This is a genomic window from Nostoc sp. C96, assembly GCF_059384975.1.
The window spans coordinates 2,941,099-3,171,784 of record NZ_CM182020.1 but is presented as its reverse complement, the minus strand read 5'-3'; the positions used below and the strand labels follow the sequence as shown (position 1 = coordinate 3,171,784).

Sequence of the window (230,686 nt, the reverse complement as noted above, 5' to 3'; positions counted from 1 at the left end):
TTTGTCATAAACCAAGTAACTGGCGATCGGCACAATCCTTACCCGACTACCTCAAACAGCACCAAATTCCTGGTATCTACGGCATTGATACCCGCGCCCTCACCCGCAAAATTCGGATGTTCGGCGCAATGAACGGCGGGATTTCTACAGAAATTCTTGATGAGGCAGAATTACTAGAACAAGTGCAGGGATTTCCCAATATGGCTGGCTTAAATCTAGTCAAGGAAGTCAGCACGCCCCAAGTTTATGAATGGATGCAGAACCAACCATCCCTGATTGGGAATTCAATCAAGAAAACGTTACCAATGGCGGAGAAACTTTTACTGTTGTCGCCATTGATTTTGGTGTAAAACGCAATATTTTGCGCCGTTTGGCTAGTTACGGTTGTCGCGTGATTGTTGTTCCGGTAAACACACCAGCCGAGGAAATTCTCAGCTACAACCCAGATGGCATCTTTCTCTCCAACGGCCCTGGCGATCCAGCCGCCGTGACAGAAGGTATTGCAACAGTCAAAACTCTCCTAGAAAGCCAAAAACCTATGTTTGGTATTTGTATGGGACACCAAATTTTAGGTCATGCCCTGGGTGCAGAAACTTTTAAACTTAAGTTTGGCCATCGGGGTTTAAATCAGCCTGCGGGTTTACAACGGCGCATCGAAATTACCAGCCAAAACCACAGTTTTGCCATTAACCCAGATACCTTACCTCAAGCCGTTGTCGAGATCAGCCACCTGAACTTGAACGATCGCACTGTTGCTGGTGTCCGTCATAAGTCTTTGCCCATTTTCTCGGTACAGTATCACCCCGAAGCCAGCCCCGGCCCCCACGATGCTGATTACTTATTTGAGCAATTTGTCCAAGCAATGCGATCACTAAGCACAGTTACTAACGCTGAGGTTAAGTAAAAATATAAAAAGTGCTAGATGGAGACTGCCAAAATCAAAAGTTAAAAGGTAAAAGTCAAAATATTTTTTACTTTTTACTTTGCCTAAACTCTACTATCCCAGCAGGTTGTAGACAATGTGCATAAAAACCATCTATACTTGAGCGTTCACTTTTAATGATTGAGGAGGGAATTATTGCTGAACCACTTAATCTAACCGTAAGCCTGAGAGGCACTCGTGAAGCCCGGGATAACTATCAGCTATTCCGCCTCACAGGTTTGTTAGATGCCTTTTCTGAACCGACATTTAGCAAGGTACTGGGTAGTAAAATTGAAGAGGGGCCAAAGCACATTATTCTGGATCTCTCAAAAATTGACTTTGTTGATAGCTCTGGCTTGGGAGCCTTGGTAAAGCTGGCCAAGCAGGCTCAAAACGCTGAAGGCACCTTGCAAATTGTCTCCAATCCCCGCGTTACCCAAACGGTCAAACTTGTTCGCTTAGAGAAGTTTCTCTCTCTGCAAACTACAGTGGACGTGGCTCTAGAAAACATCAAAGAGTCTTGATAGTTTGACTAAAGGGTGAAATTCAGCTATCCGATAGTTTATCTGGATAGCTTAATTTTTATCAAAGCTGGCTTTTCTACCTCTCTCGTAAGGAGAGAGGTAGAAAAGCCAGCCATATTGATATATCAAAAACTTAAATATTTAAAAGTGTTTCCGGGTAGGGAATGGTAATTAGTCTATTTCCTGTTCCCTGCTGTCTTGTATCTAATTTCTTAAATCCAAAATCTCCTATAAAAAGATAGAATTAATTGGGTAATCCTGATAGTATAGATTGTGCTACGTAAGATACTATAAACATACTCAAGAAAAATTAATTACCTCAAAAATATTCTGTTAAGGAATGATGAATTTGTGGAGTCCCAGGAGGAAGAGCCAATAGATAGACAAGATGAACCTCCTATACCTGATTTATCTTGGGTGCAAGCCTGTTTAGCAAACACAGTGCAATTACGCCAAGCAATTCCCCCAACACAAGTGCAACAAATTTCTCCTGCTGCTTTAGCATATATAGGAGACGCAATTTATGAGCTTTATGCTAGAATACTCTATCTATTGCCATTACAGCGGCTAGAAAATTACCACCGTTTGGTAGTGGCCCAGGTGAGAGCGGAAACACAAGCCCTACATTTGCGATCGCTGATTCCTCATCTGAGGGAAGCCGAACTAGAAATTGTCCGTCGGGGACGTAACGCCTCTACAGGACGACCCAAGCGCCTTGCTCCCGAAATTTATCAACAAGCAACTAGTTTAGAAACTTTGATTGGTTACTTGTATCTTACCGATATCCCACGCTTAACCGAATTGTTGCAGAAACTTCATCTCGAACAAGAGTGAGAAATTTCACCTGATGAATCAGAAATTGGTGTGTTCGGTTTAACACCTTAAGAATTCAGGATGCCTACTCATAAGCTAATAAATTGAAACTCATTATGACTAGCAAACCCAAAAAACTCCAGACATCTGGCGAACCCAATCGTGGGCGAACTGTGAAAATTAAAAGCAAACGTTTTATTGGTAATCCTATTCGGAAAGCCAAACCAGGAGAGCGAGAAAGTCTTCCCACTCCCAGCAATTCCCACCCAAATCGCCACTTATCCCACCCATCTCCTGTTCTCAAAAATACAGAAGATAAAGATAACGAAAGTGATTTGATCTACGGTCGCCATCCAGTTTTGAGTGCTTTAGAAAATCAACGTGAACTCAATCGGATTTGGGTAACAACTCGGTTACGTTATGATCCCCGATTTCACAATTTGCTACTTCAAGCAAAAGATAATGGCTCAGTTATTGATGAAGTAGAACCTAAGCGCCTAGATCAAATTACTGGAGGTGCTAATCACCAAGGTATAGCAGCCCAAATTGCTCCCTACTCATACCTAGAATTACCAGACTTAATTGCCAAAGCCAAATCTGCCGCTAACGATCCCGTCATTGTAGTAGCTGAGGGCATCACTGACCCCCATAACTTAGGAGCCATTATCCGTACTGCTGAAGCAATCGGCGCTCAAGGCTTAGTTATTCCCCAAAGAAGGGCTGTGGGGATCACCTCGACAGTGGTAAAAGTAGCAGCAGGCGCTTTAGAAAACTTTGCTGTAGCTAGAGTTGTTAACCTGAGCCGCGCTTTGGAAGAACTCAAAGAGGCTGGCTTTTGGATTTACGGCACCGCCGCCACAGGTAGCGAACCTATACATACAGTCCGCTTCACTGGGCCTGTGGTTTTGGTGATCGGTTCTGAAGGCGAAGGCTTAAACATGTTAACTCAACGTGCATGTGATGTTTTGGTGTCAATTCCCTTACAAGGAAAAACGCCTAGTTTGAATGCCTCAGTTGCCGCTGGAATGGCACTTTATGAGGTTTATCGCCAACGTTCTTTGAACACTTTGTATCTGAATAAGTTACAAAAACCTCTTTGAAAAATAAGAGCAAAAGAGTATAAAGAAATGTGAAGCATACAAAATAGCAGCGTAGTATCTAACAACTACTACCAGATTGATCAATCAGCAACTACCATGAAAACCATCGGGTACGACATGAAAGAAGCTTTAATCAACACATTTAATAGTCTCGGATTAGCGTGGTGGGTGGAAATATTAACACAAAACCCCCGTTGCACTTACTACTTTGGGCCATTTCTGACTTCTGCTGATGCCAAAATAGCCTTAAAAGGCTATGTGGAAGATTTAGAACTTGAAGGGGCGCAAGGAATACAGGTGAATGTAAAACGCTGTAAACCAGATAATTTGACAATTGCCGAAGACTTGGGGGAACGGATTGACCGCAAAGTAAAGCCTGCCTTTAGCGGTCAGATGTAATTTAGGCAAAAAATCAATCGATTTTAGATTTTGGATTTTAGATTAACTTTCCATCCAAAATTGCAAATCTAAAATCTAAAATTTTCTTGGTGTGCTTCTAACCATTGGTCAATGTCACTTAGTACCTGATGCGGAATTTCCCAGGGGAAAAGATGTGCAGTATTGAGATAACATTGCCACTGGCTATTCTTGAGTTTTCTGGCAGTTTCTAAGCTAGATTCGGCTGTGATGTGGCGGTCTTGTGCGCCTGCTAGTACCAGACTAGGGCAATTAATCTGCTCTAGTTCTGTTAAGCGATTGTATCTAGATCGTAGCGCAGTGGACAAGGCACGAGTTGCAGCAGGCGAGGTTTGCCAATAGGCTGGTACAGCTTCTTGAGCAATGTATTTGTAGGCAGTAGCTGTATGTTGTTGAATCAGGTAACGAAATAGCGATCGCTTGCCAAATGTCTCAATATTCCATTGCCAACTAGGCTTGATTAAATTCAGTATCCCAGCTATTCCTGTATAAAGGTTATCTTGCCAAGTTATGGGAGGATGACTGCCATAAGGTCTAGCAGCTGTGGCTACCAAAATTAGCCCACTAACACGCTGCGGCATCCTCAAGGCTAATTCCATTGCCAAAATACCACCCAAAGACCAACCCAATATCAGGCATTTTTCAATTTTACAATGGTCTAAAAGCGCCTCTAGGTCAGTTAAATGATCTGTCATGGCAAAATTACCTCGATAGCGGCTTTTGCCGTAACCACGCAAATCTGGGGCGAAAGTTTGAAAGCGTTTTGATAAGTGATTGGTAAATACAGAAAGACTACGACCAGAACCTGGATGACCATGTATCGCTAAAATAGGAAATCCTTGACCTTGAACGTAGGTGTTAAGGCTGATAGCATCCACAAGTTGAATCATACAATTTTAGATTTGAGATTTGGGATTGACTCAATAGTGTAGTCAACACTATTCACATAATTTATTTAGCTGTAGATTAATTGCATACTACAAATTTCACACTTCATACTTAATTAGTTGACTTGAAAACTAAAGTTAAAACTAGCCCAATGATTCACATTTAATTGATATAAATCGTTAGCTGCACCATTCATTTCGTCTGTGGTGATGCTGGCGTTATGTAAATCTTGTAAGACCGCTTGGGCAATTTCCCAAGGATTGACTAATGCACCAATCGGTTGTTGATCTCCCACAGGATACTTAGGCGTTTCTAAAGCTTTGACGGTGGTGGTGAAGGGTGCAATACTCAGAATTAATTGGTGTTCACATTCGTAAGCTGGCCCCGAAATTGTCCATCCAGATGTAGCAACATTTTGTGGCAAGGTGATAGTTTCGCCAGCCGGGATCATCACTTGTTGGAGTACGGGTTTAGTTTCGGAAGTGTTTGGTTCTTCAACAGTTTGCCAAGGATAGAAGGCAATAGCAGTTCTATGGTTTTTTAATCCTAGTAGCATTAAATATACTGAGCGATCGCCTTTATTTTGGATGCGATATTGAATTCGACTACCAATCTGCACAATAGGAGTGCTGAGTGCTGTTAGCGGTGCGTTCAGACCGTTGAGTGATTTTTTGGGAATTTTTGGGTCAAGAGTGCGTAAGGTTTCCCGTTGTAGGATTACTTTGGGTGATATACCATTAACTATTTCTAAACTGCTCTTGATTGGTAGGCGGGAAGAACCCTCATTTTCTATGAGTCGCCATAACTTTGCTGCTAATAGATGCGGTAATTTTGCTCCTAATCGGGTTACTGCTACTTTTACGGCTTCCCCAACTTCACCTGCACTGTTAGCAATTAACTGTCCAGCAGGAGTGAATAAGGCGTAACGGCTGGGAGTTTGCGAAAGTTTACCAAATACATAATCTAATGTTTGTTCTCCAGTGACAACACTAACCATAGATGCCATTGCGGCAAAAGCGCTGGTAGCATCAACTCGTTCAATTCTTTCCAGTCCTGAATCTAAGGCAATGTTTAAACTGATATTACGGGGTAAAACCCTCATGGCTTCTTGGACAAGTTGTCCAACTTGCAGAGGATTTGCAACATCTCCGGCAGAAATTTGCGCTTTTGCTGTTAACCCTGTGCGCGATCGCAATATTAACTGTTCGCCATTCACCGATGTAAACCGAGAATTCACACCGTAGTTTTCTAATACTTGTGGGGGAAGTCCGCCTAACCAGATTTGGACATTTTTACCGTCTTCTTCTGTAGCAATAATTGCTCCTTCTGCACCAGTATTTTGGTCTAACAGCAAACTTTCACTGGTTAAAGCTTTTTTACCATTGACTAAACTGGGCTGCTGTTTGCTACCCCATTTGAACATTGTACTATCCACATGAGAGAGGCTGAATTGCAGCGTCGTCGCTGGAGTAGTTTCCCAGAGATATTGGGTTAAAGCATAAGTAAATAAGCCAGCACTAAAACCAGAAAATAGTCCTTCCTTAGCGACTTGTTTGGGATCAGAAGTAGCAGATAAGATGACAGCAGGGCTAAATAAAGTTTTGGTTTTGAGTTGTTGGAGAAATTCGATTTCTGCGGTGGCTAACTGTGCTGTTGGTAACTCTTGACGGGTACGAATGCGCCACCCTGTTGGTTGAATTGTACTAGGCGTATCATAACTAGTATCTAAGACTGCGGTAACGCGTTCTGTAGGGAGCGATCGCAGTAATAATAAAAGAGTTTCTTCTAACAGATAAGTGGCTATATTTTCATTTTGAATTTCTAAATTTTCGTTTGTTGGCACTAAAGCGTTTTGTAGCGTATCCTCCGACTCATTTAATTTGATGCGAGTCCCATAGCCGCTAAAGTGAAAAACGACGACATCATCAGATTTAACTTGTTTACCAAAATGATCTAAAAAAGCTGCTTCAATAAATTCGCGGCTGGCTTGTTCATCAGTTAACGTCAAAATATTGGCAGCTAAGAAGCCAAACCGATGAATCAACAATTCTTTCTGTAGTTCCACATCAGTGAGACAGCCACTAAGTGAGGGACTTTTGCGGTATTGATTGATGCCGATTAATAAAGCTAATTTGCGGGAAGTAGGTTGTGCTAAAGCCTGGGAATAGCTATCGCTCAAAGTCAACCATTCAGCTTCAGTAACACCCAACACCGCAAGTATTGAGCCAATCCGTTGTAAAAAAGTCCGACGCTTCATAAATTAGCTATCAGTCCTCAGCCTGTCAGCTAACAGCTTAAGGGGCTGAAGTCGTGACTGTAAAGTTAAAGTTTTTACTATTTACCCCTTAACAAGTTTATAACTTACGCACTAAGGCCGTCTGTTGCAACTAGGTGTCAGGGGTTAGGGGTGTGTGGGTGTAACGGTTATGCTCATTTACACCTCACATCCATATACCCAAAAGTGTAGGTATTTAAGCTTGTGATGAATAAGGACTATCAAAATCACGAGATTATCCGAGTTCTATTAACCCCTACACTTCAAATTCATGTTTTTGGCTGATTAAGTCAAAGCTGGAACCGGGATAGGAACTCGCATCGCCCGCGCCAACTCGGCTGCAACTTCTGGGCGGGAGAATTCTGGTGGTGGTAATTCACCCCGACGCAGCATTTCTCTCACTTTTGTTCCTGATAGGTGAATGCGTTCTTCTGGTTTGCTGGGACTAGTTTTAGTCGTCGCCATTTGCTTGGTACGTGTGCAGTAAAATGCGTGTTCAAACTTCATTGGCACAATTCCGATTTCACTTGGCTCAAATTCATCAAAAATGTATTGAGCGTCATAAGTGCCGTAGTAATTGCCCACACCTGCATGATCTCGTCCGACAATAAAGTGGGTACAGCCGTAGTTTTTGCGAACTAAAGCATGGAAAATTGCCTCGCGGGGGCCAGCATAACGCATTGCTGCGGGGTTGATGGCTAAAACTACGCGATCGCCAGGATAATAATGTTCTAGCAAAATTTCATAGCAGCGCATCCGCACATCAGCTGCAATGTCATCATCTTTAGTTGCGCCCACCAATGGGTGCAAAAATAGCGCGTCTACAGTTTCCAAGGCGCACTTTTGGATATATTCATGAGCGCGGTGGATGGGGTTACGAGTTTGGAAACCCACAATGGTTTTCCAGCCATTTTCCCGAAACATTTGTCGTGAAGCAGCAGGATCAATTTGATAAGTAGGAAACTGGGGATGAGAATCTCGTTGCAACAGCCAGATATCACCAGCAAGATGTACAGAACCTTGGTTATAAACTACCTGCACACCAGGATGATTTGCGTCGTCGGTGCGGTAGACATTGACAGCTTCGCGCAGTTTGTCGTAAGTATATTTTTGTGTAAGTTGTAAAACCCCAATAAACCGACCTGCGGGGTTATCTAAGCGAATCAAGTCACCTTCTTTTAGAGGAGAAGCGACCTCTTCTGCTACGGAAAGTGTAATTGGAATTGACCATACCAGACCGTTAGCCAGACGCATTTGGGTGACAACGCGATCGTAGTCTGACTGATTCATAAAACCAGTCAGTGGACTAAAAGCACCGATCGCAATCATTTCTAAATCAGAAACCGCACGCTCATCTAGTTGCACGCGAGGCAAAAAATCCGCCTTAGAGAGAAACTCTTCTCTTTGTTCCGGTGTGGCGATGCGATTTACCAACTCTCCACCGTGCGGCGCAATAGCATCTTGATGGTGACTCAACGTAATCCCCTCTTAGCGATAACTGTAATTGTTGCAAACTATGTATTAACTAACTTATCAAATGCTGGTACAGAGAGTAAAAATACTTCTGTAAATTGCTAATTAAGAACTGAAAATTTAACAGACAAGTTTAAAGCTGGATTGGTAGCAAATAGAGTTGTAGTTACTTCCTTTCAGCAACCTTTTGCCACTTTAGATGGCACAAAATGGCAATTATTGACATAAAATTCAGAGATATCAATAAAAATAATGGGGAAATCATACCCGTGAAAAGCATTAATATATCTTTGCCTGACGCAATGCGAACTTATATAGAGGAACAGGTAGCGGCTGGTAGTTATAGTAGCGCGAGTGAGTATTTCCGTGAATTAGTACGCCAAGACCAAAAGCGTCAAGCATCTGAACGTTTGGAAGCGATGCTTTTAGAAGGTCTAAATTCTGGGAATGCAACTGAGATGACTCCTGACGATTGGGAAAACATTCGCCAAGCTGTGCGGGAAAAAATCGTCAAGCATCAACAGTCAAATCAAGGTTAATGAGCGAGGTACACAAACGGCCGCAAGTTATCCGCGACTTGATAGAATTAGCGACTTATATTGCAGAAGACAACCTGGAAGCTTCAGATAGGTTTCTTATAGCAGCAGAAACAACTTTCAAACAATTGGGGAAAATGCCAGGAATGGGAAAATCTTGTCAATTTTCTCATCCAAATTTAGCTGGTGTTCGTCAGCAAGCAATCAAAGGATTTAAAAAGTATCTTGTTTTTTATCTTTCTTCAGATTCAGGTGTAGAGATTCTGAGAGTCATTTATGGCGACGAGATATTGAAGCAATCTTGTCTGAAGATTTAGGAGAGAATAAATGAGAATAGTAAGATTATAGAATGTCAAATAATCAGAATTTTAATATAAGAGCAAAAGTCTTAAATCTTAAGACAGGGAAGTTTACAACTAAAACTGTGTCTTTAGATAACCTTAGAATTCGCAGAGAATTAGCAAGCCAACTTTCTTCAGAACAAATTACCCGAATTAAAAGAATTTACTCATTTTTGGGTTATTTGTTCAGAGATAATTTTGAAGATTGGGTAATGGACTTTACACGTGATATTTTTCCAGAAGTGGAAATTAGATGTTGGGAAAGAATTACTATTGTTTTTATAGAGTATACAAAGCAGAATACTTTTAGCTTTAAGCAAAAAAGAGATATCCTATATAGACTTATAAACCTCTCTTATGGAGAAAAACCAAAAGATAAATTATCAAAGGAATTATTTATATTTTGGGAGCAACTCATAAAGGAAACAATAGAGAATAATACTCAACATACACCTTTGCCAATAGAAGGAACTGATAAGAGTAGGACAGATATCACTGGGGAAAATATCGATTATATCGAGTTAGCTAATGCCTATTATAAATATATAAATAAGCATGATTTGAATTATGAAGAAAGAGATAATATATTAGTGAAATTGATGCATCTGATGGCTGGAGAAGAGCCTAAAGATGAGCTTTCGAGAGAATTACTTCATATACTTGAAAATAAATTTAATCCGCAGAATATTACAGATGATAGAGAGCGAGTTGTATCCGTAGTGGTTCAACGCAAAGGACAATCAAGGTTTCGGCGTGAGCTACTAAAAGCCTATCAAGGAAAGTGTGCTATTACAGGCTGTACCGCAAAAGAAGTTTTACAAGCTGCTCATGTTATTCCCTATCTTGGAAAAGAAACAAATCATCCTGCAAATGGAATTTTACTTCGGGTAGATCTACATATACTTTTTGATAAACACTTACTATCTATTCATCCAAAAAGTTATGAGGTAGTAATTTCTCCTAGTTTATTCGGGACTGATTATGAAGGACTTTGCGGCAAAAAAATACTACTTCCTGATAAAGATAGATTTAAACCTAATTCAATTGCATTGGAACAGCATTATCAAACTTTTTTACAAAAATCTGAGAAATAAAAATACGCCTCCTCACTTGTAGAGGGGCGCAAAAACGGAGTTGGGTTCAACCAAACTGCTCAATAATACCGCCACCTAACACCTTTTCCCCGTCGTACCAAACTGCTGCTTGTCCTGGGGTAATGCTGAACTGGGGTTCATCAAATACCAAGCGGACACGGGAATTTTCTAGAGGAATTACCGTCACTGGTACAGGCTGAGAACGATAGCGGACTTGGACTTCGGCGTGAATTGGCGTGGTTGGTTCAGCAATGGAAACCCAGTTTACTCGACCTACTGTACATTCTGGCTGAGTTACCTGGGTGCGATCGCCCACCACGACACGATTATTTACAGCGTCTAATTCCACCACATACAACGGTTCAGCCGCCGCAATTCCCAAACCTTTGCGCTGACCAATGGTGTAATGATGCACACCATCATGCTGTCCCAAAACTTTGCCTGTGGTATCGACAATTTCGCCTTGTTTGGGAGCGAGATACTTATCTAAAAATGCCCGCATGGAACCGTTGCTTTCGACTAAGCAAAGGTCTTGACTTTCTGGCTTGTCGGCAGTTTTCAAACCGTATTCATTCGCAATGCGGCGGGTATCTGCTTTTTCCATTTCTCCCAAGGGAAATACAGAAGCTGCGAGTAAATCTTGAGACAAATCATACAAAAAGTAAGACTGGTCTTTGTTGCGGTCAACTGCTCTTAATAATTGATAACGTCCAGTTGCTTCATCGTAGCCAATCCGGGCATAATGACCAGTAGCAATGCGATCGCATCCCAATTGTTCACGGGCATATTCCACCATTGGGCCAAACTTCACCGTTTTATTGCACTGTGAACAAGGCAACGGCGTAATGCCAATGCTGTAACCAGATACTAAATAATCAACAATATTTGTCTGAAAGACATCCCGAATATCGACAACTTCATGGGGAATCCCCAGTTGTTCGCAAATATCAGCTGCGTCGATCATTCCTTCAGAGCAACATTGCCCTTTGCCTTTCATTAGCCAAAGGGTTAAACCAATCACTTCATAGCCCTGATTATGCAGGATAGCAGCAGCGACAGAACTGTCAACGCCACCGGAAAGACCAACGACAACTTTTTTCATATCTCTAATTTTTTTAGACTAGCAGCTGCTGACGATAAAATTATGCAAAACTTGCACTTGATTCAGCACTAAAACAGTACTCAGAGCGCGAATAGAGGCTTTTCACACAAGCACAATACGGCAGCCGCGCGACTGCTCAATTGTAGCATATATATCTCAAACCCTTGCTAGTTAAGCACTTGGGTTAATAAATGAATAATTCGTCATGACAACAACTAAAATTTTGTCAGTATAGCAATTGCTAAATAAGTTAGGGCAGAGACTAATCATCAAATATGGATACTTAAAGGCTTTCAAACCTGTTCCCTTTTAACTGTCACCCGTTCCCTAATATGTATCCATTGCCACCTGTCCCTGCTGAATTTATGCTTAGACTATATAGCTTGAAAAATGTTGTTACTACTATGTCCATACAGTTATCAGGTCAGTTTATGGCATTGCCAATAATACCGTTATTTTTGGGAAGTTCCTTAGTAATTATTTCCCATACTCAGCCAGCCCAAGCACAAATCAACAGTCATCATATTTTGCTGTCACAACAAACAGTAATTGAGACATTACCACCACCGCCAGATACTTTAATCACCCCTGAGAATCAACAAACTTTACCCCAATTGCAACCAGGGCAAATTCAGCAATATGAGCCAAATCCGCTGATTTCCCCATCCACAGACAGTCAATCTCAGCCACAGCCTGTAATTGTTCAACCAAGTCAGCCAAATCAATACAGCCAGAACTTTGAACGCTACTTTGTATATGTTGATAGCGATAATTACCAAACCCTGCAAAGAGTCCGCCAAATTGAACCAGGGGCTTATATCCGGCAATATCAAGGACGTTCTATTATTCAGTCAGGAGTATTTAACAGAGCATCTAACGCTCAACAGCGTGTCAGACAATTAGAATCATTCGGGATTCGTGGCGCACAGGTTGTCAGCTTTGCTAACGGACAGGAAATACAGACTTTTAGCAATAACACCAGAGGATCTTCTGAAAATAAAAAGAATAGATACTATGTTGTTATTCCAGGGAAAACCCAAGACTTGCCGATAATTGCTGACACAATTATCCGTAAAAGTGGATATTCGAGTTTAGTTCAAGAAAGACAAAAGCCATACGGCCCCCATGTAGCGGTAGGGCCGTTTGCAGAACGCGGTGATGCGGACAGATGGAATAAATATGTACGGGATTTAGGATTTGGTGATTCCAGGGTTTATTACAGTAGATGAGTCCTGATTAATGAGTCCTGAGTTAAAAGTTAAAAAGTAAAGAGTTTATGCTAATTTTATAACCTTTAACTCAACTACTATTAGCAGATGAACTGGGAAATTTATAATAATGGAAAACGCATCTCCTATTAATATCAATCACTCTCAAAATAGGCAAGAATATATTTCTCAAGTTGTAGTCACCGCTGGGCAAATGCGGGATATTGAAGGGCGGATATTTACCGCTGGAATGCCTGTAGCTGCTTTGATGGAAAAGGTGGCGGGACTGATTACCCTTCGTATTCAAGAGTTGTTTCCCTTGTCTGGGAATATTTATCGTGTAGGGATTTTAGTTGGCCCTGGTCATAATGGTGGCGACGCGTTGGTTGTCGCCCGTGAATTACACTTTCGTGGGTATGAAGTTTGGATATATTCGCCTTTTTCTAAGTTAAAGGAATTAACTGCTCAACATTGGCAATATGCTCAAAATTTGGGTATTTCTTGTTACGAAAATTTTGAACAATTACCGAATTGTGATTTTTTAATTGATGGGTTATTTGGGTTTGGATTAGAAAGACCGCTTACTGATGCGATCGCTTCCGCAATTAATCATTTTAATGAATGGCAAAAACCGATTATTAGTATTGATATCCCTTCGGGTTTGCATACCGATACGGGCGAAGTTTTAGGGACAGCGATTTGCGCTACTCACACCTTATGCTTGGGCTTGTGGAAGCTGGGTTTATTGCAGGATCATGCTTTAGAGTATGTTGGCAAAGGGGAATTAATTGATTTTGCTATTCCGTTTGCAGATGTAGAAGCAATATTGGGAAATACACCGAAAATTAAACGGATTACTAGAAAAACTGCACTTGCTACTTTACCTTTGCCACGTCCAGCAGTGACACATAAGTATAAAGCAGGACATTTATTATTAATTTGTGGTTCAAGACGTTACGCTGGTGGGGCAATTTTAACAGCTTTAGGGGCGCGGGCTAGTGGTGTGGGGATGCTCTCAGTGGCTGTTCCTGAATCGTTGAAATCTATTTTGGTGTCGCACTTACCAGAAGCATTAATTATTGGTTGCCCAGAAACAGAGAGTGGGGCAATTTTACAACTACAATTACCAGAAAATACAGACTTAAGTTCTTTTAATGCGATCGCCTGTGGCCCTGGTTTAACCCGCGAAGCGACTCCGATTGTCAGAGAAGTTATTGAAGGCGATCGCACTTTAGTTCTAGATGCCGATGGTTTAAATATTTTGGCACAACTAGGAACTATCCCCACCTTACAAAAACGCCAAGCCACAACTGTACTCACACCCCATACAGGGGAATTTCAAAGGTTATTTCCTGATGTTTCTGATGCCAAACATGACAGAATCCAAGCTGTCAGGGAAGCCGCAGCCCAAACTGGCGCAGTAGTTTTGTTAAAAGGCGCGAGAACTGCAATAGCCAATTCTCAAGGTGTAGTCTGGATTAATCCCGAAAGTACCCCAGCTTTAGCTCGTGGTGGTAGTGGTGATGTGCTGACGGGTTTACTAGGAGGATTATTAGCACAAGCAGCAACAAAGCAAATTCCTGTAGAAGATATTGTAGCTACTGCGGCTTGGTGGCATTCTCAAGCTGGAATTTTAGCAGCACAAGAGTGTACAGAACTAGGTGTAGATGCGTTGACATTGACACAATATTTAATGTCTGCTGTCAAAACTCAACAGTGCTAATCTATTAGACCTCTTGCATAAATCAGATTATGCCTACTAAACAAGCGAATTTTCTGTAACTCTTTGCGCCTTTGCGCCTTTGCGTGAGACTTAAAATTCGTGTTTTATAACATTCGTGCAAGAGGTCTATTGCATTCAATGAGAGCGATCGCCACCAAATATATCGCTTGAAATACTAATTTCGATACACTGATTTTAATTATGGGGATTTCCTTATTCCCTTTTAAAATTTTACCTTCGGTTTCTTCTAATTTCATCAAATACCAATACCTCTGTGGCGAATAGTAAAGGTAAAAAATAGTATATGCCGCGATAAGCCAGCATTGAGCCTAAAACAGCCGCCGCAGAAACTTTAGCTGAAATAATTAATAAAATTACTGTTTCAAATACACCTAAACCACCAGGAACATTACTCACAATTCCCGCGAACATTGCTAATAAATAAATTCCTAAAAAGTCTAGATAAGATAAAGCTATGTTGGTAGGTAATAGAGCATAAAGTACCGCTGCGGCTAACATCCAATCAAGGCTAGAAATAATTATTTGCATTAAGGATATTTGCCACGATGGAAAGCGAAACTCATGGCTGCGAATAATTAATGTGTGTTTAATAGCCAGACTACTAATTAAATAAATAATAATTGAGGTGAGAAATACCACACCAATAGGACGTACGGTGGTAAATGGTAAATGTAGTTGCGTAGGAATATTTAAAGGGTGAATCAGAAAGAGTAACCCAGCAACCGCAAACATTCCTAACCAAAAAGTGAAATTAACAAAGGCAATTATTTGGGCGATCGCCATTCGTGAAACTTGCCATCTAGAATAAAAACGATAGCGGATAGCACTACCTGTCAACAAGGCAAAACCGATAGTATTGCTGAAGCTAGAACTAATAAAATTAGTCAAAGCAATCTTTTGCCAGTGTAGGGCATGATGAATATAAGCAAAGCCCAAAATATCATAGCCAACCATCACTAAATAACCTAAAGCCGTCAACAAAATTGCCCAAATCAGGCGTTGTTTGGGAATTGCAGCGATCGCCGCCAGAATATCATGATAATTATACTCGCGTAGTTCGTTAGCGATCGCCAATACAGATAACACCAGCAGCAACAAGCCAAATAAAGAACTAAAGTTAATTCGCAGCTTTTTGGGCATTATTTAAATCCTATTCGCAAATATTCCATTACCTTGACACAGCATTGTCATATCACAGGTTTAAGCTTTGGATGGAAAACAATCACAGCTTAAATAAGTAATGTAGCAACTTTCCATGACGGATGATGACTGTTTTGAAGATGCTTTAGTAGGTTCCTCAATTCACCTGCGGCGAGGAATAAATCTACAAGTTTGCCATAGTCCTGGTGTGTCTCCACCGATAGTTTTTATCCACGGTGGAATGGGCAATCATTTTAACTTTAGAATGCAGTATGAATTTGCCCAAAATCAAGGTTGGGAAGTTCTAGCTTATGATTTAGCTGGACATGGAAAGTCTAGCTGTTACTCGCGTTATTCTATCGGACGACATTGCCGAGATTTAGGGCGATTATTACATAAGTTTGGCATTATATCGCCTGTGTTATTTTGTCATAGCTATGGCGTTCCTATCGGTTTAGAATTTGCCCAACACCATCAAGTAAGTGCCATGATTGCTATTGCTGGTGGAACTCATGATTTAGCACCTTGGTGGGAAATTCCGTTGATGAAGTTAATGGCTTGGGGTGGAAGATATCTTTATCATTTACCAAGAGTGCAAGTCTTCAATAACTTTCTCTCAACTTCTTACCGTCACAGCGTCATGGAAAGATTTTTTGCGGAAAATCCTATACCAACTGATTTTGATGCTTACAAAGCCTTAGAAATTTTTTGGGACTATAACTTTTTTGTTCGTCATCCACTACCGCAGAATTTGCATATTCCAACTTTAGTAATTACTGCGGGAAAAGACCCCATGTTTACCCAACAAATGGGGGATGAGTTAGCGAGTCACTTTGTGAACAGTACTCACTTACATTTTGCCCAAGCTGGACATCTCGTGATGGCAGAGTGTGCAGAGTTAGTTAATCAGGCGATCGCAAATTGGTTAAACCAACAAGTTTATTTTTAACTTCTGACTATGAACTACAAAAAAATCCTACTACTAATTGCAGTATTAAGTTTAGTTGGCTGTAAATATTCTCAAACTATCGCTGCTAAACCAGCAAAAACAATCATAGCTTCCTTACCAGCGCAACCAGATGCTAATATCTTAGCTACTCCCCTCACCTATAAAATTGAGTCTTACGACAGCCAAGTAATGCTAGGAAAACGCACCTACGGCGTTTCTTTACCCCCTGGCTATGAACAAAATTCCCAACAACGTTACCCCGTAATTTTTCTGCTTCATGGTGGACATGGTGAACCCATTGATTGGTTCAGTGATAAAAAAGGACAAGCACTCAAAACATTAACCAAACTCTACACCACAGGGAAATTACCACCCAGTATTATCATTACGCCCGATGGTAATGACAAACGTGGCTCTAGCCCCTATTTTGATCCCCAATATATCGACGGCCCCAATGGTAAAGTTTCTACAGCCGTGGGATCTGAACTGGTGAAAGTAGTGCAGAGTCGTTATCGCACTTTACCAAATCCCGATTTTTGGGCGATGGGTGGATTATCTTCTGGCGGTTGGGGGGCGATGAATGTCGGGTTGCATAATTTGCCGAACTTTTCAATTTTATTTAGTCATAGTGGTTATTTTAAAGATAATAGTGGAGCGCAAAATAGCCCAATAATTTATATTAAAACTCTGCCTAATCAAGCCAAAAAAAGATTGCGAATTTATCTAGATTCAGGGCTATCTGATACCGAAGAGCTTGATGATGCTAAAGCATTTATGCAAGTTCTTAGCCAACAAAAAATTTACAATCAATTTCGACAGTTTCCTGGCAGTCATACTTGGCAATATTGGCGAGAACATTTAGCCGATTCTCTAACATTTGTTGGCGAACAATTTCGGATTGCGGAAATTGCCCATGCTGCTGATATAGCTGTAGCCAACTTCGTTAGGACGCTGCTTGTTTGAGAACAGTTTCCATTGCATCACGTAAATTATTAGAATGAGGTAATAGCTTGCGAACCTTACTCTTCAAAGTTGCCCAACACTTTTCAATACGATTGAGGTCTGGCGAATAGGGTGGCAGATAGATTAACTGACAGCCTGCGGCTTCAATTAATTGAGCAATCCTACCGCCCCGATGAAACGTGGCATTATCTACAATCACCCACTGGCCTGAACATAACACCGGAATCAAGCAATTTTCTAACCAAGTCTCAAACACGGTACGGTTACAAGCCCCCTCGACAGTAAATGGCGCAATCACTTTTCCTTGTCGATACCCAGCAATCATATTAATGCGACCCTGCCGTCTACCTGATTTGAGGTCATAGAATCGCTCCCCTATTGGGGAGTATCCGTAGCCGTAGTTGTCGCGTTCATCCATGCCAGACTCATCAACATATACTAGATGCGATGCTTTCGGATTTTCCAGTTGTGCTAAGAACGCTGCCCGTTTGGCTTCGTCTCGTTGACTATATCCGTAAGTTTTTTTTTACGCGAATTTCCTATCTTTCCTAACGCTCTGGAAATCGTGCGCTGGCTAATCTCTCCCTCCCATACCTGTGCCATCTCAGTCTGAGTTTTATCCCCATGCTCTTTAACAAAGGTGCGAAACTTCTCCCAATCACCGATTTTGCCATTGTGCGGCGATACTTTCCTCTGTTTAGGCTTGACATCACCTGTTTCGGCTTTGCGTTGAAACCACAAGTTAATTGTGTTGCGACTGATATTGAACAGAAGGCTTGCCTCGCACTTTTTGAGACCATCTAATTCAATCGCTTGCATAACTTTTCGCCGGAAATCATCACTATAAGCTTTTGCCATTGGGATGAGGTAGATGCAATGCTAACTCTTATAGTTTACGTCCTAATCTTTCTGGCTATGGCTATAATTTAGGTGTTAATCAGCCAACACATAAATAATAATATCCCCGACTTATTTAAGAAGTCGGGGATATTAGCCTCTTTTACGAGCTATAAATACATGAAAATTTCTAAAATTTTTCTAAGTTTAGCAGGTGCGATCGCTATTCTTAGTACTACAACATATTACTATGTTTTTATCTTAGGTGCGCCACAATTAGATCCACCCCAAAAACAAGCAGATACAGGCTTAAAATTTCAGATAGAAACTTTCAATTCCCAAGCGATGGGTACAGTTCGCCAATATGGTGTGATTTTACCTCCTAACTATCATAAAAATCTCCAAACCCGCTATCCAGTTATATTTTTATTACATGGTGGTCATGATGATGCGCGTGCTTATGCTGACAAATATGCCATCATCAGCGTATTACATGAATTATATAAAACTGGCAAATTACCACCATCAATTATCATTACACCAGATGGTAATGATAATCGCGGTTCTAGCCCTTTATATGACCCCGATTATTATGATGGGACTAATGGCAAAATTGCCACTTTAATTGGTTTAGAATTAGTACAAGTTGTTAAGTCACGCTACCGGACTTTAGACCAACCACAATTTTGGGCTTTAGGAGGTCTATCTTCTGGTGGATGGGGAGCATTTAATATTGGGTTACGCTATCTCAACAACTTCAATATATTATTTAGTCATAGCGGTTACTTTACCGATAACAGTGGAGCGCAAAATAGTCCTTTACAAATAGTTCAACAGCTATCAATAGCTGATAAAAAACGACTAAGAATATATCTTGATGCAGGGTTGAATGATTCTAATTTATTGGCTTCTACTAAAGCTTTTCACGAAGTACTAAATAAATTAAATATAGCTAATGTCTTCTATGCTTTTCCTGGAGGTCACGGTTTATCTGGAACCGATATTGGCTGGAATTACTTTCACAAGCATTTAAAAGATTCCCTATCTTATGTGGGAGAACAATTTAAAGCAGCTAAAAAATAGTTACGTGGATTTTAGTAGATAAATATAATAATAATTTAAACTAACTAATGATTAAGAACTTCAAAACTCAAATTGGACTTTGGAGCGTAGCTGTCCTAACTGGGTTAGTGGGAATAGTCAATGTTTTATCCGCAGTTACACCAAACTTGTATGGGCGGAATCATTGGTTAAAAGAATTTTTACCCTTTGAAATTCGTGCCAGCGGTCATATATTTGCTGCCCTAACAGGCTTTGTTTTGCTAACATTAGCGACTAATTTATTACGCCGTAAGCGTGTTGCTTGGCTATTATCAATTAGTCTATTAATTATTTCGATTTTTAGCCATCTACTCAAAGGATTAGATTATGAAGAAAGTATATTGTCTGGTATCTTGCTAGGACAATTAATTTTGATGCGCCATGTGTTTACAGCCCAATCAGATAGACCTTCAATTGCTAGAGGTGTGCGGGTATTGATTGGGGCTTTGCTGTTTACCTTGGCTTATGGAACAGTAGGATTTTATTTATTAGATGGTAAATTTACAGAAAATTTTAATTGGCGAGAAGCCATAATTCAGACTTTGGCAATGTTTTTTGCGGAAGATAATTGGAGGCTACAACCTACTACTAAATTTGGAGATTTTTTTGCTAATTCTATATATGTAATTGCTGCCAGCACAGTTACCTTTGCAGTCGTGATGCTGTTGCAGCCTGTATTTTTGGCAAATCCAGCAACTTCCATTGAACGACAAAAAGCCAAAGAAATTGTTGAACATTATGGTTGCTCTTCGTTAGCAGCATTTACACTGTTAAGCGATAAAAGTTACTTTTTTAGTCCTTCTGGTAAAAGTGTGATTGCTTATGTGCCGAAAGGACGGGGTGCGATCGCTCTTGGAGATCCCATCGGCCCAATTGAAGACCGCAAAGAAGTAATTGTCAGTTTTCAGCAGTTTTGTCAACGCAACGATTGGTATCCTGCTTTTTATCAAACTTTACCCGACGATATCGACCTCTATACTTCGCTAGGATTTAGGGTACTGAAGATTGGCGAAGAGGCGATCGTTGACTTGCAGAACTTTACTCTACAAGGTAAAGCGGGTAAAAACTTTCGCCCATCAATTAATCGGTTAACGAAACTTGGATATCAAGTCAACTTTTATCAACCGCCCATAGCAAATGACTTGTTACATCAACTCAAACCTGTGAGCGACGAATGGTTAAAGATGGCGCAAGGTTCGGAAAAACGCTTTTCTTTAGGGTGGTTTGACGAAACTTATCTGCGTAATTGCATAATTGCTGTTGTGCATACTCCAGAAGGTGGGATTGCGGCTTTCACCAACGTTTTACCAGAGTATCAGCTAAACGAAATCACCATTGATATGATGCGCCATCGTTCCACAATGGAAAATGGGATGATGGACTTTCTGTTTACTTCCCTGCTGCAACATTTTAAAGAAGAAGGCTACGATAGCTTTAATTTTGGACTTTCCGCTTTGGCTGGAGTTGGTGACAATCCAGAGTCACGCCGCTTAGAGAAAGTTCTACACTATCTTTACGAACATTTAAACCACTTTTACAACTTCCAAGGCTTACACGCCTACAAAGACAAGTTTCGTCCCAGTTGGGAACCCCGTTATTTGGTTTATCCTAGTTTAACGGCTTTACCCAATGTCGTTGTCGGCTTAATACGCGCCGACTCAGGCGATCGCCTCCTCGATTATTTCAAACCAGGAGCCTAATTATAGCAGGGGGCAGGGGGCAGGAGGCAAAAGGCAGGGGGCAGGAAGTAAAAGTCTTTACTATGCCTGGCATTCATGCTTTTCAATTTCCTCACTTATACTTCGACTGCTATAAATAAATTTTGGATTTTATTAGCTTAAGTATAATCGCGTAATTCGTAATTATAGCAGGAATGAAAAATTACGAATTACGGATGCAAAATTACAACTTAACTTGTTGTAAATGACTGCGGGGGTTATATGTACGTATCGCCCTAATTTTTTCATAATACTCGCGTTCTTGTGGGCTGAGGTCTTTTGGTGGGGCGATCGCCACTTTCACCATTTGATCACCGCGGCCACCTTTAGGTAGCGGCCAGCCTTTACCCCGTAAACGTAACGATTGACCAGAACGCACTCCCGCAGGCAGCTTAACATTTACATTGCCATCGGGTGTAGGCACATCAATCGAAGCTCCCAAGGTGGCTTCATCGGGTGTAATTGGCACTTCACAAACCAAATTATCGCCTTCAATTTGGAAGAACGAGTGAGGTTGCAGTTCAACTTTTAAATATAAATCTCCCCGTTGTTGCGTCATGGGGTTGATTTGACCTTTACCCCGCACCCGCAAACGAGTACCGGGTTTAGCACCAGCGGGAATACGAACGTCAATGGTTTCATTCCCCAAACTAAAGCGCTTCTGTACACCAGCAAAGGCTTCCGCAAAAGTCAAGCTAATTGTCGCTTCCGTATCTGGAGCAGCACCAGCACCAACATCTTGGAAACCAAAATCGTTAAAACCGCTGCCAAAACCGCCACCAGGTCTACCTGTAGCCGTGCGATAAGAGTAGTTTTGTCTGCCAGTTGAGCGAGTACCAGGCGCACCACCACCAAAGCGGCCTAACAACTCATTAATAAATTCATCAAAACTGCCGTATTGGCTGAAATCGAAACCATTCATATCAACCCCAGCACCGCCGCCAGGGAAACCTTCACCCACTTGTTTCCAATATTGACCAAATTGGTCATATTTTTTGCGCTTATCTGGGTCAGATAAGACTTCGTAGGCTTCGTTGACTTCTTTAAACCGAGCTTCTGCTTGTTTGTTACCTGGATTAACATCAGGGTGAAACTTGCGGGCTAGTTTACGAAAGGCTTGCTTAATTTCTTCTGGAGTGGCAGTCTTACTAACTCCCAAAAGTGAATAATAATCTTTGAAGTCGGTTGCAGCCATCTACCAGCCTCCTGTAGAAATTTCCTTTAAGTTTTTTTGTAAGATGGGAGATTTATATTTTGCTAGGTATAATGCCCAGCAATGAGATTCTGATTTTAAATTAACAAACAATACACCAAATCAAGTGGGGTTCTTGCTCACTACACCAGCGCAATTTCCGTACTCTGGAAAAAAGGAGTGAAGTCTGAAGTCTGAACTTTCATCCCCCTGCCCCCTGATTTCTGCCCCCTGATTTCTGCCCCCTGCCCCCTGCTTTCTGCCCCCTGCCTCCTGCCTCCTGACCATTGACTCTTCACCCTATTTTAATCAAGTCGTCTAATCCTTCTTCTACACTTGGTGGAGCGTCCCGGAGTTGACGGTGCATCCGCAAGATTACTTCTTCGGGAACTTGGCGATCGCGGCGTTTATTTCGGGCTAAACACAGCCATACTGGTGTAGTAATCCAAATTCCGACGATTTGAGTAAAGCCTAAGTTGCGGGTGAAAGCGATAAGTTCGCGGCGGTGGCTTCTTTGGGCATTAGTTGCATCAAAAATCACTGATTGATTGACGCTAATAGTTTGTTGGAGTTGCCGTTCAACTTCTTGCCAAACCAGAAACCAAGGCCCTTGAATTATTTCATCCCCAAACAATTGCCCCCGGATAGCATCTGTAGAAATCAGCTGCATCTGGGGGCATTCAGCAATTAATTGTTTTGCCACAGTTGACTTACCGCTACCCGGAAGGCCAATGAGTAGTATAAGTTGTGTTAGCGGTAGCGGGGCGTTCAGCCCGTGCTGAGTGCTGAGAAGCCACTGCGTTAGGCGGGTTTCCCGACTTGTTCGTCGAAGGCGTTCCCGAATGGTAGCAAGTGGCGTTGCTGAGTCAGAAGCTAACAGAGAACAGTGGTAATCAGTTATACTCATAACTCCAAGTTGAAAACTCAGCACTTTTAACTCAGCAAGAAGTTGCAAGGGGGGTTTCCCTCCGGGCAAACTTCGGTGATTCAGCACTTTTAAATAATTGTGCCATCAGGAATCACAGCGTTTTTCAAAACAACGACAATACCGCTACGGATGTAAAAGCCTTGACCTTCACGGTCAGCTTCTTGCACGTTATCTTTGTTGATAATTTTCACATCGTGACCAATGCGAGCATTTTTATCAATAATTGCCCGACGAATAATGGTATCTGTACCAATACCTACGGGGATGTCATTTTTTTCGATGCTGCATTGACGTTCGACGGAAGCTTGATAAAAGTCTGCACCCATGAGCAAAGATTCCTCGATGACACAGCCCGATTCAATCCGCGATCGCACACCTAAAACTGAATGTTGAATGCGGCAGTTTTTCAAAATACAGCCTTCACCAATAATTGATTCGGTGACATGGCACTCTAATAATTTGGTAGGTGGTAGATAACGTGGGCGTGTGTAAATCGGTGCTTCTTCATCGTAGAAGCTAAAAGGTGGTTGTGGTTGCTGGGTCAAGGCTAAATTGGCATTATAAAATGCTTCAATAGTCCCAATATCTTCCCAGTAATCATCAAATAAATAAGCTTGAATGTTGTAATCTTGGGCGGCATCAGGAATAATTTCTTTGCCAAAATCAGTCCTTTCTAATTTTTCCCGCAACAACTTGATCAAAACTTCTCTTTTGAAAACATAAATCCCCATTGAGGCGATGTATGGCTGTTGTTGGGCTTGTTCTTTATTTAAACCCAAGACAGTGGTATCAACCTGCATTTTAGCTAGAGCCTCACCTTTGGGCTTTTCACTAAAATCAATCACTCTACCAGCTTGATCAATTTTCATCAAACCAAAATCAGAAGCCCGGCGATCGTCAATGGGTATTACTGAGAGGGTAATATCAGCATTGGTGTCTCGATGGCGCTGAATAAATTGGCGGTAATCCATCCGGTAAAGATGATCACCAGAAAGAATCAAATACTCATCTACATCCCATTCCTCCAACATCCATAGATACTGACGCACCGCATCGGCTGTACCTTGGAACCAGTTTGGGTTTTCTGGTGTTTGCTGTGCAGCTAACACTTCCACAAACCCTTCACTGAATCCACTAAAATTGTAGGTACGCGCAATGTGACGGTTCAGAGAAGCTGAGTTGAATTGTGTCAGGACGTAGATTTTAAAAATTTCCGAGTTAATACAGTTACTAACAGGGATATCGATTAAGCGATACTTCCCTGCCACTGGTACTGCTGGTTTTGCCCGGAGTTTGGTTAAAGGGTAAAGGCGGGTGCCTGCGCCACCACCGAGAATGATTGCTAAAACTTTTTTCACAAAATTTCTCCCGACTGCCTTTCAACTCTCACTCCCAGTTTATGACTGTATGTAGCCTCTGATAAGGGGGGATCGAAGATTCTCAGAAATGAATTTGGGAAAATCACGTAAAAAGGGAATGGCAAAGTCTTTTGGTATCAATGTTTGATGATTCGTTCAGATATTCATCTAAGTGGCAGGGGCAATCTTGAATATCTCAGATCCAAAAATTAGTTCACCCAACTTTCTCTGTGAGAAACAGTGCAATGAAATTAGCAGTATGAGGAGCGTGCATACTGTGACATACTTGCTCCTAAATCTTAGCTGCATAATATCTATCTCTAGCAGGCTAAAGTCAAGCGATGCAACAGCTTATTTTATTTACAGGTCATGCAACAACCCCATCATCGTTTATAGATCATGAACCCTAGGCGGCCAAAAAAACCTCAGTCTTCTACTCCTGACCAAGAATATCAGGGAAATCAAAATGAATTATTTCCCATTGTAGGGATTGGTGCATCTGCCGGAGGTTTAGAAGCATTTACCCAATTACTTAGCCATTTGTCTAGTGATACTGGTATGGGATTTGTGTTGATTCAGCACTTAAGCCCCGACCAAAAAAGTATGTTGGTTGAGATTCTGTCACGAACTACTCAAATGCCGGTACTGCAAGCAGAAAATGAGATGGTGATAGAACCGAATCATGTTTATGTGATTCCCCCCAATGCCATGATGACCATCTCGGAGGGAAAACTACAACTGAGTCCGCGTCAAAAGATTCGCGGTCACGTTATGTCAGTTGATACGTTCTTTTTTTCCTTGGCGCAAGAACGGGGAAGCAAAGCTATTGGGGTGGTGTTGTCTGGGGGCGATGCTGATGGTGCTAGGGGTTTAGAAGCAATTAAGGAAGCGGGAGGAATTACCTTTGCCCAATGTGAAGAATCGGCACAAGTGAGTAGTATGCCGAATACGGCGGTGGCTTCTGGTCAGGTAGACTTTGTGTTAACACCACAAGCGATCGCTCAAGAATTAGCCAAAATCAGTCATCATCCTTATGTTAGCCATCCCATCTCCGAAAAATCGGCTGAAGTTATCACCACAGATGGCAATGCTCTTTCCACCATCTTTAGTTTGTTAAAAGCTGCTACAGGGGTTGATTTTAACCACTACAAGCAAACCACTCTCAAGCGGCGCATTCTGCGGCGGATGATTTTATATAAGTTAGAGAGATTAGAAGATTATCTACGTTATCTTCAGGATCATCCGGCAGAAGTGACAGCCTTGTATTACGACGTACTAATTACGCTGACGAGTTTCTTCCGCGATCCGGAAGCGTTTGAAGCTTTAAAAACCAAAGTATTTCCGATTATTACCAAAGAACCAAGTGATTCTGCCATTCGCATCTGGGTGGCGGGATGTTCCACGGGTGAAGAAGCCTACTCAATTGCGATTTGCTTACTGGAATATTTGCACAATCAAGGAATTAATCGGCCTATCCAACTGTTTGCTACTGATGTTAATGAGATAGCCATTGAAAAAGCCAGAATCGGTATTTACAAGCATAACCAATTAATCGAGGTTTCAGCCGATCGCCTCCAGCGCTTTTTTGTCCCTGTAGAAGGCGGCTATCAAATTAGCAAGCCAGTGCGAGAAGTGTGCGTTTTTGCCAGACAAAACCTGATGGCTGATGCGCCTTTTTCGCGCCTAGATTTGATTACCTGTCGCAATGTCCTGATTTATTTGGGTTCTGGTGTTCAAAAGAAACTCCTCCCCATTTTTCACTATGGTTTGAAGCCAACAGGCTTTTTAATGCTAGGCACATCAGAGACCGTCGGCGAGTTTAACAACTTGTTTGCTTTGATTGACCGCAAGTATAAAATTTACTCTAGCAAAATGGCTGCTACTCGGCCGACGATTGATTTAGTTACCAATAATTATGCCATCGGGGCTACCAATCAGCCGCCACTAGTCAGAGAAGAGATGGCGAATGACTTAGAAATTCAAAAAGTGGCTGACGGGATTATCTTAAACCAATACGCTCCCGTTGGTGTAATTATTGACAATGACCTAGAAGTTGTCCAATTTCGGGGACAAACTAATCCTTATCTGCAAATCCCATCAGGCAGACCCAGTTTTAATCTGCTGAAGATGGCTAAAGAAGAATTACGGCTAGAACTACGCACTGCTATCCACCAAGCCAAAAAGCACGGAATAGCGGTGACTAAAGAAGGTATCCAAATTAAAGACGCAGATCAAGTCAAACGGCTCAGAATTGATGTGATCCCATTTGATGCGCCTGTAGTAGTTACAGGACGCTACTTTTTGGTGATGTTTGCAGAGATGAGCGCGATCGCCACTTCTATGTTAGGTGTAGCTGGTGAAGAGTCAAGCCCAGCCACCAGTAATCGCACCCGCAATCGCGGACGCAAACCAAGCGATGATCAAAAGGAAATTAACCAACTCAAACAAGATTTAGCCACAACAAAAGAATATTTACAATCGATTATTGAAGAACAACAAGCGACTAATCAAGACTTGAGAGCCGCTAACGAAGAAATTCTTTCTAGTAACGAAGAATTGCAAAGCACCAATGAAGAACTAGAAACGGCTAAAGAAGAAATTCAGGCAACTAATGAAGAATTAAACACAATTAACGACGAACTGCAACGCCGCAATCTCGAATCAACTCAAGTCAGTAACGATTTACAGAATCTTCTCAGCAGTATCAATCTGCCAATTATTATGCTGGGAGGCGATTTACGCATTCGTCGCTTTACTCCTGTAGCCGAAAGAATTTTTAACCTGATTCCTTCGGATGTCGGGCGACCATTTAGTGATATTAATCACAACTTAAATATTCCTGACTTAGAACAGCAGATTATCGAAGTCATACGTACACTCAACTTTAAAACTCAAGAGGTACAAGACCAAGAGGGACACTGGTATGATTTACGCATTCGTCCCTATCGCACAATAGACAACAAAATTGACGGTGCTGTAGTGGTTTTGGTGGATATTGACGAACTCAAACGCAGCGCCAAGCAAATTTTAGCAGCCAGAGATTACGCCGAAGCAATTGTCGCCACTGTGCGAGAATCTTTGGTAGTGTTAGATACAGATTTACGCGTAATTACCGCTAATCAGTTTTTCTACGAAAAATTTCAGGTATTGCCAGCAGAAACCGAACAGTGCTTGATTTATGAAATCGGCAATGGGCAGTGGAATATCCCGCAATTGCGATCGCTCCTAGAAGAAGTTCTGCCCCACCAAAGCCAATTTCAAGACATGGAAGTTGAACATATATTTGAGCAAATTGGTCAGAAAATTATGCGGCTGAATGCGCGGAAACTGACGCACATTCACGATGCACCAATGATCCTTTTAGTCATTGAAGATATTACTCAACAAAAGCAGTTAGAAATAGAACGGACTCAACTTTTGGCTCAAGAACAATCTGCCCGTGAAACATCCGAAACAGCCAATCGTGCCAAAGATGAATTTTTATCAATTCTTTCTCATGAACTGCGAAACCCCCTGAATGCGATGCTGGGTTGGGCTAACTTACTGCGAACTCACCAATTGGATGAAGAGACAGTGAATCAGGGTTTAGAAGCCATTGAACGCAGCGCCCAGGCTCAAGCCCATCTGATTAGTGATTTGTTGGATATTTCCCGTATTAGCTCAGGTAGACTGCGAATGGAAGCTCAATTTATTGAGCTTGTGCCGATTATTGAAGATGCGATCGCCGTTGTTCGTCTAGCCGCAGAAACCAAAAACATTCAAATCAACACGAGTTTAGCTCCCTCCAGCAGACCGATAGTCGGTGATCCAGTTCGCTTACAGCAAGTTGTCTGGAATTTACTGTCTAATGCCATTAAATTTACCCCAAATGGAGGGAGAATTGATGTCAAATTAAAATACGCTGCTTTTCAAGCGCAAATTCAAGTCAGCGACACAGGTCAAGGTATCAATCCTGAATTTCTCCCTTATCTTTTTGAACGCTTCCGTCAAGCTGATGGTAGCAGAACTCGCTCAAATGCTGGGTTAGGACTAGGACTTTCGATTGTGCATCACTTGATAGAACTCCACGGCGGTACAGTAGAAGCCCACAGCCGTGGAGAAGGTCAAGGCGCAACATTTATTGTCAAGCTACCACTACAAAATAACCAAAACGAAACTTCGGATATATCTACTACGTTGCCATTTTTCACCAGAAACAGTCCGCCGGAAATCTCAACTGATGAACTTCCTTCCCTAGTAGGTATGCGGATACTGGTGGTGGACGACGAACCAGATATCCGTCGGTTATTTCAATTAATTTTAGAAGAATATGGAATTCATGTCACAGCAGTCGCCTCAGCCAGCGCTGCACTATCAACTCTGATGGCCAATCCTAGGGGGTATGATGCACTGTTGTCTGATATCGGTCTCCCAGGAGAAGACGGTTATACACTGATTCGGCAAGTCAGGGCGCTGAGTCCCGCCGTCGGTGGACAAATTCCCGCCGCTGCCCTCACAGCTTATGCTGGTCATACAGAATATACCGAAGCTTTAGCCGCCGGATATCAAATGCACCTAGCTAAACCGATTGAACCCCAACAATTAATAGTTTTAGTTGCCGCTTTGACGGGGCGGATTTGAAGTAAGCTGTTAAACATTTAATTTGCACATTGAGACAGCAGGGGGGCAGGGGGCAGGGAGCAAGGGAGAGATTTTGCAGCTTTTACTACTATGAAAATAGTGCAATTTAAATGACGATTAGCTTACTAAGTGAATCAATTTTGGATTTTAGATTGAAAGATTTTTCTAATCTCAAAGACCCTCGCGGACTCGCTAACGCTGCGCTAACAGCAATCCAAAATCTAAAATTCTTCCGCCCCCTGCTCCCTGCCCCCTGCTATATTAGGCTGGCCACCACAGTAGCTAAGTGTGTTGGTTCGATGGGTTTGGGTATGTGTGTTTGATAACCGGCGGCGATCGCTTTGAGCCGATCTTCTTCTCGTGTAAAGGCTGTAACCGCTACAGCCGGAATATGAACACCTACTTCCATTTCCCACTGCCTAACTTTTTGCATAAAATCATAGCCGTCTTCTTGGGGCATACCAATATCAGAAATAATTACCGTGGGCTTCCACGCCAACACTTCTTTTAACCCCTGGGCGGCTGAACCACAGGTGCGTACTTCTGCTCCCTGCTGTATAAGTACTGCGGAAATAATATCTCTAGCGTCGGTTTCGTCATCCACTACCAGCACTCGCACACCCTCCAGTCTGTGTAAGTTTTTTGGCTCTACAGGTTTTATTGGTGCGGTGCTGATGTTCTCTTGATTAACCATTATCGGCAGTTTAATTGTGAAAGTTGCACCCTTACCTTGACCTTCACTATCAGCTTGTATTGTCCCGCCGTGTATTTCCACTAAATGACGGGCGATCGCTAAACCTAGCCCTAAACCGCCAAACTCTCTTGTAGTTGAGCCATCAGCTTGACGAAAACGTTCAAAGACGTGTGGCAAAAATTCTGTCTTGATGCCCACACCAGTATCACGCACGATAATTTCCACCTGGGAGTTAGTCTGTTGAAGTTGCACTTCAATACGTCCACCTTGGGGTGTGAATTTGACAGCGTTGGAGAGGAGGTTCCAAACAACCTGTTGCAGCCGATTTTGGTCGCCCAATACCAGATCAACCTGGGCAAGTTGTAACTGCAAATCGATGTTTTTAACTTCAGCGGCGTGACGCACCGAATCGATCGCACAGACAATCACAGTAGCTAAATTTAGCGGCTGTGGTTCGAGGCGGAGTTTGCCAATAATAATCCGCGATGTATCGAGGAGGTCATTTACCAATTGTGCCTGGATTTTGGCATTGCGTTCGATAATAGCGATCGCCTGTTGGGTTTTTTCTGGGTTAAGTCTCCCGGTAATGAGCAACTGCGCCCAGCCACAAATGGCGTTGAGAGGGGTTCTCAGTTCATGGGAGACAGTAATTAAAAACTCATCTTTGAGACGATTAGCGGTCTCTGCCTCATTCCGCGCTGCTTCGACTTGGGTTAAGTGTTCGTCTCGCTCACGCTGACGCTGCGCCAGCAAGTCAGCAGACATTTCTAAAGCTTTGCCTAACAAAGCTACTTCCTGAATGCTTGAGGCACTGATGCAGGGATATTCACCTTGAGCCAAGGCTTCTGCGGCATCAGCAGCCTCTGTGATGCCTTGAGAAATTCGGTGTGAGAGCATAAAGGCACCTACACCACTTACGACCAGTAACACCAAGCCAGAGCCAATAACAAGCCACATAGCACGGCGAGTCGGATTTTCAATCATCTCAATCGGTACAACAACAGCGGTTGTCCAATCAAAGAAGCTGGCTCGTTTGAAGGCAAGGTAAACTGGCGCTCCTTCTAAGGTTGTATCGCGGTAAACTCCCTCGGTTGTGGCGGTGATTCGCTTTACAAAAGATGGTGTACTAGGCTTTCCCACAAAGCGCCCAGGGCTGCGAGTCCTGGCTACAACTATACCGCGACCGTCAACAACAGTACGTGTCCATTCTCCATCAACAGGTGTCTGGGTTTTGATGACACTGGCGAGTGCTTGCGGGGTAATCACGGCATTAAGTACATACTTGAGCTTGCCATCGCGGATGACGGGAACACGAATGGGGAATGCCAATTTCCGCTTGACACCTCCAAGGACAAGATAACCCACAGTGGGTTGGTGTGTTTTAACTACACGGCGCAGACTTTCCGGTTCATTTACCAAAGGTAGTGACGCACCAAAAGGATAAGAGGTGTTCACCAGTTGTCGTCCGTCTGGGGTGAGGAGAATCACATTGAACCAAGTTGGCTGCGTCTGGACTGTGCGCTTTGCTTCGTTATAAAATGCTTTTAATTCATTGTTGTCGAGTCGGTCAGAGGCTGCCAGTGCTTGGAGTGTCCTGGTGGTACTGGAAACTTCGCGCTCTACATCTTGAGTGAGGTTACGTGCTGCTAGAACCAAACGGCGTTCTGATGCTGCACGCTCATTGAGAGAGAGTTTGTAGACAACAGCAACAGCAAAAAAGACAACAGGAAGTAATGTCCCTGCCACCAGTAACACCAGATGCCATTTTAGGGTCAGTGTGCGATCGCCTAAAACATTCAAGCTGAAATTTATACTTTGATTACGCAAGCCGGCTCCCAAATTTAGGGGGAGTTTGGTTTTATTTGATCTTCTCACGCTCTTTTGCTGAAAGCACACTAAGTAATTTGTGAGCTTTCATCATTTGGATTATAACTAGCGGCGATTAATCTTGTGCTAATTTATAGTTTTCTGAAATTTACTCCTTATAAATTGGTAATTTCAACCAATCACTCAATTCATGCGCCAGCCAATTCAGTTCTGAAAGAGTAACAGAAAAAATTTCAGATTCATTGGTAAAAATTTTATATTTTCTGTTTATTGAACTAATTATTAAACAATGTTTATTGTCTCTGTCTTTTGTACATTCTAATTGAATAATATTTTTCTTAAAACCATACCTACCATAAATTTTAATTCCTAATATCTTAAATGTTTGATAAATATATTTTTCATTAATATATAATTGCATTTTACCGAATAGCTCTAGTAAAATAATAAAAATATTCTTACTCAAGATACCAAAAATTGATAAAAAGAATGTGATGATAAATGAGTATACAAAAAAAATATCTTGGGATCTAAAATGTCTATAGTGTAGTTTAAAATTGTTTTATACCCTAAAAACAATAGTATAAATGCAATAATAATTGAAAGCCAAAAACTAAGATCAATTATATCTGTACCAGAACTTCTTGAAGGAATAATAATTTCGATAAAATTATCATTATTATTCAAAATTACTTTGCTATCAGGGTGGGGGGAAAATCTTGAATTAGTTGTTTGTCTATAAGCATGAGTTATATTTTCACTTTGTTCTAAGCTTTGCAATGCTTGTTCTGCATTAGCGAAGCGTTGGCTATCTATAGGTTCTATCATCCTCTTCAGCCAACTACTAAAACCATAGTTAATATTAGCCGCGTGTTCAAATTGAATTCGCAAGCCCACAGATGGTAAATCTGCTGGATGCTGACCTGTTACGAGATAAATTAAAGTTGCGCCTAAACTATAAAAGTCAGAAGCAGGAGTAACGTTCCCACCGAATTGTTCTGGTGGAATATATCCATAGGTGCCTACAATCGTCATGGTACTGTTATTTATGGCACCAATTTGGACTGAGCCAAAATCAACTAAGAACACCTTATCAACACTCTTTTCAGAGCTATTTACCAAAGGAATATTACTAGGCTTAATATCGCGGTGAATTATAAATGGCTGTCGCCCATGCAAATATTGGAGAATTTTTAGTACGGCTGTTGCTAATTGCTTGACTTCTACTTCATTAAAAGTAATCCCTAATCTAATTTGTGTTTCTAGAGATCGAGCTAGGATATAACTTTGTACAAGTACAAAACCTTGTATGTCAGATGTATCTATCTCAAAGTAGTCAATGTAGCGAGGAATTGCAGGGTGAGAGAGTGCTTGGAGTGTAGCCGCTTCTTGCTCAAATAGTTTATAATTTGCCCATCCAAGTCCATCGTCAAAAGTGAGTATTTTTAGTACTACTAGCTCTTGAGTTTTTAAGTCACGAGCTAAAAGTGTTCTCCGCCCTAATTTTTTTGATATTTGTTGTAGTACTTTGTAACGTCCTACTAAAATCTTTCTATCAAAGTTCACCATAATATCTTCTTCCTTTAGTAATAGCACTAATCGTCATTACGGTTGGCTGTATTTTGACCTTTCTGCAAAATAAGCAAAACTATTAAACTTTTTATGATGTATGTATAATCTGTGTACTGACAGGAGATTACAGGCGAATGAGGTACAACTCTATACCAAGAGGCTTTCAACCTTGTTCCCTGCTGTATGTTTGCGATGCTAGACTTAAATATCTGCACAGGAAATATGAAACCCCAAGAGTTTTCAAGGCAAATGGTGTACGAACCGCAGCACTTCGCACACCAGATGGGGTTAATTTTTGCAATCAGAAATATTCGTATTGCGTTTATGTGCTAATCCCGCTTGTTCATTTGCAGGGCATCCAGGTTCATTTGCTTGAGATGGCGATGACGTAGGTAACGCTTGAGATGGTTCTTTAGATGACACTTTACAACTGACCATCAAAACCGCTATTCCAAGTGCGATGGCTAATTTCTTTACTGTTATTTTCATTGATTTCAGACCTGTAAGCTACATCAATCAAAATCAGGACTTACATACATACAGGATGATTTATCCCACACAGAAAAAAGTTGCGTGTAGGAGTTTCTTCGTTGAGCAAACTTCTCCTCATCAGAGATAATCAGGAGTTTTAGATTTGAGTAGATGAGATTTCATACCCTGATTCAGCAATACCTATTTAAAATCCAGGTATTAGACCTCTTACATAAATATTTGAAAATCAGAATTTTAAGCTCCACGCAGAGAGAAGTTGCGTACAGAAGTTTCTTCTTTGAGCAAACTTCTCCTCATCGGAGACGCTGCGCGAACAGTGGCGCAGAGTAACTAGAAATTTACCTGTTGAACAGTTGATAATCTAATTTATGTAAGAGGTTTATTGATTTGATCGCACCAGTGTTAGATTTTAGATTTTAAATTAAAAATTATTTCGGTTCATACCTCAATTCTACTTAATGAAAGTTGCATTAAGTCAAGGAAGCCTTTCACAGTAGTGACTTCCACTAATGGGTAGAACAAATTTAAAATTTAAAATCTAAAATTATTTGACAGAGTTTACTCTAGAGAAAGTGACATTATCTATTGCCACACTGTTATTGCTTTTACTGGTCTGATGAGGTACATATTTAACTGCGTCTGGATGCAGTTAAATATTCTTGTTTATAGCCTATTGTACTATCGTACTACAAAAGAATTATCAAACTGTGGACAATCAACATAAGGAAGATTATCTTTGGGGTTACCGGCTGAAATCAGCTGAAACTGCGCGAGAAACAGTAAAAATGCCAAATCCAAATATAGTTAGGACAGCGATCGCTCGAAGATAGTTCGCCATAAATTAATTACTCCTTGATTGTACTAAGTTGATTTTCCCATTCAACCCATTTGTTAAAAGCTGAATAGTAGTAGCAATTATCACCAGTATATCTTTTATGTTTAATTAACAAAAAGAAATCTTTCAAACAAATAGATACTAGTAATAGCAGAATTATCTACGCTATTGTTGCTACTTTTTTGTTTGCTAAAATGCTAACTCCAAAAACATTAGCCTGAACCAATTTTTCTAAGATTGGTGACCTTGAAATATTTACTTATATCTAGATGAAACCACAACTCGCCAAAGAGATTTAATTTGTTGATAAGCCTCAATAGGTGCTATTTTTCCAGATGTTTCTAGACAGGTAATATATTCAACATGCTGAGAAAAATCTCGTAATATAGCACTAAGTTCTGAGGTATTTAGCCCTATATCGCTATTTTCTTCTGGCTGCGGATAACTTGCCACAAGTCCTCCTTGCTTTACTTTGTAATGCCTATAAGCTTTAGAACTTTAGATAAAATACCAAGTTCTACCCAAATAATAATAAACATAATAAATCTAAAAAGTCTAGTAGTTCTCAATCCTTGATTTTGGTTTTGACTAAAATTTTAAATAGTATTAATTCCAGATAATTCCAGATAATTTCAGATAATTTCAGATAATTTCAGATAAGCGAACTAAAGCCAAAATAATTGAAAATTAAGCATATAAATTAAACCTTTTTTATTATTAGGAATCAGGAAAAATCTTCAATTCATCAAAGAACATGGATTCAAATAGAACACCAAGATCGCTGTCTCTTTCTCTAATGGGCAAGAACCGTGTAAAAGCACGATTGAACCAGTTAGGATGGAAAGCAATAGATTTAAGCAAGGCATCAGCATCAGATATATCTCAATCTATTGTTTGCCGATTTCTACAGTGCAAACCCGTAGACAAAAAGAATTTTCAAGAGCTTTGTGAGGCATTATCGTTGAACTATGTAGATCAAGCGAAAGATCCTATTTACTCAAACTCTCGTATGAATGACCAAGGGGAAGTTTTTATTGATCGGCCAGTGGTAAAGGAATGTCTTCAAGTAATGATGCAGCCCGGTGGGTTGGTTCATGTTTGCGGATCACAGAAGTTGGGAAAAACGTGGGTGCTAGACCAAGTAGCTCAAGTGCTTACTAATCAGGAAGGTTATGTAACAGTGAAAATAAATTTCGGCGAAGCAGATGAGCAATGTATAGCTGACGTAGACCGCTTCATAGAATGGTTTACTGAGTCTATTTATCAAAGCATTAATGAAGCGTTAGCCTTAGAGGATATTGACTTCCAAGAAAAATGGAAAACTCAGTGTCACAGTGTTAGTGTAAATACAAAATGCCGTCGTTTCTTTGAAAAGCATATCTTGCCAAAATTGAATACTCCTTTAATTTTGCTTATAGATGATTTTCATCTGCTATTCAATCACCTAAATACTTATGAAGAGGTTAGCAAAATTTTACGAATTTTCCATGAATTTACTAAAAAACAAAGCAAAGATCAGTTTGTATGGAAGAAGCTGAGGATAATATTCACTTATGCTGATATGGAGACTCCACAAGTTAGCCCAAATCATTCGCCTTTTAATGTTGGTAAAGCCATTACATTGACATGGTTTGATGAACAGGAAGTAAAAGAACTGATCAAACAATATGGCTTAAATGAACAATTAGGAGAAGCTCAATCGGTTAAAATTACCGAAGTTTTGGGTGGACATACTTATCTAACAAACATGTTTCTCCAATTTCTAAAAAAAGAAGAAATGTCTATAGACATAGACACAATATTGGAGATTAGCACAACAGAACAAGGAATTTTTTACCATCATCTAGTCAAACAAAACCAATATTTACAATACAATGAGCCAGCCAAATCAGCATATCATAAAATAGTTAAACAAGAATATGTCACATTAGACATGAAAACTATATTATACTTGCGTAATTTGGGTTTGATTAAATTTGATTCAGAATCAAAGGCTTGGATTCCTAGCTGTAAGCTATATGATATGTATTTCAATGAAATACTAACATGAACTAATCTAACTCTAATTCCGATGCGGCCTAGGAAAAAGGTGCGATAGTTAAAAATAAAACCGCACCGTAATATATAGATAGAGTATTACAGATGAAATGCAATGAAGAAAATTAATCTCACCACTGAGAATGTTACTTTACTTCATTGCTCATCATAAATTTTTTATCAAAATTTATACATCGGCAAATAACTGTAAATAACTAATAAAAACAGAGGCGATTTATGGAGAATGAATACTATTTTTCGGGAACTCTAGAAGCAAATCATAGTACTTATGTTAAACGAAAAGCTGATAAGGACTTGTTGGAATATCTTTTGCAAGGAAATTTTTGCTATGTGCTAAGTACTAGACAATCTGGCAAGTCAAGCTTGTGTAATAAAACAGTTGTCGAACTATTACAGCACGGCGTAGTCTGTGTACAGATTGATTTGTCTGGATTCAGCAGTCATAATACAACTGAAGAAGGTTGGTATTTAGATTTGATTGGTGAAATGGTTGATAAATTCGGTCTAGATATAGAGATTGACGATTGGTGGAAGCAAAACATTAATCACTCATGTTTGTACCAATTGACGAAGTTTATAGAAGATATATTACTTACAGAATTTTCCCAAAATATAGTAATTTTTATTGATGAGATTGATTGTGTTTTAGATTTAAAATTTTCAACAGATGAATTTTTTGGATTCATTCGTTTTTGTTATAATAAACGTGTTAACAATCCTAAATATAATCGCCTTACATTTTGTTTGGCGGGAGTGGCTTCACCTAGTGATTTAATAAAGAATAAAAAACGTACACCATTTAATATTGGTAAGGCTATCGATCTGGAAGGTTTCAAGTTGGATGAAATGGAGCCACTCAGGAAAGGATTAGAAAGTAAATATTCTGATTCTCAAGCAGTAATTCAGTCGATTTGGTTTTGGACACGAGGCCAGCCATTTTTGACGCAAAAAATCTGTCAAAAAGTATTAGATGTAGCCGAAAAACGAAAACATATCTCTGTTGAGCAGGTAGTAAAATCCGGCATTATAGATAATTGGGAATGTGAAGATAAACCGCAGCATTTAATAACTATCCAAAATCTAATTACGAGATCTGGTGAACGACGTGCCATCTATTTACTAGAATTATATCAACAGGTTTTATTAGCTCAAGAATTTGGGATTCCTCTAGACAATAGTCAAGCGCAGAGTGAGTTACTACTTTCGGGTATAGTTGCAAAACAACAGAATAACTTAATAGTTTATAATCCCATCTATAAGAAAATTTTTGACTTAACTTGGATTAAAAAACAGTTAGAAAATTTGCGACCTTATTCTGAAAATTTACGTGCTTGGTTGGCTTCAGGAAAAAAAGATGATTCACGATTATTGCGGGGAAATGCTTTAAAGGAAGCTATGAAATGGATGAATAGTAAAAATTCATACTCGCAAGATGAGGAATTTTTACGGGCAAGTCAAATAAAAGAAAGCAGAGAAATTGAATTAGCATACATAGGGAGAGCCATTATTGTTTTATTTTCAACTATTTTGATCGCTATGTTAATAGTAGGATTCACGGCTACAGAATTAAATTTATTAAGGGAAGAAATAGGTGCAATAAAAAAAGAATTAAATCAACTAAAAACTAGATAAAAGGAATGACCGCTATCTAACAAGCTATTGGCTACAATATTGCTATGTCTGAAACTTTTACTTCTTTAACTAAACGCCCGACGTTCATCTTAGTCGATGGACATTCTTTAGCATTTCGTTCTTACTTCGCTTTCGCCAAAGGAAGAGATGGCGGACTGCGGACTAAAACAGGGATACCGACGAGTGTCTGCTTTGGTTTTCTCAAATCTTTGTTGGAAGTTATGGCGACCCAACAACCACAAGCAATGGCCGTGGCCTTTGATTTGGGTTTACCAACTTTCCGCCACGAAGCTGACGATACTTACAAAGCCGACCGTCCAGGAACACCAGAAGATTTTGTGCCTGATTTGCAAAATTTGCAAGAGTTACTCGACGGTTTAAACCTGAAGATTTTTACTGCGCCTGGTTACGAAGCTGATGATGTGTTGGGAACATTATCACAAAAGGCGACGGCGGCTGGCTATAAAGTGAAAATTTTAACAGGCGATCGCGACTTATTTCAATTAATTGACCCAGACAAAGAAATTACTGTTTTAAATTTTAGTCCCGATGCTCTAAAACGCGCTACAAATAGTATTACCGAATTTAGTACCGCCCAAGTTCAAGAAAAATTAGGCGTATTACCTACACAAATTGTCGATTTTAAAGCTTTGTGTGGTGATAAATCAGATAACATTCCTGGGGTAAGGGGAATAGGCGAAAAAACCGCAGTTCAGTTGCTGAGTACCTATGGTTCTTTGGAGAAAATTTACGCTGCACTCGCTGAAATTAAAGGCGCAACTCAGAAAAAACTCATCGAAGGTGAAGAAGATGCTAAAAAGTCGCAATATTTAGCCCAAATAGTCACAGAAGTTCCCCTCGAAGTTAACTTAGAAAACTGCAAATTAACTGGATTTGATACAAGTATCCTCACTCCTATTTTAGAGAAACTAGAATTCAGTACTTTTTTAAAGAAAATCAACGAACTTCAACAGAAATTTGGTGGTGTAGTTCCAGAAACTCCCACAACATCAGCAGCACCAATTACTGATGATGATAGTGATTTATCATTTTTTACTGCTGCTGAAACAGCCGCATATCAACAGCAACCAGTTTCGGAAATTCAACCACGAATCATCAATACCCCAGCCAAACTTACCGAATTGGTAAATTTATTAAAACAATTTACTGACCCTGCAAAACCAGTAGCGTGGGATACAGAAACCAGCGATTTAGAACCACGAGATGCGGCTTTAGTTGGAATTGGTTGTTGTTGGGGAACCCAACCAGATGAATCAGCTTATATTCCCCTAGCGCATAAAAACGGCGAAAATCTAGATAAAGAAATAGCACTTGCAGCGCTACGTCCAATTTTAGAAAGTGTTGATTATCCTAAAACATTTCAAAATGGCAAATTTGACCGCTTAGTTTTTCGCTGTCAAGGAATTAACTTAGCGGGAATTGTGTTTGACACCATGCTGGCTAGTTATGTTTTGAATCCAGATACTAGCCATAACTTAACTGATTTAGCTTTACGATATTTAGGCTTATCTATCCAAAATTATGCCGAGTTGGTTCCCAAAGGTAAAACCATTGCTGACATAGATATTTTGGCTGTAGCCAATTATTGTTGTTTACAAGTTCATGCAACATGGCAATTAGTACCAAAATTACGCGAAGAACTCGATAAGTTTCCAGCTTTATCGCAACTATTACTCGAAGTAGAACAGCCATTAGAAACAGTTCTCGCAGAGATGGAATACACAGGTGTTAGCATTGATTCTGCTTATTTGCGAGAACTATCACAACAGTTAGAAATAGATTTAGCCAAGTTAGAAGCACAAGCAACTAAAATAGCCGGAGAAAAATTCAATTTGGGTTCTCCAAAACAGTTAAGTCAGATATTGTTTGAAAAATTAGGATTAAGTACTAAATATTCTCGCAAGATTCAAACTGGCTATTCTACTGATGCAGCGACTTTAGAAAAGCTATTAGAAGTTGATCACACTGGTTTTGTTGAGGCGATAATAGAGTACCGTACTTTAGCTAAATTAAAGTCTACTTATGTAGACGCACTCCCCGCATTGGTACGGCCAGATACTCATCGGGTGCATACTGATTTTAACCAAGCCGCCACATCAACAGGGCGTTTGTCTTCTTCCAATCCAAATTTACAAAACATCCCAATTAGAACAGCTTTTAGTCGCCAAATTCGCAAAGCATTTTTACCAGCAAAAAATCACTTAATGGTAGCTGCTGATTACTCACAAATTGAGTTGAGAATTTTGGCACATTTGAGCCAAGAACCGTTGTTGGTGCAAGCATATCAGCAAAATGAAGATATTCACACAGTCACGGCTCGATTAGTCTTTGAAAAAGATGATGTTTCCGCAGATGAAAGAAGAGTAGCAAAAACAATTAACTTTGGCGTAATTTATGGTATGGGTTCGCTGAAATTTTCGCGTTCCACAGGCATAGATAAAAACGTGGCTAACGAATTTATTAAGCGATTTAACGAACGTTATGCTCAAGTTTTTGCCTATTTAGAGGGAGTAAAAAAACAAGCGATCGCTCAAGGTTATGTCGAAACAATTCTCGGTCGTCGGCGTTATTTTGATTTTACTAATAACAGTTTACGCAGGTTAAAAAATAGTAACCCTGAAGATATTGACTTGAGTAAATTAAAAAATTTAGGCCCTTTCGATGCTGGGTTACTCCGTTCGGCTGCCAATGCACCCATTCAAGGTTCCAGTGCTGATATTATCAAAATTGCAATGGTGAGGTTGCATGAAATTTTAAAACAATATCAGGCACGTTTATTATTGCAAGTTCACGATGAATTAGTGTTTGAAGTTCCGCCTCACGAATGGTCAGAATTACAACCGCAAATTAAATCAGTTATGGAAGGTGCAGTGTCTTTGAGTGTGCCGTTACTGGTGGATGTGCGTGCGGGAGATAATTGGATGGAGACAAAGTAATTCGTAATTAGAAGTTGAGGGGAATAAATTCTGCTTCCCCTCTGCTTTTTTAACGCAGGCGGCAGAATTTGCGATCGCTGCAATTATCCTAACAAACGCTTTAACTTTTTGTAGACATCATCATCATTGCGTTTACCCAATAAAATTACTTCTACTAAATCTTCTTCAGGAAAAAAACGATAAACAATGCGATATTCGCCACTATCAACTCGATAATAACCTTGATAGCCAGATAGCTGCTGACTATCAGCAGGTAAAGGATCAATATTCAAAGCCAATACTTTTTTCGCAATCTGCGCTGCTATTTTTGGCTGCAAACCATTCAAAAAATCTAGAACAGTTGCTAAACCATCAAGCCTCGCCATTCGCTAAACGCTCCAGTGCAGATGTAAAATTCTCAGTACCAACCATTGTTGATTGATTCAGAGCTACTTCAGCCGCTTGACCTAATAGCATATCCTCCAATTCATTCACTCGATTAATTAATTCTTGATAATTTTCTGATGACACCAATATTGGTTCTGCTGCTGTGAGGTGTTCAATTGCGTATGCAAACAATTCTGACAAGTCACAATGATGGGATTGTGCTAAGGCAAGTGCTTTTTCTAGGGTTTTAGTATCAAGTTGCAGTTCGACTTTTTCCATGCAGGCTGATGTAGAAGTGTTGATGCTAGGGTGATTCTAGCATCTGGGATAGTTGATGATCTTTGTGCGTCCGTTCTGTGATTAACGCAGGCGACAGAATTTGCGATCGCTATCATTTTCAGGATACTGCCAAGAATAAGCAAAATGACTCACTCCCGCTAGTTGGGGCGCAAATTTGCGTAATGCTTGCATTTGGGCTTCTAGTGATGGGCGAGTGGTGGTTGATTGTCCCCATGCTCCTGCCAAGGCGGGAATAATTTGTGTCCCAGGTTTGGCAACACTGATCACCCGTTGCACTTGGTCGGCAATACAACTAACATCACTACAAACTGCATAGGCCATAGCGTGCCATTGCAAGTTACTCGGAAATCTATCCCAAGGTTGCAAGCGGGAATCATAACCTTGTCCCACCATTTGATTACCATCTGGGAAAAATACCACTCCCGATGGAATGCCTACTTGCTGTGCTGGATAACTGGCTAAAGCGACAAAATCTAAGATGCCTTGCATAGCGTGGGCAACCATCAATTGCCACAGTTCAACTTGCAAAGTTGGTTGTCTGTCTGCGGCTGGTAAAAGTGACTTTTGCTGTGGTGGCGGAGTCCTACCTTGCCACATTGGTTCTCCTTCTTGGGGATACAGTTTATCGACTTGATCGATATCTGCTACGGTGACGTATCCCTTAGTGAGGAACCGCCGCATTAAATCTAACCCTTTGGAATTCAACGCCCGACGAAATAAAGCTTCTTGGGTGGCTGGGGTAAATAGCCATAAATCAGTGACTTTTGTCGCAATTGAATTAGTGCCTGTTTGTCTGGGATAACGCACATAATCAAATAGCAAACCATCTGGGCGACGGCGGAGTACTTGCTGCACCATCTGGAAGTAATCGCGTTTGGTCTGCATGTTGTAGGGGTCAATAAATACTTGCGAACTGTTCTCTACAACATATAAGCTGGTTTGCCCTTTGCCATTCCGGGCGATCGCTGGTTCTCGATCTGCACGTTGGGCGTATGTAAAGCCAAAATTGGTAGTAAACATCCAAGAATAAACCTTTAATCCCCGTTCTCGTCCTTTTTGAATGGCGATGGAGAGTAAATCTATCTTTTCTGTTCCAGGTGTACGCACTACAGAAGGCCAAATTGTGGGGTTATCTGCTGCTGGTAGTAGTACTTGCCCATCATAAAAGGTTTCTACATAAATTTGGTTATAGCCACGATTGACCATGCGATCCATAATTTGGTCAATTGTCCCTGGTTGAATGTCACAGGGATAAAGACGCAACCAAACAGCTTGAATTTTTGGCCAATTACGACTGCGACATTCTTTTAAATCTTGGGCGTGTTGGCGTATTAATTGCTGGTAGCGGCTTTGGGAATCGCGATCGCCTTTTAGTGCCAACAAACGTAATTTTTCTTTTGTTTGCGCTGCTGTGGTCGATAACAGGCAATCTTGTTTGACTTGCGCTTGTACTGGTTGGCTGATCAAGTTAGGCATTAACAGGCTACTGCTAAAAATCACAGCGAACAAGCGTTGCCAGAATAATTTTGCTTTGAAATGTTTTGCGGGACGGTGAGACATGCCTGCAAGGTAGATGTACAAATTCACAGGAATTGAGTATTAGGGTGTATCAATTGTTATAGTCGAAAAATAAGGGCTTGGAAGCCTAATTTGGAAGACTGCCAAAACCCCATTACTGTTGCTAGATTTTTTTTAGGTTCTTCTATTCAGCAATGCCGTAATATCCACAGGTATTTCTCAAAGGTAAAATTTTAAACTCAGATATAACTTGGTAAAAATAAATAAATCAAGAGTCCAAAGTAATAACTCTGGACTCTTGACTTTGAAAAAATATAACGGAATAGTTAAGCACCACGCTTTAATGCAGACTCTACTTGCTGGAACTCCTGTTCTAAACGGGTTTTCAGCTTTTGAGGAACTGGACGGTTTGGGTAAGAACTGTAGTGTCCCGCCAGAGAGTTGAGGGCGGTACGCATGGTTGTAAAAGAACTTAAACCCGAAATCGAACCAGCCCGTTGATAGCGGGCAGAAAAATCGTTTATTTTTTGACGCGCATCTGCCTGTAGTTCTGCTCTATCTGGTGAACTTTCAGATACTTCTAGGGCTTTTCTCAAGGTACTGACTACAGTCAATGTGTCTTGACGATAGTCCCCCGACAAACTATCAGGACTAGAACAGCCAATTAAACCAATGGCTAAAACCAAAACTAAGGCAAGCAGACGCGACCAATAGCGTTTCATAAGCATTATCTGAAACTACACGTAAATCACCGTCCATCCTATCTTGGATTGGTATCTTGGGGATCATGAGGAAAGTCAAAAGTCAAAAGTCAAAAATCAAAACTAATATAATTTTCGACTCAGCACTTTTTGATAGAGAGTATCACGTTGTTGATAAGGTCGTTTTAAAGATGCGATCGCATCTTGCAAACTTTCCACTTCCATACAAGTTCCACCCACAGCACCCGCCATTGTGGTAATGTGTTCTTCCATTAAAGTGCCACCAATATCATTACAACCCCAAACTAAAGCTTCTTTCGCCCCAGCGAGTCCCAACTTTACCCAACTTGGTTGATGGTTAGGAATCCAATTCCCTAAGTAAATCCGGGCTACAGCCCCTAATAACAAAGCATCAGTTAAGATTGGTTGATCGCGCCCCACTCGACGGCGTAAGGATTTTGGCGCTTCTTGGCCAACAAAGGGTAAGACAATAAACTCGGTAATTTTTGCTGGATAGCCTTGATTAATGGCAGTTTGTTGCAGCGATCGCAATTTTTCTAAATGACCAATTTGCTGTTCTGGGGTTTCGATATGTCCCGATAGCATGGTGCTAGTGGTGGGTAAACCTAATTTATGGGCTGTGGAGACAATTTCTAACCAAGTAGCTGTGTCAATTTTCTCTGGACACAAGACTTTCCTCACTTCATCATCTAACACTTCGGCGGCTGTACCTGGCATAGAACCAACACCAGCATCACGCAAAGCCGCAATCACAGTTGCATAATCTAACCCATCAAGTCTGGCGATAAACTGCACCTCTTGGGGCGAAAAGGCGTGTAAATGGATGTGAGGAAATGCTTGTTTAATAGTTGCAACTAACTTGAGGTAATAAGGTAAAGATTTACCGTTAATCTGGGCTTGGGGGTTTAATCCACCCTGCATACATATTTCTGTCGCTCCCCGACGAACTGCATCTTGCGACTTTTCTAAAATTTGCCCCCAATCTAACCAATAAGCACCTGCATCACCATCATCTCTGCGGAATGCACAAAAACTACAATGCTGTTCGCAAATGTTAGTAAAGTTAATATTGCGGTTGATAATATATGTTACAGTGTCACCTACCTGATTGTAGCGGAGTTGATCGGCAGTGCTACGAATCGCGGCGATCGCCTTGGGGTCAGTTTGTTTTAACAACACTACCCCCTCTTGAGGAGATAAATCGTACCCCAGTAAGGCACGCTCAAGAATGTTTTCAATAGAAGTGTTTATCACAATTAATAGCTAAAACTTATAAAAATACTTTTGACTGTTGTGCTGGCTGTTGGTTTGAGTCTATAGCTTTTATTAAGCCCTATTTCGTTGCCTCTGGGGATTAAATTTTTTATCATTAAAAATCTCAGCTTAATTACTTAAGAAAATTTGCTAATCGTAAAATTACTTATCATTACTAATTTTATGGCTTTTAGGCAAAAATTCAGTAGATTTACGGAAACGATTTATGGGTTCTTCAGGTAGACTCTATTAACTCCTGAGTTATTACCTACTTAGTTTTACATAGTAGTATTAATTCTGTAATTACCTAATCTTTGCACCTACTCGTTAGGTGCATTTGTTTTCTCAGTGATTTACTGATATCAGCCACATAGGTGTGAGGGATGCAGGGGGAAAATCACAGGGTTAGGAAAGGGTGCAGATTTTGATAAAGCTGCGATCGCATCTGCTAATATCTGGAATTTTTGGGTGTATTTTAAACTGAGTTAGCGCTTCACTGATATAAAACAAGCAAACTTAAATTTACAAATCAAGTCAAAATAGCAATAATTTAACTTATACATGGTGCAGCTATGAAAGTTTTTTTAGGATTTTAATCACAATTAAGAACTGAAAATTGAATAATTGCTTTTTTAATATTTTCAGTAAATTTTATTTTAAAATAATTCACAATATTCATCTATAAACACTGCTGTTAAATGAGCATCTTTTGCCAAATGCCTCAGCATTTGTCATGCTAAATTTATTCACCTACCCATCTAGTAGAGTGTTATATTTTCATTCTTTGTCTCATCATATCCGGAAAGTTACGGCAGCAGTTTAAGTATAACGCAATAACAGAAGTTGTTGGCAAATTGGCATGACAATTTTTACTATTACAGTTTTTAATTTAGTAGTAATTTGATTAACTTCTATTGAAGCAGTAAATTTGGCGAATACATAGAACGCTGGGTTCAACCTCAAACTCATCTGGCGTGAGATTGAAGTGAAATAAGCACGTTTTTTATTGATTTATTTAGCAAATTATATAAATCAACTTAAGCCCAATAACTTTTTTAAGTATGTTTACAAAAGCCATTCCTCAAAAAATATTTATTACTGTTTTTATCTTGATTGCTCTCCATGTAACGCCAGATGGCGCTCAAACCGCTCGTTACACTGATGCCATTCAATCACTTGTTGATTTTGGCACCTTTGCCCTTCAGCCAGGATATCGTTCTCATATTGATATCCTACAATTTAAAGAGCATTTTTATGCCGTAATTCCGCCTGGAGTACCGATTTTATTGTCGCCTTTATATTTTATTTATCGAAATTTAATGAATTCCCTAGGTGTTCCTGTAAGTGAATTTTATTGGGCTGGGTTTACCATGCTCTCTAATATTACTATCATGGCTCCTTTATTGGGAATTGTAGCTGTAATGATGTTTAAAATACTCAAAAATTTTACAGGAGATCTGATTAAAAAACTGTGGTTAGTGTTTATTTTTATCTTTGGTTCTTTAAATTTCTTTTATTCAACTAACGGGATTTGGAGTCATGCCTATACAATGTCATTTATTTTTATAGCTTTTTACCTTATTGTTAAGCAAAAAAATAGTTTTTTAATTGGTTTATGTCTCGGCATGGCTCAAATGCTTGATTATATTGCCATATTGCCAATCTTTCTTTTATTAGGTTTTTGGTTGTATGTAAATCTAAAAAATAAATCAAAAAATATTTTTCAAAAAATAATTTTAATTGGTTGTGGATATTCAATATTTTTAGCTATTATCCTGTATTATAATTATTCAATTACAGGTTCAATATTTACAACACCTAATTCACTTTTCTTAAAGCAATTAAATCAAGCTAAAGAAGGTAAAAATATAGCTCGCGCCTTTTTTAAATTACCTACGCTTGAAATTTTATGGGGATTAACATTTAGCCCTTATAGAGGAATTTTCCTCTATTTTCCTATGACATTTCTTTTTGTTATCTCTTTACTAAAAAATAAAACTATAAAAAACAGCGTATGTTTATTTTCGGGGATATTTGTTTTATGTGTATTAATTTATAATTCTACTTACTATGCCTGGTCGGGTGATGTCTGCTTTGGCCCCCGGCATTTAGTAGTTGCTACACCGTTTATTATTATTCCAATTGTGTATTGTAAAACTAAATATATTAAAATATTAGGAACTTTATCAATTTTCATCAATCTATCCGGAGTATCAACAAATCCGTCTGATAATTTATTGACAAATCTAGTGATGTTTATTTCCAGAGGACTATTTCTCCACTGGCTAGATTATGGATATAAAACTATATTGCCTAAATATTTTAATGTTCATGTTTCTCTAATGACACCTTTCTTTATTTACCTAGCAATTTTTAGTTTAATTTACATAATTTGGCAACCACTAATTAAAGAGTACCAAGTAACCCAAAATCTAAACATGCAAGAAAAGCTACATCAGTCTTAACGCTCACTAATAAAACAATATATACTGACTAAATCTCATCTCTTGTTAGTTATGTTTTTTCCCAAATTGATTTAGCTCCATGAGAAACAACCAAAACAATACATTATTAACAGTGCCATCTGGTGATTTGCAGATTCCAGAATTTCCGCATCAGAATGTAACAACAGACAAGACAAATATTTATTTCTCTCTAATAATTCCCACTTATAAAGAGCGTGACAACATCGCCAAGGTCATCAAGATTCTATGCGAACTGATAGAGGAATTTATCTCAGAAGATTACGAGCTAATTGTGGTAGATGATGATAGTCCAGACCGCACTTGGGAAGTAGCGCAATCAATGATGGCAGAATATCCTAACTTGCGGGTGATGCGTCGCCAACAAGAACGGGGATTATCTTCAGCAGTTATCCGCGGGTGGCAAGCTGCTAGGGGGAGTGTTTTAGGAGTAATTGATGGAGATTTACAACACCCACCAGAAGTGTTGGCGCAGCTGTTACGCGGTATCGCACAAGGCGCGGATTTGGCTGTGGCGAGTCGTCATATAGAAGGTGGCGGTGTCAGCAGTTGGAGTGCTGTCAGACGTTTTTTGTCTCGTGGCGCTCAAGTGTTGGGTTTGATTTTCTTACCTGGGGTATTAGGGAGAGTTTCTGACCCGATGAGTGGTTATTTTATGGTGCGTCGGAGTTGTATTGCAGGTGTAACGCTTAATCCTGTAGGCTACAAAATTCTCCTAGAGGTGATTGGACGGGGAAATGTAGGAGAAATCGCAGAGGTTGGTTATGTATTCTGCGAACGCAAAGAAGGCGAAAGCAAAGTGACATGGAAACAATATATAGAATACTTACATCACTTATTGCGCTTACGGCTAACTACAAAACAGGTAGGACAAAAATCTTCTTTTCCCATTGGTCGATTTCTCCGCTTTGGCTTGGTCGGACTAAGTGGGGTATTTGTGGATATGGCAATACTTTATCTACTTAGCGACCCGACGACTTTAGCTTTACCCCTAACACGGAGTAAAATCATTGCTGGTGAAATTGCAGTTTTTAATAATTTTTTGTGGAATGATGCTTGGACATTTGCTGATGTGAGTCAGAGACAGCAAGAATGGCATCATCGTCTGAAGCGGTTTTTGAAATTTAATCTTGTTTGCTTGGCAGGATTGGGAATAAATGTGTTGGTGTTAAATTTAGTCTTTAATTTTGTGATTCCCAATCGTTATATTGCTAACTTAATTGCGATCGCAGTTGCGACAGTTTGGAATTTTTGGGTGAATTTAAAACTGAGTTGGCGCGTAACTGAGGTGAAATAAGCGAACTTAAATTTACAAATCAAGTCAAAATAGCAATGAGTTGACTTGTAAATGGCGCGGCTATGAAAGTTTTTTTTGGGAGTGCATCAAAATTTTACCAACATACGATCCTGTTTTTTTCGACCTTTGCTAACCGCCGCGTGCCTTTAGCAGACGAAACTTCTCCCTCAAACCCGATAGCGGGGAATTGGCATTTTGTGACCAATAGTCGCTGGTTTCATCCTTTGTTGTTACTGCTATGGTTGATGATTGGTCTGGGTTTGCGTTTAACTAATTTAACAGCCAAACCACCTTGGACTGATGAATTTTCGACTTTAGTGTTTAGCTTGGGGAATAGTTTTTTACCAGTACCCTTAGACCAAGCGATCGCACCTGATATTTTATTACAACCATTGCAACCTCAAGCAAGTGCTACTATCCAAGATGTTTGGGCGCACTTGAGCCATGAAACCAATCATCCGCCACTATATTTTTTCTTAGCTCATTGGTGGATGCAGTTATTTCCGACACAACAAGGACTAGTTTCATTATGGGGGGCGCGATCGCTCTCGGCAATTTTTGGTGCTGCGTCTATTCCCGCCATCTATGGTTTAGGCTGGCTAACTTTTCGTTCTCGCTTGATTGCACATATCGCTGCTGCCATCATGGCGGTATCACCTTACGCTATCTTTCTCGCACAAGAAGCGCGTCATTACACTTTGGCAATTTTGTGGGTGATTGCATCTTTTGCTTGCTTAATTATCGCTACACGCCACATCCAAAATCGGACACAATTACCCATCACCACAGCACTGGCTTGGGTAGTTATTAATGCTTTCGGGATTGCAACCCATTACTTTTTTGTTCTTACCCTTGGTAGTGAAGCCTTAGTTTTAATTTTCCTCGCTTGGCGACAAAGTAATTTTACATCTCCACCGTGGCGGCGGATTTATGCGGTTGCTGCTGGTACTGCTGTCTCAGGAATAGTTTGGGTACCAATATTTTTACAGAATAATTATGGTGATAAATTAACAGATTGGATACAACAACCGCGCCAAGGATTTGAATGGTTAAACCCATTTTTTCAGGCTTTTGCAGCTTGGGTAACAATGCTTTTCTTACTCCCCATCGAATCACCACAGTTAGCAATTATTTTAATTTCTGGGCTGGTGATGTTGATTTTCTTTATTTGGTTTTTACCAATATTTATTCGCGGCATAAAAGTTCAATTAAAACAACCAGAAACTCAGGTTTTATGGGGAATTATTTTAGCGGCGATCGCTTTATTTTTTGTCTTTACTTATTTTTTAGGAATTGATTTAACTAGAGGCGCTCGTTATAACTTTGTGTATTTTCCCGCCGTCATTCTTTTACTTGGGGCAAGTTTAGCAGTTCGTTGGCAAACTCAGGAGAAAAATTATAAAATCACAGGCAAACAAGCTTTAGCAATAATTTGGCTCATGGGATTTTGTAGCGCAGTAACTGTGATTTGTAATTTAGGCTATCAAAAATACTATCGCCCCGACTTATTTTTACAACTCATTAGACAAACATCCCAAATTCCAGTTGTGATTGCAACTACTCAAATTACCCATGTTCAAATGGGTGAAATGATGGGTATTGCTAGAGAGTGGAAAATTCAAAATACGCCATCACCATCACTCCAGTTTGTCCTGGCACATCAAGACCAAAACCCAAATACTTCTACAAATACTCTCAATAATATTTTAAAAAACCTACCAAAACCCTTTGATTTGTGGTTAGTAAATTTCCGCGCCCCCACAGCAGCAGAAACAGAAAAATGTCTTGCTGAAACTAAATCTCTACCAGCAGTCAACGGCTACGAGTACAAAATTTATCATTGTGAATAGTCCGTTCTTTCCCTCCGCGTACCTTAGCGTTTACCTTAGCACTACTCTGCGTTAAAAAACTCTGGTACACCCACAGGCGATAAACCTGCGATCGCCCGTAAATTTTGACAGCGAATTAACTCCGTAAAATTTAACCCAGAACCTCCTTCTATTTTGGCTACGGCTTCAATTGCAGATAGTAAATGTTGCGCCGCTTCAGCTTCTAAATAACCCCGACGTTGGGCTACTTTAATGGCTGCTATATCAGCATTTAACTCCGACTCTGATGATTTGTGACTACGCCAAATACGCAAAGCGGCGATCGCACTTAATCCCCCAGCCACCGCCACACCAACTGCATCTGACTGCGACGATTCAATTAATCCCGCCAACAATCCCACCAGCACGACACCTTGATCAATATTTGGTTTAAACCATTTCACGCCAATTAACCAGCTAACCTTCTGCAACAGCAGTAAATCTCGTTGTGGTTTGGTTAAGCGCCCCCACAAGTCAAAATTAATGTATATCGGTCTATCTTGATTCCAAGGCAAGGGAAAAGTAGCATCAATGACCTTGGCTTGCTGTGGTTTACTGACTATTTTGGTCGTCATTCTCCCAGAAGCCGGCATCACATCTAATAACCGACGAATTTCCGCATTTGGTTCCATCTTTGTGTTCTTTGCGCCCTACTCTGCGAGAAGCCGCTTGCGCGGCTATGTGGTTCGTTGTTCTGAAAAATTGAGGGGTTCAGATACCCGAATTCTTTGAGAAGTCGGGTATCTCGTCCTTTACAGAAATTAAGAGTTGTAAAAAAACAGACGGATTTATGAAAATACTAGATAAACAGATCTATATTAATTCGGGCTGATATGCTGCCTGCTGAGATTAAATTTTAAATTACATGGACGCTTTTGCTCCCATCCCACCTGAATGGACATCTGAGGCAGTTCACGCTTATGAATTTTGCTGTCCTACTTGCCATTCTAGTAGTCGAGAAGCATTACAAGTTTGGATCAATCGGCGATCGCCTGTGATCTCAGAAGAACATCGCCGCAAATGGCAAGAGTTCTATAAATGCCATTGTGGTTGTGCATGGTGGGCTTGGAGTAGCGACAGGCCTCCATCAGATTTGGCCAAGCCAGAAGATAACGTTAATTTGTGAAAATCGTGCTTAACCCTGATTTGTCACTTTCGCGGTAGTCTTGCCAGGGGTATAAAAAGCTATTTTCGGAAGTGAGCAGTTTTGAGGTATTTAAATCTCTGCACATAGGTTGTATTTCCGAACTAAAACAGAAACTAGAGGCGTGTTCGATACAAGGCGAACACACCATCTTCATTTACCAATTAAAAAACCCATACCACCGAATCAATATACCAAAGATATGAATTTCAACTGATAAGAAAAAATTCTGTTTAGTAATATTTGAGAACAGTCGTTAATTCGATGGTCGTAACTCGGCTTGAATTTGCTCACCGATTCTGATGGCTTCACGCCGAATTTGCTCAGTATTAACCGTGAATACCTTACGCTCAGACATCAGAACCTGACCATCTACAATCACAGTATCAACATCTTGGGCTTTCGCTGCATAAACAAGATGGGAAATAACATCGTAAAGAGGAGTTAAGTGTGCAGATGTGAGGTCTACTTGAATTAAGTCTGCTTGAAGCCCCACCTTAATTGCACCAATTTTATCTGCCAAACTTAGAGCTTCTGCACCTCCCAAGGTTGCCATCCGTAAAACTGTCTTGGCAGGTAAAGTAGTGGGGTTAAGGGTTGTGCCTTTATGGATGAGAGCAGTAAGACGAATTGCTTCCCACATATCCAAATCATTGTTCGACGCAGCACCATCCGTACCCAAACCAACTTGAATACCTGCCTGCACCATTGCCGGAACTGGTGCAAAGCCAGAAGCCAACTTTAAATTTGATTCAGGATTATGAATTACACCAACACCACGTCTTGCCATCAGCGCAATTTCACTTGCGTTAGGCCAGACTACATGGGCAGCAAAAACTCGCGGCTCTAAAAAGCCAAGATTTTCTAGGTGTTGTACTGGAGTGGCATTATAACGTTGTTGGATGTCTTGGACTTCGGTTTGTGTTTCTGCGAGGTGAATTGTCAATGGCACATCATATTGACGTGCTGCCTGGATAGCCTGTGTAAGATGCTCTGGCGAGACAGTGTAAGGCGCGTGGGGAGCGAGGGCGGGGATAATTCGCGGGTTACGCCCTTTCCAGCGTTTCACGAAATCTACAGCCGCCGCAAACGCATCATCCCAGCCGCGAAAACCAGGACTGGGAAAATCTATCGATGAAGGTGCAATTACAGCCCGCAGTCCACATCGCTCAACTACTCTAGCAGCGACATCTGGATAGAAGTACATATCCACAAACGTCGTAGTACCACCGCTAATCATTTCCCAACAAGCCAGTGTCTCGCCAACACGAATGAAATTTTCGTTAACGAAGCGTCCTTCTGCGGGAAATATGTAATTTTGTAGCCAATCTTGTAAGCTCAAGTCGTCCGCCAAACCGCGAAACAACACCATTGAGGTATGAGAGTGACCGTTAACTAACCCTGGCATCAATACCTTACCTTCGCCTGGTAATCTCTTAGAGGCTCTGTAAGCTGCCAAAATTTTATCTTGTGTATCGACGGCAACAATTTTGCCGTTGTTGATGGCTACCGCACCATTTTTAATTACGGGTTGTGCATCATTCATGGTGACGACAAAATCACCGCCAACAATCATTTCTACTTGCTGTCTGTGTTGATTGCCCCAACGGTAATTATATTGGGCGAGAGCTACTTGACCTGTAAAGGCAATAAACACCGTACAGACAAATAAGATTAGTAGCCTGTAGTATTTTGGAAACTGGTGTTTCACACTATTCTTCCTCACTAATTTTTGTTCGTCGTGGGAAAATAGGTCTAATTCTTAACCTAGAATTAAACAGTAATTTTACTGACACCAATTAATATACAAATAACCTGAAATATTTCTGATAAATATTTATAACAGCAGTACTTCTGTCAAATCTCCAAACACATCACAGATGATGGGCGGTGTTGGTTTTAGAAAAAGCTCCAGGATTGGGGACAAACACGGCCATTCTTAAAAATCTCTACGATTAGACGGGCGATCGCCAATTTGAGAAATGTCGAGCTAATCGATGTGTACCGTCATAGGCAAAAAACTTGGCATTAGACTGACTGGTTTACTGTTAATCTCGAAAACGTCGAAGCCCTAGGCGATCGCATTGATCAAAATCAGCTTTAGTTCCATCGAACTCACGTTAAATAAAAGCCCGCCTAAAAACGGGCTTTTATTCATCGCATCCAAAACTAAACTTTAGAACGAGAAGGTGGTACGAAGTGTACCGACGTAGATAGTATCGTTGTTGTCGTTATGTTCTGGGTTGAAAACTACCAACAAGCCAGGAGTCACTAAAATGTTATCGCTGACTTTGATTTTATAAAGACCTTCTAAGTGATAAGAAGTATCTCTGTCGGTATTTGCTGTAGTACCAAAATTCAGATTGGTGACTTTGGGTGGTTGACCAAAAATGATCCCCAAGGTGTTTCCTTCTCTACCCAGGTCTTTGACAGCTAGATTAGCCGCCCAGTACCAAATCTCTGCGTCACCGGAAGTTGTCCCAGCGTCAGCTTGTGCATCGGTGTAACCTACCCAACCACCAACTGAAATCTTATCAGTGGGGCGGAAGTTAGCCATGAAACTGTAGTTGTTAGCTGTGGTACCAATGTTACCGAAAGGTCTGCTAGAAAGAGAACTACCTTGGCTACCAAACAGGTTGACATCAATATCAGCACCATCATTTTGATAAGTGTGAGAGTAGGCAAAACCAAGGTTGATCTGTTTGCTTGGTTTAAAGTCTATTTGACCAAAGTAGGCATTAGATCCGTTGAATAGACCATTACCTTGGGATGGGTCACTAGCGTTAGGTGCAAGATACGCACCTGTAAGACTAATAGGCCCTTTGGGGTTTACAGTGACTGTCAACCCAGCGCCACCAGGAGATGATGCCCGATAAATTGGGCTAAAACGTCCGTAACGAGAGAGCGCACCTGTACCACTACTTCTGAAGTCTGGGTTGAACACGTTGATGTTATTCCACAGTTCTGCACCAAACGCGTCAATCTTGACTCGCACTGCGTCACTCACCAAGTTGAATTCATAGTTGAGTTTATCAACTTCAACTTCATTGTTGTTATCACCATCATGACCTAAGCGAGTCATGTTGGTGCCTGTAACACCTGTGCTAAGTGTAGCAATGTTTCGAGCTTGCAAACGAGTCTGCAATCTATCTGAACCTGTAAAGCTAGTGTATAAGTTCAAACGAACCCGATCAGAAAAAGTGACAATGCTATCTAAGTCACGATTGTTGGTGGTATTGGTGTCAGTATCAGCGCGATCATCACCAAAGGGTGCAGTTACACTGAAAATAGCTTCACCGACCAACTTGGTGGTAGTGGAGAATTGATTTGCTTCTAATTCAGAAGTGCGTGCTTCTAGTGCATCTACCCGACCACGCAGAGTTGCCAGTTCGGCGGAAAATTCTTCTTGTAAACGCTGTAATGTGGCTAAGTCTTCTTTGGTAACTAAATCAGCTGTGGCTGTAGCAATTAGTTCGTTAACCCTGTCTAAACAAGCGTTCAAACCAGCAGCAAATTCATAGCGAGTTAAAGCCCGGTTCCCACGATATGTACCGTTGGGATAACCTGCAATACAACCGTAACGTTCTACTAAGGACTGTAAGGCTTGGAATGCCCAATCTGTTGGCTGTACATCCGAAAATTGAGAAACGGATGTTACTTGACCCATGCTGTCAGGTTGTGCAGACAACTGATTAACAGTTGTAATTTGCTCGTTAGCTTCTCCAGCTAAAGCGCTGTTAGCAGCTAATAAGGTCGCAGCTAAAACTGCTGGACTGACTTTCAGTACATTCCAGAAAGAGTTGTTCATGATTTTGCTTTCACTCACACCATACCGTCAAACAAAGGTTTACGAACATATATTCCTTAATTATTTTCTCAGGAAATATACTCATAAACCTTGTTTTTATTATATCACGTAAGTGTAATTTTAGAAAGTGAAAGTTGTACGTAATGTCCCTACGTAAATAGTATCGTTTCTGCTGTTGTTTTCAGGGTTGAAAATTACCAGCAAACCAGGGGTTACTTGAATGTTGTTGCTCACCTTGATTTTATACAGACCTTCCAGATGGTAAGTACTTTGTCCATCTCTACGATTAGCAACAGGATTTTCTGTCACTGTTGGTGGCTGACCAAACACGATACCAAGTACGTTACCTTGTTTACCAAGGTCTCTCAGCGCCAAGGTTCCAGCCCAGTAAACAACATCTGCATCTCTACCTCTGTTTGCGCCAGTTTCAGCTACCGCATTGGAATACCCAGCCCAACCACCAATCGTCAACTTATCACTAGGGTTAAAGCTTGCTTGGATACCGTAGTGATTACCTGTGGTAGCAACACCACTACCAAAGGGCGCACCAGCAAATGTACTACCTGTAGCACCTATGAAGTTGATAGCGTTCGTATTGGTGTTAGTCGGATCTGTATCATTATCTCTCCCGCCGTCATAAGTATGGGCGTAAGCGAGACCAATATTAAAGGCTTTACTGGGTTTAAATTCTATTTGTCCAAAAGCTGCATAGTCACCGTTGAACAAGCCAAAACCTTCATTGGGGTTACTGGCTTTAGAAGCTAAATAAGCTCCGGTTACGCTAATAGCACCTTTAGGGTTAAGAGTAACTGTTAAACCAGCGCCGCCAGAACCTAAACGATAAATTGGGCTGAAACGTCCGTAACGTGAAATTGCACCTGTACCACTACTTCTAAAGTCTGGGTTGAAGACGTTGACGTTTTCCCACAACTCGCCAGTGTTAGCATCAACTTTCACCCGAATATAATCGCTCAAATTGAAAGCGTAGTTAATTTTATCAACTTGAACTTGGTTATCAGTCGGGTCAGCAAACGACAAACGGGTTTGGCTTGTACCAGTTACGCTTCTGTTGTTGACAATATTCCCAGCTTGTAACCGGACTTGCAGTTGATCTGTACCTGTGAAGCTGCTTAATAAGTTTAAACGCGCCCGGTAGTCAAAAGTAGTGTTGGAAGTTAAATCTCGTGTTGGTGTCTGGGGATTAGATACCGCTTGATTGTTTCCAAATGCTTGAGATGCGTCGAAAATAGCTTCACCGACCAATTTGGTGGTAGTGGAGAATTGATTTGCTTCTAATTCTGCGGTGCGTGCTTCTAGTGCATCTACCCGACCACGCAGAGTTGCCAGTTCGGCGGAAAATTCTTCTTGTAAACGCTGTAATGTGGCTAAGTCTTCTTTGGTAACTAAATCAGCTGTGGCTGTAGCAATTAGTTCGTTAACCCTGTCTAAACAAGCGTTCAAACCAGCAGCAAATTCATAGCGAGTTAAAGCCCGGTTCCCACGATATGTACCGTTGGGATAACCTGCAATACAACCGTAACGTTCTACTAAGGACTGTAAGGCTTGGAATGCCCAATCTGTTGGCTGTACATCCGAAAATTGAGAAACGGATGTTACTTGACCCATGCTGTCAGGTTGTGCAGACAACTGATTAACAGTTGTAATTTGCTCGTTAGCTTCTCCAGCTAAAGCGCTGTTAGCAGCTAATAAGGTCGCAGCTAAAACTGCTGGACTGACTTTCAGTACATTCCAAAAAAGTTTTGTCATTATCTTAACTCTCACTCACACCCACTAGTGCAATATATGGCTGTATTTTGGCTACAATTGCTGCTTTTTTTCAGGGTATACACATATAATTACAGGCATCAATATACCAGATACGATGCAATTATCACAAGTCAATAAACATTGTTTTTAACTATAGTTTGTGTTGTAAATTTATTTGGTAAACGCAAAATAATCCGCCGTTTGTATCTTAATAAGACACCGTCTTCTTCAAACTGTTGTAATAGTCTTGTAATTGTCACCCTAGTTGTGTTTAAAACTTCTGCTATTTCCTGATGGGTGATGTTGATATCGATAACTTTATCTTGTTCGACATTGCGACCAAACTTATCACTGAGCCATAATAAAAATTTCCATAAGCGCAGGGAAATTGGTTTGAGATGAACTATGCTTAAAAGTTCTTCTGACTGTTGAATATGGTTAAATAAACCTTCAATCTCTTGATGCCATAAATAAGATGGTACAATGCTGACCTCTACGCTGGTAAGGCACTCAATTTGGTAGGGTTTAACTTTCGATAAAGGAGAGCCAATTAAATCTCCTGGCCCCCAATAACCTAAAGTGATGAATGTTCCATCTTCAGCCCAAGTTAGGGTACGAACTGCACCCCTATCTATGCGCCATATTACCTCATTTCGTAGGGGAATAATTTCTTTTCTGGCAAATATTTTTACTGATAGTTGTTCACTTACAGATGCCGTGGAGAATGTTGGTGTCAAACTGGTGGATGTCATTATAAATTTTATGGTATGTAGTGAATGTTTTGATAGGTTTACAAGGAGATCGCAGCAATTATGCTAATTATTTAAGTGATTTTTGGTAATATTTAACAGCTAGTTGCTTGATAAATTCAAAATAATTTGTAGATAAATAATAGATTGCTGATTATGTGGCTAATTAAATATTTTGATGTTGTTTATTAGCGGAGATGGACGATTTTGCGATCGCAATAACTGCTGGTTTAGGGGGTGCATTAGGGGTTTTATCAGGCCAATTAGAACCAATGGGAACTTGACGAGTTTGTAATAATTCATCGCCTGTGGTAGCGGTAACGATAAATTGTCGGATCTCGATCGCTTGGTCTTTACGAGTCCCATTTATTTCACCAGGGTGTTGTATGGATAAAAACATCGTTGTCTGATCATTTGTGAAACAAGGGCCAGTAGTTTCACATTCCATTGGTGCTGTGGCAAATAAAAAAGCTTTACCTGCATCTGTACCACTGGTAGGAATAAACCATACAGAGTTATTGCCAAATAACCCAGACAAGCTGACAGATTTTCCTGGTTCAGCGTTACGATTATTTACCGCATGATTGAGTTTGGCGGTGGAAATGTCTGTTACCATCCAGACGTTACCTTGAGGATCTAGTAATAAATTATCTGGATTGGCAAAACCCATACCGCCTGCGGCTGGTTCTCCACCTGTGGCTAAGATTTGCCAACGAAAAGTCATAGCAGCGGGTTCATTGTTATTTTCGGTTAAACGCATCACCCAGCCATATTCATAACCTGCTTCACCTTTGGGACTTTTAAAGACTCGCACATCAGAACCACCTTGTTTGTCAGGCGCACCAGAAGTAAAACTGATGTATAAATCCCCATTAGGGGCAATTTCCGTATCTTCTGGACGTGCTGTGCAGGTAGCACCAACTGCATTGGCGGCGTAATGTGCATCAATTAAAATTGCGCCTTGCTGTTCTTCGGTGTTACCAGTGTAAAGGTCTGCGAGTTTTTGATATTTTTGTTTGTATTGTGCGATCGCCTCATCTTTGGTAATGGGTAAATAACCCGTCTTCAGGTCGGATTTTTCTGCTTTAGCGCCTAGTGGTAACAAAATAATATTGCCAGCAATACTACTAGGAACATCTGGATTAATAGGAGTCTCTGCCTGGAGTGCTATCCAGCTACCTGTACCATCGGCGTTGAATTTAGCGGCGTACAGCATTCCCTGTTGTAATAACTGAGAATTAGCCTTGTCTTGGGGATTCGTTACCTGATCGCGGCTGACAAATTTATATATGTGTCCTCCCCGGCGATCGCACCCCGAATAAAAAGCTAGTGGTTTCCCGGCTTCTACTCGCACACCCACAGCTTCATGGCGATAACGTCCTAACCAAGTATGTTTTGTACCGTAATCTTGGGGGTTAGCGGGGTCAATTTCCACAATCCAACCATATTTATTCCCGGCTAAACCAAACACATTCCCTTGACCGAATAATTCCTCATCACCCAAAGCAAACGGTAGTGTGCTAGGGTCAAAAGCTGTACCATCGGCATACACTGCTTCTGGGACTTGAGCTTGAAAATTTTCTTCGGCGCTGAGAACTGTACCCCAAGGTGTTGTTCCCCCCGCACAGTTAGCAAAAGTACCGATAATGCGATCGCCAAGTTTATCAATATATCCCTGACCTATTTGTTTGCGAAATACTGCAATCCCGGGGCCAGTAGCTTTTAAATAGCGATTATCTGTTAAGCCAGAAATCCCACTAATCCTTCTATCTGCTGGGGAATTAGTTCTTTCCCACTGACCATTAGCTGTTTTACGCAGCGAAATTACCCCTAAACCTTGGTCTAATAAAGCTGCTTGACAAATTTCTGCAATTTTAGGTTTTACTGTGTCATTATCTGGCAAAGCATAAGCATTAATCGCACTTTTTCCTAAGTTTGTGCTTGCTAAAGCTACTTTCACATCGGCAAATGGTAAAGATTTACCAATCACTTGCTGATATGTTTCCATCCAAGGAATAGCGCTGATATATTCAAAGTTCACTGCTAGATAACCAGCATTTTCTCCCGTCGGTATAAACGATAAATAGTCGTTGTTGTACCCAAAGCGCGAATCACCAACTTGATCACCCCAAGCAGCAATTACTTGATATTGAAACCCTTCTGGCAGTACCAAGTCATCAACTACTTCATAACTACTATATTGGACTTGCTGCTGTTCTGGGTTAAAGCCTGCGGTTTCTAAGGGTATTGGCCCCTTAATGGGTTGAAACGAAAATACAGATTCCCCTACTGATGATGTGCTTTTTTGCGTCGTAGTATTTTGACCGCAACTTGTAAGGTTAATAAGCGCTAATGCACTAGCGCTACCTCCCATTAATAGTAAGAAATCTCGACGCTGAATAGTCATTTATATCGGTAAAGCGATATTTATTGTGCTTGCGGACACTTTAATCATGCAAGGTTAAGAATAGGTAAAAATTTAGTGAAATCTAACTTAGTTAAGCAAGTTTTAACTTTTTGGGTAATCCAAAATAATAGGAAGTTCAGATCCCCGACTTCTTAAAGAAATCGGGGATCTTTTGATTCATCATCTGAAAAAAGCGAGAATTGGAATGTGTAATTTCCAATTCTCGCTTTTTTTAAAGTTGTATTTAGTAACACAATATTTGCTAAATAATCAATTCCGTAATTGGGAAAAATCTATCATCAATTGTGTTTAAGTGCGTTGACCAGTGACAATATATGCTACTCTTTGACCAATATTAGTAGCATGATCGGCCATACGTTCCAGACAACGAATTGCCAGCGCCAACAGGATAATTGGCTCTACAACTCCAGGTATATCTCGTTGTTGAGCTAAAGTTTGATAAAGGTGATCGTAAGCATTATCAACAGCATCATCTAGATGCTTAATTCCCCGGCCACCAGCTTCATCTAAATCTGCCAAAGCTACCAAGCTAGTTGCTAACATCGCCTGTGCATGGTGTGACATGATTTCAATTTCTGGCAAAGATGTATGAGGCTCATAAGGAAAGAGTTTAATGGCAATTTTAGCTAAATCTTTAGCATAATCACCTATGCGTTCTAAATCTCGGACTAATTGCATGAAAGCACTTAAACAGCGCAAATCTTGGGCTGTTGGCGCTTGTGTCATAATTGCTGTGCAGTCTGATTCTATTTGTCTATAAAAACGGTCAATTTTTTTATCTAATTTGGGTAGTTCTTCAGCAGCTATTAGGTTACGAGCAAACAACGCTTGGTGGCTGAGGCGAAATGATTGTTCTACCAAAGCTCCCATACGTAAAACATCTCGTTCTAAGCGCCTGATGGCACGCGCCAACTGAGAACTGTCCGGGTTGGGATTATAAACGACAGCTTCCACACTTGTATTCTCAAAAGTGAAGATACTATTAACTATAGTCTTGGCTTTGAGAGTTTGCCACAACTTCGGGAAGTATCACCTGCATCCAAGCGCCGCCTGTTTGGGGGTGATTCATGGCTTTGATGGAACCACCGTGAGCTAAAAGAATTTGTCGGACGATCGCCAATCCTAAACCATTCCCGACAATCGATCCAATAGAATTATCGGCTAAGGATGAATGAGTTCTGGCTTTATCTCCGCGATAAAAGCGCTCAAAAATATGGGGTAAATCTGCTTCCGAAAAACCTGTACCTGAATCAATTAAATTTAGTTCTAAGGTGGGATGTATAGAATTATCTTGATGATGATCTTCAGAAAAGGTAATTTTTGCTTCCACTTGAATATTGGTGCTAGGAGAACTGTATTTAATACTATTGTCTAGTAAGTTGAGAAAAACTTGATAAATCCGGGCTTGATCGGCTTTAATCCAAATGTCTTCTGGCCCCGAATAGTTAAGTGAGAGATGTTGTCTTTGTGCTAAGGGTTCTAAAGTTTCCCACACAGATACAATTAGCGATCGCACTTCCACTGGCTCTAGATGCAGTTGCATTTTGGGGTTAGCTTCAATTTGCGTTAGTTCTAACCAGCCTTGTACCAAGCTAATGAGTCGGTCAACTTCTTGCATCAGGCGGTCAACCCAGCGGTTTAAAGGCGGTTCTAAGCGATGTTGTAAGGTTTCTGCAACAAGCCGAATTGAAGTTAAAGGCGTTCTCAGTTCGTGAGCTAAATCAGAAAATGAGCGATCGCGTTCTTGATTTACGTCTAGCAGTGGTTGACGATTTTCTAGAAATACGCCTACCTGACCGTTGGGTAAGGGCAAGCCAGATGCCCGTAAAGTCATAGACTTGATGGTGGGTAATTCTGCTGGATTGTCGGATGAAGGATGAAATAACCACTCTTTCGTTTGGGGTTTGTGGCGATCGCGCGTTTGCTCAATCAATCTGTCTAATTCATAGGAGCGCACTAACTCTAATAACAAGCGTACTTGTCCTGGCTGCCATCTTTGCAGATATAAAATTTCTCTTGCTTGTTGGTTACACCATAGCAGTTGATTTTCTTCATCTACTTGCAAATATCCCATTGGTGCAAAATCCAACAGGTCTTGATATGTTTGCAGGGATTTTTGCAAATCTTGGCGCTGCTGCTGTAATGTCTTGATTTCCTGACGCAAACGAGGTAGTAGCGGCAGCGCTACCTCAGTAGAACTAGAGTAGGGTTGGAGAACTCTCCCCAGGTAGCGGTTCAGTTGAACCTGTTGCCAAATCCAAAAACCGATACCTACCGCCAAACCTAGAATAAATCCCAATAAGAACATTATGAGTCCCAGTTGCTAGTTGCGTCGTGATTAATAAAAACTAACAACTATATTCACAATTATCCGAAACGATAGCCAAATCCTCTTACAGTCACAATATATTCAGGATGGCTGGGGTCTAACTCTAATTTCTCTCGTAACCAGCGAATGTGAACATCCACAGTTTTGCTATCCCCAACGAAATCTGGCCCCCAAACCTGATCGAGCAATTGCTCCCGCGACCAAACTCGCCGCGCATAACTCATAAACAATTCCAACAACCGGAATTCTTTTGGGGAAAGGTTTACTTCTTGACCCCGCACTAACACACGACATTCTTGGGGGTTTAAGGTAACATCTTTGTGTTTCAGAACTGGTAGCTGCGGTAGAGTGCTTAAACGTTGGCGACGCAGCAATGCGCGACACCGAGCCACTAATTCCCGCATACTAAAAGGTTTGGTGAGATAGTCATCTGCGCCAACTTCTAAACCCAACACGCGATCGGTTTCACTACCCTTAGCACTCAGCATTAAAATCGGTACTGGATTGCCTTGATGGCGTAGCAAACGACAAATATCTAAACCATTGATTTGCGGTAACATCAAGTCAAGAATTACCAAATCAAAGGGAAACTCGCCTGAATTGGCTTCAAAGTTTTTGAGATACTCGATCGCTACCCGCCCATCTGGCGCTGTTACGACCTCATAACCTTCCTCTTCCAAGGCTACAGATAGCATCTCTTGGATTAACTCTTCATCTTCTACCACTAGAATCTGGCTGGTGTGTCCGATATCTGCTCTAGCAGAATACTTGGTCGATTCACTGGTGTACATTGATATCACAAAAGTCTGCCCTGTGCTTGTATCAATATGAGAATTGAGTCAATTATCTAACTTCTCGGTGCATTTACAGTCGCACCGTTGCAAATTAATTTGCAAAAAGTAACATATGTAACAGCTATATCTACAAATATTATAAAGCAGATTTATTGCATATTGGCAATAAAAATTCTTTGTCAAACCTAGAGCGACAGTTATGATCAAGCTTGTTTTTACTGATTATAAGTGGCAAATTAGGTGACTTTACACCGCCACATCGCTGAGAAGCAAGCTTTTTACCACGCCCTACATATATTCTCATTCCAGCAGCCATTCTCTATTGACAAGGGCTAATGAGTTTGAGTATAGTTATTAGTACAAAAATACTATTGCTTTCCCAGTAGAAACCATATTTACAAAAAGCAGTACGGTAAATTTACATCGTACTCCAGTTTCAGTATTTCTTCATTCCAGTATTTGTACTGAACAAAAACTACTGTTTTAAAGGTTACTCTGATGTCTGCATAGGGTAGCTATTGGTATGGTTTGTTACCCCATCAATTCATTGCTAATTAAGGGAGTTCGAGTATGACTTCAGTTGCAGTTAAAGATAGCAAACAGCAACTAATACAAGCATTTCAACAAATTTTAACTGAAAGAAAAAAATTAGAATCAAAAATTGCTACTAAACAAGAAGAAGCAGAAAAAGTCAAAAACCAAGAAATATTAACTGCGGCTTCTACATATACAGTTGATAGCATTGTTAAAGGTTTAGCTGATTTACAATTGGAATTTGGGAGTATTGTCAATTCTCTGTCAGAAAAGTTAGCCAAAGAAAACTCCAAGTTAGATGAACTAAACAGAGGTATAGAAATTGCCACTCAACATCTGCAAGAATTACAAAAAATCAGAATTGTTGCAGATACATTAGATATTCTCACTCAAGAACATCAAGAAAAATTAAAAACTCTTGAACAAGATACTACCAGTAAGAAAGAGGCAATTGAAAAAGAAATTGCTCTCAAGCGTAAAGAATGGCAAAAGGAACAGTCAGAGTATGAAGAAGCAGTCACAGCATACAATGATGTGACTAATAAAGAACGCCAACAAGAACAAGAAGAATATCAATATAAACTAGAAACTACTCGCAAGCTTAATACAGATGTTTATGAAGCCAAGAAACGCAACTTAGAAAGAGATATTCAAGAGAAAACACAAGAAAAAGAAAAAGATTGGGCTGAACGGGAAAAAATTCTGTCTAGTAATCAAGCTCTGTTTAAAGAATATCAACAAAAAGTTACAGCTTTTCCTGGGGAATTGGAAGAAGCAGTTAAAAAAGCGAGAGAAGAAGCAATTAAAGAAACCAGCCAAAAGGCTAAAATTGAAGCTGATTTATTTGAGAAAGAATGGGAATCTAGTAAGCAAAGCTATGAACAAAAAATTCAAAGCTTGGAAGAAACAATTACAAAGCAAGTAGAGCAAATAGAAAGTATTTCTACACAACTACAAGCTACTTTGAAGCAAGCACAAGATTTGGCAATGAGGGCTTTTGGTAATTCTGCTGCTAAATAGGCAGTTCTTATCTAAATAGTTGCGAATAATAGGAGGTTTATAATGGCTAGTAAAAAACTCACAGATAAGAATACAAAAGCAGAAATTTTGCAAGCCTATGAAGAGTTGACAAAGGAAGCTTCAGGACTAAAAACCCAACTAAATCAAGCTACAAAAGCTAATCGAAATGTCGATGTAGATATAGAAAAGCCAAAAGTAGAACAAAATACAATTATGACTGAGCCAGCAACTATCCAACAGAAGATGAATTTCACAATTGAAAGTTTAGCTAAAATTCAATTAGGCTTCGGTAGTGCGGCAAATGAGCTATCAGAACAGTTAACCACACAAGCTTCTAAATTAGGAGAAATTAGGCAATCTGTAGAAACTGAAATTACAGCGTTAAAACAACTACATAACTTAGAAGTTGCAGAGGATACATTAGATATTTTGATTACAGCCTATGAAGATAATTCTAAGGCATATCAGGAAGAATATAGTCAACGTTATGAAGTCTTATCACAAGATATACTTGAGCAACGTATTGCTTGGCAAAAAGAACAAGAAGAATATAAGCAGTCAATTAAAGAACGCAATGATAGTTTAAATAAAACCAGACAACGAGATACAGCAGGGTATAAATATGATTTAGAACTGCAACGCAAATTGGAATCTGATGAATATGAACAAGTGCAAAAAACTTTATACAAGCAGTTAGAAGAATTTCAACAAGCTACAGAAAAACAATGGAATGAACGTGAAAAACAAATTGTAGAACGAGAAACGCAATTTGCAGAAGCCAAATCTAAGGTAGAAGCATTCCCGAAAGATAAAGAAGCAGCCTTAAAAAAAGCTACAGAAGAAGGTAAGGGTATTGCTCATTATCAGGCGAAAGTAAAATCAGATTTATATGCGAAAGAAGTAGAAGGACAAAAGCGTTTTTATGAGCAGAGGTTACAATCTCTAGAACAAACTATCAACAATCAAGAAACACGTATTCAGAATCTTTCTAAACAGTTAGACTCGGCTTTGAAACAAGTTCAAGATTTGGCAGTTAAGGCTATTGAAGGCACTGCAAATGTCAATTCTTATCAGGCTATTAAGGAGATAGCTTTAGAACAGGCAAAAAGCCAGGTAAAAAATAAATAGTTAGGATACAAATAAAATAATTTAGAGACGTAATATTAATTACGTCTCTATTATTTAAGCCTAATTTATTATGAGTTTTTAATGATAATTAGGGATCTGTTTTATTTGGTTTACCATTGTTCAGAGGTTTTTTGCGGGGAGGAATAGCTTCATTAGATTTTTTATTGGGTTGTGGGTTAGCGTTTGATTTTTGATTAGACATAAGACTACGGAAATTAACGATAAGTTTACATACAACAAGGATATTACTGAATCCAGAAATTAGTTAAAAAATTTACATACAAAAATAAAAAAGAGACGTGATTATAATCACGTCTCTTTGTCGAGAAGAAACCCAATATTGTAAAAATTAAAAGTCTTATTACCTGTGATTACTATAATTAGTTACGTTAGTTTTATACTAGATTATTCTGGTTTATCAAGTTTGTTAGATTTCTGTTGATTAATTCTGTCAATTTTCCCGATAGACTGAATAGCACCAGGTTCTGTTTTCCTTGGTTTACCGTTATTAAGTGGTTTTTGACGAGTCATAAGAATAATCTCACTGTTGGTAGAATCTTTACTACTTGAACTACAACAGTGTAAATAGCTATTCCGGAAATTACATACGGCTAAACAGACATAACCTGAGTTTGTCTAGCCGCAATTTTGAATCAAGCTATTTTTAGGCGAAGGAGGAAAAGTCCAGGTTTGGGGGTACGTCCTGAATGCGTCCTGGCCCGATCGCTCGCAGTGCTTCTGGGAGTAAAATATCGCCAGTGTACAAAGCGCGTCCCACAATTGCACCTGTGACACCTTGCGCTTCTAAGGCTAACAAACTCAACAAATCAGTCACAGAACTCACACCGCCAGAAGCAATTACCGGAATAGAAATAGCATTGGTAAGTTCGCGTAATGCTTCGATGTTGGGGCCACTGAGAGTTCCATCGCGATGAATATCGGTGTAGATAATGGCTGCTGCACCTAATTCTTGCATTCGCACCGCTAGTTGGGTGGCTAAAACTTCTGAGGTTTCTAACCAGCCGCGAGTTGCTACTTTACCATTACGCGCATCAATGCCGATAATTATTTGTTGAGGAAATTCTTGACAAAGTTCTTGGACTAGCTGGGGTTGTTCAACAGCGACAGTTCCCAGAATTGCCCATTGTACACCCAAGTTAAACACTTGCTGCACGCTAGAACGATCGCGCAATCCACCACCAACTTCAATCGGTACTGATATTGCTTGAGCGATCGCTTCAATTGCTTTCAAGTTTACTACTTTACCTGCTTTGGCTCCATCTAAATCTACTAAGTGCAATCGAGTTGCACCTTGATCTACCCATTGTTGAGCAACATCAACAGGATTTTCGCTAAAAACTTGCGATTTTTCATAGTCTCCTTGATACAGTCGCACACAACGACCTTCAAGTAAATCAATTGCTGGAATTACGTCCATTTAACTTTCCTTTAAAAAAATAGGGAGTAGGGAAAAAAGTGTGAAGTTTCGGGTTCTGAGGTTGAAGTTCCAAGTTCAAAGGTCGAAGTTTCGAGTTCTGAGGTTGAAGTTTTGAGTTCAAAGGTCGAAGTTTCGAGTTCAAAGGTCAAAGTTTCGAATTCAAAGGTCGAAGTTTCGAGTTCAAAGGTCAAAGTTTCGAGTTCAAAGGTCGAAGTTTCGAGTTCAAAGGTCGAAGTTTCGAGTTCTGAGGTTGAAGTTTCGGGTTGTGAGGTTGAAGTTTCGGGTTGTGAGGTTGAAGTTTCGAGTTCTGAGGTTGAAATTTCGAGTTCAAAAGTCGAAACCATAGTATCTACTCCTGCCTCCTGCCTCCTGCCTCCTGCCTCTTGCCTTTTAATTCCTTAACAGCTTGGCGAAAACCAATTACAAGCAAGATGTTAGCTAGGGTTAAAAATACTTCCGCACCACCGTGTAGCCAATCTACATTTGCTAAAGTTTCTCCATAATGAACCTTAGCGTAAATACCTACCGGAATGGTCACGCCCACAAATACAAGTGTGCCGTAAAATCCATATAGTGCTAAACGTGGCATTTGCTGACTACGGCTAATAAACCACAAGAAACCCAAATAGGGAAATAGAGAAAGGGCAAATAGGGTTTCTTTCGAGATCATGGTTCTGATTTAATAGATGGAACTGCAATAGTATCAGTGGGATTTTTGACAGACTTGGTGGAACGCCAAATCCACACCGCAGCTGCCCACAGGGTAAAATTACCAACTAAGGTCATGGTAGCTTGTAGCGTTACCAGCCATTCTAAAGAGTCTGCATTGTCAAAATAATGCCAAGTACAAGCACACATAGCACTAACTAAAGCTGGTAACATAGCCAGGGACAATCCCCACCAACTACGATTACCAGTGAGTTCGCCGTAAGTCCAGATTAACCAAATCGCGGCAATCCACTCAATAACGCTAGAAATATGAATAATCCAAGTGGGAATTGATAGGACGTGCATAGGAAAGTTAAAAGTCAAAAGTCAAGGGTCAAAAGTCAAGAGTTAATCGTCCTCTGATTCTCCCTTCAGTTCATCTTCCCACAAGGAAATTCATCTTTTGTCGACAAGATGGCTGACTTTCTATGAACTACTAGGAAAAAGTTGATATTCTAAAATCCAAACTCTCAATATGGGAACTATGCGGGCGTTATTGTCTGGTTATTACGGTAAAGGTAATGGTGGTGATGAAGCTTTACTGGCGACGCTTCTACAAATGTTGCCATCTCATGTCACGCCTGTGGTGCTTTCTGGCAATCCAAAAGAAACGCGCGATCGCTACAATGTAGAAACTCACAACCGTATGGCTATGCTACCTGTACTGCAAGCTTTACGTTCTTGTGATGCTTTTATTTGGGGTGGTGGTAGTTTAATTCAAGATGTCACCAGTACCATTAGCCCTCTGTATTATGGGGGATTGATGACATTGGCGCAAACAATGAATTTGAAAACCATTGCTTGGGCGCAAGGTATTGGCCCTTTGGTGCGTCCGCAAACTCGTTGGTTAGCAAAACACAACTTTGCTGGTTGTACCAAAATTAGTGTGCGCGATCGCGCCAGTGCTGCTTTATTATCAGATTGGCAAATTCCCCATATCATTGCACCTGACCCGGTTTGGGCGTTACAAGGAAAACCAGTACCAGGATTAGCAGATTTACCTGCGCCAAGAGTTGCTGTAACATTGCGATCGCATCCTCAATTGACAGCAAAACGCCTAGCTAAACTCACAAAAGCATTAGTGGATTTTCAAACAGCTACCCAAGCATTTATTTTACTGCTGCCATTTCAAAAAAGTGAAGATTTAGGCATTGCCCAAGCCATTCAACCTCATCTTGCAGATGTTAGTCAAATTTTATGTCTGGAAGATCCACAACTTTTAAAAGGTGTATATCGTGGTGTTGAAATGGCAATTGGAATGCGATTACACAGTTTAATTATGGCTGCTGCTGAAGGTTGTCGCTGTTTTGCCCTCAGTTATGATCCCAAAGTTAATCGTTTGATGGAAGATTTAGCGATGCCTGGATGGGATTTAGATAATTTACCAGATGATGCAAATATTATTAGTAAAATTTGGCTGGAACATTATGCAAATGGTGAGCCACTTTTATCAGCACAAATTCAATCTTTAATAGATCGTTCCTTGACGCACCGCGATTTGTTGAGTGAAGCTTTAAGTTAAAGTTTTGAATAGTAATGAATAGAGAAAATTTTATTTATGATAGTAAGTGTGACAACTTACAAAAAGCTCTTGATATTTATACAAATGGAGGTCGAATTTTATGTGCAGTATGCGGTTCTGAATTAATCATAATTGGTTATGAAGATAAAACTTTAATCACAAAATATCAATCACAGCCTGGCATTTATTGTCCAGTTAGTCCAAAACATATATATGCAAAATTTATTTTTGCAGAGCATTTTGCAGAATTTAGACGAAAATTGGATTATAAAGAATAATCTGAGAAATGACTTATAGTTTATCTGAGATAAACAAAATAATCCTCAAAATAAAAATTATTACAAATGAGAAATAATTACTCTGAGCGATCGCTTCTAAATTTAAACTAGAATCATGCTATCAAATTCTACTAATTTATTACGACTATCTCAAGGACAACTCAACTTACTAGAACGTTGTCCCCGTCAGTTTCAGCATACCTATTTAGAACAACTCAATTCTCCCTCAGATCCAGAACACGAAGAAAGACAAACTTTAGGTAGCCGCTTTCACTTGCTAATGCAGCAACAAGAAATAGGTTTACCAATTGATAGTTTATTACAAGCAGACCCGCAACTGCAAAGCTGGATGTCTGCTTTTGCCAATGCTGCACCAGAAATTGTCACACCTCTAAGAGATAATAAAACCTTTCGGGACAGTGAACACTACCGCACCCTACAATTTCAAGATTATTTACTAACTGTTATTTATGATTTATTAATTGCAAATAACCAACAAGCACAAATTTTAGACTGGAAAACCTATCCAAAACCACCAGATAAAAGCAAATTAGCCCAAAATTGGCAAACACGTCTTTATATGTACGTGTTAGCTGAAACTAGCGAATATTTGCCAGAAAATATTTCTATGACTTACTGGTTTGTTCAGTCTCAAGGCAGACCACAAAATATAAAATATACTTATAATAATAGACAACATCAGCAAACAGAAAAAGACCTTAATGAACTGTTAAATTATCTGTCTAATTGGCTAAAGCTTTATCAAAATGGTCAACCATTTCCGCAAATAAGTGAAAGTAGTAAAGCTTGCGATTACTGTCAGTTTGCTATTCGTTGTCAACGTACACCATCAACTGAAGGTAAAATAACATCTCCACTTCCAACTATTGATAGTATTCAAGAAATTTCTCTTTAAATAATAATTACTATATAGGTTTAGAGTCAGCAATTAGCACTTTGGTATATAACTAAATACATTATATTTAGCATATTTTTAAAATCTCATGTTTTTGACTATTAAATTATGACTAACTTTGACGAAAGTGATTCAATTTATGTTCGTGAATTAGGAATTGATGATATCGCTCCTATATACCATTTGGGCGAAGAATTATTTACCAGCGATTTATATCCGTACCTATACCGTACTTGGGATGAATGGGAAGTAATTGGACTTTATAATACAGATCCAGAATATTGCTTAGTAGCTGAAACAAATGGAGAACTAGCAGGATTTATTTTAGGAACTATTATTACTAAAGCCTCTTGGACTTATGGTTATATTTTGTGGCTAGGCGTTAACCCTAAATATCAACGTCAAGGCGTAGCAGACAAATTAGTTGATAAAGTCGTTGCTCGGATGATTGAAGATGGGGCAAGATTCATGTTAGTAGATACTGATCCTACCAATGTAGCCGCAGTGAAATTTTTTAATCGTAAAGGATTTGGTAACATCCGGCAACATATTTTCTTGTCGATGAATTTAAGTAAACATCCGCATTATGGCAGACTAATTGATTACGAACATCAAAAAGCAGAAAGAGCAGGTTACAGGCGATCGCGTCCGACAATTCGTCCACGAAAATCGGACGGTGTTGCTAATGAATTAGTCCTCAATCCTTTAGTAAATGAACCTATAAAAACTGAAGAATAAAAATAACAAATGACTAATGACCAAACACAGTGGCTTTTAGCACCAACTGAACAACCACCAGATTGGTTTATTGCCGCAGTAAAGCCTTACATACCTGCATCAAGTGGATTATATGCCGCACAATTATTGTGGCAAAGAGGTATCAAAGATATTCAACAACTAGCAGCTTTTGTTAACTATCAAACCTATCAACCTGCTAGTCCTTTTGAATTTGGAGCAGAAATTCACCTAGCAATAGAAAGATTACAGCAAGCACGTAATACTAGTGAAAAAGTTGCTATTTGGGGAGATTTTGATGCTGATGGTATCACTTCCACCGCCGTGTTATGGGATGGTTTAGGACAATTTTTTCAGCAACATACCCACTTAACTTATTACATTCCCAATCGCCTCAGAGAATCTCACGGACTGAATAATTCAGGAATCGAGAATTTAGCAAAACAAAAATTTAAATTAATAGTTACTTGTGATACGGGTAGCACAAATATTGATGAAATTATTTATGCTAAACAGTTAGGTATAGATGTTATCGTTACAGACCATCACACTTTACCCGCAGAACGTCCACCAGTTAAAGCTATTATTAATCCCCGTTATTTACCAAGCGAACATCCATTATTTCATCTTTCTGGTGTAGCAGTTGCTTACAAATTAGTAGAAGCACTTTATCAAACTCTGCCCAACATCCCGCAAGATGCACTAGAAAACTTATTAGACTTAGTCGCAGTAGGGTTAATTGCTGACTTGGTACAACTCAAGGGAGATTGTCGGTATTTAGCACAATTGGGAATTCAACGCTTACAAACAGACTTTAAACAACCACCAACAGCGCGACGCAGGCCAGGTGTAGGGCGATTATTAGAATTGTGCCAAAAAAGTGGCGATCGCCCCACAGATATTTCCTTTGGTTTAGGGCCGCGCATCAACGCAGTCAGCCGCATTCAAGGCGATGCGAGTTTTTGTGTAGAATTATTGACCAGCCGTGATGCCAAACACTGCAATCAATTAGCTGAAGAGACAGAACTTGCCAACACTCGCCGCAAGTCATTACAAAAAGATGTGCAAACCCAAGTAGCCCAAAAACTCACCCAATTAGATTTATCAACTACCAGCGTCATCGTTCTCGAAGATCCCCAATGGCCAGCCGGCGTGTTAGGTTTAGTCGCCGGACAAGTAGCCCAAGAAACAGGCCGTCCCACAATTTTGTTAAGCACTGAATTAGCAGGGGAGCAGGGGAGCAGGGGAGCAGGGGAAGAATTAGCTCCTTTATCTTCTAACTCAGCACTCAACACTCAACACTCAGCACTTTTACTAGCTCGTGGTTCAGCCCGTTCCATCAATTCTGTTGATTTATATCAACTAGTCAAAGACCAAGCACATTTATTACATCGTTTTGGCGGACATCCCTATGCTGCGGGTTTGAGTCTACCAGTAGAAAATATACCTTTATTTACCCAAGCAATTAATCAGCAGTTGCGGCAATCTTTGGGTAGTACAGAATTGATGCCTACAGTTCAAGCAGATTTAAAAGTTACCGTAGCAGACTTAGGCAAAGAATTATTTTTAGAACTGAAACTGCTAGAACCTTGCGGTATGGGAAACCCAGTCCCAAAACTACTCATCCAAAACTGCTGGTTTGAAAATGCTTGGCATCGCAATCAGCAAGACTGGCAAGGAAAAAAAGTACAGTACATTAAAACAGATTTTGACATTCGGGATGAATCAACTAAAAATCCTTTTCCTGGTGTGTGGTGGGGACACTATAAAGATGAATTACCTATAGGTAAATCTGATTGCATAGTCGAGCTAGATTACAACAGTTTCAAAAAACGCTACGAAATTAGATTAATCGCCGTCCGCCCCAGTGCTAACTCAGAACTCAATCAACAATATTCAACACAAATCCTCGACTGGCGCAACCAAGAATACTCAGTACTTCCCACATCCCACTCACCACTCATCCTAGAAGAATGCCCCACTAGCTGGGATGAAGTACGCATTTGGTGGCAACGTTCTCTTTACAATCATCAAAAATTAGCCCTGGCTTGGTCTAAACCTCACCTACAACCACCCCAAGAAATTTGGCAGACGCTAGTTGGCATAGCTAAATATCTGAGTCGTACACAACAACTAGTTACCCGCACACAACTACTAGCAAAATTAAGCATAGGCAACCAAAGCTTACTGTTAGGCATCAAAGCTTTAAAATATTGGGGATTTATCGTCACAAGACAAGACCGTTCTTTACAAATTAGCCAAAATCCCCAAACAATTTCCGCCAACCTAGCGGATGCAGCCGTCACTCAATTTTTGGCCGCAGTCAGCGAAGAACAATTTCAGCGACAGTATTTTGCTGAAGTACCTTTATCTACTATTGTGGCGATTGTTAATCGACCAATAGCATGAAAGTGACAAGTGCTGAGTCATTACAGTACTCGCTTTTGTATACTTGCATAAACAATAAAACTTATTTTTATGCCATAGATAGTGCTTAATTACACCTATATAAATTTTAAATTTTTAAGATGCAGACTATTTCTTATGTTCATCATACTAGCTGTCTATCCATCTTCATTATAGATATATGTATAAAAAAATATATATATTAGAAAAATTTACTGCTTTGACAGAGTTGTGATTTGGTAAAAATTCTGATACTTTTTGATGACCCAACAAGGCTCTACCAATGCTCCATCTAATTTGCCAACCTTAACACAACTTTATATATAGTTCTCAAAGCTAGATTTATCCGAGTTTTTTCCTAATCAAAGCTTCACATAAATTTCGGTAAATTTAGCAAGCCGAGAACCAAAAACTACGAGTTAGAAATAATGTAGCAATCTTGCGTTTATCCAGTTTGAGAAGATAATTTCCCAATTTCCCATGACAACAAAACTATTCCAAACTCTAGCAGCAGCGACTACCTTAGCTGGTATCGTAGTTACCGCAGGCGCAGCAAACGCAGCTTCACTTTCTTATTCTGCTCAATATAAACCTACAGATGCACCAGCTTCAGCTGATGGCTTCTACGCGACAGATATAATTGACGAGATAATCAGCGTCCAAAAATTTGACTCAAAATTAGGTACTCTCAAAAGTGTAACTATAGATTTTGTCGGTCAATTAAAAGGAGATGCAGCTTTTGAAAACAGAAGCAGTAGATCTACTCTTGCTACAGTAAATCTTGCAGGTGAGTTGAGCTTGGAACTACCAAAAGGTGTACTGCAATTCTACGTCGCTCCAACCCAGTCTTATAGTTATAATCTCGCTAGATTTGATGGAATAAACGATTTCGGTGGTGCTTCCGGCAGAACAGTTAATGGGCTGAGTGCTACTCTAACACAAACAAGAACAGTCACCAGCGGCGATTCATTTTTCCAAGAGTTCCTCGGTAAAGGAACAGCAGACTTTACTTTCAACGCATTAGCAAATTCCAGAGTTACAGGTTCAGGCAATTTCGACTCTCAAATTAACACATACGCTTCCGCAGGTTTGACTGTCACATACGACTATGACCCCAAATCTGTACCCGAACCTTCTGCTGCAATTGGTCTTGGCTTAGTAGCAGGAATTGGTTTAATGTCACAGCGCAAAAAAAGTTGGCTCAAAGCGTCTAACTAATTGGTTGAAATAGGTGGTTTTTCTCATCTGATTGAATCTACTACCAATTCAAGACCAAAAAGCACATTGCATAGTTACAAAGATGTGCATCTCTTAGACTGCTTTTCATGCCGATTATTACTGTCAGAATCATCTTTTATTTAACTGTGGAAAACCTAGACAATGAGTCTGGGTTTTTTATTTTGTTAAACAATTACAGCACTTTTACCAAGCTCGGCAACGATGCTGGAAGAGATGAAGAATTAGAGATGAGTATAAATCTACTTTTAAGTGTAGGAATTTTCCTGTTCCCTTTTAATCAATCAGATTGTGCCAATGCCTGTTAACCTCATACTGGGAGTTCATAGGTTAAAAATTTATGTATCTAGCATCACCTGATGATCAGACTCTACTTACACAAGACATTAAGTTACTAGTTTTAGATATAGATGGCACGATCGCCGGAAAATCCAATACTTTAAGCAAACCTGTCAAACAAGCGATCGCCGCAGCCCAAGCTAAAGGAATTCATGTCGCAATTGCTACTGGACGGATGTATCGTTCCGCCTTACGCTTCCACCAAGAAGTAGGCTCTAACCTGCCATTAGCAGCTTATCAGGGAGCCTGGATTCAAGACCCAACCAACCAGAAAATACATCGTCACTTGCCTGTAGCCGGAGAAATCGCATACCAACTACTAGACTATTTTGAACAACCCCAGTGGCGATCGCTTCTTTCTATCCACTTTTACATCAATGATGAACTTTATGTGCGGGAGTTAACCAGAGAAACCAAAATTTATGCACAACGCTCTGGAATTACCCCAATTGCTGTGGGTGATTTGCGCCAAATCTTAATTGAACATGAACCAACAAAAATTTTAGCTTTGTGCGATGACACAGAAGCGATTGATCGGTTACTGGGAAATTTGCGTCGTCAGTACACACCCGCAGAACTTTACCTAACAACTTCTGTTGCTACCTTTTTTGAAGCTACAAATCCTGCTGTCAATAAAGGGGCGGCTGTACGTTATTTTGCAGAAGAACTTCTAGGTTTACAAAGAAACAATGTAATGGCTATTGGTGATAACTTTAATGATGTAGAAATGTTGGAATATGCTGGGATTGGTGTAGCGATGGGTAATGCACCAAAAAACGTGCAAGCTATCGCTCAGTGGATAGCTCCTAGTGTAGAAAAAGATGGAGCCGCGATCGCCATCAAAAAATTTTTACTCTCTTAAAGATTGCTATTTAAGCTTTTGTACATCATGAAATCAGAAAGAACACCGACGACTGGCCGTGTTTCGTCTCGGTGTTCTTGCTGGTTCGCTCCTCACACAACTGAAAGTATAGTCGAACTACTTTCATGGGTCAATAGCTATGATAAAAATTGTTATATTTCTTGTCAGAAACACTACTGATTGAATACCACGCTTATTCCTAACAAAATTGCGTAGCTGTTTCTGGAAAATTCAACTTTATAACTTCCATAAATTATTGAGTCATGCCAGTTTTTATATGTGTATCAAGATTTTGGTGAATTAGGATAACTCCTGTGAATTTGTGAGTTTTAGGCAACCATAAAAGTTCACAGTTCCCACGGAGCAGTAACTCCTAGTTTTTCTACTAGCAAAAATCTCAACAAATGTTGAGTAATGATCACCAAACCTAACCGAGCTTGAGCTAGTTCAGGTGAATAAATTTTTACATCACCCCAAATGCGGCACTGACACCAGAAGCTTTCTAGCGCTTGACTCAACTTCAAAGCTGCTTTTTGCCAGTTAATTGCATCACTAGTACTCGCACATACCAAGTTGTCCACTACTTGTACTAACTGAGCAAGTAAATCTTTCTCAGTTGAGAGATTGAGCCAAAGTTGCTTGTCATGATTCAACCAAGGTATTGGCTGTTGAGGTAATAGCTGCCCAAATGCAGGATGATTATCTGGTAAAGGTTCCCTCAGTTTGATTAATCCCTCTCGATGACCTAGCAATATTAATGAACAACAGCGTGCATGGGAGTATTGAACAACAAAAATATTTGCAGGGTTGTAGTCTTTAAATTTTGAGTTTATTTCTTCTGTTCCCATCTTGCCGTCTTGTCCCAAGCATCCCATCACCAGGTGTTGTAACCAAGTTGCCAAAAAAGGAGGAGTTAATTCTAAATAAATCCAACCGGGTGGAACAATTTTGACCTGACAAACGTCACCACTGGTCGCCGATAATTTAGATCTGATACTATCGGCTATATCCATAGCGGTGCAATTATGAGATTTTGATAACTGCTGTGCCACTCCTGAGATATACAAAATTTTGCTGTTATCTCTATCTTTATATAGATGATTTTTTTTAAATTCTATGAATTGCTTTTTTTCTACCTGTGTAGTTTCACTTAGTGTATTAAACAACAAAGCATATAGTAGCTGCTTAATTGACGAGTAATTGCTGGTTATTGACTGACTCTGCACTAAATACGATAAGAATATCTTTTGATTATTTCTCTAACATTGGCTTGTCATCTTTCTTTAGATATAAGTTTTATATATATAAAGAAAAATGAGAAGAGCATAAAATTTAATAAATATTCTATGAATAGTAAGTAAACTTTACTACCATCATTGTACAGTAAGAAGTATAACAAAAGAGTAGGGGCAAAATTGCTTTCTACTCTTTGGATGGCTGGCGCTGTTAGGCGTTAAGCCTACCCGTCAACACAAAGACACTCCTTGCACCTTGTTTTATAACGTCTTTGTCTTCAGCCGAACGCTCTTTGTTACCTATGCAATCTCCATCCTCCTTTTCTGAGGCATCACGCCCTTTTTTGACTTGGCAACGTATTCTTGATTGGGCTCAAGAACACTATCGTTGCCGCACCTTTAGCAAAGATGAGCGCATTCCAGCTAGACCTGGATTGCTTTATTTGGTGCAAAGAGGTGCGATCCGTATGGTAGGTACTGCTCAAGTTAGTGCTACTGCCAGTCAGCTAACATCTCGACGCATTAACAGAACTCCAGAAGAAGCCTTCTTGGGTTTTGTGGGAGCAGGACAACCATTTGAAATTGTGGCTCAGTCACCATTCACCCTCCAAGCATACGCGCACGTTGACCAAACTGCGGTGTTATGGATGTACTGGCACGATTTAGATAATTGGCCTCACTTCCGGCGCGAAGTTATGGATGCCTTTAGGTATCAGCATCAACGTAAATTGTTGTGGCTGAGTGCTTTAGGCCAACGACGCACAATTGACCGACTTTTAGGATTCCTCACATTATTGATTGAGGAATATGGTGAACCGGCGATGAGTGAAACTGATCCCGATGTGATTCGAGGCTATTGTTTGCCTTTCCCTCTAACTCATGCCCAAATTGGTAGCGCGATTGGCTCTACTCGTGTAACTGTTACCCGCTTAATGGGCAAATTGCGTCAAAGAGGTTTAATCCTCACTCAAGGAGATAATCTCATTTGCTTGCCAGCAGAATCAATTAATAGAGCAAGCTAAGACGCTTTTAGAGTTCCTGTCACGGCATCTATTAGAACTTGACCCCGATCAGTCATCAGTAAGTTGGCGCAGCAACACCTCCTTACTGTTGTGTTTGACCAATCTGTTTGACCACCACAAACAGATTGTGCGTAATCGGGTAGTTTCTAGATAAAAAAGCCTCTGTGTGAAGTTTGTTTCTTGTACAAGATATTCACAAGGCAAAAATAATAGTTCTTGGTAGAGAACTTATTAATTATCTTGTTTGCCTTTCAACAGCAGGAACTAAATTGAACCATAAAGATAATGCTTGTTTAAGGCAAAAGCGTAGTAGATTCCAGTAATAAAGATCAGCCAACTTTATCTAAAGTTTGGGTGGTCTTGAAAAAAACTCACAATTAGAGTCGAAAGTATTGATTACCCAAGACTTTTTCAGTGCAATTGTCTATCTTGTTGTTATCAGCGGTGCAGTGGAAATACAGTTGATTCACATAATTGGAGCCTAACCCTAGGCTCCAATTGTCAATTTTGCCTGTATGTAGCAAAGTACTGAACATAAATTTACGCGGTTTGAGAAAAAAGTTGCAAACGGCGTTAAATTTAGTATTTTTCAGCTTTTGAATAATCAACATAGACCTAATTTATGCTTGGATTGCTATAAATCGCCAATCTTGATTAGCGCAGTCTGACAAATCCGGCTTTAGCAATTAATTCTTGACCTTGATTTGTGAGCAGCAAATTTGCGTAAGCTTCTCCGGCTTGCTGATCACTTTGTCCATTTTGTTTCACAATGACAAATAAACGTCTGGTGATGGGATATTCACCAGTTTGAAATGCTTCTGTATTCAGTTGGTTACGCTGTTGCGGGCATTTTTCTAAGGAAATATAAGGTTTTTTGTAAGGTTCAACAAATTTGTCTGGCTGTCGCCCCAGTGGTAAAGCCTTGATGCTACACTGTCCAACTACTTCTGGTGCGGAGGCATAGTAAATTGCACCAGGGTTTTTGGCTATTTCTTTTAAGGCATTAGTTGTAGTATCAATAAATTGCACATTGCTACCAAATTTTTCTCCGCCTAGGACGTTCTCATCAAAAAACTCGATAGTTCCGCTGTCTTCTGGACGGCGAGAGTATGGGGTTATTGGTAGCTTTGTTCCGCCTAATTGCTCCCAATTAGTAATTTTACCTGTGTAGATATCTTTTAGCTGGGCGAGGGTTAATCCAGACAGATTGAGATTAGGGTGAACAGCGATCGCAATTCCGTCAATTGCTACTGGAACAGCTTTGATTGTAAATCCCAATTGTTTTGCTTGTTCGTTTTCTTCTGGTTTCAAGGCGCGGGAAGACTGAGAAAATGCTAACTGATTACCTAGTAGCATCTTAATTCCTGTACCAGAACCGGGTGCTGCTTCTATCGGCTCGGTGTAGCGTAGTTGAAATCTAGGCCAAACAATTTTTACTGCTGAATCTACTTGTTGACGGATGGGTGCCCAAGTAGTACTACCCCCGTAACTAAATAATCCTGTGGGAACATTGGGTACTTGGGAAAAAGTATCAGTACTTGGTGTGTCTACCCGTGTTTTATTAAAATAACCAGCTTTGATGCCATAGCTGTGAGAAAACCACCACAACAAACCACCCACTAGTCCCAAGGTGATTGCTAGTGTTAGAACCAAAACTTTAGTTTCATTAGTTCTATGTTGTTGCGTCATAGTTGGTTGTATGGTTTTTTTACCTTGAAAGTAATTTCTCATTTTATGGGTAACTCTAGGTTAAAGTTTCGTTAAACTCTAATTCGCTAGATACGATTATTTTGGTACGAAATATGCTACACAGTACCTCGATCTAATTCCTGAAATTACTGGCTGCGGGTGACAGGTAGAAACGTAATTAGTTTTATTTAAAACATCATAGATAAGAATTTATATATAAGCCGAAATAGTGTTGTAACGGCAATAGCTATCAAACTGCCAGCAAGTCCTAGTATGACTATTTGTTGAATATCCATTCCTGCTTGCAAGGAAGGAATGAAAAGAACGATCGCAAAGGTAATTGCTGCAACAATTAACAAATTTGTGGTTTTAATCCAGCGTCGAGTTTGAGCAAAAATGATGACACCCAAAATCACCATTGTGATCATCACAACGATTATGGGTAATGGGATGAGGCTAAATAGAGCGATCGCAATTAATGCACTTTCAAAGCCGCTAACAGCTGCCCCTGATAATAATTCCCTAGTAGAAAAAGCGGAATTTGACTGTATTACCTGGGGTTGAGGTGATGTGTTTCCCAGAGTTGTTGGGGGTATGAACTGGGGAAAAAGGTCTTTTAGCACCTCCTCTGCTGATTGAAAGCGTTGACTGACCGCAGGCAAGAGCATTTTATCTAAAACATCAGCTAGGTGGGGGTTAATATTCACATGCGATCGCCATGTCCACTGGTTAATTAATGGGTCGAATAACTGTGTGGCTGGTTCGCCTGTGAGCAAGGTAACAGCAGTCACAGCCAAAGCATATAAATCGGTGCAGGGAAATACTTGATTCCCAGTCATCTGTTCTGGGGGAGCAAATCCGGCTGAATAAATTCCTGTGGATGCGGCAACCGCACCTGTTGCGACATTTGTGACTTGCTTAACTGCACCAAAATCCAAGAGAAATAGTTTCCCATCCTGGCGGCGCATGATATTAGAAGGCTTGATATCTCGATGAATAATACTTTTATCATGGACAAACTTGAGTACTGTCAGGATTTCTTGCAACATGTATAAAATTTCTGCTTCAGAAAATTTCCCCTTTTGCGTTAGTTCTTCCTCAAGATTTAGCCCATCAATATATTCTTGTACTAAGTAAAAAAACTGTTCTTCGTGATTTGGCTGATTGAAGCCAGGAACAGTAATTTGAAAAAAAGCGTATAGTTCTGGTATTTGTTCGTGTTCTCTGCCAATTTCGGCGAGGACATCTGCTTCTCTTTCAAATAGTTGTTGGGCGATTCGCAGTTGATTGGCACTGATGTTTTCCGCAGGTTGGAACTGTTTGACTACACAGGCACGAATTCCTGGAATACGGCGATCACGTGCAAGAAAGGCGGAAGCAAATCCTCCCCGATCCAGCAATTTGGTGGACATGTATCTACCATCGAGGATGAGTGGCATTCCGCAGGTAGCGCAGTATTTTTGCTGCGCTGTTTTTAAGGTTGTCGCTTCATCTAGGTCGGCAAAATAGTTTTTCGGGCGGGGGCAGCGTGGACGGGTGCAGTAAGCTTCCATGTTAGTTTTGAGTCAATAGTCCACAGTTAGTAGTCAATAGCCTGTAGCCTTTAACTAGTGACTATTGACTATTGACAAGTATCAGCCCTCGTCAGAGGAACTGGGCGTTGCTACATCTAATGTATTAACTACTAGCTTTTTTTCTGATAATTTTACCAGGTCTTGGTTCCATCCTGGAGTAGCAAACTGCGGCAAAATTTCTTGACTAAATGCCTCTGCTGCTTTCGATCTATACCGATTGGGATTAAAAATCAGCCAGAGTGTGCGTTTAACGATCACTCCTTCAATGGGGGAGCAGTGTAGCACACCCATTTGTAATTCTTTGGCGATCGCTGATGTCGAAACGAAGGCAGCCCCTAAGCCTGATTGCACGGCATTTTTGATGGCTTCTATGGAGTTGAGTTCCATTTCTATCTTAAAACGTCTGGTATCAATCTCACAGCGTGCTAGTACTTGATCGATGACCTTGCGAATAGTTGATTGTGAATCTAAAGCGATGAATTGTAATTTATATAGGTCGTCTTTTTGAATTGTTTCAAGTTTGGCAAAGGGATGAAAGACTGGCAAAATCAGTGCCAGTTCATCTTCTGCATAAGGAATAATTTCCAAAGATTCTGCTAATTCACCTGGAATTTCACCACCGATAATTGCTAAATCAACTTGTCCATTGGCTACACTCCAAGCAGTTCGCCGAGTCGAGTGAACGTGCAATTGCACTGCCACATCGGGATATTTTTGGCGAAACATCCCAATCATTCTGGGCAATAAATAAGTCCCGGTGGTTTGAGAAGCGCCAACAATTAATGTACCGCCTTGGAGATTTTGCAAATCTTCAATAGCGCGACAGGTTTCTTGACACAAACTGAGGATTTTTTCGCCGTAACTTAAAAGTAGATGCCCTGCTTCGGTTAATTGTGCGCGACGGCCACCACGGTCAAATAAGGGAACATCTAGTTGCCGTTCCAGATTCTGCACTTGCAAACTAACGGCAGGTTGGGAGACGTAAAGACTATCAGCAGCACGCTTGAAGCTCCCTTCTACAGCGATCGCTTTTAGGATACGTAACTGATCTAAAGTGAAAGGAAGGTCAGACATAAGGCTCAACCCACAAACTTTGAAAGGAGCAACTTTGGCAATAAATCCGATTTCATCACTAAAAAGTGAGAGATGATTTATTGCATCTTAAAACTTGAAGACTTGACTCGAAAAAGACAGTAATATTGCATCTTTGCTCAAGTCCCCTGTTGAATACTTTGTGTTATTGGTTGTACTGTATTAACTTTTGTTTAAATAACTTCACCCATGTCTACGATGCCCGATCCTTGGTTTACTCCCAGTCATTTTGTCATGTTGGGGTTACAATTTGCTTTTGCGATCGCCCACAGTGGCGGGGCTGCTCTACGTCCATTGGCTGAGAAGCACATAGGAGCAAGGCTTTATCGCATTTTATTTGCATTAGTTAGTTTACCGTTGGCTGTCATCTTAATTATTTACTTTTTTAACCACCGCTATGATGGCTGGCAAATTTGGCAGGTACAGGGATTACCAGGGGTAAAGGCTGTCGTTTGGGTGTTGTCAGCAATTTCGTTTTTGTTTTTGTATCCTGCCACCTTCAATCTACTAGAAATTGCGGCTATTCAAAAGCCCCAAGTCCATCTGTACGAAACAGGGATTATCCGAATTACCCGTCATCCCCAAATGGTAGGACAAGTTATTTGGTGTATTGCCCATAGTCTGTGGTTAGGAACTAGCTTTACCCTCGTAACATCTCTGGGATTGGTATTACATCACTTATTTGGAGTTTGGCATGGCGATCGCCGTTTATCCCAACGTTACGGCGAAGCTTTTGAACTTGTGAAACAAAGAACTTCCATCATTCCCTTTAAAGCAATTATTGATGGTCGTCAATCTATCTTATGGCAGGAATTTACCCGTCCGGCTTATTTAGGAGTAGTAATTTTTGTAGCTCTGCTGTGGTGGTCACATCCACTGTTGATAATAGGAACTAGTAAGATAGGATGGTGATTTTTGCTGATCCCCACTATCAACAAAAAATCTGAGTCAATAGAAACTTCCACTTATCAATTGCTCCCAAATCAATGTAGGATCAAATCAACTAGTAGTCAGTGGGGGTAAACTTAGCCAGTTTGATCTTCATATAGTGGTAAGTCGCTGATCAAATACTTTGGTTGAGAATTTAATGGCACAGTATTTTCAACGCCCTCTATCACACAGGCAATCAGGAGTTAAAAAAATCAAAATGCCACTGTGACAATCGCGCTGGCTTTTTTATCAGAGTTAAAATCAAAGCAGAAGAAATTTTTGAATCATCTTAATCCTGAATGCTTATTCATAGGTAGGTGCTGACTAGGTTGCCAATTCTCCCTGCTGATAGCTAGTTTGATATTAAAACCTTATAATTTTCGAGGCGTCATGGTGTTGTCGGTTAGTGAGCGGACATTTACTCAAGAAGTTTTAGAATCTCCAGTACCTGTTTTAGTAAATTTTGAAGCACCCTGGTGCGGCTTATGCCGCATTATCCACCCTTTATTGTTGCAATTTAAATCTCAATGTGGGGAGCAAATTAAATTGGTGGGAGTTAATGCTGATGAAAACTTCAAACTATCCAACACATATCGTCTCAAGTCACTACCTACTTTACTTTTAGTAGAAAACGGAATTATCCGACATCGCCTAGAAGGTTTTCGTGGCAGAGACGATTTACGTCTGGCGTTAGAAGAAATCAAACTCACCTACACCAACCGTTCTAAAACATACAACCATTCCCAAAAGGCAGATTTAGAATGTCGTACAGCATAATATAAGTCAATAGTCAATAGATAATAATTTTGATTGTTAACTATGGACTTTTGGCTAAATCTAAAACCATGCTTAATTACCCCACCCAATTACCCTTGGGTGGGGTATTTTATCATCAGGGGTGTGTGTCACAATTATTAACAGTTCCGACCTGGACAGATGCTTGCGGAGGACAGCCACCGCAAAACTGTCCTAAGCTAGTCAAGAATTCTAAAATTACGCGTCAGTGATGGAAGCAATCTATGAATATGCCTGGCTGATTCCAGTGTTCCCTTTATTAGGGGCAATGCTGGTCGGTTTGGGATTAATTTCGATAAATCAGGTGACTAACCGCCTGCGGCAACTCAACGCTGTGTTGATTATCTCCTTGATGGGAGCAGCGATGGGTTTGTCGTTTGCCTTGCTGTGGAGTCAAATTCAAGGACACCCGACTTATCTCCGTACCTTGGAATGGGCAGCAGCGGGAAATTTCCACCTGAGCATGGGCTACACTATTGACCATCTAACCGCCCTCATGCTGGTAATTGTGACAACCGTAGCCTTTCTAGTCATGGTTTACACCGATGGCTACATGGCACATGACCCAGGATATGTAAGGTTTTACGCTTATCTGAGCTTATTCGGTTCCTCAATGTTGGGTCTGGTGGTCAGCCCCAACCTAGTGCAAATTTATATATTCTGGGAACTGGTGGGGATGTGTTCCTACTTGCTGGTCGGCTTCTGGTACGATCGCAAGTCAGCGGCAGATGCCTGTCAAAAAGCATTTGTGACCAACCGCGTCGGTGACTTTGGTTTATTACTCGGTATTTTGGGACTGTTTTGGGCAACCGGCAGCTTTGATTTTCATATCATGGGCGATCGCCTCGCTCAACTAGTGCAATCAGGGACAATCAGCAATTTCCTTGCCGTTCTGTTTGCGATTTTAGTCTTCCTCGGCCCAGTGGCGAAATCGGCGCAATTTCCCCTCCATGTCTGGCTACCAGACGCAATGGAAGGCCCGACACCCATTTCTGCCTTAATCCACGCCGCAACAATGGTGGCTGCGGGTGTGTTCCTGGTTGCTCGGATGTACCCTGTTTTTGAACACGTTCCTGCTGCTATGAACGTCATTGCCTTTACTGGGGCATTTACGGCATTTTTAGGGGCAACCATTGCGATTACGCAAAACGACATCAAAAAAGGCTTGGCATACTCCACCATCTCCCAATTAGGTTACATGGTGATGGCGATGGGAGTAGGTGCTTACAGTGCTGGTTTATTCCACCTGATGACTCACGCTTACTTCAAGGCGATGCTGTTCTTGGGTTCCGGTTCTGTAATTCACGGTATGGAAGGAGTTGTTGGTCATGACCCCGCTTTAGCCCAAGATATGCGGCTGATGGGCAAACTGCGGAAATATATGCCCGTCACAGCTACAACCTTCTTGATTGGTTGCTTGGCAATTTCCGGTATGCCTCCTTTTGCTGGCTTTTGGTCAAAAGATGAAATTCTCGGCAAGGCATTTGAGGCCAACCCATTTCTGTGGATTATTGGTTGGCTAACTGCTGGGATTACAGCTTTCTATATGTTCAGAATGTATTTCATGACATTTGAAGGCAAATTCCGGGGTAATGACGAGAAAATCAAAGACAAGCTAAAAAAAGCATCGACAATCATTCTGGAATTACAAGCTGCGGAACCAGCCCCGAATTTTGGCCCTGGGGCAATGAAACACGGTGAACTAGCTGCCACAGGAGACCATCATGGTTCTCATGGTCATCACAGCGATTCTCCCCATGAATCACCGTGGACGATGACCCTGCCATTAGTAGTGTTGGCTGTGCCTTCGATTTTGATTGGTTTGGTGGGAACTCCCTTTGCCAATTACTTTGAGGAATTTATTTACTCACCCAACGAAACTCTCAGCGAAGTTCTCGAAAAAGCCGCCGAGTTTGACCCGACCGAATTTTATATTATGGCGGGGGCTTCAGTGGGGATTTCCTTGATTGGGATTACCTTAGCTTCCTTGATGTATTTGCGCGGGAAAATTGACCCAGCGGCGATCGCTGCTAAAATCAAACCCTTGTATGAGCTATCCCTCAACAAGTGGTACTTTGATGACATTTACCATCGTGTTTTTGTCCTCGGCTTACGTCGCGTAGCTAGACAAGTCATGGAAGTTGACTTCCGTGTTGTTGATGGTGCTGTCAACTTAACAGGCTTTTTCACCCTGGTTAGTGGCGAAGGGCTGAAATATTTAGAAAACGGTCGCGTTCAATTCTATGCCTTGATTGTGTTTGGCGCAGTTTTAGGCTTAGTGATCGTTTTTGGTATCACCTAATGTTTATATGGGTGGGCAAATGTCCGCCCTTAAGTTTTTTTAAGAGTCTAATTTAGACTCTTTTTTTTGGCTAATAGTCGGCAATTCAACCCAAATTAGAGAAAATCTACTTGATATTTACAGTGAATTAACAAGTGGAAATATCCAACAAAAAGGAGTCTAGATTTAGACTCCTTTTTTTAGCTGATAATTAGATTTTAGCCGTAAGTTGGATTGAGGAATGTAGACAAACTCCGCGCGACTACCTGTTCGCTGCAAGCGTTCCCCAAGGTTAACCCGACATCCTGCGAGCTAGGCTTTTCTTAAGCTTGGTTAACCTTGCGTTTATTATTGGCCATCAACGCTCCCAAAGATAAACCTAATAAACCTACGATGCTACCTGGCTCAGGAACAGGAGTAACATCTGCCGGTACTATCCCCTGATAAGTTCCAAAAGCACCTCTAGTAGTAAAATACAGTGTTCCGAAATTGGGTTGGAAGGATAAACCGCCACTGGCATTTGTAAAATCAAGAGACCCTCTGAAGGGGCCACCACCAGAACCGCCGAAGTTGACGAAACGACTACCATTATCTTGGATTCTTACAAGAACATTAGCCAGTGGCGTGCGAATATCTGTGTTTGTAAAGCTGCTTCCATTATTGAAATTAAATGAGAAGTTATAGTTTGGTAAAGATGTAAGTGCAAATGTTCCATTTCCAGGATCACCGTTAAAGCTAAACGTTCCTGTTCCTACGATGGGAGGAGTTACAGTATTATTGAATTGATTAAATTGAAAATCAAAGGTCAGTGCTTGTGATTTGAGAGGTGAAGCAGCGATCGCAGTTACGGCTATTACACTTGATGTTAAGAGAGCAAATACATTTTTGTTCATTTTGATCTGTTGTAATCCAGTATTTTAGATTTACTGATACAAATACTAACAGCATGTAAATATTGTTACAGTAAATTGACTTTTTATTTTAAGTGAAATTTTGGACAAAATATAAAAATATTTGACATCATAATTAATAGGACTAGGACTTACGCATTGACAAAAAGCATCAATTACGGGCTTTAATAAATGCCTGCACTAGTGATGTTGTTCAAAATATACTCGCGCAAGACTTCTGTAAATAAATTCCTTTGGACTTCATACCAATTGGTAATTGTTTTTTCAGAGCGCATTAGCTCCAATCTGACAAATGCTTGAAGTGAGCAAAATATGTGAGTCTTGATTGCTTGGCTATCTCTAACCATAAATCGACAGATTCCACAGACCTGTTTGATTGCCCGATGAAATGTTTCAATTTTCCAATGGGTATCATGAATTGTGATAAATTCACTCCTCGATATTTGTTGGAGCCTATGCTCATCAGGTAAATATAAAATATAGTGTCTAGAGTCTTCTTTTTTAAAGACTTTCCTAAACAACTTAATAAATCCAAATTCTTTTAGATGAGTGATTAAACCTTCATCTGGAATCTCTAGAGTGCTTATCTGGCTGTATTTACCTACTTGATTCGAGACAGTTCTATTTTTCTCAACCCCGAATAGAAAACCCAATTTCTGGTTTCTTAGAAATTTCAAGTTCTCCACTCCTGAGTACCAACTATCCCCAGTTACGACTCTTGGTTTTAAACCCCATGCTATTACCTCAATTACCATTTCGCGGAAATAGTCGTTCTTGGTTTTACCTTCCCTTTTGTCATATATTCTGTAATTAATTGGAACTGAATTCTCATAAATATCACTGTAATATAGTGTGATTAAATTCAATCCCTTGATGCTTTTATGATATTTACCTGACCAAAAATAACCTATTAATTCTGCATGTTTTGGGTCACTGTAAAGCTTCTCTATGACCGTATCGTCAACACTTAAAATCCCTCCTACCAAATTAATTATGCTCTTTACCCTATTGTACAAATCATAGGGAGTGTATCTCTCTCTGAGTAAAAAGCGATTTACACTATCATCTGAAACATCTTCCAATATCTCTGCTAATCGGCTGCATCCCCCATGCTTTGGCTCTGATAGCAGAAATAGAGTGTAATGTTCCAGATTACATTGTGCTGTTGAGGGTTTGCTGATTTCTCTAATTTTCCGATACCTGTGAGTAGACGACACCAATCTCAAGCCAGCATTATATTACTACTGTGTCAATGCGTAAGTCCTATTTAAGTATAATTAAGGTGGTTAAATGCAATTTAGAAATGGCGTTAGGAAAATTAATTATATCTTGGGTTCCTGCACGATAAAGAAGACCAAGTAAGCCTGTAACATATCGTTTTTGATATCACCTGATTTTTATAGGGGTGGGCGGTCGTCCGCCTTTTTTTTATCTTACGCAGAGGCGCAGAGTCGCAGAGAGTAATTGAGAGTTGGGTCTTAAAGGACGACACAATTTTTAATACCAACTATAAAAGTTTAGCCTTACAGTTCCGCACTAATTTTTTCAAAATATTTAATTATCTCCAAATAGTAAAATCGTACAGAACATTTAGTCATTGTTAAAAATTGTCTAACACATCATTATTATTTAGAAGACTTTCATACTCGGTAAGTAAGAACGAATAAGATTATAGAATAAGCGATCTTCAGAAAGCGTCATTGGTTTTCCTTCTTTTAGATCAAGTCCATGCCGAGTACCACTACCATTTGGTGACGAATGATAACCATGTAGATTTTCTAAACATTTCAAAATATAGTTGATTGCTGTCCCTTTATTTGCTTTACAAAGTTCATTCACGATTACGTTAAAGTATTTTCCTTTTATCGACCTAAAGCTCTGAAACTGGGAAAGTCTGCCCTGCTGCGGCTTGTCGTAAGGATTCTTGGAAATCGGCTAGTATTTGCGCTTTTGGCTCTTGTTCATCAATTAAAGCTAAACCACTAACACTATCAGGATTGATGTAACTCATCAGCTGTTGCCAAAGTTCTATAGGAACAAGTACATCTGTTGTTTTACCATCAGCGTTTGTGACATAACGAATCTGGCTGTTAATTTGTCCGATGCTCATAGGCTGATTTCTCCTGTGAAGCTTTTCTGACATCAAATCGCTGCACGATGTATTTTTGGCGACTGGGTTGGGTAATGCGATCGCATCTTTATAATCCCTATAATTCTAGTTTAATGACTGTTTACGGTAAATTTTTGACTAAAAGGCAAGTATCTTAATGGATATTCGGTAGCCCTTCAAGTCAAAAGATACTGCCAAGTGAAAAATGAGAAACTGCCAATTTAATTAAATCAACCTAACAAGGAATGCCAAATCCTCAAAAAGCTGCTAATTAATAGCTAGGGCTTCCTTGATAAACATGGTCTTGATTTCAGATAAATTGTGATGAATACAGCTAATTTCCCGTGGCTGACGACGATTATCCTATTTCCGATTGCGGCATCACTCCTGATTCCGATCATCCCTGATAAAGATGGTAAAACCGTGCGCTGGTATTCCCTGATTATTGGGTTACTAGACTTCGCACTGATTGTCTACGCCTTTTATACCGGGTATGACTTCTCCAATCCAGATTTGCAGCTGTTTGAAAGTTATGCCTGGGTACCACAACTAGATTTGAAGTGGTCAGTAGGGGCAGATGGCTTATCCATGCCCCTAATTCTTTTGACTGGATTCATTACTACCCTGGCAATTTTGGCAGCATGGCCTGTAACCCTCAAACCCAGGCTATTTTACTTTTTGATTTTGGCGATGTATGGCGGACAGATTGCTGTCTTCGCAGTGCAGGATATGCTGCTGTTTTTCTTGGTGTGGGAACTGGAATTGATTCCGGTTTACCTGCTACTGGCGATTTGGGGTGGTAAAAAGCGCCAATACGCAGCGACAAAGTTTATTTTGTACACGGCTGGTGGTTCGCTGTTTATTTTAGTCGGCGCGTTGACGATGGCCTTTTATGGCGATACAGTCACCTTTGATATGCGATCGCTCGCTCTCAAAGATTACGCCCTCAATTTCGAGTTGTTATTGTATGCTGGCTTTTTGATTGCCTATGCCGTCAAATTGCCAATTATTCCCCTGCATACCTGGCTACCCGATGCCCACGGTGAAGCAACAGCACCTGTACACATGTTACTGGCAGGTATTCTTCTAAAAATGGGCGGTTATGCCTTGGTGCGGATGAATGCCCAAATGCTGCCTGATGCCCATGCTTATTTCGCCCCAGTGCTGGTAATTTTAGGGGTGGTGAATATTATCTACGCTGCTCTGACATCCTTTGCCCAGCGCAACCTCAAGCGAAAAATTGCTTACTCCTCAATATCGCACATGGGCTTTGTCCTCATCGGTCTCGCCTCCTTTACCGATTTGGGATTGAGTGGAGCAGTTTTACAAATGGTGTCTCACGGCTTAATTGGGGCAAGTTTATTCTTCCTGGTCGGTGCAACTTATGATCGCACACACACCCTTATGCTAGATGAAATGGGTGGTGTTGGTAAGCGAATGCAGAAAATTTTCGCTATGTTTACTACCTGTTCAATGGCTTCTTTAGCATTGCCAGGAATGAGTGGTTTCGTAGCAGAATTAATGATATTTGTGGGCTTTGCCACTAGCGATGCTTATAGTTCTACCTTCAAAGTTATCGTAGTGTTTTTGATGGCAGTTGGTGTGATTTTAACACCAATTTATTTGCTATCGATGTTACGGGAAATTTTCTACGGCAAAGAAAATGAGGAATTAGTTTCTCACCAGAAACTTATCGATGCCGAACCCCGTGAAGTCTTTATCATTGCTTGTTTGTTAGTACCAATTATTGGTATTGGTTTCTATCCCAAATTGCTAACTCAAATTTACGACGCTACAACCGTACAATTGACAGCAAGATTGCGTGATTCTGTACCAACTTTGGCACAGGAAAAAGAAGCAGCACCAAAGCTTTCATTGAATGCGCCAACAATTGGTAATTAGACAAGTATTGTTAAGTCCGATTTATATTTTTGAGGGCGGGTTTTATACTCGCCTTTTTTATTTAGGACTTACGGCCTATCCTATCTAAAACTGTATTATTGCTGGAGATATTCAAACTTTGCGATATCTACACATATCAAAATTACATTATTTTCTAAAATCTTTCTAGAAATAGCATCTACTCAGACCAGTCATGTTAAACTACAACCCGTTACACTGTTTGCCGTCTTCCGAAGAGCTACCAGACTCAGAGGATATACCTGTGGATAATGAACTACAAGATTTAATTCCCAGTTTGCTGAAAGCGACACTGGCGTTCGTATGGTCAGAACGCTGGGATTGGTTTTTTGGCGTTAATATGGGGATTTATTACGACCCAAAAAAAGCAGCGATCGCTCCTGATGGATTTCTCAGTGTAGGAGTGAAGCGCTTTATTGATGGTGACTTACGCCTGAGTTATGTTATGTGGGAAGAAAAACAGCCCCCAATTTTAGCACTAGAGGTTGTTTCTCAACTCAGTCATGACGAATACAGTACCAAAAAAGAATTTTACGCCAAAGAATTAGGAGTTTTATACTACGTTATTTACAAACCCTTACGAAAGAAAAAGCCACATCTGGAAGTTTATCAATTAATAGATGGTGAATATATCCTTATGTCAGGAAATCCCATTTGGCTACCAGAAATTAATTTAGGAATTGGTAGCGAAATAGGACTTTATCAAGGTATTGCACGGGAATGGTTGTATTGGTATGACGAGCAAGGACAAAGGTTACCTACCCCAGAAGAACGTATCCAAGAAATAGAAGAACAGTTATATGTTGAGCGACAACTACGTATCCAAACAGAACACAAAATGCAGCTACTTGCAGAACAATTAAAAGCTTTAGGTGTAGAACCCGAAAATTTAGCCTGAAGATTGTTATTCAATCTCTCGTAATTACAAGCCATTTTCCTCAAGAACCCTGTTGAGAAACGTGGCTTGTGATATTTTTTGTGCAAGGTGGTGAATTAACCTGCTAATACCATTTTAGATTTTGGATTGGGAATTGCTGTCTGCGCCTGGGTTGTGTCAATCTATTTGTCTCAATCATTTGGTGAATTGGTATAACGAGGGAATTCTATATAGCGATCGCGCTACCATCTCTCTGAGATTGTTGACTACCTCAAGGGACAACTCACCCTCTGCTACTAAAGCCTTGAATATCATCAAAATGCGATCGCCTCATTTCCCAAATTTTCGATCTATAGCTGTAGCCAACTTCGTTAGGACGCTGCTTGTTTGAGAACAGTTTCCATTGCATCACGTAAATTATTAGAATGAGGTAATAGCTTGCGAACCTTACTCTTCAAAGTTGCCCAACACTTTTCAATACGATTGAGGTCTGGCGAATAGGGTGGCAGATAGATTAACTGACAGCCTGCGGCTTCAATTAATTGAGCAATCCTACCGCCCCGATGAAACGTGGCATTATCTACAATCACCCACTGGCCTGAACATAACACCGGAATCAAGCAATTTTCTAACCAAGTCTCAAACACGGTACGGTTACAAGCCCCCTCGACAGTAAATGGCGCAATCACTTTTCCTTGTCGATACCCAGCAATCATATTAATGCGACCCTGCCGTCTACCTGATTTGAGGTCATAGAATCGCTCCCCTATTGGGGAGTATCCGTAGCCGTAGTTGTCGCGTTCATCCATGCCAGACTCATCAACATATACTAGATGCGATGCTTTCGGATTTTCCAGTTGTGCTAAGAACGCTGCCCGTTTGGCTTCGTCTCGTTGACTATATCCGTAAGTTTTTTTTTACGCGAATTTCCTATCTTTCCTAACGCTCTGGAAATCGTGCGCTGGCTAATCTCTCCCTCCCATACCTGTGCCATCTCAGTCTGAGTTTTATCCCCATGCTCTTTAACAAAGGTGCGAAACTTCTCCCAATCACCGATTTTGCCATTGTGCGGCGATACTTTCCTCTGTTTAGGCTTGACATCACCTGTTTCGGCTTTGCGTTGAAACCACAAGTTAATTGTGTTGCGACTGATATTGAACAGAAGGCTTGCCTCGCACTTTTTGAGACCATCTAATTCAATCGCTTGCATAACTTTTCGCCGGAAATCATCACTATAAGCTTTTGCCATTGGGATGAGGTAGATGCAATGCTAACTCTTATAGTTTACGTCCTAATCTTTCTGGCTATGGCTATAGTACAGTGCGATCGCTCTTTGATGATACTTATGTATTATTTCTGCTAACTTACAAACTAAAACCTAGTTTAAGCAGATTTTTGCTGTAAAAATCTAGAAAATGCTAATTTTCAGAAATCTTGTTATAACAGTTTTACTATTTTCGATCAGCAGTTACAGCCGCAAACAGATGCAATAAAAAAAGTCAATAAGTCTAAATACTGTAGCTATAAGTTGTTAATTTAGTAAAATTTGTATGAATTCGGAATTACCAATTATTACTAGCGATCGCCTATTATTACGCATTGCCATCAAAGAAGATATTCCCCAAATATTAAAATATTTTCGGGAAAACAAAGATTATTTGACTCCATTTTATCCTCAATGGGTAGATGATTTTTTTACAGAAGAGTATTGGGAATATCAACTAGAAAATACATTTTTAGAATTCATTCATGACCAATCTTTAAAACTCTTTATTTTTTCTAAAAAAAATCCTAAACTCATTGTCGGAACTATTAATTTTAATAATTTTATTCGGGGAGCCGCCCATTTTTGCTATGTAGGTTATAGCTTGGCAGAAAATGAACAAGGTAAAGGCTACATGACAGAAGCACTAAAAGAGGCAATTCAATATGTATTTGATGATTTAAATTTTCATCGGATTATGGCAAATTATATGCCACATAATCAACGTAGCGGTAATGTGCTAAAACGACTGGGATTTGTCGTCGAAGGATATGCTAGAGACTATTTATTAATTAATGGTAAATGGCAAGACCATATTCTCACAAGTCTGATTAATCCTCATTGGCAAGCAGGGCAAGACTAATTTATGCCAATTATGGTTATAAATAGAGGGACATAAATAATTGTAATTAGGACTAGGCAGGAGGCAGAAGGCAGGAGGGAAGAGGTTTTTAACTATAGCCCAATAATTACACTCTTGATTCCACTCTTAAACCAAAGTAGGTAAGGACTAGCTCAGTTACGCCATTGTTGATGACTTCATGAACTTCTCCTGGCTCTATGGCGATACAGTTTCCGGGAATCAGAGGATATTCTTGGTTGTCAACACGAATTATCCCTGAGCCAGCTTCGACAAAAAATACTTCACACATATCTCGATGGGTGTGTGCTGGTGCGGTGTGTCCGGGAGCAAAACGGGCTTGAGAAAAGTTAGTGAGGTGAGGTAAATCGCCAAGGCGTAACATCACCTTTTTTTTGATATCGGGATTGTGAGAAACGGATTCTTCCGGCAAATTATTGAGGGAAGTGGTAATCATTGTGGCCTTAAATCGTTAGATAGTTCTACGATACCCCTAGACCCATCAATGCGGACTCGTTGACCATCTTGCAATAACCAAGTTGCACCTCTGACATCCATCACAGCAGGAATACCATATTCACGGGCGACAATTGCGCCATGAGATAATCTCCCGCCAGCTTCCGCAATTAGTCCGCCAGCCCTAACTAACAAAGGTGCCCAGCCAGAATCGGTGTAAGGTACAACCAAAATAGTATCGCGGTCGATTTGCGGTAAGTCTTGTAAGTTTCGCACAACTTTGACTCGACCGACTGCTTGTCCGTGGCTGGCGGGAATACCTTGTAATACTTGGTCAGAGTAGATAGGAGAGGGTGCAAGCGGATGGGGTGGTGTATTACCGTAAATTAAAATCGGGACTTGGGGAATTTTGCTATCTTCTATAAATTGCGATCGCCTATATTCGATAATTTCTGGTAAGCGTTCTCGCAACGGCGGCTCTCCTTCGGCAATGAGTTGTCTAATTTCAGCGATTTCTAAAAAGAAAATATCTCCGGCTGTTTTGAGTAACCCAGATTTTAGCCAAGTTTTCTCAATCGCTACAAATCGCCAGCGCAATTCGGCTAATAGCCGCGAATACACCTCCGTCACCCGTCCTTTAATATCTATACGTTCTTGGACAAAGCCACGCTTGCGTTTACCTGATAAGGCGCGATTAATCGGGTCAACATCCCCAGTTTCAGGTTGATTACCTTGAATCAACTGCACGAATAACTGCTGAATCGGTCGGGGGTCTTCTTTCCAGGTGGGAACAGCAATGTTAGTCCCCACATCACTTAAATAACCGTAATCTTCTAGCAGTTCGTTAAATTCGTAAAGAACTTTTTGTCCTTCGGGAGTTTGTTCTAACTGTTCAAAAACTCTGTCTGGTTCAAACTCTGGTAATACTTGTCTTGCATCGGCGGCTAAAGCACTGAGCGATCGCAAGGCGGCGACTTCTGGTGTCACACTGTTATCAATCTGCCCATCTTTTACCCGGAAAATTGATTGTCTAATTGCTGCACTCAAGGGCGCTAAAATGCTGTAATAGGTACCACGTCGCAGTAATTCTAAGTTAAAGTCAATTCTGGCTAAGATTTCCGCCGGCTCCATTTCCTCAATTGATTCATGGGCTAATTGAGATAACCCAGGAATAAATAATTGGCGGTAGTCTTGCTTAAATTCTTTATCTAAATTTAATTCTTGTTTCAGCAACTGCATTAATCCTGGCAGATTCTGCACTGTTGACTGCAACGGCGGGGTACTCATTTTTGCGCCTCTGGTGAGAAATTCTAAACTTTCTGGCGGTAAACCCATCCGCAGAAAAATATCTCCTAAGAGGGAGGCATTAAAATAAGCTCTAGAGTAGTGCAATGTAGCCGTATCTGTAAAATCTAACCCAGAAGCGCGATCGCCTAAAACAATTGTGAAAATATCTCCCCAAACTCCACAAGTTAAGGGTCGATTAATTGACCAAGTTAAGGGGTGAATTACACCAGGAATTACTTCCGCTGCAATTTTTCTTGTCCAAATTGGTAATAGGGTAGTAATTGGCCTTGCTTGCAACACCCACAAAGTTTGTCCGTCATAACTCCACTCAATATCTTGGGGAATACCGTGATAACGTTTTTCGATGCGGTGGGCGAGGTAAGCTACTTGTTTGAGGATGGATTGGGGGACTTGTCCCGTCCCTTCTATATGAATAGATGAAATATTATCTGTCTCGACGACAAAGGCGCGATATGGTTCTGGTGTAACTTGTCCAGAGACGATTTGAATCGGGCTACCAGGTAAAGCTTCAATGACAATCGCATCACCTTGCTGGGTAATGGGATCGCGAGTAAAAGCCACACCGGAATATACGCTTTGCACTTGCTGTTGTACCAGTACAGTCATGGCTGTTTCTGGTAAACCGCGATCGCTACGATACTGCACAGCCGCTGGATGGTTGTAAGAATCACGCACTTGGGCGATCGCATTTTGCAATTGCTGTTTGCTGGTGACACTGATTACAGTTTCATACTGTCCAGCGGCGGAAGCTTGTTCAGAATCTTCCCCAATGGCTGATGAACGCACAATTAACGGCGATAAATCTGATGGCTGAAGAATGGCGATTAACTTTTCTGGATCAGCACCAGGAACAATTACCCAACCTTTCGGTACAGGATAACCCCAACGCTTAATTTGCGAGAGAGTAGCAGCTTTTTGCCCAACTATCGCCCCATCTAATTCATTATCTAAAGTCAAAATTGGGCGATCACCCTGCAACTTTTCTAATGTTGCTTGTGTATCCGTTTGTGCTTCTTGGGCTGGTAAATCTAAATCGTCAGGCATTTGCCGATAAATCCAGCCTAGTAAGCCAGCTAAGGCGATCGCTGCCAGCATTCTAAATACATCATCCGAATGCACAATAGTCACAAGTAAGGGAAACAAAACTAACACCCCGTACTTTACTGGTTTTTTGGCACGAAATACTAAAAATGTCGTGATTGCCAAAAAACTGACAAATACCGTCACTAGGGGATCATGGATGAGAAATCCCCAAGCAGCATTAGTGGTTCCTGCACCTTTACCTAGCCAAAATCTACCTAAGACTAAGGCTATCAAGGCGACTATTTCCCAAGGTGATCCATCTGGGAAAAATGCACGAGTCAGAAAAACGGCGGCGATTCCTTTTAACGCTTCTGACAATACTGCCAAAAGCCCTACTAATGTGCCGCCATGATAAAAAGCAGCCGAGACGCTAATGTTTTTTGTGCCTATTTGTGACAATCGCCTACCTGTTAACCCGTTGGTAATCCAGGCTATCAGCGGTAAGCCGCCTAATAAGGGGCAGGCAATTAAAATAACTAAGGCACCCCAAAGTTCAAGCATTGTTGATGTTGGATTTTAGATTTATATTGCATCTAAAATCTCAAATCGCAAAGTCTAAAATCTTTTTGAAGTTTTTTTAAGGGTGTGCAGACATTTTCTCAAAGTCGAATTCCGGGGTCAATGGCCAGAATTCTGCCATTTAATAGAACTTACGCATAAAAGCGCAAAATCAAGGCTTTGGGCAAGGTTACAGGGGCGTATGGGTGTAGTTCTTAAAAACCCTTACCCCCCTAAAACCAGTCTCTACAGACAATTGTTGTACGTAAGTTCTAACTTTGTTACTTAATTTAGGGCATAAGCCGCTTGCAGCGCCCAAATAATCAGGCCAGCAATCGAACCCAAAAGCAACACGGTAGAAATAGTCACCAATTTTGGAGAGTCTGCACCCTCAAATTTCATAATTCCTCTATTTAAGTCGGACATAGCCTTTAATCCTCCTTCGTTAGAGTCCTAATTTGTCCGTTTTGATTGTAGTCCTTCTGTTAGCAAAACAAGTTAAGTTTCTTCTGTTATTTTGTTTAAGCTTTGCAACAAATACATCCCTAAATTTACTTATGCCGTTAGTAGTACTATTTTACTTTATACAAAGAACCAAGATACGGCAGGAAATAGATAGGAAAATCTCTAGGTATATGGCTTTATTCTGAAGATTAATACCTTATTCTCCTGCATTCTTCTATATACCTGATTTGACTTATTCAGAAATAATCATGTTGGGCGCTAATTAATGAGATTTTTCAGTGAATCTACGAGTTGATAAATCTATGCTTTCAGAAGGACATACTGAAAAAATATAGTATAGTTGATTACTTTATACTTGTAGATTTGCATAATTTATCGCTGAGGGTTAACAAGTGAAAGTAGTAATATTCATGATTTTGGGAGTAATCGGACTACTAATTGTGATGGAGATGGGATTGCGATCGCTTTTTGGTTTTGGTAATCCCCTCGTTTATATTGGCGACTCCCAGATTGGTTACTTATTAGCACCAAATCAAAGCACTCGTCGCTTTGGTAATGGCATTGAAATTAACGAATTTTCCATGCGTAGCAGTTCCATCGCTAAAATCCCTGCACCTTCGACGTTGCGAGTGCTGTTGTTAGGCGACTCCATCGCTAATGGCGGTTGGTGGACGGATCAAAAAAATACCATCTCCAGCTTAATCATGAATTCGCTAACATCAGCGATCGCTGACAAATATCTCCAAGTCGAAGTTTTGAATGCTTCGGCTAATTCTTGGGGTCAAGAAACGAACTCGCTTATTTGCAGCGATTTGGCAGTTTTGAAGCACAGGTAGTAGTTTTATTAATTAATACTGACGATTTGTTTGCTCATACTCCTACAGCTTTACCAGTAGGACGCGATCGCAACTATCCAGATAGTAAACCACCTTTAGCATTAGTCGAAGTATGGCAGCGTTATATCACTAAACAACAGCCAATTCCCGAACTCAAAGCACTTCAAACAGAACCAGGCGATCGCGTCGGTGTGAATCTCGCAGCAATTAAGCAAATTCAAGCCATAGTTCGTCAACATAACAGCAAATTTCTCTTAGCTATGACTCCTTTGCTGCGAGAACTCGGCGAACCTGGCCCCCTGGATTACGAAATTACAGCGCGTCAACGGTTGAGTGAGTTTACCAAAACCCAGCAAATTTCCTATATAGATTTTTTACCGCTGTTTAATAAAACTGCCAATGCTCAGGCTTTATATCATGACAGCATTCACATGAATTTACAGGGTAATCAGTTTGTGAGTGCAGCAATTGAGCGATCGCTTCTAGAAATTTTGCAGATCAAAAGTCAAAATTAACCTGTTTCACTATTTTCAACCGAGAAAAAGCGCCAGTTAAAGCGGAATAAAACTGGCGCGATCGTGTTATCGGTTTGTTAGCATGTTATAAACAAAGTGAATTCAACAGAAAACCCAGCTTTCTTTCCTCAGTTCGAGAAAATTCTTTGGTTTTCTTTATCAGGCTACCTAAAACAAATTAATGTCGAAATAACCGTAGTTTTTCTAACATTTTGCTTTAGGTACAAATTATTGCCAGAATAACATATACCTGAGGAAAGATGAGAAACTTACTTAGCATTTCTTAATTTTTTGTCTAGAAAGTAATTTAGTTTACTAAACGCATTTATTGATTGTCATTACCAATTAATGATGTATGAGAAAAAAATAACCTCCGGGGTTAAATAACCACTGGAGGAGATGAGCAAAGACATTTTGTGGACTAGTCTAGATATAAATTTAGCTCTATTACTCAATCAATGCACTCCATCTTAAGAAGAATTAAAGGTTAAGTTGATAAGTTATTTGGATGACAATTTCGCTAACCGCTTATTTGACTGATGTTGTCAGTAAACAAACTTTAAATAGCAAATACTCTCAAATATTGCTGTAATTGTGATTACCATTAATTTTAAATAATTATACTTGCCATCAACCTAAGTAGAGACTTGAGAATTTTTCTAGCAGATTTTTCTAGTCAATACCGAGTTCCGCATCTTGATATATGTTGATATCAATATACAAAGCTTACTTTGATTGAAGGATTTTGCCATACAGTTGTACAATAAGATATAGATGCGATCGCTCTTCGCTATTCACCTTACAACAAATTGCCTTTGAGCAAGTGTTAGCATCCTGTGGTAAGTTGAGATGCAGAGGAAATAGATAAAGAGCCTTATATTTGTAGGCAAAGGGAATATCTCGTAAAACTCGCTCTGCTCAGAATTCATAACTCTGGGGCGGTTATTTTTGGAATCTGCAAAATTAACACAATACCTGTGTATTAAGCTAGTGCTGCTAAGTATAAACTCATTAGTCATTTTTCAATTTGTTCTCATCAATATTAATGACTAATGACACAAGACAAACTCTGCAAGTCAATGTGTAACTTAGACAGATAACAGCTTAATCACAAATAGCTTCACATCATTTGCTGCTATGTAAATAAACTAGCACAAATTCTTTCTTGGTCATTTCTCAACAGTCTGCACAAATTTAAAATTTCCGAGGATTCAATGACTTTCACTAATTTTACCAAACCCAGAAATGCCTATAAACCTCTGGAACAAGAATCAGCCTCATCAGGGAAAATTGTCTTGAAGAATCCTGCCAAAATCGACAATTATCACAATAGAGAACCAAGAACTAGCAGTTCAACAATCAACGGATTAAACCGTGGGCGAGTTGCAATTTTTATTGATGGTGTCAATCTATTTCATGCAGCTTTACAACTAGGCATTGAAATTGACTATCTCAAACTCCTTTGCCGTTTAACCTCTGGTTCGCGGTTATTACGGGCTTTCTTTTACACAATAGTTGATGTTACAAGACCAACACCAGCACGCCCACGAGCGAACGAAAAACAACAAGGCTTTCTGTTTTGGATGCGGCGAAATGGTTATCGAGTAGTTACCAAAGAAGCACAGCTGACAGACACTACAAAAAAACCTAATTTGAATGTAGAAATTGCTGTCGATATGATCACTTTAGCACCTTATTACGATACTGCTATTTTGGTCAGTGGCGATGGCGCTTTAGCCTATGCTGTCGAAGCTGTCACTAGCAAAGGTGGACGAGTGGAAGTCGTGAGTTTGCGACCGATGACCAGTGATAGTTTAATTGATGTAGCTGATTACTTTCTTGATCTCGATAGCATCAAACAAGAAATTCAAAAAGATTCCCATTTGGGTTACAACTATCGGTCACTGTCTAATTCTCAACTGTAAATTCCATTACTCATCCTCCATCGTAGGTTTTTAGAGTACAATTACAAGCCAGGAAATAACTCTGCGTATTCCGCTAAATTTTGAATTGCGATGGATATTTTAATTGTTGAGGATGAATCTGAAATTGCTCAGTTAATCCAACTGTCTTTAGAAAAAGAAGGATTTTCTTGCCGCATAAGCCGCGATGGTGTGAACGCTTTGCGGATGTTTCAGGAGCAACCGCCTGATTTAATCATTCTAGACTTAATGATTCCTGGATTGGATGGATTGGAGGTTTGTGCCAGAATTCGGCAAAAACCTGGTACAAAAGACCCTTATATTTTGATGTTGACAGCCAAGGGTGAAGAAATTGATCGCGTGATTGGTTTATCTACGGGTGCTGATGACTACATGGTTAAACCCTTCAGCCCTAGAGAGTTAGTGGCGAGAGTGCGGGCGTTATTGCGGCGTAGTCTCCGCCAAGGCGGACAACACCAAGTCACGCGGACGCAAAACTTTATCGTCGATGTTGAACAACGGACGGCTTCTCGTCAGTTAAATTCTCAGGAAGCAGAAATTTTAGACTTAACCAACCTGGAATTTAATTTATTAAGCACCTTTGTTAGTAATCCTGGGCGAGTTTGGAACCGCACCCAGCTAATTGATAAACTCTGGGGGGATGATTTTTTTGGTGATGAGCGAGTTGTTGACACTCATGTAGCGCGGTTGCGGAAAAAAATCGAGCCTGACCCAGCTAATCCCTCATTTATTAAAACTGTTGTTGGAGTCGGCTATAAATTTGAAGACTCTGCTGTAACGTGAGCGTGATGAACAAAACAGAAGGCAAAAGTAAAAAGTGAGCCAGTGCGGTGGACGGGTTCCCCGGCATAAAGCAACTGGCGAACTCGCAAGAGTTAAAAGGCAAAAAAAGCAGTAACATTTATAGGGTAATAAGCTCCCTGAAAAAAGTATTTGCTTCAAATTCCCTAATTCTGGGGAATTATTTTTTACTTTTTACTTTTTAAAATGAGTTGGCCTTGGACGAAATCCTTGCCTTTGGCATCACGTTTGTTTTTTTCCCACTTGGTAGTCATGATTGTGGGGGTAGTGAGTTTTGTGATTATCAGCAAAGTCTCGTCACCTCGTTTTTTTGTGCTGCACTTAGAGCGACTACAAAGCCAGGGTTTAGATTTAATTAACGTCCGGACTGAACTAGTGGAAGGTTTTGAAACAGCTTGGCGGCGTAGCACGATTTGGTCAGTGATAGTTGGTACTACAGCGGCGGGAGGATTGAGCTACTGGGTGTCTAAACGAATTATGCAGCGGTTGACTGAAATGGAACAAATTACCCAAAAGTTTGCCGTTGGTGAGTTAGACGCGCGATTACCTCTGTCGGAGATTCCCGAACTGAATCGCTTAGGTGCTAGTTTTAATCGTATGGCTGCCAGTTTAGAGGGTGTAGAAGCACGGCGACGAGAATTAATTGGTGATATGACTCATGAACTGCGGACACCACTGACAGTTGTGCGCGGTTACTTGGAACAATTAGCAGATGGTGAAATAGAACCTTCACCAGAAGTTTATCGGCGTTTAGCCAGAGAAACTAGACGCTTAGAAAGATTAGTGAATGATTTGCAAGAACTTTCTAAGGCAGAAGCTGGTTATTTACCAATTAAAATACAGCCGATAAATCTACTTCCTTTATTAGAGTCTTTAGTAGAAAGATTTAACGAACAACTGTTAGAAGATGGGCCAGTGCTACGTTTAGATTGCCCCACACCATTACCTTTGGTATTAGCGGATGTTGATCGTACGGAACAAGTGTTAGTTAACTTGGTAGGAAATGCAGTTCGTTACACTACCAATGGCTCAATTACTGTGCAACTTTGGCCGGAAGCATCTCAACTTTGGATTGCTGTGATTGATACTGGGATTGGTATTGCGGCACAGGATTTACCTCATGTATTTGAGCGCTTTTGGCGAGCCGATCAATCGCGCGATCGCCATTCGGGCGGAACTGGGATTGGTTTAACTATTTCTCGGCATTTAGTTGAATTACAAGGTGGAAGAATTCAAGTAGAAAGCGAATTAGGAATTGGCAGTACATTTCGTTTTTGTCTACCTTTAGCTTAAACTTTCTTGGGTACAAAGAATTGACACAAGCTAGTCGCATTACTGTCATACTCAATTGATAGTTTGAAGATATTCAAACTAGAGTTTTAATTGATTTTTGAGATGACTACTTTTGTACTAGCTTCTTGTTTAGTGAGTTTACTAACTATCTCTGGCTGGGCGGCGATCGCCTATTTATTCCCGCCAAATCACTCCCAAGATTAATAACTTGAATGGTCAACTGCCATCTTCTTCCCAATTTTCACTACCCAACAGGTCAATAATTCTATCTCGGAGCAAAAATTCATTTTTTTCAAGCTCAAGTTCAAAAATAGCCCAGTCACGTTCAGGGATATACTTGCACAAAGCATAAATTGGTCTCTGGCGACTAATAAGTCCCTTTTTAACTAGTTGACGTGCTTCGTCTTTAATTAGTTCAATGTCGTATTTAACAGCAGTGTCCATACCTGGTTCCTTAGTTTATGATCAAGGAATTACATTCCCAAGCAATCAATGCTTGGACTTTATCTTAAAATTATCAAAAGAATTTGAGAAAGTTGTGAAGAACTACAGCATAAAACCTAGCTGAAGCTATGTAATAGAGGATATTAATTCATATTCATCAACATATCTAATTAATTTGGCTTTTAATTTAGTTCTACGTAGACAAATTCTCAATATCTACACTTTGCCCAGAATGACATATTTGCATAAGGTTGTTATCAGCCTCTAGGTAGAGCATATTTAGAAAAGTTTATATAGATTGATTAAATTGATACAATGATGAGCTATTCTTCCTGCTCTAAGGCATACTTTGCTTGCAAAAGTTGCTGCTTGTCTTCTTCGCTGACAGTAGGATATTTTAACTTTAGAGACTCTAATTTAGAACAGATAACATCAGCCACTACCATACGCATAAACCATTTGCGATCGGCAGGAATAATATACCAAGGTGCATGTTTGGTGCTAGTGTGCTGAAAAACCTCTTCGTAAGCAGCCATATAATCTGACCAAAAAGCCCTTTCTCGAACATCATTAGCCGAAAATTTCCAATTTTTTTCTGGAGCATCAATTCTCGCTAAAAATCTTTTTTTCTGTTCAGATTTTGAGACGTTAAGAAAAAACTTTAAAACAATAATGCCATTATCTACTAAATATTTTTCAAAATTATTTATTTCTTCAAATCGCTGTTGCCAGATTTTATTACCTTTTGGCAAATGAGGAAGTTGCTGTTTTTGGAGAATTTCTGGATGAACCCGCACTACTAAAACTTCTTCATAGTAAGAGCGATTAAATATGCCAATCCTACCCCTTTCAGGCAAAGCCTTCATTGTGCGCCACAGATAGTCATGGTCTAACTCTTCATGACTAGGAGATTTGAAACTAAAGACTTGGCAGCCTTGGGGATTAATCCCAGACATCACATGTTTAATGGTACTATCTTTGCCAGCCGCATCCATTGCTTGAAAGATAATTAGCAAAGCATAGCTATTTTGGGCATAAAGAGTATCTTGATATTTGGCTAATCTTTCTATGTCTGACTTTAATTTGAGTGCTGCATCATTTCTGTCATGATAATTAGCTGTATAAGCCGGGTCATAATTGTTGAGGAGAGAAATCTTTGAAGCGGGTGGCACAATAAAAGCATCGTGATTCATATAAAGTATGAAGTTTGAAATCTCAAGTATTTATGGTGTGTAGGATGGGCAATGTTCACAGCTGCAAAATTTTATTTTGACTAAATTTTCAGCATTACCCACCTGAGTTTAATTGCTATAAAACATCGCTTATGTTATCGTTTTTTGAGCTTTTTTGGCCTGATAGTGGGTCGCATAGTTTCTCGACCAATCACAAACATCCCCGCTATCCCCAAGCAAACAAACCAAACATATTGGTACCAGTATTGGCGAATCTGTCCAACTGTACTCAGTTCTGGATGCAGTGTATTCAAGTACAGTAGCAGCACCAGTATCATTAGTGCGCCAAAACCTACAAAGCTTAAACCTACACGTAGACGTATAGGCTGCAATTCCCAGTCACTAATTTGCTCTAGGTCAATTTCTGCCAATTTTTGCAAGGATGTTTCAGCAACAGTTGAGACTTCTTGCATTCTGTTACTCAATTTTGGGGGCAAAATTGGCACTAATGTTGTTACTGTAGGCCGACGTAGTAACGCTTCGGTATCTCGTAACAATTCTAATGGTTTACGTGCCGTTACTGATTGAGTAAATTCTGTGTTTTTTGTAGCCGTCGTGGCGGTAGCTTCGCCTTCAAAATCCATAGCAGGCTATAGAAAAAAGAGGATACAAATAGCCTAACTAATCAGTGGAAGCCGCGCAAATATCTTTAGTGTCTATGTCTTGATGGGTTCAATTTCACCACCAAGACAGATATATAAAATTTAGGAAGCGGAGGATTGTAATTTTTCTAATCTTGCTAACACTTCTTGACTATGAACAGATGGGTTAACTTTGACAAAAGTCTCGCGCAAAATACCTTCTGGGTCGATGATAAAGCTGTGGCGCATAGAGACAAAACCAATCCAAGAACCATAAGTTTTGCTGACTGCGCCAGTTGTATCAGCTAATAGGGGAAATTTTAATCCCTCGGAATCACAAAATTCGGCGTGAGAATCGACATCATCAGCACTGACACCAATTATTTGAGTATTTTTTGCTAAATATTTGGGTAAGTCTTGCTGAAAACGCCGTGCTTCGATAGTACAACCTGCTGTAAAGTCTTTGGGATAAAAGTATAGTACTACCCACTTTCCGCGCAAATCTGTAAGAGAGATTTGGCCGTCGCCTGTGTTGGTAGGTAAAGTAAACTCTGGTGCAGGTTGATTCACTGTGGGTAATTTACCACCCAGCGCCTGAGCCGTTGGAGAAAAGTTTAACCAGCTGATGAGGGCAAAACAGCTGGCGAATAATATACTCAAAAAATTGCGCCGAGAAATCATGGTTTAGACCAAAATTACAACTTTACATAAGTTTATAATTCTTGGTTACTGTTATTATCACCTTGGTCAGATTCACTAGGACTATCTGTGCTTTCAATGTATTGGCTATCGAGAAGAAAAGCTCCTCTAGTAAAGCGGATACCCCAATAACCTCCAGGACGGCGGTCAAGGACGATACCTTCTTCGCCAAGATTGATCACATCTGGGGGACGTAACATCGGCATAGGGTCGGCTGTTTTGACGTAAGGTGGTAGCGCTACAACCCGGACTTTACTACCAATAGCGAATTCTTTGGACATATAAAAAAAGCTAGAAGTTTGAATTAACTCCTAACTTTATCCTAAAGGGGTTGCCAATTTTGTTGGGGTAGAGTAAATATAGTTGGGAAGAAATTAGGGAATGCGAAAGGAGATGGAACTTATCCCCTCCCGCCATCTTCTGCAAGGAAGCCTAAATTAAGTAAAAAGTTAAAAGTAAAAAGTTAAAAAATTTATTTGGTAATAGAAAATATTGCTTGTACTTCAGTTAGGGGTAAGTGCCAAACTAATTCAGGCTGCCAAGTATCGGGGTCAAAGTTGGAGTGATTACCACGCTGATATGCTTGCCATAATCTTTTCCATGTAAATTCTTGACGAGAATTGAGATTTTTATAAATAACCCTTAATAGACCTAATCCTATAACAAGATTAAACAATCCAAATTTTGCACCTAATAAAAATGCTTGTACTTCTGCTTCACCAATGGGGTCTGCACCATAACCTGTCAGAACGTGAACACCATCGTGGAGTTGTTTGCGGCGAATACCTGTGGTGAAGGGTTTGAGGCTGTGTGTATCGAGAAAATTAACCCAAGCTTGACCAAAAGTGCCGACAGGGAGCGATCGCAATTTTTCTACATACACAATTTGTGGTACATTTTTGCCGCGTGCTTCAGCAACGCGATCGAGTGTATCTAAAAATTTTTGGATGGGGGGATGAGATTTTGAGGAAGCAATATCAGATTGCATAATTTTGAGATTAAGGATTGTGTGGGGTGGGTTAATTCCCACCCTGGTTAAATAACTAGTACAAATCGGCGAAAATAAAGCACCCATAAATTGCTGAAAAGCTCACTATACGGGTTGCTTGATTTCAGACTTCAGACTTCAAACTTTTTGTACTAGTCGTGCTTATCTCGGTAGATGGTACGAGAGAGACGATTTTCGCGGCGATTGAGTTGTCTTCTTTCTTGAGGAGTTAGATGTCTATCACTACGAATATCCCGTCTTCTTTCAGCTTCCAAAGATGCTTCACGCCGTTCTAATTGCCGTAATTCTGCTCTATCAATTGAGCCGTTTTTAACACCGTGATAGATGCGTTGTTGTTGATTGACTTCGCGGTGATGAATTTCCCCAGCAGAAGCTACAGCAGGTAAAAAAATAGCAGTCGCACATAGAACAATGTATGCAAAGCGGTTCATAAACATAACCTTCTAACTAGTGATAGTTTTTGCTCTGAACTTCAATGCGGGTTTGGCAGAATTAGCTATTGGGTTGTTGGCGTTGTTGACGGCGCTGTTTGCCATTTTGACGTAATTGCTGAAGTTTTGTCCGTTGTTCTGGAGTTAAAACTGCTTCAATTTGTTGTTTAGAAGATTCACGTATTTGCCGCATTTGAGTTTTTTGGGCTTCAGTTAAATTCAACTCAGCAAAACCCTTACCACCTCGACGGCCAACACGCTGTCCAGGTTGACCTTGATTAGCTTGTCTTTGAGCGCGACGTGCTTCAAAGGCTGCTTTTAATTTATCTTTTTGTTCTTGAGTTAGAACATTTTCCATTTGACTGCGGGTGTTGCGTTGAATTTGCTGAATTTGGGTCTTTTGGGCATCGGACAGACCTAATTCTGCCCAAGGGCCTTTTTTACCTTGCCATTGTCCTTCTTTTTGAGCTTGAGCAACTAATAGAGGTGAATGAGATAAGGCTTGAGCTTTAACAGCAAAGGATGTTGCAGACAGAGTAAGAGCGATCGCACCAGCAATTAATGATAATGACTTCAGTTTCATTTGTTACCTTGTTTTATTTTCCTTCTGAGGATGTCATCATCATAGGAATTTACTCTTACTCATCACATGAGGATAAAGTCATGGTTACACCCATGACTTTAGTCATACTTTCTTTTTGTGTTATTTGAGTAACAATAACTTGTAAATTATAGTTACAACAGAATGCAAAATTATCTATATATGTACATTTTCTAGTACAACTCTCAATCAAGCTGTAATGATGAATTAATACTTACTATTATCACTATTAACCCAAGTTTTTAATTACAAATATCAAATAATATGAATCAACCTATTCAAATTAACAATCATCCTTTTCGGTTTTTACTGTATCTAGAATGGATATTGCTAACTCTGGCTATTTCTACATCTACTTTTCCTGATCCTTCGCCGCGATTTGCTAATCAATTCCCTGAACTTACTATTGGCTGTTTAATTATCTTTGGGTTTATGGGTTTGAGATTACCTACAGGTAAACCTATCTATAAAATAATTTACACAGCCATTGAAATTATCTTACTATTTATTACGGGGATGTTTGGCGGAAGAGTTGCGCGATTGTTCCCGTTTATTTACCTAATTTTAGTAACTCGCAGTTGTTTAATTTTTCAATTACCTGGACGCTTAGTTGTCACAGGTTTGTCTTTCTCTCTATTTTTAATGACTTTGAATGCTCGTTTACCTCGTGCTTTACCCCCACAAGCGCAAGAGCGTTTTCAGTTTATTACTTTCAACACGGCACTGTTATTTGGATTAAGTTTAATTTTTGTTTTATTATTAATGAATACTGTATTATCGGAACGGCAGAGTCGAGAACACCTAGCGATCGCTAATGAAAAACTGCGCCGATATGCTTTACGAATTGAAAATCAAGCTACTCTAGAAGAACGGACTCGCATTGCCCGTGAAATTCATGATTCTTTAGGACATTCTTTAACAGCATTAAATTTACAATTAGAAACTGCTTTAAAATTGTGGCAGTCTAATCCAGAGAAAGCTCAAACATTTTTATCCAGAGCTAAAGAACTTGGTTCTAAGGCTTTAAAAGATGTGCGCCAGTCGGTTTCAACAATACGAGTTAATCCCTTGCAGGAAAAAACTTTAGAGCAGGCTATTTCTGTACTTTTAGAAGATTTTCATCGAGCTAATGGCGTTAGCCCATGTTGTTTTATTAACCTGGATTATTCCCCACCTCCAGAAATTAATATTGCCCTTTATCGCATTATTCAAGAATCATTGACAAATATTTCTAAATATGCAAAAGCTACAGAAGTGATCTTAGCACTGACTAGTACGAAAAAAAGCTTACGTTTAATGGTTCAAGATAATGGGATAGGTTTTGATATTCAGCAAAATACTACTGGTTTTGGCTTACACAGTATGCGCGATCGCACTTTAGCATTGGGCGGTGAATTTAAGATTAACACTACTCCCAATTCTGGCTGTCAAATTATAGTTGATATTCCCTTATAAAGTTGCAGAGTATGATTAGAGTTTTGCTGGTAGATGACCAAAATTTAATTCGCCAAGGTCTCAAAGAATTATTAAAATTGGAACCAGATTTAGAAATTGTCGGAGAAGCAGAAAATGGTGCTATAGCTGTAGATTTAGCAGCAAAATTACAGCCAGATGTAGTGCTAATGGATATTAGAATGCCAATTATGGATGGGGTTGCAGCTACACAAGCAATTCATCAAAATTTTGGTAACATCAAAATTTTAATCCTCACAACTTTTGACGATGATGAATATGTTTCCGCAGCATTACAACATGGTGCAATGGGTTATTTACTCAAAGATACACCTTCAGAAGAATTAGCTGTGGCAATTCGCGCTGTTCACAAAGGTTATACTCAACTAGGCCCAGGAATAGTTAAAAAACTATTGAATCAATTTCCTAGTGGTGGTTCAACACCATCAGAACCTGTACCGCCTAGTTTAACTGAACTGACACCCAGAGAAAAAGAAGTTTTAAAGTTAATTGCAACAGGTGCTAGTAACCGGGAAATTGCTAAAGAATTATATATTTCTGAAGGTACAGTCAAAAATCATGTGACTAATATTTTAAATCGTTTAAGTTTGCGCGATCGCACTCAAGCCGCTATTATTGCTAATACATTTTTGTCTTATTTAAATGAGTCTGATTAATTCAGTTGAGCCAGCCAAACTAACTATTATTTACATCTAGTCTTAAACTAGCTAATTTTCCATAAATAAAGCCAAGCATTCATCTTTTAAAATGCCTTTTGTGACTTTAATATTTCTAAAAGACTTGGCTATTATCTCTTCGCAAAAAACATGAATCTGCGACTGATTGATCGTAATTAAATCTTGAATGGAAACTCCATAAACAATTTCGGATATCCCAGCCCAAATACAAGCTGTCGCACACATAGGACAAGGTTCGCAAGTTGTATATATCCTGTAACCCTCTAAAGAATGGCTTTTTAGTTTATTTGTTAAACTGCGAATAACATTCATTTCTGCATGGGCAGATGGATCATTATTTCGCTGCACAGTATTATATGCTACCTCAACAACTTCGTCATCCTTGACAATCACAGCACCATAAGGCCAATCACCTTTTTTTGCTGCTTCTAAAGCTAAACGCATAAAATATTCTTGGTTCATTTTCGTTATTATCAGGGAAAAATCATGCTCAATCATATCTCATGATTTATGAGATGCAAGTACAGACTGGAAAGGTCGAAAAAATATGTTGTTAAGTAGAGAGAAAACAGAATTTTATTTAACGGACTTGGAAACACCTATAGGTAAAATTATCAATCTGACAATTGCCGCTTTAGTGCTAATTTCGTCAGGAATTTTTGTGGCTCAAACTTATAATATTCCTTATAATATTAGGTCTGGGCTAGATTTAGTTGATACTGCTATCCTTGTAATTTTTGCGGTAGAGTATATAATTCGTTTCTGGAGTGCTGAAAACAAACTTAAGTATATTTTTAGCTTTTATGCAATTATTGATTTAATGGCAATATTGCCATTTTTTCTCGGTGCAGTAGATATCAGCTTTATTCGCCTATTAAGATGGTTTCGGATTTTAAGGTTAATTAGGTTTATTGATCAGAAGTTTTTGTTTGCCAGCATCAGCACAGAAGATGGTTTAATTTTCGTGCGGATACTATTTACATTATTTGCCATTATTTTTGTTTATTCGGGGTTAATTTACCAAGTTGAACATCCAGTAAATCCACTCTACACTACATTTCTGGATGCGTTTTATTTCTCGGTTGTGACTATGACGACTGTCGGATTTGGGGATATCGCGCCAATTTCTGAAGTCGGTCGTTTATTAACTGTATTGATGATTTTAACAGGTGTAGGCTTAATTCCTTGGCAAGTGGGAGATTTAATTAAGCGTTTGGTAAAAAATGCAAATCAGGTAGAAACTGTATGTTCCGGCTGTGGATTAGCTTTTCATGATATGGATGCAGCTTTTTGTAAAAGATGTGGTACTAAATTGCGAATTGGCAGTAATGGTGGCTAAAACTGAGTGTGATATAATACCTTGCAGAGTTGAAAAAGCGAGATGTATTAAAAAACCGCTGCTAAGATTTTGAAAATTAATTTTTCCTAACTTTAGGAATTTCCTTATAAGGAGTAAAAGTAATGGACACATTACTGCATAATCCAGTTGCAGATATGTATGGGCCAAACTTTCTGCTATTGTATGGTGTTGTTATCATCGCAACTTTGTTATTGTGTGGGCGATTAGTCCAAGATCCAACACAAAATCAACCTTTACCGTTAATTCCATCTAAACCAGATCCTTACAAAATCGCTTATTTGCGTTCTCAAGCAACAGGAGTCGCTCATTTAGTATTATTCAACTTGATTCAGCAGGGTTATTTGCAAGTCAGTAAACAAACTATCAGTCAAGCATCTAACCATCCTGAGATTTCAAATTTACAACCAGTCGAACGGCAAGTTTTTGAGAAAATTTCTGAACCTGCTACGGCTAAAACATCTCTGTGGTTAGCGACTCAGTGTGTACAGTCATTCTGCAATTCTTATCAAGAAAAGTTGCATGATGAACAATTGTTGTATAGTGCGAAGTGGCAAGAATGGAATATTAAAGTCGGCTTGGTTGGCGCGATGCTAATTTTTGGCTTGGGTGGCTATAAGCTGCTGATAGCTTTGCATAAGGGACGCTACAACGTTGGTTTTTTGATAATTATGGGTGTGTCGTCCATTATTTATCTGCTGTGGTACATGAGTCAGCACAAGTTTCTCAGCCATCTCGGAAAAAGGTATCTGCAACAACTCCAAACCACCTTCAAGCAACTGCGCGAAACTTCTATCGTCAACAATAATTTACTGGTATTAGCACTGTTTGGTGTTGAGTCTTTGGCTGGAACTGCCTACGATGCTTACTATAAAGCGTTTTTCCCGCCAGCTTATTCTACGACAAGTAGCCGCAGTAGTTCGTCTAGTAGTTCATGTAGTAGTGGTAGTTCCTGCGGGAGTTCTTGCAGTAGCGGGAGTTCCTGCGGTAGTTCTTGTGGCGGTGGTTGTGGTGGTTGTGGTGGCGGTTAGAGAGAATGTCATACAACAGGCTGTCTGAAGAATTGAGACTGAAAGAATGTTAGATAAACCTGTACCAAACACAATTACAAAATCGGTAATACTCAAGTTACTGATTATTTCAGTGGCAATAGGTTCAGTGGTGGCGATCGCTAAAATCATACCAGACACGAATGACCCTGAATTTCTGCTGTTTTATGGTGCTGTCGTTACTGTCACTGTGCTATTTAGTAGTTGGCTAGTCCTAGGTTTTGATTTACTTGCAGGAACTCGCTACGACAAATATCAAAATATTTTTGTACCTGTGATAAATACCGCCTATAGGCAAAATAGTAGTTCTGGCGGCTGTGGCGGTGGTGGCTGTAGTGGCGGTTGTAGCGGTTCCTGTGGCGGTGGATGTGGCGGCTGTGGTGGATGCGGTGGAGGATGCGGTGGAGACTAAAAAATGATGTTATCTGAACTTCCTACTTTGGGTGTCGGGTTAGGTTTTCGAGAACCATTCAAAAGTGATTTGTTTCTCAACCGTCCACAAGTGGACTTTCTGGAAATTGTGGCGGAACATTATCTTGATGCACCTGTACAAAAACAACAAGAGTTAGAAATACTGGCTGCACATTTCCCGATAATTCCCCACGCCATTAATTTATCGCTGGGTAGTGCGGAAGGTTTAGATACAGATTATTTACGCAAACTTGCAACCTTAATTAAACAAATTAACCCGCCTTGGTGGAGTGAACATATTTGTTTTACCAAAGCTGGCGGTGTGGATATTGGACATTTGTCACCCTTACCTTACACCAAAGAGGCTGTAGATATACTCTGTCGCAACATTGCCGAGGTGCGGCGCTTTGTTGATGTGCCGTTAATTTTGGAAAATATCACCTATATGGTAAAACTTCCTGGTGCAGAGATGACCGAAGCACAATTTTTGGCAGAAGTAGTAGAACGTGCTGACAGTGGTTTGCTGTTGGATGTGACGAATTTACATACCAATGCGGTGAATTATGGTTATGATGTGCATGATTTTCTCAATGATTTACCGTGGGAACGTGTTGTACAGTTGCATTTCGTCGGCGGACATTGGCACGATGGGGTATTAATTGATAGTCATTCCCAGTCAACCCCTGCGGAAGTTTGGCAAATAATGGAGGAAGTTGTAGCCCGCATTCCCGTTAAAGGGATAGTTTTAGAACGGGATGAAAATTTACCTCCGTTTACAGAAATAGCCCAAGAATTGCAAACAGCACGAAAGATTATGAATACATATTGTGTGCCTGGCGACTGAAGTCTTGGCTACACAGACAAAACCCTCTTTCCTCCTGCCTTCTGCCTCATGCCTTCTGCCTTTTCCCAACTAAAAATATTTATGTCGCTCTACTTAGGAGTTATCTAAAGATGGGGTTAGCACAAACCCAGCAAGTTTTAGCCCAGCTTTACACTAATGCTGAATTTCGAGAGCGTTTTTTTACTAACCTGCAAGCTGTGGGTGTGGAGTTGGGTTTGAGTGATGATGAAGTACAAAATTTAGCCGAAGTTTCATCGCAGGAGGTGAATATATTCGCCAATTCTTTGAAGTGGAAGCGATTAGGAGAAATACGGGAATTATTACCTCGTACTGCTAAGGCGTTGGGAAAAAATTTTAATACTTTGTTTTGGCGATATGCGGAAACCTATTTACCCACAGGCATTAAAAAACATCAAGATGATGCGATCGCTTTTGCTAACTTTATGATTAAAGTGGCGCAAAATGAAAACTTAGAACCTGCTTGGATAGGTGATTTAGTCAGGTATGAAAAAACTTGGTTGTTAGCATATCAACCTGGAATTTGTTTGAAATTTTGTTGGTTGCGTTACGCGGTACATCGTGATTTCACGGCAAAACCAACTTTGGCAATTTGGTGGCGTTGGTCGGAGCGATCGCAATTACGTCATATAATATTACCTCACGCAGAGTCGCGGAGAGTATCAGGAGTTGTAGATTAGTTTACTCATGAATAAAATAGACCGTCAACGGGAACATCAAGCCAATGAAAGAACTTTTTTAGCTTGGTTGAGAACTTCCATTGCTTTAATTGGTTTTGGTTTTGCCATTGCGCGATTTGGTCTATTTTTACGCCAATTAAATACGGCAATTACACAACAGGAACCAACAGTACATCCTCTATTTAACTCGGAAAATTTAGGAGTTGCTTTAGTAATTGTGGGAGTAGGTGCGATCGCTTTAGCTGCTTGGCGATATAATCAGGTATTCTGGCAAATTGAACGCGGTGACTATCGCCCCAATCGTTTATCAGTTTGGATTCTCACCGCAGTTGTGATGATTTTAGGTTTAATGAGTATTCCTTTACTATTTTTACACAATCGAGTTACACCACGCCCATCTTTAATGTCACCTCAGCCACAAACGAAAAATATTAGGTAATAGTAATTAGGATTTAATTCATAGAGAAAGGCATAATTTAAAATTAGATTTTGTGCTTTTAAATATAATCAGTTAAAATTTTAGAATAGATTCAACAATCAAACAAAGCTAGTTTTAAGGTGGAAATCAAATCCCGACCCTGTACCCCCACAAATGAGAATTACTCGTTTAAAAACCTTGGCTAGAAAATGTTTTGGCGATTGAGTACATCATTAATAGATATTAATAAATAAAGTATTTCGGATGAGATACTAAAACTTACAATCACTATTTAGAGTCAACCTCAAAGCCCGCAAGTGGTCAATCAAATATTATCCTAACCAGGGATAATCTTACCTACATATATTGGATTTTCCAGTTGGATGCAGCTAACATGAAATACCAACTTCTAGGCTTTAACTATTTCTAATTAGTATTACAACGCTGTCTGATAGTGCCGTTTAAAGGCTAGGACTACAATTATGAGTCAAACCTTTGCAACCATCGACGGGAATGAAGCTGTAGCCCGTGTTGCTTACAAATTAAATGAAGTAATTGCTATTTATCCTATCACCCCCTCTTCGGCAATGGGCGAATGGGCGGATGCTTGGTCAGCGGAAAGCCGCCCTAATCTTTGGGGTACGGTTCCCAGCGTTGTACAGATGCAAAGTGAAGGTGGTGCGGCTGGTGCAGTTCATGGGGCGCTACAAACAGGTTCTCTGAGTACGACTTTTACCGCTTCTCAGGGGCTATTGTTGATGATTCCCAACCTCTACAAAATTGCGGGGGAACTCACTAGCACAGTTGTTCATGTGGCTGCACGTTCTTTGGCTACACACGCTTTATCCATTTTCGGCGACCATAGTGATGTAATGGCGGCGCGGGCGACTGGTTTTGCTTTGTTGTGTTCCGCTTCAGTGCAAGAAAGTCACGACTTAGCACTTATCGCCCATGCAGCAACTTTCAAATCAAGAGTTTCGTTTATGCACTTTTTTGATGGGTTCCGCACCTCTCATGAAGTGCAGAAGGTGAAATTACTCTCAGATGACGATATTAAATCGCTCATTCCCGACGAATTAATTTTAGAACACCGCGCCCGTGCTTTAACCCCAGATCGCCCTGTGTTACGCGGGACTGCCCAAAACCCTGATGTTTACTTCCAATCGCGGGAAGGCGCTAACTCTTACTACAACGCCTGTCCAGAGATTGTGCAGGACATTATGGATCAATTTGGCGATCGCACAGGTAGATACTACCGCATTTTTGAATATCACGGTGCGGAAGATGCAGAACGGGTAATTGTCATCATGGGTTCTGGTTGTGAAACCGTCCATGAAACAGTGGATTATCTCAACGCCCGTGGGGAAAAAGTCGGCGTGGTGAAAGTGCGCCTCTACCGTCCCTTTGATGTCCAAAGGTTTGTTGATATGTTACCAGAAACTGTACAAGCGATCGCGGTTTTAGACCGCACCAAAGAAGCAGGTAGCGCCGGCGAACCACTATATCTCGATGTGGTCGCAGCTATCCACGAAATCCGCGCTGAACGTGGTAGTGGTAGAGATAAAATTCCTTCAGAAATTGTCGCTGCTCGTGGTAGTGGTAGAGATAAAGTTCCTTCAGAGATTGTCGCTGCTCGTGGTAGTGGTAGAGATAAGCTTCCATCTGTAATTGTTGGTGGTCGTTACGGCCTTTCTTCCAAGGAGTTTACTCCGGCGATGGTGAAGGCCGTCTTCGACAACCTCGCGCAACCGACACCAAAAAATCATTTCACTGTGGGTATTCACGACGACGTTACCCACACTTCCCTTAACTTTGACCCCAACTTTTCTATCGAACCCGATAACGTCGTCCGAGCGATGTTCTATGGGTTGGGTTCAGATGGTACGGTAGGGGCGAATAAAAACTCCATCAAAATTATCGGTGAGGGAACCGATAACTACGCCCAAGGTTATTTCGTCTACGACTCCAAAAAATCCGGCTCGATTACCGTTTCTCACCTGCGGTTCGGGCCGCAACCCATTCATTCTACCTACCTCATAGACAAAGCTAACTTTATTGGCTGTCACCACTGGGTCTTTCTAGAAAAAATAGATGTGCTGCAAGCGGCGGCAACTGGGGCGACAATTTTATTAAATAGTCCCTTTGCTCAGGATACTGTTTGGCGAAATCTCCCGCCAAAAGTGCGACAGCAAATTTTAGATAAGCAGCTGAAATTGTTTGTAATTAACGCCAACCAAGTCGCCCGCGACAGTGGAATGGGGGGACGCATCAATACAATTATGCAAGTATGCTTCTTTGCTTTAGCTGGGGTATTACCACAAGCAGAAGCGATCGCCAAAATTAAAAAGGCGATCGAAAAAACATACAGTAAAAAAGGTGCAGATATCGTCCGCATGAATATGCAAGCGGTCGATATGACCTTGGATAATCTGCATCAGGTACAAATTCCCACCGCCGAACAAGGTAAATGGCTAGATGAGGAATTATTCTCTACAACTTCCTTACCTGTGAGTGCGCCCGAATTTATTCAAGAAGTTCTTGGTAAAATCATGGTTTGGCAAGGTGATGATTTACCTGTCAGCGCCTTACCACCAGATGGAACCTTCCCCACAGGGACAGCCAAATGGGAAAAACGCAATGTCGCCCAAGAAATTCCCGTTTGGGAACCGGATGTCTGCGTACAGTGCAATAAATGTGTGATGGTTTGTCCGCACAGTGCTATTCGTGCAAAGGCTTATGCAGAAAGTGAGTTAGCTAACGCACCCTCGGCTTTTAAGTCAGTGAATGCCAAAGATAAAGACTTTAATCATCAGAAATTTACTATTCAAGTTGCTCCCGAAGATTGTACAGGTTGCGCTATTTGTGTAGATATTTGTCCAGCTAAAAGTAAATCTGAACCTGGTAAAAAAGCCATTAATATGGCGCAGCAACTACCTTTAAGAGAACAAGAAAGAGAAAACTGGCATTTCTTTTTAAACTTACCCAACCCAGACCGCAGAAATTTAAAATTAAACCAAATTCGTCAACAACAATTACAAGAACCTTTATTTGAATTTTCTGGTGCTTGTGCTGGTTGTGGTGAGACACCTTATTTAAAATTATTAACCCAATTGTTTGGCGATCGCGCAGTTATTGCCAACGCCACTGGCTGTTCTTCCATCTACGGCGGAAACCTCCCCACCACCCCTTGGACAACCAACGCCGACGGACGCGGCCCGGCTTGGTCAAATAGTTTATTTGAAGATAACGCCGAATTTGGTTTTGGTTATCGCTTATCTATAGATAAACAAGCCGAATTTGCCGCCGAATTATTACAACAATTAGGCAGTGAATTAGGTGATAATTTAGTTCATTCCATCCTCAAAGCTGAACAAAAAAATGAAGCCGATATTTGGGAACAACGAAAAAGAGTTGCATTATTAAAAGAAAAATTAAATAAAATTCTCACTTCTGAAATAGATCCTAATTTAATATCTAAAACTAAAATTCTCCAATCCCTTGCTGATTATTTAGTTAAAAAAAGCGTGTGGATTGTTGGCGGTGATGGTTGGGCTTATGATATTGACTTTGGGGGGATTGACCATGTGTTATCCAGTGGTCGCAACGTCAATATTTTAGTAATGGACACAGAAGTATATTCTAATACTGGCGGCCAATCTTCCAAAGCCACCCCCAAAGCAGCCGTAGCCAAATTTGCCGCCAGTGGTAAGCCTGCACCCAAAAAAGACTTAGGCTTAATGGCGATGAACTATGGTAATGTCTACGTAGCTAGTGTAGCTTTAGGTGCAAAAGATGACCATACTCTCAAAGCATTTTTAGAAGCTGAAGCTTACGACGGCCCATCATTAATAATTGCCTACAGCCATTGCATCGCCCACGGCATCAACATGACCACTGGGATGAATCACCAAAAAGCCTTGATAGAATCAGGACGTTGGTTGTTGTATCGCCACAATCCCCAATTACAAGAACAAGGTAAGAACCCCTTGCAATTAGATATGCGCCCTCCAACGCAATCTGTAGAAGCATCAATGTATCAAGAAAATCGCTTCAAAATGCTCACCAAGAGTAAACCAGAAATTGCCAAGCAGTTGTTAGAACAAGCACAAGCCGAAGTCGATGCCCATTGGCAAATGTATCAATATCTGGCAGAACGGAATCCCTAAAACCGCCTTTATTATGATGGAAAGACAGTTAAATCTGCGGGTATAAGGTAAATTTTTTCAAAGTTATATTCACAATAATTCTGGATATCATTTTGAATTTGGTATTTATGCAGAAAATTTCTATATAGTTAGCCGATATTCGGTATTAATATGGATTTTTACCATATAATTGCTAATTATTTTATATAATAAAATATAAAAATTTACATTATATTAAAGTCTAATAGTCATTAAAATAACACCTCGTTAATAACCTGGAGCCGATTAGCCAGAGGTATATGCAGTTTAACTCCTAGTTAGGTGGCTTCTTGGCTTCTTAGCCACAAAACACTGAGAGTTCATGAGTCTTGTGTTAGCCTTGCACAAGCAACTCCACGGATAATCAAATCAGTTATGGGCAAAAGTCAAAGTTCAGAATCCCCTTTTTCAAAGGTTCTTCAAATTTTCTTGATAGAGATTAATGGCTTATCAGATAGTCTGCCTATCATTATGGAATCCATGATAGAATCTCGGCATAAATCAGCCCAACAAGTAAATCATTTTTTTGAAGAGTATGGAGAGCTTTTAGAAAAATTTCAAAAAGACGAAAATGGCCATAATAAGAAAGCAGAGGTATATAAAGTTGGGCTTGAACATTCGTATGATATAGAAAAATTAATCCGTATACATTCTAACTTCAATGCGGCAATCCCCATAATTTTAAAGGGATTGTTGGTTATGATGGTCAGTCAGTTTGATGCTTTTCTAGGTAGGCTGATAAAAGCCATGTATTATGCAAAGCCAGAGATGCTTAACGCTTCAGAAAAGCAACTTACTTTTGCTAATCTTGTCCAATTTGATTCTCTAGATGCTGCACGAGAATATATTTTGGAAAAAGAGATAGAATCAGTTATTCGTGAAAGTCACTCAGAGCATTTTGAGTGGCTAGAAAAGAAACTCGGCATATCTTTACGTCAGGGATTAGATATTTGGTCTACATTTATCGAACTAACAGAACGCCGTAATCTTTTTGTTCATACAAATGGTATAGTTTCATCTCAGTATATAACAGTATGTATAAAACATGGTGTGAAAATTGAGGAAGATTGTGTTGTTGGCAAAAAGCTCAATGTTAGTAAAGATTACTTACAGCAAGCTTATGAAGTGTTGTTTGAACTTGCAACTAAATTGACTCATGTTGTATGGAGGAAGCTAATTCCATCTGAATTAACTATTGCAGACGAAAAACTAAATGAGGTTTGTTATGACCTTTTGAAAGAAGAAAACTATACTCTTGCAAAAAGGATTTTGTCTTTTGCATTAGAATTACCAAAGCATAGCTCTCAACAAGATAAGCTCATTTTCACTATAAATAGTGCAATTGCTTACAAGTGGGGAGGTGAACCGGAAAAAGCTAAAAAATTAATATCAGAAACAGATTGGAGTGCTTGCGACAAAGCTTTTAAATTAGCTAGCACAGTATTATTAGATAGATTTGATGATGCAGCTAAGATTATGAGGAAAATCGGTAATGACGGTGAAGTTCAGAAAATTCATTATAAAGATTGGCCAGTGTTTAAGGATTTTCGCCATAGCACACAGTTTTTAGAGGCTCATCGTGAGATTTTTGGGGAAGCCCTAGAGACTGTCGAAATTTCAGCAGGTTCTGAAATTGGTGAGCAAGATGATATCAGTTTCTCCGTTACAGGTAATGACGAGTTGCCGCGTGAGGCTCATTAAAATTTGTGCCAGCAAAAGACATCTATCATAACACTGTAAAACGAGCCTTACAAAAGGATGGATGGACAATTACCCATGATCCATTTCCATTGCAAATTGGTAAAAAGCGTTTGTCGGCTGATTTGGGTGCAGAACGTCTTATCAGTGCTAATAAGGGAATTCAAAGAATTGTGGTTGAAGTGAAGAGTTTTGTAGGACAGTCTGATGTAAAAGATTTAGAACAAGCATTAGGGCAATATGTTTTGTATCAGCAAATTCTTAGCGAAATGGGAATTGAGAGAACCCTTTATCTAGCCATATCTCAACCAACCTTTAATAGCGTATTCACTATAGAATTAGGACAGGTATTACTTAAGAATCAGGTTGTCAAGTTAATTGTCTTTGATGATGAAAGTGAGGCGGTTGTGCAATGGATACCCGATTAAAATACCAAAGCATTATTAAGTCTGTCCTCCAAAACCATGCAGACTTTCGTGCTACTCTGCCTGATGGTTACACCTGTCAAGTTGTATTTGATGATGAACGAGGGCAGTATTTAGTTCTAGACATGGGTTGGAATGGTGAGCAATATCTCCATACAACTCCAATTCATATTAGTTTGATAGGTGATAAAGTCTGGATTCAATATGATGACACAGAAGAAGGTGTAGCAACTGATTTAATGACAGAAGGTATATCTAGAGAAGATATCGTACTTGGTTTTCGCCATCCAAAAATCCGGCAGCATACAGGTTTTGCCGTGGCTTGATAGACAAGTGTTGCTGTGAAATTTTCCAGTTGCGAGAACAAGGTAAGAAACCCTTGCAATTGGATATGCACGCTCCTACACAGTTTGTAGAGTCATCAATGTATCAAGAAAATCGCTGCAAAATGCTCACAAAAATAAGCCAGAAATTGCCAAGCAGTTGTTAGAACAAGCACAAGCCGAAGTCGATGCGCGTTGGCAAATGTATTAATATTTAGCTGAACCGAATCATTAAAATTATCTCAGTTGGTATTCTGGTTGAGAATGATATGGTGCTAAAGCATCCCATTTCAACACATCGTCTAGCAAAGCTTGATAGCCTAATGTATTGGGATGTAAACCATCGACGTTCATTCTTTGCTGTAACCAAGTTTCACCACGTCCCATCCATTGGTCGAAAATATCCAAGTAAGGAATTTGGCGTTGCTGACAAGCTAGGCGTGTAGCTTCTTTGTAACGGTGTTGGTCACTGTGATTAAAATAAAAACAATCAAGAAATGGCATCTTGGTTTCATCCACGGGTGTCATACCCACAAACAAAACTGGGCAAAGTTGTTGTGCCAAATCTAGCAAATGGGCTATATCTGTCTCAAAAATGGCAAAATCTGTGTAATTTTTCCCATTGGGACGACCTAACCGTGCTGAATCATTCAACCCGACGGAAAGAATAATTAAATCTGGAACGCGGTTGCGGAGTTCACCGCGATGGCGAAATTCTACTTCTAGTCTTTGGGCTACCTGTTGTGTGCGATCGCCTCTAACACCTAAATTATATAAAACATGACCAGCACTACCGGGCAACATCCACCATCGCCGCAGTTGTTCTACCCAACCACCACGTTCGGGATCACCAAAACCATAAACTATGCTGTCTCCAAGAGCGACAATCTTCAAAGACTGACATTGATTCGGGGCTAAAGACAGTTGCATTGAAGAAAGAGCTTGTAATGTTTGCATCTTAAAAAAGACTATATTTTATATCTTTACAAGATTCTATACATTTCTACACTATTTCAACGTATCTTTTTTGTCATTCATACTGCAATATTAACTTTTCTGAATTACGTCGATTATCTGTTAGAAGCTAACTTATCAGCCACACGGGTAGTTTCTGGTAGTCTGTATTTTGGTGTACATCGCAATACATAATCAATGGCTGTAGTCAAGCTAATTTTGTGACCACTAGAAATATACAAAGGTTTAACCCCAATGCGAGTCCGTAAAACTGCACCAATGGTTTCACCTTTATGTATGAGTGGTTGCCAACTACCTCTAGTTTCTGGCAATTCCTGATGTTTGCCAATTAACAGCGATTTAGCCACGCCAATTGTTGGCATATCTAAAATTACCCCAAGATGGCTGGCTATACCAAATCTCCGGGGATGAGCAATGCCTTGTCCATCACAAAGGATAATATCTGGTACTGTTTGAATCTTTTCTAAGGCATCAAGTACAGCGGGAATTTCTCGAAAGGAGAGAAACCCTGGAATGTAAGGAAATGAAGTCGGACGGTGTGCGAGGGTTGTTTCTACAACTTGCAAATCAGGAAAACTCAGCACTGCTACAGCGGCACGGCTAATTGTCCCATCGGCGGTAAAACCCATATCTACGCCAGCGACATAACTGATAGGTTCTCTTAATTGATCTTCTGTAATTACTTGTTGACTCAAACTTTCTTGAATAGTGATAGCTGCTTCTAGGGTTTGAGGCCAAGTATGAGGTTGATAAATCTTCATGATATATGAATAAAACAATCGAGTTTAATGGTGGCGTAGACGCAAAGCGGCTTGTCGTTAGACATCGCTAATTTGATGAAAGTTATTTAATTATTTATCAATAGCACTATCAGATAAATCTTTCCTACTGCTTCTATTTGCTGTATGCTGTAATCCCTCTATACGGTCATCCAGACTAATCAATCTAGCGACTACACTGCACCAACGCCAGATAAAAGCAATAAACAGCCAAATTTCCCCATATTCAGCCACTCTACCTACAGGTTGATTTTCTCCCTAACTCAGAAGCGATAAACTTCACTCTACAGGTCGATCCCAAAGTAGGATGATTCAACGTAAATATAAGTTAGGTGAAATTCGCTAGAAAAATTGTTGTGAAGAAACTACACAGAATTGATGGCTATATTAAGTTTTATCTAGCCATAATTAAATTGATTCACAGCAATAATTTATGGCAAATATCTACCTAAAAATAACTCACTAGTAAAGCATGGATTAATTTTTTCTGCCACCATTTTATCTGATGATGGCTCAGTCTGGCTTTGCTAGAAAAATATAACTTATGTGTTGTTAACGTTGTTTTTGAGGAATTCAAATGAAAAATATGACTTCTGTTTTATCTCTACTGCGTCCAGTACGTTTTCTCATTGTAGCTTTTACCTGTGCATTAATATTGGTGTCTAATGCTTTTCCAGCTTTTGCAATTGAAAGCTATAAAAGTGACCCAACAGAAGCTACAACACAACTGCTAGAAACTCAAAAGAAAACTGATGAAATTGGTAGATCTGCACCTCCTGGACTGAAGAAGGTGCAAGAAGAATCTAATAAAGGGCTTAACGAAGTGCAAGGAGATGCTGACATTGACAAAATGAAGCGTCCTGACAATTCTCAAGGTGCAACTTCCGTTGAAGATGAAGTTGAAAATCTGTTGGAAAAAGTCACAGGTAATAAGAAGTAAAAATCAATGAGACTACTTAGCAGATCCAAAGGTAATACAAGTAAGAATATTTGGTAATTATGAATAAGACTGGAATCAGAATTCTTTACCAAATAAATACTTTGACTGCTAGTTAGGAAAAATACTCCTCATACCTCCTCCCTTCTATAGAATAGTTACTCAATTTAAACACCTTGGTTGATTAATTTGACCAAGGTGTTTATTTTTATTGATAAAGTAGATTTTTTAATTTTTTCTATTCAAGGTTATAAATCAATCTGAACTTAAGTCATAAATAATTTGACTTTGGCAATCATTCCTATGGTTGATGTAAATGATGTTTGAATTTTGTGAACTTATAAATAAGTCTATTTAGGAATTAAATTCAATGCGTGCGATCAACATTGGTTTGACAGAAGAACAGCGTCAAGGTGTGGCAAATCTGTTAAATCAAGATTTAGCAGATGCCTATTTACTTTTAGTAAAAACTAAAAAGTATCATTGGGATGTTGTCGGCCCTCAGTTTCGTAGTCTGCACCAGCTTTGGGAAGAACACTACGAAAAACTGACTCTCAATATTGATGCACTAGCCGAACGGGTTCGTGCTTTGGGTTGTTACCCTATTGGGACAATGGAAGGATTTCTGCAAATTGCTACCCTCAAAGAACATTCAGGTGATGTTCCCACAGCTACAGGTATGGTAACCAACCTTGTGGAAGATCATGAGCAGGTTATTCGCAATCTCAGAGAGCATATAGATCAGTCTAGTGATGAGTTTCATGATGAAGGAACTGCTGACTTTTTAACTGGACTTATGGAAGAGCATGAAGAAATGGCTTGGATGCTGCGCTCATTTATTGAAGGACAAGAATTGCAGCCAGATGGAACCAAGCCAGCTACAGGATCAAAAACTCCTGTGGGTGTGTAATTGAACGCAGATTTATCCCTTTTATCCCTAAATTTTAGAGTCTGACTGAACATACTAGGCTGCGGGAAGAACTTATCTCCCGCATTTGCCTCTTTAGCCAGTGCGTTATAAAAAAGCAGATTTTCAGGAGTATTCAAGTGCCAGAAGTCTATCAAGCAGAACGTACTATCTCAGCGGTAGTTAAAGAACAGAAGCAAGTTGATGATGTAATTCGACGTTTACTAGACAGAGGTGTACCCAGAGATCATATTTCGGTTCTGGGACGAAATTTCCAGTCGGAAACCAGAATTGCAGGCTTTATTACTAAGAGAGATGTAATTTTAGGAGGTTTGAGAACAGGGGCGATTTTTGGTTCTCTGTTTGGCTCTTTCCTAAGTTTGCTCACAGGTGTAGGTGTACTGTTCATTCCCTTTGTTGGCCCAATTGTGGCTGCGGGGCCAATTAGTGCATTACTGTTGGGGGCTGCAAGTGGTGCGATCGCAGGTAGTGCTGGTGCTGGTTTAGTCTCAGTTCTCACCGCTTGGGGAATGCCAGAAGATAAAGCCGCAGTCTACCAAACCCGTTTACAAGCTGGCGAATTTTTATTAATGGCAGAAATCCCCAGCGATCGCGCTGGCGAATTTCAATTGCTTTTAGAAAGTGCTGGTGCTGAAGAAATTAACACAATCGATAAAACATTAGCTCATCCTTGTCCTGGGCCATGTAACAGTGCAGAGGATTTATCTCCTGAAGTACGTTCGCATTTGTCTGCACAAGCTCAACAAGTATTCATTGAGCGTTACAATGCCGTATTGAATGAAACTAGTGATGAGTTTAATGCTGAACAAGCTGCTTGGCAGGCAGTACATCAGCGTTTTGATGAAGACCAAAACGGTGTTTGGTCAAAGGAAAAAGTTAACGTTTAGGCGATCGTTTATTTTGGTTTGTTAGCAAGCAATTAATCAAGATTTTGGGGTGAAAGGATATGTTGATTGAGTTCCTTTCACTCTATTTTTATGCTTTTATGATTCCTCTCGAAATTCTAGAATGCGTTTAGCCGTGACTTGTGGTTGCTCTAAATGGGGGATATGACCTGAGTCTTGTATCCAAATCAGTTTACTGTGAGGAATTGCCCGTTTAAATCTTTTAGCATCTGTAGTGCCTAAAATTTTATCTGAGTCGCCCCAGAGAATTAATGTCGGCTGTAAAATTTGTGCCAGTTGCTTAAATCTAAAGGCACTGTAGCCACCACTTTTGGTAAAAGCAATTAACGCTAAATGCCAACTAGGCATATCTAGATGCAATCCGCCACAATATGTAGCATCCAGGGAAATCAGACTGGGGTTTTTATAAGCAGTCCGAGAAATGCGATCGCGCACTTTAGGATTACGCAAAAATTGTGTAGCCCAATTATCTAATGGCGGAAACATAAATTTCGCCAAGGGTGAACCTGCCTTTAAGCCGGCACTATCAATTAAGACCAGTTTTTTGACGGCTTCTGGGTAAGTGAGGGTAAAATCAAGGGCGGCGGCACCTCCCATTGATGCGCCTACCAAAATTACAGGCTGCTTGATTAAAGTTTTCCAGAAATAATATAAATGGGTTTTAATGGCGACAGGGCTAAATGGTATGCCTGCTAGTCTGTCGGTAAAGCCAAAACCCAGTAAGTCAACTGCCCAAGTTTCATTATTTTCTGCCAACAGTGGCAACAGTCGGCGAAATTCTAATACGGAACTATCAAAGCCGTGAATTAGTAAAATCGGTATCCCACCACTACCTTGCTGCACATAGGTAGTGGTAATTGGCTGATTAGATAAAGGAGTAGCGATCTCTTGACTTTGAATACTCCGCGCTAGGGCGATCGATTCTGGCTCTGTTAATTGACTAACTGCGGTCGGTAAAAAGCTGGGAAACATAACTTATAATTTACAGCACCCCATTACCAAAATAATATTGATTGGTCAAATGGTGGCTCAGTGTAGTGAAAAAAACACTACTCAATGTCACAATTGGAGCCAAACCCTCGTAAAATAAAGATTACTTATTTTAGTGTCTCAGGAGCTAATGCCATGCCAATGGCTGTTGGCGTAATTGAAACTTTAGGTTTTCCATCTGTGTTAGCCGCAGCAGATGCAATGGTGAAATCTGCCGCAGTCACGCTAGTGTATTATGGCCTAGCAGAAAGTGGCCGCTTTGTTGTTGCTGTCCGAGGACATGTTGCTGAAGTCAAAAGAGCCGTTGAACAAGGGATAAATGCGGGGGAGCAAGTAAAAGCTGAAACAGTAATCACCCATTATATAGTTCCTAATCCCCCAGAAAACGTGGAAACAATACTACCAATCCACTTCACCGCCAAATCAGAACCTTTCCGTATCTTCTAAAAGATTTTGCCATTAAAATCTGTAACGAAGCTTTCTACAATTAACTTGTAGCGTTACCACATACGTTTATTTATACAGGAGATTGCTAATGTCATTACAAGCAGTTGGTTCGCTGGAAACTAAAGGTTTTCCTGCTGTGCTTGCAGCAGCAGACGCAATGGTAAAAGCTGGGCGAGTTACCCTCGTTGGTTATATCAGAGTTGGTAGCGCACGTTTTACAGTCAATATTCGCGGAGATGTATCGGAAGTCAAAACCGCGATGGCTGCCGGTGTAGAAGCAGCAGAAAATGTTTATGGTGGAACATTAGAATCTTGGGTAATTATTCCCCGTCCCCATGAAAACGTTGAGGCTGTTTTACCAATTGCTTATACTGAAGAAGTGCAACAGTATCGAGACTCTGTAGAAAATCCCATCATTGGTAGGTCTGGTAACGGACGCTAGATTTAAGTTCATTAGCATATTCATCCAACAGCTAAAGTCAAAAGTTCTCAGTCTAATTGCTAATCGATGATTAATAATTAAGACTAGACTATTGACTTTTTGCTAGATATGTTATTCCGATTTAATTGAGATAGATGTTAGTCAAAAACATCACTTCGACTCAACTGACGAATAACTCTTAAGAGAAACAAATTACTTTTACAACTAGTTGTCAAATTTGCATATAATTAAAAATTAAAAAAAATTTCCTTACCAAGAGTATTAAATTTTAAGAAAATTGTAGTGTTAGCGATCGCTTCCCAAATTCTAAAGACTTGCCAATAGCCAGAAAAAACTAAGGAGTTAACTATAAATTATAGCTTTCGGGCGTGAAAGCTATAGATAAACTACTAAAGATTAATAAGAAAAATTACATAATTACCCAACAGCTAAAAAAAGACTTTATGGGGTGAAACTTATCTACCCAAGATAACGTCTTTTGGGTAAATCCCACTAATTCTTTTGCAGAAGTGTCAACTTTCTAGCTTTTACTAACTGAAGAACTTTAATCGCAATTTTTCTTGATCAGTTTGGTTGGGGATAAATCTGCTTTAAAAGTATCTTGATGATAAGTTTACAAAAATTAAAATTTTTCAGAGATAGAAACAAAATTTCTGAATCCTGAAATTTATATTATTCAGAGAATAAAAGCTAAAACTACAATCTGAAAACTTCTGCATAAAGTTTGGGAATAAAAACGTAATAAGAATAGAATCGCTGAAATGTCTTCATGAAAGCGACCGATTCATGGACAACTGCCAGCCAAGATGTTAAGAGTGATTGACGATAAACGGGGGTTGTGATGCAAACTTTAAGGCAAGGTTTTGAAGAATACAATCTCACTATGGCAAAAGATGCAGACCAACTGGCACAGTATTGGCTTAAACGTTTAGCTGCCGAAATTCCAGAACAAAGTGTATCTGTGAGGGAGAGTATTGTTCTGTGGCTTTTGGGAAAAGACTTAAACCGATTTGAACTATTAAATCCCAAAGAACTGGAAATTGCCAAGCAAGCGATGGAATATCGCTGGAAAATTTTACGTCAACGCTACTTGGGTATTGGCCGAGAACGTGCGTATCGTAACTTAATCACACGATTGGGGAGTTTAGTGAGCTTACGCCATAAAATTCAAACTTGGGTAGCGTTAAGCCGCGATCGCCAACGCAGTGTCATGGATGTATTACAAGAAGTGATCCAAGAATTACTGCAAAGCGACACCTATATGCAGCAGCAAATGGCTTGCATTGTGGAATTTACGCCCGACAGAAGACTACAAGATACACTCCTGTTTGCCAGTGTAGAAGAGTATGCGTTGCGCCCAGTCCGCAATCAACCCCTACTCGTTTACCGATTTGTCAACTACTTGCGTCGGACTCAGCGTGGTGGCTTAACTCAAGTACCAGGTAGTGACATGGTGAGACTCGTTTCCGAAGAAATTCTCACCGACGACAGTGATAATCGCGTTAATTTGGTAGATACCCAAGCGATCGCCGAATATCAAGAAGCACAACAACTAGAAGAACAACAATCACTGCGCCAATCTGTGCAAACAGAATTTGCCGATTATTTACAAGCAAATCTCGGACAAGATGCAGTCGAATGGCTGAAGTTGTATCTTCAAGGCAAATCTCAAGATGAAATTGCCAAGCAACTGCAAAAGCCGATTCGGGAAATCTACCGCCTGCGCGAAAAAATTAGCTACCATGCAGTCCGTGTCTTTGCCCTTAAAGGCAAACCAGAACTCGTCAATAGCTGGTTATCAATTTCCTTAGAAGAACATAACTTGGGACTTACACCGAGTCAATGGCAGCAACTTTATCAAAAATTAACTCCACTGGGGCAGCAGGTACTAGATTTACGCAAAGCAGGTAATTCCCTTGAAGCGATCGCCCAACAGTTAAACCTCAAAAGCCATCAGGCAATGGGAGAATGGACAAAAATTTATCTCATCGCCCAATCGTTGAGAACCGAAGAATCAGGAGCATAATCAGCGATCGCCGCAATTCCTACCCATAAATAAATTGGGGACTTTGCGGAACGCAATTGGGAGGGTTTTTCAACCTAGCAACCTTTCCCCTGCTCCCTTAATTATTTAACTAAGTATCATCTTACTGAGAGTGATTAATTTAATTTTTACCAAGATAACAAAGTATCTTTATTTACTGCCAATCAACTTAGAGCAAAATAAAATATAAGGAAACTTTAAATAATCAAAAATTATGTTGTCTTCAGAGGACAAGCCAGTTGATACCGCAACCAGTGAGCAGCAGGTACTATCAAACATATCGATCAACTTAGAGCAAGAAAGCGATCGTCAACAAATATTTCAGCTAATTGATCATCTCCTGTCCTTTGAAGCTTGTCTGTACCATCAAATTTTGCCCTTTCGGTTAGAAAGTAACCAATTACTCCTGGGTATGGTGCATCCACAAGACAGCAGCGCCCTAGATTATGTGAATCGCATCTTAGCTTATATCAACTGCACAATGGTGACTCAAGAAATTGCCAGTGACAGCCACCGCCACATCCTTTCAGCCTACCTCAACTATAAAAATACCTTTAGTGCATCTCAAAATCAGCAGCAACCACCAGCATCAATACTGGCAAATATGGAAACTCCTGAAAATACTCGAAAATTAACAGATTTGCCCCCGCTTCCAGAACCGAATCTTTCAGCTTTAGCCAAAAAGCTCAGAGAAGAGATCACCGAAGCAGTACTCACCAATAATTTAACTATCCTGCCAGTCCCTGCACCAGAACTATCTACTCCTGTAGAAGTGTTAGCATTACTCCCACCCAAAAAACTACTAGAAGAATTACTCGGTCGAGTGCTTGGTGGCGGAATTGGTCGCTTGTATTTAGAAAGACAACCTTACAAAGGTAGGATACTCTGGAGTGATAATGGTGTTGTGCAATCAGTATTAGAAAATTTACCGCTATCAGTTTTTCAAGGCGTACTGAATGAATTAAAGCGATTTGCCAGCTTACCTGTTACCACAATTACAGAACCAAAACAAATAGAAAAAGAATGTGTATATCAACAAAACCGTGTATTATTACGCCTGCGAGTGATGCCAGGAATTTACGGTGAAGAAGCTACACTACAAGTGTTACGGGGAGCCGCCTTAAAGTTTCATCAACAACAACAATTAGCCCGTCTCAGCCGAGATGTTTTGGGTATTTCTCAACAACTCAGCTATAAATTACAGGAACTAAATCAACGACTAATACTCAACTCTAACCTTACATCAGAGCAATCAGATGCTTTAGATAGCTTAAATCGCATAGTCGAAAATTTAGAACAACAAGTCAAAATACTCACAGCAAATAGCGATTCAATGGGCAAATAATAAATCACAATTGGGTCAGTAAAACCGCTGATTTCGATCCCTGACATAATTGCTATGTTGTAAAAGAACATTAGACCGAATTACCATAATTTTAAGTATTAATCATTACATACTTTAACTGTATTAATACTATGGTAGCGGTTTTAAAACTTATATTAGTCAACTTAATTTTCCATTATTGAATTCATTTTTACAGATATTTCATGCAGACTGAGGTTTTTAGTGAACTTTTCCCCTTGCTGAGTACAGCCAACCCACAAACTTTAGAATGGCTGCTCAATGTTGCAATTGATCACGAATATCCCGTAGGACGTGCCGTCTTAATGGAAGATGCCTGGGGTAACGCAGTTTACTTTGTGGTATCTGGGTGGGTGAAAGTCCGCCGTACTTCCGGAGAAGATTCTGTTGCTATAGCAATTTTAGGTCGGGGCGATTTTTTTGGAGAAATGGCGATTTTAGATGAATCTCCGCGTTCAACTGATGTCATTGCCCTTTCGCCTGTGAAGTTACTCAGCATTTCTCGTGAGCGTTTTATTCAAATCTTATTTAAAGATCCGCAATTGCATCATCGGATGCTGCAACTGATGGTGCGAAGAATCCGGCAATTTAACCAACGCTTACAGATTCGCTCTTCTCCACCAGCTGTAAAACTGGCACACACCTTAGTAAGTTTGGGTGAAAGCTATGGACAAGACTCAGCCCCAGGTAAAGAAATTTTTAATATTCCCTTTAAAGATCTGGCTGAAGTGACAGAAATCGGAGTAGAGGAAACCACCAAAATCATGGAAAAATTACATGAAAAGGGATGGATTACAATTGATAATGTTAATAACATCATTTACTTGGTTAACTTCAAGCAATTGATGAATTTGGCAGGCAAAGTCTAATTTGAGTTGAGTGTAGGGTAGCCACAATTTCAGATACTGTGACAATTAATCCTATATCAGTTTGCCAACTCACAGACTCGCTAACAATAGCACTAACAGCTGATGTCTTTGTCAGGAAGCCTTTACGAAGTTATCAACGGCAGAGACCCCAGATGCGACTTTTGGCTATGGTGTTGAGCATAAAGATATTGAGTTACAAGTTTTGAAATCACCTCTATTGACTATTGTGGATGAAACACTTCTGAGCATCAAAAATGCTGGAAACACATGCTTGGCAAGAAAAATTAATTAATTATGGATAAAAACATCTGAAACTTTGACATCAACTATAAAATATTAATTAATTGTAAATTTTTCCAATCTCACGTTCAGACTATTTTATTCATAGTTCTTTACAAACTCCCTCCATTGACTATTAATTATTGACTAATAACTATAAACTCATAACTTATCACTCCTGTCTACTACTACAAATGACTGAAGCAACAGCACCTCGTCTCGAAATTGGCGTTAAGGAAACCGTACCGACGATTCACTACCTGGTAGCAATGCCCCAACCAGAAACCCATCTGTTTGAGGTGAGCTTGCTGCTGGTTAATCACTCATCCCCAACACTCGACTTGAAAATGCCCGTCTGGACACCAGGCTCCTACTTAGTGCGGGAATATGCGAAAAATTTACAAGATTTTGCTGCTTTTGCCGGGGAGCAGCCCTTATCTTGGCGCAAAATCAGTAAAAACCACTGGCAGGTAAACACAAACGGTATTTCTGAAATAACCGTGCGTTACCGCATATTTGCCAACGAGCTATCGGTACGGACAAACCATTTGGATAGCACTCACGGTTATTTCAACGGTGCAGCTTTGTTTTTTAGATTACGAGGCTGTGAAGGGTTGCCAATTCAAGTAACTATTGTACCGCCCCATCCTGAATGGCGAGTAACTACGGCCTTGCCATCAGTTGATGAACAGTCTTCTACTTTTTATGCTGCTGATTTTGATACTCTGGTAGATAGTCCCTTTGAAATTGGTTATCACGAGTTATATCACTTTGAGGTCTTGGGAAAACCTCATGAACTAGCTATTTGGGGTCAAGGAAATTACCAAGCACAACAAATAATTGCCGATATTCAAAAAATCATTCATGTAGAAGCCCAGATGTTTGGCGGTTTGCCTTACGACAGGTATGTGTTTCTACTGCATTTGTTTGCCCAAGCTTATGGCGGTTTAGAGCATAAAAACTGCTGCTCCTTAATTTATCAGCGTTTTGGTTTTAGCTCACCAGATAAATACGATCGCTTCATTCAACTGGTGGCGCACGAGTTCTTTCACTTGTGGAATGTTAAACGGATTCGCCCAAAAGCTTTAGAAGTTTTTGATTACGACCGCGAGAATTATACATCTTCTTTGTGGTTTTGTGAAGGTACTACCAGCTACTACGATTTGTTAATTCCCTTGCGAGCAGGAATTTATGATGCCAAGTCATATTTTCATAATTGGAGTAAGGAAATTTCGCGGTTTTTAACTACACCAGGGCGGAAAGTGCAATCATTGGCTGAGTCAGGGTTTGATGCTTGGATTAAACTGTATCGCCCAGATGCTAATAGTAATAACTCCCAAGTTTCCTACTATCTGAAGGGAGAGATGGTTTCTTTATTGCTAGATTTGCTGATTAGACAACGTTCTAGAAATCAGCGATCGCTAGATGATGTGATGCGGCTGATGTGGCGGAAATTTGGCAAACAAGAGATTGGTTACACACCCGAAGAATTGCAGGAAGTAATTGAATCCGTCGCAGAAATGGATTTAACTGACTTTTTTAATCGCTACATTAATGGCACAGAAGAATTGCCTTTTAATCAGTACCTAGAACCTTTTGGTTTACAAGTGATTGCCGATAGAGAAGAAGAACCTTACTTTGGTTTGAGGTTAAACACCGAAAATGGACGAGAGATCGTCAAATTTGTCGAATTTGGTTCACCCGCACAATTGGCGGGAATTGATGCAGGTGATGAGTTACTGGCTATTGCCGGCATACGAGTCACATCTCATCAACTAAGCGATCGCTTAAAAGATTACCAACCAAACGACATCATTCAAGTTACAGTTTTTCATCAAGATGAACTCCGCACTTGTTCTGTCACCTTGGCTGCACCACGTCCTAGTAAGTATCAGGTAGTTCCAATCAACAATCCTGATGCTACACAAAAAGAAAATTTTGCTGCTTGGTTAGGTGTACCACTGACATCTCTTCGTTAATACTCCTACTCTTGCATATTTTGGGGACTAAGTGACAACTAATAGGGGCGCAAAATATTGCGCCCCTCAGCATGTCTACCATTAAATATCAGTATACTGACAAAATAAATCATAGATTTGCTTTCAGCAAATTAAGTTGCTTAAGCCTATCTCTAGCTGGAGCATAACTACTTTATACTTGATCAAGATTAAAATAAAATATTAATTACAACTTAATATTTTTACAACAAAAGACATATATCACCTGAATGTCATGAATTGATATTACTTGGTTATTTTCTTTTTAATCTTGACAAATAAATTATGCAATTTTTTGATAAATTATACACAAATATTACCCAAAACCAAAGCTTACTATTTGTAGGGCTTGATCCCAACCCAGAGATGATGCCTAGTCGTTATCGGTCTCAAGATGTGATTACTGGTTTGGGGGACTGGTTGCAATTTATTATTCAAGAAACTGCGGATTTTGTTTGTGCATATAAGCCAACACTCGGCTTTTATCAGGCTTTAGGTATTCCTGGTTTGGAACTGTTATACAAAACTTTAGCAGCTATCCCCAATCATATTCCCATTATTTTGGATGCCAAACATAGTGATTTAAATACCAGTAGTATTTTTGCCCACACTGTATTTGCAGAATGGCATGTGGATGCAATTACTCTCAGCCCATATACAGGGCAAGATCATGTTGCGCCGTTTTTGGTTTATCCTGATAAAGCAGTGTTTATTTTATGCTGTACTTCTAATCCTGGAGCCGAAACTCTACAACAGTATCCTGCTAATGATTCACCGCTTTATTTGCAGGTGGTCAAAGAAGCAAAAAACTGGGGAACCCCAGAAGAATTAGCTTTAGAAGTAGGAACAACTAATCCTGAAGTTTTGGGTTTAATTCGGGCAGTGGCACCAGAAAGAACCATAATGGCACGCAGCATTTGGGCTGAGGGTAGTAATCTTAAGCAAATCTTAGAAGCTGGCTTAAATAGTAATGGTGATGGATTGCTAATTCCTGTACCTCAAGATATGTTGTCAAACCCAAACTTATCCCAGGAAATCCAATCTTTACGTGCCGAAATTAATCAAACAAAAAGTCAAATTAATGCTGATGCTTCTAGCTGTTCTGTATGGCTACCTGATGTTCATTTTGAAGATCAGCAACTCCAGAATGATTTAATTTTGCAACTTTATGATATTGGTTGCATTATGTTTGGTAAATTTGTGCAAGCATCAGGAGCGACGTTTCCCTATTACATAGACTTACGCAAAATTATTTCTAATCCGCAAGTTTTTAATCAAGTTCTCAGTGCCTATGAAAAAATTATCAGAAACTTGACTTTTGATAGATTGGCGGGTATACCTTATGGTTCTTTGCCAACGGCGACCGGTTTAGCGTTGCGTTTGAATTGTCCAATGCTTTTTCCGCGTAAAGAAGTGAAAGCACATGGAACACGTAAGGTAATTGAAGGAAACTTCGCGCCTGGTGAAATAGTAGCGGTAGTAGATGATATTCTCATCAGCGGCAAAAGTGTGATGGAAGGAGCAGAAAAATTGAAATCTGCTGGTTTAAATGTGCATGATATTGTAGTTTTAATTGACCATGAACAAGGAGTGCAAGAAAAGCTAAGAGAGAATGGTTATCGAGGTCATGCAGTTTTCACTATTTCACAAATCATCACAACTTTATACCAAACACAACGAATTAATGATGAACAACTTTTAGCTTTTAGAGAAAGCTAGGAATAATTATGAATTTATCAGTTAATCGGCTCTTAAAATGGCTAATTTTAACGCTGTTATTTCCGCTATTGTTTCTGAATGGATGGCTATTGTTGCGATTATTTCAATATTTTCAACCTTTAGTTACTATTCTTGTTTTGGCTTCTTTGTTTGCGTTTGTTTTAAACTACCCTGTTTCATTATTGGAACGACAGGGAGTTAAACGCAACTATGGAGTTACCCTCGTTTTTGTATTAGCAAGTTTGATGCTGGTGACTTTGGGAATTACATTATTACCCATAGTTTCTGAGCAGTTTCATGAAATGGTTAAATTACTGCCTCAATGGATTGATTCAACTGAAGCAAAATTGCAGGGTTTAAATGATTGGGCTTTTAGTCAGAGAAATAGCATAGATTTTAGTCAAATTTTTACTAAAGTTACTGATAAAATTCCCGATGAAGTGGAGTATCTATCAGATAAGCTTTTAAGCATTATTGTCGATACGATTGATAGTGTTTCGGGAGCATTAATTACAGTAGTTTTAAGTTTTTACTTGTTGTTAGATGGGCCAAGACTTTGGGATGGCATATTTAAGAAGCTGCCTGGGGATTTTACCCAACAAATAAGTAAATCTATTCAGCAAAACTTTCAAAATTACTTGATTGGTCAAGGAACCTTAGCTGTACTGATGGGGTTAAGCCAAACATTCATGTTTTTGTTATTTCAAGTCCAGTTTGGCTTGCTGTTTGGTTTGGGAGTGGGAATTTTAAGCTTGATTCCCTTCGGAGATGTGTTGAGTTTGATTGTCATTACTTTAATTATAGCCACCCATGATTTTTGGTTAGCCGTGAAAGTGCTGGCAGTAGCTGTGATTATTGATCAGTTGATTGACCAAGCGATCGCACCACGATTGTTAGGTAGTTTTACAGGTTTAAGACCAATCTGGGTGTTAATTTCTTTATTGGTGGGAACTTACATTGGTGGCGTGTTGGGATTAATTATTGCTGTACCAGTGGCTGGTTTTATTAAAGATGTTGCAGATGGTTTTGGTATATCTGATGATGCTAATACTGCGGTTGCAGGTGAAGATGCAGAAATGCTTCCACAAGAATCTACATCTGGATAAGTTGAAAATATTAAATGCCTTTAAATCCCATTTCGCTTTCTACTTGTTGTACTTGCGTAGAGTTTGCCTGATCTGCAGCAGTCGCAAGACGATTTTGACGCATAACTCCCAGTTGGCTGATTAATATCCCAACTATAATCAAACTACCACCTATATATTGAGGTACAGTCGGGACTTCATCGAGGATAAAATAAGCAGCCACAATACCTGCAATTGGAGTAAACGAACCAATTAAGGAAGCGACAGAAACCGTAGTAGCTCTCAAACCTTTAAACCATAGGGACTGGCCTAATACTACAATCACCACGCTATACAGCAACATCCACCGCCACAAAAAAGGTGAAAATACTTCTACAAAATGGTGTTGACCGTATAGCCGTATAGCCAGAAAGAAAAATACTACAGTCCCCAGAGCAGTCCGATAGATGGTAAAAATTCCTAAAGGAATATGGGAGACATATTTTTTACCAAGCACTGTAGCTATTGCTGCTGCTACTGCTCCCACTGCTGTCAGAATTTCACCTGCACCCAAATGAAAGCCTGGTATATTCATCATGGTATGTCCAGGCGGCTGGAGTAAGACAGTTAGTGCAACACCAACAAAAGCAGCGATCGCACCAATAATTTCCCAAATATTTACCCGTTCTCTTAATAACCAGATTGATAAGGCTAAAGCTAGTGGCGGTTCTAATCTACCAACTAAAATTACATTATTAACATTGGTGAGTGCTAATGCCTGGAAAATTAAACCAGGAGCCAACGCCCCTGATAGGATAGAGACTACCGATAACACTAGCCAATGCTTTACAGATATTTGCTTTATTGCTCTTTTGTTCCACTGTCGCCGATAGATGATGAGCAGCACCATCAAAGCACAGATATTGCCAACAAACAAAACATTACACAGCGAAATTGGGTTTCTCCCATTTATTAAGTTTTGCGAACCAATTTCTGTTAATTTCCGAGTAACTGCACCAGATGCGCCAAAAATGAGGATTGCCACCCAGAGATAGGCTTGGTTAGGAATTTTGTTAATGAAACGATGCCATCTTCTCAGGCTAGTCACAGCAATACCACTTGCAGTTGCAATAAAAGTAACGTCAACAATACTAAAAATCTTAGCTTAAGTCTAGGTGAGAACAATCTGAAATAGCCTTAAAAATTAGCTGAGATTTTTGACATCACAATTACCTGAGAAAATGCTGAGTTTAAACTGAATCTTATTAAGGAATAAATTCAGACAATTTATGGCTAAGTTTCAGATGAGCTTCAGTAGTATCTGAGATGCTCTGAATAGCTACGAAGCTCAAATATAAGGAATTAACCCATGAAATTCGCCCCTTCATTACTTACAGGTGTTGCCATAGCTGGTTTATTGACAGTTGGGAATGTTTCATTTCAGGCTGTAAAACCTTCAATTTCAATACTTCCAGCCTCAGCTGCTGATGCTACAGGTTTGTCTGCTCAACAAAAAATTGATTTGATCACTAAGAACAAAGGTGTTTTTGGTAATGGTGATCAGCTGCGTCGTTTCTTCTTTGGCGACCTTGAACCTATCGGAATTCAACCTGGTGGTGCAGGTCATGTAGTTAATCTCTACAACAAAGCTAACGATGTGACATTTTCTTATTGTTCTACCTTTGATGTAGTTGTAGCTGTGAAAAAAGGTAGAGTCGAGAAGTTTGCGGCTAATGAAGTTAAGTAATTGTTTGTAGTAATTAAGTAATATAAATATATTTTAGGGTAGCGAACATGATACTAGTTGCTACCCTAATCTTTTTTTCGGCTAGTTTGGATATAACAACGGAGAAGGGGAGATTCGAACTCCCGGAACCTTTCGGTTCATCCGATTTCAAGTCGGACGCATTCGACCACTCTGCCACCTCTCCAGTAAAACTGTCGAGCAACTGCTTACCCTATATTTTTTGGTGAGCAACAAAGCTGACAGATAATAATATATCTTACATCTACGCAGGTTGCACTACTGAAAGTAAATATCTACAACTTACTAGGGGAAAGCTCATACAAAATTTCCTCTGAGATCACTTGTAAATCTTTGCCTACCCAAACCAAGGCAGCTTGTGTAACTACACCTGCCTCTAAGTTGACAATCGAGAAATTCCGCTGTTTGTGTCCATCATGTTCGATAATTCTGGGGACGCTGGCTGCATTTAAGTAAATTGTGCCTTCCGGACTTCTAAACACTGATGTGCGTAACACTTTTTTGGTGTGCCGCAAATTGTGGTGCATGTGTCCAAAGGTAACTAAGGGAATGGTTTTACCCATATTGATCGTCTGAGAAATGGCTTCGGCAAAGTCTGGATCGCCAAAGTCGCCGCCGATAGGATGCCAATCTTTACCACAGGGATCTTCGGGGCGATCGCCTAACCCACTCGGCCCATTGTGTCCCAGAAAAATAATTGCGTCGCCAGCAGCGCTTTTGACTGCATTGGTAATTTTAGCTGCTGATTCTTCCAGATCTGTGACACCGTAACGTTCTTTGCAGATGTCTGCAAATCTCCATTCTGGGCCACCCCAACTAAAAGGACGGCCGCCAACTACTGTTAAATTCCAGTCGGGAAAATCTAACTTGCTGTAACCGACATGGGCTGCACCCAATAAATCAAGTTGTTCTTGTACCCAGTCTTCTTGAGCGCGATCGTAGGGACATTTCTTTCGTCCCCATTCTGTAGCAGTGTACCAAGCATCGTGGTTGCCCATGATTGCTGCTTTGGGGATATCAATGGAAGCGATCGCTTTTACCACTTCCACTGATTCATTGCCAAAATCTCCCACAAATAGTACTAAATCCACACCCAAAGACTTGAGTGCAATGGCATCGTCCACTTCCCATTGGTCGTGAATATCTCCAACTACAGCAATTTTGAGAGTTTTTGATGGTTTTTTTTGACTGGTCATGCCGCTTTCCTTGCTGTCTATCTCCAGGATATGAAACTCAGCCAAATTTGGACACAATCTTCTGATGAGTGTGGAAGAGAACAGGATAAACCGAGCGATCGCTAAACCATTATGTTACCTACAGCAATTATTTTTATCTCAGGACTTACGCAACTGGCACACCTATTTTTTGGTACAAGAGTTAATGGTCAAAAATCAAGGTTTTTTTGGACTATTGACAGCCTCAACGAAAAAAATCTGACACTTGCGTAAGTCCTATATCTGTTTAAGACTAATTATTAAAGAATAAATATTATCTAGATTGGGAATTAATTACTATTTTTTCTTAAATTGATAGTTTAATTTAACACTCTGACTAGATTAAGTGAATCCTAATTTTTTTTACTTTTCAAGTAAGTTATTATTTGCTGACGTGAGTAGGAAAACCGTACTGTCTTGGGGCGCAATCTCTACCTGATAAATATGTGTTGGGATGGATACAATCTATATGTGGCTTAAGTAATGCTGTGATTGATCAAAGCTGAAAAAAATCATACAGCATTAATAGGAGAGCATAAATATGGGAAATCAATTTAAAACAGTTGCATTGCTTGGTGCGCTCAGTGGTTTATTAATTGCTATCTGTTATTGGGTAATTGGTGGCACTAGCGGCTTAATTATAGGTATAGGTTTAGCAGCAGTAACTAATTTAATTTCTTGGTATCAATCAGATAAGATTGCATTAGCAGCATATCGCGCCCAACCAGTGAGTGCAGCCGAAGCACCAGGGCTATATAGGATGGTGGAAAAATTAGCTGCACGCGCTAATATACCTATGCCAGGAGTTTACATCGTTCCCGGTCAAACTGCTAACGCTTTTGCTACAGGACGTGATCCAGAACACGCGGCTGTGGCTGTGACTGAAGGGATTTTACGTATCCTCCCAGAAGACGAATTAGAAGGTGTGATTGCCCACGAACTGACTCACATTATCAATCGTGACACCTTAACCCAAGCCGTAGCTGCTACTATTGCCGGTGCTATCTCTTTCCTCGCACAAATGGTGAGTTACGGTTTGTGGTTTAGCAGTGGTTCACGGGATGATGACAGAGGTGGTAATCCGTTAGGAATATTGTTAACTGTATTGTTAGCGCCAATAGCTGCAACAGTAATTCAACTGGGTATTTCTCGTACCAGAGAATTCTCTGCCGATGCTGGTTCTGCCAGATTAACAGGTAATCCCCGCGCTTTAGCCCGCGCCCTCCAAAGATTAGAAGCAACAGCACGACAGTTACCTTTAGATGCTAATCCAGCTTTTGAACCCTTATTAATTATCAATCCTATCTCTGGTAAGTTTTTGGGTAACTTGTTTTCTAGTCACCCTGACACAGAATCACGGGTTGAACAATTGCTGAAATTAGAACAACAACTGTCTACAAAATATTAGTCATTTGTCTTTTGTTGGGAAAATTAATTACGAGGATATTGTAACTATGACTGGTAATAATTTTGAATCAATTGAATCTACTATAGTTGTAGAAATCAGTTCTCAAACTAATGAAATGGTAGAAGCAGAAATGGCTGGGGAGACTGATGAAGTGAAAAACGAAACCAAAGCTTTAATTGAAGCACTCAAAAGACGCGCCCAAGCTGAAGCAGAATCAGCCGGTACTCTTACCCGCGAAACATATTTAAATGCTGTGCGCCAAGCGAGAGAAGCCATTGAAGGCGAAAAACTCATTGAACGCGATCGCCTGGAAAATGCTTGGGCTGTTATCCAAGAAGAAACAGAGAAAAACTGGCACTTACTTTGGAAAGAATTTGCTGATTTTGGCGATCGCCTCCAAAATGCAGCCAAAGCCGCCTGGGAAGCCTTCAATGCCCCTCGTACTCACTAATTACGAAAGATTATTTCATAAAACTCTTGTAGGGTAGGCTGGAATGCCTGCCCATTTTTTTAACCCAAGCCCAAAAATTTAGAAATCAACGGCAACAGTTTACTACCTGCCTCAACCAGTGTGGCTGTAGTGGGTAAACTAGCGATCGTCCCTTTCAAAATTTTCACCGCCGTTTTTGCCGCCTTTTGCATCGCCCCTTCTTGAGGATTTTTACCCGCTTCAGCTAAAGCTTGTACTTGTTCTAACGCTTCCGCCTTATCTTCTTCAGCTAAATCTTTGTCCGCCTCAATCGCTGCTTTCAATTCTTCTAATAATTCTTTAATTCCGGGTTTATCTGGTTCTGGTGAAGGTGGTAACTGATTAATAGTATTTGTTACCATACCGCTAATTTCACCTAAATTAATTGTGCCGCTATTATTAAAATCTCCACCGATACTGCCAATATTAAAGTTTCGGCTAGAATCGTTACCATTAGGCATATTTTTATTCTCTACCTTATTATAAACTTGAACGTTAATTGGCTTATTGGCTAACAAGCTAATGATTTCTTTCATATCTGCACTTTGTTGGCGATAAATGACTATTTGTTCATCTTTAGCTTGTAATTGAGCTTTATATTTTTCCTCAACAGCTTGCAGTGCTAACTGATAATTTTGCGTAAAATTACTATGAATCTTTTCCTTATCAGCATCAACAGGTACTGCGACCTTCACAACAACTACACCATCACCTTTATTTTCAATACTCTGAATTGCTAATTCTATGTCTTCGTTTTGTACTTGTACTTTTTTGAAGGCAGCAACAAAAGCTTTCCAGTCTATACCGTTGCGAAAAATCAAATCAACAGTATTTACAACTTCTTCAAATAGTTTAGTAAATTCTCCCGGTTGAAAATCGCCACTACTAGGACGGCGTTCTCTGTCATCTGTTCCAGGCTTGGGATTTTCTAGGAGATAAATAAAGCGACAATCAACATTATCTAATTTGGTTGTGCTTTCAATATTCCAAGCTTCTACACAAGCGCCAGTCATTTGAGCCTTGGTAAAATCAGTTCCTACAGCTTGAGCTAAAGTTAAATTTGCCCCCTCCAAACAAGCTCCTTTAAAGGTAGCTTCACTAATATCAGCATCTTTTAAATTTGCTTCTTTTAAATCTGCACATATCAGGTTTGCGCCTTTAAGATTAGCACCAGTGTAAGATTTTCCTCTACCGTTACCAGTTACGAGTAAATTAAGAATAGTTGGGTTGGATAATATTGAATCACCTACTCTAGCAAAGTCGAGTTTTTTCGATTCATAAAAACAGGTATGCGTTATATTTGCTTTTCTAAAATCTATAGTTTTGAGAGTTGCACCAGTAAAATCCGCATTAGTTAAATTAGCATCATAAAAGCTAGTTCCACCTGTAGTAGCAAAGTTAATTGCTATTGGATAAATCAAAGAATATTTGGGATCTACTGCCAGTATTCGCCAACCTATGTAAACACCTTGAATAGCACCAATTGATACCATGATTGCAACTGCTAAGTCTGCAAATAATTCAATTTTCGCTACCATTCCAGATGTTTTAACAACAACACTAATTCCAGCTACAGTGCCTACTAAAGATGCAATTATACTTGCAATACTAACAATTGTAGCAATTATAGTTCCAGCTACTGTACTTACCCCAGCTATAGTAGCTGCTACAGTGGTAGCTCCTGTTAATGTTCCTATTGCTGTGAAAATAACAGATAGTGCTGTTGATACATGACCAGACACAGCTAAAAATATTACTAATAATGTAGAAGTTGCTAATGAAAAAGCTATAGATATTAAAGATAGTGGGAATCCTTTTGTAGTTGTGACTATAAATGGAACTATCAAAACTACAACAGAGGTAATAATATGAACTATAGGATCAGGATTCAGTAAGCTTTGATTAAATACAGTAGTTAACCCAGCTGTAAATGCTGAGAGTATAGCTAGAAATGATGAAAACATTGCTAGAAGCAATACCCAGTATCCTGGTTGTCCAGCTTTTGCACCTGTGAAATTAGCTCCTTTGAGAATAGCATTAGTAAAGTTAGCCCCTCTAATATCTGCACCACTAAAATTAGCCCCAGTCAAATCTTGACCTTTAAATGAACGACCTCGCAAGTTTTGACCGGAGTAGTCTGGCGGCATAATTGCGTTACTAAGCATTATCACTGAGATTATATACAAATTTACAGCGTAATATTCCGATTTCGCTCAATATTCCGATTTCGGTCAATATTTGGTTAAATTTATTTGTAATCACCGTATGATAATGGTGTATTAGGGCTACTTTTATTCTCTCTAACGCTCAGGTTTTGCCATTACCTTAAAATACCTGACTACAAAACTAAATAATTTACTAAACATGAATCAATTATTATTTGAGTGGGATAACGAAAAAAATAAAATCAATCAAAAAAAGCACGGTGTTTCATTTGAAGAAGCAAAATCAGTATTTTATGATGATAATGCAATTGAATTCTGGGATGAAGATCATTCTGATGCGGAAGACCGATTTTTATTGCTAGGTAGAAGCTCAAAAATGCGAATATTACTAATTGTTCATTGTTTCCGAGAACAAGAATCTATAATCAGAATTATTTCCGCACGAAAGGCTACTCAAAAAGAAAGTCAACAATATCGAGGATAAAATAATGAAACCAGAATATGACCTTGCTAATATGAAAAGTCGTCCTAATCCTTATGCTAAACAACTAAAGCAACAAGTCACTTTACCTTTAGGCATTGAGGTAATTGAATTTTTTCAAAAAAAAGCAGAAGAAAAAGGGATTTCTTATCAAGAATTAATTAGTTTATACCTTCAAGATTGTGTACTTAGTCAGCGCGAGCTATCTTTCTAATCAGAATATTCTCTTAGCCTTACGCCACCAAAAGATTATTTTCCAAATGACGAGAGAATTTAACGTGATTATAGAGCGAGACTCTGACGGTTATTTTGTTGGCTCCGTGCCGAGTCTGGCTGGATATCATACCCAAGCTAAATCTTTAGACGAATTGATGGAACGTATAAAAGAAGCGATTGAACTGTGCTTAGAGGTTGGGCAAGCTTAAAAATCGTTTATCCTCCTGCCTCCGGTTGGTGAGCGTAGCCGAACCACTGCCTTCTGCTAAGATATTATGCCATCGGTTCTTCAATTAGATACTATTGATGCTAGATAATGGGAAAGCTTTGACTTTTATTGACCCATCTAGCCCGGAAGAACACACTAACTACTATGCGAACTCACTATTGCGGCGAACTCCGAAAAGAAGATATTGGAGAAACTGTTACCTTGTACGGATGGGTAGACCGTCGCCGCGATCATGGGGGCGTGATATTTTTAGATTTACGCGATCGCTCTGGAACAGTCCAAATTGTCAGCGATCCGCAACGCACCCCCCACTCTTATGAGCAAGCCAATGCTTTGCGGAATGAATACGTCGTCGAAATCACCGGCAGAGTAACGCAACGTCCCGAAGAATCTCTCAATACCCGCATACCCACAGGTGAAGTGGAAATCTACGCGGACAAAATTACATTGTTAAATGCAGTCCGCAAGCAGCTACCATTCCAGGTTTCCAGTGCTGACACTGAATCGGTGCGGGAAGACTTAAGACTAAAATACCGTTATTTGGATTTACGGCGCGATCGCATGGCGCAAAATATGCAGTTGCGTCATCAAGTTGTCAAAGCGATGCGGCGCTATTTAGAAGATGGGGAAAATTTTATCGAAGTGGAAACACCCGTCCTCACCCGTTCTACTCCCGAAGGTGCGCGGGATTATGTTCTACCCAGTCGTGTCAACCCTGGCGAATGGTTTGCGTTACCCCAATCACCCCAGCTATTTAAACAAATCTTGATGGTATCTGGTATGGACAGATACTATCAAATTGCCCGTTGCTTCCGTGATGAAGATTTACGCGCTGACAGACAGCCAGAGTTCACCCAATTAGACATGGAAATGAGTTTCATGTCTCAAGAAGAAATTATTGAACTCAACGAAAAGTTAGTTTGTCAGATTTTCAAAACCGTTAAAGGGATTGAGTTACCCCATCCATTCCCGCGTTTAACCTACGCTGAGGCGATGGAACGTTACGGTAGCGATAAACCAGATACCCGCTATGATTTAGAATTAGTCGATGTTTCCGATATCCTCAAAGACTCTGGTTTCAAAGTCTTTAAGGATGCTGTTGCTCACGGTGGGATTGTCAAAATCCTTCCCATTCCTAACGGTAACGACCGAATTTCTAATGTCCGCATTAAACCAGGTGGCGACATTTTCCGAGAAGCTAGTGAAGCTGGGGCGAAAGGTTTAGCTTACATTCGTGTCAGAGAAGATGGTGAAATTGATACCATCGGTGCAATTAAAGACAACCTCACAGCTGAACAAAAAGCCGAACTTCTCCGCCGCACAGGTGCAGAAGCCGGACATTTGTTATTGTTTGCGGCTGGGGATGTTGGTACTGTTAACAAAACTTTAGACAGATTACGGCAATTTACAGCCAGAGAATTTAGTTTAATCAATCCTGAAAAACTCAATTTGTTATGGATTGTTGATTTCCCGATGTTTGAGTGGAATGCTGACGAAAAACGTTTGGAAGCATTACACCATCCATTTACCGCACCGCACCCCGATGACTTACACGACTTAAAAACCGCCCGCGCCCAAGCTTATGATTTGGTATTTAACGGCTTTGAAGTTGGCGGTGGTAGTTTGCGAATTTATCAGCGAGAAATTCAAGAACAGGTATTTGAAACCATTGGCTTATCACCGGAAGAAGCACAAAGTAAATTCGGTTTCCTTCTAGAAGCTTTTGAATACGGTACACCGCCGCATGGTGGTATCGCCTACGGTTTAGATCGTTTGGTGATGTTACTTGCTGGGGAAGAATCTATCCGTGATGTGATTGCTTTTCCGAAGACACAACAAGCCCGTTGCTTGTTAACAGATGCGCCTTCTGGGGTAGATGTTAAGCAATTGAAAGAATTACATGTTGCTTCAACATACAAGCCAAAGGCTTAGTAAAAAGTCAAAAATAAAAAGGTAAAAGTAAAAAGAATATGTCTTTTTACTTTTGACCTTTAACTTTTGCCTTAATTTATGCTGTCTAACTTTTCTCCAACAAAAAACCCGCCGCAGCGGGGATTTCCACACAACAAAACTATAAACAATCAACTCTTGCTTTAGGGAATTTAGCCAAGGTATCTCATTTCTGCTTCTAGTTGATTAATCAACCTTTCATTACCTTGAGCTTTCGCTACTTCTAAGCGATGCTCTAGATTTTTTCTCAGGTTTTGTCTGTGGACTTCTTTGGTTTGTCTCATAGCTTCTAATCTATTTTGACTCATAGTAATTAACCTCATTATTCTTTTTTATGTCTATTAATCATAACATAACATATATTTTGTAGCTGTTGCTACAGAAAATTATGTCTTAATACATATTTTAATAATTGGCTTATGTTAGAGAGTCCAGAAAATCCAGCATCGCTCCTAACTTTACTCAGTGATTTTGGCGATCGCGATGTTTATGTCGGGGTGATGAAAGGTATAATTGCCCAAATCAACCCAATGCTCAGGGTTGTAGATTTAACGCACCAAATTCCGCCACAAGATATTGTTGCTGCTAGATTTTGCTTGATGAATGCTTATCCGTACTTTCCCAATGGAACAGTACACATAGCAGTAGTAGATCCCGGTGTGGGTGGTAAAAGAAGGGCGATCGCAGTAGAATTTGCTGGAGGGTTTTTAGTCGGCCCCGATAATGGCATATTCAGTGGAGTATTAAGCCAAACTCCCGCCATAGCAGCCGTGGAACTGACAAACTCTGATTACTGGCGCACTCTCCAACCTAGCCGCACTTTTCACGGTAGAGATATTTTTGCACCTGTGGGAGCTAACCTTGCTAGTGGTGTTCCCCTTAGACACTTAGGACAAGAAATCAATCCAGCAACTTTGCTAGAACTAAATATAGGCAAATGTCAAACAACTAGCCGTGGTGTGTTGGGGCATATTCAATATATAGATCACTTTGGTAACTTAATTAGCAATATTCCGGGAAATTACGTCGCAGGTAAAACATGGTTAGTAAAAATTGCTGGGTTGACAATACCAGGGTGTGAAAAGTACAGTAATGGCGAAATTGGCGCAGCTGTAGCCTTAATCGGGAGTCATGGCTGGGTAGAAATAGCCATCAATGGAGGTAATGCACATTCACAGTTGCAGATAAACTGCCAAGATACTTTAGAAGTGATTAATTATTAGACTAGAAATTGAGATAACTGCACACTCATCACTATTAATCTATGACTACGCAAACTATATCTCCATCACCAGTGTATCAAGGCCAGTTTGGCGAATTCACAATTAATCAGAGCGATCGCACTGGTGTTATTATCTATCGTGCTGGGTTAATGGTAGCTGCACTCAGCTTTACTGCGGGTACTGTTTTGGCATTGTTTTACAATAACCCAGCTACCATCCAAGCAATTACCCCTTTATATACCTGCTTTAGTTTAGCTCTCGGTGTCAGTTTGCTAACTATCCATATATATATGGCTCCACTGCACCGACTGTTACAAGTTTTTTGGTTAATTGGGAGTATTTCTGCGTTTATTTTTGCTCATGTTGACAGTCAACCTTTTGCTGTGACTGTATACACAAACCCATTGACTATTTTAGGTATAGGTTTTACTTTTGCAGCGTTGACAGGCATTTATTTTAAAGAAGCATTTTGCTTTAATCGTCTCGAAACAAAAGTTTTAACTTTTACAGTTCCCTTGCTTTTGTTGGGACATCTTGTCGGAGTTTTACCAATTCAGTTAGAACAGATTTTATTAGGAGTTTGGGCAACTTTATTTTTAGTATTTGCTTTGCGTAAAACCTTCCAAGCAATTCCCGCTGATATTGGTGATAAATCGGTATTTGCTTATTTAAAAGCCCAAAGTTCCGCTAAGGTTTAATGCGGTTAATTAAACACCAAGAAATTTGGACACTTACGGCGCAGGGATGGGCTTTATTGTTGGCAGTTTTGGCTGCTACTATATTTTTTGTCATTCATAATTTGTACCCATTTCTCGCCGTAAATTCTCCAACTAAATCAGCCGATGCGTTAGTAATTGATGGCTGGATATCAGATTACGCTTTAGAACAAGCCGCCGCCGAATTTCAAGCTGGTTCTTATCGCCAAATATTTACCATCGGCTCAAAAATAGAACAAGGATTTTATTTAGCTGAGTATAATAATTTTGCCGAAATAGCTGCTCGTACATTATTTAAATTGGGTATATCAGAAGAAAAATTGATTGTTGTTCCTGCACCTAATGTAGTTAAAGATAGGACAAATGCTTCTGCTACAGCATTATTGCAGCACATATCAGATAAAAATTTACAGATAGATTCAATTAATTTATTTACAACTGATGCTCATGCTCGTAGAAGCTGGTTGATATTTAAAAAGATATTTACACCTAAAATTCAAGTCGGAATTATTTCTGCCAAACCCCAAGATTATGATCCACAAAAATGGTGGAATTCTAGCCAAGGCGTGCGGGTAGTCATGAGTGAAGCGATCGCCTACATTTATGCCAGATTGATAAATTGGCAATTATAGTCAATAATTACATATTTTCTCCCCCATACCCTAACGTCCTCATACAGTCTTTAATATCTTTGTCTCCTATTTTTGGTAAAAACTACTATAATTGAATCCACTGGACAAAACATTTGCAACCCAAAACAACCCCTAACTGTGTTTACAACTGCATTTGCACCAACAGACAAAACCCAACTGGGTGAACTACCACGCGATTTATTTGCGGCTATTGAGCAGCTGAAAAAAGAACTCAACGCGGTCATTTTAGCCCATTACTATCAAGAACCAGATATTCAAGATATTGCAGACTTTATTGGTGATTCATTACAACTAGCAAAAGCCGCAGCACAGACGAATGCAGATGTGATTGTCTTTGCAGGTGTACATTTCATGGCAGAAACCGCCAAAATACTTAATCCTGATAAATTAGTACTGTTACCTGATTTAGCAGCTGGTTGTTCTTTAGCCGATAGCTGTCCACCAAAAGAATTTGCAGCTTTTAAAGCAGCGCACCCCAATCATCTGGTAATTTCCTATATCAACTGCTCGGCTGAAATTAAAGCCATGAGTGATATTATCTGCACCAGTTCTAATGCGGTCAAAATTGTGCAGCAGATACCAAAAGATCCAACCAATTATTTTTGCGCCAGACCGGAATTTAGGGCGCTATGTAATGGAACAAACTGGCAGAGATTTGGTACTGTGGCAAGGTAGCTGCATTGTCCATGAAACCTTTTCGGAAAAGAAAATCGTCCAGTTAAAAATAGCACATCCTCAAGCCGAGGCGATCGCACACCCAGAATGTGAAACTAGCGTTTTGCGCCACGCCAGCTACATTGGCTCGACAGCAGCTTTACTCAAATATTGCCAAACCAGCGCGTCTCAAGAATTTATTGTGGCGACAGAACCAGGAATCATTCACCAAATGCAAAAACTTGCTCCCCAAAAGCAGTTTATTCCTGCGCCACCGACAAATAACTGTAACTGTAATGAGTGTCCTTTTATGCGACTAAATACATTAGAAAAACTGTATTTAGCTATGAAAAACCGCGCTCCTGAAATTAGCATGTCTGAGGATATTCGCCTGGCGGCGTTGCGTCCTATGCAACGAATGTTAGAAATGAGTGCTTAGTTCGCTCAATTATTCGTGAACAACAAGATCCCCGACTTCTTTAAGAAGTCGGGGATCTGAGCAAGCTATCACACTATTTGATTGGAAAGAAATGCTGTTTGAGTACGTCCACCTGTGAACAGTTCCAATAATCAATGTGAGAAATAATTAAATCGTCAGCATTGAGTAGTAATTCACTCCAGCCAGAAATAGAAAGGCGGGGTTTCCAAGGTAAAGGACTATTCCAACTTAGTGTCCACTCAGTTTTGATGGTATCTCCTAAACGTTCAATGTTATGCAAATCCATTTTGGGATTTAAAAAGAAAGTTTTGATAAATTTAATCATCCATTGATACAGTTTAACGCCCCGAAATTTAAAAACCATATCTTGAAAATAAACATCTTCAGCATATATTGAATATGTTTGATTGTCTGGAAATCTTTGATAATCATCTTTGAGAATTTCGATAATATCCATAATCAATAAACACTTTATTGTAATATTGGCTGTAGGGATAAAACAGGAAGCAAAAGTATGAAATTCATACTTCACACTTCATTCCAAAGCCGTTCTAGTTGATATCGCCAAGTGGCTAATACTTGTTCTCGATCATCAGCCGATTGGTTAATTTCCCCCATCAAGCCTTCAGCATAAAATCTATCCAAGTTTTGCATTGTGGTTTGCAGAGATTGTCCTTGCTGTTTTGCTGCTTGGATAATTTGGCGCAGGCGGTTTTCAATGAATCGATTGAAGACATCATTTAAGCCAGATTTATGTAGAGATATTAGCCTGGCGATCGCATTGGCAAAATCTGCACTCGCTAATGTACCGCTGTTATGGTGATATACACCCCAAACTACCCCGTCATAGATGGCGTAGCGGACTTCTTGAGTTTCATCAAAGTTGGCTTCTAAAAATTGTGTTAAAAATGTTTCCGCTTCTTGTAGCGGCATAATTGGCAATAACACTCGCAACCAAGTTTGGTCTTCTGACAGCAACACTAACAACCGAAAAGTCGATGAGTCTATTTGCCAAGATCCTGGTGCGATCGCATTCACTGCTCCTGCACCAAATAATTCTGTCAGCGTTACCGCAATTTCTTCAGGTGTCATAGTTTAGATTGTAGCTTTACCATCTAGGGTAACGCTTTCATGTAAGCTAATCGTCATTTAAATTGCACTATATTGATGGTAATAAAAGCTGCAAACCCTCTCCCTTACTCCCTGCGGCCTCAATCTGCAAATTAAATGCTTAACAGCTTATCTAGGTTGTTGTGTTGTCATTTATCATTGATGAGTTTTCTAAACTCCTAAAGCAATTTGCATAAATTCTCGGATCAACTGTGATATCTCTACAGAAAGATTTGTGTGATATACCAGGATAAATTTATGAATATTCTATCTAAGACTAGTAAAAATAATCGTCAGGGTTCTAAAAAATGTCTCACAGTCAGTGCTTTGGCTACCCTTGTGCTGACAGGAGGATTAGCAGTTCAAAGTGCTGATGCTCATTGGTATCAATGGTATCGTTCCACTGGTGTTGTTTATACCCAAAGCAACATTCCTACTCCCAATGGTAACTCTATTCTTGGGTTCCGCCGCGATGCTTTAGGTACACTCACACCATTACCCACTCCATCTTTTCCGACTGGCGGTGCAGGTATTCCTAATGCTCCCATCGTCGGGGGTGGCCCCGTTTCCATTACAGCCTTTGCGTCCGATCAAGAAGTGATTGTTAACCCTGAAAAAACAAAGCTTTTTGCTGTAAATTCTGGGTCAAATACTATTGCTGTGTTTAACATCAACAAAGATGGTAATCTTTCTCCGGTAGAAGGATCGCCGTTCCCTAGTGGGGGAGTAGCACCAGTTAGTCTAGGTTTAGCAGGTGATATTCTGACTGTAGTTAATCAAAACTTATTACCTCAGATTCCCTCCCCAGAAGCCAGCGATTCTCTACCGAACTATACTACCTTCCGCGTAACTCCAAGGGGTAGATTGATTCCTATCCCAAATTCTACCGCGTCAGTTCCCAGAGGTTCTCTTCCAACCCAAGCACTCATCTCTCCAAATAAACGTTTGCTATTTGGTATGGATGGCGGGACTGGGTTACTGCGTTCTTATCAAATTCTTCCTAACGGTCGTCTGCAACAAAGCCCAAACTCACCACAACAGCTACCTCCAGCAGCATTCCCGCCAAATCCATTAGGTCTCACACTAGGACTCCAAGTTCATCCCCGACAACCAATTTTATATGTGGCGTTCACACTCAGTAGGCAATTAGGAGTTTATGCTTACGAACCAGATGGGGATTTGCATCTCCTCAAAACTGTACCTAATTCGGGCTTATTCATCTGCTGGATTGCTATTAACCGGGCTGGAACCCGTCTTTATACCACCAACCCTGGTGACAACAGTGTAACTGTCTATGATATTGCCAAAGACCCAAGCACACCAGTAGAAATTCAGAGGGTTGTACTGAGAGGGGAGATGGGTACTGGTGGCGCTCAACTAACTCTAGATGCTACTGAGTCATTTCTACACGTTGTCTCTCAATCAGCTGTAAATATTATGCCGGCGAATAATAGAATATCTGTACTGAAGGTTAATCAGTATGATGGAACTGTGAGTGAAGTATCTTCTTCACCCCGATTAATACCATCTGTAAATAATAGCTTCCCGCAAGGTATTGTGGCTAATTAAAGTTTTATTTTGTGTTGATTACAAGCCTAATCTTTGTGATGAAAAAGGCAGAAGGCAAGAATTATAAATTCTTGATTTATGAATTGAAATCTTGCCTTTTGTGGTTATATATTTACCTTCAGATACCCGACTTCTTAAAGAAGTCGGGTATCTTTTAGTTTACAAATGATTTAGGACTGCTATAGTCCATCAAAATATCATTAACTTTCAAGCAAAAATTAGCCAATTTCATAAAAAATTGATGACTTTAGTCATATAGCAATTAAAAATTATTAGTGACTTTAGTCATGCAGAGAAAATGTCCTTTTTGATTGATAATAAGTTATAAATTTTAAATTTTATGTTGATATAGTCACTATAGCGATCGCATATAACTAGCTCGGTAGCCATTTTCGATAACGGACACAGTTATGAAACTTGATACATCAACCCCTGTAGATTCATCAGCTTTACCTTCAGAGCCGAAAATTAGAAAAAAGTATAATTGGCTACCGTGGCTCTTGATACTAGGGCTGTTGGGTGGAATTGGCTATGGTGTTTATTACCGAGTAGCCGTAATGCCGCGCCAAGAAGCCAAACAAAAGACTTTAACACAGTCAGTAGAAAGACAAAACTTAGCGATCGCAGTTTCCGCAAATGGCACAGTCAAGCCGGAACGCTCTATTAACGTCAGTCCCAAAAATTCTGGCGTACTCAAAACATTGCTAGTTAAAGAAGGGGATTTTGTCAAAAAAGGTCAAATTCTCGCCTACATGGATGATTCTAACCTGCGGGGAAATTTGACTCAAGCACAAGGACAACTCGCACAAGCTGAGGCAAATCTACAAAAAGCCCAAGCAGGTAATCGCCCCCAAGATATTGCCCAAGCGCAAGCACAATTAGCACAAGCCGAAGCAAATCTGCAAAAAGTAGAAGCAGGTAATCGCCCCCAAGACATTGCCCAAGCGCAAGCACGTTTAAGAAGCGCCCAAGCTACCCTAGTGCAAGCAGAAGATGATTTACGGCGTAATCAACAACTGTACAATTCTGGAGCGATTTCTCTCCAAACAGTCATCCAAAAACGGTCAGCGCGTGATAGCGCCCAAGCCCAAGTCAATGAAGCACAACAAGCATTAGCCCTGCAACAAGCAGGTTCACGCTCAGAAGATATTCAACAAGCCAGGGCTACAGTTAAACAGCAACAAGAAGCTTTAGCCTTATTAAAAGCTGGAACCCGTCAAGAAGATATTGAAGTAGCCCGCGCCCAAGTCACATCGGCTCGTGGTTCACTGCAAAATATCCAAGCCCAAATCAATGACACTATCATTCGCGCACCTTTTGATGGTCTGGTGACGCAAAAATTCTCTGATCCTGGGGCTTTTGTCACTCCTACAACTTCAGGTAGTGCCGTTTCTTCCGCCACATCTTCTTCGATTTTGGCTCTAGCTTCAACAAATCAAGTTGTCGCTAATTTATCAGAATCAAATATTGCCAAAATTCGCCTTGGTCAACCAGTGACCATTAAAGCCGATGCTTACCCAGGTAAAGTTTTTGAAGGTAAAGTCAGCCAAATTGCGGCTCAAGCAACCGTCGAGCAGAATGTTACTAGTTTTCAGGTCAAAGCATCTTTGTCTGACCCGCAAAACTTACTTCGTTCTGGGATGAATGTCGATATGGAATTTCAAGTTGGTGAAGTAGAAAATGCTTTAGTTGTCCCCACAGCCGCAGTTGTTCGGCGAGAACGCGCTACAGGTGTATATGTTTTAAGCGCAGATGATCAACCTAAATTTACTCGGATTGAAACAGGCGTTACCGTTAATAATTTTACAGAAGTTAAATCAGGATTAACCGGTGATGAAAAAGTCTTGCTGAGTTTCCCACCTGGGTCAAGACCGCAATCAACGCCACGAGGTGGTGTATTTCCGGGTTTAGGCGGTGGAGGTGGTCGTTCTTCTGGTGGAGGTGGTCGTTCTGGTGGTAATGCTAATTAAAGGTAAAAGGCAAAAGTAAAAGGTTTATATATTCAGGCTGTTAGTCCAAAATTGCTATGGTGAAGAGTTTAGAAAAAATTGCCAAAATTCCCAAAATTCCTAGTAAGTCTACAGTACCGTTGACAGAAATATTATCAATGGCGGTGGAGACACTGTGGAGTAATAAATTACGCACCGGACTGACCATGCTAGGAGTGATTATTGGTATTGCTTCCGTCATAGCTATTACATCCGTTGGTCAAGGAGTGCAAAAAAGCGTTGAGAATCAAATCCAAGCATTAGGAACAGATGTATTACAAGTTTTAGCGGGTGCGCCTAGAAGTGGTAATGTCCGCCAAGGTTTAGGTTCTACCACTACCTTAACTTGGGAAGATGCCAAAGCCATAGCGCAACAAGCGCCATCAGCAGATTTAGTTTCGGCGTATCTTCAAAGGAATGCTCAAGTAGTATATGGTGGCGAAAATACTTCCACAACAATTTACGGCACAGACTTAAATTATCCAGACGCACGCAATACTCATCCTCAAGAGGGGCGGTTTTTTAATCAAGAAGAACTTGATTCTAGTAAGCAAGTTGCTGTGCTGGGGCCGACAGTCAAGAGAACGTTATTTGGCAATAGTACAAAAGTCATTGGCGAACAAATTCGCATTCAGGGAGAAACTTATGAAGTGATTGGGATCACAGAACCGAAAGGCGCTCAAGGGCCGATGGATAGAGATGACCAAATTTTTATTCCTCTAACTAGTATGTCGGGAAGATTGGTCGGGAATAATGCTTTAACAGGTGTGTCGGTAAGCGGAATTTTAATTAAATCTAGCAATCAGGACAAATTAGAAGCGGCTCAATTTCAAGTTACGAATATTTTGCGCTTGCGTCACGAAATTTATCCCCCACAAGTTGATGATTTTCGGATTACTAATCAAGCTGATATTGTTAGTACCTTCACTAATGTTGTCGGTTTATTTACAATTATGGTCGTAGCGATCGCCGGGATTTCTCTGGTGGTCGGCGGAATTGGTATTGCTAATATTATGCTGGTTTCTGTAGTAGAACGAACGCGAGAAATTGGCATTCGTAAAGCCGTAGGGGCAACTAATGCCGCTATTTTGAATCAGTTTTTAGCCGAGGCGATCGTAATTTCTATTGTCGGTGGTGGTATTGGTATGGGCAGTGGGATTTTAATTGCCTTTGTTGCTGCCAATATTTTTAAATTTCCTTTTGTGATTTCTTTTGCTTCAGTAATTGCAGGTTTTGGACTTTCATTATCTGTAGGTTTAGTTGCTGGTGTTATTCCGGCTAGAAATGCAGCAAAATTAGACCCTATTACAGCTTTACGTAGTGATTAATTTCATTAATAACAAAAAATTTAATAGTAGTTAGATATTAAAATAATAACTTACAAGTAAAAAGTAATAATTGATATTTTTACTCGGTACTAAATAATATGGTAAACATGATTTGGATGGAATCTATTACTAAAACATACCAATTAGGAGAAATGAGTGTTCCCATTCTCAAGGGAATTCAATTAGCCATTGAAGAAGGCGAATATGTGGCAATTATGGGTGCGTCAGGTTCGGGTAAATCGACGCTGATGAATATTTTAGGATGTTTAGATAGACCGACTAATGGTAACTATATTTTTGAAGGCAGAAACCTAACTACTTTTAATGATGATGAGTTAGCATATATCCGCAATCAAAGGATAGGTTTTGTTTTTCAACAATTTAATTTATTAGCACGGTCAACAGCACTAGAAAATGTGATGTTGCCAATGGTTTATGCTAACTTACCCAAAAGTAAACGGCGTGAAAGAGCCTTGGATGCGTTACGCAGAGTGGGGCTAGGCGATCGCATTCTCAACCGTCCTAGTCAACTTTCTGGGGGACAACAACAACGAGTGGCAATCGCCCGTGCTTTAGTTAATAGGCCTGCATTAGTTTTAGCAGATGAACCAACAGGTGCGTTAGATACAGAAACTTCTTATGAAGTGATGAATTTACTCACAGAATTAAACCAGCAAGGCATCACAATTGTGATTGTTACCCATGAGCCAGATATTGCGGCTCAAACTAAAAGAACCATCCGCGTGCAGGATGGTTTGATTGTCGGTTAAATTGGGCAATTACCTAATAATTAACCGCAGATTTAGCGGATATCCTCCGTTCAGGTGAAGTCAGACAAAATCAAATATCGTAAACTTTCTGTTTTACTCCCCATTCCCTATTTTCCCGTTAATCTCTAAACCTTATGCTGTCTTCTGTGCATTCTACCTGGGTTGTTGTGGCGATCGCCCTATTAATTTCTGCTGTGCCAAAGAGCGCCAATGCTCAAACGCCACCGCAGACACCGCCACAAAACTTAAATCCTAGTGCCAATCCTCTACAATTTCCCACTAAACCACAAGAGGTGCAGATTCAAACAACTGTCCCTCTAAGTTTGGCACAGGCTCTAGAATTAGCCAGACGTAACAATCGCAATTTACAAGTCACAATCTTAGAGTTAGAACGTAGTCGTGCTGCACTGCGAGAATCTCAAGCAGCTTTGTTTCCCACTCTTGATATCAACGGCAGTGTAACTAATAGTGGTAATGGTTTTAGTAGTAGTACTTCTCAACCTAGTACCTCTTTTAACGGTACAGCACAACTAAACTACAACCTCTACACCTCTGGTAGCCGTCAAGCAATTATTAAACAAGCTGAAGAACAGTTACGTATAGATGAATTAGATGTCGAAAACCAATCTAGAGAAATTGAACTCAATATCAAAACTCAATACTACAATTTGCAACAAGCAGATGAACAAGTCAGAATTAATCAATCTGCGGTAGCCAATGCTCAAGCCAGTTTGCGAGATGCTCAAGCCAGAGAAAGAGCCGGGATCGGAACACGATTTGATGTACTGCAAGCTCAAGTAAATTTAGCTAATGCCCAACAAGACTTGACAAATTCTCTATCAGACCAGCAAATTGCTCGTCGTCAGTTTGGGACTTTACTCAGTTTACCGCAGACAGTAGATATCACAGCGGCTGATACAGTAGCACTGGCAGGACTTTGGCAACCAAGCTTAGAACAAACTATTGTTGAAGCCTTTCAAAATCGCCCAGAATTGCGGCAACAAATAGCCCAAAGAAATATTTCTGAACAACAGCGACGACAGGCGTTAGCCCAGGTAAGACCGCAAGTTGGTTTAGTCACAAGTTATAACTTACTTGATCGCTTTAACGATAGTGTCAGCATTACTGATGGTTATTCCATTGGACTGCAAGCCAGTGTGAATTTATTCGATGGCGGAGCAGCCAACGCTAGGGCGGCGCAAGCTAGAAGTAATATTGCGATCGCGGAAACTCAATTTGCGAATCAGCGTGACCAAATTCGCTTTAATGTGGAACAATACTACGCTCAACTACGCTCTAACTTAGATAATGTGCAGACTTCTAGTGTAGGTTTAGAACAAGCTAGAGAAGCATTGAACATCGCCAGAATTAGATATCAAGCTGGTGTTGGTACACAAACAGAAGTGATTGAGGCAGAAAATGACTTGACCAGAGCCGAAGGTAATCGAGTTACGGCAATTTTAGATTACAATCGCGCTTTAGCTAATCTCCAACGTGCTGTTAGTGCTAGAGCCTCGCGCTAGGCATAAAGAATTATCATTAAAAATCAGTAGACTCTAGCGAAAATAGAAGATGAAAATTGCACAAACTGAGGTGCTGATTTCTACTTTATCTGGACAAATGCCTGCTGTCTTAATCACATCAGATCAGCCTGGACGCAAACCCGCTGTGTTGCTTTTGATGGAAGCATTTGGCGTGACCACACACATACAAGATGTCGCTGTCCGAATTGCTCATCAAGGGTATGAGGTACTAATACCAGATTTATACTATCGTGAATTGCCAAATAACAAATTTGGTTATGACGAACTAGAGCAGGCGATGGCTATGATGTGGCGGTTAGATTTCGGACAACCTTTGGAAGATGACATTCGCGCCGCATTGAGGTATTTGAAGTCTTTGCCAAATGTTGATGCAGATCGGATTGGAGTCACGGGATTTTGTTTGGGAGGTGGATTGACTTTTTTCACCGCTTGTAAGTTATCCAACCAAATCGCTGCCGCGGCTCCCTTTTACGGCATGGTTTTAGATGAGTGGATTGAGGCCGTTGCAGATATTACTGTACCTGTCTATTTGTTTTTTGGTGGTCAAGATATTTTTATTTCGAGCGCTCGCATTCAGCAAATCAACACTCGATTTCAAGAACTGGGCAAAGACTACCACCTCAAAGTTTATCCCGATGCAGGGCATGGCTTTTTCTGTGACGAACGCTCAGACTACAACCGCACCGCTGCCGAAGATGCTTGGCAGGAATTAATCGGATTCTTCGAGCAACATTTACATCCAGGGAAATAATATCGTGTTTGTTAAAAGACTTATCATACATACCGCAGGGAGCAGGGAGCAGGGGGAAAAAGAGTTTTGTCTTTCTGCACAGATATGCTGAATCATTAGTGATTTGCCAGATATGATATAACTTCATGAGAAGCAATGACAAAATCATCTTCCCCTAGAGAGATTGTTATGCAGAAAAATTAGGCTTCAATAGAAATAACCGTATATATATACGGACGGAGCCTTATGAAGCGGGATAGTGCAGGTAAATTTGTGAGTAATTGCGATGGTGAAACCAAACAGCGATTTAGTGTCACGCTGACTGCTACTGCATGGCAATTATTAGACGCAGAGGCCAGAAAGCAAGGGACTTCTCGCTCGGAAGTAATAGAACAGTTTGCCCGCAGTTTGACTCAGGAAGAAGAACCTGCATCTTCAACAAGCAGATTTGCGGCATTGGTGGATGACTTTAGTCATTGCCAACAAGCCGAAGATACCCTCCGACAAAGTGAAGAGCGACTGAGAATTGCTCAACAAGCTGCTAATGCTGGCGTGTGGGACTGGGATATTACAACTAATCAAGTTACCTGGTCAATTGAATATTATCGTCTTTATGGTCTTGATCCAGCCATTACTCAAGCTTCATATCAAAATTGGCTTTTGTCTATTATTGAACCAGACCGCGATCGCACCGATCAAGCAGCACGCCAAGCACTAGCACACCGCACCGACCTGAATGCCGAATTTCGCATTCTTCACCCCACCCAAGGCGAGCGATGGCTAACAGCAATTGGACAAACTTTTTACGATGACAATAATCAGCCAATACGGATGACAGGGATTGCATTGGATATTACTGAACGCAAACTTTCAGAAGCAGCTTTGTTGGAAAGTGAAAAACGCTATCGATATTTGGCTGAATCTATTCCTCAATTAGTCTGGACAGCAGATACAAAAGGGGTACTAATTGATGTTAATCAACGTTGGTGTAGTTTCACTGGGCTAACACTAACACAAGCACAAACTGAAGGCTGGCAAGCAGTTGTGCATCCTGATGATGCGCCGAGGCTGGGTGAAAATTGGGTAGTGGCTCAACAAGATGGAACTTACTATCAAGCCGAAGGCAGAATGCGCCGCGCCGATGGTATGTATCGATGGCATTTACATCAAGCTGTACCGTTAAAAAATGAACGGGGTCAGGTAATCAAATGGTTCGGTACCGCAACAGATATTGAAGACCAAAAACAACTAGAACAACAGCGTATTCAACTGCTACAACAAGAACAAGCTGCGCGGGAACAAGCTGAAACAGCTAACCGGATTAAAGATGAATTTTTAGCAGTCCTGTCCCATGAGTTGCGTACACCCCTCAACCCCATCCTCGGTTGGGCGCAGTTACTGCAATCCCAAAAATTAGACCCAGCCAAGACCAGGGAAGCCTTAAAAACTATCGAGCGCAATGCTAAACTCCAAGCCCAATTAATTGAAGATTTGTTAGATGTGTCTCGAATTTTACAAGGCAATTTGAGCCTCAATGTTAGCCCTGTGGATTTGACATTGGTAATTAAAGGTGCTGTCGAAACAGTCCGACTGGCAGCACAAGCTAAGTCAATTACCATCAAAACGATTTTGACCTCAAATGTGGGGCAGGTGGCTGGAGATTCTACCCGCTTACAACAAGTCGTTTGGAATCTGCTGTCGAACGCTCTGAAGTTCACACAGTTAGGAGGATTGGTAGAAGTTCGCCTAGAATGCTTTGACTCAGTTGCTCAAATTACGGTTAGTGATAATGGCAAAGGTATTTCTCCTGAGTTTCTCCCATTCATATTTGATTACTTCCGTCAGGCTGATAGCGCAACCACCAGAAAGTTTGGCGGGTTAGGTTTAGGACTAGCAATTGTGCGTCATTTAATTGAGTTACATGGTGGCACAGTTCAAGCTCAAAGCCCAGGAGAAGGACTAGGCGCAATTTTTACATTGAGGCTACCACTAATGCCAGTTCAAAGCCAAATCAACCAGCATAGTCAGCAGGTGAAGCCAGCCTTAAACTTAAATGGCATCAAGGTTTTAGTAGTTGATGATGATTTTGATAACTGTGAATTTGTCACCTTTGTGCTGGAACAGGAAGGTGCAAACGTAGTTATGGCAAGTTCTGCAAAAGAAGCACTCACAGCGTTGAGCCACTTCCCAGCAGATATCTTGTTAAGTGACATTGGAATGCCCCAGGTAGATGGCTATATGTTGATGCAGCAAGTGAGAAATCTGCCCCCAGCGCAAGGAGGAAATATTAAAGCGATCGCTCTGTCGGCTTATGCTGGAGAAATCAACGAAAAACAAGCCATCAACGCTGGATTTCACCGACATATTTCTAAACCTATAGAACCAGAAGAATTAATCACAGCAATTGTCGAATTAGTTGATTAAGGGCTGAAATATCCGCAGGGGGCGGGGAGCAGGAGTAAAGAATGGAAAATTGATAAATTTGGGTCATTTTTTTGGGAAGTGGTGTAATAAGGAGCCGAACTCAGGTTTTTTAGCTAAAAACTAGACAATATATAAATATTACTATATAGCAATATTATGAATGAGTTTAGTAAAACAGGAGTTAGCCATCGTGTTATTCCGACAACTATTTGACATAGATACAAGTACATATACTTACTTGATTGCAGATTTAACAACAAACACAGCGATTTTGGTCGATCCAGTTTTAGAACAGGTGGAGCGCGATCGCCAATTACTGCAAGAATTAGGACTAACTCTCAAATACTGCTTAGAAACCCACATCCACGCAGATCATATTACAGGAGCAGCGAAACTGCGGGAAGCAACGGGTTGTTTGGGAATTGTCCCAGAAAATGCCCAAGCTGTCTGTGCAGACAGATTTATCAAAGATGGTGAAGTATTAGAATTAGGAAAAGTGAAAATAGAGGCGATCGCAACGCTCGGTCATACTGATAGCCATAATGCCTATTTAGTTAACGGTACTCATCTACTCACCGGAGATTCGCTGTTCATTCGGGGTTGTGGACGCACTGACTTTCAGAGCGGCAATGCCGGGATGATGTATGATGCCATCACCCAAAAATTGTTTACATTACCTGACGCAACCTTAGTTTATCCTGGTCATGATTATCGAGGTAATACAGTTTCCACTATTGGTGAAGAAAAGCTATGGAATCCTCGGCTTGTGGGACGTAACCGCGAAGAATTTATCCAATTAATGGCAAACCTGAATTTACCCAACCCGAAAAAAATCATGGAAGCCGTACCCGCCAATCAGCGCTGCGGTGATGTTGCTGCGTAATCAAACACCATCTCTGCATCAAAACTTACGCAAAAACTCTCATTTCTCAATAATTTCTGTAGTTTGTCATTCCACCAATCAAGTTTTCCCTCCGCCCATATCTCTGCGTTTACAAATTCTCCTCAAAGTTAAATAATCATGACAACTTCTCATACACACAAATTACAAACCGTTGATGCTCCAACTCTCAAACAGTTGCTCAAGCAAAAAACTGTCACTCTAATAGATGTGCGTGAACCATCTGAGTATGCAGGAGAACATATTTTCGGCGCACAACTAATTTCTTTGTCCAAATTTGAGCCACGCAAAGTTCCTCAAAATCAAGACACTCAAGTAATTCTCTACTGTCGTTCTGGGAATCGCGCAAAAATGGCAGCGCAAAAACTCTTTGATGCTGGATTTACAGAAGTAACTCATCTTGATGGCGGTATAACAGCTTGGAAATCAGCAGGTTATCCCACCACAATTAATAAACAAGCCCCAATTAGTTTAATGCGGCAAGTACAAATTGTCGCGGGTTCTTTGGTGTTGACAGGCACATTACTCGGAGCATTGGTTTCTCCTTGGTTCTTGCTTTTGAGTGGCCTGGTGGGAGCCGGATTAATGCTGGCGGGAATTACAGATACCTGTGCGTTAGGAATGCTACTGGCTAAACTTCCTTATAATCAACGGAGCAGTGTATGACCTGGATAATTGGGCATTTACTAGCTGCTTGTATTGGGGTGAGTTTAGGTTTAATTGGTGGTGGTGGTTCGGTATTGGCTCTGCCAGTTTTAGTTTACGTTATGGGTATACCACCAAAATCTGCGATCGCTATGACTTTGGCGATTGTCGGTACTGTGAGCCTATTGGGTATCATTCCTCACTGGCGAGCTAAAAATGTGCAGTTTAAAACAGCATTCATTTTTGGTACTGCAACGATGTTGGGAGCATTTATCGGGGCAAAAATTGCCATGCTACCTGTCGTGACCGAAACTGTGCAAATGATGTTGTTTGCCATCATGATGTTGGTAGCTGCGGTGTTCATGATTCGTCGTAGTTCTCAAAAAATAGCCGCAGATGATCAGTTAGCTTTGTATCCCCCGCCAGTTTGTAAATATTGCTGGTTGTGGTTAATCACCGAAGGATTGGGAGTTGGGATATTAACTGGCTTGGTTGGTGTTGGTGGTGGATTTGCGATCGTTCCAGCTTTAGTACTGTTGGGCAAAGTACCAATGAAAAAAGCGATCGGTACATCGCTCTTGATTATTGTTTTTAATTCAATTGCTGGATTTTTGAGCTACTGGGGACATATTTCTTTCAATTGGCACTTAATGTTATCTTTCATTGTGGCGGCTAGTGTAGGAACTATTTTTGGTGCCTACTTGGCAGAGTTTGTTCCTGCTCATAGACTTCAGAAGAGTTTTGGTTATTTTTTGTTAGCAGTTGCAGCTTTAGTACTGATGCAGAACTTTCATAAGCCTCAGTCAACACGCGTATCTGGACACATCCCTGCAAAAATCACTCAACACTATTGTATGCAAACATACAAAAAAATTGCTCTCTTAGTTTTTTTCTAGATATGTAATACCGTTCCTCACAAAATCCTCACATTTTTTTCTTAAGCTTAAATATATATTGGTCATTACCAGTGCGGTGCGAAAAACTCTATCCTTTTCAATACCTTTGCCAATTTACGAGGGTGAGTTGATGTATAAACTCTTATTTCTCCGAGGCTGGGCAAAAACAATGAGTCCTAAAAATTCCTTCAAGGTTTTCCGGAAGCAATTTTTAATGTATTGCACGCAGTCTCAAGGGTTTTAACTTCCTAGCTACTTTGTAAGCTAAACGCTTATGTATGAGTAATTTTGCCGTTTTTGCCAAAATTTTTGTAGGCGGAAGGAAATTATGGAGTGTAAATTTGTTGTTCAAAAGCTAAAAGGTGGAAAAATAATTTCTACCAAAGACTATGCACAAAATAGTGAACATCCAGGTATTGAGACAATTGTTCGGGATAATTGGAAAGCTATTTTGAATATTGTAAAAGATGGAGTTATCGCATATTTTGGCTCAGGATTAACCAATTACAAGGAGGTTTATGAATCTGTTAAAATCATTTTATCTGGTTCTGACAAATCATATTTTACAAAAGGCTCTGAAATTTTTATTGAGGACAAATACACTTACGACAAAATACAAGTTATTTTTCAAGCATGGTCAGATGATGAACTCAAGAAAAATACATGCCGAGTAGTAAGTTTTCCTGAAGGAACAGCAAGATTATTGAGTGAGAAAAGTGAGGGAAAATTTTACGAAGCTAAGTTCATCTTAGATACTTCCAAGATGGAATCTAATAAAACTTATAGATTTATTGGAGGTGCACAAGATGATGGATTTTATTTTGATGTTTCAACGACAAGCCAAATAGATATTTTCTTCATCAATAATGATGTTAGCTCAAACAACTTAGTTAAAGATTACTACCTCGGTTGGCAACATAAAGAACATTGGGGATTTGCTACATTACGTCTTGTAAATGGTAGTGTGTTTGAAATCAAAGGCTTGGCATACAAAGATTATATTAGCCTTGCTCAAATGCTACGGCGCAACGTGAACCTACTTTATGATCAATTAAATGATCAGATCATAAAGACTTAAAAATCAATGGGTTTCCAAATTACCTAATTAACAAGAGGGAAAAATGTCAGATAAAAATATCAAGTTGTATTATCCTGGATGGTTACATAATATACACAAAGGTTTCATTACTCTGAAATTCGAGGATAACACTCAAATCGAGATTCGTGACTTACCCTATGAAGACTTTAATGCAATGGTAGATCTTTTACGTAACGAAAGTAATCTTTGGTATTCAGATGACCGAAATCTGCTTGCAACTCTGGCTCAAAAGCCAGGTGAAAACTGAATTGCTATGGCGTTTCTCAGTCTGTTGAGGGTTAGTTTCACAGTCTAAAGTTGTTCTGGAGCAGGGAAGTTTAGCTTACTTGATCCAATCGAAGAAAAAACTACATTAGGCATTGTATCACTTCCTTAGAGTGGCAGAGCTAAAGATATTTGGTTACTGCTGCTCAATTTATCTGTAGAGAGATCGCACTCTTTGAAGTAAATAAAATTAATTGTAAAAGCTTGCTGTTGACAAATTCGGTTTCCGAAATTTCTCATACAAAGCATGAAATATTTGTTCTTGCGTAAAACCTTTCACTGCAATGGGTTCAGAATCTACTTTGTAGAGAGTGATGGAAGAGCGATAAGATTCACATTTTGGAACACTTATTGAGCAAGATTTTCATACAATTCAGAAAATTAAACCAGTTGGATTATTTACTTAAAGTATTTTTCTCTAAAACACCAATAGACTTTAATATTAGGAGAAAGAGATGAAGAAACAACAGCAGATTAATAAAAGTTTTATAAGCCTTTCTCGGAAAGCTTTATGGATTACATTGTTGTTATTTACTACAGTTTTTACTGTCTTTGTTTCGTTATTTAAAGATTCTGTACAAGCTCAAAATGCGTCAATAGCGAATCCAAATACTTGTAATAATAATTTGTATCTGTATGTGTTACTGGGATTTATAGTTCTTGCTATTGCTGTCACACTTATTTTTTTTATTGTTACTTTTGGAAAAGTAATCCCAACACTTAACAAAGATGATCCTGACAAAACCTTAGAGGAACTGTTTCAAGTATTTTTTTCAAAAGATAGTAATACGCTTCAAATGTTTACTGTTGGTACATTAATTTTCTCTACACTTTTTCTGGCACTTACAGGTGCACTAAATGAAGGAGTTCTTGCTTTTTTCAGTGCTATTGGTGGGTTTGTTTTAGGAATTGCACGGAGTCCTCAACAGTCACCAAAGAATCACATAACTCAGACTTCCCAAGAAGGACAAGGCAATAAGGGTGATGATGAAAATAATAGGTAAATCAGGTTATATATGATGTAAGCTTTAGTGATCGCCTCATCTGACAACAAAATACTCACTTTCGCTTTGCAGATGTCTTTCTCTTTGGATAGTTCAACTATGCGATCGCATAGCTTTTATTAAGAATTCTACAAGGTTTGCATTTTCAGTAAGCTTTGGCATTGGCGTTCTTCTTGAAGTGTGATCGCTCAACTTTTTCTATTTGGAGTCCATTATTACTACTATATAGTAATATAATTAAACTAGTATAGTCAGTAATCATTATGTTAGAAAATTCACCTGCTGCCCTTGGGCCAATTGCTGATTATTTTAAGGTGCTTTCAGAAACTAGCAGACTCCAGGTTTTGTGCAGTTTAAAATCAGGTAGCAAAAATGTCTCAGAAATTATTGAAGCCACCGGACTGGGACAGGCGAATGTGTCCAAGCATTTAAAAATTTTGGCACAAGCGGGAATTGTTCAGCGTCGACCACAAGGGGTAAGTATTTATTATGAAATTGTCGATCCTTTGATTTTTGAAATCTGCGAATTGGTGTGCGATCGCCTCTCAATTCGTCTAGAGCAGCAATCAGAGCAGTTAAAACAACTAGAAGCATTACGTAGCCGTTGAAATCGAATACCAAAAGTCAAATGCCACATCCGCCAGTGTTATGGAGTTCAATCCTGAACTCTATAACACTGGCGGATGTCTTCTACATTGAGGCAGCACAGTTTGGTAACTATAGCAGGAGGCAGGTGACAGATGACAAAGTTAAAAGCCTTTTGCTGTCTAAGTTTCATTATTTACAGATGTCCTAAGCAACTTGGCTACTGCTATAACGTCAAGTATGAAGTTTAATATTTTTATTGACTATATAACCAATAAGTTATATAGTTGAATAATAACAAGAACACCTTGTTAATTTTACACCATTCCATTCACATTCATAGAACAATGACAACGCTTATAAATCAGCGCAGTAGCACTAGTTTATGGGGAAAATTCTCTAACTGGATCACCAGTACAGAAAATCGAATGTATGTCGGTTGGTTTGGAGTCAGCCTGATTCCGACTGCTTTAACTGCTGCGATCGTCTTTATCCTTGCATTAGACTTGTCCGGAATATTAACTTAGGAAAAGAAAAATGGTAAAACGTTAAATTGAGCGTCTACCATTTTTCAATATTAGTTATGGTTTTTGATTATATCCAAAAGTATCCACACCGGACAAAACAAATTTTAGGAATTAGTTATGAACAGTTACAATCGCTATTGAATTGTGCGATAAAACGTCACCAAGAAATTAAAACAAAACTCCAAAGCCAAAAAATTAGAATTAATGTGGCTGGTGGTGGTCGTCCCGAAAAATTGTCAACCGAAGAACAAGTATGTTTATGCCTATTTTATCTCAGACAGATGCCAACATTTCAAGTGTTAGGAATGTTATTTGGCGTATCTAAGACAGAAGCCAACGATACTTTTCATTATTGGATACCAATCTTACGAGATATTTTACCTGCTAGTTTATTAAAACAAGTCTCAAATGATGAAAACGACTTACTCTTTGTTCAGGAAGTATTAACCAATTTTAGGCTATTAGTCGATAGCCTAGAACAGCCAATATATAGGGACTCTGACCAAAAAGAACAACAAAAATATTTTTCTGGTAAGAAGAGACAACATACATTGAAAAGTCTAATGTTTGGGATGCCAGAAGGGAAAGATATTGTGGAAGTAGAAGTAGGAGTCCCTGACCCAACAGCAGATATAAATTTGTTTCGAGGCTCTCAAAATAAATTTGATAAGTCTCAACCTTTTTCAGGCGATAAGGCTTTTCAAGGTGGTGAAAACATCATTACTCCTCATAAAAGGAAACCGCAGCGAGAATTAAATCAACAGCAAAAAGATGAAAATAAGGCTTTGTCTAGTAATCGGATATTTATTGAGCATTTGATTCGATTACTTAAAATATTTCGCATAGCCTCACAAAGGTTTCGATTAAAGCTCGATACTTATGAGCAAATTATTTTAACAGTTTGCGGATTAGTTAGGTTAAGAATCGGTAGCTTAGTTCTGCCAACTTAGTTACTAGCAATAATCATAAATTTTTAGAAATTAGGAGTTGATTTTTATGCCTCTAAACTATCACTAACTATCTCAAACCCTTGTAACTGCGTTTTGACGCAAATATCAAAGTTTTGTCTCAAAGCTTTGAACCGTCTGCCTTTGGAGTTTGCGGACAAGTCTATTAAAAAGTCTAATGATTGGGATGCCAGAAGGAAAAGATATTGTTGAGGTTGAAGTAGGCGTTCCTGGCCCAACAGCAGATATAAATTTGTTCCGCGACTCTCAAAAAAATTTTGATAAGTCTCAACCTTTTGGAGGCGACAAGGCTTTTCAAGGTGGCGAAAACATTACTACTCCTCATAAAAAGAAACCGAAGCAACAATTAACCGAACAACAAAAAGCTGAAAATAAAGCTTTGTCTAGTAATCGGATATTTATCGAGCATTTAATTCGACTACTTAAAATATTCCGGATTGCCTCACAAAGATTTCGCTTAAAACTTGAGACGTATGAGCAGATTATTTTAACAGTCTGTGGGTTAGTGAGGCTAAGAATTGGTAGCTTAATTCTGCCAAATTAGCTATTAAAAATAGTCTAGAAATTCTCAAAAAAAGGAGTTAATGTTTATGCTCCTAAACTAACAGTAACTATCTCAAAGTCTGATTACTACGTTTTTACGCAAATATCAAAGTTTTGCCCCAAAGCTTTGAACAGTCTGGCTTTGGAGTTTCCGGACAAGTCTAATGCAGCGCTTACCGAGATTAGTCCGCAAAAGATTACCTTAGCAGATGGTCGAATTTTGCCTTTTCAATACTCAATGCTGATTCCACCTTTTCAGGGCGCACCATTTTTAAGGTCAGCACCAGGGTTAACTGATGATAAAGGTTTGGTGCCTATTTTACTAACATACCAACATCCAAAGTTTCCCTCAATTTATAGCTTAGGTGTAGTGGTGCAATTAACTCCGGCAGAAAAGACACCTGTGCCAATTGGTGTACCGAAAACTGGACAAATGACGGAAGCAATGGGAATGGCTGTAGCGCATAATATTGCTAGGGAATTAGGAGTGATTCAAGCCTCCTCAGTAACACCAACCCTGGAAGCAATTTGTATGGCAGATTTTGGTGATAGAGGGATAATTTTTATTGCTGCACCAGTATTACCAGATTCTGTAACGGGAAAACGCCGGATTGCTGTAGCGAAACGGGGTCGTTGGGTAAGTTGGCTCAAACTAGCTTTTGAGACATTTTTCTTAACTAAAATGCGTTTGGGGATGTCTGTACCTTGGTTTGAGCGTTGGGGTTTGCGAATTTTGGGTTTATCTTTAGTGGAACCGCTTTCAGATTCGCCCAGGTTGAGTGTAGAAGATATTGCCCATAGTAAGCGATCGCCAAAGCCAAACACATTACCTGTCAATGATAGGTTTCTCTAGATACAATGCACTTAGCCTTCTTGTTGAGGAATATCTCATAGATGTGTCCAGTTGGTGTTCGGACTAGTAACTCTACACGTAACCTCGAAACTGGTGCAGCCAAGCTTTGGCTGCTACTAGTAGGAGTCAATCAATATCAGGATGAGCGTATACCTTCCTTAAGTTATTCTGCACAAGATTGTCAGGGTTTAGGTGCAGCTTTAAGTGCAGCAACTGAGGGATTTCCGCAGAAAGAATTACGAATTTATTGTGATTATAGTGAGCATCTACCGTTAGTAGAAAATGTCCGCAAAAGTCTGCAAGAAATTGCTGCTGCGACTAAAGCAATAGATACAGTTCTCGTTTATTTTTCGGGTCACGGGATGTTAGAACCATCTAGCCAAAAGGTGGTTTTATGTCTGCAAGATACTCAACAAGATAATTTAGTTAAAACTGGGTTGCAATTACAAGAATTATTGCAGATATTAGAAAATTGTGCCGCACAACAGCAATTAGTTTGGTTAGATGCTTGTCATAGTGGTGACTTAACTTTTGTCGGGTCAAAGGGAGACAAAAATGCTTTACTAAATTCGACACAAGAATTAGTAGAAATTTTGCGACAAAGGGCAGCACAAAGAAAGGGATTTTATGCTTTATTGTCTTGCGATCGCGGTCAGCAATCTTGGGAATTTCCCCAATTAGGTCACGGAGTTTTCACCTACTATTTAATTCGCGGATTACGAGGAGAAGCCGCAGATTCTCAAGGAATCATTGAAGCAGATGGATTATATCGTTATGTTTATCATCAAACTTTAGCATATATAGATAAAGCCAATCAACAATTGCGTGTAATTAATCAACTGAAAAAAGGTAGAGGAGATAATCAAATTCATTCAGAATATACTTTGCAAACACCCAAACGAATTGTTGAAGGTGTAGGTGAAGTAATTTTAGGACTAAAACCAAATCATAAAGGAATAGCACGTCATCCTCGACAAGGTTTAATAGTAGATGGAGTTTCTCAAATTAAAATTGCCTCGGCTTTAATTAAAACACTCAGTAACTCTGGCAACTTTGAAATTAATTATTGGACTGGGCGCGGTAATAGGACAAATTTAGATGTCCGCAAAGCTATTCAAAAGTGCTTACTCACAGAATCTTTTTCTGAATCACCCAAAGAATATCACATCAAAGAAACAGCAACTATATTTTTATATCTACACGGACAAATTCAAGAAACAGCTAAGGGTGAGTCAGTATTAGTGCTGGCTGATAATACCATCATCAATCGTTCTTGGTTAAGAAAACAATTACGTTTGTCTAAGTCACAACAAATTATTATTTTAGATTGTCCTTGTGCAGAAAGTAATATCCGTGATTGGGTAGAAGAATTACAAATAGGAACAGATGTAGGACAATGTTTAATTGCCTGTACTGCGCCACCTGATAGCAGTGAAAAATTTGCGTCTACTTTGTTAGAAATATTCAGTAAATCTAGTGAATATTCGGGTCTAACTGCTGCTAGTTTGATTACACAATTACAAATAAATTTAGCATCTACAGAAGTTAACTTATACTTTTGGTTATCAGGTTCCCAAGGCATTATTGAAGTTTTCCCAGAAAAAAATTCGTTGGTTAATGAAAGTTTTGCTCAACCAACTGAAGATATAGAAAATTTAAGTTCATCTTTAGGGATAGATTACTCTCAATTGCGAGATTTATTGCAAGCTGGAAGATGGTTAGAGGCAGATGCAGAAACTACCAATCTGATGTTAAAAATAGCTGGGAGAGAACAGCAGCGCCATCTTGATTTGCCGAGTTTAGCAAACTTACCTTGTGTTGATGTACTTACTATTGATCGCCTGTGGGTAAAATACAGTCACGGACGCTTCGGCTTTAGTGTCCAATATCGCATCTGTCAAAGCATTGCTAGTCAAGCATCTGACCCAGTATTATCTTTGATGCTTGGTAGTAATAAAGTTGTAGCAGCAGAAACTTGCATTGATTTTGCCAACCGTGTCGGCTGGCGGTTAAAAGATGCTTGGATAAGTTATGAGAACCTAACTTGGTCTGAAGATGCACCGATGGGATATTTACCGTTTTTTGGCTTTTTTGAGTCAGTTTGGCGAGTCAAACTCTTAGGCGTTTGGGAATGGCATAGTGCGATCGCTACAGCCAATTGGTGGCAATTATCCGTTAAGCTATTCTCACGACTAGAAGCTTGTCAAACTACCAAAATCTGAACGTTTAGGAGCGCTATATAATCTGAAGATATTTAACTGACATGATCATAATCAGGTAAAATTACCTCTATTTCTCTTAGTTTACGTAATTTATAACCGATTAAACCTACTAACAGTAAGCCGATTGAAGATAGAACATACATGAGTACCATACCAGAACCTTTTCCTGTACCCACCAGATTGTGAAATAAGGGTTCTAAGTTACCTCCCGGCATCATAGCAGGCTCAAAAACATGATCTGCTAGTGTTCCTGCAATTAAGTTAGCCCCCGCGGAAACTAGTAGCAGAATCATTGATTGACTTGCAAAAACACGCCCCTGAATTTTAGGGTCAACCTTAGTTAACCAGATAGCATCATTAGAACTTCCCAGCAAGGGAAAATTGAAGGATGAGCATAATTGTGCTGGAATCCAAATCAAAGGTATGCGACCCAAACCAAGAATAATTTTGCTGAAGCCAGCGCCTATCATCCCCAGCAGTACTCCATAAATACGAGGCTGCTTTTTCCCCCATATATTAATTAGTAAAACTCCTAAAATGCCCCCAATTCCAGATACTAAAAATAAAGTACCTAATAGTTTTGTATCATCTCCAGAAAGTTCTAAAATCATTGGTTTATAAACAGCTTCACCAATATCATGAATAAACCAAAATGTTGCAGTCAATGTTAATAGAATTAGCAGGCTAGGGCGGGAAATGATATATTTAAAGCCAAAATTAATATCATGTAAGAAATTAGTGCGATCGCACCTACTTAATTTTGTAGTTGTAGATTGGGGAATATGTATGCGTATGACAGTAGCGATCGCAAAAAAGAAAGAAGTGATATCAATAATTAAAATTCCCAAAAGTCCAATTATTCCATACAGAACACCAGCTAGAGCCGGAGCAACAATAATTGCGCCATGACCTGCTAAAAAGCCCAAACTACTAGCCTTGCTATATTCATGTTTGGCTACCATTGTCGATATTGATGTAGAGTAAGCCAGTTCTTGAAATTGCTCAAAAGTACATTTAACAGCAAAGGCTAAATATAAGTGCCACAATTGCAGGTTATTGGTTAAATAAAGCAATAAAACTATAACAGTTACTATCCCGCCAGCAGCATCTCCTACTATCATTAATAACTTACGATTCACCTTATCTACCACCAAACCAGCGATTGGTGTAATCAAAACTTGTGGGATTTGTGCGAAAAATTGAAACAAAGCTAAAGCTGTAGCTTGATGTGTAATTTCCCAAACCCATATAGCCAAAGCAAAGGCAGTCATACTACTACCAATCAAAGAAACCATCTGACCAAGCCAGAGGATAACAAATTTTTGCATACCGTTATAGGCTAATCTCACTCATTGCCTGTTAACTTAAAATTAGTTTAAGTGTGGTTTAGCCATAACATCTTTTTGTTTACTTTTACGATGACGATACTGATACATAACAAAACCAGTAATTAAAAGAATGGTAGGACTCAGACCAACAAAAAGGTAAAGAACCCGACTGCTTAAGCCCCAAAATGTTCCATAATGTAAATATTCAAATGCAGAAAATATACTATCTGCCAGTGGTAATTTTAGACTATTAACTTCGCGCAATACTGTACCACTGTACTGATCTAAATACACTCCACTTCCACCGTAAAACATTTCATGATTTTGCCGTTTGCGGATGTAAACTGCATCTTCTGGTTGGCTGGGAATACTAATAGAAAATGTCTTGGCTTCAGGAAAAACGGTGTGAGAAATTTGCAGTAGTTGAGATAGTTTTAAAGGAGCTTGATTAGTAACGGGTTGAGAAGTAACTTCTGGTAGTTCGGAAGTGAAAGTAACTGCGTAAATAAGAGGATATGAAAAATCAGAAAAGTTCCAAAAGAACCCTGTAACAGCAGTAAAAGCCAGAAAAATAGCTGTAACCACTCCCGCTACTTTGTGAATATCAAAATTTACTCGTTTGATATGACCATCCCACTTAATTTTGAATCCAGTAATCAACTTGCGCCAACCAGGCCATAAGATTAATCCTGTGATGCACAAAATGAATAATAATATCCCACTCATCCCAATGATAATTTCACCATTTCTACCTAATAAAAGACTGTAGTGAAGTTTGAGGATAATTCTTTCAAAGCTGGAATCTGATTCATTCCAAGCCATAACTGCACCAGTATAAGGATGAATGAATATGCGAGTTAGTTGATTAGCTGCATCAAACAAACCTACTTCAAAAGGTAAATCAGAAGTAGGAGGTAATCTAATGCTGTCTAATTTGAGATCGGGACGATTAGCACTGACAGACTTGGCTGTTTCTAAGACAGCATCAATGGAAACCATTTGTGGCTGAGGAACGATAGAACCAACTTGTTGGGTTATGAGAAACTGTCCCATCTCCGGCTTGAATACTAACAAACTACCTGTAAAACTGACAAAAGCTATTAATAGCCCTACAGCTAAACCAACATAGCGATGGAGAATAAAGACTGTATCCCGAAATTTACGCGATCGCATAATAGATACTTCTGAATGAATCTCAACATTAGAGCTTGACTGAAACACTACCTACAACGGTAAATGGTGCGCCAGGAGACAGCAAAAAGCCAGCAGAATCGTAATAACGAATATCAAATAGATTCTTGAAGTTCAGACCAATTTGATAATTGTCTCGCTTATAAAAAATTGCTGCATCTGTTCTGACAAAGGAAGGAATTGTAATGGTATTGGGTAAAGTAGCTTCTCTATCGCCAACAAAAAAGACTCCCCCACCAAAGCCTAACCCTCGTAAATTGCCTGTTTGAATCTCGTAAGTTGTCCATAAACTAGCACTATTTCTCGGTGCGTTAACTAATCTGTCACCAACTGGTAAGTCATTATCTTGCGTCACATAGGCATCGTTGTGAGAATAAGAAGCAATCACATTCCATCCAGGTAAAATCTCTCCTGTTATATCTAGTTCTAGACCTCGACTCTTGACTTCTCCAGCAGCAATAGAAAATGGCGATCCCAGATTATTCAAATCACTGGTCGCTACGTTATTCTTAGTAATCTCATAAGCCGAGAATGTCGCCGTTAGTTTACCATCTAAAAACTCACCTTTAACCCCCACTTCATATTGTGTGCTGCTTTCAGGTTCTAGTGGTACTCCGCCCTCACTTACAGCAAATTCATTTGGTCTAAATGCACGAGAGTAACTACCGTAAAGAGATAGATTGGGGATTGGTTGATAAACTAAACCAACTCGTGGGGAAAATCTCTCGTAATAACGTCTTGTAATTTCAGTCTCCGCGCCATTGATAATGTCAGGGTTAAATTCGTCTCTAAAATTAACAAAATCAAATCTTCCACCCAGCAACACTTTAAGATTTGGTAGTAATGCCACTTGATCTTGGAAGTAAACACCTACTCGATATGAATTACTTTCATCCTCAAATCCTTCGTCAAAGGTTGTGGGAATAGCTGCACCATATATCGGATTTTCAATGTCTAGTGTCGGTACGTTATAAGAAATCCGAAATGGATAACCAAAAACACTTCTACCCAATTCAAACCCCAACAGTACTTCGTGTCCAATGGGGCCAGTTTTAAATTTGCCGGTTAAGTCATTTTGCCAAGAATATTCTCTAGAGTAATCACCTACTTGGTTATACCTACGAGCAACCGTCCGACCATCTTCAGCAAAGGGATTTTCAAAATCCACTGGCTGAAAGTTGGAACGTGCTGTGTCAACGATTTGTACAGAAACCGCACTGCGGAATCGCCAATTGTCAGTAAAGCGATGGTCTAGAGCAAAATTTATTCGATTGGCAAAGAGTTCATAGCGATCGCTTGGTTCACCAAAGTTAAAACTAATTGGCAAATCAAAGGATCTACTGATCGGCGGTAAACCTCGGTCGTAGGATTGGTTGAGGTTAACATATTCATATTGCAAATCGACATTTGTGCGATCGCTTAACTTGACCCTTAAGCTAGGCGCAAAAGTATAAAGCTCTTTATAAGCGAAATCTCGAAATCCACCAGAGTTCTCATAGGCAGCAATCAAGCGATAAAAAATATTGTTCTCTTGATTTAGTGGCCCAGAAATATCTATCTCTGGTCGATAGTAACTATAGCTACCCGCAGAAAATGTTGCTGAGTAATAAGGTTGTTCAAGTGGCTGTTTAGTAATGTAATTAACAATACCCCCAGGCTCTAGTTGACCATACAGCACCGAGGCCGGGCCTTTCAGAACCTCTACCCTGTCTATCGTTGCCGTGTCAGTAAATCCGGTGAAACTATCTTGTCTAAAACCATTTCTCAGGTTGGCATTGGTATCAAATCCCCGAATGGTATAAGTATCCGTCCCAGCGTAATCTGTTTTGACTGTCACACCACTGACGTTACGCAGCACATCAGCAATTCTTTGAACTTTTTGATCCTCAATTACTTGACGAGGAATTACCTGAATAGCTTGGGGAATCTCAATGAGAGGTGTATCGGTTTTTGTCGCAGTACTAGCATCAGGAACCTTATATCCTGAATCTTGCTCTCCTGTCACTACCAATTCAATCGGTTCGTCAGTTTCAGATGTTGGTTCTTCCGATGGTGTTGCACTAGTAGGTTGTTCTGGTTGTGGCGATGTGGCAGAAGGTTGCTCTTGCGGCGGTGTTTCACTAGTAGGTTGTTCTGGTTGCGGCGGTGTTTCACTAATAGGCTGTTCTGGTTGTGGTGTAGAGGCTACAACTGGTACAAAACTCAAAATTAACCCTTCATCCCCATCAAACAACTCTACCGTTGGTAAGCTAACTTCTCCTGTCACTCTGACTTGGATACTATTGGCATCTTTATTAGTAACGCTAACTTCTGTGATACCTGCAACTGGCTTTTCTTGCCGGAATGTATTGTTGTTGGGTAAACGTAGTTGAGCATTGGGAATGTCAGCAATATAGCTATTGCCTGACTGACTATTCAATACTTGCAGTTGATCCCCTTTGGTTGTTTCTAAAATGATCTCTACACCTTTATCTGTAGAATTCACCTTGACTGCTGTCACTTCTATAATTTCTGTTGGTTTGGCAGAATCTGGTGTAGAAGACTGTGCTAATAAAGAAGCACTTGTGTGTTGTGTGTCTTTTACTTGTTCTCCCAGAGTCGGATTCCCACCCAATACACAAATAGAACTGGTCAATAACGAAATTTGCAGAATTTGACGTAGCTTCATTTCTAGCTTCACACCTAATTGAGAATTAACAGCAGTAGTTTGGAAAATAGGAGAGAAGTCAGACGAAAATTATTATCATTAATTTTGTTTTACAGCTTATTGATAATTATCTTCATAAAGTTTTTCTGACTTTATTGCGAAATCTTCTCTACTTAAATAGGAATTTACACATTTTTTGTAAGATTAAACACAAAAACTTGATTAAAAATGGCGATCGCCGAATGACCGAATATAAGCAACAAAACTTCTTTCTTCAAGGTTTTCCCGGAAGTAAACAATAGTTTTTGCGGTCACACACTACTGAAAGTGGTGATCCGGTGTTAACGCTGAAAATTACAGCTAGTGCTGATTTCTCAGCATGTATGACAACTGAGAAGCCGCGATAAGCCTTATCTTACTTTATTGAGAATTATTTGTGAAGTAGATATTGATAATTTACGAAAAAGGTATTAAAGTAATTGAGGAAATTGAGAAAGACTTTCAATAACCTCAGCTAATAAGTAAATCAGCATTCATATAAAGGGTGCTTATGATTAGGATAAATCAATGATATAGCTAGGATTTTGCCCACAATTTATCTGCATCTGCGATATCAGATTCCGCATTTAATAAGGTTGCATCCCCATGCCAGAAAGTACAACAGATCTGCCTGAGAATTGCCAAGAAGTCTCAATTATCAAATGTTCAACATTAGTTGAAGTGCTACGGCACAGAAGTAGTCAACAAGCAAATATACAGGCTTTCACCTTTCTGCAAGATGGCGAGACGCAGATAGCAACGCTGACTTACCAAGAATTAGATCGGCAAAGTTGCGCGATCGCTTTGCAACTGCAAACATTAGGTTTAAGTGGTGAGCGTGCCTTATTGCTTTACCCACCGGGAATAGATTATTTACCAGCCTTCTTTGGGTGTTTGTATGCAGGAGTTGTCGCAGTCCCGGCATATCCGCCACGCAACCAACGCAACACCCCAAGAATTTTAGCAATTATCAAAGATGCTCAACCAAAAGTCATCCTCACAACAACAGCAATTCTGGCGCAGTTGCAGTCTTTACTGGCTGATAAATTTGCTATAGATAATATTCACTGGTTCACTACCGACAACCTCGCACCAGATATAGAACAAGCTTGGCAAGAGCCGAAAATTAATATAGATACTCTGGCATTTCTGCAATATACTTCCGGTTCCACTGGTACACCCAAAGGTGTCATGCTCAGTCATGGCAACTTGCTCCACAATGCAGAAGTCACACGCCAGTATATGGAACATACCTCTAGAAGTAAGTTTATTACTTGGTTGCCTGTTTATCATGATATGGGATTAATTGGTGGCGTATTGCAACCTTTGTATAGTGGTTTTCCTTGTATTATGATGCCACCAGCGGCTTTTCTCCAGAGGCCTTACCGTTGGTTACAGGCGATTTCTCATTATCGAGGTACTACCAGCGGCGCTCCCAACTTTGCCTATGAACTGTGCATTGAAAAAATTACCCCAGAACAACGCGCCACCCTAGATTTAAGTAGTTGGAATGTGGCATTTAATGGTGCTGAACCCATTCGCCACGAGACTCTAGAAAAGTTCGCCGCCATCTTTGCTGAATGTGGATTTTGTCCAGAAGCTTTTTATCCTTGTTATGGTATGGCAGAAGCCACTTTGATGGTATCTGGCAGCGTCAAATCTGCGTTAGTGCGGAGTTTATCTCTGCAAAAAAGCGATTTAGAAAGCAATCATGTCATAGATGCAGTTACTCATACAGATAGCTGCACAACATTAGTTAGCTGTGGTCGAGTTGTACCTCAACAGCAGATTGTGATTGCTAACCCAGAAACATTAACCAGTTGTGATCCTGATGAAGTGGGAGAAATTTGGGTGTCTGGGCCTAGCATTGGTCATGGTTACTGGAATCGTCCAGAAGAAACAAAGGAAACTTTCCACGCTTATTTGCAAGATACAAAAGAAGGGCCATTTTTGCGGACTGGAGACTTGGGCTTTTTACATAATGGTGAGCTTTTTATTACTGGTAGAGCTAAAGATTTAATTATCATCAGAGGGCGTAACCTTTATCCACAAGATATAGAACTGACCGCAGAACGGAGTCATCTATCTTTACGTAGTGGTAGTAATGCGGCATTTACAATTGAAGTAGATAATGAAGAACGGTTAGTAGTGGTGCAAGAGTTAGAGTTTCGCGCCAAACCTAATTTAGAAGAAGTTACAAGGGCAATTCGTCAGGCTGTAGCCCAAGAACATGAGATACAAGTTTATGCAGTTGTTTTAATTAAAGCTGGCACTATCCCTAAGACTTCTAGTGGTAAGATTCAACGCCGTAGTTGTCAAGCAGAGTTTTTTGCAGATAAGTTGCAAGTAGTCAATCAGAGTATTTTAGATAGTAGTGAAGATTTAGACATAACCAGCCTGATAAAAAATGATAAATCTCTAACTGCATACTTGCAAGAATTGATAGCCAAAGCCTTAAAAATCCCAGTTCATAAATTACCACTTCAACAACCCCTAACAACTTTGGGTATAGATTCCTTGATAGCTTTTGACCTCAAAAATGCGATTGAAGTAGATTTTGGGGTGAGTGTATCTATCAATGAGCTTTTGCAAGATGCCAGTATTGAGTATCTAGCACAGCAAATTGTAGCTGAGGCGAAAGATATTATCCCAAAACAGTGGGAATTAAAGCCAATTTCGCGGGAAGGACAACTACCTTTGTGTTTGGCGCAAGAACGCTTGTGGTTTTTAGAGCAATTAGAACCAGGGAATCCATTTTATAATGTAGCGATCGCCATCCAACTCAATGGCATACTCAACATTACAGTTCTCCAGCAAAGTCTCAATGCAATTGTCCAGCGTCACGAAAGCTTACGCACCAGCTTTACATCTGTAGCTGGACAACCTGTGCAAATCATTCATCCTCATGTGAATGTGCAATTAGCTGTTGAAGACTGCACTATCTGGAAATCTATAGAAATTCTCATCCAGGAGGAAGCCCAAAAACCTTTTGACTTATCCCAAGCACCACTGCTAAGGGCAAAACTTTTGTGTCTATCAGCCAATCAACATTTGCTCCTGTTAACCACACATCATATTATTTCTGATGGTTGGTCAGTGGGCGTTCTCATCCAAGAACTAGCAACAGTCTATCAAGCTTTTATAGAGGGCAAAGCTTTTCCTCTGTCTGAACTACCTATTCAATACGCTGATTTTGCTTACTGGCAAAGACAATGGCTGCAACAAGAGGTGCTAAAAACCCAACTAAATTATTGGCTGCAACAACTTAATAACAGCCCAACTTTATTACAACTACCGACAGATAGACCAAGACCTGCTGTCCAGAGCTTTATGGGCAAAAAGCACACACTAACATTACCTCAACATTTAAGTGCAGCAGTCAAAGACCTGAGTCAGCAAGAAGGCGTAACAGTCTTTATGACATTTTTAGCGACTTTTCAAACACTGTTATATTCCTTATCCCATCAAGAAGATATTGTTGTGGGTTCTCCTGTGGCTGGGCGTAACCATAGCAAAACACAAGGATTAATTGGCTTTTTTATCAATACTTTAGTTTTGCGTACTAATTTGAGTGGGAATCCTACTTTTCGAGAGTTATTAGGCCGCGTCAAAAAAGTCGCTATAGAAGGCTATAGCCATCAAGACGTACCTTTTGAAAAGCTGGTAGAAGAGTTACAACCAAAACGCAACCTCAGCTATAACCCTTTATTTCAGGTAATGTTTATTTTTCAAAATACAGGGATACCATCAATTGAACTTCCAGAATTAACTTGGAAACCGCAAGAAGTAGATAGTGGTACATCAAAATTTGATTTGAAACTGAGCATTTGGGAAAGCACAGTTGGATTTCAAGGTTCAATTGAATACCAAACAGACTTATTTAATCCTGCAACTATTAGTCGTCTGGCTAATCATTTTGAACTATTGTTGCGAACCGTAGTTAATCAGCCAAATATCTCTTTGCAAGATTTAGCTGCTAGTGTTGCCAAGTTTGAGCAAAAACAATTAGAAACTATCAGTCTGCAAAAACTGAAGTTGAGTAAACGAACTGCAATTAGTCAAGGATAAAAAACTTTCGGCAAATTTATGATGATTTCTAATTCTGTAAAACCTAGTCTAAAAAGTTTAGGCATTGCTAAACGTCAAGCTATCACAGATGTAGTGAAAATCACACCATTGATAGCGGAAAATTATCTACCGTTACTTATCCAAGCAACTGTAGAAGGAGTTAATTTAGTTGCTTGGGCGGCTAATAATCAAGAATTGATTAAAAAATCTTTACTCCAGTATGGGGGTATTTTATTTCGTAACTTTCAAGTAACAGAAGTAACGGAATTTCAGCAGTTTATTCGAGTAGTTGCAGGAGAGTTATTAGAATACCGCGATCGCTCCTCACCTCGCAGTGCAATTCAAGGTAAAATTTACACATCTACAGACCATCCAGCTAACCAAAAAATTCTGCTGCATAGCGAAAATTCTTATGCGGCTAACTGGCCTTTAAAAATCTTCTTTTATTGTGTGACCCCAGCCCAACAAGGAGGAGAAACACCAATTGCTGATATTCGCAAAGTCTATCAAAAAATTTCTCCTACAGTTCTCGAAAAGTTCGCCAAGAAACAAGTAATGTACCTCCGCAATTTTGGCGATGGATTTGGCTTACCTTGGCAAACTGTGTTTCAAACAAATCAACCAGAAAAAGTCGCGGAATTTTGTTACCAAAATCATATAAAATTTGAATGGAAAGCAGAAAATAAACTGAGAACCTACTCTATTCGTCCTGCGATCGCTAAACATCCAATCACAGGTGAGTATGTTTGGTTTAACCATGCCTTATTTTTCCATATCTCTAGCTTAGAAACGAACATCCGTGAGTCGTTATTAGCAGAATTTAAGGAAGAAGATATACCACATAATACTTATTACGGAGATGGTTCACCAATTGAACCAGAAGTATTACATGAAATTCGTACTGCTTACCAACAAGAAACAGTAGTTTTTCCTTGGTTGACTGGAGATATTTTGATGTTGGACAATATGCTTACCGCCCACGGAAGACAACCATTTTTCGGTAAGAGGAAAGTAGTTGTCGGTATGGCAGAAGCATATAGTACAGATGATTAACTACTAAACACATAAGATATTGCTTTCTTTATTCTCCCCGTCTCTGCGCGACGGCAGTCGCTACAACAGGGAGCCAATGCGTCGAGCGGCTTAAGCAAGCTACGCATAGCGTCGGAGAAGCAAGTTACTGCCTCCTCTGCGTAAAAAAATATTTATGTAAGAGGACTATTAATCAAGAATTTCTTTCAAATTATCTAACTAGATTAACCATGTTTCAAGAAATTCAGGGTTTTCAACTTTCACCCCAACAAAAGCATTTATGGCAACTACAACAAACTGATAGCCAGACATATCAGGTGAAAGCTGCTGTCTCCATTACTGGAAATCTTGATATTCAATTACTCAAAAATGCACTAGAAACAGTTGTAAATAGGCATGAAATTCTGCGTACTAATTATAAATGTCTGCCTGGGATGATAATTCCTGTACAAGTAATTACTGAACCTAGACTAAATTGGCAGAACAACTATGATTTGACTAAATATACAAGTGAAGTACAGCAAGAAAAACTTCACCTATTATTTCAGCAATTTAATCAACAAAAATGTATTTTAGAAGTAGAGAATAATTTACATTTAGCATTAGTAACTTTAGCTGTATATAAACATTTTCTATTTCTCAGCTTACCTGCATTATCAGCAGATAGGGAAACTCTGAAAAATTTAATCAGAGAAATTAGCTATATTTATGCTGATAAATATGATAGCCAAGCAGAAATAATACAGTATGCTGACTTAGCAATGTGGCAGAATGAATTATTGTCAGCAGCAGAAACAGAAGTAGGTAGAGAATACTGGAATAAGCAAGATTTTTCTGCTATACAAGCCTTGCAATTGCCTCTAGAAAAAGAGAATGTTTCAGAATTAGGATTTCAGCCCCAAACTCATACTTTCAGACTAGATACTTCTCTGGTAGCGCAACTAGAAACACAGTATCAATCTGCATTAGCTAATTTCTTCTTAGCTTGTTGGAATATCTTGCTGTGGCGGCTTACAGGACAAGATAATATAGTTATGGGAGTAGGTACCAATGGGCGGAAATATCAAGAACTAGAATATAGTTTAGGTTTATTATCAAAATATCTGCCAGTAAAGTGCGAATTAAAAGAAGATTTAACTTTAGCGCAGCTTTTAAATGAACTTAGTCAAACTCTGAGCGAAAATTATAACTATCAAGAATATTTCAGCATCAATACATTAAAAGATGTAGCGCCAAATAACCAAATTTTATTGCCAATTATTTTTGAGTATGACGAAATTATAGAAAAGTATAACTTTGGACATATATCATTTACTATTGGACATTTAGCAGCTTGCATTGATAACTACAAACTTAAACTAGCTTGTGTTCGGCAAGATAATTTTATTGATTTAGAAATTGCATATAATAGTAACTATTTTGCAGCAGCAGATATTCAACGTTTAGCAGAACAGTTACAAACATTAATCAACAGTGCAATTTCTCACCCAGCAGTAGCGATAAGTCAGTTAAAAATTCTCAGCAACAGCGAAATACAAATACTATCAGAGCTTAACAATACTCAACTAGCTTATCCTGTCAATGAGTGCATTCATCACTTATTTGAAGCACAAGTAGCCAGAACTCCTGATAAAGTTGCTCTAGTTTTTGCTGAACAACAGCTTACTTACGAGGAAGTAAATCATCGTGCTAATCAAATTGCTCATCATTTGCAAAAATTGGGTGTGGGTGCAGAGATATTAGTAGGGTTGTGCGTCGAACGTTCTTTAGATTTTGTCTTGGGTATTTTGGGTATTCTCAAAGCTGGTGGTGCATACATACCATTAGACCCCACATATCCCCAAGAACGCTTGGCGTATATGTTACAGAACTCGCAACTAAAGGTCTTATTAACTAAAGAGTGCTTGATTAAAGAATTACCAGCACATTCAGCAACAGTTGTTTGCTTAGATGCAGAAAGCAATTTAATCGCCCAGCAATCAAGAGCAAATTTACAACAGACAACCGTTGCGGCTAACTTAGCCTATATAATTTACACCTCCGGATCAACAGGTACACCCAAGGGAGTTAGAGTTACCCATACTAATTTGTGCCACTATGTACAGGCGATGCAAACTGCACTGGGTATTGTAGCAGAAGATAAATATTTACACACAGCATCAATTGCGTTCTCATCCTCTGTCAGACAGTTGATGGTTCCTCTCACTAAGGGAGCAACTATAGTAATTGCAACTTCCGAACAGCGGAAAGACCCCTTGACACTATTTGCAGAAATTCAACAGCAGCAGGTGTCAATTATTGATATTGTTCCTTCTTATTGGCGGAACTGCAATCATCTTTTGAGTAGTTTACAACCAGAAGTCAGAACAAAGCTTTTAAACAACAACTTACGCTTAATTGTCTCAGCTAGTGAACCTTTGTTATCTGATATTTGCACTCAATGGCGGTTTGGGTTCCAACACCATGCACGTCTGATCAATATGTTTGGTCAAACAGAAACCTGTGGTATAGTTGCAGTCAATCCCATTGCGATGGGCGAATGGCAGCTTTGTGCGATCGTACAAAACGAACCAATAAAAATCGTCCCTCTTGGTCGCCCCATTGCCAACACCCAAATCTATATTTTGGATCAATACCTACAACCTCTACCAATAGGTGTCGCTGGTGAATTATATATTGCTGGCTTAGGTATTGGTCAAGGTTATCTGCATCGCCCAGATTTGACAGCCGACAGATTTATTCCCAACCCCTTCAGTACAGAACCAGGAACAAGGCTATACAAAACCGGAGACTTAGGCCGTTATTTACTAGATGGGACAGTTGAATTTATTGGTCGTAGCGACCACCAAGTAAAAATTCGTGGCTTTCGTATCGAACTAGCAGAAATAGAAGCTGTGCTGTGTCAACATCCATCGGTGCGAGAAGCGGTAGTTATTGCTAGGGAAGATGCTGGAGAAAAAAGATTAGTTGCTTATTTAGTATCTAACGATGAGAATCTCCAGAATTCTAACTTTAGTAATTGTCGCAGCTTTTTAAAAGAAAGATTACCTGATTATATGCTGCCTGCTCACTTTGTGATGTTGGAAGCATTACCCTTAACACCTAATGGGAAAATTAACCGTCAAGCATTACCAACACTAGAACAAATACAACTGCAAACAAACGCACAAAAAACGCCTCTTACTCCCGTAGAAGAAGTGATAGCCGGAATTTGGGCGCAAATTTTGAGTATTAAACAAGTAAATATTGATGAAAACTTCTTTGAGTTAGGTGGCCATTCCCTATTAGCTACTCAAGTTGTTTCTCAATTACGCACAGCCTTTCAAATAGATTTACCCCTGCGGAGTTTGTTTGAATATCCCACAGTCACTACACTGGCAGAACATATCGAGATAGCCCGAAAAGCCGGAAGACAACTACAATTACCACCTATTCAACCAGTTGTGCGAGACGGTGTATTCCCACTTACTTTTGCCCAAATCAGGTTGTGGTTTTTGGCACAATTAGACCCAGGAAGTAGTACTTATAACCTGTCTCGCGCCTTAAAATTGCAAGGGGCGCTGAATATCACAGCCTTAGAACAAAGTTTGAACGAAATTCTCAGTCGTCATGAAGTACTGCGAACCAGTTTTACTTGTGTAGATGAACAACCAGTTCAGGTAATTAATGATGATTGCAGTATAAAAATTACCATAATCAACCTTCAACATTTATCTAGTGAATCGAGAGAAATAGAAGTTAAAAAACTGCTTAAACAAGAAGCACAAACCAGCTTTGATTTAACTACAGCCCCACTATTGAAAACCTTACTTATACAATTAGCTGACCAAGAATATGTATTAATATTTACTATTCATCATATTATTGCTGATGGTTGGTCAGCAGGTGTAATTGTCCGCGAACTTGCCGCACTTTACGAATCATTTTGTAACAACAAATCTTCTCAACTTCCAGAATTACCTATTCAGTATGGAGATTTTGCTATTTGGCAGCGTCAATGGTTGCAGGGCGAAATTTTTCAGCAACAAATGAACTACTGGAAACAGCAATTAAGTGGTAGGTTACCAATATTAGAACTGCCAACCGATAGACCAAGGTCTGCTATTCAAACTTTTGCTGGAAGAAAACAATTTTTCACGATTTCCCCTACCTTAACTGCTGCACTAAAAACTTTGAGCCAGCAAGAAGGAGTCACATTATTTATGACTCTTTTAGCAGCATTTCAGACATTACTTTATCGATACACTGGACAAGAAGATATTCTCGTTGGTTCACCTATTGCTAACCGCAACCGCAAGGAAATAGAAGCGCTAATTGGCTGTTTTGTCAATACCATAGTATTGCGGACTAACTTAGCAGGTAATCTGAGTTTTCGGGACTTACTCAAACGAGTGAGAGAAGTTACTTTAGGCGCATACTCTCATCAAGATTTGCCTTTTGAACAGTTGGTAGAAGAATTACAACCAAACCGCAATTTGAGCCGTACACCACTGTTTCAGGTAATGTTTGCCCTTCAGAATGCCCCAATGACTGAACTGAAACTGCCTGGTTTAAGTATTAACATAGAGGAAGTAGATACAGAGACATCTAGATTTGATTTAACTCTATTTTTAACAGAAACTCATCAAGGTTTGATGGGAGTATTTGAATATAATAGTGATTTATTTAATGCTGAAACTATCATTAGAATACAGGGTAATTTTCAGACATTATTAGATGGGCTGGTAAGTAATCCTGAACAGGATTTAGTGAGTTTACCTATCCTCACACCACCAGAAATCCAACAATTGTTAGTCACACAAAATAAGACTCAAACTGATTATTCATCTGTTTGTATTCATCAACTATTTGAAGCACAGGTAGAACAAACCCCTGATGCGGTAGCAGTAGTATTTGAGAATGATCAGTTAACATATCAGGAACTTAATCAAAGAGCCAATCAATTAGCACATTATTTACGAAACTTGGGAGTAAATGCAGAAGTATTAGTAGGGATTTGTTTAGAACGTTCTTTAGAAATGATTGTTGGGTTGTTGGGGATACTCAAAGCTGGCGGCGCATACATACCTTTAGACCCAGCCTATCCCCAAGAACGCTTAGGCTATATGTTAGTAGATGCCCAACTATCAGTGTTAATTACTCAAAAGTCGTTATTAGAAAATTTACCACCTCACCAAGCTCAGGTAGTTTGTTTAGATGAGGAATGGGAGAAAATTACTCAACAAAAGACTAGCAATCTAACTCACGAACTTACTCCCGAAAACTTAGCGTATATAATTTACACTTCCGGTTCGACTGGGAAACCAAAAGGTGTACAAATTGCTCATAGTGCTGTTGTCAATTTCTTAACTGCAATGCGGCAAAAGCCTGGATTAACGCCCCAAGATATCTTACTATCTGTCACCACTTTATCTTTTGATATTGCCGCTTTAGAAATATTTCTACCCTTAATTATTGGCGCTCAAACAGTTATTATTAGTCGTCAAATAGCCTCTGATGGAATTCAATTATCAGAACAATTAACGGTTACTGGTGCAACAGTGATGCAAGCTACTCCAGCCACTTGGCGGATGTTGCTGGCTGCTGGATGGCGTGGAAACAAGCAATTAAAAATTTTGTGTGGTGGTGAGGCTCTTGATTACACCCTCGCCCAACAATTACAACAACGAGGTAAAGAAGTCTGGAACTTGTATGGCCCTACAGAAACTACAATTTGGTCTGCTGCATTTCTAGTAAAAGATAGTGTGGCGATCGCACATCCAATCGCTAACACCCAATTTTATATCTTAGACGCATACAATCAATTAGTACCTATTGGTGTAACTGGGGAATTACATATTGGTGGAGCAGGTTTAGCTCGTGGTTATTTACATCAACCAGAACTGACAGCCCAAAAGTTTATATCCAATCCGTTTAACCTAGATTCTGCTGCTAGGTTATACAAAACTGGAGACTTGGTGCGTTATCGAGCAAACGGCACAATTGAATTTTTAGGACGAATTGACAATCAAGTTAAATTGCGTGGCTTCCGCATTGAATTAGGCGAAATTGAAGCAGCTTTAAACCAACATCCAGATGTGCAAGCTAGTGTAGTTATAGTTCGAGAAGATGAACCAGGTAATCAGCGATTAATTGCTTATGTAGTTCCTCAGCCAGATCAGACATTGGTAATAACAGAACTTCGCCAGTTCTTAGCAGAGAAATTACCTAATTATATGCTGCCTGCTGCTTTTGTAACTTTGGCAAAATTACCCCTCACACCTAATGGTAAAATAGACCGCAGAGCCTTACCTGCTGCGGAAAATACTAGAACTAATCTAGCAGCAGTTTTTGTGGCACCACGCAATACAATTGAAGCCGCGATCGCCGAAATTTGGCAGCAAGTTCTGGGTATTGCACAAGTAGGCATTAACGACAATTTTTTTGAGTTGGGCGGACATTCATTATTAGCGACTCAAGTCATTTCTCGCTTACGAAAAATATTAGGAATAGATTTACCTCTACGTGCTTTATTTGCATCGCCAACGGTGGCTGAACTCGCCACAACGATTCAACAAACAACAGCAAAATTAGGACTGAATACTGTTGTTATTCCACGGAGAGAGAGAGAAGCAAATTTACCTTTGTCTTTTGCCCAAACTAGATTATGGTTATTAGAACAATTATATCCAGGTAATAGCACATACAATATTTCTGCTGCGGTAAAGCTGTCTGGTGATTTAAACATCACAGCCTTAGAACAAAGCCTGAATGAAATTATTGCTCGTCATGAAGTATTGCGGACTACTTTTTCGCTAGTAGATGGACAAGTATATCAGGCGATCGCACCTACTTTAAATGTGCAGTTACCTGTTATAGACTTATGTCATGTACCAGTAGCAGAACGTGCTGCTGAGGTGGAAAGACTAGCAATTATTGAATCACACCGCACCTTTGATTTAACTCAATTGCCTTTGCTGCGGTGTACTCTTTTACACCTAGATGAAAATGAACATATTGCCTTACTAACCATTCATCATATTGTTGCGGATGGGTGGTCAATGGGTGTATTGATCAAAGAGTTAGCCACTATCTATACCGCCTTTTGCACAGGGGAAACCTCTTCATTACCAGAATTACAGATTCAGTATGCAGACTTCGCTATCTGGCAAAGAGAGTGGTTCCAGGGTGAAGTATTACAAACCCAACTTGATTATTGGCAGCAGCAATTACAAAACCTACCAATTTTAGAATTACCTACGGATTTTCCTCGTCCATCGCAGCGCACCTTTCGAGGTGCAAAACAAACCCTGATATTCAATCAACACCTGTCTAAAACTATCAAACAATTGAGTAGCGAGAATGAAGTAACGCTGTTTATGACTGTGTTAGCTGGATTCCAATCTCTACTACATTGCTACACAAATCAGAATGATATTGTCGTTGGAACTGATGTTGCCAACCGCAACCAAACGGAAATAGAAGGATTAATTGGATTTTTTGTCAATCAATTAGTATTGCGGACTGATATGACAGGAAATCCCAGTTTTCGGGAATTGTTGGATATAGTGCGCGATCGCACTTTATCAGCTTACACACATCAAGATTTACCTTTCGACAAATTAGTAGAAGTATTAAATCCAGAACGCGATTTTAGCCGTTCACCTTTGTTTCAAGTGAAATGTATTCTCCAAAATGCACCTATGCCAGTTTTAGAATTGCCAGGGTTAAGACTCAATCTATTAGATATTGATAAAGAAATTGCTGAGTTTGACTTACTTTTAATTCTCACAGATACAGAGCAAGGATTAGTTGCTGATTTAAAATACAGCACAGATTTATTTAAAGCAACGACAGCATCTCAAATATTGCAAAATATGGAAATACTTATGAGTCGCATTGTGTCACAGCCTGATATTAAATTGCTGGAGCTAAAGACTATGCTTATTGAAGCAAACAAACAACAGCGTGTTGTGCAAGAGCAAGAGTATCAAGAGACTCTCCAACAAAATTTAATAAACATTAAACGTAGGTCTAAGTAAGCACAAAAACAACAATGTATTTCTTGATCAATAAATAGGAAAAGTTAATCATGACTACCAAAAATCGCTATGCAGAATATGATAGTTTAGCTTCTATGTACGATGACCAAGGTACACAGAGGCATGATATTGTCGTAGAGCAATTAGAACAATTAGTATTACAACATCTTCCAAAGCCAGCGCATATTCTAGATATTTGTTGTGGCACAGGACAAATCGCCCAAAGACTGCTACAAAAAGGCTATCAAGTTACAGGTATTGATAGCTCAGAAGAAATGCTACGCTATGCCAGAAAAAATGCACCTAATGCAGAATTTATCTTAGAAGATGCTAGATTTTTTCACTTTACATCTATTTTTCATGCAGTCATTTCTACAGATGTTGGCCTTAACCTGATAAATACTCTGGAAGAATTACAAAGTGTTTTTCAAAACGTATATCAAGCATTGCGAGAAAATGGTATATTCATATTCGACTTGTATGTAGAAGAACTGTGTATAGAAGATTGGCAGACTACTAAGATTCAAGGCGAAGCTAAAGAGAACAATGCCTGGATTAACCAGTTTGACTACGATGTAGAGACAAAAATAGGTTGCGATCGCACTACAAGATTTGAATTAATCGATGGTCAATGGCAACGCTTCAACATGACTTTTAACTGGAAGCTTTATTCTGTAACAGATGTTAAATCTGCTTTAGCAAAGGTAGGTTTTACAGATATTGTTTTTTACGATATCAAAAATGATTTTGACATAGAATCATCAGGTCATGTTGGCTGTTTTGTTTGTCGCAAAAGCTAAATATTTTTTCCTTGCTGAATTTAGAGTCGTAAAGTTTTAATTGATACTCATAACCTCCTACACTCTGCTTTCTAAGTCCTGACTTCTTTATATTTGAACTAACAAATTCAAACATTTCTATTTTAATATGGAAGAATTACAAAAAACTTCAGTTAATGCACTGCCAGTATTTAAGCGTAAATCGCTAAAAATCTCTGCACAAGATTTAATCGAGACAGAATATTTCAATCAAGATAAAAACTTTCCTTTAGTGATAAAATCTTCTGTAAGAAAGTTAGATTTAGCAGTTTGGGCATCGACTAATCGGGATTTTATTAACGCCCAGTTGTTGAAACATGGAGCGATTCTTTTTCGGGGTTTTAACATTGATGCCATAGCAGAATTTGAGCAAGTAATTAAAGCGATTTGCTTTGAAGCTATGGAATATCGCTATCGAGCTTCACCGCGGACTCAAGTGAGTGATCGAATCTATACTTCAACTGATTATCCAGCAGATCAAAGTATATTTCCCCATAATGAACATGCTTATTCTCCTAGCTTTCCGTTGAAGATATTCTTCTTTTGTGTGACCCCAGCACAGCAGGGAGGTGAAACACCAGTTGGTAGTTGTCGAGAAATTTTTGCGCGGATAGAACCCAAAATTCGAGAGCGTTTCATCGAAAAAAAAGTTATGTACGTGCGGAATTTTGGTGATGGTTTTGGCTTACCTTGGCAAACCGTATTTCAGACAACTGAAAAAGCAAAAGTAGAAGAATATTGCCACATTCATGATATAAAAGTTGAATGGAAAGATGGCGATCGCTTAAGAACACGTCAAATTGGCCCAGCTGTTGTTAAACATCCCCACACAGGTGAACTTGTCTGGTTCAATCATGCAACTTTTTTTCACGTTTCCACATTAGAAAAAAATACCCGCGAGGCATTACTAGCTGGTTTTAAAGAAGAAGACTTACCAACTAATACATATTACGGTGATGGTTCGCCAATTGAGCCTTCAGTTTTAGCATCTCTGCGGGAAGTTTATCAGCAAGCAATGGTTAGTTTCCCTTGGCAGAAAGGGGACATTTTGATGTTAGACAATATGTTAGCAGTGCATGGACGCGCACCTTTTGTAGGGACACGACAAGTTTTAGTAGGAATGGCAGAAGCACTAAATATCAAAGAACTTTAGATTATAAAAATGGAATTTATGAATATGACTACAGAAGTAATTGAAGGTTTTCAGCTTTCGCCTCAACAAGAGCATTTATGGTTATTACAGCAAGTAACTCCAAGTTCAGCTTATTTTGTGAAATGTAGTGTTCTCATAGAGGGCAACATTGAAACTAATAAATTAATTGCAGCTTTACAAACTATTGTGAATCGTCATGAAATTTTGCGGACAACATTTAAATATGTACCAGGAATGATGATTCCAGTGCAAGTTATTTCTCATGCCAATGTCAGCTTAAATCAGCAATATCATCTAGACGGTCATAATTCTCAAGCACAAGCGGCTAAAATTGCCGAAATTTTTCAGGAATTTACTCAACAAAACTTTGACTTTGAAAAAAATTCACCTTTACAGGTATCCTTAGCTAACTTATCACTAACAAAACATATATTGTTTCTGGGTTTACCTGCTGTTTATGGAGATACAAATACTCTCAAAAATCTAGTTGATGAACTCAGTCGTTTATATGTAAATAGTGATCAGATATGGCCAGAACCACTACAATATGCAGATTTTTCCGAATGGCAGCATGAATTCATTAAATCACAAAGTGCAGAAATTGGCAGAGAATATTGGCGTAAGCAAGATTTATCAGAACTTCTCAATTTACAGTTACCCTTTGAGAAATATGTTGCTGAATCAAAAGAGTTTACACCTGAGTTTTTGACCTTAAATATTAATCATAATTTAAAAGCTCATATTGGTGCGATCGCCCAAAAATATAATACTTCTATTTCTAGATTTTTACTGGCTTGTTGGTCAGTTCTACTCTGGCGTTTAACTCAACAACAAAATTTGCTAATTGGTAAAGTTTTTGAAGGCAGAAAGTTCCCAGAATTATCAGCAGCTATGGGGTTATTTGCCAAATACTTACCACTTACTTGTCATTTAACAGAACAAGCCAAATTTACAGAAATATTACAGCAAATCAACGAAACAGAACAAGATATTTACAAATGGCAAGAGTGTTTTTCTTGGGAATTAATCACCAACAAATTAGCTTATTTCCCTGTATGTTTTGATTTTACAGATAAATATCCAAAACATACCGGAAATAACATATTTTTTGCGATTCAAAATTCTTCTAATTGTATAGAACGATTTAAAATAAAGCTTGCTTGCGTAGATAAGTATGATGATTTATTGACAGAATTTTATTATGATTCTAATTTGTTTGATGTAGAAGATATACAACGTTTAGTAGAACAATTTTCCACATTATTATCAAGTGTAGTAAAGCATCCAGAAGCGGTAATTAGTGAGTTGGAAATTTTAAGCGATCGCGCCAAGCACCAACTAATAGTAGAATTTAATCAAACTCAAACTGATTATCCTAAAGATAAGTGTATTCACCAGTTAATTGAATACCAAGCCCAGCAGCAACCAAATAATATTGCTGTAGAGTTTGACCAGCAACAATTAAGCTACAGCCAACTAAATAATCAAGCTAATCAACTAGCAAATTACCTCCAAAAGATTGGCGTAACCCCAGGAACTTTAATTGGGATATGTTTCCAACGTAATCTAGATATGATTGTGGGGATTCTTGGAATTCTCAAAGCGGGCGGTGCATACCTACCGTTAGATCCAACTTATCCCCAAGAAAGATTAGCTTGGATTTTAGAAAATTCCCAAACATCCATTTTATTAACTCAGCAAGCATTACTAGAAAAACTACCCACACACCAAGCAAAAGTTATCTGTTTAGATACTGATTGGGAAATAATTACAAGCCAAAATCCAGAAAATCTCACACTGCAAATTACGCCTCACAACTTAGCTTATATAATTTACACTTCTGGTTCCACAGGTAAACCCAAAGGCGTACAAATTACTCATCGCAATCTTGTTCATTCGACAACTGCTCGAATTAATTATTATCAAAAACCTGTCAGCCGCTTTTTATTACTTTCATCCTTCGCCTTTGATAGTTCAGTCGCCGGGATTTTTTGGACACTTTGCAGTGGCGGAACTTTAGTATTACCAAAAGAAGGTTTGCAGCTAGAAATACCAAAACTAGTTAAGTTAATTTGCGAAAATCAGATTTCTCATCTGTTAAGTCTTCCTTCCCTTTATGCACTGATTTTACAACAAGCCATCCAAGAACAATTAGCTTCGCTACAAGCTATTATTGTGGCTGGTGAAATATGCCCCAGTGAGTTAGTCAAACTCCACCAAAAATATCTTCCCCAAGCTTCTTTATATAACGAATATGGCCCCACAGAAGCAACTGTATGGAGCAGTGTTTATCTTTGTCAGTCTCATGAATTAACAAAAATTCCCATCGGTAAGCCTATTGCTAATGCTCAGATTTATATTTTAGATGCTAACCTTCATCCTGTCCCTATTGGTGTTCCTGGAGAAATTTATCTAGGTGGTGATGGTATTAGCTTAGGTTATCTCAACCAGCCAGAATTAACCGCCCAAAAATTCATTAATAACCCCTTTATTCAAGAGCCAAATGCACGCTTATATAAAACTGGAGATTTAGCTCAATACCGTGCAGATGGTAACATTGAATTTTTAGGACGAATTGATAGACAAGTAAAAATTCGCGGCTATCGTATTGAAATCGGAGAAATTGAAGCAGCTTTAAAGCAACATCCTTTAGTGCGAGAAGTTGTAGTTATCGCCACCGAGGAAAATCTCCGTCTCATTGCCTATATCATTCCTCATCAAAAAACATTTCCTTCTAGTAGCGAATTTCGCAGCTTTTTGATGAAAAATTTGCCGGAGTATATGGTGCCTTCTACCTTTTTAATGTTGAAGTCTTTGCCTGTATTACCTAATGGCAAAGTTGACTATAAAGCATTACCTCAACAGGTACAAATTCAACTTGAAGAAACATTTGTTGCTCCGCAGTCTGAACTAGAGCAAATGATTACCAATATCTGGCAAGAAGTACTAAAAGTTGAAAAAGTAGGCATCCATCATAATTTCTTCGACCTCGGCGGACACTCCTTACTAATGGTACAAATTCATACCAAACTGCGTACAGCTTTAAACAGAGATATTTCAATGGTTGAATTATTTGAATGTCCCACAATCAGCACCTTGGCAAAGCATTTAAGTCAGCACCCAAAACAACCTAATTTAGAACTTAACTCCGACTCCGTTGCAACCCGCAGAGAATCAAATCAGCAACAAAGACAACTCAGACAACAACATCGAGCAACAATCCAGTAGCAGCATGAATATGAATAACTCTAATACATTTACTGGACTAGATGAAATCGCCATTATTGGTATGTCAGGTTGCTTTCCTGGAGCTAAAAACCTGGATGAATTTTGGCAAAATTTACAAAATGGTGTTGAGTCAGTTTCTTTTTTCACAGAAGAAGAATTAATCTCTTATGGAGTAGATGAAAATGATTTTAATCAACCTAATTATGTTAAAGCCAAAGCAATATTAGAAGATGTAGATTTATTTGACGCTGAATTTTTTGAATTTACGCCCAAGGAAGCAGAAATCACAGATCCGCAACACCGTTTCTTCCTAGAACATGCGTGGAAGGCTTTAGAAAATTCTGGCTACGACTCCAAAACCTATCCAGGACAAATAGGAGTTTATGCAGGTGTGGGAATGGACACGTACTTTTTATTTAATCTTTATCCCAACCGTGAACTTTTAGAAGCATCAGTAGGAAAATTCCGCACTTTAATTGGTAATAGAGGAGATTTTTTACCAACACTTGTTTCTTATAAATTAAATTTGAAAGGCCCAAGTGTAAATGTGCAAACTGCCTGTTCTACTTCATTAGTTGCAGTTCATTTTGCTTGTCAAAGTTTACTTAATGGCGAAAGCGATATTGCGCTGGCTGGTGGAGTATTAATCAATATGCCACACAAAGCTGGCTATCTCTATCAGGAAGGAAGTATTCTTTCCCCTGATGGCCATTGCCGTGCTTTTGATGCCAACGCCCAAGGAACGCTGACTGGTAACGGTGTAGGTATTGTAGTATTAAAACTATTAAAGAATGCGATCGCAGATGGCGATTATATTCATGCTGTCATTAAAAGTTCAGCCATTAATAACGATGGTTCTTTCAAAGTTGGTTACACCGCACCAAGTGTAAATGGGCAGGCAAAAGTCATTGCTGAGGCTCTTTCTATATCAGGAGTTCACCCCGAAACTATCAGTTATATAGAAACTCATGGCACAGGCACCAATCTTGGCGACCCAATAGAAATTGCTGCATTAACCAAATGTTTCCGCGCCAGCACTCAAAAAAAGAATTTCTGTGCTATTGGTTCACTCAAAACAAATATTGGACATTTAGATGCCGCCGCTGGTGTTGCAGGTTTAATCAAGACAGTTTTAGCGCTCAAACACAAACAAATACCACCCAGTTTGCATTTTGCAAAACCTAATCCGCAAATAGATTTCGCCAACAGTCCTTTCTATGTAAATACTCAATTATCTGCATGGGAAACTAATGGCACTCCTCGACGCGCTGGGATTAGTTCCTTTGGTATTGGAGGAACAAATGCTCATGTAATTTTGGAAGAAGCCCCTGTTTTAGAGCAGGTGAGCGGGGGAGCAGAGGAGCAGGGGAGAGGATATCAGTTATTGTTACTCTCTGCCAAAACCAGTACAGCCCTGGAAACTGCCACTGCCAATTTAGTTGAGTATTTTCAACTAAATCCAGAAATTAACTTAGCTGATGTTGCTTATACCTTAAGTGTTGGTCGTCGAGGATTTGCATATAGGCGATTTATAGTTGCCCAAGATATTCAAGATGCAGTCAAAGCTTTAACAATTAAAGAACAACAACCAGATTTCAACCACTGCCAAGAATTAGATAATCACTCTGTAGTTTTCATGTTTCCCGGTCAAGGTTCCCAGTATGTAAATATGGGTCGGGAACTTTATGAAAAAGAGTTAATTTTTCAAGAAAAAATTGATTATTGTGCCGAGTTTCTTCAACCTCATTTAGGTCTAGATTTACGTACTTTACTTTATCCACATGATGAATATCAAGAAATAGCAAATCAACAATTACAACAAACTTCTCTAACTCAGCCAGCATTATTTATAATTGAGTACGCCTTAGCTCAATTGTGGATAGCGTGGGGAGTGCGACCTTCCGCAATGATTGGTCATAGTATTGGAGAATATGTAGCTGCTTGTATTGCGGGTGTATTTTCCTTAGAAGATGCCTTAATACTAGTTGCTACTAGAGGGCGACTGATGCAACAACAGCCAGCCGGAGCTATGCTTGCAGTGCCACTATCAGCAGCAGAACTTCAGCCTTGGTTGAATGAAAATATTTGCCTAGCTGCTATTAATAGCCCAAATAACTGTGTAGTTTCGGGGACAACTCAGGCAATTCATGACTTACAAAATAAATTAACTGAGCAAGGTGTAGAGTTTCGTCCTCTACACACTTCTCATGCTTTTCATTCCCAGATGATGGACTCGATTTTAGAGCCATTTCAAGAAAAAATTGGTCAAATTAATCTAAATTCCCCAATAATTCCGATATTATCTAATTTGACTGGCAATTGGCTAACTAAAAATGAAGCCACAGATCCAAAATACTGGGTGCAGCATTTACGGCGAACAGTACGATTTAGTGAAGGAATTACTGTATTACTACAACATCCAAATCAAATTTTATTAGAGGTTGGCCCTGGACGGACATTAAGTAGTTTAGCTCAACAGCATTCAAATCAAATTACTAAACAGCTTGTGGTTTCTTCCTTGCGCCATCCTAAAATTCAAGCTTCGGATATCTCCTTCTTTCTTAATACATTAGGTCAACTTTGGTTAGCTGGAGTGCCTATAAATTGGTCAAAATTTTATGCTCATCAACAATGTCATCGTATCCCCTTGCCGACCTATCCTTTTGAAAGACAAAGGTATTGGATTGAACCAAATAAATCACTTAACAAAGAAACGCTTTGTGAAAAATTAGAGTATAACTCTACAAATATGCCAGTATCTCCACAAGAACCAGAATTATTAGATAAATCACTGGAACAACTAATATCTCAGCAAATAGAAATTATGTCTCAACAGTTAGAATTATTGCAATTACTCAAAGAATAATATCTCTAATCACCACCATTTTTACTACACTCTTGTAACTCTGTGTCGCGCCAGTTGCGACAAGTCGGGTAGACCGCCCAACGCACTGGCTTGTCTGTGCCTCCGTGGTTCGTAAACAGCCCTAAAATATTATGCCTAAGCAAGAAGTAAACTCTTTATTAAATAGCTCACAAATTGATATAGTTTTATTAAAAATTAAAGAGATATTAAGTGCAAACCTTGGCATAAATAGTGCCAAAATAGATATCCATACCAATCTTTTAGAACTGGGATTTGAATCACTAATATTAATTCAATTTAGTCGCTCACTACAAGAAAAATTAGGTGTAAAAATTCCTTTTCGCCAATTACTAGAAGAATTTCCCACACTCCATGACTTGGCTGTACATATAGCGCAACAATTACCGCCATCTTTTGAACAGGAAAAACCACGAGTAATACCAGAACTGCCTACAAGTAAAAGTTCAGCTAAACTGTTATTAAATAATAGCGGAAATCAGGGAATTGCCGGGCTTATGTCAGAGCAACTAAAGCTCATGGCTCAACAATTAGAATTGCTGCGTAACAGCCCTGCACTCAAGAAAATTTCCCCTGTAAATCAAGTTTCTGTCAACATCCCTCAACCGCAAACATCAATAAATTCCCAACAGATAGAAAAAACAACTCTAAACTCCCGCCAGCAGCAACATTTAAATGCCTTAATCACCAGATTTGTCCAACGCACTTCAGAATCGAAACGCCTCACCCAAGACGCTCGTTCTTTCCACGCAAATCCCAGATCAATTACCGGGTTTCGTCTAGCTCTCAAAGAGATGCTGTATCCCATTCATGCTCAACGTGCTGCTGGTGCGAGAATTTGGGATGTTGATGGTAATGAATACATTGATGTGTCAATGGGCTTTGGCTCACTGTTATTTGGTCATTCTCCCGATTTTGTTGTAGAAGCGATTCAACAGTATATTCAGCAAGGCATACAAAATGGCCCACAATCACATTTGACAAGTAAAGTTGCTAAATTATTTTGTGAACTGACTAATCAAGAACGAGTCACCTTTTGTAACTCTGGTACAGATGCAGTTATGGGAGCTATTCGTATTGCCAGAGCTACTACAGGACGCGCCAAAATTGCTGTATTTAACGGTTCTTATCATGGCACATTAGATGAAGTTTTAGTGGCAGGAGTACCCACCGCAGAAACAACTCTCCGTTCTGTACCAGCCGCACCAGGAATTCCCCAACACTTTATCGAAAACGTTATCGTACTCAACTATGGAAGCCTTGAATCTTTAGAAACTCTCAAAGCCCATACCCATGAATTAGCTGCCGTTTTAGTTGAACCTATACAAAGTCGTCGCCCAGATTTCCAACCCAAAGAGTTTTTATATAAATTGAGACAACTGACCAAAGAAGCAGGCATCGTCTTAATTTTTGATGAAGTCATTACAGGCTTTCGGATGCACCCAGGAGGCATTCAAGCAATGTGGAATATTCAAGCAGATATTACAACTTACGGTAAAGCTCTTGGCTCTGGTTTACCAATTGGGGTAATCGCAGGTAAAGCTGCTTTTATGAATACACTTGATGGCGGTTTTTGGAATTACGGTGATGCTTCTTCCCCACAACAAGAAACAACTATCTTTGCTGGAACTTTTTTCAAAAATCCTTTGGTCATGGCTGTTGCTTGGGCTGTACTTAACCATATCAAGAATAGTGGTGAAAAACTACAAGCAGAATTAGCCAGTAAAACCGCAAAAATTGCCGAGACTCTCAATAGTTACTTTCAGCAAAAGCAGTTACCAATTCAGGTTGTTAATTGTGGTTCACTATTCCGGTTTGTTTATCCGCCCAACTTAGTTTGGATGAATTTATTATTCTATCATCTGATAGAAAAAGGTATTTATATATGGGAAGGACGGAGCTTTTATATATCTACTGCTCATACTGATGAAGATATTGAAACTTTAATTAGAGCTATTCAAGACAGCATATTAGAATTGCAAGCAGGTGATTTTTTACCAGTAGATCCGCCTGTAATTAATAATCAAGGTGATGAATTACCGCCGAGCCAGGGAATAGTTACTCTTCCCCTAACAGAAGTGCAGAAAGAACTTTGGTTTATGGCACAAATCGGAGATAATGCTTCCCGTGCTTATAACCAATCAATGGCTATCCATTTGCGTGGCGCGTTTAAATTAGAAGCAGCATATCAAGCAATTCAAACAGTTATTAATCGTCATGAAGCTTTACGAACTAGTTTTAGTTCAGAAGGAGATTATCAATTAATTCATCCAAAACTAACAATAGATATCCCTTACATAGATTTATCAACCTTAGATGGTCAACATCGTCTAGATCAGTTAGCAGCATTTTTAGAAAAAGAATCTCAAGAAACTTTTGACTTAGAAAAAGCTCCTTTACTGCGGTTTCATATTATCAAGTTAGAGTCAAATCATCACCTTTTAGTTTTCACGGTTCATCATATTGTGGCTGATGGTTGGTCAATGGCAATTGTATTACGAGAGTTAGCAGCAATTTATGCAGCCGAATCTCAAAATATTACTTGTGAACTTCCGCAGCCAATGCAATATAGCGAATATGTGCAATGGCAAACACTCCAGCAAGCAACTCCAGAAATGGCAAAAGCTAAGGCTTATTGGCTACAGCAATTTTCTGGTTCAGTTCCAGTGTTAACTTTACCAAGTGACAAGATTAGACCAGCAGTAAATACGCATAATGGGTCAATAGAAACTTTTACAATTAATACTAATTTATATCAAAAAATCAAAAGTCTGAGTGATGAGTGTCAATGTACTTTGTTCACTACACTTCTCGCTGGATATATGATTTTATTACAGCGGCTAAGTAATCAAAATGATATTGTAGTGGGTATTGCTTCAGCAGGGCAATCGTTAGTTAATAATAATTGCTTGGTGGGTCACTGTGTAAATATATTACCAATACGCAGCCAAGTGGATAAATCGCCAGCTTTTATAGATTATCTGGATTATGTAAAAGAGCAATTATTAGCAGCTTATGAGCATCAAATTTATCCTTTTATCAATTTAGTCAAGAGTTTAAATTTGGTACGAGATGAAAGCCGGAATCCTTTATTTACAGTTGGGTTTAATTTAGATAAATCACAATTTAATTTGGCTGCTTTAGATTGTGAGTTAGAAGTCTTGAAGAACTATAATACTACTGCTAAGTTCGATATTGATTTGAATATTATTCAGAGCAATACGGAACTTTTGCTAGAACTGGAATATAACACAGACTTGTTTAGTTCTCAAACAATCCAGCGCTGGGGCAAGCATTATATTACTTTATTAGAAAGTCTTGTTGCTCATCCTCAACAACGAATTACAGAATTGTTATTGCTTACCAATATCGAAAGGCAACAATTATTAGTAGAATGGAATAACACCCAAGCTAATTATCGTCAAAATCAATGTATTCATCAGTGGTTTGAAGCTCAAGCAAAGAAAACCTCTGATGCGATCGCAGTCTCATTTAATAATCAATCTTTAACTTACCAAGAACTTAATCACAAAGCTAATCAACTAGCACATTACCTTAAAAAACAAGGTGTAAAACCAGAGGTTTTGGTAGGGATTTGTGTCGAGCGCTCTTTAGACATGATTGTGGGAATTTTAGGCATTTTAAAAGCTGGTGCTGCATATCTACCACTTGACCCGGCATATCCCCAAGAACGTCTGAGTTTTATGCTAGAAGATGCCAAAGTATCTTTAGTGTTAACTCAACAACGATTGCAAGAGTGGCTACCGCACAACCAACAGCAAACTATTTATTTAGATGTAGATTGGCCATTAATTGCTCAAGAAAGCCAAGCAAATCTGGAGATAAAAGTAACAACCACTAACTTAGCTTATGTGATTTACACTTCAGGTTCTACAGGTAAGCCAAAAGGAGTAATGATACAACATCATTCTTTAGTAAATTATACAGAAACGGCGATTGTTAAGTATGCTTTGAATTCAAGTGATGTTATCCTACAATTTGCCTCAATTTGTTTTGACGTAGCAGCAGAAGAAATATTTACTAGTTTGGTTGTTGGTGCTACATTGGTGCTGAGAAATGATGTAATGTTGAGTTCAATTCCAGCATTTTTAGAGCAGTGTCGCCAGTTAAAAATAACTGTATTAGCTTTGCCTACAGCTTTTTGGCATCAAATAATTGCTGAACTTGAGGATAATTTACCACTGCCTGAATTGTTACGTTTAGTCATAATTGGTGGTGAAAAAGCATTGCCACAGCGATTAGTAACTTGGCTAGAACGGGTAAAAAATAAAATACAATTAATTAATTCTTACGGCCCTACAGAAGCAACAATTGGGACAACTATTAGCAATTTATCGAATTTGGATGAATTCAATGTGGCATTCAAAGAGGTGCCAGTTGGTAAACCAATAGATAATGTCCAAGTTTATATATTAGATGCTTGTTTTCAACCTGCCCCTATTGGGGTATCTGGGGAAATTTATATAGGTGGGATGGGTGTAGCGAGAGGATATCTTAACCAACCTCAATTAACAGCAGAAAAATTTATTCCCAATCCTTTTAGTAATGCACCAGGAACACGCCTTTATAAAACAGGTGATTTAGCTCGTTATTTAGCTAATGGCGAAATTGAAATTTTAGGGCGAGTTGATGAGCAAGTTAAAATTCGCGGTTTTCGGATTGAATTAGGCGAAATTGAAGCGCAATTAAACCAACATCCTGATGTAAGTGAAGCAGTCGTAAAAGTTTGGGAGGACGAACAAGGCGATAAACGTTTAGTAGGATATGTTGCTTCTCAGTTACAGCCACAACTAACAGCTAATCAACTACGAAGCTTTTTACACGAACAACTGCCAGAATACATGATTCCTTCTGCTTTTGTTGTTCTAAAAAGTTTACCAATTACGCCCAACGGCAAAATAGACAGGCTTGTATTACCTAAACCGGATAAATTGCGTCCAGAATTAGCAGCGAATTATGTAATACCGCAAACTGAGGTAGAAAAAACTATTGCTAAGATTTGGCAAAAAGCTTTGAATCTAGAAAATATCGGCATTCACGATAATTTTTTTGAAATTGGTGGTCATTCACTGCTGATGATTAAAGTGCATAGTGAATTGCGAAAAATATTTCCCATTGATTTATCAATGCTGGACTTATTTAGATATCCAACTATCAGTTATTTGGCTGATTATTTGAGTAAGTTAAAAAATCAAACAATATTAGTTCCGAAGGAAGATAATCAGGTTAAAAAAATTACTTATGCAAAAGAACAGCAGAAAAAACGGTTACAAAAAATGAAGTCGGCTAGAAATGTTTGAAAAAAACTAACTACAGAGACGCAGAGGAATTATAGAAAAATGGATGATTCAGGAAAATTTGATCAAAATGGTTCGGAAATAGCAATTATTGGTTTATCAGGGCGGTTTCCTGGAGCGAAAAATATTGCAGAATTCTGGGAGAATTTACAAGCGGGTGTAGAGTCAATTACTTTTTTTACAGATGAGGAACTGATAAGTTCAGGTCTGGAACCAGCTATTGTTGATAATCCGAAATATGTGAAAGCTAGAGGTGTTTTAGCAGACGCAGAATTATTTGATGCACCATTTTTTGGGTTTACTCCTAAAGAAGCAGAAATTACAGATCCACAACATCGATTGTTTTTAGAATGTGCTTGGGCAGCTTTAGAAAATGCTGGTTATAACTGTGAAAATTATCATGGATCTATTGGTGTTTATGCAGGTAGTAGTTTGAGTAGCTACCTATTTAATATATATATAAATGAAAATATTCGTAATTCTGTTGATGCTCACCAAATAGCAATTGGTGGGGATAAGGATTTTTTAAGTACTCGTGTTTCTTACAAATTTAATTTACAAGGGCCTAGTTATACAGTTCAAACGGCTTGTTCAACTTCGCTAGTTGCTGTTCACTTAGCTTGTCAAAGTCTCTTGAACGGAGAATGTGACATGGCTTTAGCGGGTGGTGTTTCTATTAGTGCATTACGAAAACAGGGATATTTTTATAAAGAAGGGGGTATCGGTTCGCCTGATGGACATTGCCGCGCTTTTGATGCCAATGCACAGGGAACTGTTGGCGGTGAAGGTGTGGGCATTGTGGTATTAAAGAGATTAGAAGATGCGATCGCAGATCAAGATACCATCCATGCAGTCATTAAAGGTTCTGCTACCAATAATGATGGTTCACAAAAAGTCAGCTACACTGCACCTCGGATAGAGTCTCAAGCCAAGGTTATCAGAACGGCTCAAGTTGTGGCTGAAGTTCCACCGGAAACTATCACCTATATTGAAGCCCACGGTACAGGCACATCTTTAGGAGATCCTATCGAAATTGCGGCTTTAACTGAAGCTTTTCGCGCCAGTACTGAGAAAAGCGGCTTTTGTGCTATTGGTTCATTAAAAACTAATACTGGTCATTTGGATGCGGCGGCTGGGATAGCCGGGTTAATTAAGACGGTTTTGGCACTCAAGCATCAAAAAATCCCGCCTAGCCTCCATTTTCAAGCACCAAATCCCCAGATTGATTTTGCCAATAGTCCCTTTTATGTCAACACTCAACTAACAGACTGGCAAACAAATGGTACTCCTCGACGTGCGGGGGTGAGTTCCTTTGGAATTGGGGGAACTAATGCTCATGTAATTTTGGAAGAAGCACCAATTATTGAGCAAAGAAGCAGGGGTGCAGGGGTGCAGGGGAGATTTCATTTGTTGGTAATATCAGCAAAGACTAGCACAGCCCTGGAGACGGCGACAGAGAATTTAGTCCAACACTTGCAGCAAAATCAAGATATAAATTTGGCTGATGTGGCTTACACTTTGGCTGTTGGTCGTAAAGCTTTTGAGCATCGGCGGATTTTGGTGTGTCAAAATCTTGAACATAGCATTACAGCTTTCACATCTTCAGATAGTCCAGAAGTTTTCACCAACTATCAAAAATCCGGCCATAGTCCAGTGGTGTTTATGTTTCCTGGACAGGGTTCTCAATATGTAGATATGGGGCGAGAACTTTATGAAAGTCAATCAGATTTTCGTGAGCAAATTGATTATTGTGCTGAACTGCTCAAACCACACCTAAATCTTGATTTACGTGAGGTACTTTATCCCCAAGCAACCCAGACTCCAGAACTCACGCAAACTGCTATAGCCCAGCCTGCTTTATTTGTGATTGAGTATGCTTTAGCAAAACTATGGATGAGTTGGGGTGTACATCCAGACGCGATGATTGGTCATAGTATTGGGGAATATGTAGCAGCAACTTTAGCAGGAGTTTTTAGTTTAGAAGATGCTTTAAAGCTAGTTGCTACTCGTGGAAGCTTGATGCAGCAACAGCCAAGCGGTGCGATGCTGTCAGTGCAAATGTCAGAGTCGGAAATTCAACCTTTTTTGGGTGGAGAACTGGTTTTAGCTGCAAGTAATTCACCATCAAGCTGTGTAGTTTCAGGTACGATAGATGCGATCGCTCAATTAGAACTAAAACTACAACAGCAAGGGATAAATTATCGCCGACTGCACACATCTCACGCTTTTCATTCTCCGATGATGGATGCAGTTGTTGACCCATTGACGCAACTTTTACAACAAATTTCCCTCCACCCTCCCCAAATTCCCTTGATATCGAATGTCAGTGGGACATGGATAGATGCAACCACCGCCACAAACCCCAACTATTGGGCAAAACATCTCCGCCAAACCGTGCTATTTAGTAAAGGAATCACCGAGTTACTCCAGCAACCAGAACGTATATTTTTGGAGGTGGGGTCTGGTAGAACTTTAAGTACTTTTGTCAAGCAACATCAAAAACCAGAAGTAGTTACTCTCACTTCACTCCGTCATCCCCAAGAACAAAAGTCAGATATCGCATTTATATTAAATACTTTGGGTCGCCTATGGTTGCAAGGAATTAAAGTTGATTGGTTGAGTTTTTATCGCCACGAAAAACCCTACCATATTCCCTTACCTACCTATCCTTTTGAACGTCAGCGTTATTGGATAGAAGCACAACCACAGCTATTTAAAGCGTCAAACACAACAGATACACTTTGGAAATCTGTTGTCACAACTAGTAAAATCCAGGCTCAAACTCAGCCACTTGATGCTGAAACTTATTTCCATAATCAACAGTGTTTGGATGATTTATGTGTAGCTTACATTAACTTAGCGTTGAGAAATTTAGATATATTTAAAGATTATTCCACCAAGTATAATTTTGCTGAATTATATCAGCACAGTGGTATCATTCCTCGCTATCAACAGTTATTACATCGGTGGTTAGATGTCTTGGTCAAATATGGAAATTTACAACAAGATCATGGAATGTTTAGCAAACTGATACCGCTGTCTCATGATGCGCTAAATGATCGTTTAGCAGCAGCTAAATTAAAATTAGAAAATCTACCACAATTAGTCAATCTTGTAGCAGAATGTGGCGAAAATTTACCAGTTGTCCTGAAAGGCGAGATAGAACCTTTAGAATTATTTCTTGCTGCTATCAATAAAAGCAGAGACACTGCACAATCAGAAATTGCATTGGATACCTATTTAAAAGGGATCATGCAGACAAGTGTCAAACAAATCATCAAATTATTAGCACCCAATGTCAACCTAAAAATATTAGAAATTGGCGGCGGACAAGGGATAGCCACCGCAGCCTTATTACCTGTATTACCCAGAGAACGCACAACCTATACCTTTACTGATGTTGGCGGTTTATTACTCAATCGAGCCAAAGAAAATTTTAGTGCTTATCCATTTGTTGAATATCAATTTTTGGATATTGAAAAATCTCCGGCTGAACAAGGGTATGAACTCCACAGTTTTGATGTAGTAATTGCTGTGAACGTTTTACACGTCACTCGTAACATTAATAAAACCCTAGATAATGTGCGATCGCTATTAAGTTCTGGTGGTTTATTATTACTTTGGGAAATCACTGAACCACAATTAACTTTTGATATTACCGATGGTTTATTGATGAATCCTTTAGAGGATGAACAACGCAGTTGTGGAAATCCATTTTTATCTCAAAAACAATGGTGTGAAGCATTAAAATCGCATGGATTTGCTGAAGTCGCAGCAGTTTCAGAAACAGCAGCATTCGGTGAGGAAATTTTAATTGCTCAAGCTACGACAGCTAATGCTCAATCTATCGCATTTAGCAACTATCTTGATAGCCAAATAGAACAGCCAGTTGTATTAGGTAAAAAGCCTAACATCGCTGACTGGTTTTATACTCCTAGTTGGGAACGTACTGCTTTACCTCAGCTAACAAATGAAAACAAAACAAATCAACCAAAATGCTGGTTAGTATTTGTGGATGATTGCGGTTTGGGTGAAAAAATAGTTCAGCGATTGAAATTAGCGGGTGGCGAGGTAATTACAGTCAAAGTTGGCGAAGCATATATGAGTGACAGCGATCGCTCATATACAATTAACCCAGAAGAACCACAAGATTACAAGTTTCTCTGTCAAGAACTTCGCAAATTAGGTCAAACTCCCACCAATATTCTGCACTTATGGAGCGTCACTCCAGATCATCCAGGGTACTTAATATCACAACAATATGAATCCTTGGGCTTTTACAGCTTACTATTTTTGACTCAAGCGATCGCCGAATCTTATCCAAAAGATACCTTAGATATTCGAGTTATTGCCAATCATCTGCAAACGGTGACAGGTTCAGAACAACTGTGTCCAGAAAAAGCTTTAATAATGGGGCCTTGTAAGGTAATTCCCCAAGAGTATGCCAACATCACTTGTAGCAGCATTGATGTAGTTCTGCCCACAGCAGCGAGTTGGCAAGAACAGCAACTAATCAACCAACTAGTTACAGAAATTTCTCTGCAACCATCAGAACAAGTGATTGCTTACCGAGGACATCATCGCTGGGTGCAGGATTTTGCAGCTATTCAATTAGACACCCCAATTCAGCAAAATCCACGGTTAAGGAAAAATGGAGTCTATTTAATCACTGGCGGTTTGGGTGGTGTGGGACTAGCTTTAGCTGAATATTTAGCCAAGACTGTACAAGCTAAACTCATTTTAGTCGGGCGATCGCCTTTTCCTCAAGTAAATGAATGGACACAGTGGCTATCAACCCATGATGCACAAAATGTAATTAGCCAGAAAATTCATAAATTACAAAATCTGCAAACTTTTGGTGCAGAAATCATGATAGTTAACACTGACGTTGCTAATTATGAGCAAATGTCAGTAGTAGTGAAAGCTGCAAATTTGCAATTTGGTCAAATCAATGGAGTAATTCATGCAGCCGCAGTTTTAGGCGGAGGAATGATGCAACTTAAAACCAAACAAATTGCGGCTAAAGCTTTAGCACCAAAAGTCCAAGGAACAAGAGTATTAAATGAAATTTTCCAAAATACCAAACTTGATTTCTTTATACTTTGTTCCTCACTTTCTTCCTTTGTCGGTACTTCAGGAATGGTAGATTACACTGCCGAGAATGCCTTCTTAGATGCCTTCGCTCACTATCACGCCGCACAATATAGTAATTTCATTACCTCTATTAATTGGGATAGATGGAATAGCTTAGGAATGGCTCTTGCTGTTGAACAAAGACATAAAGATATTACAGGCGAAGAATTAACAGCAGGTATGACTGTAGAAGATGGTCTAGAGGTATTTCATCGAGTTTTATCTAGTAGTAATTTGCCGCAAATTATTGTCTCTGTCCAAGATTTACATAGCCAACTTCAGCCCAAAAAATCCGATATATCCATAGAAGAAAAATTAGCCAACCTCAACCGAAATAGAGCCACTTATCCCCGTCCCAACTTAGATAATGCTTATGTTGCGCCGCGTAACGAAATCGAAATAAACCTAGCTGATATTTGGCAACAACTTCTGGGTATTGATCGTGTGGGCATTCATGATAATTTCTTTGAATTAGGAGGAGATTCTTTATTTGCAACTCAGCTTGTTTCTCAACTGTGCAAAACTTTCCAAGTAGAACTTTCGTATAAAGGCTTTTTTAATTCTCCAACTATTGCAGAATTATCTGAATTGATTGTTCAAAATCTAGCAGAACAAACAAATTTAGAAGATTTATCCCAAGCCCTAGCAGATATTGAACAACTATCTGAAGAAGAAGTGAATAATCTACTTGCTGCTCAAAGTTAAATACATCTTTAATAACTAAAAAAATTGACGCGGAATAAGCGTTAAATACGAACATTTTTTGTAATTTTTCAGGAGTTCATAATGCTTCAGTCTAATTCCCCGCAAATTACATTATCTCTTTGGCTTCTTAAGTTATTAAATTTCCTATATCCCCAAGGAAATGCTCATCGTTTTCAAGAATCAATTAATTTGATTTCTCAACATACTGCTAACTCCAATGGTAAAATTAATGATTTTGTTTATCCTGGTATTACTTATAAACCTTGGTATGAAGCCGATGATTATAATTCCTTAAAACAGTTTACCAATATACTCAAGCAAGACTTCAGTACTATCGAAAATGAGTGGCAAGCTTTTTTAGCATCTAAAAAAAATATTGTTCCCAGATATAAGCCAAGTGAAATATTTGGTGAAACTCTCAAGGATAAAGATGAAAACTGGAAGTATTACTTAATTTGGAGACAAGGTAAATTTACAAATGCGGCTTTGTCTATGTTTCCCAAGACAGTCAATATTGTGACTAAGCTCAAACCTTTTCTCTATCCTTTTGGAGAAATTGTATTTATTGTTATGGAACCGGGCGTTGTTTTACCACCACATACTGATGATATAAATATTTCTTTAACCTGTCATTTAGGAATCGAAACTCCAGAAGATTGTGGTATTAAAGTTGGAGGTGAAACACGGAAGTGGAGTAGAGGAGAAGCTTTATTTTTTGACAATAGTTTTATCCATGAAGCCTGGAATAAAAGTCAGTCTAATAGAGTTGTGATGTTATTAGATTTATATCATCCTGAACTGACAAAAGTTGAAAAGACTTTACTAGAAATCGCCCTGAAGTATTTTAATCTTACAGGAGAAGAAGCCGGATACCACGGCGTAAAAGATACAAAGTATTTACAAGAAAAATTGAACAATCTATATTAACTTATCCACAATCAAGCATAGATCCTATGGCTACAGAATATCCTATATCTTTTTCCAACATAATTCACTTGAGTTTTGTGGCGATCGCATTGTCCATTGCTCTTAGCCTAATTATTTACCTAATCAATAGGCAAAGTCAAAGCCAAGAATCACAGTTAATCTGGACACCTATTGATTTTGTTGAGCGCCGCAGTAATCTTTCGTATGATGAGTTTATCCAGAAATATGCAGCGGTTGGCAAGCCTGTCATTATTACTGACGCTATGGGAGATTGGCCAGCCTTAAACAAGTGGAATTTTGATTTCTTTAAATCGAAATATGGTTCTGTAAGTTATGGTGTTAAAGAAGATAAAGACGAGATAAAAAAAATAATCACTGTCGCTGAGTATATTGATTATTTAACTGAGCATAATACTAATGGTAATCAGGAACGTTTATACTTAGCTAACTGGGTAGTTTCTGACTTTCCTGAATTGTTAGAAGACTATAAAGAACCAGTTTATTTTCCCAATTGGTTGACAAAATTACCAAAAAAAGTTTTGCAGAGACATGGGTATGATAACCCCGAAATTTTCATAGGTCATAAAGGTACATCCATAGGTCTTCATGAAGACCCTACTAGTTGTGCTGCATGGTTAGCCATGATTTCTGGACGAAAACAAATTGTTTTTTTCACACCAGATCAAAAAGGTTTCTTATATGAAGGAAAAGTTGATGTATTTAATCCAGACTTTAATAAGTTTCCCTTGTATTCCAAAGCTAAACCAGTAGAAGTCATTCTGGAACCGGGAGAAATTATTTATATACCTCCTAGATGGTGGCATCATGTCAGAAATTTAGAATATACCATAGCTATGGGAAACTTAGTTGTGAACGAACTAAATATCGAATTATTTTTTCAAGCGAATGTTGAAATACATCCTATCATCGGTCATATTGTTCCATTACTATTTAAATTTCCGCCGTTAGCAAATGCTTTATTTGTTATTGGCATACTCTAAGCATTGTTTTATTTCAATCCTTAGCGCGTCCATACTCTATGTTGTTCAGGTTATTTAAGCATGAGTGATGTTTTTCAAAAAATTGCTGGGTTATCTCCAGACAAACTAAAACTGCTTGCACAAAAACTGAACCAAAAGAAAGGAGATAACTTATCAACAAAACTAATAGTTCCTCAAAGTCAAAAATCTCATACTTTCCCTCTCTCATTTTCTCAACAGAGGTTATGGTTTCTCGACCAACTAGAACCTGGGAACCCGGCATTTAATATTTGTCAGTTTATGCACTTGTCTGGTTCACTAAATGTAGCAGCATTAGAAGAAAGCTTTAAAGAAGTCGTTAAGCGTCATGAAGCTTTACGTACTACATTTACCATAGTGGATGGACAACCTCTCCAAGTCATTTATCCTGCTTCTATATTTAAGTTAAAAGTAGTAAATTTACAAGCATTGCCTTTAGACAAAAGAGACGCTGAAGTCCTATATTTAGCTAATCAAGAATGTCAAAAATCCTTTGATTTAACCAAAGATTGCTTACTGCGAGTTACTTTACTGCAACTGAGTGAAATAGAGCATATTTTATTGTTATCAATACACCATATTGCTGCTGATGCTTGGTCAATAGGTATATTAATCAGAGAGATTACAACGCTTTACGAAAACTTTTCTCGCGGTTATCCTTCACCACTACCTGAACTACCAATTCAGTATGCAGATTTTGCAGTTTGGCAGCGTCAATACTTGCAGGGAGAAACACTGGAAACTTTGCTGAGTTATTGGCAGCAAAAATTAGGCAGTCAACTTCCTGCACTAGAATTGCCTACAGATATACCTCGTCCAACATTACAAACTTTTAATGGTGCTAGGCAATGCCTGATTTTATCCAAAACTTTCTCGGAACAATTGAAAGGTTTGTACCAGCGCGAAGGTATAACACTATTTATGATTTTAATAGCCGCATTTAAAACACTACTTTATTGGTACACAGGGCAAGAAGACATAGTTATAGGTAGTGATATTGCTAACCGCAACCAGCTTGAAACTAAAGAATTAATTGGTTTTTTTGTTAACCAACTTGTTTTACGCACTAATTTATCAGGAAATCCATCATTTCGTGAGTTACTAGAAAGAGTTAGTGAGGTAACTTTAGAGGCATACTCTTATCAAGATTTACCATTTGATAAACTTGTAGATGCCCTCAACCCAGTCAGGCATCTATCTCGTCCACCTTTATTTCAAGTCAAATTAATTTTAGAAAATACTCAAGCTCCTGCTTTAAAACTTTCAAATCTAACTATCAAATCATTAGTAGTTGAAAAGAAAACAACCCAACTTGATTTACTGTGGGAGATAACAGAAACAGAACAGGGAATGGTTGCAGCATTGGAGTACAATACAGATTTATTCTACTCCGCTACTATAGTGCAAATGCTCAAACATTTTGAAACACTTTTACAGCAAATAGTAGCTAAACCAACAGCGAGATTAAACGAATTAATTGAATTACTTGCCGCAGTAGATAAACAAGCAGAAGTGATTCAAAACAAGAAGAAAAAAGTAGAGTATAAACATAAATTTAAAACAATTAAGCGTCAGGTTATTGATACTGTTGTTGAAACGGAGAATGCCCAATGAAGAAATTAGAGAAAAACATTAAACGCCAAACAGTAAATCTAACGCCAGACGAATTAATTAAATTAGAGCATTTCATCAATAGCAAGGATTTACCACTTGTCATTAGCCCTGATATTAACAATGTTGATCTTACTGGCTGGGCTGATGCTAATCGTAAATTTATCGAAGATAAATTACTGCTCAATGGAGCTATACTATTTCGAGGATTTAATATTACTACAGCATCAGAATTTGAACGTTTTGGGTTAGCCATTTGTTCAGAATTGTTTAATGAAAATGGCGAACATCCCCGCACTAGCGTTAATGGGAAAGTTTATACTCCTGTTTTTTATCCTAGCGATCGCAAGTTATTATGGCATAATGAAAATTCCTTCAATCATCGCTGGCCAAAAAAGATTCTATTTGGATGTCGTCAACCAGCCGCCCAGGGAGGAGAAACGCCCATTGTTGACAGTCGCCAAGTTTTTCAGCGCCTAAACCCTAAAATTAGGGAAAAATTTATTGAAAAACAAGTTATGTATGTCCGTAATTATGGTAACGGATTAGGGCTAAACTGGGAAACCGTTTTTCAAACTAAAAATAGGTCAGAAGTTGAAGCAATTTGTCAACAGAATTTTGTAAATTTTGTATGGAAGACAGACGGAAGTTTAAGAACTATTTCTGTTCGTCCAGCAGTAGCAAAACATCCACAAACAGGTGAAATAACTTGGTTTAATCAGGCACAACATTGGCATCCAGCTTGCTTAGATACTCAAACACGAGAGTCGCTACTATCATCATTTTCAGAGGCAGATTTGCCTCGCAATTGCTATTACGGTGACGGCACTATCATAGAAGATTCAGTAATGGCAGAAATTTGTGAAATTTACCAAGAATTAGAAGTAACTTTTCCCTGGAAACAAGGAGATATATTGCTCTTAGATAACTTGCTGACTGCTCATGCACGTAATCCCTTTATTGGTGAAAGGCAGTTATTAGTAGCTATGGGCGAAATGACAAGTTTTGCAGATATTAATAATTAAAGGTGGTAAATCACAATGCCTCAACAAATACAGGGATTTCAACTTTCTCTACAACAAAAGCGACTATGGTTATTACAACAAAATAGCTCAGTTTACTTGACTAAAGGTGCTATCCTCATTGAGGGTAATTTACAAGTCAAGATTTTAAAAAACTCTTTACAAAAAGTTATTGATAGGAATGAAATACTTCGCACTAGTTTTCATAAAACCAGAGGATTAAAAATTCCCATTCAAGTAGTAGAAAATAATGTTTCTTTACCTTGGCTAGAAAACTCTTTTTTAGCAACAAATATTGATAATTATTTGCAAGAGTGTAACTGGCAAGATATTGAATGGGAAAAAAGTGGTTTACTACAAACAACATTAATTAAACTAACAGATGAAAAACATATTTTATTGATGCAGTTGCCTGCAATGTGTGCTGATAAGGCATCATTAAATAATTTATTAGCTGAAATTAGCTGTTCTTATAGTGATGAATTACCTGATGCAGAACCATTACAATATGCTGATATTTCTGCATGGCAAAATGAACTACTGGAAGCAGAAAAAACACTTGCTAATAAAAAGGATTGGCAACAATTAGATATTTCTCAGCTTGAGAGTTTTACATTATCTTTTGAACAGCCCCTTACTCAAGAGCAAGAATTTAACCCTCAATTTTTAAAGTTGTCAATTACTCATGAGCTAATTAATAAAATTGAGGCTATTGTTCAAAATTATCAATGTTCAACAAGTGTATTTTTTCTTACTTGTTGGTTAATTTTGCTTTGGCGATTGACGGAAGAATCACAACCCATCATTGGTTTAGGTTGTGATGGTCGTAATTACGAGGAACTCAAATCAGCAATAGGTTTACTCGCTAAATATTTACCTCTTAACTGCGAGTTAAGCGAAAGAGATTGCTTCAGTGATATCTTAGTTAAACTTAGCACTGCTACAACTGAATTAACCGAATGGCAAGAGAGTTTTGCCTGGGAACAACTTACCGAAATCAATCAAGATTATACAGAACAATTATTTTTCCCCTTCTGTTTTGACTTTGCAGAAGCACCAAGTAAGTATACTGCTGGTGATATAAAATTTACTATCTATCAAAAATATGCTTGTGTTGACCGATTTAAAGTTAAACTAAGTTGCGATCGCACCCACGATCAAACCCTTAACGCAGAATTCCACTATGATGCTAATCTGTTTTCTCACGCAGATATTCAACGTTTAGCGAGTCAATGGTACACATTATTAGTTAGTGCTATTGAAAACCCCTCTGCAACCATTTCACAATTAAATATTCTCAGTGACCAAGAACGCCAGCAAATTCTAATTGACTTCAACAACACTCAAACCACAGAATTACAATACGAGTGTATTCATCACTGGTTTGAACAGCAGTGCAATTCCACACCAGACAATATTGCGGTTGTCTTTCAAGACCAGCAACTTACTTATCAAGAATTAAATACCCGTGCTAATCAATTGGCGCATTACCTAAAAAAATTAGGTGTAGGCTCAGATGTGTTAGTAGGTATTTGTGTCGAGCGTTCTTTATGGATGGTCATCGGTTTATTGGGTATTCTCAAAGCTGGCGCAGCTTACGTACCTTTAGACCCTGCTTATCCCGCAGAACGTCAAGCTTATATCATTGCTGATACTCAAACACCTTTGGTACTGACCCAGCAACATTTAGCTACTGGTTTAGTCACAGATGAACTACAACTGCTTTGCATTAATAGCGACTGGTTAGCGATCGCTCAAGAAAAAACAGAAAATCCAGTCACTCAGACAACTTCTCAAAATCTAGCCTACGTTATTTATACCTCCGGCTCCACTGGTAAACCTAAAGGAACCTTAATTACTCATCAAGGACTAGTTAATTATTTAAGTTGGTGTACCCAAGCCTACAAAGTAGAACAAGGAACAGGAACATTAGTTCACTCTCCCCTAGGGTTTGACCTAACAGTTACCAGTTTATTTTCACCCTTACTCGTAGGTCGTCAAGTAGAACTTTTACCAGAAAATCAAGGAATTGATGCACTCGCTTCTGCTTTACGTCGTAGCCATAACTTAAGTTTAGTTAAAATTACCCCTGCACATTTAGATTTACTCAAAGTACAACTATCACCAACAGAAATAGCAAATTGTACTAGAGCGTTTATTATCGGTGGTGAAAACTTATTAGCTGAAAAGTTAACATTTTGGCAAGATTTTGCTCCCGACACGATGTTGATTAATGAATATGGCCCCACAGAAACCGTAGTCGGTTGTTGTGTTTATCAAGTACCAAATAATCCGCGTAACTCCGGGTCAATTCCTATCGGTAAACCAATCACTAATACACAACATTATGTATTAGATAAACATTGGCAACCAGTACCTATCGGTGTAGTTGGTGAATTATATATAGCTGGTTTAGGACTTGCTCGCGGCTACTTAAATCAACCAGAATTAACTGCACAAAAGTTTATTCCCAACCCATTTAGCAACCAAGCTGGAGAACGTCTTTATAGAACAGGTGACTTAGCTCGTTATCGTCCAGATGGAACCCTTGAGTTTCTTGGACGTATCGACAATCAAGTAAAAATTCGGGGTTTTCGCATTGAATTAGGCGAAATAGAAGCAGTATTAGATCAACATCCAGAAGTAAAAGAAGTTGTAGTTATTGCCCGTGAAGATGCAGATAAAGAAAAGCGTTTAGTTGCTTATCTTGTTGTCAACCAACAATCAGAGATTTCTATTAATAAACTACGCAATTATTTATTAGAAAAACTGCCTGAATATATGATACCTGCGGCGTTTATCAAGTTAGATGCTTTGCCACTCACACCCAACGGTAAAGTAGACTATCGAGCTTTACCTGAGCAAGCACAACTTGATTTAGCAGAAACATACGTCGCGCCGCAATCTGAGCTTGAGCAAATGATTACAAATATCTGGCAAGAATTATTGCATATAGAAAAGGTAGGTATTCATCACAATTTCTTTGATATTGGTGGTCACTCATTACTAATGGTTCAGGTTCATAGCAAACTGCAAAAACTATTAAATAGAGAGATATCAATGCTTGATATGTTTCAATATCCAACCATTAGTAAATTTGCTAACTATTTAAGTCAAGAACCAAATAACCAGCCTGACTTGCCTAACTATGAACTAAATGAAAATCAGAGAGAATCTAGAAAACAACGTAGGCAACTTAGACAAGGAAATCAAACTAAAAAATAAGATTATCGACTTCTTGAAGAAGTCGGAAATCTGGACACCGCGCATCTTCACAAATAAAATCGCATTGCTATATGAATAACTCAAATACATCTGATTACATCGATGAAATAGCCATAATTGGCATGGCAGGCTGTTTTCCTGGTGCTAAAAATATTGATGAATTTTGGCAAAATATCCGAGATGGTGTAGAGTCAATTTATTTTTTTTCTGATGAAGAGTTAATTAGTGCAGGTGTAGAACCTAATTTATTAAATCAACCTAATTATGTAAAAGCCGGAGCTATATTAAATGATATAGATTTATTTGATGCGTCATTTTTTAACTTTCATCCTAGAGAAGCAGAAATCACTGATCCGCAACATCGTTTTTTACTGGAATCTGCCTGGAATGCGCTAGAAAATGCTGGCTATGACAGTGAAACTTATTCAGGACGAATTGGTGTTTTTGCTGGCGCAAGCATGAGTAGTTACTTTTTGTCAAATCTTTATGCCAACCGCCAGCTGATAGAATCTGTGGGTGGTAAGCAAATAGCGATCGCCAATAGTCAAGATTTTCTACCCACCTTAATTTCTTATAAATTAAACTTGCAGGGGCCGAGTGTCAATGTCCAAACCTCCTGCTCTACATCGTTAGTTGCGGTTCATCTCGCCTGCCAAAGCTTACTCAACGGCGAAAGTGATATAGCTTTGGCTGGTGGGGTTTCCATTGGAGTGCCGCACAAAACTGGCTATCCTTATCAAGAAGGCAGTATCTTATCTCCTGATGGACATTGCCGTGCTTTTGATGCCCAAGCCCAAGGCACCGTTAGCGGTAATGGTGTTGGTATTGTAGTTTTAAAGCGATTAGAAGATGCGATCGCCGATCGAGATACAATTCATGCTGTAATCAAAGCCTCCGCTATTAATAATGATGGTTCTGCAAAAGTTGGCTACACTGCTCCCAGTATTGAAGGTCAAGCCAAAGTCATCGCCGAAGCTCTTGGTGTCGCTAGAATCTCACCCGATAAAATTAGCTATATAGAAGCTCATGGTACGGGAACAGTTCTCGGAGACCCCATCGAAATTGCCGCACTGACAAAAGCTTTTCGCGCCAAGACTGACAAAAAAAATTACTGTGCTATTGGTTCAGTCAAAACTAATGTCGGACATTTAGATACAGCCGCAGGTATAACAGGTTTAATCAAGACAGTTTTAGCCCTTAAGCACAAACAAATACCTCCTAGCCTGCATTTCCAACAACCTAATCCCAAAATTGACTTTGCCAATAGCCCCTTCTACGTTAATAGCCAGCTGTCTCAATGGAAATCAGATGGTAATCCTCGCTATGCCGGAATCAGTTCCTTTGGTATTGGTGGTACAAATGCTCATGTAATTCTAGAAGAAGCCCCGGTTATTGACCAGGGGAGCAAGGAGGAGCAGAAGAGAGGATATCAGTTGTTGGTACTTTCTGCTAAAACCAGTACAGCTTTAGAAACTGCCACAACAAACTTAATTCAATACTTGCAGCAGAATCCTAACTTAAATTTAGCTGATGTTGCTTATACCCTGAGTGTCGGTCGTCGAGTTTTTGACCATAGCCGCGCCGTAGTTTGCCAAACCCTAAACGATGCAGTGCAAGTTTTACAAACAAAAGCATCGCCACGAGTTTTGACCCGCCATAGCGAACAATCTGCACGACAAGTTGGATTTATGTTTCCCGGACAAGGTACTCAGTATGCAGAAATGGCTAAAGAACTATACCAAACTGAGCCAATATTCCGAGAACAAGTAGACTACTGCTGTGAATTACTCAAACCTTTGCTAGAGCTAGATTTACATAGCATTATTTACCCGCAACCACAACAGCAAGAAACAGCAGCTTTACAATTACAGCAAACCTACATCACCCAGCCAGCATTATTTGTCATTGAATATGCGTTAGCGCAGTTGTGGATGTCTTGGGGTGTCAAACCTAGCACGATGATTGGTCATAGCATTGGCGAGTACGTAGCTGCAACTATCGCTGGTGTGTTCTCTTTAAAAGATGCACTCACGTTAGTAGCGACTCGCGGCAAATTGATCCAGCAACTTCCGTCCGGGATAATGTTAGCTGTGCCAATGTCAGAAGCAAAAATTCAACCTTGGCTGAATGAACAACTTTGTTTAGCTGCTATTAACAGTCCAAATTTGTGTGTAGTTTCAGGAACAGAAGCAGCAATTGAGGAATTACAAAACCAGTTAACAGCAAAAGGCGTTGACTGTCGCCGTTTGCATACCTCCCATGCGTTTCATTCCCAGATGATGGACTCGATTTTAGAGCCATTTGAGGAATTTTTCAGCAAAATCAAAATCAATTCTCCCAAAATTCCTTTTGTTTCTAACCTCACAGGTACTTGGATAACAGCAGCACAAGCCACAGACGCTAAATATTGGGTAAAACATCTGCGTCAAACAGTACGGTTCAGCGAAGGAATTGCGAAATTGCTGCAACAGCCAGAGCAAATCCTCTTAGAAGTCGGCCCTGGAAAGGCATTAACTACCTTAGTTAACAAGCAAAAGCTAACAGAACAACTAGTGCTTCCTTCCCTGCGACATCCACAAAACCAACAATCAGATCAGGCGTTTTTGCTCAATACACTCGCGCAACTGTGGTTAGCAGGAATTTCAATTGATTGGTCAGAATTTTATAGTCATGAACAACCTTATCGGATTCCCTTACCCACATATCCTTTTGAACGGAAAAAATACTGGCTTGAACCTTTAGTCAATAGTGCAGACAATTCATCTTCTGAAAAAGAAATTATCGTGCAACAACTAACATTTATAAATAAAACATCTCAATATAATAAAACTCTATCAGTACTGACGGAAATTTTCAGTAATTCTCTGGGCATAAAATCATCAGAAATTAATGTTAAAGCTCCCTTTCTCGAAATGGGCGTAGACTCGCTATTATTACTCCAAATCAACCGCGCTATTCAAGAACAGTTAAAAGTCGAAATTCCTTTTCATATATTTCTAGAAGATTCACTGACAATTGAGTCATTAGCAGCCCACATTGCTAAAGAGGAACCTCAAAATTCAATACCTACCGTCACATCGCAGCCTACACCATCATTTAATCAGCAAGTAGAAACGCCTGTAAATAGTAATATTGAGCAGATTCTTTTACAACATCTTCAGGTAATGTCTAAATTAGTAGACTTACTACCTAAGCAAAATTCACTGAATAAAACTCTTCATCTCAACGAACAAATTACTCAAATTTCAACTAATAGTCAAAATCCCAATTCAACTTCCAAATTAGCACCTAATAAACCAGCTTTTACTTCCCAATCCATCCCCAAAGAATCAATGACTTTGTTGACTCCCCATCAACAAAAACATTTAGATACATTAATTACACGCCTTGTTAACAAAACTCAAGAATCCAAACAGCTTTCACAAGATTATCGTCCCTATCATGCCAATAGCAGAGCAGTCACAGGGTTCTTTCCTGATATTAAAGAGATGATATATCCCATTCACGGACAGCGTGGAGAAGGAGCCAGACTTTGGGATGTGGATGGAAACGAATACGTAGACATCTCTATGGGATTTGGTACGCTTTTATTTGGTCATTCGCCATCTTTTGTAATTGAAGCGATTCAACAACAAATTCAAAATGGCATATTACATGGCCCCCAGTCGCGTCTTGCTGGACAAGTAGCCAAATTAATCTGTGAATTAACAGGTGCAGAACGAGCCGCTTTATGTAACACAGGTTCAGAAGCAGTGATGGGAGCAATACGCCTCGCACGCACCGCTACACAACGCACCAAAATAGCCTTATTCACTGGTTCTTATCATGGCAATTTAGACGAAGTTCTCATGAAAGGAACCATGACATCTGATGAAAAGCTATATGCTGTGCCGAAAGCTTTAGGCATTCCTCAATATATGGCTGAGAATGTCATCATGCTCAACTATGGTACTTCTGAATCATTAGATATTATTCAAGCTCATGCCCATGAGTTAGCCGCAGTTTTAGTTGAGCCAATCCAAAGCAGTTGCCCAGATTTGCAACCTCAAGAATTTCTCCATCAATTGAGACAGCTAACCCAAGCAACAGGAATTGTCTTAATCTTTGATGAAGTAATTACAGGCTTTCGGATGCACCCAGCGGGTATACAGGGGTTGTGGGGTATTCAGGCAGATATTACTACCTACGGCAAGGCGGTTGCGGCTGGAATGCCAATTGGGGTAATAGCTGGCAAAGCCGCTTTTATGGATGCACTTGATGGGGGTATGTGGAACTATGGCGATGAATCCTATCCGCAAGCAAAAAATACTGTTTTTGCAGGTACTTTCTTCAAACATCCTCTAGCGATGGCTGCTGCTTGGGCTGCCTTAAATCATATTAAAAATTATGGGTTTAACCTCCAGGAAGAACTAACTCAAAAAACAATAAAATTAGTAGAAACTCTGAATAGTTACTTTGAGCAAAAACAAGTACCGATTCGAGTTATTAACTTTGGCTCACTTTTTCGATTTTCTTTCCAAAATAATTCTATACTCAGCAATTTGTTTTATTACTACTTGCTAGAAAAAGGAGTATATGTCTGGGAAGGGCGCACTTTTTATTTATCGACAGCCCATACTGATGAAGATATAGATTATATTATTCTGGCAGTCAAAAATAGTGTGGTAGAAATGCAAAAAGCTGAGTTTTTACCGCCTTCACCCATTTCGACAAATATTAATTATATGACTGCAAATTTGGCAACAACTAAGTTTAGCCACAAAGAACTTGCAGCACCCTTGGTAACAATTCAGCCGCAAGGCTCTAAAACACCTTTATTTTTTATTCATCCTATCGGTGGTAATGTTTTCTGCTACAAAGAATTAGCTCATTATTTAGGTTCAGATCAACCTTTTTATGGGCTGCAAGCACCAAGCCTTTTTGGAGAATATGAAGCACATACCAGAATTGAAGATATAGCAGCCCACTATGTTGCAGCAATACGTACTGTTCAGCCACAAAGCCCATACTATTTAGGAGGATGGTCGCTAGGAAGCATCATTGCTTTTGAGATGGCTCAACAACTGCAAAAGCAAGGTCAGCAAGTGCCTCTAATATTCTTATTGGATAATGCAGCACCTACTTTTTCTACTCAACCTATAGTGATTCAGCCATATAATGATTCTGAGATTTTAGCTAGTTTTGCATCTGATTTAGCTAGTTCTGCTGGGAAGAATTTATTAGCATCATCTGAGAAGTTTCAACAAATGCAGTATGACAAGCAATTGCAGTATGTTTTTGAGCAATTACAAGTAGCTAACTTAATGCCAGCTAATTTTAGCTTTCACAACTTTTATCGATTTTTTAAAGTTTATCAAAGTAACCTACAAGCAGTGTGTAAATATGAACCACAAGTATATTCTAATCGTATGATTCTCTTACAAGCCAGCGATAGTAATGAAGGGCTTGATTATCCCAACGACCCTAGCTGGGGCTGGCAGCAGCTATCATCTGAGCCAGTAGAAATATATACAATTCCAGGTAATCATTACACTATGCTGACTCAACCTCACGCGCAAGTTTTAGCAGAGCAACTAAAAACATGCCTAAATCAGCTAGAGCTTGGACTACTTGTTAAGTAAAACAACCATAACTTACACTAACAGCAAAATTTAACTTGATGGATACTACTAGCATATCTAATTTGCAACAGTTGGAATTAGCAACTGAGACAATTGCCGAAACAACAAATCAAAATCTGAAAACAAAACTTAATCCTCGCCAACAAAAGCATTTAGAAACATTAATTACTCGTTACAATCAACGCACAAAAATATCTAAGCAACTCGCGCAGAAATATCGTCCTGTTTTTGCCAATAACAGAGGTTCTGTCGGGTTTGATTTTCTTATAAAAGAAATGTTCTATCCGATTTTGACTGAACGTTCTTTAGGTTCCAGAATGTGGGATGTTGATGGTAATGAATATATAGACCTGACTGGTGGATATGGTATACATTTATGCGGTTATAATCCGCCATTTATCAAAAAAGCGATCGCAGATCAACTTGAATATGGTATCCAAAGCGGCGCACAAGCAGCACTTGCTGGTGAAGTTGCTGAGTTAATCTCGGAACTGACGGGGATGGAACGGGTAGCTTTTTGTAGTGTAGGCACAGAAGCAATGATGTTAGCCCTACGCATAGCCAGAGCAGCCACAAATCGTCATAAGATTGCTTTATTTTCTGGTTCTTATCATGGTATTTTTGATGGAACTTTAGTGAAAGCAGAAGCAACAGATGGCAGTCCTAAAGGGATTCCAGAGTATCCAGGAATAACACCAAATACTGCTGAAGATGTTTTGGTTTTAGAGTATGGAAGTCCTGAGTCGTTAGAGATAATTAAAAACTATAAGCAAGAATTGGCCGCTGTTCTGGTAGAACCTGTACAACAACACCGACTCGGCTTTCAACCCCAAGCCTTTATTCAGCAACTACGCCAATTGACTCAAACATTAAAAATACCGTTAATCTTTGACGAAATGAATACTGGCTTCCGCATTCATCCAGGTGGCGCACAAGCATGGTTTGGAGTTGAAGCCGACATTGCAACCTACGGAAAAATAGTTGGTGGTGGTATGCCTTTAGCAGTAGTCGCTGGTAAAGCTGCTTATATGGATACCATTGATGGCGGTATGTGGAATTATGGTGATATGTCTTCTCCAGATGTACCAGCTACGTGGTCTGGAACTAGTTATTGTAGACATTCTCTTTCTCTAGCTGCTGCGCGTGCTTTATTGCAATATTTAAAAATGCAAGGGGTCAGTCTACAAGAACAGTTAAACCAACGGACATCGCAATTTGTAGAAAGGCTAAATGCTTACTTTGAATTAGAAAAACTTCCCATCTATCTGTCAAATTTTGGCTCGTTTTTCAATGCTAATTTTTCTGAAACTTCTCTTTTACTAACAGAGCCTTCATTTCCAATTGGGCTAAGGCTCATATTTAATCACATGATTGATAGAGGAGTTCTCATGCCAAAAGGTGATGGCTTTTTGTCTACAGCCCATACAGCAGAAGATGTTGATTTTATTATTCAGGCTGTTCAAGATAGTGTCAGAGAATTGCAAGCAGGTGGTTTTTTACTTAGTTAGTTTTTAACAAACTCTATAGACGAGAAAAACAAAATGAATCAGACAAATTCAGAAGATACAACAATTTATAAGGTTGTGGTTAACCATGAAGAACAATATTCTATTTGGCCTGCTGATAGAGAAAATGCCCTTGGGTGGCGAGATGCAGGTAAAAGTGGACTCAAATCAGAATGTCTGGAATATATCAAGGAAGTTTGGACTGATATGAGACCTCTGAGTTTAAGGAAAAAAATGGAGGAATAGGCTCAACAGCTAATTCAACTTGTAATGAAGACAAATATATCAAGTTACAATTCTTGGATAATTTGCCCTAAGCCAAATCCTTTAGCAGATTTGCGTTTATTTTGCTTTCCTTATGCGGGTGGTAGTTCTTTACTATTTCGCAGTTGGGCTGATTATTTACCTCCGTTGATCGAAGTTTGCGCGATTGAACTTCCAGGTCGAGGTAGGCAAATAAAATTGCCGCTATGTAATAATATGGATGTGCTTGTAGATGCGATCGCCTCCATCATACACCCCTATTTAGACAAACCATTCGCCTTTTTTGGTCACAGTATGGGTGGCTTGATTAGCTTTGAATTAGCGCGACTACTTCGCAAAAAGTATCATCTTCTCCCAGTCCACTTATTTATCTCTGGTCGTCACGCCCCGCAAATCCCCGACTCATACCCGGCAATTCATAACCTCCCGGAAGCAGATTTTATCGCAGAAATACGTCATCTCAACGGGACACCGCCAGCTGTATTAGAGAATTCTGAACTAATGCAATTATTTCAGCCGATTTTACGTGCTGATTTTGCTGTTTTAGAAACTTATATTTATACTCCTGAACCACCTTTAGCATGTCCCATTAGTGTGTTTGGCGGATTACAAGATGCGGAAGTGAGTTGTGACGAATTACAAGCATGGCAAGAACAAACAACGACTAATTTTAGTTTAGATATGTTTCCTGGTGATCACTTTTTTCTGCATTCTGCCCAATCTATGTTATTAGCAAGTTTAGCTAAATATTTATCAGCACAAATTAACCAAAATCTCACATTCAAACTCTAATGTTTTCCTTTGTCAAAAATAAACCACCGTACCCTATTCAGTTGCACAAAATATCACGCAGATTCTTACCTTTTCTACTCGGAATTACTTTCATTTTAGTTGTTAGTAGTCAAAGTATTAGTTCTGTACCCAAAACCACAGAAATTCTGTGGGATAGCTACGGCATACCGCATATATATGGAAATAACACTCCCAATGCTTTTCAAGCTTTTGGATGGGCGCAGATGCAAAGTCACGGAAACTTGCTGTTGCACCTCTACGGTCAAGCCAGGGGAAAAGCTGCACAATATTGGGGAGAAGATTATCTCGAATCAGATAAATGGGTACTGACAATGGGTGTACCCAAACGGGCTAGTGCTTGGTATGCAGCCCAAAGTCCGGCATTTCGTAGTTATCTCAAAGCTTTTGCTAATGGAATTAATACCTATGCCAAAAAGCATCCCGATTTAATTGACGATGAAGTCAAAGTAGTATTACCAGTCACGCCAGAGGATGTACTTAGTCACTTACAAAGACTACTGCTGTTTACTTTTGTCGTCGATCCAGGACGGATAGCTGATATAACTCATACTAAGTCTGCGCTAGGTTCTAATGGTTGGGCGATCGCACCAAAACGGTCAGCCAGTGGTAAAGCAATGCTGTTAGCCAATCCCCACTTACCTTGGGGCGATTTATTTTTATGGTACGAAGCCCAAATTACTGCCCCAGGTATTGATGCTTATGGGGCAACATTGGTTGGTATCCCGGTTTTAGCGATCGCCTTCAACGATAATTTAGGTTGGACTCACACAGTCAATACTCATGACGGTTGGGATAGCTACGAACTCAAATTACAAAAAGATGGCTATCTTTTTGATGGCAAAGTTCGCCCCTTTGAAACAACAAACTTTTCCTTAAAAATTAAGCAAAAAAATGGCGCTTTCCGAGAGCAAATCTTCTCCGTCCAAAATTCTCTTCATGGCCCTGTAGTTAGCGCTAACAAAGGTAAAGCTTTAGCACTGCGCGTCGTTGGTCAAAACAGTCCAGGCGTTTTAGAACAGTGGTGGGATATGGCCAGTTCCCAAAATATCACCCAATTTCAGAAAGCATTGCAACGCTTACAGTTACCTATGTTTACTGTTATGTATGCCGACCGTGAAGGCCATATTATGCACCTATTCAACGGTCTAGTCCCTGTACGTCAACAAGGAGACTTTGCCTACTGGCAAAACACTATTCCTGGTGATACCTCGAAAACTCTCTGGACTAAAATGCACCCATATCGAGATTTGCCAAAAGTGATTGATCCCCCTAGTGGTTGGTTACAAAATACCAATGACCCACCTTGGACTACCACTTTTCCTATTGCCATCAAAGCCGACAATTATCCATCCTATATGGCACCACGGGGGCCAATGGATTTCCGGGCGCAGCGTTCTGCCAGAATGTTAGCTGAAGATGAAAGTATTTCCTTCGAGGAAATGATTGCCTACAAGCATTCAACCCAAATGGAACTAGCAGACAGAATTCTGGATGATTTGATTCCTGCTGCTCAAAACCAAGAAAATCAATTAGCACGCCGTGCTGCTGAAGTACTGACAAAATGGGATCGTAAAGCCGATGCAAATAGCCGAGGTGCTGTACTATTTAACTCTTGGGTGGACAACCTCGATGTAAATACAGCATTTAGTATTCCTTGGAATGAAAAATCTCCCCGCACGACACCGGATGGTTTAGCTGATCCTGAAAGTGCAGTCAAAACACTAGCAAATGTCGCCGCCAAAATAGAGCAGACCTATGGCACTCTAGATATTGCTTGGGGTGACGTTTTCCGATTACGGTCTGACAATGTAGACTTACCTGCTAATGGAGGTAATGGAGAAAAAGGTGTCTTTCGCGTACTCACTTTCGCCCCAACAGAGGATGGACGCTTTCAAGCAGTTCATGGAGATTCTTACGTTGCTGCGGTGGAGTTTTCCCAACCAGTCAAAGCCAAGGCACTCACTAGCTATGGTAATGCTACTCAACCGAATTCACCTCATGCTGGCGATCAATTGCAATTATTTGCCCGCCAGGAATTGCGTCCTATTTGGCGTAACCGACAAGAAATTACAGCCCACTTAGAAGAGCGTACAGTCTTCTAATTTTATACCTTGTGATTAACTACAGATGCACACAACTAATTTTGTTTTTAAACGCAAAGTGGTGCTGAGGTTGGCGCGGAGTAACACTAAGGTTTGAAGGCAAAATGTGTGTATTTGTGGTATTTGAGTTTTTATGTCTGATGATCTTGATG

Annotated in this window: 176 protein-coding genes, 1 tRNA gene and 5 pseudogenes (2 of these 182 running past the window's edge); 116 read left to right on the top strand and 66 right to left on the bottom strand. The window is 39.6% G+C overall.

What is annotated here, in order from left to right; genetic code table 11:
- The 5 genes and pseudogenes from carA to AC504W_RS13560 form a co-directional block, all read left to right on the top strand.
- Positions 1 to 904 (top strand): annotated as a pseudogene (gene carA / locus AC504W_RS13580) (glutamine-hydrolyzing carbamoyl-phosphate synthase small subunit); it begins 265 nt to the left of the window's first position.
- A gap of 155 nt (positions 905 to 1,059) precedes the next feature.
- Complete coding sequence (locus tag AC504W_RS13575; protein ID WP_096576949.1) at positions 1,060 to 1,446, top strand: STAS domain-containing protein; 387 nt, start codon at positions 1,060 to 1,062, stop codon at positions 1,444 to 1,446.
- Positions 1,447 to 1,797: 351 nt separating this feature from the next.
- Entirely contained in the window at positions 1,798 to 2,280 is a 483-nt protein-coding gene (locus tag AC504W_RS13570) for a Mini-ribonuclease 3 (protein WP_494878295.1), read from the top strand.
- Between the two features lie 95 nt (positions 2,281 to 2,375).
- Positions 2,376 to 3,359, top strand: coding sequence for a 23S rRNA (guanosine(2251)-2'-O)-methyltransferase RlmB (gene rlmB, locus AC504W_RS13565; protein WP_494878293.1), 984 nt, complete (start codon positions 2,376 to 2,378; stop codon positions 3,357 to 3,359).
- Between the two features lie 96 nt (positions 3,360 to 3,455).
- The gene (locus tag AC504W_RS13560; RefSeq protein WP_096576943.1) at positions 3,456 to 3,758 is read left to right on the top strand and encodes a DUF1816 domain-containing protein; all 303 of its coding nucleotides are present in this window, start codon (positions 3,456 to 3,458) and stop codon (positions 3,756 to 3,758) included.
- Between the two features lie 68 nt (positions 3,759 to 3,826).
- Here AC504W_RS13560 and AC504W_RS13555 read toward each other — a convergent pair whose 3' ends face one another.
- The 3 genes from AC504W_RS13555 to sat form a co-directional block, all read right to left on the bottom strand.
- A complete protein-coding gene (locus AC504W_RS13555) occupies positions 3,827 to 4,666 on the bottom strand; it encodes an alpha/beta fold hydrolase (protein WP_494878291.1) in 840 nt (279 codons plus the stop codon).
- Between the two features lie 113 nt (positions 4,667 to 4,779).
- Complete coding sequence (locus tag AC504W_RS13550) at positions 4,780 to 6,921, bottom strand: caspase family protein (protein ID WP_494878289.1); 2,142 nt, start codon at positions 6,919 to 6,921, stop codon at positions 4,780 to 4,782.
- Between the two features lie 303 nt (positions 6,922 to 7,224).
- The gene (gene sat / locus AC504W_RS13545) at positions 7,225 to 8,415 is read right to left on the bottom strand and encodes a sulfate adenylyltransferase (RefSeq protein WP_494878287.1); all 1,191 of its coding nucleotides are present in this window, start codon (positions 8,413 to 8,415) and stop codon (positions 7,225 to 7,227) included.
- Between the two features lie 266 nt (positions 8,416 to 8,681).
- Between sat and AC504W_RS13540 the strand changes: the two genes are divergently transcribed.
- The 3 genes from AC504W_RS13540 to AC504W_RS13530 are packed head-to-tail and all read left to right on the top strand — an operon-like array spanning position 8,682 to position 10,383.
- Positions 8,682 to 8,951 carry a type II toxin-antitoxin system ParD family antitoxin gene (locus AC504W_RS13540; protein WP_494878285.1) on the top strand — a complete coding sequence of 90 codons (270 nt, stop codon included), beginning with the start codon at positions 8,682 to 8,684 and terminating at the stop codon, positions 8,949 to 8,951.
- Positions 8,951 to 9,265, top strand: coding sequence for a type II toxin-antitoxin system RelE/ParE family toxin (locus AC504W_RS13535; RefSeq protein WP_494878283.1), 315 nt, complete (start codon positions 8,951 to 8,953; stop codon positions 9,263 to 9,265). Before AC504W_RS13540 ends, AC504W_RS13535 begins: the two co-directional genes overlap by 1 nt.
- 32 nt (positions 9,266 to 9,297) lie before the next feature.
- The gene (locus AC504W_RS13530) at positions 9,298 to 10,383 is read left to right on the top strand and encodes an HNH endonuclease (protein ID WP_494878281.1); all 1,086 of its coding nucleotides are present in this window, start codon (positions 9,298 to 9,300) and stop codon (positions 10,381 to 10,383) included.
- 46 nt (positions 10,384 to 10,429) lie between these two features.
- On the opposite strand, the gene mnmA is transcribed toward AC504W_RS13530, so the two are convergent.
- A complete protein-coding gene (gene mnmA, locus AC504W_RS13525) occupies positions 10,430 to 11,485 on the bottom strand; it encodes a tRNA 2-thiouridine(34) synthase MnmA (RefSeq protein WP_494878279.1) in 1,056 nt (351 codons plus the stop codon).
- Between the two features lie 431 nt (positions 11,486 to 11,916).
- On the opposite strand from mnmA, the gene AC504W_RS13520 reads away from it, so the two are divergent.
- Both AC504W_RS13520 and AC504W_RS13515 read left to right on the top strand, forming a co-directional pair.
- A complete protein-coding gene (locus AC504W_RS13520) occupies positions 11,917 to 12,714 on the top strand; it encodes a hypothetical protein (protein WP_494878277.1) in 798 nt (265 codons plus the stop codon).
- Positions 12,715 to 12,823: 109 nt separating this feature from the next.
- Complete coding sequence (locus AC504W_RS13515; protein ID WP_494878275.1) at positions 12,824 to 14,416, top strand: NAD(P)H-hydrate dehydratase; 1,593 nt, start codon at positions 12,824 to 12,826, stop codon at positions 14,414 to 14,416.
- Between the two features lie 231 nt (positions 14,417 to 14,647).
- On the opposite strand, the gene AC504W_RS13510 is transcribed toward AC504W_RS13515, so the two are convergent.
- On the bottom strand, positions 14,648 to 15,577 hold the full coding sequence (locus tag AC504W_RS13510) for a lysylphosphatidylglycerol synthase domain-containing protein (RefSeq protein ID WP_494878274.1): 930 nt from the start codon (positions 15,575 to 15,577) through the stop codon (positions 14,648 to 14,650).
- A 115-nt stretch (positions 15,578 to 15,692) separates the two neighbouring features.
- On the opposite strand from AC504W_RS13510, the gene AC504W_RS13505 reads away from it, so the two are divergent.
- Together AC504W_RS13505 and AC504W_RS13500 are read left to right on the top strand one after the other, a co-directional pair.
- Positions 15,693 to 16,526, top strand: coding sequence for an alpha/beta fold hydrolase (locus tag AC504W_RS13505; protein WP_494879654.1), 834 nt, complete (start codon positions 15,693 to 15,695; stop codon positions 16,524 to 16,526).
- A gap of 9 nt (positions 16,527 to 16,535) precedes the next feature.
- Positions 16,536 to 17,489 (top strand): alpha/beta hydrolase, encoded by a 954-nt coding sequence (locus tag AC504W_RS13500; RefSeq protein ID WP_494878271.1) that lies wholly within the window; start codon positions 16,536 to 16,538, stop codon positions 17,487 to 17,489.
- Here the strand turns inward: AC504W_RS13500 and AC504W_RS13495 are convergent.
- Positions 17,470 to 18,347, bottom strand: a protein-coding gene (locus tag AC504W_RS13495; protein WP_494873200.1) for an IS630 family transposase whose coding sequence is annotated in 2 segments (ribosomal slippage) — positions 17,470 to 18,015 and positions 18,018 to 18,347 — 876 coding nt in all. Because the reading frame shifts where the segments join, the coding sequence is not laid out codon by codon here. The two genes, AC504W_RS13500 and AC504W_RS13495, sit on opposite strands and share 20 nt — an antisense overlap.
- 159 nt (positions 18,348 to 18,506) lie before the next feature.
- On the opposite strand from AC504W_RS13495, the gene AC504W_RS13490 reads away from it, so the two are divergent.
- Positions 18,507 to 19,409, top strand: a complete 903-nt coding sequence (locus tag AC504W_RS13490) for an alpha/beta hydrolase (protein ID WP_494878269.1) — start codon at positions 18,507 to 18,509, stop codon at positions 19,407 to 19,409.
- A 47-nt stretch (positions 19,410 to 19,456) separates the two neighbouring features.
- Complete coding sequence (locus tag AC504W_RS13485) at positions 19,457 to 21,127, top strand: phosphatidylglycerol lysyltransferase domain-containing protein (protein WP_494878268.1); 1,671 nt, start codon at positions 19,457 to 19,459, stop codon at positions 21,125 to 21,127.
- 202 nt (positions 21,128 to 21,329) lie between these two features.
- Here the strand turns inward: AC504W_RS13485 and AC504W_RS13480 are convergent, their stop codons facing one another.
- From AC504W_RS13480 to AC504W_RS13470, 3 genes are all read right to left on the bottom strand, one after another.
- Positions 21,330 to 22,340, bottom strand: coding sequence for a DnaJ C-terminal domain-containing protein (locus AC504W_RS13480; protein ID WP_096576919.1), 1,011 nt, complete (start codon positions 22,338 to 22,340; stop codon positions 21,330 to 21,332).
- Between the two features lie 292 nt (positions 22,341 to 22,632).
- Entirely contained in the window at positions 22,633 to 23,244 is a 612-nt protein-coding gene (locus AC504W_RS13475) for an AAA family ATPase (RefSeq protein ID WP_494878266.1), read from the bottom strand.
- A gap of 89 nt (positions 23,245 to 23,333) precedes the next feature.
- Positions 23,334 to 24,623: a glucose-1-phosphate adenylyltransferase gene (locus AC504W_RS13470; protein ID WP_494878264.1), complete on the bottom strand. Its 1,290-nt coding sequence runs from the start codon at positions 24,621 to 24,623 to the stop codon at positions 23,334 to 23,336.
- Positions 24,624 to 25,022: 399 nt separating this feature from the next.
- Between AC504W_RS13470 and AC504W_RS13465 the strand changes: the two genes are divergently transcribed.
- The gene (locus AC504W_RS13465; RefSeq protein WP_494878262.1) at positions 25,023 to 29,243 is read left to right on the top strand and encodes a chemotaxis protein CheB; all 4,221 of its coding nucleotides are present in this window, start codon (positions 25,023 to 25,025) and stop codon (positions 29,241 to 29,243) included.
- 256 nt (positions 29,244 to 29,499) lie between these two features.
- Here the strand turns inward: AC504W_RS13465 and AC504W_RS13460 are convergent, their stop codons facing one another.
- The 5 genes from AC504W_RS13460 to AC504W_RS13440 form a co-directional block, all read right to left on the bottom strand.
- A complete protein-coding gene (locus tag AC504W_RS13460; RefSeq protein ID WP_494878260.1) occupies positions 29,500 to 31,812 on the bottom strand; it encodes a hybrid sensor histidine kinase/response regulator in 2,313 nt (770 codons plus the stop codon).
- Between the two features lie 100 nt (positions 31,813 to 31,912).
- Positions 31,913 to 32,230 carry a hypothetical protein gene (locus AC504W_RS13455; RefSeq protein WP_494878258.1) on the bottom strand — a complete coding sequence of 106 codons (318 nt, stop codon included), beginning with the start codon at positions 32,228 to 32,230 and terminating at the stop codon, positions 31,913 to 31,915.
- On the bottom strand, positions 32,227 to 33,333 hold the full coding sequence (locus AC504W_RS13450; protein WP_494878256.1) for a serine/threonine protein kinase: 1,107 nt from the start codon (positions 33,331 to 33,333) through the stop codon (positions 32,227 to 32,229). The genes AC504W_RS13455 and AC504W_RS13450 overlap by 4 nt, the downstream gene beginning before the upstream one ends.
- Positions 33,334 to 33,624: 291 nt before the next feature.
- On the bottom strand, positions 33,625 to 33,825 hold the full coding sequence (locus tag AC504W_RS13445; RefSeq protein ID WP_494878254.1) for a hypothetical protein: 201 nt from the start codon (positions 33,823 to 33,825) through the stop codon (positions 33,625 to 33,627).
- A gap of 1,093 nt (positions 33,826 to 34,918) precedes the next feature.
- Positions 34,919 to 35,116 (bottom strand): DUF7219 family protein, encoded by a 198-nt coding sequence (locus AC504W_RS13440; RefSeq protein WP_494878250.1) that lies wholly within the window; start codon positions 35,114 to 35,116, stop codon positions 34,919 to 34,921.
- A gap of 301 nt (positions 35,117 to 35,417) precedes the next feature.
- Between AC504W_RS13440 and AC504W_RS13435 the strand changes: the two genes are divergently transcribed.
- The 3 genes from AC504W_RS13435 (at position 35,418) to polA (ending at position 41,310) form a co-directional block, all read left to right on the top strand.
- Positions 35,418 to 36,713 (top strand): AAA-like domain-containing protein, encoded by a 1,296-nt coding sequence (locus AC504W_RS13435; RefSeq protein ID WP_494878248.1) that lies wholly within the window; start codon positions 35,418 to 35,420, stop codon positions 36,711 to 36,713.
- A gap of 224 nt (positions 36,714 to 36,937) precedes the next feature.
- Positions 36,938 to 38,353 (top strand): AAA-like domain-containing protein, encoded by a 1,416-nt coding sequence (locus AC504W_RS13430; protein ID WP_494878246.1) that lies wholly within the window; start codon positions 36,938 to 36,940, stop codon positions 38,351 to 38,353.
- A 44-nt stretch (positions 38,354 to 38,397) separates the two neighbouring features.
- The gene (gene polA, locus AC504W_RS13425) at positions 38,398 to 41,310 is read left to right on the top strand and encodes a DNA polymerase I (RefSeq protein ID WP_494878244.1); all 2,913 of its coding nucleotides are present in this window, start codon (positions 38,398 to 38,400) and stop codon (positions 41,308 to 41,310) included.
- An 83-nt stretch (positions 41,311 to 41,393) separates the two neighbouring features.
- Here polA and AC504W_RS13420 read toward each other — a convergent pair whose 3' ends face one another.
- The 5 genes from AC504W_RS13420 to cofH form a co-directional block, all read right to left on the bottom strand.
- A complete protein-coding gene (locus tag AC504W_RS13420; protein WP_494878242.1) occupies positions 41,394 to 41,675 on the bottom strand; it encodes a type II toxin-antitoxin system RelE family toxin in 282 nt (93 codons plus the stop codon).
- Positions 41,662 to 41,955, bottom strand: a complete 294-nt coding sequence (locus AC504W_RS13415) for a hypothetical protein (protein WP_096576907.1) — start codon at positions 41,953 to 41,955, stop codon at positions 41,662 to 41,664. The genes AC504W_RS13420 and AC504W_RS13415 overlap by 14 nt, the downstream gene beginning before the upstream one ends.
- Positions 41,956 to 42,036: 81 nt before the next feature.
- On the bottom strand, positions 42,037 to 43,536 hold the full coding sequence (locus AC504W_RS13410; RefSeq protein WP_494879652.1) for a family 10 glycosylhydrolase: 1,500 nt from the start codon (positions 43,534 to 43,536) through the stop codon (positions 42,037 to 42,039).
- Positions 43,537 to 43,820: 284 nt separating this feature from the next.
- Positions 43,821 to 44,216, bottom strand: coding sequence for a photosystem II protein Psb27 (gene psb27 / locus AC504W_RS13405; RefSeq protein ID WP_494878238.1), 396 nt, complete (start codon positions 44,214 to 44,216; stop codon positions 43,821 to 43,823).
- 102 nt (positions 44,217 to 44,318) lie between these two features.
- On the bottom strand, positions 44,319 to 45,470 hold the full coding sequence (cofH, locus tag AC504W_RS13400; protein ID WP_494878236.1) for a 7,8-didemethyl-8-hydroxy-5-deazariboflavin synthase subunit CofH: 1,152 nt from the start codon (positions 45,468 to 45,470) through the stop codon (positions 44,319 to 44,321).
- Between the two features lie 1,061 nt (positions 45,471 to 46,531).
- Here cofH and AC504W_RS13395 point away from each other — a divergent pair.
- From AC504W_RS13395 to AC504W_RS13385, 3 genes are all read left to right on the top strand, one after another.
- Positions 46,532 to 47,935, top strand: a complete 1,404-nt coding sequence (locus AC504W_RS13395) for a hypothetical protein (RefSeq protein ID WP_494878235.1) — start codon at positions 46,532 to 46,534, stop codon at positions 47,933 to 47,935.
- Positions 47,936 to 48,014: 79 nt separating this feature from the next.
- Positions 48,015 to 49,250, top strand: a complete 1,236-nt coding sequence (locus AC504W_RS13390; RefSeq protein WP_494878233.1) for a glycosyltransferase — start codon at positions 48,015 to 48,017, stop codon at positions 49,248 to 49,250.
- Between the two features lie 245 nt (positions 49,251 to 49,495).
- Entirely contained in the window at positions 49,496 to 51,100 is a 1,605-nt protein-coding gene (locus tag AC504W_RS13385) for a glycosyltransferase family 39 protein (RefSeq protein WP_494878645.1), read from the top strand.
- Between the two features lie 41 nt (positions 51,101 to 51,141).
- Here AC504W_RS13385 and AC504W_RS13380 read toward each other — a convergent pair whose 3' ends face one another.
- Positions 51,142 to 51,750: a DUF3318 domain-containing protein gene (locus AC504W_RS13380; protein ID WP_494878231.1), complete on the bottom strand. Its 609-nt coding sequence runs from the start codon at positions 51,748 to 51,750 to the stop codon at positions 51,142 to 51,144.
- A 233-nt stretch (positions 51,751 to 51,983) separates the two neighbouring features.
- Here AC504W_RS13380 and AC504W_RS13375 point away from each other — a divergent pair, with 233 nt between their 5' ends.
- Positions 51,984 to 52,244 carry a hypothetical protein gene (locus AC504W_RS13375; RefSeq protein ID WP_494878230.1) on the top strand — a complete coding sequence of 87 codons (261 nt, stop codon included), beginning with the start codon at positions 51,984 to 51,986 and terminating at the stop codon, positions 52,242 to 52,244.
- A gap of 274 nt (positions 52,245 to 52,518) precedes the next feature.
- On the opposite strand, the gene AC504W_RS13370 is transcribed toward AC504W_RS13375, so the two are convergent.
- The 8 genes from AC504W_RS13370 to AC504W_RS13335 all read right to left on the bottom strand — a co-directional run bounded on the left by AC504W_RS13370 (position 52,519) and on the right by AC504W_RS13335 (position 64,134).
- Positions 52,519 to 53,973, bottom strand: a complete 1,455-nt coding sequence (locus AC504W_RS13370; RefSeq protein WP_494878228.1) for an amidohydrolase — start codon at positions 53,971 to 53,973, stop codon at positions 52,519 to 52,521.
- Positions 53,974 to 54,438: 465 nt separating this feature from the next.
- Entirely contained in the window at positions 54,439 to 56,070 is a 1,632-nt protein-coding gene (locus AC504W_RS13365; protein ID WP_494878226.1) for an iron uptake porin, read from the bottom strand.
- Between the two features lie 120 nt (positions 56,071 to 56,190).
- On the bottom strand, positions 56,191 to 57,837 hold the full coding sequence (locus AC504W_RS13360) for an iron uptake porin (RefSeq protein ID WP_494878224.1): 1,647 nt from the start codon (positions 57,835 to 57,837) through the stop codon (positions 56,191 to 56,193).
- A 131-nt stretch (positions 57,838 to 57,968) separates the two neighbouring features.
- A complete protein-coding gene (locus tag AC504W_RS13355) occupies positions 57,969 to 58,589 on the bottom strand; it encodes a Crp/Fnr family transcriptional regulator (protein WP_494878223.1) in 621 nt (206 codons plus the stop codon).
- Positions 58,590 to 58,752: 163 nt separating this feature from the next.
- Positions 58,753 to 60,993 (bottom strand): PhoX family protein, encoded by a 2,241-nt coding sequence (locus tag AC504W_RS13350; RefSeq protein WP_494879650.1) that lies wholly within the window; start codon positions 60,991 to 60,993, stop codon positions 58,753 to 58,755.
- Between the two features lie 309 nt (positions 60,994 to 61,302).
- Complete coding sequence (gene phoU, locus AC504W_RS13345; protein WP_494878222.1) at positions 61,303 to 61,968, bottom strand: phosphate signaling complex protein PhoU; 666 nt, start codon at positions 61,966 to 61,968, stop codon at positions 61,303 to 61,305.
- A 28-nt stretch (positions 61,969 to 61,996) separates the two neighbouring features.
- The gene (locus AC504W_RS13340) at positions 61,997 to 63,322 is read right to left on the bottom strand and encodes a sensor histidine kinase (protein WP_494878221.1); all 1,326 of its coding nucleotides are present in this window, start codon (positions 63,320 to 63,322) and stop codon (positions 61,997 to 61,999) included.
- Positions 63,323 to 63,381: 59 nt separating this feature from the next.
- Positions 63,382 to 64,134 (bottom strand): winged helix-turn-helix domain-containing protein, encoded by a 753-nt coding sequence (locus tag AC504W_RS13335; RefSeq protein WP_096576877.1) that lies wholly within the window; start codon positions 64,132 to 64,134, stop codon positions 63,382 to 63,384.
- A gap of 573 nt (positions 64,135 to 64,707) precedes the next feature.
- On the opposite strand from AC504W_RS13335, the gene AC504W_RS13330 reads away from it, so the two are divergent.
- Both AC504W_RS13330 and AC504W_RS13325 read left to right on the top strand, forming a co-directional pair.
- On the top strand, positions 64,708 to 65,691 hold the full coding sequence (locus AC504W_RS13330) for a hypothetical protein (protein ID WP_494878220.1): 984 nt from the start codon (positions 64,708 to 64,710) through the stop codon (positions 65,689 to 65,691).
- Positions 65,692 to 65,733: 42 nt separating this feature from the next.
- On the top strand, positions 65,734 to 66,819 hold the full coding sequence (locus AC504W_RS13325) for a hypothetical protein (protein WP_494878218.1): 1,086 nt from the start codon (positions 65,734 to 65,736) through the stop codon (positions 66,817 to 66,819).
- Positions 66,820 to 67,224: 405 nt separating this feature from the next.
- Here the strand turns inward: AC504W_RS13325 and AC504W_RS13320 are convergent, their stop codons facing one another.
- The 5 genes from AC504W_RS13320 to AC504W_RS13300 form a co-directional block, all read right to left on the bottom strand.
- The gene (locus AC504W_RS13320; RefSeq protein WP_494878217.1) at positions 67,225 to 67,350 is read right to left on the bottom strand and encodes a hypothetical protein; all 126 of its coding nucleotides are present in this window, start codon (positions 67,348 to 67,350) and stop codon (positions 67,225 to 67,227) included.
- Positions 67,351 to 67,483: 133 nt separating this feature from the next.
- On the bottom strand, positions 67,484 to 68,257 hold the full coding sequence (gene hisA, locus AC504W_RS13315; RefSeq protein WP_103125383.1) for a 1-(5-phosphoribosyl)-5-[(5-phosphoribosylamino)methylideneamino]imidazole-4-carboxamide isomerase: 774 nt from the start codon (positions 68,255 to 68,257) through the stop codon (positions 67,484 to 67,486).
- A gap of 11 nt (positions 68,258 to 68,268) precedes the next feature.
- Complete coding sequence (locus AC504W_RS13310) at positions 68,269 to 68,601, bottom strand: hypothetical protein (RefSeq protein ID WP_494878216.1); 333 nt, start codon at positions 68,599 to 68,601, stop codon at positions 68,269 to 68,271.
- Between the two features lie 5 nt (positions 68,602 to 68,606).
- On the bottom strand, positions 68,607 to 68,927 hold the full coding sequence (locus AC504W_RS13305) for a DUF3593 domain-containing protein (RefSeq protein ID WP_096576866.1): 321 nt from the start codon (positions 68,925 to 68,927) through the stop codon (positions 68,607 to 68,609).
- Positions 68,924 to 69,271, bottom strand: coding sequence for a DUF2499 domain-containing protein (locus tag AC504W_RS13300; protein WP_096576864.1), 348 nt, complete (start codon positions 69,269 to 69,271; stop codon positions 68,924 to 68,926). The genes AC504W_RS13305 and AC504W_RS13300 overlap by 4 nt, the downstream gene beginning before the upstream one ends.
- 178 nt (positions 69,272 to 69,449) lie before the next feature.
- Between AC504W_RS13300 and csaB the strand changes: the two genes are divergently transcribed.
- From csaB to AC504W_RS13265, 7 genes are all read left to right on the top strand, one after another.
- Entirely contained in the window at positions 69,450 to 70,487 is a 1,038-nt protein-coding gene (gene csaB / locus AC504W_RS13295) for a polysaccharide pyruvyl transferase CsaB (protein ID WP_494878643.1), read from the top strand.
- Between the two features lie 14 nt (positions 70,488 to 70,501).
- Entirely contained in the window at positions 70,502 to 70,765 is a 264-nt protein-coding gene (locus tag AC504W_RS13290) for a hypothetical protein (RefSeq protein ID WP_494878214.1), read from the top strand.
- A gap of 115 nt (positions 70,766 to 70,880) precedes the next feature.
- Positions 70,881 to 71,681, top strand: coding sequence for a PD-(D/E)XK nuclease family protein (locus AC504W_RS13285; protein ID WP_494878213.1), 801 nt, complete (start codon positions 70,881 to 70,883; stop codon positions 71,679 to 71,681).
- A gap of 108 nt (positions 71,682 to 71,789) precedes the next feature.
- Positions 71,790 to 72,419 (top strand): GNAT family N-acetyltransferase, encoded by a 630-nt coding sequence (locus AC504W_RS13280; RefSeq protein WP_096576858.1) that lies wholly within the window; start codon positions 71,790 to 71,792, stop codon positions 72,417 to 72,419.
- Positions 72,420 to 72,428: 9 nt separating this feature from the next.
- A complete protein-coding gene (locus tag AC504W_RS13275; RefSeq protein WP_494878211.1) occupies positions 72,429 to 74,825 on the top strand; it encodes a single-stranded-DNA-specific exonuclease RecJ in 2,397 nt (798 codons plus the stop codon).
- Positions 74,826 to 75,302: 477 nt separating this feature from the next.
- Positions 75,303 to 76,040 carry a choice-of-anchor E domain-containing protein gene (locus AC504W_RS13270; protein ID WP_494878209.1) on the top strand — a complete coding sequence of 246 codons (738 nt, stop codon included), beginning with the start codon at positions 75,303 to 75,305 and terminating at the stop codon, positions 76,038 to 76,040.
- 358 nt (positions 76,041 to 76,398) lie between these two features.
- The gene (locus AC504W_RS13265; protein WP_494878207.1) at positions 76,399 to 77,259 is read left to right on the top strand and encodes a Cof-type HAD-IIB family hydrolase; all 861 of its coding nucleotides are present in this window, start codon (positions 76,399 to 76,401) and stop codon (positions 77,257 to 77,259) included.
- A 347-nt stretch (positions 77,260 to 77,606) separates the two neighbouring features.
- Here AC504W_RS13265 and AC504W_RS13260 read toward each other — a convergent pair whose 3' ends face one another.
- Positions 77,607 to 78,272 (bottom strand): DALR anticodon-binding domain-containing protein, encoded by a 666-nt coding sequence (locus AC504W_RS13260; protein ID WP_494878206.1) that lies wholly within the window; start codon positions 78,270 to 78,272, stop codon positions 77,607 to 77,609.
- Positions 78,273 to 78,796: 524 nt separating this feature from the next.
- Between AC504W_RS13260 and AC504W_RS13255 the strand changes: the two genes are divergently transcribed.
- Entirely contained in the window at positions 78,797 to 79,516 is a 720-nt protein-coding gene (locus tag AC504W_RS13255; RefSeq protein ID WP_015114387.1) for a Crp/Fnr family transcriptional regulator, read from the top strand.
- 654 nt (positions 79,517 to 80,170) lie between these two features.
- Here AC504W_RS13255 and AC504W_RS13250 read toward each other — a convergent pair.
- The 3 genes from AC504W_RS13250 to AC504W_RS13240 form a co-directional block, all read right to left on the bottom strand.
- Positions 80,171 to 81,205, bottom strand: coding sequence for a PstS family phosphate ABC transporter substrate-binding protein (locus tag AC504W_RS13250; RefSeq protein ID WP_494878205.1), 1,035 nt, complete (start codon positions 81,203 to 81,205; stop codon positions 80,171 to 80,173).
- Between the two features lie 188 nt (positions 81,206 to 81,393).
- The gene (locus AC504W_RS13245) at positions 81,394 to 82,758 is read right to left on the bottom strand and encodes a protein kinase domain-containing protein (RefSeq protein ID WP_494879648.1); all 1,365 of its coding nucleotides are present in this window, start codon (positions 82,756 to 82,758) and stop codon (positions 81,394 to 81,396) included.
- 81 nt (positions 82,759 to 82,839) lie between these two features.
- A complete protein-coding gene (locus tag AC504W_RS13240) occupies positions 82,840 to 83,853 on the bottom strand; it encodes a LysR family transcriptional regulator (protein ID WP_494878202.1) in 1,014 nt (337 codons plus the stop codon).
- Positions 83,854 to 84,069: 216 nt separating this feature from the next.
- Here AC504W_RS13240 and AC504W_RS13235 point away from each other — a divergent pair, with 216 nt between their 5' ends.
- The 3 genes from AC504W_RS13235 (at position 84,070) to AC504W_RS13225 (ending at position 87,898) form a co-directional block, all read left to right on the top strand.
- Positions 84,070 to 84,783: an NnrU family protein gene (locus AC504W_RS13235; RefSeq protein ID WP_494878642.1), complete on the top strand. Its 714-nt coding sequence runs from the start codon at positions 84,070 to 84,072 to the stop codon at positions 84,781 to 84,783.
- Between the two features lie 408 nt (positions 84,784 to 85,191).
- Positions 85,192 to 85,578, top strand: a complete 387-nt coding sequence (locus tag AC504W_RS13230; protein ID WP_494878200.1) for a thioredoxin family protein — start codon at positions 85,192 to 85,194, stop codon at positions 85,576 to 85,578.
- 229 nt (positions 85,579 to 85,807) lie between these two features.
- Positions 85,808 to 87,898: an NAD(P)H-quinone oxidoreductase subunit 5 gene (locus tag AC504W_RS13225; RefSeq protein WP_103125375.1), complete on the top strand. Its 2,091-nt coding sequence runs from the start codon at positions 85,808 to 85,810 to the stop codon at positions 87,896 to 87,898.
- A 302-nt stretch (positions 87,899 to 88,200) separates the two neighbouring features.
- Here the strand turns inward: AC504W_RS13225 and AC504W_RS13220 are convergent, their stop codons facing one another.
- The 3 genes from AC504W_RS13220 to AC504W_RS13210 all read right to left on the bottom strand — a co-directional run bounded on the left by AC504W_RS13220 (position 88,201) and on the right by AC504W_RS13210 (position 90,898).
- Positions 88,201 to 88,770, bottom strand: coding sequence for a PEP-CTERM sorting domain-containing protein (locus AC504W_RS13220; RefSeq protein ID WP_494878198.1), 570 nt, complete (start codon positions 88,768 to 88,770; stop codon positions 88,201 to 88,203).
- A 182-nt stretch (positions 88,771 to 88,952) separates the two neighbouring features.
- Positions 88,953 to 89,978 (bottom strand): IS701 family transposase, encoded by a 1,026-nt coding sequence (locus AC504W_RS13215; protein WP_494878555.1) that lies wholly within the window; start codon positions 89,976 to 89,978, stop codon positions 88,953 to 88,955.
- Between the two features lie 680 nt (positions 89,979 to 90,658).
- Positions 90,659 to 90,898 (bottom strand): hypothetical protein, encoded by a 240-nt coding sequence (locus AC504W_RS13210; RefSeq protein WP_494878197.1) that lies wholly within the window; start codon positions 90,896 to 90,898, stop codon positions 90,659 to 90,661.
- A gap of 324 nt (positions 90,899 to 91,222) precedes the next feature.
- Between AC504W_RS13210 and ndhD1 the strand changes: the two genes are divergently transcribed.
- On the top strand, positions 91,223 to 92,800 hold the full coding sequence (gene ndhD1, locus AC504W_RS13205) for a photosynthetic/respiratory NAD(P)H-quinone oxidoreductase subunit D1 (protein WP_103125374.1): 1,578 nt from the start codon (positions 91,223 to 91,225) through the stop codon (positions 92,798 to 92,800).
- Positions 92,801 to 92,993: 193 nt separating this feature from the next.
- Complete coding sequence (locus tag AC504W_RS13200; protein ID WP_096576836.1) at positions 92,994 to 93,716, top strand: Uma2 family endonuclease; 723 nt, start codon at positions 92,994 to 92,996, stop codon at positions 93,714 to 93,716.
- 350 nt (positions 93,717 to 94,066) lie between these two features.
- Here the strand turns inward: AC504W_RS13200 and AC504W_RS13195 are convergent.
- Positions 94,067 to 94,944 (bottom strand): IS630 family transposase gene (locus tag AC504W_RS13195; protein WP_494873200.1). Its coding sequence is split into 2 segments (ribosomal slippage): positions 94,067 to 94,612 and positions 94,615 to 94,944, totalling 876 coding nucleotides; the frame shifts between segments, so codons are not numbered across the junction.
- Positions 94,945 to 95,245: 301 nt separating this feature from the next.
- Here AC504W_RS13195 and rimJ point away from each other — a divergent pair.
- Positions 95,246 to 95,821: a ribosomal protein S5-alanine N-acetyltransferase gene (gene rimJ / locus AC504W_RS13190; RefSeq protein ID WP_494878194.1), complete on the top strand. Its 576-nt coding sequence runs from the start codon at positions 95,246 to 95,248 to the stop codon at positions 95,819 to 95,821.
- Positions 95,822 to 95,927: 106 nt separating this feature from the next.
- On the opposite strand, the gene AC504W_RS13185 is transcribed toward rimJ, so the two are convergent.
- From AC504W_RS13185 to AC504W_RS13175, 3 genes are all read right to left on the bottom strand, one after another.
- Positions 95,928 to 96,275, bottom strand: coding sequence for a cupin domain-containing protein (locus AC504W_RS13185; protein ID WP_494878192.1), 348 nt, complete (start codon positions 96,273 to 96,275; stop codon positions 95,928 to 95,930).
- Positions 96,272 to 99,166, bottom strand: coding sequence for a glycerol-3-phosphate acyltransferase (locus tag AC504W_RS13180; protein WP_494879645.1), 2,895 nt, complete (start codon positions 99,164 to 99,166; stop codon positions 96,272 to 96,274). The genes AC504W_RS13185 and AC504W_RS13180 overlap by 4 nt, the downstream gene beginning before the upstream one ends.
- Before the next feature lie 282 nt (positions 99,167 to 99,448).
- Positions 99,449 to 99,589 carry a hypothetical protein gene (locus AC504W_RS13175; RefSeq protein ID WP_015114367.1) on the bottom strand — a complete coding sequence of 47 codons (141 nt, stop codon included), beginning with the start codon at positions 99,587 to 99,589 and terminating at the stop codon, positions 99,449 to 99,451.
- 431 nt (positions 99,590 to 100,020) lie between these two features.
- Here AC504W_RS13175 and AC504W_RS13170 point away from each other — a divergent pair.
- From AC504W_RS13170 to AC504W_RS13155, 4 genes and pseudogenes are all read left to right on the top strand, one after another.
- Positions 100,021 to 100,979: pseudogene (locus tag AC504W_RS13170) on the top strand (SGNH/GDSL hydrolase family protein).
- Positions 100,980 to 102,193: 1,214 nt separating this feature from the next.
- Positions 102,194 to 102,904: a LabA-like NYN domain-containing protein gene (locus AC504W_RS13165; RefSeq protein WP_096576826.1), complete on the top strand. Its 711-nt coding sequence runs from the start codon at positions 102,194 to 102,196 to the stop codon at positions 102,902 to 102,904.
- Positions 102,905 to 102,994: 90 nt separating this feature from the next.
- On the top strand, positions 102,995 to 103,705 hold the full coding sequence (locus tag AC504W_RS13160) for a response regulator transcription factor (RefSeq protein WP_103125367.1): 711 nt from the start codon (positions 102,995 to 102,997) through the stop codon (positions 103,703 to 103,705).
- A 204-nt stretch (positions 103,706 to 103,909) separates the two neighbouring features.
- Positions 103,910 to 105,016, top strand: coding sequence for a sensor histidine kinase (locus tag AC504W_RS13155; RefSeq protein ID WP_494878188.1), 1,107 nt, complete (start codon positions 103,910 to 103,912; stop codon positions 105,014 to 105,016).
- A 216-nt stretch (positions 105,017 to 105,232) separates the two neighbouring features.
- Here the strand turns inward: AC504W_RS13155 and AC504W_RS13150 are convergent, their stop codons facing one another.
- From AC504W_RS13150 to AC504W_RS13115, 8 genes are all read right to left on the bottom strand, one after another.
- Positions 105,233 to 105,460: a DUF4327 family protein gene (locus tag AC504W_RS13150; protein WP_096576820.1), complete on the bottom strand. Its 228-nt coding sequence runs from the start codon at positions 105,458 to 105,460 to the stop codon at positions 105,233 to 105,235.
- Positions 105,461 to 105,783: 323 nt separating this feature from the next.
- The gene (locus AC504W_RS13145) at positions 105,784 to 106,653 is read right to left on the bottom strand and encodes a polyphosphate kinase 2 family protein (RefSeq protein ID WP_494878186.1); all 870 of its coding nucleotides are present in this window, start codon (positions 106,651 to 106,653) and stop codon (positions 105,784 to 105,786) included.
- Between the two features lie 134 nt (positions 106,654 to 106,787).
- Positions 106,788 to 107,276 carry a hypothetical protein gene (locus AC504W_RS13140; protein ID WP_096576816.1) on the bottom strand — a complete coding sequence of 163 codons (489 nt, stop codon included), beginning with the start codon at positions 107,274 to 107,276 and terminating at the stop codon, positions 106,788 to 106,790.
- Between the two features lie 120 nt (positions 107,277 to 107,396).
- Positions 107,397 to 107,954 (bottom strand): peroxiredoxin, encoded by a 558-nt coding sequence (locus AC504W_RS13135; RefSeq protein ID WP_096576814.1) that lies wholly within the window; start codon positions 107,952 to 107,954, stop codon positions 107,397 to 107,399.
- Positions 107,955 to 107,986: 32 nt separating this feature from the next.
- Complete coding sequence (gene sipA, locus AC504W_RS13130; protein ID WP_494878185.1) at positions 107,987 to 108,253, bottom strand: regulatory protein SipA; 267 nt, start codon at positions 108,251 to 108,253, stop codon at positions 107,987 to 107,989.
- Between the two features lie 191 nt (positions 108,254 to 108,444).
- Positions 108,445 to 109,047, bottom strand: coding sequence for a hypothetical protein (locus tag AC504W_RS13125; RefSeq protein WP_494879643.1), 603 nt, complete (start codon positions 109,045 to 109,047; stop codon positions 108,445 to 108,447).
- 65 nt (positions 109,048 to 109,112) lie between these two features.
- Positions 109,113 to 109,412 carry a hypothetical protein gene (locus tag AC504W_RS13120; RefSeq protein WP_494878183.1) on the bottom strand — a complete coding sequence of 100 codons (300 nt, stop codon included), beginning with the start codon at positions 109,410 to 109,412 and terminating at the stop codon, positions 109,113 to 109,115.
- A gap of 61 nt (positions 109,413 to 109,473) precedes the next feature.
- Positions 109,474 to 109,995, bottom strand: a complete 522-nt coding sequence (locus AC504W_RS13115; RefSeq protein WP_494878182.1) for a Spy/CpxP family protein refolding chaperone — start codon at positions 109,993 to 109,995, stop codon at positions 109,474 to 109,476.
- A gap of 282 nt (positions 109,996 to 110,277) precedes the next feature.
- Here AC504W_RS13115 and AC504W_RS13110 point away from each other — a divergent pair, with 282 nt between their 5' ends.
- Positions 110,278 to 111,468 (top strand): sensor histidine kinase, encoded by a 1,191-nt coding sequence (locus AC504W_RS13110; protein WP_494878181.1) that lies wholly within the window; start codon positions 110,278 to 110,280, stop codon positions 111,466 to 111,468.
- Between the two features lie 11 nt (positions 111,469 to 111,479).
- A complete protein-coding gene (locus tag AC504W_RS13105) occupies positions 111,480 to 112,142 on the top strand; it encodes a response regulator (protein ID WP_494878179.1) in 663 nt (220 codons plus the stop codon).
- A gap of 51 nt (positions 112,143 to 112,193) precedes the next feature.
- Here the strand turns inward: AC504W_RS13105 and AC504W_RS13100 are convergent, their stop codons facing one another.
- Positions 112,194 to 112,625, bottom strand: a complete 432-nt coding sequence (locus AC504W_RS13100; protein WP_494878178.1) for a nucleoside deaminase — start codon at positions 112,623 to 112,625, stop codon at positions 112,194 to 112,196.
- A gap of 85 nt (positions 112,626 to 112,710) precedes the next feature.
- Between AC504W_RS13100 and AC504W_RS13095 the strand changes: the two genes are divergently transcribed.
- The 10 genes from AC504W_RS13095 to AC504W_RS13050 all read left to right on the top strand — a co-directional run bounded on the left by AC504W_RS13095 (position 112,711) and on the right by AC504W_RS13050 (position 123,573).
- On the top strand, positions 112,711 to 113,502 hold the full coding sequence (locus AC504W_RS13095; protein WP_494878176.1) for an ion transporter: 792 nt from the start codon (positions 112,711 to 112,713) through the stop codon (positions 113,500 to 113,502).
- Positions 113,503 to 113,624: 122 nt separating this feature from the next.
- A complete protein-coding gene (locus AC504W_RS13090; protein WP_494878174.1) occupies positions 113,625 to 114,551 on the top strand; it encodes a TIGR04222 domain-containing membrane protein in 927 nt (308 codons plus the stop codon).
- A 46-nt stretch (positions 114,552 to 114,597) separates the two neighbouring features.
- Positions 114,598 to 114,981 (top strand): hypothetical protein, encoded by a 384-nt coding sequence (locus AC504W_RS13085; RefSeq protein ID WP_494878172.1) that lies wholly within the window; start codon positions 114,598 to 114,600, stop codon positions 114,979 to 114,981.
- 3 nt (positions 114,982 to 114,984) lie between these two features.
- Complete coding sequence (locus AC504W_RS13080; protein WP_494878170.1) at positions 114,985 to 115,824, top strand: MbnB/TglH/ChrH family RiPP precursor modification enzyme; 840 nt, start codon at positions 114,985 to 114,987, stop codon at positions 115,822 to 115,824.
- 110 nt (positions 115,825 to 115,934) lie between these two features.
- Complete coding sequence (locus AC504W_RS13075; protein WP_494878169.1) at positions 115,935 to 116,522, top strand: SCO6045 C-terminal-like domain-containing protein; 588 nt, start codon at positions 115,935 to 115,937, stop codon at positions 116,520 to 116,522.
- Positions 116,523 to 116,529: 7 nt separating this feature from the next.
- Positions 116,530 to 116,961, top strand: coding sequence for a YidH family protein (locus AC504W_RS13070; RefSeq protein ID WP_494878167.1), 432 nt, complete (start codon positions 116,530 to 116,532; stop codon positions 116,959 to 116,961).
- Positions 116,962 to 117,422: 461 nt separating this feature from the next.
- Entirely contained in the window at positions 117,423 to 121,106 is a 3,684-nt protein-coding gene (gene nifJ, locus AC504W_RS13065) for a pyruvate:ferredoxin (flavodoxin) oxidoreductase (protein ID WP_494878165.1), read from the top strand.
- Between the two features lie 393 nt (positions 121,107 to 121,499).
- Complete coding sequence (locus AC504W_RS13060; RefSeq protein WP_494878163.1) at positions 121,500 to 122,825, top strand: hypothetical protein; 1,326 nt, start codon at positions 121,500 to 121,502, stop codon at positions 122,823 to 122,825.
- 5 nt (positions 122,826 to 122,830) lie between these two features.
- Positions 122,831 to 123,250: an element excision factor XisH family protein gene (locus tag AC504W_RS13055; protein ID WP_494878161.1), complete on the top strand. Its 420-nt coding sequence runs from the start codon at positions 122,831 to 122,833 to the stop codon at positions 123,248 to 123,250.
- A complete protein-coding gene (locus AC504W_RS13050) occupies positions 123,235 to 123,573 on the top strand; it encodes a XisI protein (protein ID WP_494878159.1) in 339 nt (112 codons plus the stop codon). Before AC504W_RS13055 ends, AC504W_RS13050 begins: the two co-directional genes overlap by 16 nt.
- 234 nt (positions 123,574 to 123,807) lie before the next feature.
- Here AC504W_RS13050 and AC504W_RS13045 read toward each other — a convergent pair whose 3' ends face one another.
- Both AC504W_RS13045 and nfi read right to left on the bottom strand, forming a co-directional pair.
- On the bottom strand, positions 123,808 to 124,527 hold the full coding sequence (locus AC504W_RS13045; RefSeq protein ID WP_494878157.1) for a GDSL-type esterase/lipase family protein: 720 nt from the start codon (positions 124,525 to 124,527) through the stop codon (positions 123,808 to 123,810).
- 113 nt (positions 124,528 to 124,640) lie between these two features.
- Positions 124,641 to 125,306: a deoxyribonuclease V gene (nfi, locus tag AC504W_RS13040; RefSeq protein WP_494878155.1), complete on the bottom strand. Its 666-nt coding sequence runs from the start codon at positions 125,304 to 125,306 to the stop codon at positions 124,641 to 124,643.
- Between the two features lie 595 nt (positions 125,307 to 125,901).
- Between nfi and AC504W_RS13035 the strand changes: the two genes are divergently transcribed.
- From AC504W_RS13035 to AC504W_RS13025, 3 genes are all read left to right on the top strand, one after another.
- Complete coding sequence (locus AC504W_RS13035; RefSeq protein WP_096576782.1) at positions 125,902 to 126,264, top strand: hypothetical protein; 363 nt, start codon at positions 125,902 to 125,904, stop codon at positions 126,262 to 126,264.
- 367 nt (positions 126,265 to 126,631) lie between these two features.
- Positions 126,632 to 127,171 carry a Dps family protein gene (locus AC504W_RS13030; protein WP_494878153.1) on the top strand — a complete coding sequence of 180 codons (540 nt, stop codon included), beginning with the start codon at positions 126,632 to 126,634 and terminating at the stop codon, positions 127,169 to 127,171.
- 137 nt (positions 127,172 to 127,308) lie between these two features.
- Positions 127,309 to 128,076, top strand: a complete 768-nt coding sequence (locus AC504W_RS13025) for a ChaB family protein (RefSeq protein ID WP_494878151.1) — start codon at positions 127,309 to 127,311, stop codon at positions 128,074 to 128,076.
- A gap of 96 nt (positions 128,077 to 128,172) precedes the next feature.
- Here AC504W_RS13025 and AC504W_RS13020 read toward each other — a convergent pair whose 3' ends face one another.
- Positions 128,173 to 129,066, bottom strand: coding sequence for an alpha/beta fold hydrolase (locus AC504W_RS13020; protein ID WP_494878149.1), 894 nt, complete (start codon positions 129,064 to 129,066; stop codon positions 128,173 to 128,175).
- Positions 129,067 to 129,219: 153 nt separating this feature from the next.
- Between AC504W_RS13020 and AC504W_RS13015 the strand changes: the two genes are divergently transcribed.
- From AC504W_RS13015 to AC504W_RS12980, 8 genes are all read left to right on the top strand, one after another.
- On the top strand, positions 129,220 to 129,531 hold the full coding sequence (locus AC504W_RS13015) for a carbon dioxide-concentrating mechanism protein CcmK (RefSeq protein WP_096576774.1): 312 nt from the start codon (positions 129,220 to 129,222) through the stop codon (positions 129,529 to 129,531).
- Between the two features lie 88 nt (positions 129,532 to 129,619).
- On the top strand, positions 129,620 to 129,973 hold the full coding sequence (locus tag AC504W_RS13010; protein WP_096576772.1) for a carbon dioxide-concentrating mechanism protein CcmK: 354 nt from the start codon (positions 129,620 to 129,622) through the stop codon (positions 129,971 to 129,973).
- Between the two features lie 841 nt (positions 129,974 to 130,814).
- Complete coding sequence (locus AC504W_RS13005) at positions 130,815 to 131,999, top strand: HetZ-related protein 2 (protein ID WP_494878146.1); 1,185 nt, start codon at positions 130,815 to 130,817, stop codon at positions 131,997 to 131,999.
- Between the two features lie 232 nt (positions 132,000 to 132,231).
- Positions 132,232 to 133,362: a GspE/PulE/PilB domain-containing protein gene (locus tag AC504W_RS13000; protein WP_494878144.1), complete on the top strand. Its 1,131-nt coding sequence runs from the start codon at positions 132,232 to 132,234 to the stop codon at positions 133,360 to 133,362.
- Between the two features lie 203 nt (positions 133,363 to 133,565).
- Positions 133,566 to 134,249 (top strand): Crp/Fnr family transcriptional regulator, encoded by a 684-nt coding sequence (locus AC504W_RS12995; protein ID WP_494878142.1) that lies wholly within the window; start codon positions 133,566 to 133,568, stop codon positions 134,247 to 134,249.
- Positions 134,250 to 134,722: 473 nt separating this feature from the next.
- The gene (locus tag AC504W_RS12990) at positions 134,723 to 136,507 is read left to right on the top strand and encodes a M61 family metallopeptidase (RefSeq protein WP_494878140.1); all 1,785 of its coding nucleotides are present in this window, start codon (positions 134,723 to 134,725) and stop codon (positions 136,505 to 136,507) included.
- 303 nt (positions 136,508 to 136,810) lie between these two features.
- Positions 136,811 to 138,244 (top strand): bifunctional orotidine-5'-phosphate decarboxylase/orotate phosphoribosyltransferase, encoded by a 1,434-nt coding sequence (locus tag AC504W_RS12985; protein WP_494879642.1) that lies wholly within the window; start codon positions 136,811 to 136,813, stop codon positions 138,242 to 138,244.
- 8 nt (positions 138,245 to 138,252) lie between these two features.
- Positions 138,253 to 139,350, top strand: a complete 1,098-nt coding sequence (locus tag AC504W_RS12980; RefSeq protein ID WP_494878137.1) for an AI-2E family transporter — start codon at positions 138,253 to 138,255, stop codon at positions 139,348 to 139,350.
- 10 nt (positions 139,351 to 139,360) lie between these two features.
- Here AC504W_RS12980 and AC504W_RS12975 read toward each other — a convergent pair whose 3' ends face one another.
- Positions 139,361 to 140,416, bottom strand: a complete 1,056-nt coding sequence (locus AC504W_RS12975; RefSeq protein ID WP_494878135.1) for a DMT family transporter — start codon at positions 140,414 to 140,416, stop codon at positions 139,361 to 139,363.
- A 261-nt stretch (positions 140,417 to 140,677) separates the two neighbouring features.
- On the opposite strand from AC504W_RS12975, the gene AC504W_RS12970 reads away from it, so the two are divergent.
- Positions 140,678 to 141,055: a hypothetical protein gene (locus tag AC504W_RS12970; RefSeq protein ID WP_494879640.1), complete on the top strand. Its 378-nt coding sequence runs from the start codon at positions 140,678 to 140,680 to the stop codon at positions 141,053 to 141,055.
- 99 nt (positions 141,056 to 141,154) lie between these two features.
- Here the strand turns inward: AC504W_RS12970 and AC504W_RS12965 are convergent.
- Both AC504W_RS12965 and AC504W_RS12960 read right to left on the bottom strand, forming a co-directional pair.
- Positions 141,155 to 141,239 (bottom strand) — tRNA-Ser (locus tag AC504W_RS12965).
- 109 nt (positions 141,240 to 141,348) lie between these two features.
- Positions 141,349 to 142,269, bottom strand: a complete 921-nt coding sequence (locus AC504W_RS12960; RefSeq protein ID WP_494878133.1) for a TIGR04168 family protein — start codon at positions 142,267 to 142,269, stop codon at positions 141,349 to 141,351.
- Positions 142,270 to 142,333: 64 nt separating this feature from the next.
- Here AC504W_RS12960 and AC504W_RS12955 point away from each other — a divergent pair, with 64 nt between their 5' ends.
- From AC504W_RS12955 to AC504W_RS12945, 3 genes are all read left to right on the top strand, one after another.
- Complete coding sequence (locus AC504W_RS12955; protein ID WP_494878131.1) at positions 142,334 to 142,510, top strand: hypothetical protein; 177 nt, start codon at positions 142,334 to 142,336, stop codon at positions 142,508 to 142,510.
- 318 nt (positions 142,511 to 142,828) lie between these two features.
- Entirely contained in the window at positions 142,829 to 143,695 is an 867-nt protein-coding gene (locus tag AC504W_RS12950) for a zinc metalloprotease HtpX (RefSeq protein WP_494878129.1), read from the top strand.
- 46 nt (positions 143,696 to 143,741) lie between these two features.
- Positions 143,742 to 144,146 carry a hypothetical protein gene (locus AC504W_RS12945; RefSeq protein ID WP_494878127.1) on the top strand — a complete coding sequence of 135 codons (405 nt, stop codon included), beginning with the start codon at positions 143,742 to 143,744 and terminating at the stop codon, positions 144,144 to 144,146.
- A gap of 59 nt (positions 144,147 to 144,205) precedes the next feature.
- On the opposite strand, the gene AC504W_RS12940 is transcribed toward AC504W_RS12945, so the two are convergent.
- Positions 144,206 to 146,311, bottom strand: a complete 2,106-nt coding sequence (locus AC504W_RS12940; protein ID WP_494878125.1) for a pentapeptide repeat-containing protein — start codon at positions 146,309 to 146,311, stop codon at positions 144,206 to 144,208.
- A gap of 217 nt (positions 146,312 to 146,528) precedes the next feature.
- Here AC504W_RS12940 and AC504W_RS12935 point away from each other — a divergent pair, with 217 nt between their 5' ends.
- The 4 genes from AC504W_RS12935 to aspS all read left to right on the top strand — a co-directional run bounded on the left by AC504W_RS12935 (position 146,529) and on the right by aspS (position 149,187).
- Positions 146,529 to 146,813, top strand: a complete 285-nt coding sequence (locus tag AC504W_RS12935; protein ID WP_494878124.1) for a BrnT family toxin — start codon at positions 146,529 to 146,531, stop codon at positions 146,811 to 146,813.
- A gap of 4 nt (positions 146,814 to 146,817) precedes the next feature.
- The gene (locus AC504W_RS12930; RefSeq protein WP_494878122.1) at positions 146,818 to 147,024 is read left to right on the top strand and encodes an antitoxin; all 207 of its coding nucleotides are present in this window, start codon (positions 146,818 to 146,820) and stop codon (positions 147,022 to 147,024) included.
- Positions 147,025 to 147,070: 46 nt separating this feature from the next.
- Positions 147,071 to 147,235 carry a type II toxin-antitoxin system HicB family antitoxin gene (locus AC504W_RS12925; RefSeq protein ID WP_494878120.1) on the top strand — a complete coding sequence of 55 codons (165 nt, stop codon included), beginning with the start codon at positions 147,071 to 147,073 and terminating at the stop codon, positions 147,233 to 147,235.
- A gap of 164 nt (positions 147,236 to 147,399) precedes the next feature.
- Entirely contained in the window at positions 147,400 to 149,187 is a 1,788-nt protein-coding gene (gene aspS / locus AC504W_RS12920; protein WP_494878118.1) for an aspartate--tRNA ligase, read from the top strand.
- 170 nt (positions 149,188 to 149,357) lie between these two features.
- Here the strand turns inward: aspS and pirA are convergent, their stop codons facing one another.
- A complete protein-coding gene (gene pirA / locus AC504W_RS12915) occupies positions 149,358 to 149,513 on the bottom strand; it encodes an arginine synthesis PII-interacting regulator PirA (protein WP_494878116.1) in 156 nt (51 codons plus the stop codon).
- Positions 149,514 to 149,624: 111 nt separating this feature from the next.
- On the opposite strand from pirA, the gene AC504W_RS12910 reads away from it, so the two are divergent.
- From AC504W_RS12910 to nadA, 4 genes and pseudogenes are all read left to right on the top strand, one after another.
- Entirely contained in the window at positions 149,625 to 150,428 is an 804-nt protein-coding gene (locus AC504W_RS12910; RefSeq protein WP_494878114.1) for an SAM hydrolase/SAM-dependent halogenase family protein, read from the top strand.
- Positions 150,429 to 150,469: 41 nt separating this feature from the next.
- Positions 150,470 to 151,126: a DUF2301 domain-containing membrane protein gene (locus AC504W_RS12905; protein WP_494878112.1), complete on the top strand. Its 657-nt coding sequence runs from the start codon at positions 150,470 to 150,472 to the stop codon at positions 151,124 to 151,126.
- Positions 151,126 to 151,776 carry a YdcF family protein gene (locus AC504W_RS12900; RefSeq protein ID WP_494878110.1) on the top strand — a complete coding sequence of 217 codons (651 nt, stop codon included), beginning with the start codon at positions 151,126 to 151,128 and terminating at the stop codon, positions 151,774 to 151,776. Before AC504W_RS12905 ends, AC504W_RS12900 begins: the two co-directional genes overlap by 1 nt.
- Before the next feature lie 138 nt (positions 151,777 to 151,914).
- Positions 151,915 to 152,890 (top strand): annotated as a pseudogene (gene nadA / locus AC504W_RS12895) (quinolinate synthase NadA).
- A 73-nt stretch (positions 152,891 to 152,963) separates the two neighbouring features.
- Here nadA and AC504W_RS12890 read toward each other — a convergent pair.
- Together AC504W_RS12890 and AC504W_RS12885 are read right to left on the bottom strand one after the other, a co-directional pair.
- Entirely contained in the window at positions 152,964 to 153,347 is a 384-nt protein-coding gene (locus tag AC504W_RS12890; RefSeq protein WP_494878108.1) for a C6orf136 family protein, read from the bottom strand.
- 71 nt (positions 153,348 to 153,418) lie between these two features.
- Positions 153,419 to 153,982, bottom strand: a complete 564-nt coding sequence (locus AC504W_RS12885; protein ID WP_494878106.1) for a hypothetical protein — start codon at positions 153,980 to 153,982, stop codon at positions 153,419 to 153,421.
- A gap of 276 nt (positions 153,983 to 154,258) precedes the next feature.
- On the opposite strand from AC504W_RS12885, the gene AC504W_RS12880 reads away from it, so the two are divergent.
- From AC504W_RS12880 to AC504W_RS12790, 19 genes and pseudogenes are all read left to right on the top strand, one after another.
- Positions 154,259 to 155,569, top strand: coding sequence for a lactonase family protein (locus tag AC504W_RS12880; RefSeq protein ID WP_494878105.1), 1,311 nt, complete (start codon positions 154,259 to 154,261; stop codon positions 155,567 to 155,569).
- A gap of 410 nt (positions 155,570 to 155,979) precedes the next feature.
- Positions 155,980 to 157,539: an efflux RND transporter periplasmic adaptor subunit gene (locus AC504W_RS12875; RefSeq protein WP_494878103.1), complete on the top strand. Its 1,560-nt coding sequence runs from the start codon at positions 155,980 to 155,982 to the stop codon at positions 157,537 to 157,539.
- A gap of 56 nt (positions 157,540 to 157,595) precedes the next feature.
- The gene (locus tag AC504W_RS12870) at positions 157,596 to 158,885 is read left to right on the top strand and encodes an ABC transporter permease (RefSeq protein ID WP_494878101.1); all 1,290 of its coding nucleotides are present in this window, start codon (positions 157,596 to 157,598) and stop codon (positions 158,883 to 158,885) included.
- Between the two features lie 98 nt (positions 158,886 to 158,983).
- Positions 158,984 to 159,655 carry an ABC transporter ATP-binding protein gene (locus AC504W_RS12865; protein ID WP_494878099.1) on the top strand — a complete coding sequence of 224 codons (672 nt, stop codon included), beginning with the start codon at positions 158,984 to 158,986 and terminating at the stop codon, positions 159,653 to 159,655.
- A 134-nt stretch (positions 159,656 to 159,789) separates the two neighbouring features.
- Complete coding sequence (locus AC504W_RS12860; RefSeq protein WP_494879639.1) at positions 159,790 to 161,178, top strand: TolC family protein; 1,389 nt, start codon at positions 159,790 to 159,792, stop codon at positions 161,176 to 161,178.
- Positions 161,179 to 161,227: 49 nt separating this feature from the next.
- Entirely contained in the window at positions 161,228 to 161,950 is a 723-nt protein-coding gene (locus AC504W_RS12855) for a dienelactone hydrolase family protein (protein ID WP_494878097.1), read from the top strand.
- Positions 161,951 to 162,175: 225 nt separating this feature from the next.
- Positions 162,176 to 164,353 (top strand): PAS domain-containing hybrid sensor histidine kinase/response regulator, encoded by a 2,178-nt coding sequence (locus tag AC504W_RS12850; RefSeq protein ID WP_494878095.1) that lies wholly within the window; start codon positions 162,176 to 162,178, stop codon positions 164,351 to 164,353.
- Between the two features lie 190 nt (positions 164,354 to 164,543).
- Positions 164,544 to 165,236 carry an MBL fold metallo-hydrolase gene (locus tag AC504W_RS12845; protein WP_494878641.1) on the top strand — a complete coding sequence of 231 codons (693 nt, stop codon included), beginning with the start codon at positions 164,544 to 164,546 and terminating at the stop codon, positions 165,234 to 165,236.
- A gap of 138 nt (positions 165,237 to 165,374) precedes the next feature.
- Positions 165,375 to 165,920 (top strand): rhodanese-like domain-containing protein, encoded by a 546-nt coding sequence (locus tag AC504W_RS12840; protein ID WP_494878094.1) that lies wholly within the window; start codon positions 165,375 to 165,377, stop codon positions 165,918 to 165,920.
- Complete coding sequence (locus AC504W_RS12835) at positions 165,917 to 166,795, top strand: sulfite exporter TauE/SafE family protein (protein WP_494878093.1); 879 nt, start codon at positions 165,917 to 165,919, stop codon at positions 166,793 to 166,795. The genes AC504W_RS12840 and AC504W_RS12835 overlap by 4 nt, the downstream gene beginning before the upstream one ends.
- A 328-nt stretch (positions 166,796 to 167,123) precedes the next feature.
- Positions 167,124 to 167,873: a hypothetical protein gene (locus AC504W_RS12830; RefSeq protein ID WP_494878092.1), complete on the top strand. Its 750-nt coding sequence runs from the start codon at positions 167,124 to 167,126 to the stop codon at positions 167,871 to 167,873.
- Positions 167,874 to 167,916: 43 nt separating this feature from the next.
- Positions 167,917 to 168,141: a hypothetical protein gene (locus AC504W_RS12825; protein WP_494878091.1), complete on the top strand. Its 225-nt coding sequence runs from the start codon at positions 167,917 to 167,919 to the stop codon at positions 168,139 to 168,141.
- A gap of 472 nt (positions 168,142 to 168,613) precedes the next feature.
- Positions 168,614 to 169,162, top strand: a complete 549-nt coding sequence (locus AC504W_RS12820) for a hypothetical protein (protein ID WP_494878089.1) — start codon at positions 168,614 to 168,616, stop codon at positions 169,160 to 169,162.
- 263 nt (positions 169,163 to 169,425) lie between these two features.
- Positions 169,426 to 169,770, top strand: coding sequence for an ArsR/SmtB family transcription factor (locus AC504W_RS12815; protein WP_494878087.1), 345 nt, complete (start codon positions 169,426 to 169,428; stop codon positions 169,768 to 169,770).
- A 324-nt stretch (positions 169,771 to 170,094) separates the two neighbouring features.
- A pseudogene (locus AC504W_RS12810) lies at positions 170,095 to 170,265 on the top strand (Photosystem Q(B) protein 1); the annotation flags it as partial.
- Positions 170,266 to 170,330: 65 nt separating this feature from the next.
- Positions 170,331 to 171,224, top strand: a complete 894-nt coding sequence (locus AC504W_RS12805; protein ID WP_494879638.1) for a transposase — start codon at positions 170,331 to 170,333, stop codon at positions 171,222 to 171,224.
- Between the two features lie 184 nt (positions 171,225 to 171,408).
- Positions 171,409 to 171,786: a transposase family protein gene (locus AC504W_RS12800; RefSeq protein ID WP_494878083.1), complete on the top strand. Its 378-nt coding sequence runs from the start codon at positions 171,409 to 171,411 to the stop codon at positions 171,784 to 171,786.
- Between the two features lie 126 nt (positions 171,787 to 171,912).
- Entirely contained in the window at positions 171,913 to 172,638 is a 726-nt protein-coding gene (locus AC504W_RS12795; RefSeq protein WP_494878082.1) for an NAD(P)/FAD-dependent oxidoreductase, read from the top strand.
- A 41-nt stretch (positions 172,639 to 172,679) separates the two neighbouring features.
- Positions 172,680 to 174,860 (top strand): GUN4 domain-containing protein, encoded by a 2,181-nt coding sequence (locus tag AC504W_RS12790; protein WP_494878080.1) that lies wholly within the window; start codon positions 172,680 to 172,682, stop codon positions 174,858 to 174,860.
- A 32-nt stretch (positions 174,861 to 174,892) separates the two neighbouring features.
- Here the strand turns inward: AC504W_RS12790 and AC504W_RS12785 are convergent, their stop codons facing one another.
- Genes AC504W_RS12785 through AC504W_RS12775 form a run of 3 tightly spaced genes read right to left on the bottom strand, consistent with a single transcriptional unit; the run spans position 174,893 to position 180,047 of the window.
- Positions 174,893 to 176,188 (bottom strand): MFS transporter, encoded by a 1,296-nt coding sequence (locus tag AC504W_RS12785; RefSeq protein WP_494878078.1) that lies wholly within the window; start codon positions 176,186 to 176,188, stop codon positions 174,893 to 174,895.
- A 42-nt stretch (positions 176,189 to 176,230) separates the two neighbouring features.
- Positions 176,231 to 177,409 carry a PepSY-associated TM helix domain-containing protein gene (locus AC504W_RS12780; protein WP_494878077.1) on the bottom strand — a complete coding sequence of 393 codons (1,179 nt, stop codon included), beginning with the start codon at positions 177,407 to 177,409 and terminating at the stop codon, positions 176,231 to 176,233.
- A complete protein-coding gene (locus AC504W_RS12775) occupies positions 177,390 to 180,047 on the bottom strand; it encodes a TonB-dependent siderophore receptor (protein WP_494878075.1) in 2,658 nt (885 codons plus the stop codon). Before AC504W_RS12775 ends, AC504W_RS12780 begins: the two co-directional genes overlap by 20 nt.
- A 624-nt stretch (positions 180,048 to 180,671) precedes the next feature.
- Here AC504W_RS12775 and AC504W_RS12770 point away from each other — a divergent pair.
- From AC504W_RS12770 to AC504W_RS12675, 20 genes and pseudogenes are all read left to right on the top strand, one after another.
- A complete protein-coding gene (locus tag AC504W_RS12770; protein WP_494878073.1) occupies positions 180,672 to 184,133 on the top strand; it encodes a condensation domain-containing protein in 3,462 nt (1,153 codons plus the stop codon).
- 18 nt (positions 184,134 to 184,151) lie between these two features.
- Positions 184,152 to 185,186: a TauD/TfdA family dioxygenase gene (locus tag AC504W_RS12765; protein WP_494878072.1), complete on the top strand. Its 1,035-nt coding sequence runs from the start codon at positions 184,152 to 184,154 to the stop codon at positions 185,184 to 185,186.
- 209 nt (positions 185,187 to 185,395) lie between these two features.
- Positions 185,396 to 193,186, top strand: a complete 7,791-nt coding sequence (locus AC504W_RS12760; protein WP_494878070.1) for an amino acid adenylation domain-containing protein — start codon at positions 185,396 to 185,398, stop codon at positions 193,184 to 193,186.
- 50 nt (positions 193,187 to 193,236) lie between these two features.
- Positions 193,237 to 193,986 carry a class I SAM-dependent DNA methyltransferase gene (locus AC504W_RS12755; RefSeq protein WP_494878069.1) on the top strand — a complete coding sequence of 250 codons (750 nt, stop codon included), beginning with the start codon at positions 193,237 to 193,239 and terminating at the stop codon, positions 193,984 to 193,986.
- A gap of 127 nt (positions 193,987 to 194,113) precedes the next feature.
- Positions 194,114 to 195,157 (top strand): TauD/TfdA family dioxygenase, encoded by a 1,044-nt coding sequence (locus AC504W_RS12750; RefSeq protein WP_494878068.1) that lies wholly within the window; start codon positions 194,114 to 194,116, stop codon positions 195,155 to 195,157.
- 24 nt (positions 195,158 to 195,181) lie between these two features.
- Positions 195,182 to 198,385 carry a non-ribosomal peptide synthetase gene (locus tag AC504W_RS12745; protein WP_494878067.1) on the top strand — a complete coding sequence of 1,068 codons (3,204 nt, stop codon included), beginning with the start codon at positions 195,182 to 195,184 and terminating at the stop codon, positions 198,383 to 198,385.
- A gap of 10 nt (positions 198,386 to 198,395) precedes the next feature.
- A pseudogene (locus AC504W_RS12740) lies at positions 198,396 to 201,083 on the top strand (type I polyketide synthase); the annotation flags it as partial.
- 299 nt (positions 201,084 to 201,382) lie between these two features.
- Positions 201,383 to 206,590, top strand: coding sequence for an amino acid adenylation domain-containing protein (locus tag AC504W_RS12735; RefSeq protein WP_494878066.1), 5,208 nt, complete (start codon positions 201,383 to 201,385; stop codon positions 206,588 to 206,590).
- A gap of 39 nt (positions 206,591 to 206,629) precedes the next feature.
- Positions 206,630 to 212,425, top strand: a complete 5,796-nt coding sequence (locus AC504W_RS12730) for a beta-ketoacyl synthase N-terminal-like domain-containing protein (protein WP_494878064.1) — start codon at positions 206,630 to 206,632, stop codon at positions 212,423 to 212,425.
- Between the two features lie 81 nt (positions 212,426 to 212,506).
- Entirely contained in the window at positions 212,507 to 213,352 is an 846-nt protein-coding gene (locus tag AC504W_RS12725) for an aspartyl/asparaginyl beta-hydroxylase domain-containing protein (protein ID WP_494878062.1), read from the top strand.
- A gap of 26 nt (positions 213,353 to 213,378) precedes the next feature.
- Positions 213,379 to 214,353 carry a cupin-like domain-containing protein gene (locus tag AC504W_RS12720; protein WP_494878060.1) on the top strand — a complete coding sequence of 325 codons (975 nt, stop codon included), beginning with the start codon at positions 213,379 to 213,381 and terminating at the stop codon, positions 214,351 to 214,353.
- Between the two features lie 60 nt (positions 214,354 to 214,413).
- The gene (locus AC504W_RS12715; RefSeq protein WP_494878058.1) at positions 214,414 to 215,985 is read left to right on the top strand and encodes a condensation domain-containing protein; all 1,572 of its coding nucleotides are present in this window, start codon (positions 214,414 to 214,416) and stop codon (positions 215,983 to 215,985) included.
- A complete protein-coding gene (locus tag AC504W_RS12710; RefSeq protein ID WP_494878056.1) occupies positions 215,982 to 217,007 on the top strand; it encodes a TauD/TfdA family dioxygenase in 1,026 nt (341 codons plus the stop codon). The genes AC504W_RS12715 and AC504W_RS12710 overlap by 4 nt, the downstream gene beginning before the upstream one ends.
- A gap of 15 nt (positions 217,008 to 217,022) precedes the next feature.
- Positions 217,023 to 220,229, top strand: a complete 3,207-nt coding sequence (locus AC504W_RS12705; RefSeq protein ID WP_494878054.1) for a non-ribosomal peptide synthetase — start codon at positions 217,023 to 217,025, stop codon at positions 220,227 to 220,229.
- A 71-nt stretch (positions 220,230 to 220,300) separates the two neighbouring features.
- Positions 220,301 to 225,850 carry an aminotransferase class III-fold pyridoxal phosphate-dependent enzyme gene (locus tag AC504W_RS12700; protein WP_494878053.1) on the top strand — a complete coding sequence of 1,850 codons (5,550 nt, stop codon included), beginning with the start codon at positions 220,301 to 220,303 and terminating at the stop codon, positions 225,848 to 225,850.
- Positions 225,851 to 225,888: 38 nt separating this feature from the next.
- On the top strand, positions 225,889 to 227,358 hold the full coding sequence (locus AC504W_RS12695; RefSeq protein WP_494878051.1) for an aspartate aminotransferase family protein: 1,470 nt from the start codon (positions 225,889 to 225,891) through the stop codon (positions 227,356 to 227,358).
- Positions 227,359 to 227,391: 33 nt separating this feature from the next.
- Positions 227,392 to 227,601: an MbtH family protein gene (locus AC504W_RS12690; protein ID WP_096576670.1), complete on the top strand. Its 210-nt coding sequence runs from the start codon at positions 227,392 to 227,394 to the stop codon at positions 227,599 to 227,601.
- Between the two features lie 24 nt (positions 227,602 to 227,625).
- On the top strand, positions 227,626 to 228,411 hold the full coding sequence (locus AC504W_RS12685; protein ID WP_494878049.1) for a thioesterase II family protein: 786 nt from the start codon (positions 227,626 to 227,628) through the stop codon (positions 228,409 to 228,411).
- The gene (locus AC504W_RS12680) at positions 228,411 to 230,534 is read left to right on the top strand and encodes an acylase (protein ID WP_494878048.1); all 2,124 of its coding nucleotides are present in this window, start codon (positions 228,411 to 228,413) and stop codon (positions 230,532 to 230,534) included. Before AC504W_RS12685 ends, AC504W_RS12680 begins: the two co-directional genes overlap by 1 nt.
- Before the next feature lie 133 nt (positions 230,535 to 230,667).
- Positions 230,668 to 230,686 carry the 5' portion of a hypothetical protein gene (locus AC504W_RS12675; protein WP_494878047.1) on the top strand. 137 nt of this gene lie beyond the right edge of the window, so the window shows 19 of its 156 coding nt (coding positions 1-19); its start codon is at positions 230,668 to 230,670; its stop codon lies beyond the right edge, outside the window.

Excerpts from the sequence above, each read along its gene's own strand:
- AC504W_RS13575 (WP_096576949.1), top strand. The coding sequence starts at position 1,060 with ATGATTGAGGAGGGAATTATTGCTGAACCACTTAATCTAACCGTAAGC.
- rlmB (WP_494878293.1), top strand. The coding sequence starts at position 2,376 with ATGACTAGCAAACCCAAAAAACTCCAGACATCTGGCGAACCCAATCGT.
- AC504W_RS13560 (WP_096576943.1), top strand. The coding sequence starts at position 3,456 with ATGAAAACCATCGGGTACGACATGAAAGAAGCTTTAATCAACACATTT.
- AC504W_RS13555 (WP_494878291.1), bottom strand. The coding sequence starts at position 4,666 with ATGATTCAACTTGTGGATGCTATCAGCCTTAACACCTACGTTCAAGGT.
- AC504W_RS13550 (WP_494878289.1), bottom strand. The coding sequence starts at position 6,921 with ATGAAGCGTCGGACTTTTTTACAACGGATTGGCTCAATACTTGCGGTG.
- AC504W_RS13535 (WP_494878283.1), top strand. The coding sequence starts at position 8,951 with ATGAGCGAGGTACACAAACGGCCGCAAGTTATCCGCGACTTGATAGAA.
- AC504W_RS13530 (WP_494878281.1), top strand. The coding sequence starts at position 9,298 with ATGTCAAATAATCAGAATTTTAATATAAGAGCAAAAGTCTTAAATCTT.
- mnmA (WP_494878279.1), bottom strand. The coding sequence starts at position 11,485 with ATGAAAAAAGTTGTCGTTGGTCTTTCCGGTGGCGTTGACAGTTCTGTC.
- AC504W_RS13520 (WP_494878277.1), top strand. The coding sequence starts at position 11,917 with ATGGCATTGCCAATAATACCGTTATTTTTGGGAAGTTCCTTAGTAATT.
- AC504W_RS13515 (WP_494878275.1), top strand. The coding sequence starts at position 12,824 with ATGGAAAACGCATCTCCTATTAATATCAATCACTCTCAAAATAGGCAA.
- AC504W_RS13510 (WP_494878274.1), bottom strand. The coding sequence starts at position 15,577 with ATGCCCAAAAAGCTGCGAATTAACTTTAGTTCTTTATTTGGCTTGTTG.
- AC504W_RS13505 (WP_494879654.1), top strand. The coding sequence starts at position 15,693 with ATGACGGATGATGACTGTTTTGAAGATGCTTTAGTAGGTTCCTCAATT.
- AC504W_RS13500 (WP_494878271.1), top strand. The coding sequence starts at position 16,536 with ATGAACTACAAAAAAATCCTACTACTAATTGCAGTATTAAGTTTAGTT.
- AC504W_RS13490 (WP_494878269.1), top strand. The coding sequence starts at position 18,507 with ATGAAAATTTCTAAAATTTTTCTAAGTTTAGCAGGTGCGATCGCTATT.
- AC504W_RS13485 (WP_494878268.1), top strand. The coding sequence starts at position 19,457 with ATGATTAAGAACTTCAAAACTCAAATTGGACTTTGGAGCGTAGCTGTC.
- AC504W_RS13480 (WP_096576919.1), bottom strand. The coding sequence starts at position 22,340 with ATGGCTGCAACCGACTTCAAAGATTATTATTCACTTTTGGGAGTTAGT.
- AC504W_RS13475 (WP_494878266.1), bottom strand. The coding sequence starts at position 23,244 with ATGAGTATAACTGATTACCACTGTTCTCTGTTAGCTTCTGACTCAGCA.
- AC504W_RS13465 (WP_494878262.1), top strand. The coding sequence starts at position 25,023 with ATGAACCCTAGGCGGCCAAAAAAACCTCAGTCTTCTACTCCTGACCAA.
- AC504W_RS13450 (WP_494878256.1), bottom strand. The coding sequence starts at position 33,333 with ATGGTGAACTTTGATAGAAAGATTTTAGTAGGACGTTACAAAGTACTA.
- AC504W_RS13445 (WP_494878254.1), bottom strand. The coding sequence starts at position 33,825 with ATGAAAATAACAGTAAAGAAATTAGCCATCGCACTTGGAATAGCGGTT.
- AC504W_RS13435 (WP_494878248.1), top strand. The coding sequence starts at position 35,418 with ATGGATTCAAATAGAACACCAAGATCGCTGTCTCTTTCTCTAATGGGC.
- AC504W_RS13430 (WP_494878246.1), top strand. The coding sequence starts at position 36,938 with ATGGAGAATGAATACTATTTTTCGGGAACTCTAGAAGCAAATCATAGT.
- polA (WP_494878244.1), top strand. The coding sequence starts at position 38,398 with ATGTCTGAAACTTTTACTTCTTTAACTAAACGCCCGACGTTCATCTTA.
- AC504W_RS13420 (WP_494878242.1), bottom strand. The coding sequence starts at position 41,675 with ATGGCGAGGCTTGATGGTTTAGCAACTGTTCTAGATTTTTTGAATGGT.
- AC504W_RS13415 (WP_096576907.1), bottom strand. The coding sequence starts at position 41,955 with ATGGAAAAAGTCGAACTGCAACTTGATACTAAAACCCTAGAAAAAGCA.
- AC504W_RS13410 (WP_494879652.1), bottom strand. The coding sequence starts at position 43,536 with ATGTCTCACCGTCCCGCAAAACATTTCAAAGCAAAATTATTCTGGCAA.
- psb27 (WP_494878238.1), bottom strand. The coding sequence starts at position 44,216 with ATGAAACGCTATTGGTCGCGTCTGCTTGCCTTAGTTTTGGTTTTAGCC.
- AC504W_RS13395 (WP_494878235.1), top strand. The coding sequence starts at position 46,532 with ATGTTTACAAAAGCCATTCCTCAAAAAATATTTATTACTGTTTTTATC.
- AC504W_RS13390 (WP_494878233.1), top strand. The coding sequence starts at position 48,015 with ATGAGAAACAACCAAAACAATACATTATTAACAGTGCCATCTGGTGAT.
- AC504W_RS13385 (WP_494878645.1), top strand. The coding sequence starts at position 49,496 with ATGATTGGTCTGGGTTTGCGTTTAACTAATTTAACAGCCAAACCACCT.
- AC504W_RS13380 (WP_494878231.1), bottom strand. The coding sequence starts at position 51,750 with ATGGAACCAAATGCGGAAATTCGTCGGTTATTAGATGTGATGCCGGCT.
- AC504W_RS13375 (WP_494878230.1), top strand. The coding sequence starts at position 51,984 with ATGGACGCTTTTGCTCCCATCCCACCTGAATGGACATCTGAGGCAGTT.
- AC504W_RS13365 (WP_494878226.1), bottom strand. The coding sequence starts at position 56,070 with ATGAACAACTCTTTCTGGAATGTACTGAAAGTCAGTCCAGCAGTTTTA.
- AC504W_RS13360 (WP_494878224.1), bottom strand. The coding sequence starts at position 57,837 with ATGACAAAACTTTTTTGGAATGTACTGAAAGTCAGTCCAGCAGTTTTA.
- AC504W_RS13355 (WP_494878223.1), bottom strand. The coding sequence starts at position 58,589 with ATGACATCCACCAGTTTGACACCAACATTCTCCACGGCATCTGTAAGT.
- AC504W_RS13350 (WP_494879650.1), bottom strand. The coding sequence starts at position 60,993 with ATGACTATTCAGCGTCGAGATTTCTTACTATTAATGGGAGGTAGCGCT.
- AC504W_RS13340 (WP_494878221.1), bottom strand. The coding sequence starts at position 63,322 with ATGTTCTTATTGGGATTTATTCTAGGTTTGGCGGTAGGTATCGGTTTT.
- AC504W_RS13335 (WP_096576877.1), bottom strand. The coding sequence starts at position 64,134 with ATGTACACCAGTGAATCGACCAAGTATTCTGCTAGAGCAGATATCGGA.
- AC504W_RS13330 (WP_494878220.1), top strand. The coding sequence starts at position 64,708 with ATGACTTCAGTTGCAGTTAAAGATAGCAAACAGCAACTAATACAAGCA.
- AC504W_RS13325 (WP_494878218.1), top strand. The coding sequence starts at position 65,734 with ATGGCTAGTAAAAAACTCACAGATAAGAATACAAAAGCAGAAATTTTG.
- AC504W_RS13320 (WP_494878217.1), bottom strand. The coding sequence starts at position 67,350 with ATGACTCGTCAAAAACCACTTAATAACGGTAAACCAAGGAAAACAGAA.
- hisA (WP_103125383.1), bottom strand. The coding sequence starts at position 68,257 with ATGGACGTAATTCCAGCAATTGATTTACTTGAAGGTCGTTGTGTGCGA.
- AC504W_RS13310 (WP_494878216.1), bottom strand. The coding sequence starts at position 68,601 with ATGGTTTCGACTTTTGAACTCGAAATTTCAACCTCAGAACTCGAAACT.
- AC504W_RS13305 (WP_096576866.1), bottom strand. The coding sequence starts at position 68,927 with ATGATCTCGAAAGAAACCCTATTTGCCCTTTCTCTATTTCCCTATTTG.
- AC504W_RS13300 (WP_096576864.1), bottom strand. The coding sequence starts at position 69,271 with ATGCACGTCCTATCAATTCCCACTTGGATTATTCATATTTCTAGCGTT.
- csaB (WP_494878643.1), top strand. The coding sequence starts at position 69,450 with ATGCGGGCGTTATTGTCTGGTTATTACGGTAAAGGTAATGGTGGTGAT.
- AC504W_RS13290 (WP_494878214.1), top strand. The coding sequence starts at position 70,502 with ATGAATAGAGAAAATTTTATTTATGATAGTAAGTGTGACAACTTACAA.
- AC504W_RS13285 (WP_494878213.1), top strand. The coding sequence starts at position 70,881 with ATGCTATCAAATTCTACTAATTTATTACGACTATCTCAAGGACAACTC.
- AC504W_RS13280 (WP_096576858.1), top strand. The coding sequence starts at position 71,790 with ATGACTAACTTTGACGAAAGTGATTCAATTTATGTTCGTGAATTAGGA.
- AC504W_RS13275 (WP_494878211.1), top strand. The coding sequence starts at position 72,429 with ATGACTAATGACCAAACACAGTGGCTTTTAGCACCAACTGAACAACCA.
- AC504W_RS13270 (WP_494878209.1), top strand. The coding sequence starts at position 75,303 with ATGACAACAAAACTATTCCAAACTCTAGCAGCAGCGACTACCTTAGCT.
- AC504W_RS13265 (WP_494878207.1), top strand. The coding sequence starts at position 76,399 with ATGTATCTAGCATCACCTGATGATCAGACTCTACTTACACAAGACATT.
- AC504W_RS13260 (WP_494878206.1), bottom strand. The coding sequence starts at position 78,272 with ATGGATATAGCCGATAGTATCAGATCTAAATTATCGGCGACCAGTGGT.
- AC504W_RS13255 (WP_015114387.1), top strand. The coding sequence starts at position 78,797 with ATGCAATCTCCATCCTCCTTTTCTGAGGCATCACGCCCTTTTTTGACT.
- AC504W_RS13250 (WP_494878205.1), bottom strand. The coding sequence starts at position 81,205 with ATGACGCAACAACATAGAACTAATGAAACTAAAGTTTTGGTTCTAACA.
- AC504W_RS13245 (WP_494879648.1), bottom strand. The coding sequence starts at position 82,758 with ATGGAAGCTTACTGCACCCGTCCACGCTGCCCCCGCCCGAAAAACTAT.
- AC504W_RS13240 (WP_494878202.1), bottom strand. The coding sequence starts at position 83,853 with ATGTCTGACCTTCCTTTCACTTTAGATCAGTTACGTATCCTAAAAGCG.
- AC504W_RS13235 (WP_494878642.1), top strand. The coding sequence starts at position 84,070 with ATGCCCGATCCTTGGTTTACTCCCAGTCATTTTGTCATGTTGGGGTTA.
- AC504W_RS13230 (WP_494878200.1), top strand. The coding sequence starts at position 85,192 with ATGGTGTTGTCGGTTAGTGAGCGGACATTTACTCAAGAAGTTTTAGAA.
- AC504W_RS13225 (WP_103125375.1), top strand. The coding sequence starts at position 85,808 with ATGGAAGCAATCTATGAATATGCCTGGCTGATTCCAGTGTTCCCTTTA.
- AC504W_RS13220 (WP_494878198.1), bottom strand. The coding sequence starts at position 88,770 with ATGAACAAAAATGTATTTGCTCTCTTAACATCAAGTGTAATAGCCGTA.
- AC504W_RS13210 (WP_494878197.1), bottom strand. The coding sequence starts at position 90,898 with ATGAGCATCGGACAAATTAACAGCCAGATTCGTTATGTCACAAACGCT.
- ndhD1 (WP_103125374.1), top strand. The coding sequence starts at position 91,223 with ATGAATACAGCTAATTTCCCGTGGCTGACGACGATTATCCTATTTCCG.
- AC504W_RS13200 (WP_096576836.1), top strand. The coding sequence starts at position 92,994 with ATGTTAAACTACAACCCGTTACACTGTTTGCCGTCTTCCGAAGAGCTA.
- rimJ (WP_494878194.1), top strand. The coding sequence starts at position 95,246 with ATGAATTCGGAATTACCAATTATTACTAGCGATCGCCTATTATTACGC.
- AC504W_RS13185 (WP_494878192.1), bottom strand. The coding sequence starts at position 96,275 with ATGATTACCACTTCCCTCAATAATTTGCCGGAAGAATCCGTTTCTCAC.
- AC504W_RS13180 (WP_494879645.1), bottom strand. The coding sequence starts at position 99,166 with ATGCTTGAACTTTGGGGTGCCTTAGTTATTTTAATTGCCTGCCCCTTA.
- AC504W_RS13175 (WP_015114367.1), bottom strand. The coding sequence starts at position 99,589 with ATGTCCGACTTAAATAGAGGAATTATGAAATTTGAGGGTGCAGACTCT.
- AC504W_RS13165 (WP_096576826.1), top strand. The coding sequence starts at position 102,194 with ATGACTTTCACTAATTTTACCAAACCCAGAAATGCCTATAAACCTCTG.
- AC504W_RS13160 (WP_103125367.1), top strand. The coding sequence starts at position 102,995 with ATGGATATTTTAATTGTTGAGGATGAATCTGAAATTGCTCAGTTAATC.
- AC504W_RS13155 (WP_494878188.1), top strand. The coding sequence starts at position 103,910 with ATGAGTTGGCCTTGGACGAAATCCTTGCCTTTGGCATCACGTTTGTTT.
- AC504W_RS13150 (WP_096576820.1), bottom strand. The coding sequence starts at position 105,460 with ATGGACACTGCTGTTAAATACGACATTGAACTAATTAAAGACGAAGCA.
- AC504W_RS13145 (WP_494878186.1), bottom strand. The coding sequence starts at position 106,653 with ATGAATCACGATGCTTTTATTGTGCCACCCGCTTCAAAGATTTCTCTC.
- AC504W_RS13140 (WP_096576816.1), bottom strand. The coding sequence starts at position 107,276 with ATGGATTTTGAAGGCGAAGCTACCGCCACGACGGCTACAAAAAACACA.
- AC504W_RS13135 (WP_096576814.1), bottom strand. The coding sequence starts at position 107,954 with ATGATTTCTCGGCGCAATTTTTTGAGTATATTATTCGCCAGCTGTTTT.
- sipA (WP_494878185.1), bottom strand. The coding sequence starts at position 108,253 with ATGTCCAAAGAATTCGCTATTGGTAGTAAAGTCCGGGTTGTAGCGCTA.
- AC504W_RS13125 (WP_494879643.1), bottom strand. The coding sequence starts at position 109,047 with ATGGGTGCTTTATTTTCGCCGATTTGTACTAGTTATTTAACCAGGGTG.
- AC504W_RS13120 (WP_494878183.1), bottom strand. The coding sequence starts at position 109,412 with ATGAACCGCTTTGCATACATTGTTCTATGTGCGACTGCTATTTTTTTA.
- AC504W_RS13115 (WP_494878182.1), bottom strand. The coding sequence starts at position 109,995 with ATGAAACTGAAGTCATTATCATTAATTGCTGGTGCGATCGCTCTTACT.
- AC504W_RS13110 (WP_494878181.1), top strand. The coding sequence starts at position 110,278 with ATGAATCAACCTATTCAAATTAACAATCATCCTTTTCGGTTTTTACTG.
- AC504W_RS13105 (WP_494878179.1), top strand. The coding sequence starts at position 111,480 with ATGATTAGAGTTTTGCTGGTAGATGACCAAAATTTAATTCGCCAAGGT.
- AC504W_RS13100 (WP_494878178.1), bottom strand. The coding sequence starts at position 112,625 with ATGAACCAAGAATATTTTATGCGTTTAGCTTTAGAAGCAGCAAAAAAA.
- AC504W_RS13095 (WP_494878176.1), top strand. The coding sequence starts at position 112,711 with ATGTTGTTAAGTAGAGAGAAAACAGAATTTTATTTAACGGACTTGGAA.
- AC504W_RS13090 (WP_494878174.1), top strand. The coding sequence starts at position 113,625 with ATGGACACATTACTGCATAATCCAGTTGCAGATATGTATGGGCCAAAC.
- AC504W_RS13085 (WP_494878172.1), top strand. The coding sequence starts at position 114,598 with ATGTTAGATAAACCTGTACCAAACACAATTACAAAATCGGTAATACTC.
- AC504W_RS13080 (WP_494878170.1), top strand. The coding sequence starts at position 114,985 with ATGATGTTATCTGAACTTCCTACTTTGGGTGTCGGGTTAGGTTTTCGA.
- AC504W_RS13075 (WP_494878169.1), top strand. The coding sequence starts at position 115,935 with ATGGGGTTAGCACAAACCCAGCAAGTTTTAGCCCAGCTTTACACTAAT.
- AC504W_RS13070 (WP_494878167.1), top strand. The coding sequence starts at position 116,530 with ATGAATAAAATAGACCGTCAACGGGAACATCAAGCCAATGAAAGAACT.
- nifJ (WP_494878165.1), top strand. The coding sequence starts at position 117,423 with ATGAGTCAAACCTTTGCAACCATCGACGGGAATGAAGCTGTAGCCCGT.
- AC504W_RS13060 (WP_494878163.1), top strand. The coding sequence starts at position 121,500 with ATGGGCAAAAGTCAAAGTTCAGAATCCCCTTTTTCAAAGGTTCTTCAA.
- AC504W_RS13050 (WP_494878159.1), top strand. The coding sequence starts at position 123,235 with ATGGATACCCGATTAAAATACCAAAGCATTATTAAGTCTGTCCTCCAA.
- AC504W_RS13045 (WP_494878157.1), bottom strand. The coding sequence starts at position 124,527 with ATGCAAACATTACAAGCTCTTTCTTCAATGCAACTGTCTTTAGCCCCG.
- nfi (WP_494878155.1), bottom strand. The coding sequence starts at position 125,306 with ATGAAGATTTATCAACCTCATACTTGGCCTCAAACCCTAGAAGCAGCT.
- AC504W_RS13035 (WP_096576782.1), top strand. The coding sequence starts at position 125,902 with ATGAAAAATATGACTTCTGTTTTATCTCTACTGCGTCCAGTACGTTTT.
- AC504W_RS13030 (WP_494878153.1), top strand. The coding sequence starts at position 126,632 with ATGCGTGCGATCAACATTGGTTTGACAGAAGAACAGCGTCAAGGTGTG.
- AC504W_RS13020 (WP_494878149.1), bottom strand. The coding sequence starts at position 129,066 with ATGTTTCCCAGCTTTTTACCGACCGCAGTTAGTCAATTAACAGAGCCA.
- AC504W_RS13015 (WP_096576774.1), top strand. The coding sequence starts at position 129,220 with ATGCCAATGGCTGTTGGCGTAATTGAAACTTTAGGTTTTCCATCTGTG.
- AC504W_RS13010 (WP_096576772.1), top strand. The coding sequence starts at position 129,620 with ATGTCATTACAAGCAGTTGGTTCGCTGGAAACTAAAGGTTTTCCTGCT.
- AC504W_RS13005 (WP_494878146.1), top strand. The coding sequence starts at position 130,815 with ATGCAAACTTTAAGGCAAGGTTTTGAAGAATACAATCTCACTATGGCA.
- AC504W_RS13000 (WP_494878144.1), top strand. The coding sequence starts at position 132,232 with ATGTTGTCTTCAGAGGACAAGCCAGTTGATACCGCAACCAGTGAGCAG.
- AC504W_RS12995 (WP_494878142.1), top strand. The coding sequence starts at position 133,566 with ATGCAGACTGAGGTTTTTAGTGAACTTTTCCCCTTGCTGAGTACAGCC.
- AC504W_RS12990 (WP_494878140.1), top strand. The coding sequence starts at position 134,723 with ATGACTGAAGCAACAGCACCTCGTCTCGAAATTGGCGTTAAGGAAACC.
- AC504W_RS12985 (WP_494879642.1), top strand. The coding sequence starts at position 136,811 with ATGCAATTTTTTGATAAATTATACACAAATATTACCCAAAACCAAAGC.
- AC504W_RS12980 (WP_494878137.1), top strand. The coding sequence starts at position 138,253 with ATGAATTTATCAGTTAATCGGCTCTTAAAATGGCTAATTTTAACGCTG.
- AC504W_RS12970 (WP_494879640.1), top strand. The coding sequence starts at position 140,678 with ATGAAATTCGCCCCTTCATTACTTACAGGTGTTGCCATAGCTGGTTTA.
- AC504W_RS12960 (WP_494878133.1), bottom strand. The coding sequence starts at position 142,269 with ATGACCAGTCAAAAAAAACCATCAAAAACTCTCAAAATTGCTGTAGTT.
- AC504W_RS12955 (WP_494878131.1), top strand. The coding sequence starts at position 142,334 with ATGAGTGTGGAAGAGAACAGGATAAACCGAGCGATCGCTAAACCATTA.
- AC504W_RS12950 (WP_494878129.1), top strand. The coding sequence starts at position 142,829 with ATGGGAAATCAATTTAAAACAGTTGCATTGCTTGGTGCGCTCAGTGGT.
- AC504W_RS12945 (WP_494878127.1), top strand. The coding sequence starts at position 143,742 with ATGACTGGTAATAATTTTGAATCAATTGAATCTACTATAGTTGTAGAA.
- AC504W_RS12940 (WP_494878125.1), bottom strand. The coding sequence starts at position 146,311 with ATGCCGCCAGACTACTCCGGTCAAAACTTGCGAGGTCGTTCATTTAAA.
- AC504W_RS12935 (WP_494878124.1), top strand. The coding sequence starts at position 146,529 with ATGAATCAATTATTATTTGAGTGGGATAACGAAAAAAATAAAATCAAT.
- AC504W_RS12930 (WP_494878122.1), top strand. The coding sequence starts at position 146,818 with ATGAAACCAGAATATGACCTTGCTAATATGAAAAGTCGTCCTAATCCT.
- AC504W_RS12925 (WP_494878120.1), top strand. The coding sequence starts at position 147,071 with ATGACGAGAGAATTTAACGTGATTATAGAGCGAGACTCTGACGGTTAT.
- aspS (WP_494878118.1), top strand. The coding sequence starts at position 147,400 with ATGCGAACTCACTATTGCGGCGAACTCCGAAAAGAAGATATTGGAGAA.
- pirA (WP_494878116.1), bottom strand. The coding sequence starts at position 149,513 with ATGAGTCAAAATAGATTAGAAGCTATGAGACAAACCAAAGAAGTCCAC.
- AC504W_RS12910 (WP_494878114.1), top strand. The coding sequence starts at position 149,625 with ATGTTAGAGAGTCCAGAAAATCCAGCATCGCTCCTAACTTTACTCAGT.
- AC504W_RS12905 (WP_494878112.1), top strand. The coding sequence starts at position 150,470 with ATGACTACGCAAACTATATCTCCATCACCAGTGTATCAAGGCCAGTTT.
- AC504W_RS12900 (WP_494878110.1), top strand. The coding sequence starts at position 151,126 with ATGCGGTTAATTAAACACCAAGAAATTTGGACACTTACGGCGCAGGGA.
- AC504W_RS12890 (WP_494878108.1), bottom strand. The coding sequence starts at position 153,347 with ATGGATATTATCGAAATTCTCAAAGATGATTATCAAAGATTTCCAGAC.
- AC504W_RS12885 (WP_494878106.1), bottom strand. The coding sequence starts at position 153,982 with ATGACACCTGAAGAAATTGCGGTAACGCTGACAGAATTATTTGGTGCA.
- AC504W_RS12880 (WP_494878105.1), top strand. The coding sequence starts at position 154,259 with ATGAATATTCTATCTAAGACTAGTAAAAATAATCGTCAGGGTTCTAAA.
- AC504W_RS12875 (WP_494878103.1), top strand. The coding sequence starts at position 155,980 with ATGAAACTTGATACATCAACCCCTGTAGATTCATCAGCTTTACCTTCA.
- AC504W_RS12870 (WP_494878101.1), top strand. The coding sequence starts at position 157,596 with ATGGTGAAGAGTTTAGAAAAAATTGCCAAAATTCCCAAAATTCCTAGT.
- AC504W_RS12865 (WP_494878099.1), top strand. The coding sequence starts at position 158,984 with ATGGTAAACATGATTTGGATGGAATCTATTACTAAAACATACCAATTA.
- AC504W_RS12860 (WP_494879639.1), top strand. The coding sequence starts at position 159,790 with ATGCTGTCTTCTGTGCATTCTACCTGGGTTGTTGTGGCGATCGCCCTA.
- AC504W_RS12855 (WP_494878097.1), top strand. The coding sequence starts at position 161,228 with ATGAAAATTGCACAAACTGAGGTGCTGATTTCTACTTTATCTGGACAA.
- AC504W_RS12850 (WP_494878095.1), top strand. The coding sequence starts at position 162,176 with ATGAAGCGGGATAGTGCAGGTAAATTTGTGAGTAATTGCGATGGTGAA.
- AC504W_RS12840 (WP_494878094.1), top strand. The coding sequence starts at position 165,375 with ATGACAACTTCTCATACACACAAATTACAAACCGTTGATGCTCCAACT.
- AC504W_RS12835 (WP_494878093.1), top strand. The coding sequence starts at position 165,917 with ATGACCTGGATAATTGGGCATTTACTAGCTGCTTGTATTGGGGTGAGT.
- AC504W_RS12830 (WP_494878092.1), top strand. The coding sequence starts at position 167,124 with ATGGAGTGTAAATTTGTTGTTCAAAAGCTAAAAGGTGGAAAAATAATT.
- AC504W_RS12825 (WP_494878091.1), top strand. The coding sequence starts at position 167,917 with ATGTCAGATAAAAATATCAAGTTGTATTATCCTGGATGGTTACATAAT.
- AC504W_RS12820 (WP_494878089.1), top strand. The coding sequence starts at position 168,614 with ATGAAGAAACAACAGCAGATTAATAAAAGTTTTATAAGCCTTTCTCGG.
- AC504W_RS12815 (WP_494878087.1), top strand. The coding sequence starts at position 169,426 with ATGTTAGAAAATTCACCTGCTGCCCTTGGGCCAATTGCTGATTATTTT.
- AC504W_RS12805 (WP_494879638.1), top strand. The coding sequence starts at position 170,331 with ATGGTTTTTGATTATATCCAAAAGTATCCACACCGGACAAAACAAATT.
- AC504W_RS12800 (WP_494878083.1), top strand. The coding sequence starts at position 171,409 with ATGCCAGAAGGAAAAGATATTGTTGAGGTTGAAGTAGGCGTTCCTGGC.
- AC504W_RS12790 (WP_494878080.1), top strand. The coding sequence starts at position 172,680 with ATGTGTCCAGTTGGTGTTCGGACTAGTAACTCTACACGTAACCTCGAA.
- AC504W_RS12785 (WP_494878078.1), bottom strand. The coding sequence starts at position 176,188 with ATGCAAAAATTTGTTATCCTCTGGCTTGGTCAGATGGTTTCTTTGATT.
- AC504W_RS12775 (WP_494878075.1), bottom strand. The coding sequence starts at position 180,047 with ATGAAGCTACGTCAAATTCTGCAAATTTCGTTATTGACCAGTTCTATT.
- AC504W_RS12770 (WP_494878073.1), top strand. The coding sequence starts at position 180,672 with ATGCCAGAAAGTACAACAGATCTGCCTGAGAATTGCCAAGAAGTCTCA.
- AC504W_RS12765 (WP_494878072.1), top strand. The coding sequence starts at position 184,152 with ATGATGATTTCTAATTCTGTAAAACCTAGTCTAAAAAGTTTAGGCATT.
- AC504W_RS12760 (WP_494878070.1), top strand. The coding sequence starts at position 185,396 with ATGTTTCAAGAAATTCAGGGTTTTCAACTTTCACCCCAACAAAAGCAT.
- AC504W_RS12755 (WP_494878069.1), top strand. The coding sequence starts at position 193,237 with ATGACTACCAAAAATCGCTATGCAGAATATGATAGTTTAGCTTCTATG.
- AC504W_RS12750 (WP_494878068.1), top strand. The coding sequence starts at position 194,114 with ATGGAAGAATTACAAAAAACTTCAGTTAATGCACTGCCAGTATTTAAG.
- AC504W_RS12745 (WP_494878067.1), top strand. The coding sequence starts at position 195,182 with ATGACTACAGAAGTAATTGAAGGTTTTCAGCTTTCGCCTCAACAAGAG.
- AC504W_RS12735 (WP_494878066.1), top strand. The coding sequence starts at position 201,383 with ATGCCTAAGCAAGAAGTAAACTCTTTATTAAATAGCTCACAAATTGAT.
- AC504W_RS12730 (WP_494878064.1), top strand. The coding sequence starts at position 206,630 with ATGGATGATTCAGGAAAATTTGATCAAAATGGTTCGGAAATAGCAATT.
- AC504W_RS12725 (WP_494878062.1), top strand. The coding sequence starts at position 212,507 with ATGCTTCAGTCTAATTCCCCGCAAATTACATTATCTCTTTGGCTTCTT.
- AC504W_RS12720 (WP_494878060.1), top strand. The coding sequence starts at position 213,379 with ATGGCTACAGAATATCCTATATCTTTTTCCAACATAATTCACTTGAGT.
- AC504W_RS12715 (WP_494878058.1), top strand. The coding sequence starts at position 214,414 with ATGAGTGATGTTTTTCAAAAAATTGCTGGGTTATCTCCAGACAAACTA.
- AC504W_RS12710 (WP_494878056.1), top strand. The coding sequence starts at position 215,982 with ATGAAGAAATTAGAGAAAAACATTAAACGCCAAACAGTAAATCTAACG.
- AC504W_RS12705 (WP_494878054.1), top strand. The coding sequence starts at position 217,023 with ATGCCTCAACAAATACAGGGATTTCAACTTTCTCTACAACAAAAGCGA.
- AC504W_RS12700 (WP_494878053.1), top strand. The coding sequence starts at position 220,301 with ATGAATAACTCAAATACATCTGATTACATCGATGAAATAGCCATAATT.
- AC504W_RS12695 (WP_494878051.1), top strand. The coding sequence starts at position 225,889 with ATGGATACTACTAGCATATCTAATTTGCAACAGTTGGAATTAGCAACT.
- AC504W_RS12690 (WP_096576670.1), top strand. The coding sequence starts at position 227,392 with ATGAATCAGACAAATTCAGAAGATACAACAATTTATAAGGTTGTGGTT.
- AC504W_RS12685 (WP_494878049.1), top strand. The coding sequence starts at position 227,626 with ATGAAGACAAATATATCAAGTTACAATTCTTGGATAATTTGCCCTAAG.
- AC504W_RS12680 (WP_494878048.1), top strand. The coding sequence starts at position 228,411 with ATGTTTTCCTTTGTCAAAAATAAACCACCGTACCCTATTCAGTTGCAC.